The sequence below is a fragment of the Pseudomonas sp. PB3P13 genome (assembly GCF_054897735.1).
Window position 1 is genome coordinate 4,738,800 of record NZ_CM142702.1, and the last position, 230,686, is coordinate 4,969,485.

Below are 230,686 nucleotides of genomic sequence, written 5' to 3' on the forward strand. Positions count from 1 at the left end.
TCAGCGCCACCACCGCAATTGCCCCGAACACAACGCGGCCACGCACCAGACGGGCGTCTTTTTCGTGGTCCTTGATGCGGATCGGCTGGGGCATGAGGCAGAGCTACTTGTGGTAGGGGTGGCCGGACAGAACTGTCCAGGCACGATACAACTGTTCACCGATCAGAATCCGCACCAACGGGTGCGGCAACGTCAACGCAGAGAGCGACCAGCGCTGATCGGCACGGGCACAGACTTCCGGCGCCAGCCCTTCGGGGCCGCCGACCATGAAATTGACCGTGCGCGAGTCCAGCCGCCAGCGGTCGAGTTCGACCGCCAGTTGCTCGGTGCTCCAGGGCTTGCCGTGCACTTCGAGGGTAACAACCCGCTCGTTCGGCCCGACCTTGGCCAGCATGGCCTCGCCTTCCTGACGGATGAAGCGCGCCACGTCGGCGTTCTTGCCGCGGGTGTTGAGCGGTATTTCCACCAGTTCCAGCGCCAGCTCGGACGGAAGACGCTTGGCATATTCATGCCAGCCTTCTTCCACCCATTTGGGCATGCGTGAACCGACGGCGATCAGTCGCAGTCGCACAGCGGGCCCTTATTGCTGGTCTTTGTTGAGCTTGGTGAAGTGCTCATGGGTGTTTTCCGGGCTGTGGTGAGCAGCGCTGGCCGAACGGCTTTGCTCGGCGCCGGCCCACAGGCGTTCCAGGTCATAGAACTGGCGTGCAGAGGCGGTCATCATGTGCACGATGACATCGTCCATGTCCAGCAGAACCCAGTCGCTGTCGCCTTTGCCTTCTTCACCCAGTGGCTTGACGCCCTGGGCTTTGACGGCTTCGCGAACCTTGTCGAGCATCGCGCCGATCTGGCGGTTGGACGTACCCGTGGCGATGATCATGAAATCAGTGATGCTCTGCTTCTCACGAACGTCGATCACCTGGATGTCCTGGGCCTTGACGTCTTCCAGGGCTGCAACGGCAACCTTGACCAGCTCTTCGCCAACCAGTGCCACGCCAGTTGGCGCCTCTACCGGCAACGGGGCGCTCTTGAACGTGCCTTTGCGCTTTACTTTGGTTTGGTCTTTGTCAGTCATATAAAACTCGTTTTGCTCGTATGTTCGGGTGGTTCAATACACGTTGTTGCACGTGCCTTGAAGCACTCCCATTCAGTTCGACGCACGGTAAAGCCCGTGCGCATCGATATAGGCCAGGACCGCGTCGGGCACCAGGAAACGTACCGACTTACCGCTGGCCAGCAGTTGACGGATCTGGGTGGCGGATACCGCGAGCGGCGTCTGCCAGACGAATGCAATCTGTCCGCTCGGCCCTTTCAGGGCCAGCGGGTCGCTCACCGAGCGCGCTGCCAGCAGATTGCGCAAGGCATCCGGCGGTTCGCTGTCGGCATCCGGGCGTTGCAGCACCAGGATGTGGCAATGCTGGAGCAACTCTTCCCAGCGGTGCCAAGTGGGCAGGCCGCAAAACGCGTCCCAGCCCAAAAGCAGAAAAACCTGGTCTTGGGCGGCCAGCTCGGCACGCATCAATTCCAGGGTATCAATGGTGTAGGACGGTTTGTCCCGCTGCAATTCGCGGGCATCCACCACCAACGGCGCCACACCGGCCACCGCGCACTCGACCATCGCCAGTCGGTCGTTCGCCGACACCTGCGGCGTGTCGCGATGAGGCGGCCGCGCACTGGGTGTCAGACGCAATTCATCAAGCGCCAGCGATTCGGCGACTTCCAGCGCGCCGCGCAAATGGCCGATGTGCACCGGGTCGAACGTCCCGCCCAGCATGCCGATGCGTCGCGGCGCAGGGTCGCGGGGAAGGAGCGGCGCCGTAGGCTTGCGGTTGCTCAAGTCAGACCGACGCCTGGCCGCGCAACTGGCCATCACCGACCACGATGTACTTCTCGCAGGTCAGCCCCTCGAGACCCACCGGGCCGCGGGCGTGCAGCTTATCAGTAGAAATGCCTATCTCGGCACCCAATCCGTATTCAAAGCCATCGGCGAAGCAGGTCGGGGTGTTGATCATCACCGACGCCGAATCAACTTCGGCAACGAAGCGCCGGGTGTCAGCAAGATTTTCGCTAACGATCGAATCGGTGTGATGAGAGCCGTGGTGGTTAATATGTTCGATAGCCTGATCCAGCCCGTCGACCACACGAATCGAAAGGATCGGCGCGAGATACTCGATATTCCAGTCTTCTTCAGTCGCGGCGTTGGCATCGATGATGGCCAGCGTACGCTCGCAACCGCGCAGCTCGACGCCTTTTTCGCGGAACTGTGCGGCCATGGACGGCAGGAAATCCTGCGCAACGGTTTGATCCACCAGCAACGTCTCCATCGCACCGCAGATGCCATACCGGTAAGTCTTGGCATTGAAGGCGATGCGTTGCGCTTTTGCCAGGTCGGCGTGGGCACTGACGTACACGTGGCAGATGCCGTCCAGATGTTTGATCACCGGCACACGTGCGTCACGGCTGACGCGCTCGATCAGCCCACGGCCACCACGGGGCACGATGACATCGACGTATTCCGGCATGGTGATCAGCGCGCCGACGGCGGCACGGTCGGTGGTTTCGACCACTTGCACCACGGCAGCAGGCAGATCGGCCTCGGCCAGCCCGCGCTGAATGCAGGCGGCGATGGCGCGATTGGAATGAATGGCTTCAGAGCCGCCACGCAGGATGGTGGCGTTGCCGGACTTGAGGCACAGGCTGGCGGCGTCGATGGTCACGTTCGGACGGGATTCGTAAATGATCCCGATCACACCCAGCGGCACACGCATCTTGCCAACCTGAATGCCCGACGGCCGGAAGCTCATGTCGCGGATCGCGCCAACCGGGTCCGGCAAGGCGGCGACCTGACGCAAGCCTGCGATCATGCCGTCGATGCGCTCAGGCGTCAGCGCCAGACGTTCAAGCAAAGCAGGCTCAAGACCATTGGCGCGACCGGCCACCAAATCCCGCTCGTTGGCGGCACCTAGCTCGGCGCGTGCAGCGTCCAGCGCATCGGCAGCAGCCTGCAAGGCGCGGTTTTTCTGCGCGGTGCTGGCGCGGCCAATGACGCGAGATGCTTCGCGGGCAGCGCGACCCAGGCGGGTCATGTAGTCAAGAACGGACTCAGTCATGGTCTGGCGTGGTCTTGCAAAGAGGAAAGCGGCAGATTATAGCTGCCGCGTCCCGGGACTAACAGCGGTGACAGGCGGATGGTCGAAATGGACAGCAAATTGCCGGCATTCAGCCGGAATTAAGCTACGCGTTGGTATCATCGCGACTCAATCAGCCTTGATCAACGTGTTCAACATGTCCAACCTGACTGTTCCCACCGTTATCACGCGTCTGCCCACGGGCCTCCCCGACGCTTTTTTTGACCGCGACGCGCAACTTCTGGCCCGGGAATTACTGGGCAAGGTCATCCGCCACCGGGTCGGCGAGCTGTGGCTCAGCGCACGAATCATCGAGACCGAGGCGTATTACTTCGAAGAAAAAGGCAGCCACGCTTCGCTCGGCTATACAGAAAAGCGTAAGGCTTTGTTTCTGGATGGCGGACACATCTATATGTATTACGCCCGGGGTGGCGATTCGCTGAACTTCAGCGCCAAGGGACCGGGCAATGCGGTGCTGATCAAATCCGCCTATCCGTGGATCGACGAGTTGAGCGGGCCGGCGAGCCTGGCGCAGATGCTGGTGAACAACCCCGGCGCTCAGGGGCGGCCTCGCCCCACGCAAAAACTCTGTGCGGGACAGACGTTGTTGTGCAAGGCCTTGGGATTGAAGGTGCCTATGTGGGATGCCAAACGTTTCGATCACGAATTGATGTTGGTAGAGGATGTCGGTACAACACCGACGCAGATCATTCAGACCACACGCCTGGGCATTCCGACGGGGCGTGACGAGCATCTGATGTACCGCTTCGTCGATGCGGCCTACGCGCCGTATTGCACAAGGAACCCGCTGCGCCGAGGGCAGGTCGAAGGGCGGGATTATTTTTTGTTGTCGTGAAAATGACAACCTCTGTGGGAACACCTGAGGCGAGGGGCTTGCCTGTGGCAAGGCGCTTGCCTGTGGTGAGGGGGCTTGCCTGTGGCGAGGCGCTTGCCTGTGGTGAGGGGGCTTGCCTGTGGCGAGGGGGCTTGCCCCCGCTGGAGTGCCCAGCACTCACAAAATCTGTGGCACATCAGCAATTGTGGGGCCGCTCCGCAGCCCAGTGGGGCAAGCCCCCTCACCACAGGTCGCTCCCACAGGGATATTCGGCGTTATCACAGTCGCGTTTTCGCCAGGAATTTTTAATTATTCAATGGAGTTGTTTTTATGGGCCCATGGCTCGATAGCGTGACCGGTTGGCTGGCGGCAAACCCGCAATGGCTGGCCGCGGCGGTGTTCATTGTGGCCTTTGTGGAATGCTTGGCCATTGCCGGGCTGATCGTGCCCGGCACGGTCTTGCTGTTTGCCGTGGCAGTGCTGGCGGGCAGTGGCGCGCTGTCCCTGAGCGAAACGCTGTTGCTGGGGTTCGTGGCCGGTGTGCTCGGCGATATCGTTTCCTACTTCATCGGACGCCATTTCCATCAGAACATCCGGCGCTTGCCCGGGCTGCGCCATCACCCGGAATGGATCGGCAGCGCGGAAACCTATTTTCAGCGCTATGGCATCGCCAGCCTGCTGGTCGGGCGATTCATCGGCCCGTTGCGCCCGATGCTGCCGATGGTAGCCGGGATGTTCGACATGCCGTTCCCGCGTTTTGCCGCCGTCAGTCTGCTGGCTGCCGCCGGTTGGAGCGTGGCGTATCTGTTGCCCGGCTGGGCCACCGGTGCCGCAATTCGTCTGCCACTTCCGGAAGGTTTCTGGATGGAGGCCGGAATCGTCGCCGGCAGTATCGCGGTGATGGTCGGTTTGAGCGTGACCAGCAGTTTGCGCCGCCACCGCAACGCGACCGTGTTCATCTCGAGCATGGGCGTGCTGATTCTCGCGGGCTTGTTCATCGGCTATCCGCACCTGACCGCGCTTGATCAAGGTGTGATGACGCTGGTGCAAGAACATCGCAAACCTGCCCTTGATGAAGTAGCGATTACCTTCACGTTGATCGGCGAATTCCGCAACATGCTCCTGTTCAGCATCCTGCTGACCGCCTTGCTGCTGTTGACGCGGCAATGGCGGCACGCGGTTTTCGCCGGCAGCACGCTGCTCCTGACGGCCCTGGCAAACACCTTTACTAAACAGTTTTTCGCCCGGGTGCGCCCGGAAGTCCTCAGCGATCCGCTGACCACCTACAGCATGCCCAGCGGTCACGCCTCCGGTGCTTTCGCGCTGTTTCTCACTTTGGCTGTGCTGGCCGGTCGCGGGCAACCGCCCAGGCTGCGCCTGACGTGGTTAATGATTGCGTGTATCCCGGCGCTGGCGATTGCGCTTTCCCGGGTCTACCTGGGCGCGCACTGGCCGACTGATGTGGTGGCCGGCGCGATACTGGCGTCGTGCGTGTGTGCGGCGAGCCTGTGGCTCAACCAGCGCAAGGTGCAGCTCAATGCCATGCCATTCAAGGTCTGGTGGCTGATTCTGCCGGCACTGCTGGCGCTGTTCAGTTTCTTCGCGTTGCGGCACTTGCCCAATGCGATGTTGCGCTACGCCTACTGACCTGTAGCAGCTGTCGAGCCTGCGAGGCTGCGTTCGAGCACGCAGTCCTCGCCAAGTCATAGCTGGACGCTGCCTCGCGGTGCTCGGCAGCTGCTACAGACTCGAGGCGACTTTCAGGTGAACAATTCGCCCTGCAACTCGTCAAGCAACGCCTGAATTGCATCCAGACGTTGCTGCGGATCGTCGAGTTGCAGCAGATCAATCTTGTCCACTTCGGCGAAGGGCAGCAGGTAGGCCAACTGATTGGCCAATGACTGTTGCCCCGTCGCTTCGGTGCCCATATTGAGTGCTTCGACCATCGGGTGTTCGGCCAGCGCCTTGAGCAGCGCCACCAGGTCCGCATCCTCATCCTGCAATGGCTGTTCGGGTTCGTCCTCGAGCCACTCGACCTCGGCCACCGTCAACTGGTCGCGCTGCACCTCGGTGCGCAACACCTGAAAACGTCGCCCGCCCTGGACGCGGATGCCCAGCAGACCGTTGTCCTGCTGTTTGAAATCGGTGATGACGGCTTCGCAGCCAACCAGCGCATAACCGGCCGGCGCGATGCCGACTTCTTCGCCATCAAGTATGCACACCACACCGAAACCGCCGCCCTGCTTCATGCAGCGACCGATCATGTCCAGGTAGCGCGCCTCGAAGATCTGCAGATCGAGGATGCACCCTGGAAACAGCACCGTGTTCAACGGAAAAAGCGGCATGCTCATAGACATTTCCTTACACCACCATCGACACCGCCAGCGGCAACAACACTGCCGTGGCTACACCCATCAGACTCATCGCCAGCGCCGCAAAGGCGCCGCATTCTTCGTTTTCCTGCATCGCCACCGCCGTGCCGACCGCGTGGGCGGTCATGCCCAGCGCCATGCCGCGCGCCTCGGGGCTGTGTACGCCCAATCGGGTCAACAGACCCGGACCGAAAATCGCCCCGATCACCCCGGTGATCAACACGAACACCGCCGCCAGCGCCGCGACACCGCCAATCTGCTCGGCCACCAGTATCGCGATTGGCGATGTCACCGACTTTGGCGCCATGGTCATCAGGATCATGTGTTCGGCGCCAAACGACCAACCGAGCAACACGCCCATGCCCGTGGCGACCACCCCGCCTATCACCAGCGTAGTAAATATCGGCCAGAACAACTGTCGAATCCGTCGCAGGTTCAGGTAGAGCGGCACGGCCAGCGCCACCGTGGCAGGGCCGAGCAGGATGCTGAGGATTTCGGTGCTTTTGCGGTACTCGGCATAGCTCAGCCCACACCCCACCAGCACCGCGATCACCACCAACATGGAGACCAGCACCGGTTGCAAAAAGATCCAGCGGGTTTTCTCAAACGCTGCCAGCACCAGTTGATAAGCACCCAAAGTGATGCCAATGCCGAACAGAGGATGGTGAATGACTGACGTCCACGCGCCGTGCCAGTCGAGGATCATGGCGAGTCCTCGGCGTGAGCCGCATGACGCTTGATCATCCGTTGCATCAGCACGCCGGCGAAGGCCATGGACAGCAGCAGTGAAAGCACCAGCGCACCGACAATCGCCCAGAAATCGGCAGCGATGTCCCTGGCGTAAACCATCACGCCCACCGCCGGCGGCACCAGCAGCAACGGCAGATAACGCAGCAGGCTGCTGGCAGCGAGGTTCAACGGCTCACCAACCTGACCCCGGCTGATCAGGTACACCAGCAACAGCAGCAGGCCAATGATTGGCCCCGGCAACACAGGCAGAAACAAATGATTGAGGGCGGTGCCCAGCAATTGGAACAACACCAGCCAGGTCAGGCCACGTAACAACATCCGTCGTCTCTCCTCAAATTCGCGCCGGGCATTATAAGCATGTCCACGCTATGGACCGGCATTCGCCAAAAGCATGGTCGGTTGACCGGAGCAAATTGCCATGTTGATCTAAAGTGGTAATCCGGGAGCTCGAATCCCGTCCCCCAAAACTATAAAAAATCGATGCACCCAAGGAGAGTCTCAATGCCCTATGTTCCCGCTGCAGAGCTCAAAGATTATGTAGGCAAGGAACTTGGATGTTCCGAATGGTTCACCATCGATCAGGAGCGCATCAACCTGTTTGCGGAAGCCACAGGCGACTATCAGTTCATTCACGTCGATCCGGTCAAGGCTGCGCAAACGCCCTTTGGCAGCACCATTGCCCACGGTTTTTTGTCGCTGTCACTGATTCCCAAACTGATGGAAGACATCCTCGTCCTGCCCGAAGGGCTGAAGATGGTGGTCAATTACGGGCTCGACAGCGTGCGCTTCATTCAACCGGTCAAGGTCGATTCCAGGGTGCGCCTCAAGGTCGAGCTGACCAACGTCACCGAGAAAAAGCCCGGCCAATGGCTCCTCAAGGCCACCGCCGCGCTGGAGATCGAAGGTTCGGAAAAACCGGCCTACATCGCCGAGCCGCTGTCGCTCGCGTTCGTCTGAGCATCCCGGATGCGGAGCAGCGCATGCTGTTTCGCGCCCTCTGCGGTTTTCCCGGCTATATAAGGTCATGGCGCTGCGGCATACTCGGTCGCCTAATTGCCCGGATCCCGCTATGCGCTCACTTGCACTCATTGCCTTGACCCTGATGCTCACCGCTTGCGGCGACGGCGAATCGCTGTTGCCGCCTGACGCACGCCTGCCGGACGGCGGACGCTATCGCGGTGAAGTGGTCGACGGGCTGTTGCAAGGCCAGGGACGCGTCGATTATCCGAACGGCAGCTGGTACGCCGGTGAATTTGACAAAGGCCAATGGCATGGCCAGGGCGAATGGCATGGCAGCAACGGTGAAGTGTATCGCGGGGGCTTCAACCAAGGCCTGTTCGAGGGCAAAGGTACGCTGAGCACCACCGGCAGCAGCTATGTCGGCGGATTCAAGGCGGGACGGCGGGAAGGCGAAGGCACCCTCAAAGAAAACGGCATGACCTATCGCGGCGAATTCAGAGCCGATCAATACGCAGGTCTCGGTCGCCTCGAACTGGAGGACGGCAGCTCGTATCAGGGCCAGTTCGCCAACGGCAAACCGAACGGCGAAGGCCAGCGCGGCGATAACAGCGGCAACCAGTTCAGCGGGCATTTCAAGGACGGTCAGCTGGAGGGCAACGGCACTTTCAACAGCGCCGAAGGCGATCTGTATGTCGGCGGTTTCAAGAACAATCAGTTGCACGGCAAGGGCCGCTACGAGAACGCCGACGGCGATGTCTGGCTGGGTCAGTTCAAGGAAGGCTCGCTCAATGGCAAAGGCGAATTGATCGGCGCAGATGGCAGCCACTACATCGGTCAGTTCAATGACTGGCGCTTCAGCGGTCAGGGCCGTTTGAATCTGTCTGACGGCAGTTTTTATATCGGCCAGTTCGACGCCGACAGCTATTCCGGGCGAGGCACGCTGGTGTTAACCGACGGCAGCGTGCAAAGCGGCACGTGGGTCAATGGCCAACGTGTTCGCGACGCCGACGGCAAACTGCTGCCCGACAGCCTCGAACTCGGCTTGCTGGCTCAGGGCCGTCTGCTCGAAGAGACGCTGGCCAGTGTGCCCGCCTCAACCCCGGCGATCGAGTTGTACACCCTCACTCTCGGCGGCGATGGAAAGCAGAGCGTGTTCCTGCGCGAGTCCGACTTTGTCAGCAACATGCTCGCCAGCCGCTTCGGCGCCTTTGGGCAGATTCGCCTGGTCAACCATCGCGATCATCTCGTCGATCGCCCCATGGCCACCCGCGAAAACCTGCGTCGCGCCGCCCTGACACTGGCTGAGCGCAGTGGCCCGGAGGACCTCATTTTCATCTACCTGACCAGCCACGGCACCAGCGAACATGAACTGGTCCTTGAGCAGCCACGCATGCAGCTCTCCGACTTGCCTACTGACGAACTCGCCGCGGTCCTCGCGCCGTTGAAAAACCGCGACAAGATTATCGTGGTCTCGGCCTGCTACAGCGGAGGATTCATCCCGACACTCAAGGACGAACGCACGCTGATCATGACCGCCTCGCGCGCCGACCGGGTGTCGTTCGGCTGCTCCGAAGAAGCCAACTTCACCTACTTCGGCGACGCCCTGTTCGCCAAGGCACTGAACCAGACCGATGACCTGGAACATGCCTTCAAACTGGCCAAAGCCACGGTGGCCGAGCGTGAACTGGCCGACAACTTCGAGGCCTCCGAACCGCAGATATGGGCACCCAAAACCGTTCTCACCCACTGGCAGCTATTGCGCAAGCAGCAGGCACGAAAAGCACTACAGAGTGTCTCTATCGGCAACAAGGATGCAAAGAGCAACTAAGCTGAACAGTATCAGGGGAGACACACTATGTATTTGACGCCTCAGCACGTATTGCTTGCCGGAGCCACCGGCTTGACGGGTGAACACCTGCTTGACCGCCTGCTCAACGAGCCCACGATTACACGTGTTCTGGCGCCTTCGCGGCGGCCACTGGCCGAACATCCGCATCTGGAAAACCCGGTCGGCGACCCGGCGGTGTTCCTGCCGCAACTGAACGGCCGCGTCGATATCGCCTATTGCTGCCTGGGTACGACGATCAAGCAGGCAGGTTCGGAGGAAGCGTTTCGCGCCGTGGACCTGGACATGGTGGTAGCCTTCGCCAAACGTGCGCGGGAAATGGGTGCCCGGCACTTGATCGTGATCAGTGCCGTGGGGGCCGATCGCAGATCTTCGATATTCTACAACCGGGTCAAAGGCGAGATGGAATACGCATTGCGCGCGCAGGATTGGCCGCAACTGACCATCTGCCGACCTTCGCTGTTGCTGGGTGATCGCATCGAACCGCGGTTGGCCGAAAAAGTCGTCGGGCCGCTGTCACGGCTGATTCCAGGTAAATACCATGGCATCGAAGCCTGCCAGCTGGCCCGCGCGATGTGGCGACTGGCGCTGGAAGAACAGGACGGCGTGCGGGTGGTCGAGTCGGATGAGTTGCGCAAGTTGGGTAAGTAACCCGGCCCTGAAGCGAGCCTTGCTCTTAACCTGAGGCGAGGGGCTTGTTGTGGCGAGGGGGCTTGCTGTGGCGAGGGGGCTTGTTGTGGCGAGGGGGCTTGCTGTGGCGAGGGGGCTTGCCCCCGTTGGGTCGCGCAGCGGCCCTCTACGGGTTTAGAACCTGCAACTGTTCCGAGACCCGACGGGGCGGTTCGGCGGTCCGATAAGCCCCCTCGCACAGCCTTACAACCCTCCGGTGGCCTGAAACCCGACACCTAAAACCGTCAACACCGACAACGGCAACAACAGCGTATCCAGCAACGCACTCGCCGGCAGATCAACGCCTGGATAACTTGGCGCCTCTGCGCCAAAGCGGTCCATCGCACAGCAACCGCCGTTTAACGCATACAAATCCAGCCGTGTTCCGGCGTACACCACCGGCGCGCCGGGCTTTGCTGCATCCAGCGTTCGCGCCGTGGCGCATCCGGCCAGGTGCAACGCCAGCACCACCAGCAGCAGTTTATTCATCGCTGGTCAGATGGTGTTCGCCCCAGCGCGGCAGCATGTCCTGGGGGATGTTCAGCAGATTGAGAATCCGCGCGACGACAAAATCGATCAGGTCATCGATGGTTTGCGGCTGATGATAAAAGCCGGGCGAGGCCGGCAAAATGGTCACGCCCATGTTCGACAACTTGAGCATGTGCTCCAGATGAATGCTCGAATACGGTGCCTCGCGCGGCACCAGAATCAACTGGCGACGCTCCTTCAAGGTCACATCGGCGGCCCGCTCGATCAGATTGTTGCAGGCACCTGTGGCGATGGCCGATAACGTGCCGGTGGAACACGGTACCACCACCATCGCCGCCGGCGCGCCGGAGCCCGAAGCCACCGGCGACATCCAGTCTTCCTTGCCATATACGCGAATCTGCCCGGCGGCGGCGCCGGTGTATTCGGTGAGGAAGGCCTGCATCATCTGGGTTTTTGGTGGCAACGTGACGTCAGTCTCAGTGGCCATCACCAGTTGCGCCGCCTTGGAAATCAGGAAATGCACCTCACGATCTTCGCGCACCAGGCAGTCCAGCAGGCGCAAACCATACTGGGCGCCCGAGGCGCCGGTCATCGCCAGCGTGATGCGTTCCGGCCCGCTGTTCATTGCAACGCCTCGGCGAGTTTGCCGTGCAGGCCGCCGAAGCCGCCGTTGCTCATGATCACCACGTGCGTGCCGGGCTGCGCCTGGCTCTTGACTCGCGCAATGATGCCTTCCAGCGAATCGCTGACGATCGACGGCACGGTGCACAACGCGGCGGTCGCGGCCAGATCCCAGCCGAGATTCGCCGGCGCGTACCAGATCACCTGATCGGCATCGACCACGCTTTCCGGCAGACCATCCCGGTGCGCGCCGAGCTTCATCGAGTTGGAGCGCGGCTCGATGATGGCGATCAACGGCGCGTCGCCGATGCGTTTGCGCAGACCATCAAGCGTGGTGGCGATGGCCGTCGGGTGGTGAGCGAAATCGTCATAAATGGTGATGCCGCGTACTTGCGCGACTTTTTCCATGCGCCGTTTGACGCTTTTGAATGCGCTCAACGCGGCGATGCCCATGGATGGCACCACGCCGACGTGACGCGCTGCGGCCAAAGTGGCCAAGGCATTGGCGACGTTGTGCTGGCCGGTCATGTCCCACTCGACGACGCCTTGGGCGACGCCTTCGAACATGACTTCGAATTTCGAACCGTCTTCGCTCAGCAATTTGACCTGCCACTGACCACCGGCGCCGGTGGTTTGTACCGGCGTCCAGCAGCCCATCTCGATGACGCGCTGCAAGGCCGGCTCGGTGGTCGGATGAATGACCAGCCCTTCGCTCGGAATGATCCGCACCAAATGATGGAATTGCCGCTCGATGGCTGGCAGATCCGGGAAGATGTCGGCGTGATCGAACTCAAGATTGTTGAGGATCGCCGTGCGCGGACGGTAGTGAACGAATTTCGAACGTTTGTCGAAGAAGGCACTGTCGTATTCGTCCGCTTCGATCACGAAGAACGGCGTATCGCCCAGTCGTGCAGACACGGAAAAGTTCTGCGGCACACCGCCAATCAGGAAACCCGGGCTCATGCCTGCATGTTCCAGCACCCAGGCAAGCATGCTACTGGTGGTGGTCTTGCCGTGAGTGCCGGCGACGGCCAGTACCCAGCGGTTCTGCAGGACGTGGTCGGCCAGCCATTGCGGCCCGGAGACGTACGGCAGGCCTTTGTTCAGAACATATTCCACCGCCGGATTGCCGCGTGACATGGCATTGCCGATGACCACCAGGTCGGGCGCGGGATCAAGTTGCGCCGGGTCGTAACCCTGGGTCAGTTCGATGCCCTGCGCTTCAAGCTGAGTGCTCATTGGCGGATAGACGTTGGCATCGGAGCCCGTCACATGATGGCCGAGCTCTTTGGCCAGAACCGCCATCGAACCCATGAAAGTGCCGCAGATACCAAGAATATGAATGTGCATAGTCGACCTCGTAAAACATGGCCGCAGGTTAGCGTAGGGAGGGGAAATTCGCACCCTTTAGCTTTTGTCGCCAGGTGTCCCTGTGACGAGTTTTCACGCCGAGCGGGCGATGCCGTGTTTATGCAGCTTTCTATACAGCGTATTGCGGCTTATGCCCAACTGCTCAGCTGTATGCGTCATGTGCCACCGCGTACGCTCCAGCGCATTCAGCAGCGCCAATCGCTCGGCGTCATCCAGCGGATGACCCGACGCTTCTTTGATCGTAACGACAGCCGCCGGCCGTGCCTGACGAATCATCGCCGGCAAATCGTCCACCCCAATGCGCCCGCCATCACACAGCGCCGCCAACGTGCGCAGCACATTGCGCAACTGCCGCACGTTCCCTGGCCAGGCAAAACCGAGCAACGCCTGGCGCGCCGGGGCCTCGATCACCAGCGTCTGCCCTCCCGTTTCCTCGGCCAGCAAAAAATCCAGCAACTGCGATTTGTCGCTGCGATCACGCAAGGCCGGCAACGCTACTTCCAGGCCATTGAGCCGGTAGTACAGATCTTCCCGGAAGCTGCCGTCCTGCACTCGCCCGAGCAAATCACGGTGAGTTGCACTGATGATCCGCACATTGACCGATTCCGGTTCGCCACCGATCGGCACCACTTGCCGGTCTTCCAGTACCCTTAACAGCCGTGTCTGCATGGCCAGCGGCATGTCGCCGATTTCATCCAGAAACAACGTCCCGCCGTCGGCCTGCTGCAACTTGCCGCGCATACCTTCCTTGCGCGCACCAGTGAAGCTGCCACCGCGATAGCCGAACAGTTCGCTCTCGATCAGACTTTCGGGGATGGCTGCACAATTAAGTGCGACGAATGCTTTATCAGAGCGCTGACTGGCCTGGTGCACAGCTTTGGCGAAGGCCTCTTTGCCGGAACCGGTTTCGCCATGGATCAACAGCGGCACATCGCGCTCGAACACTCGCACAGACTTGCGAAAAGCTTCCTGCAACCCGGCATCTCCCAGGCAAATCCCCGACAGGCGTGAAGGTTGCGCGGCCACTGACGGTGGCGTCATCGGCAGCGCAATACGGCGCGGCTGCCCACGCAACACCGCAAACAAGGCCCTCCCGTCACGGGTGCGCAATGGCCAGCTGGCACTGGCGTCGACACTCGCGCGACCGAGCAGATCATCCAGCGAACAATCGAACAATGATTCCACTGGCTTGCCGAGCAGCCCGCCGCGAATCTGCCCCAGCAGGTTCAGCGCACTCTGATTGACCGCGCTGATCCGCCCGTCTCCGTCAAACGCCAACAGCCCTTCGCTGAACAGCCCGACGGATTCGGCCTGCAGATGAAAACGCAGCATCCATTGATTGTCGAAGTAGCGCAGGAAATAGCAGCTCTCGATCATCTTCGCCGACAGATTGACCAGCGCCATCGTATGGAACTGACTCTGGCGGGAAACTTCATGGCGCGCGGATGACACATCCAGCACCGCCAGCAATTCGCCGTGCGGGTCGAACACCGGGCTCGCCGAGCAGGTCAGGCCGGTGTGGCGACCGCGAAAATGTTCGTCCTGATGGATGGTCAGCGACTGGCGTTCCACCAGGCAGGTGCCGATGCCGTTGGTGCCTTCGCAGGCTTCACTCCAGTCGGCACCGAGCCAGAGGCCGGCGCGCTCGAAGATCTTGCGTTCGGCCGGCGCGGTGACGCAGTTGAGGATCACCCCGCGGGCATCGGTCAGCAAAACCGCGTGGCCGGCGCCAGAGAGCTGCTGATGAAGACTGCTCATTTCAGAGCCGGCGATCTGCAGCACCTGCTGCAAACGTTCGCGGCCCTCGAGCACGCGGCCATGTTCGAGCACCGTCGGCGCCATCGTCTGGGCGGGATCGAGGTGATAGTCCTGCAGACATCGCAGCCAGGAACGGGCAATGGAAGGATCGCTGCCAGGGCCGTGCAGGTGGGATTTCCCCTGGATGACGGTCAACACTTGCCGGGCATGGCGACTCAAATGGTTGTCGTGCATTTCTTGTTATTCCCCCGAAAGGTCCACGGCCCCCTGCAGGAGCTGTCGAGTGAAACGAGGCTGCGATCTTTTCAAAGTTATCTCAAAAGATCGCAGCCTCGTCTCACTCGACAGCTGCTACATGAGCGAAGCGGCAGCTATCAACCAACGTGCAAGCAGCGAGCATCCTCCAGCCAAGTCTGCATTGCAATGCTGGCAAGACTGCCCGGTCACCACCTGTGTCAGTCCCGGTACAAACTGTCACCTGCACTGTGCCGGCCTCGCAACAGCAAGCATCCGCCCGTCCGACAGAAATCACCTAAAGCGTTGATTCCTCTGACCTGCAAGGCAGTGGCCCAACCTTTGCTCTACGCTTATAGCAAGCGCACATGCGCCTCTCTTCCATAACTACAAGAGCCAGGAGAAAACATCATGCGTTACGCTCACCCCGGTACTGAAGGCGCTATCGTTTCGTTCAAGAGCAAATACGGTAACTACATCGGCGGCGAGTTCGTCGCGCCTGTCAAAGGTCAGTACTTCACCAATACATCGCCGGTCAACGGCCAGCCTATTGCCGAATTCCCGCGTTCCACCGCCGAAGACATCGACAAGGCGCTGGATGCTGCCCACGCGGCGGCCGACGCCTGGGGCGCCACGTCCGCCCAGGCACGCTCGCTGGCGCTGCTGAAAATCGCCGATCGCATCGAAGAAAACCTCGAGCTGCTGGCGATCACCGAATCCTGGGACAACGGCAAGGCCGTGCGCGAAACCCTCAACGCCGACATCCCGCTGGCCGCCGATCACTTCCGCTATTTCGCCGGCTGCATCCGTGCGCAGGAAGGCAGCGCCGCCGAAATCGACGGCAACACCGTGGCTTATCACATTCATGAACCGCTGGGCGTGGTCGGGCAGATCATCCCGTGGAACTTCCCGATCCTGATGGCGGCGTGGAAACTCGCCCCGGCTTTGGCGGCCGGCAACTGCGTGGTGCTCAAACCCGCCGAACAAACTCCACTGGGCATCACCGTGCTGGTAGAACTGATCGGCGATTTGCTGCCACCGGGCGTGCTGAACATCGTGCAGGGTTTCGGCAAAGAAGCCGGCGAGGCACTGGCCACCAGCAAACGCATCGCCAAGATCGCCTTCACCGGCTCGACCCCGGTCGGCTCGCACATCATGAAATGCGCGGCCGAAAACATCATTCCGTCCACCGTGGAGCTGGGTGGCAAGTCGCCGAACATCTTCTTCGAAGACATCATGCAAGCCGAGCCGACGTTCATTGAAAAGGCCGCCGAAGGCCTGGTGCTGGCGTTCTTCAACCAGGGCGAAGTGTGCACCTGCCCTTCCCGCGCACTGGTGCAGGAATCGATCTACGACGAGTTCATGAAAGTCGTCATGAATAAAGTCCTGCAGATCAAACGTGGCGACCCGCTGGACACCGACACCATGGTCGGCGCTCAGGCGTCCGAGCAACAATTCGACAAAATTCTTTCGTACCTGGAAATCGCCAAGGGCGAAGGTGCCGAACTGCTGACCGGCGGCAAGGTGGAAAAACTCGAGGGCAGTTTGTCGAGCGGCTACTACATCCAGCCGACGCTGCTCAAGGGCACCAACAAGATGCGTGTGTTCCAGGAAGAAATCTTCGGTCCGGTGGTGAGCATCACCACGTTCAAGGACGAAGCCGAAGCACTGGCCATCGCCAACGACACCGAGTTCGGCCTCGGCGCCGGTCTGTGGACCCGCGACATCAACCGCGCCTACCGCATGGGCCGCGCCATCAAGGCCGGTCGCGTCTGGACCAATTGCTATCACCTGTACCCGGCGCACGCCGCGTTCGGTGGTTACAAGAAGTCCGGCGTCGGGCGTGAAACCCACAAAATGATGCTCGATCATTACCAGCAGACCAAAAACCTGTTGGTGAGCTACGACATCAATCCGTTGGGCTTTTTCTAACGGACAGCACCACAAAATGTGGGAGTTAGCCCTGCTGGCGATGGCGTCTTACCAGTCAGAATTTTTTCTGGCTGACGGACCGCAATCGCCAGCAGGCTAGCTCCCACAGGTTTCGGGCGAGATTACAATTTCGTAATCAACCCAATCGCTCAAAAACAATAAAAAACGGTGAATCCCATGCCCAGCGAACTACCTGGCAACCCGGCGTCCGGCTCCTCGGTCGACTTCGAAAAAGTCGGCACAGAATATTTCCAGCAACGCGAATTGAAAAAAGGTGCGGCAGGCTGGGTCCTGCTGGTCGGCCTTGGCGTGGCTTACGTCATTTCAGGCGACTACGCGGGCTGGAACTTCGGCCTGGCGCAAGGCGGCTGGGGTGGCATGTTTATCGCCACGTTGCTGATGGCGACCATGTATTTATGCATGTGTTTTTCCCTGGCTGAATTGTCATCCATGATCCCTACCGCCGGCGGTGGCTACGGGTTCGCCCGCAGCGCGTTCGGGCCTTGGGGCGGATTTCTCACCGGTACCGCCATCCTCATCGAGTACGCCATCGCCCCGGCTGCCATCGCTGTATTCATCGGCGCCTATTGCGAATCGTTGTTCGGCATCGGCGGCTGGATGATTTACCTGGCGTTCTACATCATCTTCATCGGCATCCATATTTTCGGCGTCGGCGAAGCGCTCAAGCTGATGTTCGTCATCACCGCCGTGGCGGCGCTGGCTTTGGCTGTGTTTCTGGTGGCGATGGTGCCGCATTTCAGCGTCGCCAACCTGCTCGACATTCCGGTCACCGAAGCCAGGGGCGCCAGCAGTTTCCTGCCGTTCGGCTACGTCGGCGTGTGGGCCGCGATTCCCTTCGCGATCTGGTTTTTCCTCGCGGTCGAAGGCGTGCCGCTGGCCGCCGAAGAAACCAAAAATCCGAAGCGCGATCTTCCTCGCGGACTGATCGGCGCCATGCTGGTGCTGGTGAGTTTTGCCTTGCTGATCCTGGTGATCGGTCCCGGCGGTGCAGGCGCCAATGCGCTGCTGACGTCGGGCAACCCGCTGGTCGAAGCCTTGAGCAAGGCCTATGGCGGCTCAACCTGGATGGGGCACTTCGTCAATCTGGTCGGGTTGGCCGGGCTGATCGCCAGTTTCTTCTCGATCATCTACGCCTATTCCCGGCAGATTTTCGCGCTGTCCCGAGCGGGCTACCTGCCGCGCAAACTGTCCGAGACCAACAAAAGCAAAGCACCGGTGCTGGCGCTGATCATTCCCGGCATCATCGGTTTTGGCCTGTCGCTGACCGGACAGGGCGATTTGCTGATTCTGGTGGCGGTGTTCGGCGCCACCATTTCCTACGTCCTGATGATGGCCGCGCACATCTCCCTGCGCATTCGCCGCCCCAAAATGGATCGGCCGTATCGCACGCCGGGCGGCATTTTCACTTCCGGTGTCGCGTTGGTATTGGCCTGCGTTGCCGTAGTTGCGGGCTTTCTTGTGGATCCGCGGGTCGTCATCGGCGCCGCGATCATCTATGGAGTGCTAATTGCTTACTTCGCGCTCTACAGTCGGCATCACCTGGTAGCAGGCACCCCAGAAGAAGAATTCGCGGCGATTCAGAAAGCCGAAGAAGCCCTGCACTAACCGCCGCAGAACCACGGCGCAGCCCCACGCTGCGCCGTCATGGAGAATCCGTATGGCCAGTTTTGCGCACACGGTCGGCCACCAGACCCATCGCTTCGATAGCCTCAAGGACGTCATGGCCAAGGCCAGCCCGGCACGTTCGGGTGACTTTCTCGCGGGCATTGCCGCCCTCAACGATGGCGAGCGCGTCGCAGCGCAGATGGCCCTGGCTGACATACCGCTTACCCATTTCCTACAGGAAATGCTGATTCCTTATGAGACCGATGAAGTCACCCGACTGATCATCGACACCCATGACAAACAGGCTTTCGCTGTGGTCAACCACCTCACAGTCGGCGGTTTTCGCGACTGGTTGCTCAGCGATGCCGCCGACGAACAGAGCCTGCGCGCCCTCGCACCCGGGTTGACCCCGGAAATGGTCGCGGCTGTTTCCAAGATCATGCGCGTGCAGGATCTGGTGCTGGTAGCGCAGAAAATCCGCGTAGTCACGAAGTTTCGCGGCACGATGGGCCTGCGCGGCCGCTTGTCCACGCGCCTGCAGCCCAACCACCCGACGGACGAGCCGGCCGGCATTGCCGCGAGCATTCTCGACGGTTTGCTGTACGGCAACGGTGACGCCATGATCGGCGTCAACCCGGCCACTGACAGCACTTCCTCGATCTGCGCGATGCTGGAAATGCTCGACGCGATCATCCAGCGCTACGACATTCCCACCCAGGCCTGCGTGCTGACCCATGTCACCACGTCCATCGAAGCGATCAATCGCGGCGTCCCGCTGGACCTGGTGTTCCAGTCGATCGCCGGCACCGAAGCGGCCAATGCCAGTTTCGGCATCAACCTGAATGTGCTGCAGGAAGGCTATGACGCCGGGCTCAGCCAGAATCGCGGCACGCTGGGGCAGAACCTGATGTATTTCGAAACCGGTCAGGGCAGCGCTTTGTCCGCCAACGCCCACCATGGCGTCGATCAACAAACCTGTGAAACCCGCGCCTACGCTGTCGCGCGTCATTTCAAACCGTTTCTGGTGAATACCGTCGTAGGATTTATCGGCCCGGAATACCTCTATAACGGCAAACAGATCATTCGCGCCGGCCTCGAAGACCATTTCTGCGGCAAGCTCCTCGGCGTGCCAATGGGCTGCGACATCTGCTACACCAACCATGCCGAAGCCGATCAGGACGACATGGACACTCTGCTGACGCTGCTCGGCGTGGCCGGGATCAACTTCATCATGGGCATCCCCGGTTCAGACGACATCATGCTCAATTACCAGACCACCTCCTTCCATGACGCGCTGTACGCCCGTCAGACGTTGGGGCTCAAACCCGCGCCGGAATTCGAGCAATGGCTGGCGACCATGGGCATTTTCACGCAGGCCGACGGCCGGGTGAGGTTTGGCGAGGAGTTGCCGCCAGCGTTTCGCCACGCGTTGGCGCAATTGGGATGAGTGTCGAAATGGATAAACCACCTGTCGATCAGCAAAACCCGCTACTGGAATTGCGCCGTCTGACCTCGGCACGCATCGCTTTGGGCCGCACCGGCACCAGCATGCCGACCGGCGCGCAACTGGATTTTCAGTACGCCCACGCCCAGGCCCGCGACGCCGTGCATTTGCCGTTCGACCATGCGGGGCTCAGCGCCCAGCTTGCCCAGCGCGGACGCGAAACGCTATTGCTGCGAAGTGCCGCGACCAACCGCGACAGCTATCTGCAACGGCCTGATCTGGGCCGCAAGCTCAGTGAGGGCTCGGCACAAATCCTGCGCGATCATGCAGCGGCGCATCCCGGCGCAGTGGACCTGGCAGTCGTCGTGGCCGATGGCTTGTCCGCGCTTGCCGTTCACCGCCACACCCTGCCCTTTCTCGTGCGCCTGGAAGAGCAGATGGCGGCGGACGGCTGGTCGGTTTCCCCCGTTTTACTGGTCGAGCAAGGCCGGGTTGCGGTGGCTGACGAAATCGGTGAACTGCTGGGTGCGAAAATGGTGGTGATCCTGATCGGCGAGCGCCCGGGCCTGAGTTCGCCGGACAGTCTGGGGCTGTATTTCACTTATGGGCCAAAAGTCGGCCTGACCGATGCTCATCGCAATTGCATTTCCAATGTCCGGCTCGAAGGCCTGAGCTACGGCATGGCGGCGCACCGCTTGCTGTACCTGATGCGCGAGGCCTGTCGGCGGCAGTTGTCCGGCGTCAGTCTGAAGGACGAGGCACAGGTTCCGACGCTGGCGTCAGACGGCGGTGCGGACATGAAGGGTAATTTCCTGCTCAGCGCCCCGGAATCCTGAAGCGTTTCCGCATTGCGTTTCAGCGATTGATTCAGGCAGGATCGACGCACGGCTGCCCGAGTGAGAACCGTTCGCCGTCGGAGCACGTGATGACAGCCACTTGAAGACGAGACCTATCGATGCGGATTATTCAAGCGACCCTGGAACACCTGGATTTGCTGACCCCGTTGTTCGTCAAGTATCGCGAGTTTTATGGCGCCTTGCCGTATCCCGACTCGTCCCGCGCGTTTCTGGAAAAACGCCTGCGTCGCAAGGAATCGGTGATCTACCTGGCACTGGCCGATGACGACAACAAATTGATGGGCTTCTGTCAGCTCTACCCGAGCTTTTCTTCGCTATCGCTCAAACGTGTGTGGATCCTCAACGACATCTACGTCGCCGAAGACGCCCGCCGCCAGTTGGTGGCCGACAACCTGATCCGCACCGCGAAAAAAATGGCCAAGGACACCCAGGCCGTACGCATGCGCGTTTCCACCAGCAGCGATAATGAAGTCGCGCAAAAAACCTACGAATCGATTGGTTTCAAAGAAGACACCGAGTTCAAGAACTATGTGTTGCCGATCAGCGACGAGCTCTGAGCATCACTGTGCAGGAGCAAAGCCTGCTCGCGAAAGCGCTCTTACAGACGACACTGGTTGAATGACCAACCCTGTTCGCGAACAAGCTTTGCTCCTGCAATAAATTGCGTCGACCGCCGGTCCTGCGCGACATCCGCCGCTACAAACTCAACGCGCTTTTCATCACCCAGCCCGTATAATGCCGTCCTTTCCGCTTGTAAGAAAAACTACACCCGTCTGTAGGCCTTACGCGAAGTCAACCGCACAGGCCTGCCGAGTCGGGCCGCTTACCACAGGTGCCCGCCATGGATTTCAACCCGCTTGACCTCATCCTGCATCTCGATGTTTATCTCGATTTGCTGGTCAACAACTACGGGCCATGGATCTACGCCATTCTGTTTCTGGTGATTTTCTGCGAGACCGGTCTGGTGGTGATGCCTTTTCTGCCGGGCGATTCCCTGCTCTTTATTGCCGGTGCAGTCGCGGCGGGTGGCGGCATGGACCCGGTGCTCCTGGGTGGACTTTTGATGCTGGCGGCGATTCTTGGCGACAGCACCAATTACGTGATCGGCCGAACAGCGGGTGAAAAACTTTTCAGCAATCCAAACTCGAAGATCTTCCGCCGCGATTACCTGCAGAAAACCCACGACTTTTACGACAAGCACGGTGGCAAGACTGTGACGCTGGCGCGCTTTCTGCCAATCATCCGTACCTTTGCGCCGTTCGTCGCCGGTGTTGCCAAAATGCCGTATCCGCGCTTTTTCGGTTTCAGTGTGCTCGGCACGATTCTGTGGGTCGGCGGCCTGGTGACCCTCGGTTACTTCTTCGGCAATGTCCCGTTCATCAAGAAAAACCTGTCGTTGCTGGTGGTCGCGATCATCTTGCTGTCGTTGGTACCGATGATCATCGGCCTGTTTCGCAGCCGCTTTAGCCGTTCAAGTTCCAACGTCGAGTCGCGCTGAATCAGCATGTGGTCGTTTAGCGCCTGGCGTCGCCAGCGCCGGCTCGCCCGCCACCCTATTGCCGATGATATATGGCAGCGGGTGCGCCACCACCTGAGTTTTCTTGATGGCCTCAGCGCCGCCGAAGACCAATGGCTGCGCGAAGCCTGCGTGCTGTTTCTCGACGACAAACACCTCACCGCCCTGCCCGGCGTCGAACTCCATCAAGAGCAGCGCCTGTTGCTCGCGGCGCAGGCGCAACTGCCCTTGCTGCACCTCGGGGATCTGGACTGGTATCAGGGGTTTCACGAAATTGTGCTGTATCCCGACGATTTCGTCAGTCCGCAGCGCCATCGCGACGCCAGCGGCGTTGAACACGAATGGGACGGCGAGCACAGCGGCGAAGCCTGGCAGCAAGGTCCGATCATTCTCGCCTGGCCCGGCGTGATGGCCAGCGGCGGCTGGGAAGGCTACAACCTGGTCATCCATGAACTCGCGCACAAACTCGACATGCTCAACGGCGACGCCAACGGGTTGCCACCCCTGCACACGGACATGCGCGTGAGCGACTGGGCCACCGCGATGCAGGAGGCCTATGATGATCTTGATCGGCAACTGGAGCGCGACCCCGATGCCGAAACGGCCATCGACCCGTACGCTGCAGAGAGCCCGGCCGAATTCTTCGCGGTCACCAGTGAATACTTCTTCAGCGCGCCGGATCTGCTGCAGGAAGCTTATCCAAAGGTGTACGAGCAACTGAGGCTTTTCTACCGCCAGGACCCGCTGGCCCGATTGCGGCAACTTCTGGCCGAGGACCCGGTCTATGAGGCACGCGACTAACTTCTGGTACGTGGCGCCGACGGCGGAATATGCCTATAATCGCCGCCACTTTTTGGTCAATCCGGCCAAGTGTTTTTGGTCAACTTACGGGGGCACCGCCCAATGAGCTACAGCAAGATTCCGGCTGGCAAAGACCTGCCGAACGACATCTACGTCGCGATCGAGATTCCGGCCAATCACGCGCCGATCAAATACGAAATCGACAAAGACAGCGATTGCCTGTTCGTTGACCGTTTCATGGCCACCCCGATGTTCTATCCGGCCAACTACGGTTTCATCCCCAACACCCTGGCTGACGACGGCGATCCCCTCGACGTGCTGGTTGTGACCCCTTACCCGGTTGCTCCAGGTTCGGTGATCCGCGCCCGCCCGGTCGGCATCCTGCACATGACCGACGACGGCGGCGGCGATGCCAAAGTCATCGCAGTGCCACACGACAAGCTGTCCCAGCTGTACGTCGACGTGAAGGAATACACTGATCTGCCAGCGTTGCTGCTGGAACAGATCAAGCACTTCTTCGAGAATTACAAAGACCTCGAAAAAGGCAAATGGGTAAAAATCGAAGGTTGGGGCGACGCAGAAGCAGCTCGCACCGAGATCATGAAGTCGGTAGCGGCCTACAAAGGCTGATTTCGCACTTGTGACGCACAGAAACCCCGGTTGATCCGGGGTTTTTTGTGGGCGTCCATCCCGGCACAAACTGGCCGTTGAATGCTCAGCGACCCGCGTTAGCGCCGTTTAATTTCCATAAAAGGCATCTTACATCCGGTCGTAAATTTCGCGCTCAATTGAACGAGTCGTTTATTCAAAGCCCCGTGCGGCGCACGTAGACTTCTGTTCATGAAAAAGAACAAAACCTGCGGTTTGCGATTCAAAATGCTCCTTAAAGAGGCGAATATCACGACGACGCGATTTGCCGAATTCCTGCAGATCGAAAAACCTCAAAACGTCCATAACTGGTACACCCGTGGAGTACCGGACTATTTCATGGAAGAAGTCGCCAGACGATTATCCGTGAACAGTGACTGGCTCAAAACCGGCGAAGGCCCAAAGGCCGCCAGAGAACTGCGCGTGCTCGACCAGGCCGGCAACGCGTTCGATGCTCAGGCGATGCGCGGCATCTATCAAGTCATCGAACCCACCGACGTCGAATTGCCGTTTTTCACGGAAACCAGCCTCGGCCCGGGCTCCGACAAAACCCATGTCATCAGGGACCCCGAGCAATCCATCCGCCTGCCCCGAAGCGATCTCGACTCACTGGAAATCAAGCACACCGACGCCATCTGCGCCCGCATGATCGGTAACAGCATGGCCGAAAAAATCGAGGACGGCTCCCTCATTGCCATCGACCGCGGGCTCACGCAAATCGTCGACGGCGAAATTTACGCAATCGAGCACGATGGCATGCTGCGCATCAAGTACCTGCACCGTATCCCCGGTAATTCATTACGCATGCGCAGCCACAACAGCGCCGAATACCCCGACGAAATCTTCAGGCCCGCACACATTGAAGAGCAAAAAATCAGGGTAATGGGATGGGTGTTCTGGTGGTCCACCCTGAACAAGCGCAGGCCGCTGGTGCCGTTTCTGTAAACACCCTGCGCATTCGTGGCAACCCGATTCTCCAGGTCTATACAGAACCTGTGGGCGCCGGGCTTGCCCGCGATGACGAAGGCACATTCAGCACAACAATTGCGCCCGCCGCCGGACACTGCACCCTGCACTTCACACTGGGCACTACGCAAAAAAATCAGTATGCTGCGCCGCACATTTGCGCATCGCGCGCCCTCCGCGGCTCGATCGCACCGACATGGCAGATGATGTTCTCGCCAGGTCCCACAGCCGGACGCAAGATCCGGGTGTACGTTTTGAAGGCTGGCGCGGTTTACCAAAAATAAACCAAGCCAGTCCCCTAGAAGCCGGCCACAAGCCGGCTTTTTAATTGTCCGAAATAATCCTATCCAATCTGAGAAATCAACTGCTAGCCTCTCTACTCCGGGGCCGTAATGCATTTCTCTGTCCAATGGCGTTCAACGCCACCTAACCTCATCCGACGATGTGTTGGGGGGACAAATGGGGGAACAAGGGGACAAAAGGGGAAATCTGATGGGTAAGCTGAATCCGAAACAAGTCGAGAACCTGACCGAACCTGGCACCTATGAAGATGGGGACGGGCTTCGGTTGGTCGTTAAGCCTACCGGTCGAAAATCTTGGATACTTCGCTTCCAACTGGCAGGTCGTCGCAGAGAGATGGGCCTAGGTTCCTTTCCTGAGGTCACTCTCAAGAAAGCCAGACAAGACGCTAGCAATAAACGAAGCCAGTTGAGCGATGGCATAGATCCTCTAGCCACTCGTGACAATGAGCGCGCCGCTCAACGAGAAGCACAGCGAGCGAGCGAGGCAAAACAGCTGAGGTTCGAAACAATTGCGAAAGAGTACTGCGAGGCACATGGGGCAACTTGGTCAGACAAGTGGCGCAAAGGATGGCTGAGGAAGCTGGAACTGTACGCATTTGACCACATTGGTAAGCTGTCAGCCGAAGAGATCGGTACTCCTGAGGTGCTCAAGGTATTGCAACCAATCTGGGCCACCAAAACCAGAACCGCCGACGAGCTACGTGGGCAAATTGAGCAGGTTCTGGACGCTGCTAAGGCGCGCAACCTCCGAGAGGGGGAAAACCCTGCTCGATGGCGTGGGCATTTAGACAACTTGCTAAGTCGCGCAGAAAAGAAAAAGGCTCGAAAGCGCGAGCACTTTGGCGCCCTACGATGGCAGGACGTGCCTGTCTTGATGACAAGCCTGAACGCAAAAAGCACTCCGGCGTCATTGGCAGCTCAGTTGCTTATCATGACCAGCGCACGTGCCCATATGGTGCAGTTCGCTCGTTGGGATGAGTTTGATTTGGAAGCAAACACTTGGTCATTGCCGGCTGAACGCATGAAAATGCGGGTAGCTTTCGTAATACCGCTTTCCGACGAAGTCGTGAAGTTGGTGAAGCGCATTCCGAGAGATGAAAGAAGCCCCTTTCTCTTTCCAGGACAGGGCAAGTCGGGAGTGATGCACGCCAATGCGATTCGCACGCTCCTCCACGCCATGAACTACAAACACATCACTCGACACGGCTTTCGCTCCTCGTTTCGAGACTGGGCCGGGGAGTGTACCCATTACCCACGCGAGGTATGCGAGATGGCTCTGGCGCATGATGAACGTGACCAAACTGAAGGGGCATACTCTCGCTCGGACTTTCTCGACAAGCGGCGGCTCCTAATGAACGACTGGAGCGCATTTATTACCACTCCCACGATCGTCCCCAAATCCTAAGTTTGAGCCATCGTCTGAATGTTACCAGTCGACCACAAAGAGAGGCGAGCCTCGACAATCCTGACAAAACTGACGCATCATACGACACACAACGCCAACAACTATGATAAAGAACGACAAAATGAAAGATGCGACTTCCCCGCCGTTTTCACCGATCCAAATCACGGTGAACACTAATGACATGATCGGCAACACCAGCATTGCCTCAGCTATTGACAGAAACTATGGAATACTCGACGACCATTTCTTCAAGCCGATACTGGGTGATGAAGAACTAATTAAACTGCTGAAGGACATTCGCGCAGTAATAAACGACCCGGCACTACAAGCCGATCTTGAAACTCGCTGGAGTCTTGAAGACAGTCAGCAGGGTAACAAATTCAACACATTGCTGCGAGACGCAAGATATGCCTACCTATATCTCGAACTGGCAAAATCCGCTGAGATACATAATGACCGCGACCGAGCTTGGGCCTTTACCTGTTACGCAAGCGTGATGGTTGGTGAGATTTCAGAAAAATCAGCGGCGATTATCGACAAGATGAACAAAGATGCTCGCTCAATCCAAAACAGTAAGAATGCAAAAGCAAAGGATAAAAGTTATCTACTAGCCAAGGAAGAAGTAGCAAGATTACTTGAGCACTTGAAACCGGCGGGGGGCTGGATTAGCTTCAGGGGAGCAGCAATCGCGCTAGAGAAAGATATGATTAAATTCCTCCTCGAAACCCGCCCACCTAATTTGACTGCATCGAATATTTGTAATCTGTTAGAGAAGGAATGGCTCCCAAAAGATGAACTGGTTAATACTGCTTGGACGAAGACAGCAGCGGTAGAAATCCACGAATAACAGATTGAACCTGACAGATAGTCCAGAGTGCTGGGTGTCTGTCGGATCAAATCTGAGTCTTGTGCACGACACTCTCAAGCAGCAATTGGCGTCCTGGGCCGTCCGCGAGGATCTTTCTGACGCGGTCGCTCCATCTTCCCCATGCCCCGACCAGTAGTTTGAAGCTTCATATAGAGATCGGTTTTGGTCAGATAGGGTACCGCCAAGTTGGTCAGCGAATCCCGCATCAGGTTATCCGCGTTGTGGACCATGCCAATACCACAGCTCTTGTACCGCGATTTGTCCGCATTGCAGTTGTAGTACACGCCTCGACCTTTCGTAATCATATCAATCCAATACTGGCCTATCCGCTTGACCAGCGTTCCATCCTCTCGAACCTTCGCTCCATCAAAGAAAAACATCATATGGTAATGGAAACCCTTCTCCGGCCCATGCTCCAGCTTCCAGATGTAACCCACCATGCCATTAAATAATTTGTTCGATCTTGTGTTTCGGAATAGATGTTCTCGATCTTGCTTCGCTTTAGCCAGCGTTGTTTTGGAGTGCTCCTTTTGGTAGCCAAGGTCAACCCTCAGCACCAGCAACCTGGAATAGCGTTCAAACAACGCGTCAACGTACTCCGTCAGCTCCTTGTAGTTTTTATTGCTCGAACGTTCATAGTTTTTGAGGATGGACTGAAACTGTTTAGACTTCGCCTTTTGACGAATTTTATCCACACAATCATTCAGCACTTCGACATCGTCACACTGTACGCGTTTTTTATACTGCCAGTGAGCGTGATATAAGCCAGCAGCTTCCATCTGCTGAACTGCCAACTCAATATAGGGTTCAAGCCTATGAAGCTCAGAAAATTGCTTATCGCGAGCAATGTTCATTTTTATAAGTTTGCGTAGACTTCTACCCGCAACGTTATGCCGTACCTGCAAACCATCGCCGTCTTTTCCGTAATAGAGCTCAAAAGCATCATCCTTCGACTCCATGATCTCTTGAACTAAAAGCGACGCATCCTTTAACACATTGATCAAGTCAAAATTCAACATACCAAACTCATCACCGTCGATAACCATACGACATTTACTAAGGAGCGCAATCTCGCGCTCAACTTTTGACACGCTCACACAGCCCTTCATACTTTCAACCACTCAACCAACTTAATGATGATCACTGATTGACTTGCTTTAGACCAAGTCAACCCCCTCCACTTCAACATCTACTAGATACAAACTTTCTTACTAGACAAATAAGCATTGCCAATGCTAATAACATATAAACCAAAAATACTGAGGCATGCCGATCCCGATCAAAGCACTGCCGGTAGCGCACCTCGCAATAGAAATATTAATTAAACAGCTATACAGAGTTAGTGTTCGAATTCAGTTCAACAACAGCAAGGGGTACTTCAGCCTATTCACTGGTAGGTGGGCAGTTGAATGATTAGCGCGCGTTCTTGGCAGACATACGCTGCTCGATCCAAGTGGTGATTTCTGAGTCGATCCAGCCAACGGCCGCCGCCCCCAGTTTGATCGGTTTGGGGAACGTAGCGTCGTACCTCGGTGACTGGACGTCCATGCGGTCGTAGATCGTTGACCGCCCGAGACCGATACGCTCGGTCAATTGCTTGAGACGTACAATCTTCGGGTAGAAAACAGTATGGGTATTGGTCACTTTCCTGCTCGTTTGTGTGTTGGGATTGATGCGACTTTAAGCCGTGTTCGCTCCAACAAGAATACCGGCAGCGACAAGTATTTTTTTCCTGAGCATGGGTCACGCGCCTCGAATGTAGGAGCTCACTGCACGCCTGATGTTTGCGGGAACGGCCCTAGCCGCTTTCTGACATCGACGCTGCCTGATGCAACGACGCCCTATCGCGTCTGGCTTGCGGAAAGATCCGGTTGCGATATTCGGGGCTAAGCTCCGCAGCTTCGTTCCATTTTTTGAGGGTGTTGATCCTGCGAAATTGCACTCCACTTGGCCACCTGATTGCATCGGTACTGATCACTTGTTTGCATTGCACTTGAACAGGCGTTTGCATTGGTTCTGACGACCGCCCCATCGGACTTTACTAACACCCTCAGTCAACATTATCGGCGGAGAGCTGGCCATTGCTGCCGGTGGCGACAGGCAGTAATCGACTCGGGGCAGACGATCGATTTTCGTCTGCTAACGAACCAACGCAGTTATTTGAAAGTGTCTACTAGTCAGGGGTGTGTTGCCGCTGACCGAAAACTGATCCAGTAAAGGCTGTTCTGCCGACTGAAAACTGACCCAGGTGTTCAACTGCTTCTGCTCAATTTTTGAGCAGGAGAACACAGGGTGATCAGCATGGAAATGATGGGCAAAATTCGGCGGATGTATTTTCGCGACAAGCTGTCGCTGCATCAGATAGCCAAGCGTACCGGGCTGTCGAGAAACACCATCCGAAAATGGGTCAGAGCGCCCGAAGCAACTCAGCCGACGTACCAGCGGTGCGCAGCCTTCAACAAACTCAGTTCGTTTCACCAGACGCTGGAGCTGGCGCTCAAGGCCGATTCGTTTCGGGCAAAGCACAATCGCAGGAGCGCCAAAGCACTCTTCGAACAGATAAAGGCCGAGGGTTACGACGGCGGCTACAGCCAGCTCACCGCCTTCATACGTTCGTGGCGCGGTGAGCAAGGCAAATCCTTACGGGCCTTTGCACCGTTGACGTTCGCACTCGGCGAGGCCTTTCAGTTCGACTGGAGCGAAGAAGGTCTGCTGATCGGCGGTTTGTTTCGACGCATCCAGGTCTCCCATATGAAGCTGTGCGCCAGTCGCGCATTTTGGTTGGTTGCGTATCCCAGCCAAGGCCACGAGATGTTGTTCGATGCCCATACCCGCTCGTTTGGCGCGTTAGGTGGGGTGCCGCGTCGCGGCATCTGCGACAACATGAAGACCGCTGTCGACAAGGTCAGCAAGGGTAAGGGCCGCACGGTCAATGCTCGGTTTGCCGTGATGTGCGCGCATTATTTGTTTGATCCGGACTTCTGCAACGTGGCCTCGGGCTGGGAAAAAGGGATCGTCGAAAAGAACGTCCAAGACAGCCGGCGACGCATCTGGCTCGATGCTCAAGATTGCATGTTCCACACCTTCGAAGAACTGAATGTCTGGCTCGGACAACGCTGTCGTGCGCTCTAGAGCGAGCTGCTGCACCCGCAGTACAACGGGCTGACGGTGGCGGACGTCCTGGTACTGGAACGGGTGGAAATGATGCCAATGCCCACTGCCTTTGACGGCTATGTCGAACGCACCGTGCGAGTCTCCAGTACCTGTCTGATCAGCGTGACGCGAAATCGCTACTCGGTGCCTTGTGAGCGGGTCGGTCAGTGGGTCAGCAGCCGTCTGTATCCCTCTCGGGTGGTGGTCATCGCCGATGAAACGATGATTGCCAGTCACGAGCGCCTCTTTGATCGAGATCAGGTCAGCTACGACTGGCAACACTACATCCCGCTTATCGAGCGCAAGCCCGGAGCGCTGCGCAATGGCGCTCCGTTTGCCGATCTGCCGAAGCCGTTGCTGCTCCTCAAGCGCGGCCTGAGACGTCACACCAATGGTGATCGAGTCATGACGCAGGTACTGGCGGCTGTTCCCATCGCCGGGCTCGATGCCGTGTTGGTGGCTGTGGAGTTGGTACTTGAATCAGGCAGCTTGAGCGCTGACCACATCCTAAATGTCCTGGCTCGACTGACATCGACAGCAACCCCTCCGTCCGCCGAAACCAGCCTTCAACTCAAGATAGCGCCTGTCGCCAATACGGCACGCTACGACCGGCTCCGTACCACCGATGAGGAGACTCGCAATGCGTGACCTAATGGTGGAACTCAAAGAACTGCGTCTGCATGGCATGGCCAACGCTTGGGAGGAATTGGCTTCCCAAGGAGAAGCCTCGACTGCGTCGTCAAAATGGCTGCTCGAACACCTGCTCCAACAGGAACATGCAGATCGCGCCATACGGTCGATAAACCATCAGGTGAACGTGGCCAAACTCCCCATGCACCGTGATTTGGCAGGCTTCGACTTCAGCGCTTCGCGTTGCAAAATTGCACTCCACTTGACCACCCGCTTGCATTCGGCCTGACCAGTCATTTGCATTCGTTCTGACCAACGATTTGCATCGGATTTGACCAGCAGGCCTTGTCACCATGAGCGGCAGAGAACGGCCCAGAGTGTGTAAAAACGCTTTCACGAACCCTTGCTATGATTTCTGAGGATTTCATCGCAAGGATCGCCCATGAAGCGCTTTATCCTAGGTGAACATCGAGGCCAAGGCACCTTACTTGCCGAGAGCCTCGACAACTACGTCGCGATACCAATCCGGTGCGCGTAGCCGATGTCTTCGTCGACGAACTCGATCTGGTCAATCTGGGTTTTGACAGTGCTATTCCAGCTGACACAGGCCGGCCTGCTTACCACCCCGCGATCCCGCTGAAGATCTACATCTACGGCTATCTGAACCGCATTCAGTCGAGCCGACGCCTGGAACGAGAAGCCCAACGCAACGTCGAGCTGATGTGGCTGACCGGGCGTTTGAGGCCCGATTTCAAGACCATCGCCAACTTCCGAAAAGACAACAGCAAGGCCATCCGAGGCGTCTGCCGCCAGTTCGTGGTGCTGTGCCAGCAGCTGGGATTATTCGGAGAAAATCTGGTTGCCATCGACGGCAGTAAATTCAAGGCCGTCAACAACCGCGACCGCAATTTCACCAGCGCGAAGCTGAAGCGGCGCATGGAAGAAATTGAATCGAGTATCAATCGGTATCTGACTGCGCTCGACGAAGCCGATCAGCAAGAACCCTCAATCGCTCAGCCCAAAGCTACTCGTCTGCAAGAGAAAATCGATAAGCTCAAAGCTAAGATGAAAGAGTTACAGGTCATTGAAATTCAGCTCAACGAAGCGCCGGATAAACAGGTCTCACTGACCGATCCGGACGCCCGCTCTATGATGACTTGCGGCACTGGAATCGTCGGTTACAACGTGCAGACAGCGGTCGATACACAGCACCATTTGATCGTTGCACATGAGGTTACCAACGTCGGCTCCGACCGCGATCAACTCAGCTCGATGGCCAAGCAGGCCCGCGAAGCGATGGCGTCAGAAACGCTGGCCAAGCAGGCCCGCGAAGCGATGGCGTCAGAAACGCTGGCGGTGGTAGCTGACCGAGGTTACTTCAAGAGTGAAGAAATCCTTGCCTGTCACGACGCGGACATGACTGCCTACGTGCCAAAGACGATGACTTCAAGCGCCAAGGCGGATGGTCGATTCAACAAAGATGCGTTCGTTTTTGACACGACGAAAAACGAATACATCTGTCCGGCGGGAGAGGCGCTGCCCTGGCGCTTTTCCAGTACTGAGAAAGGCATGAATATGCACTGTTATTGGAGTTCGAAATGCCAGGGCTGCGCGCTGAAAACGCAGTGCACGCCGAGCAAAAATCGTCGAGTAAGGCGCTGGGAACATGAAGCCATATTGGAGGAAATGCAGAACAGACTGAGCAACGCGCCGGACATGATGCGAGTCCGCAAGCGTACGGTCGAGCATCCCTTCGGGACGCTCAAACAATGGATGGGCGCCACGCATTTCCTGACACGAAAGCTGAACGGAGTAAGTGCGGAGATGAGCTTGAACGGCCTCGCCTACAACCTGAAGCGGGTCATGAAAATTCTCGGTACCAGTGGTTTAATGAAGGCGTTGTCGGCCTGAAGATGTCTGTATTTTGGCCACCCAGCAAGTTAGACGCTGTGCTGGGGGCTCCCAGGCCCTAGTGATGATCCGCAGGACTTGTTGCGAGCAAATACTCAGCTAACAGCCGTCGGCGCTACGCGCCGACAGTGCATCAGCGCGTTTTTACACACTCTGGGCCAAAAGCAGTCATTCAAGCACCACGGTTCAGTGGGCTTATCAAGCGACATTTCGCAGTAGGCGTCCCTTTTGGACTGCGAATCATCCCTAGAGCAACCGGCTAATAGACCATTGCCGATGAAAACCATCGGCAGCGGCCTCTGCTCTACTTTACCTCCTCGACCTCATAGTTCACGTAGCCGAACTCACTGCTGCGAGCCGCCACGTATTTGCCGTTTTGCTCAAAGACAGTGGCCTCGAAAGGCGACCCGCCGAGGGTCGTCATCAGATGTCCGTCCTTGATTTCATAACTGGCCGGGACGCCGAACTGGCCACCGTGCAACATGTTCAGGTATTCACCGTCCGCGGCCGGTCTGCCGTCGACACTGGCGACCACGCGCTGGCCATCCGTACCGTAGACAATTTCAAAGGTCTGACCGGTGACCGTATTGCGCACCTTGATGGTTTTACCCACCACGTAGGCTTGCAACTGCTCGTTGGTGAGCGCCTTGGCGCCCTCGGTTTTCAGGTCGTCAATGGTCTTGCCACGCGCCATCGACTTGCCGTCTTCGGCGTTTGGCGAGTACCAAATGGGAGAGGTCCAGGCGCGTTCCTGCACGGTCGCCGATACATCGGCTGGCGGCGGCACTTGCAGTTTCGCCGCGTCATAAGTGCTCCAGCGCGGTGTCGGAATCTGCAATACGCGGGCGTAATAGAAGGCGTGCTGGGCTGGATCGAAGTCTGGGTCGACCCAGACTTTTTTCAGCTCGGTGGCGCCAATGGTGTTGGTGTACGTGGCCTTGGAAATATCCACGGTAGAGCCCACTGCCGGGACTTTACCGGTGGCTGGATCCGGTTTTCGATCACCGGCCCAGGCGACGTCGTAGATCCTCTCGAAGGTCTGCCCGTTTTTGGTCCAGCCCTTGATGATCTGGATCCGGTCGAGGTTGCCATCATCGGCATCTTTGCTGGCCCACACTACAAAGGAAGGCGCGTCTTTTCCCGATTTTGCCGGCAAGTCTGCGCCCATCGGAACGCCCTGAGCGTAGGCAGCATGCACCCAGTCATTCTCGTTCCACAGGTTGCTGTCGTAACTCCAGCCGCCAAACAGGCGCACGGGAATCCGCACGCCACTCGTGCCGTAGACTTCTCTGCGTTTCATTGCATCGAAGATCGACTCACGGGTGTTTTCTTCAGCCCAGACACCGGCCAGACCGGAGGTACTGGTTTGCAACGCCTCCATGCCAGAGTTTTTTTTGCCGGAAAGGCGTAACTCAGGTTTGTAGTCGGTAAAGCCGTGGGAGCCGAAGTTATTGTCCTGTGCGTACGGGATCACCCCGTTGTGAGAGTCGCTGGCACCTACAACGCCCATCTTGTAGGGGTTGAAGCCTTTCGTCTCCTGTAAGGCCATGCCATTTCGCCAGGCTTGCCTGATGTAACTGCCATTGAGTTTGGAAGTGCCGTTGTCCAGGCCGATGAGAAAATTCATGATTTCATAGTTGGCAAATTCGTCTGTCGGCGACAGCTCCGGATGGGTTTCCGAAGTGCCTTTGACTTGGTGGATTTCGGTCAAGGATTCGTTGCGCATCCTCGTTTCAGCCCACGCGGCATCGATTGGCCGGCCACGGTCATCGACGTCGACTGGAAACATTATCCCGTTGCTGAGGTTGGCATTGTGCGAGATGGCCAGCACTTCATTGCCCTTCTTGCGTTGATCGTCCATCCAGCCCCACAAGTCTTCCGCCTTATCCGAATCCAGTGCAGTGAAGGGTAGTTCCGGCACCTTCTTCGAATCGCGGAAGAACACATTGCGGTGCATGTTTTGGTTGTTTGGAGCCGAGGTCCATTCATACGCGACAAAGGTGGTGAACTTGCCTGGCTTGTAGTACTTGTCAGCGATGGCAATGTTTTGCTGCCAGATGTTGCCCGCGATCTTCGGATCAATCAGCTCCTTGATCGGGTGGTTCATGCTTTCTGCAATCCACTTGAAGATCCGGTTGAAATCCTCCGGGGTTTTTACAATCAGCTTTTGTGCGATGGGCAGTTTACTGAAGTCCGATTTGGGGTCGTTGGCCAGCGCAATAACCCCCACGTATTCCGAATGATCGGTCACCCCATGGAAATCCAGCGGGCGTCCCCTGAGCTTCACTTCGCCGCCCATCGGGTGCGCGACGGGCATGCCCATCGAATACTCGTAAGCATCCTCCGGCCCGATCAGGTGGTTACCGATCAGGTACGCATCAATCGACCACGACGTATGCGAGTGCGTCTGCCCAAAGTAGACCTCTCGATCCGGGTTGCCTTCCGCTATAGCCTGCGTGCTGACGGCGAGAGCGAGCAAGGCGTAACTAAACAGTGAGGGTGCGGCGAGGTGATGATTGATTTTCATATTCCACGTCTCCGAAGCACGGCAATGACAGGACGGTGCAGCTCAAGACCAAAAACTAGAGACTCGCTCGAAAAACCAGAAGGCGGCCAGCGTTCCCAACCCATAGGCAGCGATGGGCTGGGCGTACAGAAGCGCAGGTCTTGGCAGTCGAAAACGCAGCAATATCGCCCGCAGGCCAAGCACCACGGCGACAAACATCAGTTGGCCAATCTCTACGCCGACGTTGAAGGTAAACAATGCCAGGGGCAGGTCGCGTTGTGGCAGGCCAATTTCCGCCAGCGCACCGGCAAACCCAAAGCCATGCAACAAGCCAAAACAGAACGCCACGACCCACGGCCATTGCGCGGTGAAGCTGGGTTCACCGCGATTTCTGCGGACAATCTCAACGGCCAACAGCAGGATGCTCAAGGCAATTGTTGCCTCGACGGGGGGGCCGGGAAGCTGCACTGCGCCCAGTGCTGCAAGCGCTAGAGTGATGGAGTGGGCTAGGGTGAATGCGGTGATGGTTTTGACGAGCATCCAGCCGTTGAGCACCAGCAGTAACAATCCAAACACGAACAGCAGGTGATCGAAACCGCCGAGGATGTGCTCGATACCGTGAACCAGAAACGCACCGGCCACCGAAAACGCTCCCGGCGTGGCGGTAATTTCTATCCATGGCTGGGCGGGTTGCACGAGGGTGGTCGTCAGCGTTCCGTCGAGGCGAGAAATGCGCACCAACACGTCAGTGATGCTCGCTTGCAGGCCGACGAACTCGATACGTTGACCGACCAGACCTGCCGGACCTGCATCAATGGCTCGGCGTTCTATGAGTGAGTCGTTCAGCTCGCTTTCTACGGGCTCGACGATCGTTTGAACGCCTTTGGGAAACCTCAGCGCGATAGGCAGTCGCATCCCGGACAGCACTGGCGTGCGCCAAAGCACGTCATAGCGCCCGGCAGCGGTTTCGTTGATTTCCATATAAGCAGGGCGGGATTCATGAGCGAATGACAATTGCCCCCCGAACAGCAGAAAAAACAGCAGCCAGACAGTACGCCCCATCACGGCTGCTCCGTTTCAGTAGCTGCAGTCCCGCTGGAGGCAGTGGGCATCATCACGACCACTTGATAGCGTGCCTTCAGTGCTTCGAAGCTTAAGCGTTTCGACTCGGTACGCTGCTCGGAGAACCAATCGGATTTGACCTGCTGGGCTACTGTCTCAAAAGGAGGTGCCTGTGGCTTGGCCAGCGCATCAATCCACACCAGATGCCAGCCAAATCCAGACTCGACCGGGCCGACCCAATGTCCCGGTGTCTGTTGAAACAAGGCAATGGCGAACTTTGAACCGAAGTCTTTCGCCACCTGGTCTTGTGATTGTTCCGCATAGGCGTTTTTAAAAAGGAAGGCATCGCCTTCGCCGCTATTTTTATCGGTCAGCGTTCCCAGTGCTGCTTGAGCTTGTGCCTGGGCAGCGCTCCCGCGTTTGTCCGAAGCGAAGAACACATGCCGGAAAGTGGCTAAAGGCGGCGGGGCATACTGTTCCTGACGCTTGCTATACCAGGCCTCAAGTACACCGAGGGCAGGTTCGCGAAGTGACGCGACATCTTCTGCCAGAAAATCCATCTTTTGCGCCAGTCGGCGGCGAATGATGGTGTCGTCTTTGTCGAGGCCGAGTTTCAGTGCTTCGCGGTAAAGTATTTCTTCTTTCACATGCTCGCTGAGCATGCCTTGAAGCTGCTGTTCGTTAGGAGGGCGCTGCCATCGCGCCAGCCACGATATTTCGATCCGCTGAATATCATCCGGGGTAATTTCTATCCGTTGCGGATCCTGATTGACGGTTGAGCTGCGTAGACCTCCGTACAACACGAAAAGGGCAAAACCGGCCACCAGAAAGTGCAGTAGCGGCTCGCGCAAATAGCGTTTGAGCACGGACGACATAGAGGACATTGAGCTAGTTTCTATAGAACTCATCGCAATATCTCCCGGTGAACTCGACATAACTTTAGTGACTGAATGTCCTTACTCCTTAACTGCTCAAACCACTCAGCTTCTTATTTGGGAAACAGCAAGGTGTACGCCACTCTGAAACTTCAGCCGTGAGCACCATTTTCAGGACTGTCGGCCCAATACCTCGGCCCAATCTGAAGACTCATAGGCTGCTTACCCACTTTCAACAGCTGCGTCACGAACAGATTCACAGGCATCGCCCACTCTTAGGCCAGCCAGTCGTAGGTGGATTCAGTGTTAATGCCAAAACTGGTGTACGAAGCCGTGGTGTAAACCAGAAAGGGTTGCAGATACGTCTGATTGATATTTTCCTTGTCGTTGGCTGGACTGTTGCCCAGTGGCCACACGTGGTTAGCGAGTACGCCGGTTGTCCAGCCATTAGCCTGTTTCAACGCTACGGCCGTCGGCCCAATTCCCCACTGCTCGTTGCTCAACAACTTGTTGCTGCCGGTGGGTAGCAATAGTTCGGTACCGACGCCCCAGATCCAGCCGCCCTCGGTAGGCCGTTTTGGAGAGAAGAAAAAGCTTTGCGAGGTGTCTCCTACTCCGTTTTTGTCAGCGATACCATTGGGTGCCAGACCATGCTGATCGATGATCGGCAAGATCGTGCGGGAGATCAGGTTCCAATCCTCATTGAGGCTAAAGGGTAAAACCGGCTGGATATTGGTGACACTTTGAATACCGTTGCCGGTGGCCACCATCTTCTGGTTCAAGTTGTATTGCACCGGCAAGCTATACAGCGCGGCAACCGGGTTCAGCGCCTGTTTAGCCAACTCGGCTTGGCTGTCCGCATGACTGGAGAGAGGTAAACCGACAGCCAGTAGTGAGACTAAAGGCAAATCCATGCGATTGTTCATTTCGAATCCCCGCCTGGTACCAAATGAATCGAGCATTGCTCTTACGGGCCGGCGCCAAGCCCGAAGAAAAGATTAGTCCAGCTGTCAGCGCTCAAGATAAATGCGGTAGATGATCAGGGCTTACTGAGCACCATTTGCATGTCGTTGGTCATGGCCCTGATAGCCGCCTTGAATTCATTCGCGGTGATTTTCTGGCTGGAGTTCTGCAGGTTTTCACCAAACACTTTGCGCACCACTTTTGCAACCGGTGCGCCGGTACTAGCGTCGACCAGATCGGCCTCGATATACAACTCGGTGTTCTGATCACGGTGACCGCTAGCCGCCTGGGTGGCGCCTACGACCGCAGCGACTGGTACCACCTCGTACCATTTCATGCCTTCGTTGGAAGCTGAAACGCCCGTGATTGCCGCATGCAGGGTCAGTGCTTTTTCGCCTTTGCGCACCTCCCGGGAGTTCTTCACAACCCGATAGTTCTGCGATAGCGCCTGTTTGGCGCTTTCAGTGGTGTATGCCTGTAACTCCTGCAAGGTTTTCAGGTCAACCCGCTCATTCGGTTTCGGCGCCGGATACAGTTCCAGACGCTCGAACACCACCGTGGAATAGGCTGAGGGCTGAAAGCCGGGCGCGATCCATCGCATCACTGTCGCGCCACTTGGAGAGGTGGTTTCCTGCAAGCCGTCATAGTCCTTCAAGAAGCCGGAGTACTGATCTTTTTCGGTCACCTTCGAAACGCAGCCGGCCAATACCGAACTGCTAAGTGCGGCAGCCGCTATCCACTTGCGCGAAAGGTTCATGTGGCAGTGCTCCTGAGGGATGAGGGTTTGCGGGGCATGCAATCCGTTGTTCAATAACGCCAGGTCATGTTGGCTGACAAGGCCTGAATCCAGGCGTTGTCAAACTCGCCTGATGTGCGATTGCCGGACAGGGATTTGGTCTGGTCGACGGACATATCACCCATCCAGACCGTGACCCAACTGAAATTGAGATCGGTCTCTTGGTTCAGCGAATATGTCAGACCGGCAGCGAAGCGCCAGGCGTCGCCCATCGGCACCGTGAACGTGCGCTGGCTGTCGGAGACTGCCGAGGTGTCGTAGGCGATACCGAAGTCCCATAACAAATCAGGATTCATCTGGTATTGCGCGCCGAGGGCTAGTTGAAAAGTGTCTTTGAAATGCGCATCAACGGTGGTCGACCGGGCACCGCCGGCGTTGGTGTCAACGTCGATTTCGATGTCGCCAAATTTCGACCAGTCCTGCCAATTGACTGAGGCCAGCACCGCCCATTGCGAGTCCAGTTGCTGGTACAGGCTGAGGGTGGCTGTTTGCGGTACCTTCAAATCGAGACCGAGGTTGGTGCCGTCTAGTCGACTCACCAGCGGCGCACTGCTTTTCACAACCAGGCCGTCTTCAAAATCCAGGTCAACCTGACTGGTGTAAGCCAGGCCAATTCGGGTCCCTGGCTGCGGCACATAAATCACGCCGACGTTGGCCCCGTATCCCCAGTCGCTGTCCTTGTACTTGTATTGACCATCTGCACGGTCCGTGAGACCCAGCGGACTCTGATCGATCGCAGCCTCGGATTTCAGCATGCCGTACATGGCTTTGACGCCAACACCTACGGACCATTGTTCGTTGAAGCGATACGCCACGCTCGGCACCAGTGACAAACCGGCGATGCTCGCGTTCTGCACGAAATAGCGTCCGGACCAATCGTTGTCGTAGTTTTCCGCAAGTCCGAAATCGCCATAGGAGCCGAAGCCCACGGACCACTGGTCATCCAGTTGATGACTGATGAAAAAACTGGCGCCGGGTATTGGATCAAGCACATTGCCGCTGCCGGTACCTGGGGTATTGGTGTCACCGTCTCGCTCGAACGACAGATTGCCAAACAAGATCTGCGCACCAGCGGTGATTTGAGTGCCGCTCAAATAACTCAAGCCCGCAGGATTACTTGCGATGGTTGAAGGGCCTTGTGCTCTCGCCGCCGCGCCGGCATTGGCCAATCCGGCATTGTCAGTTGCGATTTCATACAACATAAGCCCGCCTGCAAAACCTCGTTCACTAACAACAAGTGTCAGCAATCCGAATGCCGCTATAGGCAGTGCACTTTTATTCGACCGCATGGCGCCTCTCTCTAATGATGGGTAATCACTATCGATCAGGTAACAGCACAACCGGGTTCTTATGGCGAAGTGGAGTATTGCTGATGATTCAACATTGTCCATTTACGATCGGCCATAACCGCAAACCAGCCGTCGATCAGAGCTCTTACCGGACGGACGGTCGTATTAAAAAGTGTTCAGTTGAGCAGGAGCAATTGTGGAACGTGCACCTCTCTTGACTTTGATTGCTGGAACGGTCGCGGCAACCCTACCCGCGAGCTGGCATGTAAGAGTCTTCATGCGTGCGAAGAAGCATTGCGGTGTTGGGAATGGTTGGTGAATTGCGCCATTTCCCCCAAACAAAAAAGAGATGTCTGAACGGCAGGTATGGGTCCAGGCTGTGTGAAAAAACATTTTTATAACGATTCGGCCATGGGGGCATTTGTCCAGGTTTTGAGGCACCATATGGTCTCTAGGAATCCAGCACCCTCATGTCAGGCTCGCATTTGTGCCCTCGCTTCGGGGCGAATCGATGCCTTTTTCCCGCCTATATACGCGACCCTTTCACCTGTCAAAGGCGAGTCGAGGGTCCGTCACATGAAGTCCTTAAAACCGATCATCATTTGTTCCGCGTTCTACATCCTGATCCAGCTTTTTTCAATCAGGCCGGGCATCGATGGCGTGACGTATATGGCAGCAGGTTTCCTTGAGTACCTGGTTGCCGCATTGGTAATCATGTGTGGCCTATACCTGGCTCACAGTCTCACCGGTACGAAAATCCTGACTGTCCTAAAACTCCTTTTGATGGTGGTTCTGGCCTCGGCGATTTCCATTGGCGCGTATGCGATGGGCGGCCATCTGAATTCGCTGATCAGCCTGCATCTTCTGGCAGTTACCTCGGCCATCGTTGTGCTTTTGGCTACTGGCATTTACCTGATAGTCATAGCGGCACTGCTGGCGAAGGAGAATGCACCTGCAAGGATCGAATAGCGCGTTGGCCATGGACGGACCTGCTCCCTTTCAAGAGCAATGGAGCTCAGGATTGCCCCGGCTCATGGGACAAATTGACGGATCAATGACCAACTGGGTGATCAGAACGGAACACATAGCCAAGCAGGATGCTGCCATGACAGACCTTAGTAATTTCAGACCCGCTCAAACGGATTCAGCAACGGGACCGACGTTTTGGTTGTCAATTCTCGAGAAGTGCTTGTCAGCTCATCCAGTAAGATCGGTGTTCGATCGTGCTCAACGCTAGACCTGCCAATTCCTCCGTGTTCGCCTTGATTCAGAAGACTCTTCTGGTGAGTTTCGAAGCCAGCAGTTGAACGACGCTGCCCAACTGGTGACGCACGACTCGTGCGATCCACGGGCGGCGCTAAAGTCGACGAGCGCACGGGTTCAACGATTTGACCGTATCTACAAGAATGCCGGTATGACCCATCGAGTTGAGGCAATAATTCATCTGGAATTCGGCGGCGCCGAAGCGGCGACATTTTGGATGAGAAAGCCGAGCGATGAGGCAATTCAAGCCACGCTCAGAAGGCGAGGGTCGCTTAGCGTACAAAATTACCAACTTATTGAATTGTAGAGTGTTCACCGTTCCCATCGTGGGAATGCATACCTGATTATGGGGTAATTTTCGGTGTCGGCGCCGACTACTTGCATACCATAACCGTCGGATAGCATGGAACTTCGATCACAGGAACTTGAGAACTTCGATGCCCTTCACTGAGCTCCGACTGTGCGCACAGATCAGTCTCGTAATGGTTGGAGCGGCCTTGAGCACGGGCTGTGTAAATTACACCGCTCGCCTCGAAGGCGCTGCTCATGCTGCCGGCCGCACGACCGAGATTTATACCGGTGGAATCTACCTTGTCCAGGCGGTACTACCCAAGTCAGTGAAAGGCGAGGTGTTGAGGGTGTACGTCGAGTGCGACGGCCACGCTTGGGCGACTGCAAGACAACCCAGCACAGATCCAACGCCTCATGAAAACCTTGTAGCAAATCTCGCTGCCGACGATCCTGGCGGAGCTGTGTACCTGGCCAGGCCCTGCCAGTTTGTCTCGAACGAGCATTGCAATACCAAGACGTGGACCGATCAGCGTTTCAGCCCCCTGGTCATTGCATCCATGTCGTCCGCTCTGGACGCCGTAAAATTGCGGTATGCGGTGACGCGCATCGAGCTGGTGGGTTACTCAGGTGGCGGCGCAGTAGCCCTGCTTCTGGCTGCGAAAAGGGATGACGTAGTCTCAGTGCAAACGCTAGCTGGCAACATAGCCGTTACGGCTTGGACGCAGCTGCAGGGGTTGACGCAGTTAAGTGGTTCGCTTGACCCCGTGAGCTATGCCGACAAGCTCAGAACGATTCCTCAGCGCCATCTGGTCGGGGACCAGGACAGTGTGGTTCCTCGGGCGGTGTCATCGGCGTACATGTCAAAGTTGGGCAGTACGCAGTGCGTTGAGATAGCCACTGTCCATGCGAACCATCACGATGGGTGGCCCGCTGCCTGGGCTGACTACAGCCGCCGGCCTACCAGCTGCGTGAAATAGCGTTTGTGACCGATGACGATCCGAGACTCAGTAAGCCGGCGCTAAGCGCCGGTTTTTATTAAGGGTGTCAATGCCCAACCGGTGGGGGCCTCAACAGGCTTGCATTCGAGGGGGCGTTCGGTTTGACGGGCTTGGAGGTGGTACCCATCCACCAACAGCAACTCCTTAATCGCCCTCGATTCGCGGCAGTCAAAGGGATTGGAGCGGGGGAGATCACGAGCGAGGCTGGAGATGCGCGCGGTTCCGCCCATGTGCGCTTTCATCCCGAAGAAATACATATCCCCTTCTTCGTCTGGTGCATTTCCGGGTCGCGCTTGCCGTCCTTGTTCTTGGTCGAACTCGGGGCATTAATGATCGTCGCATCGACCACTGTGCCGTGACGCAACAGCAGGCCACGGTCGCCCAGAGCCATTGACACGAATCGAACGGTTGAGCCCCGATGAAACAGATGTCCTTCGCCGATGCCGAGTACGCTGGCAAACGTAAGCAGACCCGCCGCGAGTGCTTCCTGATCGAGATGGATCAGGTCGTGCCCTGGAAGGGTTTGATTGCCTTGATCGAACCGCATTATCCGAAGGGCGAAGGAGGTCGTCCGGCGTATCCGCTGATGGCGATGTCGCGGGCTCATCTGATGCAGAACTGGTTCGGCTACAGCGAGGCAACTCCAAATCTGTTCGACCAGGAGCGAGCCGTAAAAGCATCTAGATGCGGAGCTACGGCTCATTAATCAGACTGCGCAATCCGGGAATCTATCAACTTCTTGAGGAGGCGTTTAAGCTCTTTGGCACCCGCAAGGTGTGCGCCGGGGTGCCTTCTAACCTTGCAGCAATGACAGCGAACGACGCCGCTACGATCAGGCATGGTGACTTCCACATCTTGGGCCGGGTCGTGCTCACCGTTGACCTAGCAGAAAAGGTGCTCGCGATCCTTATATCAAATCCGGATGCACAACTGACTGCCGACGCCAACTGGCTCCGCGCCAATACTGCGGACTCATTCGGAATAGTGAAAAAATTTTTTATCGTGAAATTTCATAATTGATCGCGGGCACCTTGAGCTAGCATTAAGTGGGGCCGGATATTTGATCACTTTTTGAAATACGTTGGGACATAGGCTTAACGATTTTATCTCAAAGTTTTGGTGTGTGGCTTGTACGTTTTTAGGAGTTGTGCAATTTAAGATGTAGGTTGATCAACTTAGAGTAAAGGGAGTTTACAATGCCACTTTCTGGATTCATTCAAGCGGCACCGTCCGGTTGCCGCGGTTTTGATGCCGATACAGTGATTTCACTAACGGTCGCGGAGCAATTTGCTTCCCAAGGCTACACATTCTGCGTTCGCTATTTGTCTCTTGGCGTGGGGCAAGATGAAGGGGATCTGACTCAAGACGAGGCCAATGACATCCTGCAGGCGGGCTTGGCTTTGATGGTTGTGCAACACGTCGAGGATCCCGGCTGGTCTCCCTCACAAGGTTCAGGACAAGCAAACGGGGTGAACGCAGTGGAAAATGCAATATCCATTGGTCTGCCCTTGGGTATTAATGTCTGGTGTGATCTTGAGGGGATTGCGGAAAATACTAACTCACAGGATGTTATTGATTATTGTGCAGCGTGGTACTCTGCGGTCTCAGCGGCTGGATATGTACCCGGATTATATGTCGGAGCTAATGCAATGCTGAGTGGTCAGCAACTCTATGACCTGCCCTTCCAGCACTACTGGCAATCCTGCAGCGAGGTACCTGAAGTGGTCGTGCGTGGATATCAGATGGTGCAATCCTTTGTTCCTGATCCTGTGAACGGTATTGGTATTGACGAAGACATTACACAATATGATGAGCAAGGCGGGCAGGTTCTATGGTTGAAGATGTCCTGAGTGTTTAGTTGCTTTCAGTTACCGAGTTATTTGGTGGAAATCAGATGTTATGGAGCTTGGGGAGCAATGGACCGAAAAACCAATGTACGCCAGAATTAGAGTTCGCCTTACTCATCAGCGACCATTGAGTAACAAACTTTAATTCGTAAAAAGGGTTTATGGCACTATTTTCGGGTGCTGATTTTTTTTGTAAAAAACGCGGAAATAACCAGACGCTGCAAGGGTTTACGGTAAGCACTGGGCTTAAATACACTTTCTGTTCTATCACTCCCCACCCCTACTCCTGGAGCGGCGCTCATCATCGCCTCAATGGGCAGGTTGCCCTCCGAAACAGCGGTAGAAAACGGCACTAACCGTCATTGCCAGAGGATAGGAATCTTCGGATAGCTCACCACCAAACTTCAGCAGTTCAAGAGGAGATAATCATGGAACTGACTACCGTCGCTGGGAATACTCTCAATTATTCATCGAATTCAGTCCTGCTTGATGAGAGGGCCACAGCACTCACTTTCAGCTTGGGGTCTTCTCAACAGTTGCTATGCCGGAGCGCCAATCTAGTGGTTACTTCCGAGGAGCGCTTGTCTGCAATGGCCGGACAGCTGGACAACAACGCTCCGGCAGCCGTCATGCTGGGCGAGCAAGTTTATGCATTCTATTTTGTAAGCGGTCAATGTCAGTACTCCGTATACGACCCCGCAAACGGCTGGTCCATAGGCGGAGCAATTCCAACTCCCTACGGAACAGACAGCGTTGCACCCGTGGTATTCACGCCAGCTGATTCAGGCATGCAACTGATATACCTGTTCTACTTCAATAGCACATGGCAAGAGAGTAGCGAAACTGAGCTGTATTCCATCGGATGCCTAACGACTTCGGACGGAGGCTCTTGGACGTCCGTCACAGACGAAATTACTTTTGCCACCATTAGTCAAACTATCAACGGGACGATCACGAATATCGGCATGCCTTCCGTCGTCGTCTATGATCCATCCAGCTCTACACCTCAACTGTACATATTCTATTCTGTACAAACGACCGATTCGTCCGGAGATCCGACGCTTTTCACCTGCTATAGCACGTACGACGGTTCATCGAGCAGCTTCGGTTCTACGCAAATTGCCGTACCCGAACAGAGTGCTAACTACTCTACATCAACTACCGCTGTCGTAGCGCCATCGCCCCAAGGCGATGCGCTGATCTATTTATTTTACACCGATTATGGTTCGACCTCTGTCGGAGGCTACGAAGATGTCACCGGACCAATGATCTTCTACGGGACATTCGACGGATCGATCTGGACTACCGGCGTGCAAGTGCAGGGTTTATACACCGAGGGCATGGGTGTATCAGCAGGGTTGTTCCCACCAGAAAGTTTTCTGGAGACGATGTCGACCTCCCAGGACATCTATCTCGGGTACCCGACCAGCCCTAACATTCCAAACCCGGACGTCTGCAACTCCACGGTATTGCTCGTGAACTCGCTGACCCAGTTCGCCGATAACACTGCCGTGACTGGAGGGAACATTACTTATGATCTGCCTCTAACCACGATCCAAGGCAACGGAACACTATTGCCCGTCCAATTCCCGGGGACAACCGTGCCGCAAGCATGGTTTTTCGAAGTTGGATCAGTAGAGCTGCCGTCGGGGCAAGTGCTGTCCGAACTCTACTATCGCGTCTACGGACCCAATGGCTGGTCACGCAAGCTGCTGTCACCAGCGGAGCCGACCTGCTCTCCCTCCGCCGTGCGATTCCAGCAACGCGCCTTTGTATTCAGCAATACTAATGCCTGCCAACTATGTTACACAGAGTACGACGGCAGGACCACGCACCCCATGACCATGATCGGCAATGCCGTCGCTACGGATTCGCCGTCGACAGTAGTGTTCGAGGATATGCTCTACGTCTTTTATCAAGGAGCGGGCGTCAATGCCAACCAACTTTCGTACGTGACCTCGTACGATGGCGAGACATGGTCCGATTCCCTGCAGGTACCAGGTGCGACTCTCTCAGAATCCCCGAGCGCCACGGTCTTCGACGGGATGCTCTATGTCTTCTATCAAGACCAGAACAGCGACGGGCAGCTGTGGTACAGCACACTGTCCGGGTCCACCTGGCAGGAGCAGAAACAAGTGATTCCGACCGGGCAAAGCGCTTCGAGCGCACTCATCATCGGGGCGCCATTCTCAATCCCCGTATTCAGCGCATCGGTCAATGCCGAGCAATTGATGGTGTTCTACACCGCACCAGGCGAGGCCAACAGTTGGCCTCTGGCATGCTGCACGCTCACCGACGACGAATGGACCCAGACGACATTGTCAGGAATGATGGCAGCGGCGCCTCCAACGGTTGCGATTGTCGACGGCGTCCTCTTGCTGCTTTTTGCCGCAGCGGGTGACGATACCGGGCAGCTGTTCTCTGCAAGGTTCGATGACCAGTCGCAAATTTGGACGGCGCCGTCCAAGTTGGGAACAACCTCCACTATGGCCGGTTCGGCCACTTGCTTGGCGTGCCATCTGCCGCAGACGGCTTTCCCGTCCTATTGCTTGCTGCATAACAACAGCGGTGCCCTGAGCGGCATCATCACGTACTGCCAGCTTACATACTCCACCCAATCGACAGTGCCGATAGGCGACACCGGCGCGGCTAATATCCAGACATTCCCTTCCGCCGTCGTTTTCAACAATGCAGTATGGGTGTTCTACGAAGGCTCAGGTACGACCGCAGGACAGTTGTGCTGCTTATCAGGCCCCGTCGACAGCCTGAACGCCGCCGGGCAGATCAGCTTCGGAAGCAGCACTACGATCCCCTCCCCTTCGGGTGTGGCGGCTGACACCGCCTACATGACCAACGCGCCGGCTGCGATTGTATTTCCACCTCCCGCGTCGGCCACGGCGGCCAATCCGTCGCAACTCTATGTGTTCTACCAAGCCGCAGGAGGTACTGGCGACATCCTGTACAGCGTGACAGCGGACGGTAACTCCTGGGTATCCAGCCAAATTACCTATAGCAAAGACACACAAGTCGTTCCGGCGCGAATTCCCACGTGGGGCTGGCCGGTTGCATTGATCCGCGACGAGACGCTTTTCGTCACGTTGCCGCGCAGGTGGTTGTGACGGTGCACTCTTTACCTCCGCGTTGATCTACGTGTAAATCCAACCTAGATGTCACATTGATTCTTCCTACAGCGCCAAAGAGGAGATTGACCATGGTCGCCCCCGTGAACCTGTTGCTGTTTGGCCCTCCCATGACCGGCAAGGACCTTGCAATCTGGGTTGTCGAAGAAGTGGTCGAGAATTTGCCCGTATGGCAAAGAACTTGGAATGCAATACAGCTCGCTAATGAGAACAACGCGGCGAATTATCCTCCCGCCGCTGTCATCTTTACACCGGCTGCCAGCGAAGCCAACTCATCACCTGAGGCTTGTATCTATAGCTTTATCGCTTCCTCTGGAAGTATCTACTATCAGACGTACAACGGCACCGCGTGGACATCGAACCAGGATGCCCTTGCTTCGTGTCCTAGCGCCGCAGGCGCGGCGGTGTTTGGTAATTGTCTCTGGGTGTTCTATCGAGACGACACCAACGCACTATGTTCGATCACAACCGTTGACGGATCAAACTGGAGCGCTCCACAGAACCTGTTCGGAACGGTCACAGACGTCATTCAGAACAATCCATGGGCAGCGACTTTCAACGGCGTCTTGTATGTCTTCTATCAAGGCGATGGTGCTGACAGCGGATATCTCTGCTACACCTCTACCGAGGATGGAAGCACTTGGAGCACCACAGTGCGAGTGCCTAATACCGGTACTACCAGCTCGTCCTCGAATTGTGTCGCCATGTCGACGTCTCCAGGTGCTGCCGCCTTCACTCCGTCCTCGACGCTTCCTTCATTCGGAGTGTGGCAGACTAACGACGGAAGCACCTGGTCGCTATCTCCCAACCTGTCATCTCCATCGGCCGATGGGAATCTCTACGTATTTCACCAGGGGGCAAATGCTAACGGCCAAATTCGATATAACGTCATGGATTCTACCGGAACTTGGCAAGGCGACACGCAGATTTCCGGTGTGTCCATGCAAGGACAGCCCACTCCGTACGTGTACAACAATGAACTTTTCGTGGCCTATGACCTGGGAGGAAAAGGCGGCGCACTGATGTACACGAGTTCGGTCGACGGTGTCGGCTGGTACGAGCCAATTCAGATCAGCCCCATTTCGTTGTCCAACACGCCAGCGCTTGCGCTCCTGGATGATCAACTCTTTTGCGTGATGATGGGACCTGGGCAGGATCAGAGGCTATGGTGCTCAAGCACTGGATCAGACGGCGAGTGGGGCACAATGTACTGGAACTATCAAGGCATATTACTTGCACAGAATACTTCACCCGGCATTGCGCAATTCAACGATCAAATCTACTGCTTCTATCAGGGCGTAGATAATAACTACAAAGCAAACGGCACCCTTTACTACACTATCTACACTCAAGCGAACACGTGGAATTCAGGAGCCCAGCTGCTGGCGGGAGAATCCACGGGCAACATCATGACCTGCTCCCCGGCGCCCGTAGAATTCGGTGGTAACCTGTACGTATTCTTCCAAGGATCAGGCAGCAACGTGGGCGGGATGCAATACATGCGAACGAGCGATGGCAATGATTGGTCGTCTCTGACGTTGGTGCCGAATACCGGCATGTCGTTCACCCCTTCGCCCGTCGTATACAAGGAAAGCCTCTACGTCTTCCATACCGGACATGGCAATGCGGGCGAAATCTGGTTCAACACAATGGGTAGCAACGGCTCGTGGTCCGGGGATACTCAAATCACCGCCGGACTCGGATTTTACAGCGCGCCCAGCCCGCCGGTCGCTGTGGCTTACGACGGCTCGTTATACGTCTTCTACGTCGGGCAACATTATCAGATTTACTACATCAAGAGCACGAGCGAATACCCTGACTCGACCAGTTGGAGCGAGCCGATGTGCATTCCTAACACGATGGTCAATTGCCGTGACGTCAATGGACAGACATGTCAGTTCTTCACAGTTATTGAAGAGACCAATGGCCAGCTTAGCGTTTACTTTCAGGGAGTCGCTGACAACTCCGAATTCGGCTCCGGCATCTACAACAATGGCTATCTCTACTGCGTGTCGACAACCAACCCTGGTAGTGGTGGGACACAGACCACTGGTGATGTTCTTTACTCCCAAGGCTATTGGTCTCCGACTACTCAGGTGGGCGTACTACCACAGAGTAATTCCCCACCTTCGGGACTTGCAGACGTTGCCAACATGGTTGTAGCGGTTGTCGCCCAAAGCCCACTGTGGGCGGGGTGAAGACGTAGCGGATCGATACATATAGCACGCCACGGTCGCGGTGATGGGTCAGACTATCCTGGGCGACGGTCGGCGGGCATACAACGTTTTTTCCAACGCATCGGGAACAAACTAAACTGGACATGCGCCGTGTCGCCGTTGGGCTGGGAGCACATCAACCTGATCGGCCATTACGTCTGGCGGCAGAGCCGCAAGCTGGAAGACGGTAAATTCAGGCCGTTACGACAGCTCGGAAAGCCTTAGTGTACGATTTTTTTTCGAATTCTCTAGGCACCCCTAAGAGAAGAGGCTCATTCACATGGGCTTATTCATGGCGTTTCTTTGCCGACGCACGGGGCTCGCGGAGAGTTGGGTGTGTTTAGTTTCTTTCTTGATGCTGAAACAACAGGGGTCGCCCGTTCTCATATTTCTCAAGAGATCTCGAATCTTGTCTTGCTAAAAGACATAGCGCTTCAAAGTGATTGCATCATTTGTCTTCGATTCAGCTTCACAAAGCACCGTTAGTTTGACCGAGCAAGAAAGGGTGATTCAACACCGTCTGGGGTGCTATAGGGCGTCAGGTTTATTTCTGGAAATCATGGCACCAGTTGAACCCCGCTAAGCACCATCACCACTTCGCCGGAAAGGCCGCCATGGATACCATGCCTCGCTGTGTTCACCTGGACCGGAATTCTGGGGACAGTCCAGAGCTGCGGGCGGGCCACCAGCTGATTTTTTCAGATCAGAAAAAACTGACCCCACCCTGTGCAACATTCCAAAAAAGGCCGGGGCCAGGTTCTGAAAATATAAACTTAGGGCTTCGCCTTGTCCGTGATGCACTGCTTCAGGCGATCAGTATCTGTGCCACTATCTTCGCTGCTATCGATGTCGCCGTTCGCGTCTAAGTAGATATGCGTCGACGGCCATTTTGGGGTGATATTGACACAGTGGTTACGAGTCTTTTTTCCCCACCAGTAGAACTCCATAAAAAAGCCTTCGTCTGGAAATATGTGGCCGAAGTCCATTGAAGTTTCGCCGGGGTATAGACCTCCACGACCACTTCTGTAGATCCTGTTCTCTGTGTTCCAAACGACTCCAAGATTCTCTGTGGCTTCCTTTGAATAGTGAACTGTTACAGTGGGCGTTGCGAGATACCAAAATGCAAACGGTGAAAGCATCAGGAAGAGGACAGCAAAGATTCGACGGTATCTAATTGGTTTCACATTTATGCTCACGTATGCCGTCTCCCCATTCCGTTGGTGCCACTGCCAAAACTTTTTCCATCACCATTTTGGCTGTGATGCCTCCATTCGGGTGCTCCTTGTAGAGCTGCACACCTATCTGAATCGATATTCGGTCGGGAGCATCATCAAAGGCGCGAAGCCCTTCAACATTCCCTGACCGGTGTGGGCCGGGAAGTGGTTTTTCAGGTGTCTGTTGCGTCAGTACTTCTACAAATTTCTCGTTCGCCTTCCGCAAGGAATCTGAAGCAATTTGCTCAAGGCCCGCACCGTCTGAAAGAGCGCTCTCAGACAGACCACCAGCCATGCCTACATACCCGTAATGGACGTTCGACCAGATGTCGTAAAAGTAGTCGTGGACTCCTTGTTTGTACCAAACACCACCAAAAAGTTTAAGCAGGATAGGTTTGTGATCCCAAGGGCGATTCTGTCCAACCCGCTCTGTCCATATGGCCATAGCAGCCGCACCATTTGCCGCTCCTATCGCTTGAGGACTTGTCGTTCCAATCTGCGCATACCAAGGCAAATCCATTTGCTTGCGAGTCTCTGCTGTAACGTCGTAGCTCAGCAGCTCTTTCATTTTGATAACAGCCGGATCGTGAATATTACGATTCATCTCGTCAGCAATGTAGCTCGCCGGTTCTTCCATCATATCTGGATCATTACAAACGGCGGACTGTGCCTCTGGCTCTGCCTTCTCCTCCGGTTTCGCTGAGACTGCTTTAGGGTCTACTAAGGCGTTCGCCGCTAAGGCTTTCTCTTTGAGCTTAGGGTCAGCCAATAAGGTCGCCATCTTCTCATCGTCCACAGTGCCATCTGGCCGGAAGGCTCCGAGCGCCATGAAGTTGACGATGGTTGCACCACCAGCGTCCCCCATGACAAAGCCGCCACCAACATCACCTGACCCGGTAATAATGGTTCCGCCATGACTCGTAGGACTTCCCAAGTGGGCCATAGGACGCCCGTTCACTTGAATCGATGGGAAACCTGTTGTGATTACGGCCCCACAGCCACAGGTGTCTCCCACGCGAGCAGATCCCATGAAGTTGATATTTACGTCGCCACTGGCGGAAGCGATTGGAGTAGTGCCATGACCGGGCATCGGGCAAACATGCTTGTCATCCAAGCGAGCGGAGGGAGTCATTCATCATCCTTGAAGAGTAATAAAAAAGCCCTGTGGGGAGGCTAAAAGCGTTTATAGGCGAAATGAGCTTACCCCAAACGTCGATGCGGGATCTGTAGGAATTGTCTGAAGTTTTCATAGATTGGATTAGCCGAATTGCGCCTCATCTGCTAGACGCATGATGCCTTTTTTGCCGTTCTCTGCCGGTCATGGTCAAGTCAATGCAATTGACCAGATCCGATAGTAGGGGCAAGTTGATCACGGAGATAAAACATATCATTAGCTATTTGGAGTAATTTTCCACTCGAGAGCCGATCAAGCAGAATCCCTCTACAAACACCTGAAATCCGCCAAAAAAAGAGCTTTTCGGGCCCGGAGGAACTAACTCTGTAGGCCAAGAACTAACTCCGTATGACCCTTAACTGAAAAATTTCCCAGTTAGCTTTCAAATCATCTGGGTGTCACGATCCGATTCACCATTGTCAGCAACGAAGCGGCGTTTTTTCCATCGCTGTTCATTCACTTCTCCAGCGACACTGTTTGCACAATCCTTTCGAACTCAATTAGCACGTCGGGTTGATTTTGGGTAAGGAAACGGATCACCGCCTCATTATCCAGTAGCTTCACTAGGTAGCCCTGGGCTAGAACAAGATTGAGCACGTCTTGACCGTAGGATTGCTCGACCAGCTTGAACTGTCCTTGTAGGTTTCCCATTTCACGCTCCATTTTGGCCATCTGCTCTGGCGTGGCACCACCGAGCTTGCGGGGCTTGGCATCGCCTACTAGCAGGTTACTTGGCGTGGCGGCCATGAGGGCCTGTGCGTAGGGCACAGTGATATTGTTAATGGCAACCATCAGTTCCACGCACTCTACCTGCCTGGTCGGTTTGAGTTTGCGCAACACCGCTCCGATTTCGGCGGAGAAGTGCTGATCCTTAAGCATCTCGGCCGCTTCAACGCATACGCCATCCAGCAGATTCATTTTCTTGATGATGTGACTGATGTCGACGTTCAAAGCCCTGGCTAGCCTGGCCGGTGTCACGCCGCGCTCAACCGCACGCCGGATCATGAAGTGCTCTTGAATGGTGGAAAGGCGATTGATCCGGTTGTTATAGGTGTAGGTCTCATCGTCTATGGCGACCAAGCACGGCGCATCGATAAAGCCCAATTGCTTGAGCACTAACAAACGAATGTGCCCATCCAGCAACGTATGCTGACGAGATTGATTGTCGGCCTTGCTGACCGTCAGCGGCTCGATTAATCCGACGGCATCAATCGACGACTGAATCTGCTTAAATTTTTTAGAGCCGATCAGCCCTTCAGGAACCTTGCGCGAGGGCAGGATCAGATCCAACGAAACTGATAGTGGCTGCGGAACAAAACCAAGGGGCAATTGGCTCATGTCGTATGGGCTCCTACCCAAACTCGCTCGGCGAGGTATTTCGGTAGCGTATCCAATCCTTCAGCACGCAGCAGGTTGGTGAAGTTGTCATCGGACAGCAACTGGCGCAGGGCCTCGATCACAAAGAGCAGCCGGTGCTGGGCGAACCCCGCCTTTTTGACCATGAGTTTTTGCCGCTCGACCTCTTTCTGGTAGCTCCGGATAAGGCTGGATGAGGTGACCTCACCCGCCTTACGCGGTGTACCTCGCGCAATGGATCGCCCCAGTGACCGGCGGCGCTCAATAACCCGACGAGCCTGGATCAGTTGTTTGCCACGCAACTTCCCTGATTCGTAAGCATCTTGCAGGGCGGCCTGTACCTCCGTATCACTGCCTGCCCCCGCGATAGCAAGAGCGGCATTCAGCGGAATACGCCCCCGTTCGACCGCCACCAACAGGCGCTCTTCACCACTTTTGAGCAACTGAAGAATGCCATAGACATAGTCGGCGCTAAGGCCAGTTTTCTGGGCAATGGTTTTTTTGTCATAGCCTTGGTCACGTAATCGTTCGATACCCGCTAGCAATTCCAGAGGTCGGCATTGGCGGCGTGCAATATTCTCCGCCAGACTCATAAGAAACGCGTCCTCGTCGCTAACACTTACGACCATTGCGGGGATACTGCTTTCGCCCAACGTTTTGTAGGCTTTGAGTCGTCCTTCACCGCAAATCAGTAGGTAACGCTCTGATCCGTCTGCGTCGGGTCGAGGAGTCACAGTGATCGGCTTCTTGAGCCCGATGTTTTTGATGTTGCCAACGATCTCTTCGAACACCCGTCCGTTTCGCTCTCGCGTATTCAGTACCTCAATGAATTCGAGCGGGATCATTTTCAGCTCGCTGGACAGATGCTCCTTGCTCATACCGCCCTCCTGATACGTGCGCGTGCGGCCATGCCGTAGAGATAATCCAGACTGTCAAAGCGATAACTCTCGAATTCAATGCCGTTGTGATCGGCAAGATTGAAACCCTTCTGGCCGAAATCCAACCGTGGCAGTAGGTAATAGTCGAGCGGCGCCTGATTGGTTTCGTCCAGTCGTACGGCGACCGTTATGTCGGGGGCCAGACTGGTATCGAAGCGAACCTTCCAGCGCCTGCGTCCGCTGTCCAGCGACTGGCAACGTGACAGGACAAGCGAGATGCTGAATTCATGATTAACCGTCAATAGGTCGGTGGCGGGATCGCGCTCGATCGATCCACCGATATCGGCAATCACATGTTCGGTCTGACTGACGATTTCCGGATGTAGCTTTCGCAAAAATTGATTGACCTCAAGGAAACGATAGTCTCGATCCGGCGTGAATCCTACGACCTGGTACGCACTGATCAAACTACCGAAGCGGTGGATATAGGCGGAGGCCGACGGCATCCCCTCCGTCTCGTCGATGATGAGCCCCGAAAGGAAGCCGCGATGCTGGTACAGATTGCGCAGTTTCTCGATCAGTTCTTGATTGCTGAACCGATGCGCTCGGGCGCGGAGGATACCTTGTGCGGTATAGAACGCCTCCGGTGACACGATGGCCTCGAAAGCACCTTCCTTTTTGATCCACATATCAGGCTGGTTGGTGACCCGGTGTTTTTTGAGCTTGAAGGAAATCCTGTTGTAGACATTGTTACCGATATATTTTTCGTTGCTCAGCACTTCCCGCACAGTCGCTCGTGTCCAGTCTCGATCCAGATCGGTGTGAATACCACGGTTGTTAAGGCGGCAGGCAATTTCAGATTCTGGCAAACCTTCATCGATGAACCAGCGATAGATCTGGTTCACCGTCTGCACTTCAACGTGAGGCCCCGGCATCAAGATCACACGGTCGGTTTGCAGGCTCTTGTGCTCGCCCCGCGCCAGTTCACTTTTTATTGAGCCAGCCTGATCGATCAGGACTCGCCGCAGGCCATAACCCGCAGGCCCTCCTTGCCGATAGCCCAACTCGATAAGCCGGCATTGGCCCGCGAATACTTTGGCCGACAGTTCCCGGCTGTACTCGCCTGCCATCGCGCGCTTGACGCCTTTGACGATAGTCGAAACTGGAGAGCCGTCGTTTTCGAACTGCTCTGCACAATAGGCAAACTGAATGCCCGCCCGGCGGCAGATGTACTCGTAATAGGCGCTTTCATCAGCATCCTGGAATCGCCCCCAGCGACTGACGTCATAGACCAGAATGATCTGGAAGTCTGCCGCTCCAGACTCGACGTCTTTGATCAGTTGCTGCAAGGCCTGTCGACCATCGATGCGCAGCCCGCTTTTGCCTTGGTCGGCATAGGTACGGACGATCTGCATGCCGCGACGCTCGGCGTACTCGCGAATCTTGTCAGACTGGTTTTCGGTCGAGTACTGCTGGTGCTCAGTCGACATTCTGACGTATTCGGCGGCACGTAATGCCACCGGCCGATCCGCCAACGCTAGTGAAGAATCATCTGATTGCATAGGACCCGACCGCTCGCCGTTATTGGCCTGCTTGCTCTCGGGTCTGCCTTTCACATCTTCGCGTGGGCTTCGGACAGAACAAAACAGGCCAAAGCGCACGTCGTTGAGATATCTGCCACGCAGGATGATCGAGAACTCATTTGAATTCGTAATTAGCGCCTGACCCGTAAAATGGCTATCAGGTCCTATCTTTGCACACGTCCTTTTTGCACGGGCAATCGATGTTCAATGGAGTGATCTCGACGATCCATGCCTCACTACTGGCTGCGTCACCGCTGGAAATTTGCTCAATTCTGTAGAAGCCGGGGCGCAGCGCCATGCCCTGTGACACGTCCATCTTTGCAAGATCGACTTTCTGCTGCTGATCGTGTTTGGATCGCTGATGGGATCTGTTTCGGTCGACGTACTCGGGATTGGCTTCCCGATAATTGCGCCAATATTCTGGATGGCGATCTAGCCACGCACGCTGATTACGGCTTTGGTTATCCCGATAATCAGGATCGGACTGCATCTTGTCGCGTTGCCAGCGTTGGCGTCGTGCTCGCTGACAGGCTGGTAGCGAACAGTAGGTTTGATTGGGTACTTGGGGACGTTTTTCGAACGGCAGGCCACAGCAAGCGCAGATTTTGTTGGACATCAAAGTTCTCCATATGAAAAATTCATACGAGGACTGCTGCCCCCTGCGTGCAACTGGCTTTGTGCGAAGTGTTTGGTTTTCAATTTTGGCGCTAATGAGGGGGCGAGCCCTTTTTCTAACTGACGAATTAACCTCCGAAAGAACAAGCCTTCCAGTTGATCCATTTAAACGAGTTTCGCACCTATATCACGACACTGAATATCCACCATGGAATCCAATCCCATGTCATTTCAGTGTCCTTGCTGTAACTCTCGAAAAATCGGTTCCCTCAGAACAGCCATGATGGTAGGCGCCCTTGTTGGCACTATAGGCGGTGCGGCGCGAGGGGCGAGCTCCGCACTTGCGAGCAGTAAAACCGGAGCCAATCTCACCGCCCTTATCCGTCCACCTGGTACCAGCATCGGTTCCGTCTCCAGCGCCATCCTCGGCGGGCTGGCGGGCGGCGTCGGTGGCTGTGCGCTGGGCGCTCAACTCGGCGAAAAATTGGATCGCCATGTCTTAGCTAACAATCTCTGTTTGGTCTGCGGAAATCGCTTCAACCTGCCCACTTAACCGACGCAGCTTTCAACTCCCTCACATTAATCCGGTCCGTGCTGCGTTCTGCGCAGCGCTTATGTCGACCTGTGCCCCAAGGAATCTCTCCCATGGCTCATCTCATTGAACAAATGGCTTACGTTGGCGCTACCCCATGGCATGGTTTGGGTAGTCGCCTTACTGAAAAACAACCGCTGGAGGTATGGCAGCGTGAAGCGGGGATGAATTGGCAGATCCAAGACAGCCCGGTGCATTTTAAGGCCGAGGCCTCTGGCCATCTGGGCAGCATTCACTCGTTTCCAGAACAAAAAGTGCTATATCGCTCCGACACCAAAGCCCCGTTATCAGTGGTCTCGCATCGCTATCAGATCGTGCAGCCGCGTGAGGTATTGGAGTTCTACCGAGACCTTACCGAGTTCTCAGGTTACGAGCTCGAAACCGCTGGCGTGCTCAAAGGTGGACGCAAGTTCTGGGCCCTCGCCAGAACCGGTCAGGCCACGGCGCTGAAGGGGAATGATCAGGTTAACGGCTATCTGCTGCTGGCCACTTCCTGCGACGGCACATTGGCGACCACGGCGACCCCCACCACCGTGCGCGTGGTCTGCAACAACACCTTGAGCATTTCCCTGAACGGCGCCACCAACGCCATCAAGGTTCCACACAGCACCCGCTTTGATCCACGCACGGTCAAAAAGCAACTGGGCACCGCTGTCTCGCAATGGGACGAGTTCATGTACCGGATGCGCACGCTCGCCGAACGCAAAGTGCAAACCAAAGAAGCTCTCGGCTTTTTCATGAACGTGCTGTGCGACATCAGCGCCCATGCGCCTATTCCTGAAGCTATACCCAACATGCGGGCAATGGAGAAGGTGCAAACACTATACGAAGGGAAAGGCCGAGGCGCGGAATTGGAATCCGCACGCGGCACCGCGTGGGGGTTGCTGAATGCGGTGACGGAATACGTGGATCACGAACGACGTGCCCGCAGCTCGGAGTACCGAATGGATTCCGCCTGGTTTGGCCAAGGGGCGGTGATCAAACAAAAAGCCCTGAAAGCTGCCCTGCAACTGGTAGCGTGAGCCAAAGGATCGCATGCAACTGCACAAGCTCAAGGCCGGTGATTTGCCGGCCATTTACGCTGTGGTGCCCGCTTTGACCCCACCAATCCGTGATCAGCTTTTCAGGCGATTCGCTAAACGCTCCACCATCTCGACCACCAACTGTCGATCCGGCTGATCCAATGGCGCTAACAGATGGCTGATCCGGCTTGCCTGATCGTCGATCAGTGGACTCACCTCGCTGAGCAATTCAGACGCTTCACAGCGGAAGATCTCGGCAAGCTCCACCAACCTGCTGATATTCGGCATGACAATTCCCCGCTCGATGCGGGAAACAGCTTCATTCCCAATGCCTAAACGCTCCGCCACAGCCTCTTGCGTCAGCCCACTGCGCACTCGCTGTTTCGATATGGCGCGCCCAACCGTAACCGCCAACAGTTTCTGATCAATTTCCGCCATGCCGCCCTCCAGTCTCAACCTGGATGGTTGGGCATCAACTCATTGACATGAAGAACATCGGAGGTCGAAAATCAACCCTAAAGGTTGTTTTACGCCTCAAAAATCCACATCAGTCCTCCCGATAAGGAACATCACATTAAGACCAACACTTTCCTGGTAGCCGCTCTGAGCTGCCTCGCGATAAATACGGCCACTGCTGGAACAAATACTTGGACCACTGATTGGGCCATGGGCACCAACGAATATGCCGTCGATGACGGTAACGGCAACGAATTGGTGATTGCCTGCCCAGCGGAAAATGGCCGCCATGTCTCAGCCAGCACTACGGTTAACGGTCAGGTCTATCGCTCGGAAGACGGCAAAGGCTTTGACCTAATCGTGGATGGCAGAACTTTCAGCAATCCCTTCTACACCGACTGCCGTGCTTGCAGCAGCATCTTCGCCCATACGTTCTGGAGCGCCCTGCGTCAGGCCAAACGTTTACAGGTCAGCGCTCAAGGCAAGGTCATCACGTTGACGACTCAGAATCTCAAGAACGTGTTGCCGGCCCTGAACGACAAAAACAACAGCTGCCAAGCCGCTTGGTAACGCCGCTCTTGGCGTTATACCAATAATCATCACTGGAGAACCCCATGTCACACCGCAAGCCCTTTCAGGACAGCCATATGGTCATGATCAACGACGGGAGAGCAGCAGCATTGAAGCCATCGTTGATCACGAGCGCCCTGGCCGCTATCACGCCCCAAAAAATCGCCATCGTCAGCGTATTTGCCAGCCTTTGGGTTACGGGGTGCTCGGCCAGCCAGCTCGATTACCGAAATGCCCAGATAAACAATGGCCTTATTTATTCTGGCTCAAACAACCAACCATTTAGCGGTCGAGTGACCAACGTTCCAGAGAGTTTTATCCGTCCCAACAGTGGTTACAACACGTTCATCAGCAACATGAACGAAATGCTGAAAATCACAAAGGCCGACAAAAATGCGTTCTGGGGCAGAACCCTTTCCTGTGACGTGGAAGTCGACGATGGCTATATCTCTGGCGACGTTTCTTGCCACCAGTCAAACACGAGAGCTCTTCGATACACGGCGCAATACGACGCTGGAATAATGGATGGAGACATGCAGGTCTTCGCCTTGGATGGAAGCAAAACCATCGCAAAAGCGTCATTTAAAAATGATTTACTCGATGGTTCAGCCACCATCTTTAGCCCGAACAACGGACAACCTCTTCAACTCAAAAACTACAAAAATGGCAAGCCCGACGGCAAACAAGAAAACTACGACGAAGCCACTGGAAATGTCGTGTACAGACAGCAATCCAAGGACGGCCTCACAGTAGGCAACGTTGAAACCTTCAATGCCCAAGGAAACATAACCAAGCAAATCCCTTACGATGATGGCGTTCCCCATGGGCTCGCATATGAATGGGACGCCAACAATAGTCGAATGATAGGGCTGACGACCTTTGACCATGGCGTCAAAACTGGAGAGAGCAAAACCTGGAGCCCTGACGGCTCCCTTATTTCCGACTACGTGTACGCACGCAACGCCATTGTCGAGGACAAGCTTCATCCAGCACAGGTATCTACCAATACTTGCCTGACCAGATTGAAGGATGACTTCCGTAAAGCTAATGGCGGCAAGAGTTCGATTGACGCAGACCAAATCGAAAAGTGGGAGTCATCCTGTGGAAAAAACAACGATGCGCCGTGGATAGAAGAATAAACTGATCGAAGCAAATACTGAGTGCAACACCTGACCTTCGTTATGGTGTTGCTCCTTTCACTTTGGCGGTGCCGCGAGGACGGGGCTTTGAAAATGGGGATCATGGAGCGCTTGAAAACCATTCAGCTGTGTTGCACAAAGACATGGCGTTTGAGGGCTTAATAACAAATACTTCCCTGATCAAGCCGTCATCCTAAACACAAGCATAAAAAATAACCCACTTTAATTAAGTGGGTTATATATTGTAGAAGCTTGCATTATCACGCTAACGGCGACAGTTCATATTTAATCTAACCAAGGCGTCAGACGTCATAGGCACCAATACTATCCCAGACTGGATGGAGTCACCAGTCTGCTTAGGAAGCGATAGTACTGTATAAATACACAGACATTGAAGAGGGCATCGTATTTTCTTACTCCGCCCTTTCGCCGCTCATGGCTTTCACAACGTCGAACAGGCGGAGCGATAGTCCCAAACTATTATGACCGCACACTTCTATAGCTGTAATCTATTAATAGATTAGAGTGGCGGTGAGAGCATTCACACCCGTCAAAAGCATCGGAAGTGAAACTCACTCGATACCTCAGTGGGGGGATAAATGGGGGGACAAAAAAAGTAGCATCACTTATATCCAGAAAACCTAGACAAAGCGCACTAACAACGCCGCCCACAAGCCGGCTTTTTTCATTGTCCGAAATAAACCCCGGAACGCCGTTGAGCTTCTTTATATCTCAACTCGCCTTTTCGACCTGATCGACGACCGACAATTTAAAAGTCAGCGTGTAATCTCGCTGCTGCCTTTTGCGCCCGTATCCATTTCACCTTCCTTTTAAGAAGCCAGAAGGTGAAACGAAATACGGCGCGGCGCCAGGTTTTACTGAACTAGCAGAACACATAGCGTTCCAGTGCTTATTAGCGCCCCAGGAAAAGCCTTCCCGTGTTAATGAAGTTTATCTCAGGGAATGCCGCCTCAGGACATACACTCAGGGGGGAGCCAAAGACGACGATAGCAGGCGCGTCTCAACACCGGTGCATTGAGGATGAAGTATGTTGAATGTTGACCATCTCCCCAGAGACACATGCGAACCCAGTGAGTACGAGAGTCTGGTTGCGATGGGGACCCACTCGCTCGATGTCATTCCGGGGGCTATTTACCTTTGTGACCGCGACGGGTGGCTTGTCAGGTTCAACAGCGAAGCGGTGATTCTGTGGGGAAGAACACCTGCTCTGGGTGCGAATGGGGACCGCTTTTGCGGCTCGTATCGGCTTTATACGACAAACGGCACGCCATTGGCGGTTGACGAATGTCCGATGGCCGCGACGCTCAACGCGGGCCAGTGTGCGCGTAACCAGGAAGTCTTGATTGAGCGTCCGGACGGAACGCGATTCGTAGCTCTTATGAATATCCGGACGCTCAGAGACCGGCGTGGAGAAATCCAGGGCGCGATCAATTGCTTTCAGGACGTCTCGGCGCACCATGCAATAGCCGAAGAATTGCGACGCAAAAGCTCCGATCTTGAAGACTTTTTCGAAAACAGCGCCGTTGGCCTTCATATTGTCAGCGGCGAGGGCATTATCCTGCGGGCCAATAAGGCTGAGTTGTCGCTGCTGGGCTATTCAGCGAACGAGTACATTGGCCGTCACATCACCGAATTTCATATGGATCAGCCGGTAATCGGCGACATCCTCAATAAACTCGGTAGCGGTGATTGCCTGACGAGTTATCCGGCGCGTCTGAGGGCTAAGGATGGCGCCATCAAACACGTCGCGATTACCTCTAATGGGCGATTTGAAGACGGTAGATTCTTCAACACACGCTGTTTCACCATTGACGTGACCCGCGCCCATAACGCCGAAACTGAGCGCCAGGAGAGCGATGACCGGCTTGCGGCCACCTACGAGGCGGCGACCATTGGCATTGCCGAGGCGGGAGAGGACGGCCGCCTGCTTCGGGTGAACGATGCCCTTTGCACCATGCTTGGTCGGTCTCGCGAGCAGCTGCTGACGATGACCTTCCTGGACTATACCCATCCAGATAGTGTTGAACAGGACGCGGCGTTATACACGCGGCAGGTCGCAGGTGAGCTGAACAACTATGTGTTGCGCAAGCGGGCCATGAAACTCGATGGCCAGCCGCTTTACCTCGACGTTCATAGCTCGTCGGTAAGGGCTCCTGATGGCAGGTTCCGCTATGGTGTGCGGGTCATCCAGGACGTGACGCTGACGCAAGAGATGGAAAACCGGTTGCGCGAAAGCGAGCGACACATGCGCAATCTGCTAGAGGCGCTGCCGGCGGCCGCCTACACCACCGACGCTGAGGGGCGCATCACATTCTATAACCGTGCGGCGGTCGAGTTATCGGGGCGAACGCCGCAACTGGGCGACCTGTGGTGCGTCACCTGGAAATTGTTCAACACCGATGGCACTTATCTTCCTCACGACCAATGCCCGATGGCCGTGGCCCTTAAGGAAAATCGGCCCATCCGGGGCGTCGAGGCCATCGCGGAGCGTCCGGACGGCACTCGCGTGCCATTCGAGCCTTATCCGACCCCTTTGCATGATGCGGATGGAAACCTGATCGGCGCCATCAACATGCTGGTGGATATCACCGAGCGAAAGCAGGCAGAAGACCGACAAAAAAACCTGATTGACGAACTGAATCATCGAGTCAAGAACACCCTGGCTACGGTTCAGTCCCTGGCGGCCCAGACAGCGCGCAATGCGCAGGATGCCAAGGATGGTTACACCCGGTTCGAAGCCCGGTTGCTCGCATTGTCTCGTGCCCACGACCTGCTGACGAAGCGGCACTGGGGCCCTACTCCGCTGGATCTGCTGGCCCATGAAGTGTTAATGCCGGTATTTGGCCATGAGCCCGGCCGCATCGTGATCACCGGTGATGCCATCAACGTTGACACCCGCGTCGCACTGAACCTCACCATGACGCTCAATGAGCTGGCAATCAACGCCCTTAAATACGGAGCGATGTCCACCCAGAGGGGAACACTTTCCGTCAGGTGGAGTGTTCAACCCCAACCGAGCGGCGCGCTACTCACCGTGGAGTGGCGCGAACAGCGCGGCCCCTCAGTGTCCACTCCAGAGCGCCAGGGATTGGGTTCGCGATTGATGAAGCGCTGCATCGAACGTGATTTAGACGGTTCTTTTGAACTCGACTTCGCCCGCGAGGGCGTTCACTGTCGCTTTTCGTTTATGGTCGTTGAGAACAACACATGACCTCTTTCACAGGAATCAGGGTGCTCCTGGTTGAAGACGAGGGCGCCATTGCAATGTTGATCGAGGAAATGCTCGAGGACTTGGGATGTACGGTAGTCGCCTCCGTGGCCCAACTCGCAAAGGCGATGCAAGTGGCGGATGTGGTGGATATAGACCTGGCGGTCCTGGACGTGAATCTGGCTGGAGAGCGCGTATTCCCGGTAGCCCGGATTCTGCGCGCGCGCAACATTCCGTTTTTATTCAGTACGGGATACGGCGGCAGCGGCCTGCCGGAAGAGTTTGCCGCCTGTCCGGTCCTGCATAAGCCGTTTTCGGAAATCGATCTTCGGTTGAGGATTGAAGTAACGCTGAGGCGCTAGATCGGTAAAGCACTTTTCGCTCGAGGTCTGATTATATTAGAAAGGGGTAGCCTGTCTGCCGACTGTGGCGAGGGGCTTGCCCCTGTTGGGTCGCGCAGCGGCCCCGAAACGGACGTCGCCGTTTACCTCAATTTACGACTGCTTCGCAGCCGAACGGGGGCGAGCCCCCTCGCCACAGGGTCGCACTCACTCCCGAAATGCAGGGGCAAAAAAACCGCTCATTTGCCCATAACCCCCATGTCTGCTAGTGTCGCGCCGGTTTAACGACAACCGGAAATAGCCGCCATGGCCCGCAAAAAAGCTGCACTGGATTTCGAACAATCCCTCGCCGACCTGCAGACGCTGGTAGAGCGTCTGGAGAATGGCGAACTGTCGCTGGAAGACTCGCTGACGGCTTTCGAGCAAGGCATTGGCTTGACCCGCGATTGCCAGGCAGCGCTGGCTCAGGCCGAGCAGAAGGTTCAGGTGCTGCTCGAGCGCGATGGCGAGCTGGCCGAGGAACCCTTCGACGCGGATGAACCGGAATGATCCAGGCGTATTCGGCGACCAGCCAGGCCCGCGTCAACGCTGCACTGGAAAGCCTGCTCACCGCACCCGGCCCCGAACTCGCGCGGCTCTATGAAGCGATGCGCTACAGCGTGATGAATGGCGGTAAACGTGTGCGTCCATTGCTGGCTTATGCTGCCTGCGAAGCACTGGGGGGCCAAGCAGAACAGGCCAATGGCGCCGCCTGCGCCGTCGAGCTGATCCACGCCTATTCACTGGTGCACGATGATTTGCCGGCGATGGACGATGACGATTTACGTCGCGGCCTGCCGACCACGCACAAGAAATTCGACGAAGCCTGCGCGATTCTTGCCGGGGATGGCCTGCAAACCCTGGCCTTCAGTGCTCTTCTGGATCCACGCCTGACCACCTCGGACGCCGACATCCGCCTGCAAATGGTCAGCGCGCTGGCCCTTGCGGCAGGCCCGGCCGGCATGGTCGGCGGGCAAGCGATCGACCTCGGTTCGGTCGGTCTGAAACTCGATCAGAAAGCCCTCGAATACATGCACCGGCACAAGACCGGCGCGCTCATCGAAGTCAGCGTCAAGCTCGGCGCCCTGGCCAGTGGCCGTGCCGACAAGGATCGACTGAAAGCCCTGAAAACTTACGCCCTGGCCATCGGCCTGGCGTTCCAGGTGCAGGACGACATTCTTGATGTCGAGAGCGATACCCAAACCCTGGGCAAGCGTCAGGGTGCCGACATCGCGCGGGACAAGCCGACCTACCCCGCCCTGCTTGGCCTCGACGCCGCCAAGGCCTATGCGCTGGAGCTGCACGATCAGGCGCTACATGCATTGCGACCGTTTGACGCGGCCGCCGAGCCGCTACGCGATGTGGCCCGCTATATCGTCGAACGGCGCAACTGACGGCGTATCTGCCAAAAAATACCAACGCGTGGGCAGGGGGCGATGCATCAGGTAAACTGCCGCATCTTTTATACCTATAACGATTCGCCTGATGCCCACGACGTTTCATGAGATTCCCCGCAAGCGCCCGACCACGCCCCTGCTCGACCGTGCCGATACGCCGGACGGGCTACGCCGGTTAGGCGAAGCCGAGCTGGAAACCCTGGCCGATGAATTGCGCCTGGAACTGCTCTATACGGTCGGTCAGACCGGTGGGCATTTCGGTGCCGGCCTGGGCGTCATCGAGCTGACCATCGCGTTGCATTACGTCTTCGACACCCCGGACGACCGGCTGGTGTGGGACGTGGGTCATCAGGCCTACCCGCACAAAATCCTGACGGGTCGCCGCGAGCGCATGGGCACTTTGCGCCAGAAGGGCGGCGTCGCCGCCTTCCCGCGTCGCTCCGAGAGCGAATACGACACCTTTGGCGTCGGCCACTCCAGTACCTCGATCAGCGCAGCGCTGGGCATGGCCATCGCCGCCCGTCTGCAGAACAGTGAACGCAAGGCGATCGCCGTGATCGGCGACGGAGCATTGACCGCCGGCATGGCTTTCGAGGCGCTGAACCATGCGCCGGAGGTCAACGCCAACATGCTGGTGATCCTCAACGACAACGACATGTCGATCTCGCGCAACGTTGGCGGGCTGTCGAACTATCTGGCGAAGATTCTCTCCAGCCGCACCTACGCGAGCATGCGCGAAGGCAGTAAAAAGGTTCTCTCGCGTCTGCCCGGCGCCTGGGAAATCGCCCGTCGCACCGAAGAGTACGCCAAAGGCATGCTGGTGCCCGGCACGTTGTTCGAAGAGCTGGGCTGGAACTACATCGGCCCGATTGATGGCCATGATCTGCCGACCCTGATCGCCACCCTGCGCAACATGCGCGATCTTAAAGGCCCGCAATTTCTGCACGTTGTAACCAAAAAAGGCAAAGGCTTCGCCCCGGCGGAAGTCGACCCGATCGTTTACCACGCCATCACCAAACTTGAACCCGTCGATGCACCGGCTGCGCCGAAAACGGCCAGTGGGCCGAAGTATTCCGGCGTGTTTGGTCAATGGCTGTGCGACATGGCCGAAGCCGACTCGCGTTTGGTCGGCATCACCCCGGCGATGAAAGAGGGCTCCGATCTGGTGGCCTTCAGCGAACGCTTCCCGCAGCGCTATTTTGACGTGGCGATTGCCGAGCAACACGCCGTGACACTGGCCGCCGGCATGGCCTGCGAAGGCGCAAAACCGGTGGTCGCGATCTACTCCACTTTTCTGCAACGCGGTTACGACCAGTTGGTTCATGACGTCGCGGTGCAACACCTGGACGTACTGTTTGCCATCGACCGCGCCGGTCTGGTGGGCGAAGACGGCCCGACGCACGCGGGCAGTTTCGATCTGTCGTACCTGCGCTGCATCCCCGGCATGCTGGTGATGACGCCGAGCGATGAAAACGAGTTGCGCAAAATGCTCACCACCGGCCACCTCTACGACGGCCCGGCGGCGGTGCGTTATCCGCGCGGTAATGGCCCGAACGCAACCATCGAAAAAGAGCTGCAACCGATAGAAATCGGCAAAGGCGTCGTCCGCCGTCAGGGTAAAAGTGTGGCTTTGCTGGTATTCGGCGTGCAGCTGACCGAAGCACTGAAAGTCGCCGAGACGCTGGACGCGACCGTGGTCGACATGCGCTTCGTCAAGCCGCTCGACGAGGCGCTGGTTCGTGGCATTGCCGGCAGCCATGAGCTGCTGGTGACCATCGAAGAGAACGCGATCATGGGCGGTGCCGGTGGCGCTGTCAGCGAGTTCCTTGCCCGCGAGAACATCCTCAAGTCGATGCTGCACCTGGGCCTGCCGGACAGCTATGTCGAGCACGCCAAGCCTGCGCAGATGCTGGCCGAGTGCGGGCTGGATGAGGCCGGGATCGAGGCCTCGGTGCGCGAGCGGATGCAACTGCTCAACATCTGAAGACACCTACCAAACCCTGTGGGAGTGAGCTTGCTCGCGATGGCAGTCTGACAGTCGACATATTCATTGACTGACACACCGTCATCGCGAGCAAGCTCGCTCCCACATTGGCTTTGTATAACCGTCGAACATGTATTCGCTTCACACTGCCGATGGACTGCCGATGAAACTCTGCCCCCTCGCCCTTTCGCTCGCGCTGCTGCCCACCGGCGCCGCGCTCGCCGACACCTTCGAACGCGACCAAGCACTCAAGCTGCCTGACGTGTTGATCAGCGCCAACCGCCAGGTCGAAGCCCGCAACGACAGCAGCGCCGCCAACACCGTGTTCACCCGCGAAGACATTGATCGCCTGCAACCGGCCAGCGTCACTGATCTGTTGCGCCGCGTACCCGGCGTGCAAATTGGTCAAACCGGTGGGCGCGGCAGTTTGCCGGGGATCTACATTCGCGGAACCAAATCGGCGCAAAGCCTGGTGCTGGTGGACGGTCAACGCATCGGCAACTCGACTTCCGGGGACAGCAATCTGCAGCACATCAACATCGAGCAGGTCGAGCGCGTGGAAGTGCTGCGCGGCTCTCGCTCGGTGATTTATGGCAGTGATGCGATTGGCGGAGTCATCCAGATTTTCACCCGTCGTGGCGACGAGCAGGGCCTGCAGCCACGCTTGCATGTCGGCTGGGGCAGCAACCAGACCTGGGAACGCAGCCTCGGCTTGTCCGGCGGCGACGACAAAACCCGTTTCAACCTTGGTGCCAGCCTTGATGAAACCGCCGGCATCGACCGTACTCATCAGTCATACCCCAGCGACAAGGATCACGATGAATACCGCAACAAATCGTTGAGCCTGAGCCTGAGCCACGCCCTCACCGATGACATCGAAATCGGCGCAAACCTGCTGGATAACCGTGGCAAAAACGCCTTCGACAATCCATTTGGCCGCTTCGACATGGACACCTTCGAATCGGTTCAGCAGCAGCCGTACAACGACTTCACGGTCAGCGGCCTGAGCAGTTACGTTGACGCCCGGATCAACGACCGCTGGAAAACCCGCCTCGAATTCGGTCACAGTGAAAACCGTGAAGAAACCTTCGACAAGCTCAGTGACGAGCGCAGTGTATTCAACACCTACCGCGACTCCGTGAACTGGCAGAACGACCTGACGCTCGACGCGCGCAACAGCCTGATGATGGGTGGCGACTGGTATGAGGACCGGGTCAATAGCAGCACCGCGTTTGACGAAGACAGTCGCTGGAACCGCGCGGCGTTCATTCAGCATCGTTATCAGGCGGACAGCTTCTCCACGGAGCTGGGTTTACGCCGCGACCAGAATCAACAGTTCGGCGGTCAGAACAGTTGGAGCGGCACCTTCACCCTGCCGTTGAATCCCGACAACGATGTTTTGTTGAGCTACAGCGAGGGCTTCCGCGCACCGACTTTCAATGATCTGTATTACCCGGATTTCAGCAACCCGGACCTTAAGCCTGAAACCTCGAAAAGCTATGAGTTGCAATGGCGCAGCCAACTGACTGAAGGCAGTCGTCTTGAAGCATCGCTGTACCGCACAGACTTGCAGGACGCGATCATTTTTGGCAGTAACTCGCGTCCGCAGAATGTTGCCTCAGCCCGGATCAACGGTTTCGAAGCGGCATTGAAGCAAGAGCTTTCCGGATGGCAAAGCAACCTCGGCGTGGCGATCATCGACCCGCGCGACCGTGACAGCGGGCATACCCTGGCGCGTCGTGCGCGGCGGACATTGAGTTGGGACCTGGATCGGCAGTTCGACCGCCTCGGGCTCGGCGCGAGCTGGCAAGCGGTCAGCAGCAGCTATGACGATGAACTCAACCAACAGCCGCTGGGCGGTTATGCACTGCTCGGGTTGCGCAGCAGCTGGGAACTGAATCGCGAGATCAAGCTTGATCTGAGGGTCGATAACGTTCTGGACAAAGGTTATAGCCGGGCGTTGTACAGCCATGATGGCAGTCAGTACGGGTATCGCGAGGAAGGACGGACGTGGATGTTCGGGGTCACGTGGACGCCGCAGATCTAAAAAGCGACTCAGCCCCCTCGCCACAGGTCAGCGATCAGGCTGGATGAGGTGACAGAGTCTGGCAGTCGCTTCAATCATCTGCCCGCTCGGCCGTTCGAGGCCTTTATCGGTGACCATGAGCAATTGCCCCTGCCGAACAGCCGCCACTTGCGGCCACACCTTCCACGCATCGAGTTGCACCTCATCGCTGGCAAGGATCACCTCGGGATTACGCTGCAGCACTGCCTCGACGCTGACCTGTGGCGCGGGCAGTGTCAGGTCGGCAAACACATTGCGCGCGCCGCACACGTGCAACGCATCACTGATGATCTGCCCCCCGCCGATGGTGTATAGGGGCCGATCCCAGACCTGATAAAACACCCGCAAAGGCTGATCGCGCCGATAGCGCTCACGCAATGAACCGAGACGCTGACGCAAATCTGCAGCCAAAGAAATGCCACGTTCGGCACGGCCAAGTTGCTCGGCAATCGCTTCGATGTGTGCGGCCAACTGTTCGAGGTTGTGCGGTTCGGCGACGTAGATGGGAATGTTCAAACGCTTGAGCTGCTCACGCTGGGCCGGACCGACACTGTCGGGCCACAACAGCAGCAAATCCGGCCGCAGACTGAGCAGTTGTTCCATGTCCAGCTGACCGTACCGGCCAACCGATGGCAGGCCTTTGAGTTTCTCGGGACGCTCGCCGGCATCCAGCACGCCCACCAGCAAATCAGCAGAATCCAGCTCGACAACAATTTCGGAGAGAGACGGCGCCAGGCTGACGACCCGCTCAACGGCATGCGCCGAAGCACTCAAGGCCAGCAGCAAAACCGCCAGCCATGCACGGTGCATCAAGCGAGTTGACGCGGGATACGGTAGAGGTAAAACAGCACGGCGGTGGACAACGCCAGCAGCATCAGCGGCACCGCTTCCAGGCCGACAAACACCGCGAGGGCGCCGATCCACGCCGGAAGGCCAGCAGCGATAAACGCCGCGCGGCGTTTGGCGGCCAAAGCGATCCAGGCGGCAGGTTCTTCAGGGGTGTCGAGGGCTTTTTGCGTGGCGATCAGGCCGTGTTTATAGCCGCCAAAAAACTTCAGGCTGACAAACATCGAAGCCACACCGGCAATGAACATCGGCATGGCCAACACCGGCAATATCGCCTCGCTCTGACCGAATACACCGTTGATCACGAACAACGGCAACAACGCCAGCGCGAGGTATTGCCACCAACTGACGGACAGTCGCCGCCGCACCTGACCGCGAGTCACGCGCGGTCTACCTCGCCCTGATGCTCGTTGCCCATCATGTGGTCGAGCTTGCTGGCCTTGGTCGCCAGGTACAGTTTGTTGTGCGGATTGTGGCCGGTGTGCAACGGCACGCGCTCGGCAACGACGATGCCCATGTCGGTCAGCGCTTTGACCTTGCGCGGGTTGTTGGTCATCAGACGCAGGGATTTGACCTCCAAATGCTGCAACATCGGCAGACACATGGCGTAATCACGCTGATCGGCGGCAAAGCCCAAACGCTCGTTGGCTTCGACGGTATCGGCGCCGCCATCCTGCAATTCATACGCACGGATCTTGTTCAGCAGGCCAATGCCACGGCCTTCCTGACGCAAATACAGCAACACGCCCCGGCCTTCGCGAGCTATCGCCTGAAGGGCGGCTTCAAGCTGTGAACCACAATCGCAACGCTGGCTGAACAAGGCATCGCCAGTCAGGCATTCGGAATGCAGGCGGCCGAGTACCGGAGCACCATCGCCGAATTCACCGAGGCTCAGAACCACGTGCTCGCGCCCGCTCTCCTCATCGAGGAAGCCGTGCATGGTGAATTGCGCAAAAGGCGTGGGCAGCTTGGAAGCGGCGACAAAAACGACAGGCACCGGTGTGCTCCTGGTCTATAGATTCACAGAGGCGGCATTGTAACAGCAGGTTCCTACAGACGCTTAGGCTGAATTGTGGGGCATAACGATCAAAAATCCGGATCACAACGACCGTGCAAGCCCCCGTAGCAACTCGCGCTGCCTGCGGACGCAGGCTGCGCCAGCTGCAAGGACGTGTTCACTCGGCATCAAACGGGTAAGGCTGTTTCCAGCGCTTGAAAATCGGCTTCAGCTCGCCGCTTTTCACCAGGTGCTCCATTCGTTCGTCGAACAGCGCCATTAACTTTCGCGCGTTAGGCGTGTTGGCAAAGCACAGGTAGAGGGGCAATTCGGTGATGTGCGTCCGACGGAACCGGGTCGGATCCATGGCACCGCGGACAATAAACTCAATTTCACTCAGCGCATCGATGTAGTAATCGGCGCGATCATGCGTCAGCATCGACAGAATCCCGGTGCGCCGCACGACTTCGTTGTATCGAGTAACGTTCGGCAAGTAGTCCTGATAGTCATAACCGCGGACCCAGGCCAATCGATAATTGCCCACTGTCTCCCGGGTTGGCACCGGACTGCTCGCCAGCCCCAACGCGTAGATGTGATCGGTATCGAAATTCCAGCGCGGGTATAACAGATCGCTGACCTCATCGTGATACGCGCCTACGCAGGCATCCACTTCGCCGCGTTGCGCCAGGCCGATGGAGCGCGTGTAAGGGACGGTACGAATATCGAGTTTCACACCGGCCGGCTCGAAAACCTGACGTAACACGTCCCAGCCCAGCCCACGCCCGTCCGCAGCGGTGTAATCCTCCCAGTCTTCACTGGCCAGATGGATCACTGACGGCATCGGCGTTTCTGCCGCGAGGGCGAGCGAGCCGAGCATCGCGAAAAGCATCCCTGCCAGCCAGCGTCGAGCCATCCTTAGTCCCCCGAATCAGTCCTCTGAATCGCCCGTCAGGCGAAAATCCACACCAGCCCTTGCATCGCCGCCCATGCAAATACCCCGGCCAACACATCGTCGAGCATGATCCCGACGCCACCGTGCACGTGTCGATCGATCCAGTGAATCGGCCACGGTTTGAGAATGTCGAAAAAGCGGAATACCACAAAACCCGCGAGCAACCAGTACCATCCTTCCGGCACCAGCCACAGGGTGATCCACATTCCGACCATTTCGTCCCAGACGATGCCTTCGTGGTCGTGTACCCGCAGATCGTCGGCCACTTTGCCGCACAGCCAGAAGCCGAACAGCATGGTGATGCCCAGCATCAGCCAATAACCCCAATCGGGCAACATCTGCCATAACGGGATAAAGGGTAGCGCAACTAACGAGCCCCAGGTGCCCGGTGCCTTGGGCAAGGTGCCCGAGCCAAAGCCGAAGGCGATGAAATGCCACGGGTTGCGCCACACGGACGGCGGTACGAATTCCGCAGGGACCTGATTGGGATGATCTGTCACGGTGTCTCCCGAAAATGTTGATAGCCCCGGATTTGCGGGGTGATGTGCTGTCCGCGAGCATCCAGCAGGACAACGCCCTGCCCCGCCACGACGCGCCCGACCACGTGGATTGGCCAGCCATCTGCCATCAGTGACGATAACTCGACGGACGGTAAGCTGAACGCCAGCACGTAATCGTCGCCGCCACTCAACGCCGCTGCTTCTGCGCCGGGCTGGCCGAGGAGAGCCACTAAAGCCTTCGACAGCGGTAATCGGTCACGTTCAACTTGAATGCCGACCTGCGATGCCAGCGCGATGTGGCCGCAGTCAGCGAGCAGGCCGTCAGAGATGTCCAGCGCCGCCGTCGCCCTGCCACGCAGCGCCTGGCCGAGGCCGAGTTGCGGCTGGGGCGACCAGTAATGCGCCAGCAGCGGCTCGGTGATCGCCGCTTCAGCCGAGCGCTGGCCCAGCACCAGCGGCAAAGCACCGGCGGCGTTACCCAACTCACCGCCGACACACAGCAGATCCCCGGGTTGCGCACCGCTGCGCGTCAGCGCCAGCCCACTGGGCACCCGACCGAACACCGTCATGGTCAGGCTCAATGGACCGCGTGTGGTATCACCGCCCACCAGCGCCACACCGCACCGTTGCGCCATCAGGTTCAAACCGCGGGCATACGCTTGCAGCCAATCGGCGGTCACCGTCGGCAAAGTCAGGGCAAGGGTAAAGGCGACAGGCGTTGCGCCCATGGCCGCCAGATCACTGACAGCCACAGCCAGCGAGCGCTGGCCGAGCAGAAACGGATCGCAAGGGTCTGCGAAATGCACACCGGCCACGAGTGTGTCGGTGGAAACCGCCAACTGCTCCCCGGTGGGAACAGCCAGCAAGGCGCAGTCATCGCCGATCCCCAACGCAACGCCCTCGCCGCCCTGCGCACAAGGCGCGGCGGCGAAGAAATCGCGGATCAGCTCAAACTCGCCCATGGCCGAGAAAAGGAATTCAAGCGCCGATCAGCGCTTGAACGCCTTCACTTCAGCTTCACGCAGACGCGGGGCCAGCTTGTCCAGAACACCGTTGACGAACTTGTGGCCGTCGGTGGAACCGAACACTTTGGCCAATTCGATACCTTCGTTGATCACAACGCGGTACGGCACATCGACACGTTCGAGCAGTTCCCAGGTCGACAAGCGCAGCACGGCCAGTTCAACCGGGTCCAGTTCCTCGATGGTCAGGTCCAGGCAAGGCTTGAGCGCGGCATCGATCTTGTCCTTCTGCGCAGGAACCCCGTGAAGGATCTCGCGGAAGTAGGCGCCATCGACATCGCTGAAATCGTTATCAACCCGGAACTGCGCTTCGATCTCGTTCAGCGACTGCTTGGCCATGTGCCATTGGTACAGCGCCTGAGTCGCGAGCTGACGGGCTTCGCGACGCTTGACGCTTTTCGATGGCTTGCCGGCGTCCGCAGGCTTTGGATCGCGCGGGTTGAAACGATCGCTGTCGTCGTTAATCACTTGGCCTCCAACTGCGCCAGCAGGCTGACCATTTCCAGTGCGGACAGGGCAGCTTCAGCACCTTTGTTGCCGGCCTTGGTGCCGGAACGTTCGATGGCTTGTTCAATGGAATCAACGGTCAGCACGCCGAATGCGACGGGCACGCCAAACTCCATGGAGACCTGCGCCAGGCCCTTGGTGCACTCGCCTGCCACGTATTCGAAGTGCGGAGTTCCGCCACGAATGACCGCGCCCAGCGCGATGATGGCTGCAAACTCGCCTTTCTGAGCGACTTTCTGCGCAACCAGCGGGATTTCGAAGGCGCCAGGCGCGCGGATGATGGTGATATCGCTTTCGCTCACGCCATGGCGAACCAGGGCATCAACTGCACCGCTGACCAGGCTTTCAACCACGAAACTGTTGAAACGGCCCACTACCAGAGCGTAGCGGCCTTGAGGGGCGATGAAGGTACCTTCGATGGTCTTCAGGGTCATTCGTTAGATCTCTTAAAGAGCCGGGACGCGTTTTCTACGCATCCCTCAGTGATATTTGAACCGCGAATAGAGCGCCGCAAACAGCCGGTATTTATTCGGAGGGCACGTATTCTACAACTTCCAGATCGAAACCGGATATCGCATTAAATTTCATCGGCGCACTCATCAGGCGCATTTTGCGCACACCCAGGTCGCGAAGAATCTGCGAACCGGCACCGACGATGCTGTAGGTGGTCGGCTTTTTCACCGGCGCGTGGTCCGCCGTTTCGCGGATATGTGCCAGCAACACGTCACCATCGAGCGGGTGACCGAGCAGCAACACCACGCCGCTACCGGCTTCGGCGACCGCGGCCATGGCCGCACGCAGGCTCCAGCGACCCGGTTGCCTGACCATCAGCAGATCGCGCAGCGGGTCCATGTTGTGCACGCGCACCAGCGTTGGTTCTTCCGCGCACACGTTGCCCAGGGTCAGGGCCATGTGCACGTCGCCCTCCACGGAATCACGATAGGTCACCAGGTTGAACTGGCCCAGTTCGCTGTCCAGCGGCTGTTCGGCAATCCGCTGAACGGTACGTTCGTGGATCATCCGGTAGTGAATCAGGTCGGCGATGGTGCCGATCTTGATGTTGTGCTCGGCCGCAAAAGCCTCAAGCTCGGCGCGCCGGGACATGGTGCCGTCGTCGTTCATCACTTCGCAGATCACCCCGCTCGACTCGAAACCGGCCATGCGCGCCAGGTCGCAGGCTGCTTCAGTGTGGCCAGCCCGTGCGAGGGTGCCGCCGGCCTGGGCCATCAGCGGGAAAATATGGCCGGGGCTGACGATGTCTTCAGCCCTGGCATCCTTCGCGGCGGCCGCTTGCACGGTGCGCGCACGGTCGGCCGCGGAGATGCCGGTGGTGACGCCGGTGGCGGCTTCAATCGACACGGTGAACTTGGTGCCGAACCCGGAACCGTTGCGCGGCGCCATCAGCGGCAGCTTCAACAATTCGCAGCGCTCGCGGCTCATCGGCATGCAGATCAGGCCACGGGCATGCTTGGCCATGAAGTTGATGTGCTCGGCCTGGCAGCACTCGGCGGCCATGATCAGGTCGCCTTCGTTCTCGCGGTCTTCGTCATCCATGAGGATGACCATCTTGCCTTGGCGGATGTCTTCAACCAGTTCTTCGATGCTATTGAGCGCCACAAGGCACCCCCCTTCTTTCGAAATTTGAGCTTCAGGATTTGAGGTAGCCGTTTTGGGCCAGAAAGCTTTCAGTAATGTTGCCAGACTTTGCCGGTTCTGCGGCCTTGTCGCCCAGCAGCAGGCGCTCCAGATAACGCGCCAGCAAGTCGACTTCCAGGTTGACCCGACGGCCCGGCTGGTAGGACGCCATGATGGTTTCGCTGAGGGTGTGCGGAATGATCGTCAGCAGGAACTCGGCGCCATCGACTGCGTTCACGGTCAGGCTGGTGCCGTCGACGGTGATCGAGCCTTTATGGGCGATGTACCTGGCCAGTTCCTTCGGCGCACGAATGCGGAACTCCACCGCACGCGCATTCTCGGTGCGAGTCACCACTTCGCCGACGCCATCAACGTGACCGCTCACCAGATGCCCGCCAAGGCGAGTGGTCGGGGTCAGGGCTTTTTCGAGGTTGACCGGGCTGCCGCTTTTCAAATCGTTCATCGCGGTGCAGTCGAGGGTTTCGCGACTGACGTCCGCCGCGAAACCATTGCCCGGCAGCTCGACCGCCGTCAGGCAAACGCCGTTGACCGCGATGCTGTCGCCCAGTTTGACGTCGCTCAAATCGAGCTTGCCGGTTTCTACGTGGACTCGCACATCTCCGCCTTTTGGGGTCAATGCACGAATACTGCCGATGGATTCGATGATGCCGGTAAACATGGAGTTCTCCTTGAGAACAGGGCCGTCGCGTGGCGCAGGCCGGGAATTATACGCAGGGCACCGACGAAGCAACGGCAGTGACTCGCCAGTCATCGCCAACCGCGCGGATTTCGGTGATTTTGAGTTCGGGCGCGTCCTTCATCTGCGCCAGCGGCCAGTCCAGCAGCGGCCGGGCCGAAGAGCCGAGAAACTTGCCGGCAATGAATATCTGGAATTCGTCCACAAGGCCTTGCTGAGCGAAAGCACCGGCGAGACGCGGACCGGCTTCGACCAGCACCTCGTTGACGCCGCGATGAGCGAGTTCGACCAACAGCTTGCGCAGGTCAACCTGGCCATCGTCGCCGGCCACGATCAGGCATTCCGGACCATTGGCGTATTGTTCTTCAATGGCCATGCAGGTGGCGACGAGCGCCGGACCCGCTTTGAAAAACGGTGCATCCAGCGGTACGCGCAGGCGGCCGTCGATCAACACGCGCAGCGGCGGTCGACTCATGGCCAGCGCGGTTTGTTCGGCATCCAGACCCAATTCATCCGCGCGCACGGTCAACCGGGCGTTGTCTGCCAGCACCGTGTCGGCGCCGGTGAGCACAACGCTGGCCTGGGCGCGCAGGCGCTGCACCGCCGAACGTGCCGCCGGGCCGGTGATCCATTGGCTTTCGCCGCTTTCCATTGCCGTACGGCCGTCGAGACTCATGGCCAACTTCACCCGCACGAACGGCAAGCCGTGTTCCATACGCTTGAGAAAACCTTGGTTGAGTTTGCGCGCCTCGCCTTCCAGCACGCCGCTCTCGGTGGCGATGCCGGCCTGGAACAAGCGCTGCAGGCCACGCCCGGCGACTTCAGGATTGGGGTCTTGCATGGCAGCGACCACACGGGCGACCCCGGCATTCACCAGCGCATCGGCACAGGGTGGCGTGCGACCGTGATGGCTGCACGGTTCGAGCGTCACGTAGGCCGTGGCACCTCGCGCCTTGTCGCCCGCGGCACGCAGCGCGTGGACTTCAGCGTGAGGTTCACCGGCGCGTTCGTGCCAACCTTCGCCGACAATCTGCCCGTCGCGCACGATCACGCAACCGACACGCGGGTTTGGGTGCGTCGTGTAATGCCCCATGCGCGCGAGTTCAAGGGCGCGGGCCATGTAATGGGCGTCGAGGATGGCTTGTTCGGCGGGGATGGTCATTCTTTCACCGGCTCACGGGCCAGGCGATCGATCTCTTCGCGGAACTCGTTAAGGTCCTGAAAGCGTCGATACACGGAGGCGAAACGAATGTAGGCAACTTCATCGAGCTTCTGCAGCTCGGCCATCACCAGTTCACCGACCACGAGGGATTTGACCTCGCGCTCGCCGGTGGCACGCAGTTTGTGTTTGATGTGCACCAGCGACGATTCGAGGCGTTCGACACTCACCGGGCGCTTTTCCAGCGCACGCTGCATGCCGGCGCGGAGTTTTTCTTCGTCGAACGGCTGGCGGCTGCCGTCGGTTTTGATCAGGCGCGGCAACACCAGTTCGGCAGTCTCGAACGTCGTGAAACGTTCGCCGCAGGCCAGGCATTCGCGCCGGCGGCGCACCTGTTCGCCCTCGGCGACCAGACGCGAGTCGATGACCTTGGTGTCGTTGGCACCGCAGAAGGGACAGTGCATGGTGGCAGGCAACAAAAAAAGGGAGGGCCATGGTAGCGCATCCCGGTGGCAAGACAAGCCATAGGGTTTGCGGTATACAGACGGCCTATAGATGGATTTACCCTGCTGGAGCTGCCCATGTCGTTACGCCCGCTTGTTTTGCTCAGTCTTTTCAGCCTGCTGGTGGCCTGTAGCAGTGATGCTCCCAAGACCGAACCGCAACCGCCCAAGCCCGGCCCAGCGCCTCAGCAGGCGCAGAAAAAAGCCAGGGAGGCCGCCGACCTCGGCCCGTTGCCCGCGCATCAGCGTGAGTTGAGCGGCACTTTGCAAGGTGTGCCGCCCGGCGCCGAAGTCGAGCTGGCGCTGCTGGTGATCGACAGTCAGGACCGCCCGCAGCAATTGCTCGCCAGTTCCAGCCTGATCGGCACCAATCAGATACTGCCGTTTCGCCTGCGCTTTAATCCGCAGTCGTTCCCGGCCGGTGCCCGCGTTGAACTGCGGGGCCGCGCCAGCCAGTCCGGCCAATTGATCCTGCACCTGCCGTCGCAAGTCATCACTCAGCCGACGACCCAGGCGGTGGGGCAACTGCAATTCGTCAAAGCACCATGAATGCACCGCTCGACCTGCAACAGGCGTTGAGTGAATTGCTGGGCGATGCCCAACTGGTGCCCTGCGAGTTGCCGGGCACCGAGCTGAAACTCTGGCTGATCGACGGCGACAACATGGACCGCGCCTTCAGTGCGGAAGAAACCCGGCGGATTCTGCATGAGCCGCCTTACTGGAGTTTTTGTTGGGCCAGCGGCCTGGCCGTCGCCCGTTATCTCGCGCATTTTCCGGAATGGGTCAAAGGCAAACGCGTGCTGGATTTTGGCGCAGGTTCCGGTGTCGCGGGCATTGCCGCCGTGAAGGCCGGCGCGCTGGAAGTGGTGGCGTGCGACCTGGACCCATTGGCGATTGCTTCCTGCCGGGCCAATGCCGAACTCAATGGTGTGGAACTCAGTTACTCGACGGACTTTTTTGCCGAGGCGGATCGATTTGACCTGATCCTCGTGGCGGACGTGTTATACGACCGGGCGAATCTGCCGCTGCTCGACGAGTTTTTGAGTCGGGGTCGCGAGGCGCTGGTGGCGGATTCGCGGGTGAGGGATTTTCGTCATCCGTTGTATCGACGCATTGAAATGCTGGAAGCGATGACACTGCCGGATCTGGCCGAGCCTGAAGAGTTTCGGCATGTGAGCCTGTATCACGCGCGGCGCTTTTGAAACCGCCAAAGATCGCAGCCTGCGGCAGCTCCTACGCCGGTAGCGTTTGAACCGAGCGGATGCGTTTCACGGGGTGCGCGCGCAAACCCGATCTTGTAGGAGCTGCCGAAGGCTGCGATCTTTTACGCCAGCCCTTATAGTGACCGCATCAACGCTTCCAAGAGATCCCCCATGAGTCAGGAAACGCCGTACATTTTCGACGCCACGACCGCCGACTTCGACCAATCGGTGATCGAGAACTCTTTCCACAAACCAGTGCTGGTGGATTTCTGGGCCGAATGGTGCGCGCCATGCAAGGTGCTGATGCCCATGCTGCAGACCATCGCCGAGAGCTATCAAGGGGAGTTGCTGCTGGCCAAGGTCAATTGCGATCTGGAACCCGACATCGTCGCCCGTTTCGGCATTCGCAGTCTGCCCACCGTAGTGCTGTTCAAGGACGGCCAGCCGGTGGACGGTTTTGCCGGTGCGCAGCCGGAGTCCGCTGTGCGCACGATGCTCGAACCGCACGTGCAGATGCCGCCACCGGCAGCGGCCGATCCGTTCGAGCAGGCTCAGGCTCTGTTCGATGACAGCCGTTTTGCCGATGCTGAAGCCGTGTTGACCGTGCTGCTGGGGGAGGACAACACCAACGCCAAGGCGCTGATTCTGTACGCCCGCTGCCTGACCGAACGCGGCGAACTGGGCGAAGCGCAAACCGTGCTCGACACGGTGAAAAGCGATGAGCACAAGGCTGCACTGGCCGGCGCCAAGGCGCAGATTCAGTTTTTGGGCCAGGCCAGGGATTTGCCCGATGCCGCCGACCTGAAAGCGCGCCTGGCGAAAAATCCGCAGGACGACGAAGCGGTGTATCAGTTGGCGATCCAGCAGCTGGCGCGTCAGCAATACGACGCTGCGCTGGATGCACTGCTCAAGCTCTTCGTGCGTAATCGCAGTTACAACGAAGGCTTGCCGCACAAGACGTTGCTGCAGGTGTTTGAGCTGCTGGGCAATGACCATCCGCTGGTGACCACGTACCGTCGCAAGTTGTTTGCTGCGTTGTATTGAGGATCAACAGATCGCAGCGTGCCGCAGCTCCTCCAGTGAACTCATTTCCATGTAGGAGCTGCGGCACGCTGCGATCCTTTGATTTTATTATGTGAAATCATTCGACCCAGCTGTACAGCGGCGTATCGCCGCCACTCGAGACCTTCACATCCGCACAATGGCGCAAGCGCACCAACAGACGTTTTCCGGAGGCTGCACTGCCCGTCAATCCCTCCAGCTGCTCCATCAAATCCGGCCCGCTCAACTGCCCGGCCTTGCGCAGCAAGTCCCTGGCGACCTGCCACAGCGCATCGTCCTGATTTTGCGGTCTGGCCGCCGGGGCGCTGACTTCTTCGGTTTCGCTGACCTGCCACTGCGCGCCAAGCCGCGCCCAGTCCTGATCATCCATCTCCAAAGTCAAATCCACCGGCCACTCGCCGATGCTTCCGCGTATACGCAACATGAGCCTGCTCCTGCACATTTCTGACCTGCATGCTCCCACGGGACTTGTGCAACGCCAAGCAGACGGTCACACTCTCCGCACTTTCGTTATAAGATTACATAACAGATTTTTCACCTGACTTCCCGGAGACTCGCCATGCGCCGTCTGTTGCTCGCTTTGCCGTTCGCCCTGCTGCCGCTGGCCGTTGCTCACGCGGCTGAAGAACATGACCACGATCATGAACACGGCAGCCTCGCCGCCCACGAGCATGGCGTCGGTCGTTTGAACGCGGCGCTGGATGGCCAGACCCTGGAACTGGAGCTGGAAAGCCCGGCGATGAACCTGGTGGGCTTCGAACACGCCGCTACCACCGACGCCGACAAGGCGAAAGTGGTTGCCGTCCGTGCGCAGCTGGAGAAGCCGCTGACCCTGTTCAATTTGCCAAAAGCCGCCGGTTGCGTGGTGGTCACTCAGGAACTGGAGAGCCCATTGTTCGGTGACAAAGCCGATGCCGATGATCATCACGACGATGACGCCAGGGAAGAGCATCACCACGATCACAGCGAAATTCATGCGCACTACCAGTTCAAATGTGCAGCGCCCGGCGCGCTGAAGACGCTGGAACTGGCGAATATTTTCAACACGTTCCCGGCAACCCGGAAGATTCAGGTACAACTGATCAGCCCGAGCGGCCAGCAAGGCGTTGAAGTGACGGCCAAGGCTGGCGCCCTGAAATTCTGATCACGCCGAAAAACCCCTGTGGGGACCGAGCTTGCTCGCGATAGCGGTGTGCCAGCCGACAGCGCTGTTGAATGTCAGGGCCTACTCGCGAGCAAGCTCGCTCCCACAGGGGGAAAGTGTTGAATTTGAAATTGCGACCCGCAACTAACCAATGAAATCGGCGCCATGACCCAAGCACTCATCGAACTGTCCGACCTGAGCTTCAGTTGGCCCGGTCACCCGCCACTGCTGGACATCCCGGCCTTTCGTCTGGAACCCGGCGAAACCCTGTTCCTCAAAGGCCCCAGCGGCAGCGGCAAGACCACCCTGCTCGGTTTGCTCGGCGGCGTGCAGAAGCCGGATCGCGGCAGCATTCGCCTGCTCGGCCAGGAACTGACTGAGCTAAAGGCCGGCGCGCGCGATCGATTTCGGGTCGATCACACCGGCTACATCTTCCAGCAATTCAACCTGCTGCCCTTTCTCTCGGTGCGCGAGAATGTCGAATTGCCGTGCCACTTTTCCGGATTGCGCGCAGAACGGGCGATCCAGCGCCACGGCAGTGTCGATCAGGCCGCCGCCACCCTGCTCGCCCACCTTGGCCTGAAGGATCAAAACCTGCTCGGTCGCCGCGCCGACTCGCTGTCCATCGGCCAGCAGCAAAGGGTCGCCGCGGCTCGCGCGTTGATCGGTCAACCGGAACTGGTGATCGCCGACGAACCGACGTCGGCGCTCGACTACGATGCCCGCGAAAACTTTATTCGCCTGCTGTTCGCCGAATGCCGCGAGGCGGGTTCGAGCCTGTTGTTCGTCAGCCATGACCAGAGCCTCGCGCCGCTGTTCGATCGCAACCTGTCGCTGGCTGAACTCAATCGCGCCGCCACCCCGTCCGAGGTCTGAGATGTATTTGTTTCGTCTAGCCATGGCCAGCCTGGCTAACCGCCGCTTTACCGCGATCCTTACTGCCCTCGCCATTGCCCTGTCGGTCTGCCTGCTGCTGGCGGTGGAGCGGGTGCGCACGGAAGCCAAGGCCAGTTTTGCCAGCACCATCAGCGGCACCGACCTGATCGTCGGCGCGCGCTCCGGTTCGGTCAACCTGCTGCTGTACTCGGTGTTCCGCATTGGCAACGCCACCAACAACATTCGCTGGGACAGCTTCGAGCACTTCGCCAACAATCCGAAAGTGAAGTGGGCGATCCCGATGTCCCTCGGCGATTCCCATCGCGGTTACAGGGTGATGGGCACCACGCAAGCCTATTTCGAGCATTACCAATACGGCCGGCAACAACACCTGGCTTTGGCCGACGGTCGCGCGTTCGCCAGCGACCCTTTCGAAGTGGTGCTCGGTGCTGAAGTGGCCGAAGCGCTGCATTACACACTCGGCGAGAAACTGGTACTGGCCCATGGTGTGGCGGTCATCAGCCTGGTCAAGCACGACGATAAACCGTTCACCGTGGTCGGCATTCTCAAGCGCACCGGCACCCCGGTGGATCGCACGTTGCACATCAGCCTCGGCGGCATGGAAGCGATTCACGTCGACTGGCATAACGGTGTGCCCGCACGCGGCACCGGACGAATCAGCGCCGATCAGGCCCGCAACATGGACCTGACGCCGCAAGCGATCACCGCGTTCATGCTCGGCCTCAACAGCAAGATTTCGACCTTCGCCCTGCAGCGCGAGATTAATGAATTCCGGGGTGAACCGATGCTGGCGATCCTTCCCGGCGTGGCGCTGCAGGAACTGTGGAGCCTGATGAGCACGGCGGAAAAAGCCTTGTTCGTGGTCTCGCTGTTTGTTGTGCTGACGGGGTTGATCGGCATGTTGACGGCGATTCTCACCAGCCTCAACGAACGGCGTCGCGAGATGGCGATTCTGCGTTCGGTGGGCGCGCGGCCGTGGCACATCGCAACCTTGCTGGTGCTCGAGGCATTTGCGTTGGCGCTGTCCGGCGTGATCGCGGGCATCGCCCTGCTTTACGTCGGCATCGCCCTCGCGCAGGGTTACGTGCAGGCCAACTACGGCCTGTATCTGCCGCTGGCCTGGCCAAGCGAATATGAATGGACGCTACTCGGTGGCATTCTTGTCGCCGCCCTGCTGATGGGCAGCGTGCCGGCGTGGCGCGCGTATCGCCAATCCCTGGCCGATGGCCTGTCGATCCGACTATGAGGACGTTAATGATGCCCCGCGCCGTACTTGCGCTGTTGATGCTGGTCGCCCTGCCACTGTGGGCGGCCGAGCCGAAAGAGCTGACCTGGTCGGAAATGATCCCGCCCGACGCCATGCCGGAAGTGCCGAACATGACGCCACTGCACGACATGTCCCAGATGAGCGACGCACTGGCCGCCGAAGCGGCGCCCGCGGCCAAACAGGACATGCCGAATGCGCCGGTGGTGAAAACCCTCGACGGACAGAACATTCGTCTGCCGGGCTATATCGTGCCGCTGGAAGTGAGTGAGGAAGGTCGTACCACGGAGTTCCTGCTGGTGCCGTATTTCGGCGCCTGCATTCACGTGCCGCCACCGCCGTCGAACCAGATCGTGCATGTGAAAAGCGAAGTCGGGGTGAAACTCGATGAGTTGTATCAGCCGTACTGGATCGAAGGCGCGATGCAGGTCAAACCGTCGACCAGTGAACTGGCGGATGCCGGGTATCAGATGGCGGCGGACAAGATTTATGCGTATGAATTGCCGGAGTGAAAACCGGTGGTTCTGTATCGATCATCACCGCAGAATCAAACCGATCACCGTTTCTTTGAGCTGCGTCAAAGGACCGAATACTTAGGCGCCTTACCATTGGACATCGAATTTTTTACGTCCTTTGGAGCCCCCATGCACACGTCCAAGCTCTGCACCTCGCTCATTGCGCTCGCGCTCGCAGCCCCGCTCGCCCATGCCCACGAGGCGGGTGACATCCTGGTTCGCGCCGGTGCGATCACCGTCAACCCGAAAGCCGACAGCTCCAGCGTCAAGGTCGATCAGGGTCCGCTCAAAGGGGCGGATCTGGGCGGTAAGGCGACCATGAGCAGCGACACGCAACTGGGCCTGAACTTCGCTTACATGTTCACCAGCAACTGGGGGATCGAGCTGCTCGCCGCCTCGCCGTTCGAGCACGACGTGAAGCTCAAAGGCACCGCACTGGGCGCGGCAAACGGCAAACTCGGCACGCTGAAACACCTGCCACCAACCTTGAGCGTTGTGTACTACCCGCGGGATGGCAAGTCTGCGTTCCAGCCTTACGTCGGTGCCGGCATCAACTACACCTGGATCTACGACGAACACGTTGGCAGCGCAGCGCAGGCCAACGGCTTCAGCAACTTCAAGGCAAAAAACTCATGGGGTATGGCGTTTCAGGTTGGCGCTGACTACATGATCACTGACAGGATCATGCTCAACGCCCAAGTGCGCTACATCGACATCGACACCCAAGCCACCGTGGAAAACAACGCGGTGGCCCCGGGCACCCGCGCCAAGGTCAATGTGGATGTTGATCCGTTCATCTACATGGTGGGTCTGGGCTACAAGTTCTGAGGCGCTTGCAATCTCCTGATCGTTTCCTGCAACAGCGCCCGGCCGACACTCCACAGTGCCGGCATCGGGCTCTCAGCCGTGGCGATAGAAACGGTCCAGCAAACCCGGTAACGCCGCCCGCCAGGCGCGCGGCTTGATCCCGAAAGTGTGGAGGATTTTCTTGCAGGCCAGCACCGCATGTTGCGGTTCCTCGGCAGCGTCCGGGCGCGCGGCGTGGGCCTGTGCGGTCGGCGCTTCGATGGCCAGCGCATGCAACGCGCGGGCTTCGGTGATGATCGCCTGACCGAGTGCCAGCGGCGTGGTCGCTTCGTGCCCGGCGTAGTGGTAAGTGCCCCACAACGGCGCCGCGCAATCGAGTTGCTTGAGCACCGAAATGATCACTCGCGCCGCGTCGTCAACCGGCGTCGGATTGCCGCGACGATCATCGGCCATCAGCAATTCTTCAGGATTTTCCGCGCGGGCGAGAAAGCGTCCAAGAGTGCCGTCGGGGCTGTCATCGAGCAGCCAGCCGAAGCGCAGCAGCACATGCTGCGGGCACGTCGCGCGCACGCTTTGTTCGATCCGCCACAAGGCCTGACCACGTTGCCCCAGCGGCACCGGTTCGTCTTTTTCGCTGTAGGCAGTCGCGCGGGAGCCGTCGAAAACGCGATAGCTCGACGGTTGCAACAGAACGATGTTGTGATGCTGGCACAATTCGGCCAGACGCTCGACCGCGCGTTCCTGCCCGGCCAGACGTTGTTCGCTGACCGCTTCGGCCTGGAACCAGTCGAAGTAGTAGGCGAGGTTGATCAACGCGTCCGGACGGGTGTCGTCGAGCAATTGCGTGAGGCTCGCGGCATCCCAGCCGTCTTGCGGCGGGCGGGGGGCGAGGAAGCCGATGTCTTCCTCCGCACCGAGGCGAATCAGCGCCTGCCCAAGGGCATTTCCGCCGCCCAGTAACATAAGGCGCATTCGCATAGAGTCAGCAGGCCCAGTCTGATTGGAACGATGGCTTTATCGACAGCGCCCGCAGGCGATGTCATCGATAGTTGCCGGAATCGTTGCATTTTGCGGGTTTAGAGCGCAACCGTCACTTACAAAGTACGCCAACCCCATGTAGCAGCTGCCGAAGGCTGCGTCTGGCTCGGCACGTTCGGACGCAGCCTTCGGCAGCTGCTACGGGGTCGCAGGGCTACTTGCAACTTGGGTTATCTGCCCGCATAAATTACCCCATGAATCTGCCCATTCCCTCGGACGCTGCCCTGAGCGGTTTTCATTCCGCCGTCAGCGCCTGGTTCAACAGCACCTTCCCGGCGGTCACTGCCGCTCAGGCCCGCGCGTGGCCGTTGATTCGTCAGCATCGCTCGACGCTGATCGCCGCGCCAACCGGCTCCGGCAAGACCCTCACCGCGTTCCTCGCCGTCATCGATGACCTGATTCATCGCGGCCTGGAAACCGATGCCGGGTTGCCCGACGAAACACTGGTGGTTTACGTCTCACCGCTCAAAGCGCTGTCCAATGACATCCAGATCAACCTGCAAAATCCCCTGGCCGGGATCACTGAACAATTGCGCGCGATGGGCCTGCCACCCTTGCAGATCAACACCGCCGTGCGCACTGGCGACACCCCGCAGAAAGAACGCACGGCGATGCGTCGCACCCCGCCGCACATTCTGGTCACCACCCCCGAATCGCTCTATGTGCTGCTCGGCTCCGATTCTGGCCGACAAATGCTCAAAACCACGCGCACAGTGATCGTCGACGAAATCCACGCCATCGCCGCGAGCAAGCGTGGCAGCCACCTGGCATTAAGCCTCGAGCGCTTGCAGGCGCTGTGCACACAGCCATTGATGCGCATCGGCCTGTCGGCCACGCAAAAGCCGATCGAAGCGGTTTCGCGCTTTCTGGTGGGCCGCGACCGCCCTTGTGAAATCATCGACATCGGCCATGCGCGTCCGCGCGATCTGGGGATTGAAGTGCCACCCGTGCCGCTGACCGCCGTGATGTCCAACGATGTCTGGCAATTGGTGTACGACCGCCTCGCCGCCCTCGCCCGCGAACACCGCACCACGCTGATTTTCGTCAACACCCGGCGTCTGGCCGAACGCCTCAGCCGCCACCTCAGTGATCGCCTCGGCAAGGAAGCCGTCGCCGCTCACCACGGCAGCCTCGCCAAGGAATTTCGCCTCGACGCCGAACAACGGCTCAAACGCGGCGAACTGCAAGTGCTGATCGCCACCGCCTCGCTGGAACTGGGCATCGATATCGGCGACGTTGATCTGGTCTGCCAGATGTCCTCACCACGCTCGATTGCCGCGTTTCTGCAGCGGGTCGGCCGCTCGGGCCACCATGTTGGCGGCACACCCAAAGGGCGGTTGTTTGCCACCACCCGCGACGACCTGATCGAATGCACTGCCCTGCTCGACTGCGTGCGCCGCGGTGAACTCGATACGTTGCAAATTCCCGCGGCACCGCTGGACGTGCTCGCGCAACAGATCATCGCCGAAGTCAGTTGTCAGGAATGGCACGAGCAGGCCTTGCTGCAGATGTTCCGCAAAGCCTCGCCTTACGCGGACCTGGACGAACAACATTATCAGGCGCTGCTGCACATGCTCGCCGAGGGCTACAACGGTCGCCAGGGCATCCGCAGCGCGTTTCTCCATCGCGACGCCGTCACCCGCACCTTGCGCGGTCGTCGCGGCAGCAAGCTGACGGCAGTGACCAGCGGCGGCACGATCCCGGACAACGCCGACTACAGCGTCCTGCTTGAACCGCAGGGACTGAGCATCGGCAGCGTCAACGAAGACTTTGCGGTGGAAAGCATCGCCGGGGATATTTTCCAGCTGGGCAATACTTCCTACCGAATCCTGCGCGTGGAATCGGGCAAGGTCCGGGTCGAAGACGCGCACGGACAGCCACCGACCATTCCGTTCTGGCTGGGTGAAGCGCCCGGGCGCAGTGCCGAACTCTCGTCCGCTGTGGCCCGCCTGCAAGCACAACTCGATGACTTGCTCAGTGCCACGCCCGGCGACCTGCAACCGGCGCTCGACTGGCTCACCGACACCCTCGGACTGAACCTCGCCAGCGCCGAACAACTGGTGGATTACCTTGCCCGTGCGCGGCTGACCCTCGGCGCGCTGCCGTCCCAGGACACGCTGCTGATGGAGCGGTTTTTCGACGAGTCCGGCGGCACCCAACTGGTTATTCACACGCCGTTCGGCAGCCGCATCAACCGAGCCAGGGGCCTGGCGCTGCGCAAGCGTTTCTGTCGCACCTTCAATTTCGAGTTGCAGGCTGCGGCCAGTGAAGACGCGATCATTCTGTCGCTGTCCACCAGCCACAGCTTTGATCTCGATGAAGTCTGGCGTTATCTGCCGAGCAACAGCGCCGAGCAGGTGCTGATTCAAGCGGTGCTCGATGCGCCGTTGTTCGGTGTGCGCTGGCGCTGGAATGCCGGGGTGGCGCTGGCGCTGCCGCGTTACACCGGAGGGCGAAAAGTGGCGCCGCAGATCCAGCGGATGAAAAGCGAAGACTTGATCGCCAGTGTGTTTCCCGACCAGATTGCCTGCCTGGAAAACCTCGCTGGCGAACGCGAGATTCCGCAGCATCCGCTGGTGGAACAGACGCTCGACGATTGCCTCCACGAAGCCATGGATTGCGAAGGCTGGCTGACGCTGTTGCGGCGCATGGAAAGCGGTGAGGTTCGCCTGATCAGCCGCGACCTGCCTGCGCCCTCGCCACTCGCGGCAGAAATCCTCAGCGCGCGGCCCTACACCTTTCTCGATGACGCGCCACTGGAAGAGCGCCGCACGCAAGCTGTACTCAATCGGCGCTGGACGGACCCGCAGTCGACCGACGACCTCGGCGCGCTGGATGCCGACGCGATTCAGGCCGTGCGCGAAGAAGCCTGGCCGACGCCGACCCGCGTGGATGAAATGCATGAGGCGCTGATGAGCCTGGCGTGCATCACCGACGCCGAAGCCACGGCAAATCCCGAATGGCCGCAATGGCTCAAAGCGTTGGCGGACAGGGGTCGCGCCAGCCGTTTGCAGATCAATGCCGAACAGTCTGTGTGGGGCGCGCTGGAGCGGCTGACGTGCTTGCGGGCGATTTATCCACAGGCCGATTCATTCCCGCCGCTGGAAGCGCTGGCGGGATTCGATGAAGCCTGGGAGGCGGATGAAGCCATGCTGGAAGTGATCCGCGCCCGGCTCAGTGCCTTCGGTCCGTTGCCGCTGGATGAGATCGCGCAGCCGCTGGGTTTGCCGACTGCCCGGGTCACTCAGGCGTTGGCGCATCTCGAAAGTGAAGGCTATGTGCTGCGCGGCCAGTTCAGCCCGAACGCCCGCGAAGAGCAATGGTGCGAACGGCATCTGCTCGCGCGCATTCACCGATACACCGTCAAACGTCTGCGGCGGGAAATCGAGCCCGTGGCGTTGCAGGATTTCATGCGCTTTCTGTTTGACTGGCAGCATGTGTCGGCGGCCAATCAGGGTCAGGGTGCAGCCGTGTTGCCCGCGATTGTCGGCCAGTTCGAAGGTTACCCGGCTGCCGCTTCCGCCTGGGACAGCGACATTCTGTCGGCGCGGATCAAAGGCTATTCGTCGACCTGGCTGGATGATTTGTGCCGCAGTGGCAAACTGGTCTGGATTCGCCTGACGGCGCGCAACAAGGGCGCGAGCACGGCGCTGCGCAGTACGCCGATTTTGTTGTTGCCGCGCAATCAGGTCGGATTGTGGAGCAGCCTGACCGAGCAGACGCCGGTTGGCGATTTATCGGCAAAAACGCAAAAAGTGTACGAAGCGCTCAGTCGACAGGGCGCGCTGTTTTTCGATGAGCTGATGCATGAAGCGCATTTGCTTCGCGCCGAACTCGAAATTGCCCTGCAGGAGCTGGTCGGCGCCGGGCTGGTGAACGCTGACAGCTTCGCCGGGCTTCGCGCACTGATTACTCCCGCCAGCAAACGTCAGGCCCGCGGCAGTCGACGCGGTCGCGGGGCCTTCATCGGCGGCATGGACGATGCCGGGCGCTGGGCCTTGCTGCGACGCGGGCCGGCGGCGCCCATCGTGGAAAACAAACGGCCGGTCGCGACACCTGCCGAGACGCTGGAGCACATCGCCATGACGTTGCTTCGGCGCTACGGTGTGGTGTTCTGGCGACTGCTGGATCGCGAGGCAGAATGGCTGCCGAGCTGGCGGGAATTGCTGCGCACGTTTCATCGCCTGGAAGCACGCGGCGAGATCCGTGGCGGGCGGTTTGTCAGTGGCTTGGCGGGTGAGCAATTTGCCCTGCCGGAGGCGATCCCGCTACTGCGCGAAGTGCGACGCCGACCGCATGACGGCAGTTTGATCATGGTTTGCGGGGTCGATCCGTTGAATATCGCCGGCACCTTGTTGCCAGGGGCGAAAGTGCCGGCACTGGCGAGTAACCGCCTGGTGTACCGCGACGGGTTGCCGGTGGCGGCGCTGATTGCGGGCAAGCAGGTGGTCTGGCTGGAGGCGGATCAGTCGGTGGCGAATGAACTGCACCGCAAACTGACCGGGCATTGATATCGCCCGCGCCGGCCGCGACACCAAAAATCATTGAGTACGAGGCTGATCCGGCAGCATCACCGGCGAATGCTCCTCGGTCACGGCCCCCTCTTCCGCCTCATCCACCTGCCGCTTCGGCGTCAAAACCTGCTGTGGATAAGTCTGCGCGAAATGCACCCATGGACTGTTATCCACAAGTTTTTTCAAACGCTGGTTGAAGGCCCGGCTTACCGCATATTGCCCACCCGACACCGTCCGGAACTGCGCCGTCAGCACCACACCGTTGAGGTCCATCTTGTCGACGCCGAATACATCCAGCGGGCCTTGCAGGTTGTACTTGAGGAACGCGTCTTCGCGAATTGAATCCCCCGCTTCGCGAATCAGCTCAATCGCTTTATCGACATCGGTGTCATAAGTGAACTGCACCGAGAAAAACGCAAATGCAAACTGCCGGGACTGGTTGGTGACGGCCTTGATCTGTCCGAACGGCACCGAGTGCACGAAACCCTTGCCGTCGCGCAGGCGCAAGGTGCGAATGGTCAGCCCTTCGACCGTGCCGGCATGGCCGGAATCAAGCACCACCCAATCGCCCACCGACAAGGTGTCCTCGATGATGATGAACAGCCCTGTAATCACATCCTGCACCAGCTGCTGCGAACCGAAACCGATGGCCAGACCAACCACCCCGGCACCCGCCAGCAAAGGCGCGACATTGATCCCCAGATTGGCCATGGTGGTGATCGCGCAGATCACCACCAAAATGATTTTGATCGCGTTGCGCAGCAGCGGCAGGATGGTTTTGATCCGCGTGCTTGGCTGTGTCGCGCGCTTGTTGACCGGCGGTTTGAGCGCTTCCTGAATGGCCGTGTCGAGCACCACCCACAACAGCCACGTCACCAGAAAAATCAGGCCAATGCTGCTTAATGACTCACTGATCGCCCGGCCCACCGAGTTGCGCTCGGCAAATTCGTACAGGGAAACACCCCAGATCCGCCCGAGGATTTCGATGAACGCCACGGCCATGACGATCCGCAGCAGCGCATGCAACAAACTCAGGAAGCGTTCCTTGTAGGCGCTGCTGCGCTGCACCGCCTCAGTCTTGCGAGACTTGAACAAATGCTGGAAAACCGTGCTGAGGAACACCGTGGCGATCAGCAGAATCGTGGTGAACAATGCGCTACGCAGGGCTTTCTGATTGTCTTCACCGACGCCGATCAGGTTGATTGCCGAGACCATCACCATCAGCAGAATCGGCCAGTACCACAGCCCGGAAAAGATCCGCAGTGATTCCTGCAACGACGGCTGCTTGAGCCGCGTCGCCAGCGGCCGGTTGCGGATCAGGTGCGCCACCGGGCGTCGCAGGCGAATCACCAGCAAACCAAAAATGATCGAAGCGAACAGCCCGGTAAACACCGCGACGCTGCTGGTGATGTTGCCGCCCAGTTGTCGGGCGATTTGCGGGCTGGTCAGCGCATCGCTGAGCGCGGCGAGAAAGCCGATCAGGAACAACGGGCGCGGGCAGTAGTCGCGGATGATCTGCACCGCCCGCCGTTTGTGCCCGGTTTTGAACATGACGATCACGCACAGCAGCATCGACGTGGAAAAAATGCCGCTGCTGGTGGCATAGGCAAAACACAGCGCCAGCGCGCGCCCCACCGAAGCTTGCAGAAAATGGCTGACGTAAAGCGTCAGTGGCAGACAGATCAGCGCCGGTAATGTGTAGGGCAGCACGTAGTGCAGCAGATCCTGGCTGCGTTGCCGGGTACGCAACCATTGCCTCTGGCTCAGGCGGTTGGCCAGAAGGCCGCCGAGCACGGTGAGCAAGGCAAACGTGCCGAGCCAGACGCCAGACAGCAGCAGGAAATCGCCGACCACACTCAGCGGTGATCGCGACGAGGGCCGGTTCACCAGTTTGTCGACTTCGTCGGCCGCTCGGTCCGCGCGCAGGCGCCAGGCGTCGACCAGGTTCTCATTGAGATCGAGCTGGTCCTGGACGTCGTCAATGCTGGAACTGATCGCCCCAAGCAGGCCGCCTTGCACCAGCGGCTCGGGTTTTTCCGCTTCCTCGGCGGCGGCGGGAGTGCCCGGCAGCGTGACAGCCCATAATGAATTGCTGCCCAACAGCAGCAGCGCCCCCAGTAATATCGCGGTCCTGAACTTGAGCAAAACGCGGAGCTCCTGCGCAAAGATGTGTAAGGAACTGATCGAAAAACGCCCGGCAAGTTCGGCATCTCCCCACAGATCGACCGGCGGCAGGCCTTTGCAATCCCTGTTGGAGCAAAGCTTGCTCGCGAAGACGGCAGCACATTCAGCGACCCTATCGCGCATCCCATGAACGCAAAACACCATTACCGCCCGTAGCGCCACCGAAACTTTCTCCCTCTGCGCGCAGTCAGCACAAGACGGGGGCAACCGAGGACCATTAGACAGGAGGCGACATGGCGGCGATTCACATTGGTATTTCAGGCTGGCGCTACACACCCTGGCGGGGTGATTTCTACCCAAAGGGGCTGACCCAGAAGCGCGAATTGCAATTCGCATCGCGGGCCGTCAACAGCATCGAAATCAATGGATCGTTTTACGCCTTGCAGCGGCCTGAACGCTACGCCCAATGGTACGACGAAACGCCAGAAGACTTTGTGTTCAGCGTCAAGGCTCCGCGTTTCATCACCCACGTCAAACGCTTGCGTGACATACACCTGCCCTTGGCGAATTTCTTCGCTTCCGGTGTGCTGGAACTCAAGGAAAAACTCGGCCCGATTCTTTGGCAGTTTCCACCTAACTTCAAATTCGACGCCGAATTGTTTGAAAGCTTCCTGGAACAATTGCCGCACACCACCGACCAGGCCGCCGCCCTTGCCCGTCAACACGATTCGCACCTGCACGGTCACGCCAGCACCAAGGCCTACAAGAAAAAGCCGCTGCGCCACGCAGTCGAAATCCGCCATGAAAGCTTCGTCGATCCAGCCTTCGTGCGCCTGCTCAAACGCTACAACACCGCGCTGGTCATCGCCGACACCGCCGGCAAATGGCCGTACCGCGAAGACGTCACCAGTGACTTTGTCTACTTGCGTTTGCACGGTGCCGAAGAGCTTTACGCCAGTGGCTACACCGCCGAGGCGTTGAAACGCTGGGGCGACAGAATCGATGCCTGGTCCCACGGCGAGCAACCGGGTGACGCGCAATTGATCGCGCCTCGCCTGAAACCCAAACCCCGCAAATCCCGCGAAGTGTTCTGCTATTTCGACAACGACATCAAAGTCCGCGCGCCTTACGACGCACGCAGTTTGCTGCAGCGTTTTCACCTTGACGAGAATCTCGCCACCGCACCGGGCCAACCTGCTGCCGAAGGAGTGCTTCAATGAGCATTACCGAGCAGTTCAGTGCTACCGATGACCAGCTGCAAACCGAAACTTCAATTCGCAGTTTTACGATCCTGACGGTCAATACCCACAAAGGATTCACTGCGCTGAACCGGCGCTTCATCCTGCCGGAATTACGCGAAGCTGTGCGCAGCGTGTCGGCGGATGTTGTGTTTTTGCAGGAGGTCCACGGCACTCACGAGCATCACCCGCAGCGCTACAGCAACTGGCCGGCGATGCCGCAATACGAATTCCTCGCTGACACTCTATGGCCGCAGTTCGCTTACGGGCGCAATGCGGTGTATCCCGATGGCGATCATGGCAATGCGCTGTTGTCTAAATTTCAGATCATCCGCCACGACAACCTCGACGTCTCGATCAGTGGCCACGAAAACCGCGGCATCCTGCATTGCGTATTACGCCTGCCCGGCGATGGTCGGGAAGTCCACGCCATTTGCGTGCACCTGGGCCTGCACGAAAGCCATCGCAATGATCAGCTGAAATTGCTCGCCCAGCGTCTCGCGGAACTGCCGGACGATGCGCCGGTGATTGTCGCTGGCGACTTCAATGACTGGCGCCAGCGTACTGATGCCGTCCTCAAACCCTGCGGCTTGCGCGAAGTGTTCGCCGAACATCACGGCAAACCCGCCCGCACCTTTCCGGCCCGCTTTCCCCTGTTACGTCTGGATCGCATTTATGTGCGCAACCTCAAGGCCTGTCGCCCGAAAGTCCTCGCGGCGCGACCCTGGTCACACCTTTCCGACCACGCACCGCTATCGGTGGAGATCGAGTTATGAGCAGCGCACCGATGGAAAAAGCCACGGTTGAACACATTTCCACAACGCCTTCAGTCCGTGAACCGGGCGTGGTTGATGTCGAATATGGCTGGCAAGGCAATAACCGCGTGGAGCTGCTGGAAAACGGCGAAGCTTATTTTCCGCGAGTCTTCGAGGCCATGCGCCAGGCCAAAAGTGAAATCCTGTTGGAAACCTTCATTGTCTTCGAAGACAAGGTCGGCAACGAGTTGCAGGAAGTCCTGATCGATGCCGCCAAGCGCGGCGTGCGCGTCACCGCCAGCCTTGACGGGTTTGGTTGCGGCGAGCTAACCACCCCTTATCTCACTGCCCTGAGCGAAGCCGGCGTGCACATTCAAATGTTCGACCCGGCGCCCAAACGCCTGGGCATCCGCACCAACTGGTTCCGCCGCTTGCATCGCAAGATTGTGGTGGTCGACGGCACCATCGCCTTCATCGGCGGGATCAATTTTTCCGCCGACCACCTTGAGGATTTTGGCCCGGAGGCGAAGCAGGATTATTCGGTCGAAATTCAGGGCCCGGCAGTGGCCGACCTCCATCACTTCGCACTGCTGCAAAGCGGTCGTCCGGCCGGGGCGAAATACTGGTGGCGACGGCGTCGGCAGCGCCGCCAGGAAATGGCCTTCACCGATCACGACGGTCAGGTGCGCCTGGTCTATCGCGACAACGGTGAACACACCACCGATATCGAAGAGGTTTATCTGCAGGTGTTGCGCAGCGCCCAACGCCGGGTGGTCATCGCCAACGCCTACTTCTTCCCCGGCTATCGTCTGCTGCGGGAAATCCGAAATGCAGCGCGGCGCGGCGTCGAGGTGAGGCTGATCCTGCAAGGCCAGCCCGACATGCTGGTGGCCAAACTCGCTGCGCGCATGACCTATGACTATTTGCTGAAATCCGGCGTGCAGATTCACGAATACTGCGAGCGCCCGCTGCACGGCAAAGTCGCTTTGGTGGATGAAGACTGGAGCACGGTCGGGTCGAGCAACCTCGATCCGCTGAGCTTGTCGATGAACCTGGAAGCCAATGTGCTGATTCGTGATCGGGCGTTCAATCGCGAGCTGTTTCAACGTCTGGAAGATCTCAGCGAGAATCACTGCAAAGCCATGTCCGCCGACAAATCGCCGCGCGGCCGCATCTGGCACATGACCGTGGGTTTTCTGGTATTTCACTTCCTGCGGCATTTCCCTGCATGGGCCGGTTGGCTACCGGCGCACAAGCCACGCCTGAAACCTTTTTCCCATTCCGCGCGGAGTGACACCTGATGAGCCACTCTGAAACGCAATCGGCTGCTCACGCCGAACAACCGAAATCGCGCTGGAGTCGCTGGAAAAAACCGCTGACCATGCTGTTTTTTCTCGCGCTGATTGCGCTGCTGACAATGTTCGCGCAGCGCATCGAGTGGAATGAGGTGCTCGATACGCTGGCGGACTTCAAGGTGCGCACGCTGATCATCGCCGCCAGCCTGACTCTGGTGAGCTTTCTGGTGTACGCCAGCTTCGACCTGATCGGCCGTACCTACATTCGCCAGGACCTGACCTGGAAACAGATCCTCCCGGTGGGGGTGATCAGTTATGCCTTCAACCTCAACCTGAGCGCGTGGGTCGGCGGGATCGCCATGCGCTATCGCCTGTACTCCAGGCTCGGCGTGAGCAAGGGCAATATCGCGAAAATTCTCGGGCTGAGCCTGGCCACCAACTGGTTTGGCTACATGCTGATCGCGGGGGCCGTGTTCAGCAGCGGCCTGGTGCGCATGCCGCCCGGCTGGAAGGTGAGCACCGTCGCGTTGCAAGGCATCGGCGTTCTTCTGCTGTTGGTCGTTGCGGGGTATTTGGCGGCCTGCCAGTTTTCCAAGCGACGGGAATGGTCGATTCGCGGGGTGGAAATCAACCTGCCTTCTCTACGTATGGCAATGCTGCAACTGGCGCTGGGCGCGCTGAACTGGTCGCTGATGGCCGCGGTGATCTTCACGCTGTTGCCAAGCAAACTGGATTACCCATTAGTGCTGGGCGTGCTACTGATCAGCGCCATCGCCGGTGTGATCACTCACATTCCGGCAGGCCTGGGCGTGCTGGAAGCGGTATTTGTGGCGCTGCTGCAACATGAGGCTTCGCGAGGCAGTCTGGTGGCCGGGTTGCTGGCCTATCGGGCGATTTATTTCCTGTTGCCGTTGCTGATCACGTTGGTGATGTATTTGCTGGTGGAGGCCAAAGCGAAGTCGCTGCGGATTGCCAGGAAACCCTCCTGAGACTTGTGCTGATGCTGCCGACGATCTCAAGACGACTGGATGATACTTAACCGCTCACCCACCACCATCTCCGTGATCCAGTCCACCAGAATCGACGTGTAAGCCTGCTGCGACACCGGCTCGCTCAGGGCATGATCAGCCCCGTCGATGATCCGGTGAGTCAGCGAATGCGTCTGTTGACACGCCGCGCGGTAACTCATGATCGTGGCATGGGGCACGTAAACATCAGTCTCGGATTCAACGAGCAACACATCCCCGGTGAATTGCGAACAGGCATGCAACGCGCGATTACTGTCGGCGCGCACCAGGGTGCTGCGGTAGTCACGTAAATCGAGCTTGTCCAGATCACGCTTGGGCGTATGCCATTGCTCATCGCGGTACAGCGCCGGCACGCGCAACGCCAGCCAGCGCACAGGGCGTAAAGACGTCAGAATCGAGGCCAGGTATCCGCCATAACTGGTGCCGACCACCGCAATGGCAGAGGTGTCCAGCGCTGGATGCGCTAGCAGGCGATCGTACGCCGCCAGCAGGTCGCGCAAGTTATCCTCGCGCGTCACCCGCGTCAGCGGAATGCCCGAGCCGGTATGCCCGCGCAAGTCAAACGTCAGGCAGACGCAGCCCAACCCCGCGATACCTTTGGCTCGCTCTAGGTCGCGCTCCTGGCTACCGCCCCATCCGTGCACAAAAAGTACCCCGGGTACCTTGGATCTGGGGCTGAGGAACGTCCCGCTCATCTGCTCATCGTCGATGTCGATCTGAATGGTTTCGCTTCTAGCCGTCATAGGATTTAACCGTCACGTACTTGAGAAGGAAGTCGCTGTTTTCCGCCGGCCCGCGATACACCTCGATGGCGTCCGCCGGCAGCGGCTGGTCGATGTAAGTTTCTACCGACGACACACGGATCGCGCGCACTTGCGGGTTATTGACGAAGTTCTGCAGGGCTGCGACCTCCGCACTGCTGGCACCGCCCATACGCCAGGATTGCTCAAGCACGCCGCTGCGTGGTTTGCCGGTGCTGTCCTTGCCCTGAGCGATGTCATAGTTGCGGCGTGAGGCATAGAAACCGGGGTAGGCCTCGTCGGCTGCGTTGTCAAATATTTGCGCTTGCTGAATAGCCAGACGCACGTCGTCCGCAAGTTCCAGTTTCAGCAGATCGTCGTAATGCCCTTGAACCACGAGCAAATCGGATCCGCCGTAGACCTGCTCACCATGGGCGTCCCCGGTGAGGTATTGATGGCCGCAATAACTCAGCACAGTGTCGCCGATGAAGCTCTGGCCAACGCTATGAGTGACGACGTCGGTCAGGTCTTGTTCGAGCACAACGCCTTGTTCGAACAAAGCCTGCGCTTCTGGCCTGGCAAGCACGGCATCGAACTCATCAAGACTTCTCAGCACTTCCTGGCCGCGTCCTGCACAGGCATGGACCGGTTTGAGGCGGATGGGCCCTGCGTGGAGCAAATGCTCCGCTGCCGGGCGCGCATCGGCGAAGGAAAAAACGCTGAGGCCGTCGAGCACCACACTGCTTACCCTTTGCGAAAACAGTGGCGACCAGCCTTGCGGTGCGTGCGCGTTTTTGTTGAGCAAACCGTGGCTGATAGCCTTGGTGCAGATGAATTCGAATTCGACGTACCCGCCCCATAAATCGTCCGGGCCTCTGACGCCTAATTGGCGCGCGGCTGCCGCGCCAACGAGGGTTTGAGTCGGCAACAGGTAGATCTCACGGCCGTAGTGCTGTTCGGGATCGTAACTGCCACCGAATTGGAGACCGAGGATTTGCGCGAGCCATCGGGCCAGTGCCCGATTGGTGTCTACTTCGTGCTGAGGAGCCTCGGGCCGCACTGAATGAGCGACCACTATTGTCTTGCGGTTTGTTGGGGTCATGCATTCCCCTCCAATCAACGCGTGATGAATGTAGTGTAGAAGGTGCAGAGATCAGGCCAGGATGCGCTGGGTGGGAACCCTCCCGAAAACCCGGCGCTTCAGCAAAAAGTAATGGCGTACAGCCTGTTTTATTCTGCACGAAGCGTTACGCGGCTCCGGTATTTTGCACGACCAGTGGCTAGGGTTTGCAGTGATTTGTCTGCCGGGTGACCGCTACCGGCGTCACCCCGAACCTCGCCCGATAATCTCTACGGATGAGTTTTTGACAGTCAATAATTAAGGGCATCGACGGGAGCTGACATTTGCTCAGCGAGGTTTTTCGCCCATGAAAAAGGCCCGATGCGCTGAGCATCGGGCCTTCTTGTTCAGATCGGATGAAGCTGTGGATCAGAACGGAATATCATCATCAAAGCTGTCGAAATCCGGAGCCGGCTGCGCAGCGGCCTGCTGAGGTGCCGGGCGCGACTGTTGAGGTGCCGACTGCTGCGGACGCGGAGCCTGCTGCTGGCGCGGAGCCGGGGCGGATTGCTGATAGTTGTTGCCCCCGCCTTGCTGATCGCCCTGTTGTGGACGGCCACCGAGCAACTGCATGGTGCCTTGCATGTCGACCACGATTTCGGTGGTGTAACGCTTGATACCGTCTTTTTCCCACTCGCGGGTCTGCAGCTTGCCTTCGATGTAGACCTGCGAACCTTTACGCAGGTATTCGCCGGCGATTTCCGCCACCTTGCCGAACATCGAGACACGGTGCCACTCGGTCTTCTCGACTTTCTGACCGGTTTGCTTGTCGGTCCACTGTTCGCTGGTCGCCAGACTCAGGTTGGTCACGGCGTTACCGTTAGGCAAGTAGCGAACTTCGGGATCCTGGCCGCAAGTGCCGACCAATATGACTTTGTTAACCCCACGGGCCATAACGTTCTCCTAGGCTTCGCACGCTGTCGCGGTCGGGTTGTTCACCAGACGCTCGAGGGTGGTGCGATCCAATAGTTCGGTGTCCAATTTGATGTAAATGGCCGCCTCATCGGCGACCACGACTGCATCTGTTACCCCTACAACGGCCATGAGGCGCTCAACCAGACCCGCTTCGCGGATGGCCTCCGGCGACAGCGGCACGCGCAGGCTCGTTACGTAGGGAGGTTCGCGCATGGTAACAGCAAAGGCCAGCCAAAGTGCAGCGAGGCCGGCGCATCCGAGGAACACAACCGACAGACCGCCATGCTGAAACAGCCACCCGCCCATGATGCCGCCCAACGCCGAACCGAGGAACTGACTGGTGGAATAAACCCCCATGGCCGTGCCCTTGCCGCCTGCCGGTGAAACCTTGCTGATCAGCGATGGCAACGAAGCTTCCAGCAGATTGAACGCGGTAAAGAACACCACCGTACCGATCACCAGAGCCCGCAAGCTATCGCCGAACTGCCAGAAGAATAGCTCAGTGAGCATCAGCGTCAGCACCGCGCCCAATAAAACTCGTTTCATTTTGCGTTTCTTCTCGCCGTAGATAATGAACGGAATCATGGCAAAGAAAGAAATCAGCAGCGCGGTGAGGTAGACCCACCAGTGCTGCTCCTTGGGCAACCCGGCTTTTTCGACCAGGGCCAGGGGCAAGGCGACGAAGCTCGACATCAACATCGCGTGCAACACAAAAATGCCCAGGTCGAGGCGCAGCAGATCGGGATGTTTGAGCGTCGGCAACAGCGCCTGGCGCGCCACGCCGGACTCGCGGTGCTGCAACGGCCCGGTCGAGCGCGGCACCATGAACATCACGATCACAATACCGAGCAGCGCCATCGCGCCCGTGGCGAGAAACAACCCGGACAGACCGAATGCGCGGGTCAGCAAGGGCCCTACCACCATGGCCACCGCGAACGACAGACCGATCGTCATGCCGATCATGGCCATGGCTTTTGTCCGATGCTGTTCCCGGGTCAAGTCCGACAGCAACGCCATCACCGCAGCGGAAATTGCCCCGGCCCCCTGCAGGATCCGTCCGGCGATAACGCCCCAGATCGAATCGGCATTGGCCGCCAATACGCTGCCCAGGGCGAAAACAATCAGCCCGAGGTAAATCACCGGACGCCGACCGATACGGTCGGAAATAAAACCGAAAGGAATCTGAAAAAGTGCCTGGGTCAGGCCATACGCGCCAATCGCCAGCCCGATGAGGGCCGGGGTCGCGCCTGCCAGATCCATCCCATAGGTCGCCAACACCGGCAACACCATGAACATGCCCAGCATTCGGAAGGCGAACACGAGCGCCAGACCGCTTGCTGCGCGGGTCTCACTGCCACTCATGCGTTCGCTGTGGGGATCGTGCATGGAAAAACCTCATGTGAACCGGCGGCGATTCTACCAGTCCCATCGATTGACAGGGTACATCGCGACGCTTTGACGCGCTCCGCCTACAGAGTCTGCATGCGCGCCTGCGACCCGGTCACTCGATAGTGTGCATCCATCCAGTATTTGGCCGTATACTGCTACGTTTTCGACGCCCGCCAAGCGAGGCCACTTTGGACAAGATCCTGATTCGTGGGGCCCGAACCCACAACCTGAAGAACATCGACCTGACCCTGCCACGGGACAAACTGATCGTTATCACCGGCCTTTCCGGATCCGGCAAATCGTCCCTGGCGTTCGACACGCTGTACGCCGAAGGCCAACGCCGTTACGTCGAATCGCTGTCGGCCTATGCCCGGCAATTTTTGTCGATGATGGAAAAGCCCGACGTCGACACCATCGAAGGTTTGTCGCCCGCTATTTCCATCGAACAGAAGTCGACTTCGCATAACCCGCGTTCGACGGTCGGCACCATTACCGAAATCTACGACTACCTGCGTTTGCTGTATGCGCGCGTGGGTATTCCGCGCTGCCCGGATCACGACATTCCGCTCGAAGCGCAAACGGTCAGCCAGATGGTCGACCTGGTCCTCGCGCAGCCGGAGGGCTCCAGGCTTATGCTGCTGGCCCCGGTCATCCGCGAGCGCAAAGGCGAGCACCTTTCGGTCTTTGAAGAACTGCGCGCCCAGGGCTTCGTCCGGGCCCGGGTCAACGGCCGGTTGTGCGAGCTGGACGAACTGCCGAAGCTGGATAAACAGAAGAAGCATTCGATCGATGTCGTGGTCGACCGCTTCAAGGTCCGCGCCGACCTGCAACAACGTCTGGCGGAGTCGTTCGAGACCGCGCTGAAACTCGCGGACGGCATCGCTCTGGTCGCTTCAATGGATGACGAGCCCGGTGAGGAAATGATCTTCTCAGCGCGTTTCGCCTGCCCCATTTGCGGTCACGCCATCAGCGAGCTCGAGCCAAAACTGTTTTCCTTCAACAACCCGGCCGGCGCCTGCCCGACTTGCGACGGTTTGGGCGTGAAGCAATTCTTCGACATCAAGCGTCTGGTGAACGGCGATCTGACGTTGGCCGAGGGAGCGATCCGCGGCTGGGACAGGCGAAACGTCTATTATTTCCAGATGTTGGGGTCCCTCGCGTCGCATTACAAATTCAGCCTCGAAGTACCCTTCAACGAACTGCCGAGCGACCAACAGAAATTCATTCTGCACGGCAGCGGTTCGCAGAAGGTCGACTTCAAATACCTGAACGATCGTGGCGACATCGTCAAACGTTCGCACCCGTTCGAAGGCATCGTGCCGAACCTGGATCGTCGCTATCGCGAAACCGAATCGGCTTCCGTTCGCGAGGAGCTGGCCAAGTTTCTCAGCACCCAGCCTTGCCCGGACTGCCGTGGCACGCGCCTGCGTCGTGAGGCTCGGCATGTCTGGGTCGGCGAGAAAACGCTACCGGCAGTGACCAACCTGCCGATCGGCGATGCGTGCGAATACTTCGGCTCGCTCAAGCTGACGGGCCGCCGCGGCGAGATCGCCGACAAGATTCTCAAGGAAATCCGCGAGCGTTTGCAGTTTCTGGTCAACGTCGGTCTGGATTATCTGTCGCTGGATCGCAGTGCAGATACCCTGTCGGGCGGCGAAGCCCAGCGAATCCGTCTGGCCAGCCAGATTGGCGCGGGTCTTGTTGGGGTTTTATACATTCTCGATGAACCATCGATCGGCTTGCACCAGCGCGACAACGACCGCCTGCTCGGCACGCTCAAGCATTTGCGCGACATCGGCAACACGGTGATCGTGGTCGAGCATGACGAAGATGCGATCCGTCTGGCCGACTATGTAGTGGATATCGGCCCCGGTGCAGGCATACACGGTGGGCATATTGTTGCCGAAGGCACGCCGGCCCAAGTCATGGCGCATCCGGACTCGCTGACGGGCAAATACCTGTCGGGCCGGGTGAAGATTGCAGTGCCGGCCAAGCGGACGCCCCGCAACAAGAAGCTGTCCTTGTCGCTCAAGGGTGCGCGCGGCAACAACTTGCGTAATGTCGATCTGGAGATTCCGATCGGTCTGCTGACGTGTGTCACCGGCGTGTCCGGGTCAGGCAAATCGACGCTGATCAACAACACGCTGTTCCCGTTGAGCGCTACGGCACTCAACGGCGCAACCACACTTGAAGCCGCCGCTCACGACAGCATCAAGGGGCTGGAGCACCTGGATAAAGTCGTCGACATCGACCAGAGCCCGATTGGCCGTACACCGCGCTCAAACCCGGCGACGTACACCGGCTTGTTCACGCCGATTCGCGAATTGTTCGCCGGTGTTCCGGAATCCCGCTCGCGCGGTTATGGACCTGGACGGTTCTCCTTCAACGTGAAAGGTGGACGTTGCGAAGCTTGCCAAGGCGATGGCCTGATCAAAGTGGAGATGCACTTTCTTCCGGACATCTACGTCCCTTGCGATGTCTGCAAGAGCAAACGCTACAACCGCGAAACGCTGGAGATCAAGTACAAGGGCAAGAGCATCCACGAAACCCTCGAGATGACTATCGAAGAAGCCCGGGTGTTCTTCGATGCGGTTCCAGCACTGGCGCGCAAACTGCAGACGCTGATGGACGTCGGCCTGTCCTACATCAAACTCGGGCAGTCGGCGACCACGCTGTCGGGTGGTGAAGCTCAGCGCGTGAAGCTGTCCCGCGAGCTGTCCAAGCGCGACACAGGCAAGACGCTGTACATCCTCGATGAGCCGACAACCGGTCTGCACTTCGCGGATATCCAGCAGCTGCTCGACGTGCTGCATCGACTGCGCGACCACGGCAACACCGTGGTGGTCATCGAGCACAACCTGGACGTGATCAAGACCGCTGACTGGCTGGTGGATCTTGGGCCGGAGGGCGGCTCCAAAGGTGGGCAGATCATCGCGGTCGGCACGCCTGAGGAAGTGTCGGAGATGAAACAGTCTCATACCGGTTTCTATCTCAAGCCGCTGCTGGCACGAGATCGGGACTAACCCGCAGGCGTAAAAAAGCCCCTGTCACATGTTCAGTGACAGGGGCTTTTTAGTATGGGAGCTGTAGGAGCCGAGCTTGCTCGCGACGGTGATCGATCCTGAGAGCGCTATCGCCGGCAAGCCATCCCCCTACAATGCATCCCCATCACGCATGGGATTGCAGGTAGTTCTCAAGACCGATCAGTTTGATCAGTCCCAACTGCTTCTCGAGCCAATAGGTGTGATCTTCTTCAGTGTCATTTAACTGAACACGCAAGATCTCACGACTAACGTAGTCCCGGTGCAGCTCGCAGAGTTCGATGCCCTTGCACAGTGCCGCGCGGACTTTGTATTCCAGCCGCAGGTCAGCCGCGAGCATGTCAGGTACGGTTGTGCCGACATCGAGATCGTCCGGGCGCATCCGCGGCGTGCCTTCCAGCATCAGGATTCGACGCATCAAAGCATCGGCGTGACCGGCCTCTTCTTCCATCTCGTGGTTGATTCGTTCATAGAGCTTGGTGAATCCCCAGTCCTCATACATCCGCGAGTGAACGAAATATTGGTCACGCGCGGCCAGTTCGCCGGTCAGCAACGTGTTGAGGTAATCGATAACGTCTGGGTGGCCTTGCATCGCCCTACATCTCTCTGCTTGAAAGTCTGTAGTGTGAACCAAGGCGACCGTTTGGTCACTCCGTTTACGCCACAAAAGCGAAGATAATCCGAGAAAAGTAGCTTAACTAACGCAAAAACCGCTCAAATGTGAGCGGTTCTGCTTCTCGTTTAGACTTCGTTAAGCTGTACGTTGAGTGCCATTGCAATTGCTTCTCCGTACGCCGGATCTGCCCGGAAAAAATGTTGCAGTTGGCGATCTACCACATCGCTGGAGACGCCAGCCATTGCGCCTGCAATGTTACTGGCCAGCAGCGCTTTCTGCTCGACGCGCATCAGGCGGAAGAGCGCCCCCGCGTGGCTGTAGTAATCGGTGTCTTCGCGATGATCGTAGCGATCGGCCGAACCGCTCAATGCCAGTGCCGGCTCGGCATAACGAGGTGCCTGCTTTGGCGATTCGACATAGCTGTTCGGTTCGTAGTTTGGCGCGGCACCACCGTTACTGCCGAAGGCCATGGACCCATCGCGCTGGTAAGTGTTAACGGCACTGCGAGGGGCATTCACCGGCAATTGCTGGTGATTGGTGCCAATACGGTAGCGATGAGCATCAGCGTAAGCGAACACGCGTCCCTGCAGCATGCGGTCAGGGGAGAGACCCACACCTGGCACCATGTTGCTCGGACCAAACGCGGCTTGCTCAACCTCAGCGAAGTAATTCTGCGGATTGCGATTGAGCTCCAGCTCCCCAACTTCGATGAGCGGAAATTCTTTTTGCGACCAGGTTTTGGTCACGTCAAAAGGATTCTCGTAGTGAGCCGCTGCTTGCGCCTCACTCATGATCTGAACGCACACGCTCCATTTGGGACAATCACCGCGCTCGATAGCCTCGAACAGGTCTCGCTGTGCGTAATCCGGGTCTGTACCTGCCAAACGAGCAGCATCGGCCGGAGCCAGGTTTTTGATGCCTTGCCGGGTTTTATAGTGCCATTTAACCCAGTGGCGCTCGCCGCTGGCACTGATCAAGCTATAGGTGTGGCTCCCGAAACCATGCATATGACGATAGCCATCCGGGATGCCGCGATCAGAGAACAGGATGGTGACCTGATGCAGCGCCTCAGGGGAGTGAGACCAGAAGTCCCACATCATCTGCGCGCTCTTGAGGTTGCTTTGCGGCAAGCGTTTCTGGGTATGGATAAAGTCCGGGAATTTCAGTGGATCACGAATAAAGAACACGGGGGTGTTGTTACCGACGATGTCCCAGTTACCTTCTTCTGTGTAAAACTTGAGCGCGAAGCCACGCGGATCACGTTCAGTATCAGCCGAACCCCGCTCGCCACCCACGGTGGAAAATCTGAGGAAGGTTGGGGTTTGCTTGCCTACGGTGTCGAATAATTTCGCGCTGGTGTATTGGGTGATGTCCCGCGTCACGGTGAACGTGCCGTAAGCGCCCGAACCTTTCGCGTGTACACGGCGTTCAGGGATATTTTCGCGATTGAAATGCGCGAGCTTTTCGAGCAGATGGAAATCGTCGAGCAACAACGGCCCACGTGGACCGGCGGATCGGGAGTTCTGGTTGTCTGCGACAGGGGCACCGCTTGCGGTGGTCAGTGTTTTGTTTTGGCTCATGTATTTCTTCCTCTGTCTGTCTTTAGCTACCGGCTATCGGCTTGGGAAGATTGTTAGCTTTTAATGCGCCGCGCACAAATTTATTAACTAGTACTCATCAATAGATAATTTCTAATTGAAAGCTGTCTCAGGCGGGACGCTATCAACGCGTGTCGGCCATCAATCAGATCGCGGTTTATTTCAGGCAACAAAAAACCGGGCGCAGGGCCCGGTTTTTTGTTTCAGACTGACGTCTTACTCAGCGGATACAGCTTCACCACCGACAGGACGATCAACCAACTCGACGTACGCCATAGGCGCGTTGTCGCCAGTGCGGAAGCCGCACTTGAGGATGCGCAGGTAGCCACCCTCACGGGTAGCGTAACGCTTGCCCAAGTCGTTGAAGAGCTTACCAACGATAGCTTTCGAACGGGTACGATCGAAGGCCAAACGGCGGTTAGCCAGGCTGTCTGTCTTGGCCAAAGTGATCAGCGGCTCAGCAACGCGACGCAGTTCTTTAGCTTTCGGCAGTGTAGTTTTGATCAGCTCGTGCTCGAACAGCGACACCGCCATGTTTTGAAACATGGCCTTGCGGTGCGAGCTGGTGCGGCTCAGGTGACGACCACTTTTACGATGACGCATGGTTCATTCCTTACCAAACACAACGTTCGGTGATTACGACGATCAGGCAGTCGCCTTGTCGTCCTTCTTAAGACTTGCAGGCGGCCAGTTGTCGAGGCGCATGCCGAGGGACAGACCGCGGGAGGCTAGAACGTCCTTGATTTCAGTCAAGGATTTCTTGCCAAGGTTCGGAGTCTTCAACAGCTCTACTTCGGTACGCTGAATCAGGTCACCGATGTAGTAGATGTTTTCCGCCTTAAGGCAGTTAGCCGAACGTACAGTCAGTTCCAGATCGTCAACCGGGCGAAGCAGGATCGGATCGATCTCGTCTTCCTGCTCGACAACCACTGGCTCACTGTCACCTTTGAGATCGACGAACGCAGCCAACTGCTGTTGCAGAATGGTTGCAGCGCGGCGAATAGCCTCTTCAGGATCCAGAGTACCGTTGGTTTCCAGATCAATAACCAGCTTGTCCAGGTTAGTACGCTGCTCGACACGGGCGTTTTCCACCACGTATGCGATACGGCGAACCGGGCTGAACGAAGAGTCAAGCTGCAAGCGACCAATGCTGCGGCTTTCGTCTTCATCGCTCTGACGCGAATCGGCCGGTTCATAACCACGACCACGAGCTACGGTGAGCTTCATGTTCAGGGCGCCGTTAGACGCCAGGTTAGCGATTACGTGATCGGGGTTAACGATCTCGACATCATGATCCAGCTGAATATCGGCAGCGGTAACCACCCCCGAACCCTTCTTCGACAAGGTCAGCGTAACTTCGTCACGACCGTGCAGCTTGATAGCCAGACCTTTAAGGTTCAACAGGATTTCAATTACATCTTCCTGTACACCTTCGATGGCGCTGTACTCATGGAGCACACCGTCAATCTCGGCCTCGACTACTGCACAGCCGGGCATTGAGGACAACAGGATGCGTCGCAGCGCGTTGCCCAGGGTGTGGCCAAAACCACGCTCGAGAGGCTCGAGAGTGATCTTGGCGCGGGTTGGACTGACAACCTGCACATCAATATGGCGGGGTGTCAGGAACTCATTTACCGAAATCTGCATGGATGCACCTATTTTCTAGCCCTTACTTGGAGTAGAGCTCGACAATCAGGCTTTCGTTGATGTCGGCGGACAGATCACTGCGAGCAGGAACGTTCTTGAAAACGCCCGACTTCTTCTCAGTGTCTACTTCTACCCATTCTACGCGGCCACGTTGGGCACACAGATCGAGAGCTTGGACAATGCGAAGTTGGTTCTTTGCTTTCTCGCGAATCGCGACCACGTCACCAGCACGAACCTGGTAAGACGGTACGTTTACGGTCTGACCGTTAACGCTGACGGACTTGTGCGATACCAGCTGACGGGATTCGGCACGAGTAGAACCAAAGCCCATACGGTATACAACGTTGTCCAGACGGCATTCGAGCAGTTGCAGCAGGTTCTCACCGGTTGCACCTTTCTTGCCAGCAGCTTCTTTGTAGTAGCCGCTGAACTGACGCTCGAGAACGCCGTAAATACGACGGACCTTCTGCTTTTCACGCAGTTGGGTGCCGTAATCGGACTGGCGACCGCGGCGTTGGCCGTGGATACCAGGTGCTGCTTCAATGTTGCACTTCGATTCGATCGCGCGCACGCCGCTCTTCAGAAAGAGATCGGTGCCTTCGCGACGAGCGAGTTTGCATTTTGGACCAATGTAACGAGCCATTCTTTACAATCTCCTGGATTACACGCGGCGCTTCTTCGGCGGACGGCACCCGTTGTGCGGGATTGGCGTCACGTCGGTGATGCTGGCGATCTTATAGCCACAGCCGTTCAATGCACGGACAGCAGACTCACGACCTGGACCTGGACCCTTGACGTTAACGTCGAGGTTTTTCAGGCCGTATTCCAGCGCAGCTTGACCAGCACGTTCAGCAGCTACTTGAGCAGCAAACGGGGTGGACTTGCGGGAACCGCGGAAACCCGAACCACCAGAGGTAGCCCAAGAAAGCGCGTTACCTTGACGGTCGGTGATGGTCACGATTGTGTTGTTAAAAGAAGCATGGATGTGGGCGATGCCATCAACCACTGTCTTTTTAACTTTTTTACGAGGACGAGCAGCAGGTTTTGCCATGATTAATTTCCTGTCGATTCGCTGGGGCGATTACTTGCGGATCGGCTTACGCGGACCTTTACGGGTACGCGCGTTAGTCTTGGTACGCTGACCGCGCACTGGAAGACCACGACGATGACGCAGACCGCGATAGCAACCGAGGTCCATCAAACGCTTGATTTTCATGTTGATTTCGCGACGCAGGTCACCTTCAGTGGTGAACTTTGCCACTTCGCCACGCAGCTGTTCAATCTGCTCGTCGCTCAGATCCTTGATCTTTGCGGCTGGGTTTACCCCAGTCACTGCGCAAATTTTCTGCGCAGTAGTGCGACCAACACCATAGATGTAGGTCAGCGAGATAACAGTATGCTTGTTATCTGGAATGTTAACGCCTGCAATACGGGCCATTCAGTGGGACTCCAATTGACAGCTACCTACGCCCCGGAAGCCAAGAAATAGGGCGCGAGATAATATCGCTGTAATAACAAATAATCAACCCGGTAGCGCACTAGCTACCGGGCTTGAAGCACAATCACACTCAGCCTTGGCGCTGTTTGTGACGCGGTTCCGCGCTGCAAATTACTCGAACAACACCTTCGCGGCGAATAATCTTGCAGTTACGGCACAGCTTTTTCACCGATGCACGAACTTTCATCACCAACTCCTCGAACCTTATGGGTACTCAGCGCAACATGCCGCTGCCGTAACCCTTCAGGTTGGCTTTCTTCATCAGGGATTCGTACTGGTGCGAAACGAGGTGCGATTGTACTTGGGACATGAAGTCCATCACAACCACGACGACGATCAGCAACGAGGTCCCGCCAAGGTAGAACGGAACGTTTGCTGCAACCACCAGGAACTGGGGCAACAGGCACACGGCCGTCATATATAGAGCACCGAACAGGGTCAAACGAGTCAGAACGCCATCAATGTAGCGCGCCGACTGCTCACCTGGACGGATACCCGGAATAAAGGCACCGGACTTCTTCAGGTTTTCCGCTACGTCTTTCGGATTGAACATCAACGCCGTATAGAAGAAGCAGAAGAAAATAATCCCTGCACTAAACAGCAGAATATTCAACGGCTGACCAGGAGCGATCGACTGCGAGATGTCCTGCAGCCAGCCCATACCTTCAGACTGACCAAACCAGGTACCCAACGAAGCCGGGAACAGCAAAATGCTGCTCGCGAAAATGGCCGGAATAACACCGGCCATGTTCACCTTCAGCGGCAAGTGGCTAGTCTGCGCAGCGAAGACCTTACGGCCCTGCTGACGCTTGGCGTAGTGAACAGCAATACGACGCTGACCACGCTCAATGAACACCACAAAACCGATAATCGCTACTGCCAGCAAACCGATCGCAACCAGGGCGAAAATGTTGATGTCACCCTGACGCGCAGACTCGAAAGACTGCCCGATCGCTCTCGGAAGACCGGCGACGATACCTGCGAAAATCAACATCGAGATACCGTTGCCAACACCACGCTCAGTAATCTGCTCACCCAGCCACATCATGAACATCGCACCAGCCACAAAAGTGGATACCGCGACGAAATGGAAGCCAAAGTCACCAGTGAACGCCACGCCCTGCCCCGCCAGACCAATGGACATGCCAATAGCCTGAACAAGAGCAAGAACGACAGTGCCGTAGCGGGTGTACTGGGCAATCTTGCGACGCCCAGCTTCACCTTCCTTCTTCAACTGTTCCAACTGCGGGCTAACGGCGGTCATCAGCTGCATGATGATCGATGCCGAAATGTACGGCATGATCCCCAGTGCAAAGATGCTCATCCGTTCCAGCGCGCCGCCGGAAAACATGTTGAACAAGCTAAGAATGGTCCCCTCATTCTGTCGAAACAGGTCCGCGAGTCGGTCCGGGTTAATACCTGGAACCGGGATGTGTGCGCCTATTCGGTAGACGATAATCGCCAGGAACAGAAAACGCAGACGAGCCCAGAGTTCAGACATACCGCCTTTGCCGAGCGCAGAGAGAGCACCTTGCTTAGCCATTTATTCCTCGAACTTGCCGCCAGCTGCTTCGATAGCCGAACGCGCACCTTTGGTGGCGCCGATTCCCTTTCCGATGGTAACAGCGCGAGTAACTTCGCCGGACAGCATGATTTTCACACGCTGAACGTTGACGTTGATCACGTTGGCATCTTTGAGGGACTGCACGGTTACGATGTCGCCTTCCACTTTAGCCAGTTCGGACAAACGCACTTCTGCGCGGTCCATGGCTTTCAGGGAAACGAAACCGAACTTCGGCAGACGACGATGCAGCGGCTGTTGGCCGCCTTCAAAGCCTGGAGCAATAGTGCCACCGGAGCGGGAGGACTGACCTTTGTGGCCACGGCCACCGGTCTTGCCCAAACCACTACCGATACCACGGCCCGGACGATGCTTTTCGCGACGGGAACCCGGCGCTGGACTCAGATCATTGAGTTTCATCGATTAACCCTCGACACGCAGCATGTAGTAAGCCTTGTTGATCATCCCGCGATTCTCGGGAGTATCAAGTACTTCTACAGTGTGACCGATGCGACGCAGACCCAGACCCTTAACGCACAGTTTGTGGTTAGGGATGCGGCCGGTCATGCTTTTGATCAGCGTAACTTTAACGGTAGCCATGATCAGAAGATCTCCTTGACACTTTTGCCACGCTTGGCGGCAATGGATTCAGGAGACTGCATAGCCTTCAAACCTTTGAAAGTGGCGTGAACCACGTTTACCGGGTTAGTCGAGCCGTAGCACTTGGCCAGAACGTTCTGAACGCCAGCTACCTCGAGGACAGCACGCATAGCGCCGCCAGCGATGATACCGGTACCTTCAGAAGCAGGCTGCATGTACACCTTCGAAGCGCCATGAGCGGACTTCATTGCGTACTGCAGAGTAGTGCCGTTCAGGTCAACTTGGATCATGTTGCGGCGAGCAGCTTCCATTGCCTTCTGGATCGCAGCAGGCACTTCACGCGACTTGCCACGGCCGAAGCCAACGCGCCCTTTACCATCACCAACCACGGTCAACGCGGTGAAAGTGAAGATACGGCCGCCTTTAACGGTTTTGGCTACGCGGTTAACTTGAACCAGCTTCTCGATGTAGCCTTCGTCGCGCTTTTGGTCGTTATTTGACATAACTTAGAACTCCAGCCCAGCTTCACGAGCAGCATCAGCCAGCGCTTTAACGCGGCCGTGGTACTTGAAGCCAGAGCGGTCGAAAGCCACTTGCGAGACGCCAGCGGCCTTAGCACGCGTAGCGACCAGCTGGCCAACCTTAGTGGCCGCGTCGATGTTGCCAGTGGCACCATCACGCAGTTCTTTATCCAAAGTCGAGGCAGAAGCCAGAACTTTGGCGCCGTCGGCCGAAATGACCTGGGCGTAGATGTGCTGCGACGAGCGGAACACGCAGAGACGCACGACTTCGAGTTCGTGCATTTTCAGGCGTGCTTTGCGAGCGCGACGCAGTCGAGTAACTTTTTTGTCGGTCATTTGCTATGCCCTACTTCTTCTTGGCTTCTTTACGACGGACGACTTCGTCCGCGTAGCGCACACCTTTGCCTTTGTATGGCTCTGGTGGACGGAAGTCGCGGATCTCGGCGGCCACTTGACCTACCAGCTGCTTGTCGATGCCCTTGATCAGGATATCGGTCTGGCTAGGAGTCTCAGCGGTGATGCCTTCCGGCAGTTCATAATCCACTGGATGCGAGAAGCCAAGAGCCAGGTTCAGCACTGTGCCTTTTGCTTGCGCTTTGTAACCAACACCGACCAGCTGGAGCTTGCGCTCGAAGCCTTGGCTTACGCCTTGGACCATGTTGTTTACCAACGCACGAGTGGTACCAGCCATTGCGCGAGTTTGTTGATCGCCATTGCGAGCAGCGAAACGCAACTCACCAGCTTCTTCAACAATCTCAACGGACGAATGGATGTTCAGTTCGAGAGTGCCCTTGGCACCCTTCACCGAAAGCTGTTGGCCTGCGAATTTGACTTCGACACCGGCTGGCAGCTTAACGGGGTTCTTAGCGACGCGTGACATGCTTATCCCCCCTTAGAACACAGTGCAAAGAACTTCGCCGCCGACACCGGCAGCGCGCGCAGCACGATCCGTCATCACACCTTTGTTGGTGGAGACGATAGACACACCGAGACCGCCACGAACTTTTGGCAGATCATCGACGGACTTGTACTGACGCAGGCCTGGACGGCTAACGCGCTTCACTTCCTCGATGACCGGACGGCCTTCGAAGTACTTCAGCTCGATGGACAGCAGTGGTTTGATTTCGCTGCTGATCTGATAACCCGCAATGTAACCTTCGTCCTTCAGGACTTTGGCAACAGCTACCTTCAAAGTAGAAGATGGCATGCTTACGACGGACTTTTCAGCCATCTGGGCATTACGGATACGAGTTAGCATGTCCGCTAACGGGTCCTGCATACTCATGGGCTAGACGCTCCTAATACAAAAAAATTAGCCTTACGGCTACTACGTGTCGCCGAGTACATCCATGCGAAAAAAGCACGGGCTCAGGCGAGCCGGGTATTCTAGACACACCCCACAAATGAATCAAGCCCCAAAAGGGGCTTGATTCAAGTTCAAGGTCACCGGCGGTCAGGATCTTGCGAACCCTTCCGCCGCGACTTTGAGATGCTGCTTACCAGCTGGCTTTAACCAGACCCGGTACGTCGCCACGCATTGCTGCTTGACGCAGCATGTTACGGCCGAGGCCGAACTTGCGATAAACGCCGTGCGGACGACCGGTCAAGCGGCAGCGGTTACGCATGCGCGAAGCGCTTGCGTCACGTGGCTGCTTTTGCAGAGCAACTGTTGCTTCCCAACGCGCTTCTGGACTTGCGTTCAGATCTACGATGATCGCTTTCAGTGCTGCACGCTTTTTGGCGTACTTGGCAACAGTGAGCTGACGCTTCAGCTCACGGTTTTTCATGCTCGTCTTGGCCATTTTCCTACTCCAATCAGTTGCGGAACGGGAATTTGAAAGCACGCAACAGGGCGCGACCTTCATCATCGTTCTTGGCAGTGGTGGTCAGGGTAATGTCCAGACCGCGGAGAGCATCGATCTTGTCGTAGTCGATTTCCGGGAAAATGATCTGCTCTTTAACGCCCATGCTGTAGTTACCACGACCATCGAAGGACTTGGCATTCAGGCCGCGGAAGTCGCGAACCCGAGGCAGGGAGATCGACAGCAGACGATCCAGGAATTCATACATACGCTCACGGCGCAGGGTCACTTTGACGCCGATCGGCCAACCTTCACGGACTTTAAAGCCAGCGATGGATTTCCGAGCGTAAGTCACGATGACTTTCTGACCGGTGATCTTTTCCAGGTCGGCAACTGCGTGCTCGATGACTTTTTTGTCACCGACCGCTTCGCCTAAACCCATGTTCAGGGTGATTTTGGTAACGCGTGGAACTTCCATCACGTTCGAAAGCTTAAGTTCTTCCTTAAGCTTCGGTGCGATTTCCTTCCAGTAAATCTCTTTTAGTCGTGCCATGGTCTTCTACCTAGCAGTGTTCAAGCATCAACCGCTTTTTGGGTCGACTTGAAGACACGAATTTTCTTGCCGTCTTCTACTTTGAAACCAACGCGATCAGCTTTGTTGGTTTCGCCGTTGAAAATGGCGACGTTAGAAGCGTCCAGTGGAGCTTCTTTTTCGACGATACCGCCTTGTACGCCCGACATCGGGTTAGGCTTGGTATGACGCTTAACCAGGTTCAGACCGCCAATAACCAGACGGTTGTTAGCGAGAACCTTAAGCACCTTACCGCGCTTACCTTTGTCTTTGCCGGCGATCACGATGATCTCGTCGTCACGACGAATCTTTTGCATGTCGGATCTCCTTACAGCACTTCTGGGGCGAGCGAGACGATCTTCATGAACTTCTCAGTACGAAGTTCACGGGTCACTGGCCCAAAGATACGGGTGCCGATCGGCTCTTGCTTGTTGTTCAGAAGAACAGCAGCGTTGCCATCAAAGCGGATAATGGAGCCATCTGCACGGCGTACGCCGTGACGAGTGCGGACTACAACAGCAGTCATCACTTGGCCTTTTTTCACCTTACCGCGAGGAATTGCTTCCTTGACGGTAACTTTGATGATGTCACCGATACCAGCGTAACGACGATGGGAGCCACCCAGCACCTTGATGCACATAACGCGGCGTGCGCCGCTGTTATCGGCCACATCGAGCATGGATTGAGTCTGAATCATATAATTTCTCCGACCCCTAGTCCTTAGACTTCCACAGCGCGTTCGAGAACATCAACCAGCGCCCAAGACTTGGTCTTGGCCAAAGGACGAGTTTCACGAATAGTGACTTTGTCGCCGATGTGGCACTGATTGGTTTCGTCGTGCGCGTGCAGCTTAGTCGAACGCTTAACGTATTTACCGTAGATCGGGTGCTTAACGCGACGCTCGATCAGAACGGTGATGGTCTTGTCCATTTTGTCGCTGACAACACGGCCAGTCAGCGTACGGACGGTTTTTTCGGCTTCAGCCATGATTACTTACCTGCCTGCTGTTTGAGCACAGTCTTCACGCGAGCGATGTCACGCTTAACTTGCCGGAGCAGGTGAGACTGCCCCAACTGGCCAGTTGCTTTCTGCATACGCAGATTGAACTGGTCGCGCAGCAGGCCGAGCAGTTGCTCGTTAAGCTGCGGCGCGTCTTTTTCACGAAGTTCATTCGCTTTCATCACATCACCGTCCGTTTAACAAAGGCGGTGGCGAGCGGCAGCTTTGCAGCAGCCAGGGCAAAAGCCTCACGCGCCAGCTCTTCAGTAACACCCTCGATTTCATACAGGACTTTGCCTGGCTGAATCTGGGCAACCCAGTATTCCACGCTACCTTTACCTTTACCCATCCGAACTTCGAGTGGCTTTTTGGTGACAGGCTTGTCCGGGAATACACGGATCCAGATCTTGCCGCCACGTTTTACGTGACGGGTCAGAGCACGACGCGCTGACTCGATCTGACGAGCGGTGAGACGACCACGAGCAACAGACTTCAGCGCGAACTCGCCGAAGCTGACTTTGCTACCGCGCAATGCCAGGCCACGGTTGTGACCAGTCATTTGCTTGCGGAACTTCGTACGCTTTGGTTGCAACATTTGGCGTACCCCTTACTTAGCAGCTTTTTTACGAGGCGCTGGTGCTTGCGGTTTCAGCTCTTCTTGGCGACCACCAATTACTTCGCCTTTGAAGATCCAAACCTTTACACCGATCACACCATAAGTGGTGTGAGCTTCGTAGTTGGCATAGTCGATGTCGGCACGCAGGGTGTGCAGAGGCACACGACCTTCGCGATACCATTCAGTACGTGCGATTTCAGCACCGCCGAGACGACCGCTCACTTGGATTTTGATGCCTTTGGCACCAATGCGCATAGCGTTCTGTACAGCGCGCTTCATAGCGCGACGGAACATTACGCGACGCTCCAGCTGCTGAGCTACGCTCTGCGCAACCAACATACCGTCGAGTTCCGGCTTGCGGATTTCTTCGATATTGATGTGCACAGGCACACCCATTTGTTTGGTCAGGTCCTGACGCAGTTTCTCAACATCTTCACCTTTCTTCCCGATAACGATACCCGGACGAGCGGTGTGGATGGTGATACGTGCTGTTTGAGCCGGACGATGGATATCGATACGGCTTACGGACGCGCTTTTTAGTTTGTCTTGGAGATACTCACGCACCTTCAGATCAGCGAACAAATAGTCCGCATAAGTCCGACCGTCTGCGTACCAGACGGAGGTGTGCTCCTTGACGATTCCCAGGCGAATGCCAATGGGATGTACTTTCTGACCCATCTCTTCGACTCCGTTACTTGTCAGCAACCTTGACAGTGATATGGCAAGACCGCTTGACGATGCGATCAGCACGGCCTTTGGCACGTGGCATGATTCGCTTCAGCGAACGCCCTTCGTTGACGAAAACGGTGCTGACTTTAAGGTCATCAACGTCTGCGCCTTCGTTATGCTCGGCGTTGGCTACGGCCGACTCCAGCACTTTCTTCATGATCTCGGCGGCTTTCTTACTGCTGAAAGCCAACAGGTTGAGCGCTTCGCCCACCTTCTTCCCGCGGATCTGGTCGGCGACCAAGCGGGCTTTCTGGGCGGAGATTCGAGCGCCCGACAACTTAGCGGCTACTTCCATCGTTCCTTACCCCTTAACGCTTGGCTTTCTTGTCTGCCACGTGCCCACGATATGTGCGGGTACCGGCAAACTCGCCTAGTTTGTGGCCGACCATGTCTTCGTTCACGAGAACCGGGACATGTTGACGACCGTTATGCACTGCAATGGTCAGACCGACCATCTGTGGCAGGATCATCGAACGACGCGACCAGGTTTTAACTGGTTTGCGATCGTTCTTTTCCGCCGCCACTTCGATCTTCTTCAGTAGGTGAAGATCAATAAAAGGACCTTTTTTCAGAGAACGTGGCACTGTCGTATCCCTCTATTTACTTGCGACGACGGACGATCATTTTGTCGGTACGCTTATTACCACGAGTCTTCGCGCCCTTAGTCGGGAAGCCCCATGGCGATACCGGATGACGACCACCAGAGGTACGACCTTCACCACCACCATGTGGGTGGTCAACCGGGTTCATGGCAACACCACGAACGGTTGGGCGAACGCCACGCCAGCGTTTGGCACCAGCTTTACCCAGCGAACGCAGGCTGTGCTCGGAGTTCGAGACTTCACCCAGGGTCGCGCGGCATTCAGCCAGCACTTTACGCATCTCACCAGAACGCAGACGCAGGGTCACGTAGACACCTTCACGAGCGATCAGCTGAGCCGAAGCACCAGCGGAACGAGCGATTTGCGCGCCTTTACCTGGCTTCAATTCGATGCCGTGTACGGTACTACCAACTGGAATGCTGCGCAGCTGCAACTGGTTGCCCGGCTTGATCGGAGCCAAAGCACCCGAAATCAGCTGATCGCCAGCGTTCACGCCTTTAGGGGCGATGATGTAACGGCGTTCGCCGTCTGCGTACAACATAAGAGCAATGTGAGCAGTACGGTTTGGATCGTATTCGATACGCTCAACAGTGGCTGGAATGCCATCTTTGTCGTTGCGACGGAAATCGACCAGACGATAATGCTGCTTATGGCCACCACCGATGTGACGAGTGGTAATACGACCATTGTTGTTACGACCACCAGACTTCGATTTCTTCTCGAGCAGCGGTGCGTGAGGAGCGCCTTTATGCAGCTCCTGGTTGACCACCTTGACCACATGACGGCGGCCAGGGGAAGTCGGTTTGCATTTAACGATTGCCATGATGCACCCCTTCCTTACTCAGCACTGCTGCTGAAATCGAGATCTTGGCCTGGCTGAAGGGAGATAACTGCCTTCTTCCAGTCATTACGCTTGCCCAGACCGCGAGCAGTGCGCTTGCTCTTACCCAGAACATTCAGGGTAGTAACACGCTCTACTTTCACGCTGAACAGGCTTTCGACGGCCTTCTTGATTTCCAGCTTGGTTGCGTCAGTTGCAACCTTGAAAACGAACTGACCTTTTTTGTCAGCCAGAACCGTAGCCTTTTCGGAAACGTGCGGGCCGAGCAGAACTTTAAATACGCGTTCCTGGTTCATCCCAGCAGCTCCTCGAATTTCTTCACGGCCGACACGGTGATCAACACCTTGTCGTATGCGATCAGACTAACTGGATCGGAACCTTGCACGTCACGTACATCAACGTGTGGCAGGTTGCGAGCAGCCAGGTACAGGTTCTGATCAACTACTTCAGACACGATCAAGACGTCAGTCAAGCCCATGCCAGTCAGTTTGTTCAGCAGATCTTTGGTCTTCGGTGCATCAACAGCGAAGTCCTGAACCACAACCAGACGATCGGTACGCACCAGCTCAGCAAGGATGGAACGCATTGCTGCGCGGTACATCTTCTTGTTCAGCTTCTGGGTGTGATCCTGAGGACGAGCTGCGAAAGTGGTACCGCCGCCACGCCAGATTGGGCTACGGATAGTACCGGCACGAGCACGGCCAGTACCTTTCTGACGCCATGGGCGCTTACCGCCACCACGAACGTCGGAACGGGTCTTTTGCTGCTTGCTACCTTGACGGCCGCCGGCCATGTAGGCCACGACTGCTTGGTGAACCAGCGTCTCGTTGAATTCGCCGCCAAATGTCAGTTCGGAAACTTCGATCGCTTGAGCGTCATTTACATTTAATTGCATGTCAGCTTCCCCTTAACCGCGAGCCTTGGCTGCTGGACGTACAACCAAGTTGCCGCCAGTAGCGCCAGGAACAGCGCCCTTGACCAACAACAGATTGCGTTCAGCGTCCACGCGCACTACTTCAAGAGATTGCACGGTCACGCGCTCAGCGCCCATATGACCGGACATTTTTTTGCCCTTGAATACACGACCAGGAGTCTGGCACTGGCCGATAGAGCCTGGAACGCGGTGGGACACGGAGTTACCGTGGGTATTATCTTGCCCGCGGAAGTTCCAACGCTTGATCGTACCCTGGAAGCCTTTACCCTTGGACTGACCGGTTACATCAACCAGTTGACCAGCGGCGAAGATTTCAGCGTTGATCAGATCGCCGGCCTGGTACTCGCCTTCTTCAAGACGGAATTCCATTACGGTACGACCAGCGGCAACGTTCGCTTTCGCGAAGTGGCCAGCCTGAGCAGCTGTAACACGCGAAGCACGACGCTCGCCTACAGTGACTTGCACTGCACGATAGCCATCGGTCTCTTCAGTTTTGAACTGGGTGACGCGATTCGGCTCGATCTCAATGACCGTGACCGGAATGGAGACACCTTCTTCGGTGAAAATACGGGTCATACCGCATTTACGACCGACTACACCAATAGTCATGTTGTAAACCTCATGAGTGTACGGGGCTTTCACCCGCTATGGCCGCCCATTTCAGAGCGTTACACGACTAAGACCGAGTCTTAGCCGAGGCTGATCTGTACTTCCACACCGGCCGCAAGATCAAGCTTCATAAGAGCATCAACGGTTTTATCCGTTGGCTGGACGATGTCCAGAACGCGCTTATGAGTACGGATCTCGTACTGGTCACGCGCGTCTTTGTTGACGTGCGGGGAGACCAGAACGGTGAACCGCTCTTTACGGGTAGGCAGTGGAATTGGACCACGCACTTGAGCACCAGTACGTTTCGCGGTTTCCACGATTTCCTGGGTGGATTGGTCGATCAGGCGATGGTCAAAAGCCTTCAACCTGATACGGATTTGCTGATTTTGCATTGGATTTCAGACTCCGGCTGCTATTCCCACCGAGCGCAATACGCCCGTTAAAAGGAGGCGCAATTCTATAGACGCCCCATATAGGTGTCAACTGTCTAGTCCTGAAATAGGTTTACACCTATTTCAGTCTCAAAACGCCCGGTGCACCGCATCGGGCGTTTTGTATTTCAGGGATAAGTGCGGCCGCTCCCCGTTGTAGATCAGCACCGACTCATCCACCATTTTTACTGCATCCGCCAAATCTTTGGGGCGGTGCAGCAAAAACTCAGTTTTCAGTATTCCGTTTATCCGCTCTGCCATCGCGTTCTGATAGCAATCGTAGCCGTCCGTCATTGAGCACTTGATCCCATGCTTCGCGTGCATTTGCTGGTACAGGTCGGAACAGTATTGGGCTCCGCGATCCGAGTGATGGATGAGCGGCTGCATGGATTTTCGCTGGCTAACAGCTCTCTGCAACGCTTTGACCACCGACTCTGTGTGCAGGCTGTCATGCACATGATGACCCACGATCTTGCGTGAGTACGCGTCTGTTATCAGGCTGACGTAAACAACACTTTCCCGCGTGGGCAGATAGGTAATATCGGCAACCCAAACCTGCTCGGGCCTGCTGGCGATAACTTGTTCCGGGCCTGCTTTGAGCAGGTTGGGATGGCGACGGAACCGATGATGGCTATGCGTAGTTTTATGATAAGCGCGCTTTCGAGGAACCAGCTCTCGCGCTTCGCGCAAGATGGAAAAAAGACGGTCTCGACCAACAAATACCTGCTCTCCCGCCTCAGTACTCATCAGATAATGCAGCTTGCGCGTGCCTAACCTCGGCTGGCGACGCCGCTTTTCCAGAACAAAGTCCACCACTTGCTGGTCTTGGTGAGCTTTCGCATCAAAGGCTCGGTTACGTTTGTAATAGGCTTGGCGCGAAATGCCCATAAACAGGCAAGCCCTGGTAATGCTCAGGTCTTGGATTTGCCCTTGCGAGAGGACTTGCCGGGTCGCTTTTTTACGATGGACACACCGTAATCATTTTTTAAGACGTTCACGACAGCTTCAAAAAATTGGGCCTTCTGATTGCTCAGCGCCAACTGTTCTTCAAGTTCTTTGATCCGCTGCTCGGGTGTCAGCGGGAGGTTGGGGTCGGTCATCGGCCTGCTCCGCAGCGCTCGGATTGAGGCGCCTTGGCTCCAGTCCTGCCGGCCATGCTTGCGCAACCAAACCAGTACCGTGGACCGGCCCTGAATGCCAAAGCGCCGTTGAGCCTCTTTATAACTCAACTCGCCTTTTTCGACTTGGTCTACGACCGACAATTTAAAAGCTAGCGTGTAGTCACGCTGGCTGCGCCTTTTTCCCGTATCCATTGAATCCTCCTGAAGAAAGGTCAGAAGGTGTAAACCTTATTCAGGACGGGACAAACCCAATAAAAAAGCCCCCGCTAAGCGGGGGCTTTTTCAAACCATCACTTATTAAGCGATGATTTTGGCTACGACGCCAGCGCCGACGGTACGACCGCCTTCACGAATAGCGAAACGCAGACCGTCTTCCATTGCGATGGTTTTGATCAGGGTGACAACCATTTTGATGTTGTCGCCTGGCATTACCATTTCAACGCCTTCCGGCAGTTCGCAGTTACCGGTCACGTCAGTGGTCCGGAAGTAGAACTGTGGACGGTAGCCTTTGAAGAACGGAGTGTGACGACCGCCTTCTTCTTTGCTCAACACGTACACTTCAGCTTCGAAGGTAGTGTGCGGCTTGACCGAACCTGGCTTGACCAGAACCTGGCCACGCTCAACGTCGTCACGCTTGGTGCCGCGCAGCAGCACGCCGCAGTTCTCGCCAGCACGACCTTCGTCGAGCAGCTTACGGAACATTTCAACACCGGTGCAGGTGGTGACGGTAGTGTCACGCAGACCAACGATTTCCAGTGGATCCTGAACCTTGACGATACCGCGCTCGATACGACCGGTTACAACAGTACCGCGACCGGAGATCGAGAATACGTCTTCGATTGGCATCAGGAACGGCTTGTCGATAACACGGACTGGATCTGGAATGTAGCTGTCCAGAGTCTCAACCAGTTTACGAACGGCAGTGGTGCCCATTTCGTTGTCGTCTTGGCCGTTCAGAGCCATCAGAGCCGAACCGATGATGATCGGAGTGTCGTCGCCCGGGAAGTCGTAAGTGCTCAGCAGATCGCGCACTTCCATCTCAACCAGTTCCAGCAGCTCAGCGTCGTCTACCATGTCAGCCTTGTTCAGGAAGACAACGATGTACGGAACGCCAACCTGACGGGACAGCAGGATGTGCTCACGGGTTTGTGGCATCGGACCATCAGCGGCCGAGCAAACCAGAATAGCGCCGTCCATTTGAGCAGCACCGGTGATCATGTTCTTCACATAGTCAGCGTGACCTGGGCAGTCAACGTGAGCGTAGTGACGGATCAGCGAGTTGTACTCGACGTGAGCGGTGTTGATGGTGATACCACGAGCCTTCTCTTCCGGAGCGCTGTCGATCTTGTCGAAAGCAACAACGGCCGAACCGAATACTTCGGAGCAGACGCGAGTCAGAGCAGCGGTCAGCGTGGTTTTACCGTGGTCGACGTGACCGATGGTGCCAACGTTGACGTGCGGAAGGGAACGATCAAATTTTTCTTTAGCCACGACAATTAACTCCTAGCCTAAAGGGCTGAATCAGCCTTGTTTTTTGGTAACGGTTTCGACGATGTGCGACGGAGCCGTATTGTATTTTTTGAATTCCATAGAGTAGCTTGCGCGACCTTGGGACATGGAGCGAACGTCGGTTGCGTAACCGAACATCTCACCCAACGGAACCTCGGCACGAATCACTTTGCCGGAAACCGTATCTTCCATACCCAGGATCATGCCGCGACGACGGTTAAGGTCGCCCATCACGTCACCCATATAGTCTTCAGGTGTAACAACCTCTACCGCCATGATCGGCTCAAGCAGCTCACCACCGCCCTTCTGGGCCAGTTGCTTGGTCGCCATGGATGCAGCCACCTTAAACGCCATCTCGTTGGAGTCGACGTCGTGGTAGGAACCATCAAACACAGTAGCCTTCAGGCCGATCAGCGGATAGCCGGCAACAACGCCGTTCTTCATCTGCTCTTCGATACCCTTCTGGATAGCCGGGATGTATTCCTTAGGAACCACACCACCCACTACTTCGTTCACGAATTGCAGACCTTCCTGACCTTCGTCAGCAGGGGCAAAACGGATCCAGCAGTGGCCAAACTGACCACGACCGCCGGACTGACGAACGAACTTGCCTTCGATTTCACAGTTCTTCGTGATGCGCTCACGATAGGAAACTTGAGGCTTACCGATGTTGGCTTCAACGTTGAACTCACGGCGCATCCGGTCAACCAGGATATCCAGGTGCAGCTCGCCCATGCCGGAGATGATCGTTTGACCAGTCTCTTCATCAGTCTTGACGCGGAAAGATGGATCTTCCTGAGCAAGTTTGCCCAGAGCGATACCCATTTTTTCCTGGTCATCCTTGGTCTTAGGCTCAACGGCAACCGAAATAACCGGCTCCGGGAAGTCCATGCGAACCAGGATGATTGGCTTGTCAGCGCTGCACAAGGTTTCGCCGGTGGTGACGTCCTTCATGCCGATCAAGGCCGCGATGTCACCAGCGCGTACTTCCTTGATTTCTTCACGGGCGTTTGCGTGCATCTGCACCATACGACCCACGCGCTCTTTCTTGCCTTTAACCGAGTTGATCACGCCGTCGCCGGAGGCCAACACGCCCGAGTAAACTCGAACGAAGGTCAAAGTACCCACGAATGGATCGGTAGCGATTTTGAAAGCCAGAGCCGAGAACGGCTCGCTGTCATCTGCATGACGCTCCATCTGCTTTTCCTCGTCATCCGGGTCAGTACCCTTGATGGCAGGAATGTCGGTTGGAGCAGGCAGGTAATCGATAACGGCGTCGAGAACCAGGGGAACGCCCTTGTTCTTGAACGAAGAACCGCAAACAGCCAAGACGATTTCGCCAGCGATAGTACGCTGACGCAGAGCGGCCTTGATTTCCGCGTTGGTGAGTTCTTCACCTTCGAGGTACTTGTTCATCAGCTCTTCGCTGGCTTCGGCCGCAGCCTCAACCATGTTGCCGCGCCATTCGTCAGCCAGTTCCTGCAGTTCAGCAGGAATAGGCTTGCGAACTGGAACCATGCCTTTGTCGGAGTCGTTCCAGTACACAGCTTCCATGGCCATCAGATCGATCTGACCCTGGAAGTTGTCTTCGGAACCGATAGCCAACTGGATTGGCACTGGAGTGTGACCCAGACGCTGCTTGATCTGACCGATCACGCGCAGGAAGTTCGCACCAGCACGGTCCATCTTGTTTACGTAAACAAGACGTGGAACGCCGTATTTGTTGGCTTGACGCCATACGGTTTCCGACTGAGGCTCGACACCCGAGGTGCCGCAGAACACAACGACCGCGCCGTCGAGAACACGCAGGGAACGCTCAACTTCAATAGTGAAGTCCACGTGACCCGGGGTGTCGATGACGTTAAAGCGGTATTGGTCCTTGTGCTGCTTCTCGGAACCCTGCCAGAAGGCGGTAATGGCAGCAGAAGTAATGGTAATACCACGCTCCTGCTCCTGAACCATCCAGTCTGTGGTCGCGGCGCCGTCATGCACCTCGCCCATTTTGTGACTTTTGCCAGTGTAAAAAAGGACGCGCTCGGTGGTGGTCGTTTTACCAGCATCCACGTGAGCAACGATACCAATGTTACGGTAGCGATTAATCGGTGTTGTACGAGCCATAAAGCCCTCGCAAAATTAGTGACGCTAAAATTAGAAGCGGTAGTGCGAGAAAGCTTTGTTAGCTTCAGCCATACGGTGCACGTCTTCACGCTTCTTAACTGCAGCACCTTTACCTTCGGCAGCGTCCAACAGTTCGCCAGCCAAACGCAGAGCCATAGACTTCTCGCCGCGCTTACGGGCGAAGTCTACCAACCAGCGCATTGCCAGAGCGTTACGACGGGACGGACGAACTTCAACCGGAACCTGGTAAGTAGCACCGCCTACACGGCGCGACTTTACTTCGACCAGCGGAGCGATGGCGTCGAGAGCTTTCTCGAAGATTTCCAGGGGGTCGCTGTTCTTGCGTTCTTTAACCTTTTCCAGCGCGCCATAAACGATACGCTCGGCAACGGCTTTCTTGCCGCTTTCCATCACGTGGTTCATGAACTTGGCCAGAATTTGGCTTCCGTATTTTGGATCGTCAAGCACTTCGCGCTTGGCTGCTACGCGTCTTCTTGGCATGGATAAGCCCTCAAACGGTCTTCAGGTTCGCTCGGAATCGGTGCCCTCTCGGGACGCCTCCGACCTTACTCTTATCGACTCAGAAAAATAGATGATTCAGTTTTTACAAAAAGCCGCTACTACTTAGGCTTCTTGGTACCGTACTTCGAACGACCCTGGTTACGCCCTTTAACGCCGGAAGTATCCAAAGAACCGCGAACGGTGTGATAACGAACGCCTGGCAAGTCTTTTACACGACCGCCGCGGATCAGTACCACGCTGTGCTCTTGCAGGTTGTGGCCTTCACCGCCGATGTACGAGGAAACCTCGAAACCGTTGGTCAGACGCACACGGCATACTTTACGCAGTGCCGAGTTAGGTTTTTTCGGCGTGGTGGTATACACACGGGTGCATACGCCACGACGTTGCGGGCAGTTCTGCAGCGCAGGCACGTCGGATTTCTCGACGATACGCTTACGCGGCTGACGTACCAGCTGGTTGATAGTTGCCATCTACTAGCTCCACTGTTGTCTTGCGACGCTATTGTCTTGCAAGAAAAGCAAAATGGCAGGAACGAATTCCCGCCAAATTTAGGGGTACAAGAGTCTAAAGAGGATCTTGCCCCCAGTCAAGGCAAGGCCCCGATCTCGCCTCTCATCCAATCTCGACAGTTTGTCTCGATTCGATGAACGGAGCGACCAGGGCCTCACACTCATTTATCGCAGAACTCAGTTACCGCTTGAGTTCAGCGCTTCGGTCAGTGCAGCTTCCACTTCACTGGCGCTTACGCGCAGCGGTTTGTCCGCTTCACGACGACGCTTACGCTCGCTGTGATAAGCCAAACCGGTACCGGCCGGGATCAGACGACCCACGACCACGTTTTCTTTCAGGCCGCGCAGGTAATCGCGTTTGCCGGTTACCGCCGCTTCGGTCAGTACACGAGTGGTTTCCTGAAAGGAAGCAGCCGAGATGAACGATTCGGTGGACAACGACGCTTTGGTGATACCCAACAGTACGCGAGTGAACTTGGAAACGAATTTCTCGTCGCCAGCCAGACGCTCGTTCTCTACCAGAACGTGAGTCAATTCCATCTGGTCGCCCTTGATGAAACTGGAATCGCCGGATTCAGCGATTTCAACTTTACGCAGCATCTGACGCAGGATGGTCTCGATGTGCTTGTCATTGATCTTCACGCCTTGCAGACGGTAAACGTCCTGGATCTCGTTCACGATGTACTTGGCCAGCGCACTCACACCCAGCAGACGCAGGATGTCGTGTGGATCGCTCGGGCCGTCGGAGATAACTTCGCCGCGGTTTACCTGCTCGCCTTCGAAGACGTTCAGGTGACGCCACTTCGGAATCAGCTCTTCGTACGGATCGCTACCGTCGTTCGGGGTAATGACCAGACGGCGCTTGCCTTTGGTCTCTTTACCGAACGCGATGGTGCCGCTGACTTCAGCCAGAATCGAAGCTTCCTTCGGACGACGGGCTTCAAACAAGTCGGCAACACGCGGCAGACCACCGGTGATGTCACGGGTCTTCGAAGTCTCTTGCGGAATACGAGCGATAACATCACCGATGGCGATTTTCGCACCATCCGCTACACCGACAAGGGCGTTGGCAGGCAGGAAGTACTGAGCAATTACGTCGGTTCCCGGCAGCAAGAGATCCTTGCCGTTGTCATCGACCATTTTCACAGCAGGACGGATATCTTTACCGGCAGCTGGACGGTCTTTGGCGTCGAGTACTTCAATGTTGGTCATACCGGTCAATTCGTCAGTCTGACGCTTGATCGTGATGCCTTCTTCCATGCCCACGTAGGTCACGGTACCTTTCATTTCGGTAACGATTGGGTGAGTGTGCGGATCCCACTTGGCCACGATAGCGCCAGCGTCGACCTTGTCACCTTCTTTAACCGAAATTACAGCACCGTACGGCAGCTTGTAACGCTCGCGCTCACGACCGAAGTCATCAGCGATTGCCAGCTCACCGGAACGGGATACAGCCACCAGGCAGCCATCCACTCGCTCCACGTGCTTCAAATTGTGCAGACGAACGGTACCGCCATTCTTCACCTGGACACTGTCCGCAGCGGAGGTCCGGCTTGCCGCACCACCGATGTGGAACGTACGCATGGTCAGCTGGGTACCCGGCTCACCGATGGACTGGGCAGCGATAACGCCGACCGCTTCACCGATGTTCACCTGGTGACCACGAGCCAGATCGCGGCCATAGCACTTGGCGCAGATGCCATAGCGGGTTTCGCAGCTGATCGGCGAACGCACGATCACTTCGTCGATGCTGTTCAGCTCGATGAACTCGACCCACTTCTCGTCTACCAGCGTACCGCCTGGAACGATAACTTCTTCGGTACCCGGCTTGAACACGTCGCGAGCAATAACGCGACCCAGTACGCGCTCACCCAATGGCTCAACAACATCACCGCCTTCAATGTGCGGAGTCATCACCAGGCCATGTTCGGTGCCGCAATCGATCTCGGTCACGACCAGATCCTGCGCCACGTCCACCAGACGACGAGTCAGGTAACCGGAGTTCGCAGTTTTCAATGCGGTATCCGCCAAACCTTTACGAGCACCGTGCGTAGAGATGAAGTACTGAAGTACGCTCAAACCTTCACGGAAATTCGCAGTAATCGGCGTTTCGATGATGGAACCGTCCGGCTTGGCCATAAGGCCACGCATACCGGCGAGCTGACGGATCTGCGCAGCAGAACCCCGTGCGCCCGAGTCGGCCATCATGTACATCGAGTTAAAGGACTCCTGGTCGACTTCGACGCCGTGACGGTCGATGACTTTCTCTTTCGAGAGGTTGGCCATCATCGCCTTGGAAACTTCGTCGTTCGCCTTGGACCAAAGGTCGATCACTTTGTTGTACTTCTCGCCCTGAGTTACCAGGCCGGAGGCGTACTGACTTTCGATCTCTTTCACTTCGTCGGTAGCCGCACCGATGATGCGGGCTTTTTCATCGGGGATAACGAAGTCGTTAACCCCGATGGAAACGCCGGAGATAGTCGAATAAGCAAAACCGGTGTACATCAACTGGTCAGCGAAGATCACGGTCTCTTTTAAACCAACCACGCGGTAGCACTGGTTGATCAGCTTGGAGATCGCCTTTTTCTTCATCGGCTGGTTGACGACGTCGTACGACAGGCCAGGCGGAACAACCTGGAACAACAGCGCACGACCGACGGTTGTGTCGACGATACGGGTGTTCTTGACGCTGCCACCGTCACGATCGTTTACGGTTTCGTGGATACGGACTTTGACCTTGGCGTGCAGTGCGGCTTCGCCGGCACGGAACACACGGTCAACTTCCTGCAGATCCGCAAATACACGACCTTCGCCCTTGGCGTTGATCGCTTCACGAGTCATGTAGTACAGACCCAATACAACGTCCTGCGAAGGAACGATGATTGGCTCACCGTTGGCTGGCGACAGAATGTTGTTGGTCGACATCATCAACGCACGCGCTTCCAACTGGGCTTCCAGTGTCAGCGGTACGTGCACGGCCATTTGGTCGCCGTCGAAGTCGGCGTTGTACGCAGCACAAACCAGAGGGTGCAGCTGGATAGCCTTGCCTTCGATCAGTACGGGTTCAAACGCCTGGATACCCAGACGGTGAAGGGTCGGTGCACGGTTGAGGAGAACCGGGTGTTCGCGAATGACTTCAGCGAGAACGTCCCAGACTTCCGGCAGCTCGCGCTCGACCATCTTCTTGGCTGCTTTGATGGTGGTCGCGAGACCACGCATTTCGAGCTTGCCGAAAATGAACGGTTTGAACAGCTCGAGCGCCATTTTCTTCGGCAGACCGCACTGGTGCAGACGCAGGGTCGGACCTACGGTGATAACCGAACGACCGGAGTAGTCAACACGCTTACCGAGCAAGTTCTGACGGAAGCGACCTTGCTTACCCTTGATCATGTCAGCCAGGGATTTCAGAGGACGCTTGTTGGAACCGGTGATAGCGCGGCCACGACGACCGTTGTCGAGCAGTGCATCGACAGCTTCCTGCAACATGCGCTTTTCGTTGCGCACGATGATGTCCGGAGCGGACAGATCAAGCAGACGCTTCAAGCGGTTGTTACGGTTGATCACTCGACGATACAGATCGTTGAGGTCGGAAGTCGCAAAGCGACCGCCATCCAGCGGGACCAGTGGACGCAGATCTGGCGGCAGAACCGGCAGAACGGTCAGCACCATCCATTCTGGAAGGTTGCCGGAACCCTGGAAGGCTTCCATCAACTTCAGACGCTTGGACAGCTTCTTGATTTTGGTTTCGGAGTTGGTTTGCGGAATTTCTTCACGCAGACGGCCAATCTCGTGTTCCAGATCGATAGCGTGCAGCAGTTCACGGACAGCTTCGGCACCCATGCGGGCATCGAAATCGTCGCCGAACTCTTCCAGCGCTTCGAAGTACTGCTCATCGTTCAGCAGCTGACCTTTTTCAAGGGTGGTCATGCCTGGATCGATAACGACATAGCTCTCGAAGTAGAGAACGCGTTCGATATCACGCAGGGTCATGTCCATCAGCAAACCGATACGCGACGGCAGCGATTTCAGGAACCAGATGTGGGCAACCGGCGAAGCCAGTTCGATGTGCGCCATGCGCTCACGACGAACCTTGGCCAGTGCAACTTCAACGCCGCACTTCTCGCAAATCACGCCGCGATGCTTCAAGCGCTTGTACTTACCGCACAGGCACTCGTAATCCTTTACCGGGCCAAAGATCTTGGCGCAGAACAGGCCGTCACGCTCAGGTTTGAACGTACGGTAGTTGATGGTTTCCGGCTTTTTAACTTCACCGAACGACCACGAACGGATCATCTCAGGCGATGCCAACCCGATACGGATGGCGTCGAACTCTTCGACTTGACCCTGGTTTTTCAGCAAATTCAGTAGGTCTTTCAAGGCCTTTCCTCCTGGCGGAGCAGAGAGCGGGCAATCCTGCCCCGCTCTCGATTCGCGTCACGTGTTATTCGGTTTCCAGATCGATATCGATGCCGAGGGAACGAATTTCCTTGATCAACACGTTGAAAGACTCGGGCATGCCCGGCTCCATACGGTGATCGCCATCCACGATGTTTTTGTACATCTTGGTACGGCCGTTCACATCGTCCGACTTCACTGTGAGCATTTCTTGCAGAGTGTAAGCAGCACCGTATGCTTCCAGTGCCCAGACCTCCATCTCCCCGAAACGCTGACCACCGAACTGTGCCTTACCACCCAGCGGCTGCTGGGTAACCAGGCTGTACGAACCGGTAGAACGAGCGTGCATCTTGTCGTCTACCAAGTGGTTCAGCTTCAGCATGTACATGTAGCCAACAGTAACCGGGCGCTCGAACTTGTTGCCAGTACGGCCGTCGGTCAGCTGCATCTGGCCACTTTCCGGCAGGTCTGCCAGTTTCAGCATGGCCTTGATTTCGCTTTCCTTGGCACCGTCGAACACTGGAGTGGCCATTGGAACGCCGCCACGCAGGTTCTTCGCCAGATCCAGGATTTCCTGATCGGAGAAGCTGTCGAGATCTTCGTTACGACCGCCGATCTGGTTGTATATCTCGTCGAGGAATTTACGAAGCTCGGCGACTTTGCGCTGCTCTTCGATCATCCGGTTGATCTTCTCGCCCAGACCTTTGGCCGCGAGGCCAAGGTGTGTTTCGAGGATCTGACCAACGTTCATACGCGAAGGTACGCCCAGCGGGTTGAGGACGACGTCGACCGGCGTGCCATTGGCATCGTGCGGCATGTCTTCAACCGGCATGATCACGGAGACCACACCTTTGTTACCGTGACGACCGGCCATCTTGTCGCCCGGCTGGATGCGACGACGGATTGCCAGGTAAACCTTGACGATTTTCAGCACGCCTGGAGCCAGGTCATCGCCCTGCTGCAGTTTGCGCTTCTTGTCTTCGAACTTGTCGTCCAGCAGACGGCGGCGATCAACGATATAGGCCTGCGCCTTCTCGAGCTGCTCGTTCAGAGCATCTTCAGCCATGCGCAGTTTGAACCACTGACCATGCTCAAGACCGTCGAGAACTTCGTCGGTGATTTCCTGACCTTTCTTCAGACCGGCGCCGCCTTCGGCTTTGTGGCCGACCAGAGCGGAACGCAGACGTTCGAAAGTGGCGCCTTCAACGATACGGAACTCTTCATTCAAATCCTTGCGGATTTCGTCGAGTTGAGTCTTCTCGATCGACAGCGCACGAGCATCACGCTCAACGCCGTCACGGGTGAAGACCTGTACGTCGATGACGGTTCCCTTGGTGCCAGTCGGCACGCGCAGGGAGGTATCTTTAACGTCGCTGGCTTTTTCACCGAAGATGGCACGCAACAGCTTCTCTTCCGGAGTCAGTTGGGTCTCGCCTTTCGGAGTGACCTTACCAACCAGGATGTCGCCTGCGCCTACTTCGGCACCTACATAAACGATACCGGCTTCGTCCAGTTTGTTCAGTGCAGCTTCACCCACGTTCGGGATGTCTGCAGTGATTTCCTCTGGCCCAAGCTTGGTGTCACGTGCCACACAGGTCAGTTCCTGAATGTGGATCGTGGTAAAGCGATCTTCTTGAACTACACGCTCGGACAGGCAGATGGAGTCTTCGAAGTTGAAGCCGTTCCATGCCATGAACGCGATGCGCATGTTCTGACCCAGAGCCAGCTCACCCATATCGGTGGACGGACCGTCGGCCATGATGTCGCTACGCTGAACCCGATCACCTTTACGCACCAGCGGACGCTGGTTGATGCAGGTGTTCTGGTTGGAGCGGGTGTATTTGGTCAGGTTGTAGATGTCGACACCAGCTTCGCCGGTTTCAACTTCGTCATCAGCAACACGAACCACGATACGGCTGGCGTCGACGGAATCGATAACGCCACCACGACGAGCCACGACGCAAACGCCGGAGTCACGGGCTACGTTACGCTCCATGCCGGTACCAACCAGCGGCTTGTCAGCGCGCAGGGTCGGTACAGCTTGACGCTGCATGTTCGAACCCATCAACGCACGGTTGGCGTCATCGTGCTCGAGGAACGGGATCAGCGACGCTGCAACCGAAACTACCTGCTTCGGCGATACGTCCATCAAGGTAACGTCTTCCGGTGCCTTGACGGTGAACTCGTTCAAGTGACGAACAGCGACCAACTCGTCGATCAGGACTTTCTTGTCGTTCATCGTGGCCGAAGCCTGAGCGATCACATGATCGGCCTCTTCGATGGCGGACAGGAACACGATCTCGTCGGTGACCAGAGCGTTTTTCACCACGCGGTACGGGCTCTCGAGGAAACCGTACTGGTTGGTGCGCGCATAGGCGGCCAGGGAGTTGATCAGACCGATGTTCGGACCTTCCGGCGTTTCAATCGGGCAGACACGACCGTAGTGAGTCGGGTGTACGTCACGAACTTCAAAGCCTGCGCGCTCACGAGTCAAACCGCCCGGGCCGAGTGCAGACACACGACGCTTGTGGGTGATCTCGGACAGCGGGTTGTTCTGGTCCATGAACTGGGACAGCTGGCTGGAACCGAAGAACTCTTTCACCGCCGCAGCCACTGGCTTGGCGTTGATCAGGTCTTGCGGCATCAGGCCTTCGCTTTCTGCCATCGACAGACGCTCTTTGACCGCACGCTCAACACGTACCAGGCCAACGCGGAACTGGTTCTCGGCCATTTCGCCTACACAGCGAACACGACGGTTACCCAGGTGGTCGATGTCATCGACGATGCCTTTACCGTTACGGATGTCGACCAGAGTCTTCAATACCGCGACGATGTCTTCTTTGCACAACACGCCCGAACCTTCGATCTCGGTACGACCGATACGACGGTTGAACTTCATCCGGCCGACCGCAGACAGGTCATAGCGCTCTGGGCTGAAGAACAGGTTGTTGAACAGAGTTTCGGCAGCGTCTTTGGTTGGCGGCTCGCCTGGACGCATCATGCGATAGATCTCGACCAGCGCTTCCAATTGGTTGCTGGTGGAGTCGATCTTCAGGGTGTCGGAGACGAACGGACCGCAGTCGATATCGTTGGTGTACAGAGTTTCGATACGAACAACCTGGGCCTTGGCGATTTTCGCCAGGATCTCGGTGTTCAGCTCGGTGTTGCACTCTGCCAGGATTTCGCCGGTTGCCGGATGCACGATGACCTTGGCTGTAGTGCGACCCAGGACGTAGTCCAGAGGCACTTGAAGCTCTTTGATCCCGGCTTTTTCCAGCTGGTTAATGTGGCGAGCGGTAATACGACGACCCTGCTCGACAATAACCTTGCCTTTGTCGTCCAGGATATCCAGGACAGCGATTTCACCACGCAGGCGCTGAGGCACCAGTTCCAGGCTGAGGTTTTCACCTTGCACGTGGAAGACGTTGGTGGTGTAGAACGCGTCCAGCACTTCTTCGGTGGTATAGCCCAGCGCTCGCAGCAGTACCGATGCAGGCAGCTTGCGACGACGGTCAATACGAACGAACACGCAGTCTTTCGGGTCGAACTCGAAGTCCAGCCACGAACCGCGGTAAGGAATGATGCGCGCGGAGTACAGCAGTTTACCGGAGCTGTGCGTCTTGCCACGGTCATGGTCAAAGAACACGCCCGGGGAACGGTGCAGCTGGGAAACGATTACACGCTCGGTACCGTTGATTACGAACGTACCGTTTTCAGTCATCAGGGGGATTTCACCCATGTAGACTTCTTGCTCTTTGATGTCCTTGATCGCTTTGTTCGACGATTCTTTGTCGAAAATGATCAGGCGCACTTTTACCCGCAAAGGTACGGCGTAAGTTACACCGCGCAACACGCATTCTTTGACATCAAATGCCGGTTCGCCCAGGCGATAACCGACGTACTCCAGCGCAGCATTGCCGGAGTAGCTGATGATCGGGAAAACGGATTTGAAGGCCGCATGCAGGCCCACGTCGCGGAACTGATCTTTAGTCGCTCCCGCCTGCAAGAATTCACGATACGAATCCAGCTGGATTGCCAAGAGATACGGCACATCCATGACGTCCGGCAACTTGCTAAAGTCCTTGCGGATACGTTTTTTCTCAGTATATGAGTAAGCCATCAGCGTTCCCCAGCTTGGTCACCTGCTTGTTTGGCCCCTCCCGACGGGAGCAGCCAGAAAATCTTGCAAACCCCATGGTTTGCACCACCGCATCGGGTGGTTACAGCTCGCTACCAGCACCGACCCAGTCGGCTGCCAATAACGGAAAAAGGCCGGTGGCAAGAGCCACCAGCCATCAGCCTTTCGCTTAACGCTTGGGCTGGAGGTGCAAAGTCGATGCTTACTTCAGCTCGACTTTAGCGCCTGCTTCTTCCAGAGTGGCTTTGGCTTTGTCAGCTGCGTCTTTCGATACAGCTTCCAGAACGATGCCAGGAGCGCCGTCAACTACAGCCTTGGCTTCTTTCAGACCCAGACCGGTCAGTTCACGTACTGCCTTGATCACGTTAACTTTCTTCTCGCCAGCTTCGGTCAGCATGACGTTGAATTCAGTTTGTTCTTCAACAACGGCAGCAACAGCAGCTGGACCAGCGGAAGCAGCGGCAGCGGAAACGCCGAACTTCTCTTCCATGGCCTTGATCAGCTCAACGATTTCCAGAACGGATTTTTCGCCGATTGCTTCGATGATTTGGTCGTTAGTCAGAGACATGACTATAAATTCCTGTATTGGGGTGACAGCCTACGCGGCCATCGAAATAAACAATAAACGCTGAAAGGAGTCGCTTGGCCTTAGGCTGCAGCTGCTTCTTTCTGGTCGCGAAGGGCCGCCAGAGTACGAGCCAACTTGCTGGTTGCGCCTTGAATCACGCTCATCAGCTGAGAAATTGCTTCGTCACGGGTCGGCAGACTTGCCAGTACGTCGATCTGATTAGCTGCGAGGAACTTGCCCTCGAACGCAGCTGCCTTGATCTCGAACTTATCCTGACCTTTTGCGAATTCTTTGAAGATACGAGCAGCAGCGCCCGGATGTTCTTTCGAAAATGCAATCAAGGTCGGGCCAGTGAACACGTCGTTGAGCACGTCATATTGAGTGCCAGCAACGGCGCGCTTCAGCAGTGTGTTACGTACAACACGTACGTAAACGCCAGCTTCACGAGCCTCTTTACGGAGTCCGGTCATAGCGCCAACTGTCACGCCGCGGGCATCAGCCACAACAGCAGACAGGGCAACATTGGCAGCCTCGTTGACTTCAGCGACGATGGCCTTCTTGTCTTCGAGTTTAATTGCCACGGGTTTAACTCCTGCTTGTTACCGTTTCATCCAACCGGAGCCGGATGTCGTTTTGGTGTCTGATTCGGTAAGGAACCGGGAGCACCATCTGCGTAGGCTTGAGGTTTAAGACTTACGTCGCCTACGGTCTTGGATAGCCCCCGCCAGGCAGGGACCCCAATCTTTCAACTGGCGCGATCACTCGCGCCAGCCTGTGTCTTACGCGTCGAGCGAGCCTTGGTCGATGACCAGACCTGGGCCCATGGTGGTGCTCAGGGTAACGCGCTTGACGTAAATGCCTTTCGAGGAAGCTGGCTTGATACGCTTCAGATCAGCGATCAGGGCTTCAACGTTTTCCTTTAGCTTGACGGCGTCGAAGCCGATCTTGCCAACGGAGGTGTGGATGATGCCGTTTTTGTCGGTGCGATAACGAACCTGACCAGCTTTGGCGTTTTTAACCGCGGTAGCTACGTCCGGAGTTACGGTGCCGACCTTAGGGTTAGGCATCAGACCACGTGGGCCGAGGATCTGACCCAATTGACCCACAACGCGCATTGCATCCGGGGATGCGATAACTACGTCATAGTTCAGGTCGCCGCCTTTCATTTCGGCAGCCAGATCGTCCATACCTACACGATCAGCGCCGGCAGCCAGAGCGGCCTCAGCAGCTGGACCCTGGGTGAACACGGCAACGCGAACAGTCTTGCCAGTGCCGTGTGGCAGCACAGTAGCGCTACGAACAACCTGGTCGGATTTACGCGGGTCAACACCCAGGTTCACAGCGATGTCAAAAGACTCGCTGAACTTGACGGTCGACAGCTCGGCCAGCAGAGCAGCAGCGTCTACAAAGTTGTAGGACTTGCCTGCTTCGATTTTGCCGGCGATAGCCTTTTGACGTTTGGTCAACTTAGCCATTACACACCCTCCACGTTAAGGCCCATGCTACGAGCAGAACCGGCGATAGTGCGCACGGCTGCATCCATATCAGCTGCAGTCAGATCCGCGTTTTTGGTTTTCGCGATTTCTTCCAGCTGAGCACGGGTCACAGTGCCGACCTTAACGGTGTTCGGACGAGCGGAACCGCTAGTCAGACCGGCCGCCTTCTTCAGCAGCACCGAAGCAGGGGTGGATTTTGTTTCGAAAGTGAAACTACGGTCGCTGTAGACAGTGATGATCACTGGAGTCGGCAGACCTGGCTCAATACCCTGAGTACGGGCATTAAAGGCCTTGCAGAATTCCATGATGTTCACGCCGTGCTGACCCAGTGCAGGACCAACAGGTGGGCTTGGGTTAGCCTGAGCGGCCTTCACTTGCAGCTTGATGTAAGCGGTAATCTTCTTGGCCATGAGGCACTCCAATTACGGGTTCTAACGCCTCGAAAGGCTCCCCGGTTACTTGCGCGTTTATCCCAGTGACGACAAAACCCCACAGCCTAGGGCTGTGGGGTTGGGATGCTTGCTCAGCTAGACCTTTTCGACCTGACTGAACTCAAGCTCTACCGGAGTAGAGCGACCGAAAATGAGCACTGCCACCTGGATGCGGCTCTTTTCGTAGTTAACCTCTTCGACCGTGCCGGTAAAATCAGCAAACGGCCCGTCGTTGACGCGCACGGACTCGCCTGGCTCGAACAACGTCTTCGGCTTCGGCTTGTCGCTGCCATCAGCAACACGACGCAGAATCGCTTCTGCCTCTTTATCTGTAATTGGTGCAGGCTTATCAGCAGTACCGCCGATGAAACCCATCACCCGAGGAGTATCCTTGACCAAGTGCCAAGTACCCTCATTCATGTCCATCTGAACCAGCACATACCCTGGGAAGAACTTGCGCTCGCTTTTGCGCTTCTGGCCATTACGCATTTCAACCACTTCTTCAGTGGGAACCAGAATTTCGCCGAAGCCATCTTCCATGCCAGCCAGCTTTACGCGCTCTACCAACGAGCGCATGACATGCTTCTCGTAACCGGAGTAAGCATGCACAACGTACCAACGCTTAGCCACGGGACACCCTTAGCCGACAATCAAGGAAACAAGCCAGCCGAGCAGGGAATCAAGCCCCCACAACAGCAACGCCATTACCAGAACAACAGCCACAACGATCAATGTGGTCTGCGTGGTTTCTTGGCGAGTTGGCCAAACGACTTTACGAATCTCGGTGCGAGCTTCCTTAACCAGTACAAAGAAAGACTTGCCCTTGGCTGTCTGCAAGCCTACAAAGGCAGCTACAGCAGCAATGGCAAGCAAAGCTAGTACGCGGTACAGGATCGGCGAAGCAGAGTAATACTGATTGCCAACAACGCCAACAACCACCAAAGCAACTACTACTAGCCACTTGAGCAGATCGAAGCGAGAGCCTTGAGCTTCAGCTTGAGGAGTCATCTATGAAGATCCTGTGAAAAGAAAGCCAAACCCACCAAGTGAATCTGGCAGGTCAGGAGGGAATCGAACCCCCAACCTACGGTTTTGGAGACCGTCGCTCTGCCAATTGAGCTACTGACCTAAAACAAAATCAGGCCGACCATTATGCCGGCCCGAAAAAGACATTACAACAACTTACTCGATGACTTTTGCCACAACCCCTGCGCCGACGGTACGACCGCCTTCACGGATTGCAAAACGCAAACCATCTTCCATTGCGATGGTTTTGATCAGGGTAACGGTCATCTGAACGTTATCCCCCGGCATTACCATCTCAACACCTTCGGGCAACTCACAGTTACCAGTCACGTCAGTCGTACGGAAGTAGAACTGCGGACGGTAGCCTTTGAAGAACGGCGTATGACGACCACCCTCCTCCTTGCTCAAAACGTAAACTTCTGCAGTGAACTTGGTATGCGGCTTGACAGTGCCCGGCTTGACCAGCACCTGCCCGCGCTCAACATCATCACGCTTCGTACCGCGAAGCAATACACCGCAGTTTTCGCCAGCACGACCTTCGTCGAGCAATTTGCGAAACATTTCAACACCAGTACAAGTCGTTTTGACCGTGTCACGAAGACCAACAATCTCAACTTCTTCCTGGATGCGCACAATGCCACGCTCAACACGACCCGTCACAACAGTACCGCGACCGGAGATCGAGAACACATCCTCGATCGGCATCAAGAACGGCTTGTCGATCGCGCGCTCAGGCTGCGGAATATAGCTATCCAGCGTCTCGACCAACTTCTTGACGGCAGTGGTACCCATCTCGTTGTCGTCTTGACCATTCAACGCCATCAGCGCCGAACCGATGATGATCGGAGTGTCATCACCTGGGAAATCATAAGTGCTCAACAGGTCGCGCACCTCCATCTCAACCAACTCGAGCAGCTCCGCATCATCAACCATGTCAGCCTTGTTCAGGAAGACAACGATGTACGGAACGCCAACCTGACGCGACAGAAGGATGTGCTCACGGGTTTGCGGCATCGGACCATCAGCGGCCGAGCAAACCAGAATCGCACCATCCATCTGCGCAGCACCGGTAATCATGTTTTTTACATAATCGGCGTGACCAGGGCAGTCAACATGCGCGTAGTGACGCACAGCCGAATCGTATTCAACGTGAGCGGTGTTGATGGTGATACCACGAGCTTTTTCTTCTGGGGCGCTATCGATCTTGTCGAAGTCAACCTTTGCCGAACCGAAGACTTCGGAGCAGACACGGGTCAGGGCTGCAGTCAGAGTAGTTTTGCCATGATCGACGTGACCAATGGTGCCTACGTTGACGTGCGGCTTATTACGTTCGAACTTTTCCTTAGCCATCGAAATCACCCTCAGGAGAAGAATTGTGCAAGTCAAACAAGCCATTAAAACAAAGGCAGATATTTTCATATCTGCCTTGTTATATGGAGCTCTTGAGCGGATTTGAACCGCTGACCTCACCCTTACCAAGGGTGTGCTCTACCAACTGAGCTACAAGAGCGAAACACTTCGCAGGATCTGCAAACTTGGAGCGGGTAGCGGGAATCGAACCCGCATCATCAGCTTGGAAGGCTGAGGTTCTACCACTAAACTATACCCGCGAGGCTTGCAGCTCTCGCTAAAAATGGTGGAGGGGGAAGGATTCGAACCTTCGAAGTCGTAGACGTCAGATTTACAGTCTGATCCCTTTGGCCGCTCGGGAACCCCTCCTAAGCGAGCCGGCATTCTATATCATGCCGACCTTCTGTCAAGCATTTTCTCATTAAAAACCTGAGCTTAGCTGCGCTGACATCACTTCCTGGTGTTGGCCTGTAAAGGTCTTCACTGCGAAGCGGGCGCCATTCTATGCAAACTATTCGGCAGGTGCAACCCCCTCACACGGCATTATTTTATGTTTTAACTCATTGAATTCTCTGGAAAGGTTTTGCAACTGCGCATCACCCAACCAGCGACGGCTCTCGGGCGCCACCCGCACCCAGTAACCGGACAACTCAGGCAGATCTTTCGTCAGGGACTGGAATTTGATCTCCATACCGCTCAACCGACGCTCAACTGCCTGAGCAACCTCTGGCCGGCCATAGCCACCTAGGTACAGACAACTGTTATTAACCACAACCGTTCTTGCTGTATCCGCTTTTGTCTCGGCCGTCTCGCTTAGCAGCCTTATATCTTGCTGCCCACCCCGATATAAGCTCAAGGGCGTGACATCCTTTGCGCGAAGAGGAGCCTCTTGCTGATGCCAGATGTAATAGAACACGTTGAGAACAAGCAGCAGCAGGAACAACCAACGCATAAAAACCTCAGGACAAAGGACACGCCATAGCCAATCCGACAAACACGAGATCCGGGACCACTCTTGCCTCCGGCACTGTGCCGGAAACCAGGCCAGCGTCCCCCCCAGTGAGGAACACCGAATAGTCAGCCCCCCAATAGCTCCGCGCCAGGTCAAGCTGCGTCAGGACAAAGCCCTGCAACATCAATGAGCACCCTCGCTCAACCGCCTCAACGGTAGTGCGACCAGGCGTGAGACTTTCCAAAGCACGTTCGGCGGCCAGGTCGCCGTAACGGATCCTGCGTGTATGTGTACGCAATTGATTACGCATCAAGGGCATCCCGGGACAAATAAATCCTCCCAGATGCTCACCATCACTACTGACAAAATCTGCAGTCACGGCAGTACCGAAATCAAGCACAAGGCATGCCCCAGCAGCCAAATGGAACCCGCCGAGCATTGCAAGCCAACGATCGAGCCCCAAGCGCTCAAAGTCCTCATAGCCATTGCGAACGCCACCCATCTCGCGAGCGGGCACCGCGCTCGCCACGGAGACATCAAACGTCTCCGTCAAAAGGGATATCAGCACGCTCGTTTCTTCTTCCGTTCGGACGCTGACCAACCGACAGAATTTAAGTGAAAGCGCTTGAAGCGCATGAAGACTCTCCAGCAAGGCAACATTCGACTCAACAACACCCTCCCCAATCGTCTGCCGGGCGTTGGCGGCGAGCACCCGCCACTTGATAAAACTATTTCCGCAGTCGAGCTCAAGAATCATCGCGCAACCTCAAACTAAGCTCACCACCACTAAAAACTTTTTCCACACCATCCACCTTCAGGCGAAGGGCACCCTGACTATCAATACCGAGCACTTCACCATCTATTTGGTTCGCTCCAGCAGTCAACGACACCGAACGCCCCTGCCATAAATGATTTTGCTCCCACTCGGACTGGATCGCAGTAAATCCACCAATCTGATGGCGCTCCAGATACTTCTGCAGGGTTTTTCCCAAGAGGGCGACTAGCCTGTTGCGGTCAAATGGCCGACCTGACTCAAGCCTCATTGACGTCCACTGCTGATCAACTTCCTCCGACGACTGCATGTTCACATTGATACCGACACCCAGGACAACGTGACAGACATCAGCAGGATCGCCTACCAACTCGAGCAGAATACCTGCGATCTTTTTTTGCCCAACGAGCAGATCGTTAGGCCACTTCAAGCCCGCACTCTGAACCCCCGATTCTCGTAGCGCTTGCAGCACAGCGAGCCCTACTACGAGGCTCAAGCCCTCGAGCTGTCGCATGCCACCTTCAATCCGCAGTACGAGACTGTAATAGATATTTTCAGCAAAAGGACTCACCCACTTGCGACCGCGCCGGCCACGCCCCGCAGTTTGCCGCTCGGCGAGCACAAAAAAAGGCGCAGCCTCCCCGCGGTGTATTGCGCGTAGAGCCTCGGCATTGGTTGAGTCAATCGAATCGAAAACCAGGATGGGCCAATCGCAGGAGGCCTCCTGCTTTATCGCAGCAGCATCGAGTAGCGTTAGGGGCGCAGCCAATTGATAACCACGGCCTCGCACCTTGTGGATGGATAAACCAAGATCAGCTTCGAGATGCTGAAGCTGCTTCCACACAGCGCTGCGACTGACGCCCAATGCAGCGCCCAGAGCCTGACCTGAATGGAATCGGCCATCTTTAAGTAGCTTCAACAACGTCAGCATGCAAGTCCCGCCTCACAATGAGGCCCGCATGATAGCCATGCTCCGTCCAGTTGCATATGTTGGGGGATGTTTTTCGGCAGACAACTTTCCTGCGGACAAAACAAAACCCCTACCTGCATACGCAGATAGGGGTTTTGGAATTTAATCTTGACGATGACCTACTCTCACATGGGGAAACCCCACACTACCATCGGCGATGCATCGTTTCACTGCTGAGTTCGGGATGGGATCAGGTGGTTCCAATGCTCTATGGTCGTCAAGAAATTCGGTAGCCAGGTCGTGGGCCTTTTCAGGTTCACGCTCCAGCGAATGGGTATGCGATAGTTTGTGTGCTGCTGGTGAGTACAACCTGCGAACTTTCGGTTCATGTCGTCTTCACACACCGCAATCTGGTGCTCTTTCGCTTGTTAGCTCAAAGCCTGCAAATTGCTTGGGTGTTATATGGTCAAGCCTCACGGGCAATTAGTATTGGTTAGCTCAACGCCTCACAGCGCTTACACACCCAACCTATCAACGTCGTAGTCTTCGACGGCCCTTCAGGGGACTCAAGGTCCCAGTGAGATCTCATCTTGAGGCTAGTTTCCCGCTTAGATGCTTTCAGCGGTTATCTATTCCGAACATAGCTACCCGGCAATGCCACTGGCGTGACAACCGGAACACCAGAGGTTCGTCCACTCCGGTCCTCTCGTACTAGGAGCAGCCCCTCTCAAATCTCAAACGTCCACGGCAGATAGGGACCGAACTGTCTCACGACGTTCTAAACCCAGCTCGCGTACCACTTTAAATGGCGAACAGCCATACCCTTGGGACCGGCTTCAGCCCCAGGATGTGATGAGCCGACATCGAGGTGCCAAACACCGCCGTCGATATGAACTCTTGGGCGGTATCAGCCTGTTATCCCCGGAGTACCTTTTATCCGTTGAGCGATGGCCCTTCCATACAGAACCACCGGATCACTAAGACCTACTTTCGTACCTGCTCGACGTGTCTGTCTCGCAGTCAAGCGCGCTTTTGCCTTTATACTCTACGACCGATTTCCGACCGGTCTGAGCGCACCTTCGTACTCCTCCGTTACTCTTTAGGAGGAGACCGCCCCAGTCAAACTACCCACCATACACTGTCCTCGATCCGGATAACGGACCTGAGTTAGAACCTCAAAGTTGCCAGGGTGGTATTTCAAGGTTGGCTCCACGCGAACTGGCGTCCACGCTTCAAAGCCTCCCACCTATCCTACACAAGCAAATTCAAAGTCCAGTGCAAAGCTATAGTAAAGGTTCACGGGGTCTTTCCGTCTAGCCGCGGATACACTGCATCTTCACAGCGATTTCAATTTCACTGAGTCTCGGGTGGAGACAGCGCCGCCATCGTTACGCCATTCGTGCAGGTCGGAACTTACCCGACAAGGAATTTCGCTACCTTAGGACCGTTATAGTTACGGCCGCCGTTTACCGGGGCTTCGATCAAGAGCTTCGCGTTAGCTAACCCCATCAATTAACCTTCCGGCACCGGGCAGGCGTCACACCCTATACGTCCACTTTCGTGTTTGCAGAGTGCTGTGTTTTTAATAAACAGTCGCAGCGGCCTGGTATCTTCGACCGGCATGAGCTTACGGAGCAAGTCCTTCACCCTCACCGGCGCACCTTCTCCCGAAGTTACGGTGCCATTTTGCCTAGTTCCTTCACCCGAGTTCTCTCAAGCGCCTTGGTATTCTCTACCCAACCACCTGTGTCGGTTTGGGGTACGGTTCCTGGTTACCTGAAGCTTAGAAGCTTTTCTTGGAAGCATGGCATCAACCACTTCGTGTTCTAAAAGAACACTCGTCATCAGCTCTCGGCCTTAAGATCCCGGATTTACCTAAGATCTCAGCCTACCACCTTAAACTTGGACAACCAACGCCAAGCTGGCCTAGCCTTCTCCGTCCCTCCATCGCAATAACCAGAAGTACAGGAATATTAACCTGTTTTCCATCGACTACGCTTTTCAGCCTCGCCTTAGGGACCGACTAACCCTGCGTCGATTAACGTTGCGCAGGAAACCTTGGTCTTTCGGCGTGGGTGTTTTTCACACCCATTGTCGTTACTCATGTCAGCATTCGCACTTCTGATACCTCCAGCAAGCTTCTCAACTCACCTTCACAGGCTTACAGAACGCTCCTCTACCGCATCACCTAAGTGATACCCGTAGCTTCGGTGTATGGTTTGAGCCCCGTTACATCTTCCGCGCAGGCCGACTCGACTAGTGAGCTATTACGCTTTCTTTAAAGGGTGGCTGCTTCTAAGCCAACCTCCTAGCTGTCTAAGCCTTCCCACATCGTTTCCCACTTAACCATAACTTTGGGACCTTAGCTGACGGTCTGGGTTGTTTCCCTTTTCACGACGGACGTTAGCACCCGCCGTGTGTCTCCCATGCTCGGCACTTGTAGGTATTCGGAGTTTGCATCGGTTTGGTAAGTCGGGATGACCCCCTAGCCGAAACAGTGCTCTACCCCCTACAGTGATACATGAGGCGCTACCTAAATAGCTTTCGAGGAGAACCAGCTATCTCCGAGCTTGATTAGCCTTTCACTCCGATCCACAGGTCATCCGCTAACTTTTCAACGGTAGTCGGTTCGGTCCTCCAGTTAGTGTTACCCAACCTTCAACCTGCCCATGGATAGATCGCCCGGTTTCGGGTCTATTCCCAGCGACTAGACGCCCTATTAAGACTCGCTTTCGCTACGCCTCCCCTATTCGGTTAAGCTCGCCACTGAAAATAAGTCGCTGACCCATTATACAAAAGGTACGCAGTCACCCAACAAAGTGGGCTCCCACTGCTTGTACGCATACGGTTTCAGGATCTATTTCACTCCCCTCTCCGGGGTTCTTTTCGCCTTTCCCTCACGGTACTAGTTCACTATCGGTCAGTCAGTAGTATTTAGCCTTGGAGGATGGTCCCCCCATATTCAGACAAAGTTTCTCGTGCTCCGTCCTACTCGATTTCATGACAATAAGATTTTCGCGTACAGGGCTATCACCCACTATGGCCGCACTTTCCAGAGCGTTCCGCTAATCTTAAAGCCACTTAAGGGCTAGTCCCCGTTCGCTCGCCACTACTAAGGGAATCTCGGTTGATTTCTTTTCCTCAGGGTACTTAGATGTTTCAGTTCCCCTGGTTCGCTTCTTAAGCCTATGTATTCAGCTTAAGATACCTAACTTGTGTTAGGTGGGTTCCCCCATTCAGACATCTCCGGATCAAAGTCTGTTTGCCGACTCCCCGAAGCTTTTCGCAGGCTACCACGTCTTTCATCGCCTCTGACTGCCAAGGCATCCACCGTATGCGCTTCTTCACTTGACCATATAACCCCAAGCAATCTGGTTATACTGTGAAGACGACATTCGCCGAAAATTCGCAATACTCTTAAGAGCAACTCACAAATTTTACCTTAGCCTGAGCCCCACCAGTGAAAGTGGGGGCCAGTCTATCTTTCTATCACATACCCAAATTTTTAAAGAACGATCTAATCAAAGACTAGAAATCAATATTCTCGGTGGAATACTCATTTCTAAACTCTAACGGCACAAAGCAGTTTATGGTGGAGCCAAGCGGGATCGAACCGCTGACCTCCTGCGTGCAAGGCAGGCGCTCTCCCAGCTGAGCTATGGCCCCATAACAAAATTGGTGGGTCTGGGCAGATTCGAACTGCCGACCTCACCCTTATCAGGGGTGCGCTCTAACCAACTGAGCTACAGACCCAATTTCGAGCTTGTAACTGTTAGCCATGAGCTATCAGCTTGGAGCTTAAAGCTGCTTCTATCGTCTTCTTCAATGAATCAAGCAATTCGTGTGGGAGCTCATGGAGCAGCTGATGTCGTCGATTAAGGAGGTGATCCAGCCGCAGGTTCCCCTACGGCTACCTTGTTACGACTTCACCCCAGTCATGAATCACACCGTGGTAACCGTCCTCCCGAAGGTTAGACTAGCTACTTCTGGTGCAACCCACTCCCATGGTGTGACGGGCGGTGTGTACAAGGCCCGGGAACGTATTCACCGCGACATTCTGATTCGCGATTACTAGCGATTCCGACTTCACGCAGTCGAGTTGCAGACTGCGATCCGGACTACGATCGGTTTTCTGGGATTAGCTCCACCTCGCGGCTTGGCAACCCTCTGTACCGACCATTGTAGCACGTGTGTAGCCCAGGCCGTAAGGGCCATGATGACTTGACGTCATCCCCACCTTCCTCCGGTTTGTCACCGGCAGTCTCCTTAGAGTGCCCACCATAACGTGCTGGTAACTAAGGACAAGGGTTGCGCTCGTTACGGGACTTAACCCAACATCTCACGACACGAGCTGACGACAGCCATGCAGCACCTGTCTCAATGTTCCCGAAGGCACCAATCCATCTCTGGAAAGTTCATTGGATGTCAAGGCCTGGTAAGGTTCTTCGCGTTGCTTCGAATTAAACCACATGCTCCACCGCTTGTGCGGGCCCCCGTCAATTCATTTGAGTTTTAACCTTGCGGCCGTACTCCCCAGGCGGTCAACTTAATGCGTTAGCTGCGCCACTAAGAGCTCAAGGCTCCCAACGGCTAGTTGACATCGTTTACGGCGTGGACTACCAGGGTATCTAATCCTGTTTGCTCCCCACGCTTTCGCACCTCAGTGTCAGTATCAGTCCAGGTGGTCGCCTTCGCCACTGGTGTTCCTTCCTATATCTACGCATTTCACCGCTACACAGGAAATTCCACCACCCTCTACCATACTCTAGCTTGTCAGTTTTGAATGCAGTTCCCAGGTTGAGCCCGGGGATTTCACATCCAACTTAACAAACCACCTACGCGCGCTTTACGCCCAGTAATTCCGATTAACGCTTGCACCCTCTGTATTACCGCGGCTGCTGGCACAGAGTTAGCCGGTGCTTATTCTGTCGGTAACGTCAAAACAGCAAAGTATTAATTTACTGCCCTTCCTCCCAACTTAAAGTGCTTTACAATCCGAAGACCTTCTTCACACACGCGGCATGGCTGGATCAGGCTTTCGCCCATTGTCCAATATTCCCCACTGCTGCCTCCCGTAGGAGTCTGGACCGTGTCTCAGTTCCAGTGTGACTGATCATCCTCTCAGACCAGTTACGGATCGTCGCCTTGGTGAGCCATTACCTCACCAACTAGCTAATCCGACCTAGGCTCATCTGATAGCGCAAGGCCCGAAGGTCCCCTGCTTTCTCCCGTAGGACGTATGCGGTATTAGCGTCCGTTTCCGAGCGTTATCCCCCACTACCAGGCAGATTCCTAGGCATTACTCACCCGTCCGCCGCTCTCAAGAGAAGCAAGCTTCTCTCTACCGCTCGACTTGCATGTGTTAGGCCTGCCGCCAGCGTTCAATCTGAGCCATGATCAAACTCTTCAGTTCAAACATCTTTGGGTTTTTAAGAAACCCTAAACTTGGCTCAGCAATCGTTGGTTACATCTTTGATTTCTCGCGGAGTAACTTGTGATGCTGATAATCTTGTTGACTATCAGTCTGACTCCACAAGCACCCACACGAATTGCTTGATTCAGTTGTTAAAGAGCGGTTGGTTAAGATCTTTCGTCTCAACCGAGGCGCGCATTTTACAGCGCTCCGTGTATCTGTCAAGCGGTTATTTCAAGAAGTTTTCAAAGTTTCGCTTGGAAATCCTTAACAACTTCAACCACTTGCGCTTCCGATCTCTCGTTAGCGGGAGGCGAATTCTACAGCGTTACTCGCTGCTGTCAACACCTCTTTTTCTCCGCTTTCGACCGAGAAGATCGAATCGTCAAAAGAGCCCAACAACACCGCCATTTCAACTCCTTCCAGGCTTCGATGATCTGAAGCAAGCTGCTGCCGAAAACTGCGTAACTCATTGTTTGCCAAGGAGTTTTCCGTTTCGACTGCGCCGGAAGTGGGGCGAATTATAGACGTCCAGAATTTGCCGTCAACCCCTAATTCAAGCTTTACTCGGATTTAAGTGTAATCCGCGCAAATGCCTTCTTTCCTGCCTGGCAAACGTGGGTCGCGCCCACTGTGTATATAAAGGTGCGATCAACAACGTCACCATCTATACGCACGCCCCCAGAATTCAGCAGGTCACGTGCCACAGCCGAGTTCTTCACCAGCCCTGCCTTATTAAGCACGGCAGCGATCGGCATATCTTCGGCAGCAGTCAGTTCGATCTCCGGCAGATCATCCGGCAGCTCGCCTTCTTTCATACGGTTTCCCGCAGCACGGTGAGCATTGGCCGCGGCCTCTTCACCATGGAAACGTGCAACGATCTCCTCAGCCAGCTTGATTTTAATATCACGCGGATTGGCACCCGCCTCTACATCAGCGCGGAATGCATTGATCTCATCCATGGAACGGAAGCTGAGCAATTCGAAATAGCGCCACATCAGCACGTCCGGAATGGAAACCAGCTTGCTGTACATCACACCCGGCGCTTCTTGAATGCCAACGTAGTTGCCCAACGACTTGGACATCTTCTTCACGCCATCCAGACCTTCAAGCAATGGCATGGTCAGAATGCACTGTGGTTCTTGACCATACCCGCGCTGGAGCTCACGCCCCATGAGCAGGTTGAATTTCTGGTCAGTGCCACCCAGCTCGACATCCGCACGCAATGCAACCGAGTCATAGCCCTGTACCAGCGGATAAAGGAACTCGTGAATGGCGATCGGCTGATTGGTCGTGTAGCGCTTGTCGAAATCATCGCGCTCCAACATACGAGCTACAGTGTATTGCGACGTCAGGCGAATGAAGTCGGCCGGCCCCATCTGATCCATCCAGGTGGAGTTGAATGCGACTTCGGTTTTGGCCGGATCCAGAATCTTGAAAACCTGGGTTTTGTAGGTTTCTGCGTTTTCAAGAACCTGCTCTCGGGTCAGCGGAGGTCGGGTCGCACTCTTGCCGCTTGGATCTCCAATCATCCCGGTGAAGTCACCAATAAGGAAGATCACCTGATGCCCCAGCTCCTGGAACTGGCGCAGCTTATTAATAAGCACGGTATGACCAAGGTGCAGGTCCGGTGCGGTTGGGTCGAAGCCTGCTTTGATACGTAGCGGCTGGCCACGCTTGAGCTTTTCAATCAGCTCGGACTCGACCAACAATTCTTCCGCACCACGTTTGATCAGCGCTAGCTGCTCTTCAACCGACTTCATAACAGACCCGTAAGGCTTGAATTCAAAGGGAACCAACCATACAAGATCGCGCGCCAAATACAAAATTTGGCCGGCGCAATGACGCCAATCCGCTGGCAGAGTGTCCGCGGACTTGCTTCAGAGATGATTTGGTTATATTTTATACAGTTATTTCATCTTCATCATGTCATTCATCTTTTCCAATCCATCTTTTTCAAAGTCAAAAATTACCTATGACCAAAGAATCGTCTAAAGCGCCACCGCTTTACCCGAAGACCCACCTGCTCGCCGCAAGCGGCATTGCCGCCCTTCTGAGCCTGGCGCTTCTGGTATTTCCATCCAGCGACGTTGAAGCCAAAAAGACAACCCTGAGCCTTGAACTGGAAAGTCCTGCTGAACAACTGACACAAGATCAAGACGCCGCTGAATCCGTTCAGGCCACAAATGAGCCGGCAGAATCGCCGTTCGCGCAGATCGAAGACAGCGCCGAGGACACCTCGCAAATAGCCGAAGCAGCCCCAGTAACCGCGCCGGAGCCGGTCGTTGAAGAAAAGAAGGCGCCGAGTCACAGGGAAGTCATCGTCACCCGGGGCGACACACTCTCTACCCTGTTTGAGAAAGTAGGCCTTCCTGCCACTTCGGTGCACGAAGTATTGGCCGGCGACAAGCAGGCAAAACAATTCAGCCAGCTCAAACGCGGTCAGAAACTCGAATTCGAACTGAACCCGGAAGGCCAACTGACCAACTTGCACAGCAAGGTCAGCGATCTGGAAACCATCAGCCTGACCAAGAATGACAAGGGCTACGCGTTTAATCGCATTACCACCAAGCCGACCGTGCGGTCCGCCTACGTTCACGGCGTAATCAACAGCTCATTGTCGCAATCGGCGGCGCGCGCAGGACTGTCGCATAGCCTGACCATGGACATGGCCAGCGTGTTTGGCTACGACGTCGATTTCGCCCAGGACATTCGTCAAGGCGACGAGTTTGACGTGATCTACGAACAGAAAGTCGTCAACGGCAAGGCTGTCGGCACCGGTCCGATTCTCTCGGCGCGCTTCACCAACCGCGGGAAGACGTACACCGCGGTACGCTACACCAACAAGCAAGGCAACAGCAGCTACTACACAGCTGATGGCAACAGCATGCGCAAGGCGTTCATCCGTACGCCGGTTGATTTCGCCCGGATCAGCTCGAAATTTTCCATGGGCCGCAAACACCCGATCCTGAACAAGATCCGCGCTCACAAAGGTGTCGATTACGCAGCTCCACGTGGCACGCCGATCAAGGCAGCCGGTGACGGTAAAGTGTTGCTGGCAGGACGCCGCGGTGGTTACGGCAACACTGTGATCATCCAGCACGGCAATACCTACCGCACGCTTTACGGCCACATGCAGGGTTTCGCCAAAGGCGTCAAAACCGGCGGCAGCGTGAAGCAAGGTCAGGTGATTGGTTACATCGGCACCACCGGTCTCTCCACGGGACCGCACTTGCACTATGAGTTCCAGGTCAATGGCGTCCACGTCGACCCACTGGGTCAGAAAGTGGCCATGGCTGATCCGATCCCGAAAGGTGAGCGTGCACGCTTCCTGGCGCAGAGCCAACCGCTGATGGCGCGCATGGACCAGGAGAAATCCACCATGCTGGCATCGAAGCGTTAAGTCATGGCGCTCTATATAGGCGTGATGTCCGGCACCAGCCTTGATGGACTGGACATTGCGCTGATCGAGCTGACACCGGCGATCAAGCTGATCGCCACGCACTATATCCCCATGCCCGAAACCCTGCGTACCGAGCTGCTCGGCTTGTGCGCCAGCGGGCCTGACGAGATAGCCCGCTCCGCCATCGCCCAGCAGAACTGGGTAAGCCTGGCCGCGCGAGGTATTCACACCCTCCTCGCTGAACACCATTTGAAAGCCGAAGACATTCGCGCGATTGGCAGCCACGGCCAGACCATTCGTCACGAACCTGCACGCGGATTTACCGTGCAGATCGGCAATCCGGCGCTGCTGACCGAGCTGACCGGTATCACCGTCGTCGGCGATTTCCGCAGTCGCGACGTTGCAGCGGGCGGGCAAGGCGCTCCTTTGGTACCAGCCTTTCATGAAGCGCTGTTCGAGGAACGTGCCGGCAACCGTGCGGTACTGAATGTCGGCGGTTTCAGCAATCTTAGCCTGATCGAGCCCGGCAAACCTGTAGCAGGGTTCGACTGCGGACCGGGCAATGTGCTGCTGGATGCATGGATTCACCAGCAACGCGGCGACAATTTTGATCGCGACGGCCAATGGGCGGGCACCGGCAGGGTTCAGCCAGGGTTGTTGAAAACCCTGCTCAGCGATCCGTTTTTCATCACCCAAGGCCCGAAAAGCACCGGCCGCGAAGTGTTCAACTTGCCTTGGCTGACCCGGCACCTGGCGCAATTGCCGCCGTTTGCAACCGAGGACGTGCAGGCAACCCTGCTTGAGCTGACCGCACAGACCATCGTCGAATCGCTGCGAAGCGCCCAGGCGGATACCCGCGAATTACTGGTCTGCGGTGGCGGCGCGCATAACGCCACATTGATGAACAGGCTGGCGACGCTGTTGCCGGATGCAAAGGTCAGCAGCACCGAGGTATATGGTGTCGATCCGGACTGGGTCGAAGCCATGGCATTCGCGTGGTTGGCTCATTGCTGCCTGGAGGGCATCGCGGCCAATCGCCCAAGCGTCACCGGCGCCCGGGGCTTGCGCGTGCTGGGTGCGATCTACCCCGCCTGAACACCTCTAAAAATCACACACAGCAAAACGCCGCAGTACCGTAAGGCCCCGCGGCGTTTTGTAATGCAGAGTTTGATCAGATCGAGAACGAAGACCCGCAACCACACGTCGTGCTGGCATTCGGGTTTTTGATAACGAACCGCGAACCTTCCAGCCCTTCCTGATAATCCACCTCGGCGCCCGCCAGGTACTGGAAGCTCATCGGATCGACCACCAGACTTACGCCTTCGCGCTCGACGATGGTGTCGTCATCGGCCACTTCTTCATCGAAAGTAAAACCGTACTGAAAACCTGAACAACCGCCGCCCGTAACAAATACGCGCAGCTTCAAGCGATCATTCCCCTCTTCATCGACCAGGCTCTTCACCTTGTGCGCAGCACCGTGAGTGAATTGCAAAGCCGTGGGGGTGAAGGATTCGACGCTCATGCTGATTATCTCCCGGCGTTACGCCGCCATAATGCGTGATGACGCGCATTATCCGCTTCTCCTAGAAAATCGGTCAACTATTAGAGGAGCAGCGGCGAGCTTTAAGCTGCAAGCCTCAAGCTTGAGGCTGACAACTTGAAGCTTGTAGCTGCTTTTAAGGCAACATGCCGGCATGGGACAAGCCGAAGCGCTCATCCAGACCAAACAGGATGTTCATGTTCTGCACCGCCTGCCCCGACGCGCCCTTGACCAGATTGTCGATGACCGACAACACCACCACCAGATCACCGTCCTGAGGACGATGCACGGCGATGCGGCAAACGTTCGCGCCGCGAACACTGCGGGTTTCCGGATGGCTGCCCGCCGGCATCACGTCGACGAACGGCTCGTCGGCATAGCGCTTTTCAAACAGCGCCTGCAGATCAACCGAGCGATCGACAACTGTCGCGTACAGCGTCGAGTGAATGCCGCGGATCATCGGTGTCAGATGCGGAACAAACGTCAGGCCAACATCTTTACCAGCTGCGCGGCGCAGACCCTGGCGAATTTCCGGCAAGTGACGATGACCTTTGACCGCATAGGCTTTCATGCTTTCCGATGTTTCGGCGTACAGCGAACCTACAGAAGCGCCACGACCGGCACCGCTGACACCGGATTTGCAGTCGGCGATCAGGCGCGTGGTGTCAGCCAGGCCCGATTCGAGCAATGGCAGGAACCCCAATTGAGTGGCCGTCGGGTAGCAACCCGGAACGGCAATCAGACGCGCTTGCCTGATTTTCTCGCGATTCACTTCCGGCAGACCGTAGACCGCCTCTTCCAGCAATTGCGGCGCTCCGTGCGGCTGGCCGTACCACTTGGCCCATTCTTCGGCGTCCTGCAGGCGGAAGTCGGCGGAGAGGTCGATGACCTTGGTGCCTGCCGCCAGCAACTCGCCGGCCAGAGCGTGGGCAACACCGTGCGGCGTTGCGAAGAACACCACGTCGCAAGCGCCCAGGGTTTTCACGTCCGGCATGCTGAATTCCAGGCCGTCGTAATGGCCGCGCAGGTTCGGGTACAGATCAGCCACGGCCAGCCCGGCCTCGGATCGGGAAGTGATTACGACCACTTCAGCTTGCGGATGCTGCGCCAACAGACGCAACAGTTCGACACCGGTGTAACCCGTGCCGCCGACGATACCGACCTTGACCATAAACCTGCCCTCAACGAACCCACTGGAAAGCCGTCGATAATAGGGGCCGCGCGCCCCTGCGACAACCGCCAAGGTGACGTGCGGCCACTCGACCCTCTACTATCGTGTCTACCGTGAACCTGGGAATAACTAAAATGCTCTATCTGTGGCTCAAAGCGTTTCACATCATCAGCATGGTCTGCTGGTTTGCCGGTCTGTTCTATCTGCCACGGCTGTTCGTCTATCACGCTCAAAGTGAAGACACGGTCAGCAAAGAACGCTTCAGCCTTATGGAGCGCAAGCTGTACCGCGGCATCATGGGACCGGCAATGATCGCCACGCTGATTTTCGGTATCGCCCTGATCTACCTTAACCCGAGCATATTCAGCCAGGGTGCGTGGATTCACGCCAAGCTGACACTGGTCGTCCTTTTGATCGGCTACCACCACATGTGCGGGGCGCAGGTAAAACGTTTTGCCCGTGGCGAAAACACCCGCAGCCATGTCTTTTATCGCTGGTTCAATGAAGTGCCTGTTCTGATGTTGCTGGCTATCGTAATTCTAGTCATCGTTCGACCGTTCTGACTTCAATCCGTATGACGAACCGGGGTACTTCCAATGTCGCTGCCCACTTTGCTCGAACAACGTTTGCGTCTGCCTGTAGTGGTTGCGCCAATGTTCCTGATTTCCAATCCGCAACTGGTCCTCGCCTGCTGCCGCAACGGCGTGGTGGGCAGCTTTCCCGCACTCAATCAGCGTGAGAGCAGCGGCTTTAAAGCCTGGCTGGAAGAGATCGAAGCGGGCCTGGCGGCACTGGAAAACCCGGCGCCGTATGCCGTGAATCTGATCGTGCACAACAGTAATCCGCGCCTGCAAGCAGACCTCGACATCTGCATCGAACACAAAGTACCGATCGTGATCACCAGTCTCGGCGCGGTGAAGGAGCTGGTTGATGCCGTGCACGGTTACGGCGGTCTGGTATTCCATGACGTCACCACTCGCCGACATGCCGAGAAAGCCGCCGAAGCTGGCGTCGATGGCTTGATCGCCGTGGCTGCGGGTGCCGGAGGTCACGCCGGTACCTGGAGTCCGTTTTCGCTGATTGCAGAAATCCGCCAGTTCTTCGACAAGACCCTGCTGCTCGCTGGTTGCCTCAACCATGGCCATGAAATTTTGGCTGCGCAATTGCTGGGGGCGGATTTGGCCTACTTCGGCACGCGATTTATCGGCACCACGGAAAGTCATGCGCCAGAGGCCTACAAGGAGATGCTGCTGACGTCCAGAGCCGCCGACATCGTGCATACCCCAGCGGTGTCCGGCGTTCCGGCAAGTTTCATGCGTCAGAGCCTCGAGGCCGCCGGTTTCGACATGGCGGCGCTTCAGGGCAAGGGAGAAGTCAATTTCGGTTCCAGGCTCAAGCCACTGAGTGATGAAGCCAAGGCATGGAAAACCGTGTGGTCGGCCGGTCAGGGTGTCGGCGACATCAACGATCTGCCCAGTGTCGATGAACTGGTGGCACGCCTTGATGCCGAATATCGCAAGGCGCTGCAACGGGCGAGCGACCTGCCCAAACGCTGGCCGCGCTGACCCCCGGTTTGGCCAGCCCTTCACGGCTGGCCTTACGACGCCCGTATCTTCATCTGACTACGCGACAAGGGTGCCTCGCAATGAGCGAAAACCGTTACAAGGTCGTCTTCGACGGCGCTCTGCTGCCAGGCGTGGATATCACGACTGCCAAACTCAATCTGGCCGATCTGTTCAAAAGCGACGTCGCCGCCATCGAGCGTTTGTTCAGTGGCCGACCGGTCGCACTCAAGCGCGACTTGTCGCAGGCGGATGCGCAGACCTGTCTTCAGGCCCTGACAAAAACCGGCATCGATGCGCGAATCGAAAGCGAGACTGCTATCGAGCTGAATCTGTCCGATGTGCACGAACACACTGCGCCGGACAATAATCTGTCCGCAGAGCCGGCCTCCCCTTACGCGCCACCGCGCGCCGCCGTCAGCGATACGTTACCGGCGTTTGCTTCGCTCAAGCCGCTCAGCTTTGAAGGTCGAGTCGGTCGCTTGCGCTATCTGGCCTGGACCATGGTGCTGACGCTGGTGACGCTCGGCATTGGCAGTGTATTTGCGATCTTCGGCTTTGCCCTCATCAGCTCGGAATCAACCGCAGGTTTGATTCTGGTGGGCTTACTGGCCTTTATTCTGGTCGTGGTACTCGCGATCGCCAGCGTGCTGTTCATGATCCAGCGGCTGCATGATATAGGGTGGTCCGGCTGGCTGTGGCTGCTGATCGTGGTGCCTTTTGTCGGCAGTATTTTTCCGTTTGTGATCATGGTGGTGCCCGGCAATGCTACCGCCAACCGCTATGGTCCACCTGCTCCGCCCAATACCACGGCGGTGAAAGTACTGGCCGCGCTATGGCTGGTGTTTATCGCTCTCGGACTGATCGGTGGACTGGCTGGTGGCCTCACCGCCATCCAGAGCGAGTATGAAAGTGCCGCCCAAGGCACCTACGAACGTGACTCGGTCACCACCGATGAGATCGAAGATCCAGCTGCCGTGGAAGCAGAACCGGTGCCGGATGCAGTCGAGGATTCAGCCGAAGAAGCCCGGCCACCTGTAGACTCTGCGAAAGAATGAACAGCGCTCCCCGCCCCTGACACTGCGTCGCCGGCGCGGAGCTGTTGCGATGGAGAATTGCATGACCCGTTACGCTCTGATCACCGGTGCCTCCAGCGGCATCGGCCTGGCGATGGCCGAAGCCCTAGCCCGCCGCGGCCGCAGCCTGATTCTGGTGGCCCGACAGCGTGATCAGCTGGAAGGCATTGCCATTGAACTGACCCAACGTTTTGGCGTGGAAGTACTGTTTCGCGCCTGCGATCTCGGCGAACCATTACGCCTGTCCGGGTTTTTGCTGGAGCTGGAAGAAGGCGATCGACAGATCGATTTATTGGTCAACTGCGCCGGCATCGGCACCTGCGGGCCATTCCTGGCGCAGGACTGGATGACCGAGCAAGATCTGATCGAAGTAAACATTCTGGCCCTCACGCGTCTGTGTCACGCCATTGGCAATACGATGGCGCTGCAAGGGGGCGGGCAAATACTGAACGTCGCTTCCATCGCAGCCTTCCAGCCGGGCCCCTGGATGAGCACTTATTACGCAAGCAAAGCCTATGTGCTGCATTTTTCCGAAGCGTTGCGCGTCGAGTTGAAGAAGTGCGCGGTAAAAGTCTCAGTGCTGTGCCCCGGCCCTACCCGGACCGGGTTCCACCGCACGGCACAGCTGAATACTGACAAGCTTGAGAATACCAACCTGATGATGAGCCCCGAGGAAGTTGCGCTCTACACTGTACGCGCGCTGGAAAAAAATCGCGCGATCATCATTCCTGGTCGAGCCAACCGCTGGCGGGCATTCCTGCCGCGAGTCGGCTCACGATGGCTGAACCGGACAATCGCGGGCATGCTGAACAAGGCTCATTGCTCGCGCTGAAGTCTTTAGAGTCACTTAATCCGTGGGCCAGGGCGCGACCGGCAGGTAAACTCAGGCCAGATCAACCAATGGAGAAAACAGCTGTGGATGACGTATTCTGCAAGATCATCAGCGGGGAACTCCCCGCCAAAATCATTTACGAGGACGACCGAATCCTGGCCTTCCACGACAACGCGCCACAGGCGCCGGTGCACTTCCTGGTGATTCCGAAGAAGCATATAGGCACCCTGAACGACCTCACCGAAGACGACAAGGCATTGGCTGGGCATATTCTGTTCACCGCCCAGCGCCTGGCACTTGAACAAGGTTGCGAGAAAGGCTTTCGGCTTGTGATGAACTGCAATGAAGAAGGTGGGCAAACCGTTTATCACATTCACATGCACGTGCTGGGTCAGCGCCAGATGAACTGGCCGCCGGGCTGATCTGCCTCGCTCCTGCTGCGGCATGACCCAGCGCAAACCATCGGCGGCCTGTTGAGTTAAACTGGCCGCCGAGATTTTTCCCGGAGGTCAGCATGACTACCCAGCGTCACTATTCGCCCATTGACCGTCTTCTGCTGCAAGCCGATGCTGCAATGCGCACCCTGCTGCCTTCCAGTGGTCAACCGTATCGCCCGTCGCCGGCCATCGTGCTGCCGGAAGTGCAAATGAGCGACGAAGACACGCGCCATGTCGCCGGTCTGATGCGCATCAACCATACCGGCGAAGTCTGTGCCCAGGCTCTTTATCAGGGTCAGGCGCTGACGGCCAGGTTGCCGCAAGTGCGCGCCGCCATGGAACATGCCGCCGAAGAAGAAATCGACCATCTGGTCTGGTGCGAGCAACGCATCCATCAGCTGGGCAGCCATACCAGCATCCTCAATCCGCTGTTCTATGGCATGTCTTTCGGGATTGGCGCCGTGGCCGGGCTGATCAGCGACAAGGTCAGTCTGGGTTTTGTCGCGGCGACCGAACATCAAGTCTGCAAACACCTGAACGAGCACCTCGAACAGTTGCCAGCCGAAGACGAGAAGTCCAGGGCGATTCTCGAGCAGATGCGAATTGATGAAGAACATCACGCTGAAAGTGCACTGGATGCGGGCGGATTTCGTTTTCCGGCGCCGGTACGCTTCGGCATGAGTCTGTTGGCCAAGGTCATGACCAAGAGTACTTATCGGATCTGACCTTTGGGAGCGGGCTTGCTCGCGAAAGCGGTGGGTCAGTCAGCAATGACAGCGACTGACACAAAGCCTTCGCGGGCAAGCCTTGCTCCCACTGATTTTGACGACAGACATGAAAAAGGCGACTGCCGTGAGGGAGTCGCCTTTTCTGTGCCCGGAGAATCTTAGGTCGGCATGTTGCGCGCGTAGAAGATTTCGAGCATTTCGTGTTTAACGCGATCAGTCACTTGGGCACGTTGCTCAGTGGACAGGTTATTGGTCGCGTCACCGAACAGGTAGTTATCCAGTTCGAAGTTTTTCAGCAGCATTTTGGTGTGGAACAGGTTTTCCTGGTACACGTTCACGTCGGTCATCTGGTACGCGTCGCGGGTGTCTTCGGAGAGGTAGTTCTGGATCGAGTTGATCTCGTGGTCGATGAAGTGCTTTTTGCCTTCAACGTCACGGGTGAAACCGCGCACACGGTAATCCACGGTCACGATGTCCGAATCGAACTGATGAATCAGGAAGTTGAGCGCTTTAAGCGGTGAAATGACGCCACAGGTCGAGACATCAATGTCCACACGGAATGTTGCAATACCGTCCACCGGATGGATTTCCGGGTAGGTGTGCACCGTGATGTGGCTCTTGTCGAGGTGGGCCAGGATAATTTCTGGCAGCGGGCCCGGCGATTCTTCGATCTGGCTGTCGGTCGGGGTCACCGGCTCTTCAGAGATCAGAATCGTGACGCTGGCACCTTGCGGATCGTAGTCCTGACTGGCGATGTTCAGGATGTTGGCACCAATGATATCGACAACTTCCGTGAGGATCTGCGTCAGGCGTTTCGCGTTGTACTCTTCATTGATGTACTCGACGTAGGCCTGCTGGTCTTGCGGGGTTTCCGCATAGCAGATGTCATAGATGTTGAAGCTCAAGGTCTTTGTCAGGTTATTGAACCCGTGGAGCTTGAGTTTGCTTTTCACCGTTAAAAACTCTCTATGTATTGCGGCCCGGCCGCGTGATCAAGCATGCCCGTCAGATGCGAACGACGCACCTGCGTAGGACGGTTAACACCTCTTCGCGATGGCGATTTTGGTTGTCTGTCCGGGTGCGAGGCCTGTCGGTAGACCGACCACTACCCTGAAAAAAGTGGCGCATTATGCAGACGTCAGCGTGGGATCGCCAGAGTCTGCACTGCTTTTATGATAGTTGAATGTCGATTCAACCGAGTTCGACGATTTCATAGCCGTGGGTAATCTCGACACCGGCCGCGCCGAGCATGATCGACGCCGAGCAGTACTTCTCGGCGGACAGCTCGATGGCACGCTTGACCTGGGCTTCTTTCAGGCCCCGACCTTTGACCACGAAGTGCATATGGATCCTGGTGAAGACCTTTGGATCCTCGGTCGCGCGCTCGGCTTCCAGGAAGGCTTCGCAGCTCTCCACCGCCTGACGGGACTTTTTGAGGATGCTGACCACATCGAAATTGCTGCAACCGCCCACGCCCAGCAGGAGCATTTCCATCGGCCGGACACCCAGGTTGCGACCACCGGACTCGGGCGGACCATCCATGACCACGACATGACCGCTGCCGGATTCGCCCAGAAACATGGCTTCGCCAGCCCATTGGATGCGTGCCTTCATCGCCAAGACTCCACTGTATAAAAAAGGGTCGCCAGCTTAGCACAGGGCCTTCTCTGGACAGGTCTCGGCTTGCCGGGACATATCCGTCTGCAGTGTAAGGTAAATGCTCGAATGTTGCAGGACGTGTCTGGTAAGCTGACGCCAATTCGCTGGCGCATAGCCAAACTTGGCGAACTGTCCCACAGCATTCGCCAGCAACCACAAAAAATATCAAATACACCGTGCAGTCTTTTCGGGATACAACATGGTTGCTATTGCCCCAACACCCAAAATCAAAAATCTCGACAAGCTGTTGATGCATTGCCAGCGCCGCCGTTACGCGGCCAAGAGCAACATCATCAGCGCCGGCGATCGCTCGGAAACGCTGTTCTTCATCATCAAGGGCTCCGTCACTGTCCTCATTGAAGACGATGATGGCCGTGAAATGGTCGTGGCTTACCTGAACTCCGGGGATTTTTTTGGCGAACTGGGGCTGTTTGAGCAGGCAGGTCACGAACAGCAGCGCAGCGCCGGGGTGCGAACGAAAATTGAGTCCGAAGTTGCCGAAATCAGCTACGCGAAATTTCGCGAACTGTCCCTGCAAGACCCAGACATTCTTTACGTCCTCAGCGGACAAATCGCACAACGCCTGCGCAACACCACGCGCAAGGTCGGTGATCTGGCGTTCTTCGACGTCACCGGGCGTGTCGCCCGCTGTCTGTTGGAGTTGTGCAAACAGCCGGACGCCATGACGCACCCCGACGGGATGCAGATCAAGGTAACGCGTCAGGAAATCGGGCGGATTGTCGGGTGCTCGCGGGAAATGGTCGGCCGGGTGCTCAAGGATCTGGAAGAGCGCAACCTGGTGAACGTCAAAGGCAAGACCATGGTGGTCTTCGGTACCCGTTAAACCCCGAACATCTGCGCCAGCAGTTGCCGGTACAACGCGTCGAGCCGCTCAAGTGCATCCGCGGCGCTGAATTTTTCATGCAGGGCGATATGGCTCTCGGCGCGAACCCGCTGTTCAAGACCGCAGGCCTCATTGAAGCGGTTGACGGCCGCGACCATCGACTCGCGCTCGTTCTCGAGCAGCATGGCACCGTGGACCAAGCCTACTGGCCGCGTACCACCCTTGCTTTGGCGCCAGCGCTGGGCGGTGCCAACCATCTTGCGGCCGTCGAGGTTGACGTTGAAACGGCCATCGCAGAATGCGCCTTCAACTTCGCCCAGTGACGACACGCCGCCCAGCTCATCGAGCAACTGGCAGATCGGATCGCAGAGTCGGCGGTAGGCGTTTTCGATGCGGTTCTGATCGCCCTCCCAGCGTGGGGGGGCGTAGACCAGAGCGATGTTGAGGGTTGATGCTGATTGCGGAACGGGCTCTCCGCCGGTTTCGCGCAGCAGTACCGGCCAGCCGGCGGCCGCGGATACTTCGCATGCGGCGTCGAAATCAGGCAGACGATTCAGCCGGCGCGGCATGACCAAGGCGCGGTCGCTGGGTTGCCAGAACAGCAGACCGAAATCCGCGTCACCGGTGCAGACGTGAGCCAGCAGATCCTGTTCGGCTTGCAGGCCGGCTTCGATGGTGAGGCTGGTCGGCTGGGGCATGGATTGTTCCGCACGGTATGAACATTGGGTGAATATGAAGGCCTCTTCGCGAGCAAGCCCGCTCTCACATTAGTCCGCGGGTTAATGTGAGAGCGGGCTTGCTCGCGAAGGCCGCACTGCGGTTTATATTCAATCGAGTGTAGAGCCACTCACCAAAACACCACGCTCCGGGAAGAACAAACGCTGCAATTCGGTGCCCGGGTTTTCAGCGCGCATGAATGCCTCCCCCACCAGAAACGCATACACGTCGCTGATCTCCATCAACTCAACGTCAGCCCGATTAAGAATGCCGCTTTCAGTGATAACCAGACGATCACGCGGAATACGCGGCAACAGATCCAGCGTGGTTTCCAGGTTGACGTCAAACGTGTGCAAATTACGGTTGTTGATACCCACCAGCGGCGTATCGAGGGTTTTCAGCGCCCGTTCCAGTTCGTCACCGTCGTGCACCTCCACCAGCACATCAAGGCCAACGCTTTTCGCCACGGCGGCCAGCTCGGCCATTTTCGCATCGTCCAGCGCAGAGACGATCAGCAACACACAGTCCGCGCCCAGCGCTCGGGCTTCGACGATCTGGTACGGATCGATCATGAAATCCTTGCGGATCACCGGCAGCATGCAGGCGGCCCGTGCTTGCTGCAGGTACGCGTCGGCTCCCTGAAAGTAATCGATATCGGTCAGCACCGACAAGCAGGTCGCGCCGCCCTTCTCATAGCTTTTGGCGATCTCGGCAGGAACGAAGTTCTCGCGGATCACACCTTTGCTCGGCGATGCTTTTTTGATTTCCGCAATGACCGCCGGCTCTTTCAGCTTCGCCTGTTCGATCAATGCCTTGGCAAAGCCACGGGGTGCATCGGCCGCCTTCGCCAGACTTTCCAGTTCGGCAAGGCTCACACGAGCGCTGCGCTCGGCGACTTCTTCAACTTTGCGCGCCAGAATTTTTTCCAGAACCGTCGGTACACTCATCCCTCATTCTCCACTCTGAATACCGCGGTAAATGCACCCAGCTCCTCGAGCTTTTCCCGAGCGAGGCCGGTGTGCAGCGCGTCGTGCGCCAGGGCAACGCCCTCTTTCAAACTGGTCGCCAGGTCGGCGGCGTACAGGGCCGCACCGGCATTGAGCATGATCATTTCGGCAGCCTTCTGACCGTTTTCGGTCTTGCGTTTGCCGAGGGCATCGCGAATCAGCGCAAGCGAGGCTGCCGGGCTTTCCACCGACAGACCGTGCAGGCTCTGGCTCTTCATGCCGAGGTCTTCGGGCTCGACCCAATACTCGGTGACCTGGTCATTCTTCAATTCCGCGACAAAGGTCGGCGCTGCCAGACTGAATTCGTCGAGGCCGTCCTTGGAGTGCACCACCAACACATGTTTGCTGCCCAAACGCTGCAAGACTTCGGCCAATGGCCGGCACAACGCCTGACTGAAAACGCCCACCACCTGATGCTTCACGCCGGCCGGATTCGTAAGCGGGCCGAGCATGTTGAACAAGGTGCGCAGACCCAGCTCGCGGCGTGGGCCGGCGGCGTGTTTCATTGCGCTGTGATGAGTCTGGGCGAACATGAAACCGATGCCGACGTTGTCGATGCAACGCGCGACCTGGACCGGCGTCAGGTTCAGATAAATACCGGCTGCTTCAAGCAGGTCGGCACTGCCACTTTTACCCGAGACCGCACGGTTGCCGTGTTTGGCCACGGTGCAACCGGCAGCCGCCACTACAAACGAAGAAGCGGTCGAGACGTTGAAGATGTTCGCACCGTCGCCGCCGGTGCCGACCACGTCGACTACGCCATCAAGCGTTTTCAGTTCGACCTTGTCCGCCAGCTCACGCATGACCGACACAGCGCCGACAATTTCGTCGATGCTTTCGCTCTTCATGCGCATGGCCATCATGAACGCGCCAATCTGCGCGTCGGAGCATTGCCCGGTCATGATTTCGCGCATCACATCGCGCATTTCATCGGTGCTGAGGTCGAGGTGATCGACGATACGGCTCAGGGCTGTCTTGATATTCATTGAGAGTCCTTAGCGCGTGCCGCCGGTTTGTTTGAGGAAGTTGGCGAACAGCTCGTGGCCCTGTTCGGTGAGGATAGACTCGGGGTGGAATTGCACACCTTCGATGTTCAGCGTCTTGTGGCGCAGCCCCATGATCTCATCGACAGTGCCGTCTTCGTACTGAGTCCAGGCCGTCAGCTCCAGACAGTCCGGCAGAGTCTCGCGCTTTACGACCAACGAGTGATAGCGCGTAACCGTGAGCGGATGATTCAGCCCTTCGAACACGCCTTTGTCTTCGTGGAAAACCGGGCTGGTCTTGCCGTGCATGACCTGGCGGGCACGGACCACATCGCCGCCAAAGGCCTGGCCAATCGATTGATGACCCAGGCAGACGCCGAGAATCGGCAGCTTGCCGCCGAAGTGCTTGATCACGTCGATCGAGACGCCGGCTTCGTTCGGTGTGCACGGGCCGGGGGAAACGACAATCCGCTCGGGGTTGAGGGCTTCGATTTCGGCGACGGTGAGTTCATCGTTGCGCACGACTTTGACCTGGGAGCCAAGCTCACCGAGGTACTGCACAACGTTATAAGTAAAAGAGTCGTAGTTATCGATCATCAGCAACATGGCGTTAAGAACCTCTTGAATTCACTGATTTCAGTTCAGCCTTCGGATGCGCTACCCGCAGCGTCCTGCACTTCGTCGGTCGCTGGAATCGCGCCTCAAAGCGGTTTGTCTTGCGGGTAAAGAAGGCCAAGCGATGAAAATCCGGCGGGGCCGGCAGAAGGATTCAGGCGCGCCAACGCCAGCGGGCGTGTGCCTTGATGACTTGATCCAGAAGTTTGCTGACGATCAACACGGGGAAGGTCTCATTTATGCGTCCGGGCACAGTAACTTAGCTGGGCGGAGCGTGCAATATGGGCGATTGAAGCGCGTCTGACATTCCAACAGGTTCGCGCTAAACGGGAACACGCTCTATAGTTTTTGGCACTGTCGTTTCACTCACTAAAAACAATAACAACGGATTTGCCCATGCTCAGACAGACACTGGCTGTACCGCTTGCCGGCTGCTTGCTCGCCATGGCCTGCTCTCAGGCAATTGCAGCACCCGCCCCCTACTCGAACTTCATCGTATTTGGCGACAGCCTGAACGATGCCGGGCAGTTTACGGACATCGGCGGACCACCGGGCTCGACCCTGCGTTTCACCAACCGTACCGGGCCGCTGTATCAGGATGGCAGCGGTGAAGTGTTTTCCGCCAACTCCACGCAATTGTTGGGCGGCAGGCTTGGCTTTTCGGCAGACCAGACTGCCGCATCAACGTCGGCGGCACGTGCCGCCCAAGGCTTGCCGGACGGTAATAACTGGGCCGTTGGCGGTTACCGCACCGACCAGATACTGACGTCGATCACTGCCGCTTCCGCCACCGGCGAACGTGCGCGCCCGGGCTATCTGCCGAGCAACGGTTTTCGCGCCGATCCAAATGCTCTTTATTACCTGTCTGGAGGGGGCAACGATTTTCTTCAGGGTCGGGTGCAAAGCGGCGCACAGGCCAACGCCGCGGCGGACCGACTGGCCGACAGTGTGCAAGTCCTGCAAACCGCCGGTGCCCGCTATGTCATGGTCTGGCTGCTGCCGGACCTGGGCCTGACCCCGGCCATCAATGGCACGCCCCTGCAGGCAGGCACCTCACAGCTGAGTGCGGCCTTCAACCGGCAACTGGTCACCCGGCTGGCAGGAATCGATGCCGAAATCATACCGCTGAACGTGCCGCTTTTATTGCAGGAAACCTTTGCTGACCCGGCGCGATTCGGCCTGGCTGCCGGCCAGAACCTGATTGGCACCTGTTTCAACGGAGACGGTTGCGTCGAAAATCCGCTGTATGGCATCAACAGCGCCACGCCGGATCCGAGCAAACTGGTTTACAACGACGGCGTGCACCCGACCGAATCCGGGCAGAGGCTGGTTGCCGATTACGCCTATTCCTTACTGGCAGCGCCGTGGGAACTGACGTTGTTACCGGAAATGGCCCACGCCACATTGCGTGCGCACCAGGATGAGTTGCGCAGCCAATGGCAATCGGACTGGGAGGACTGGCAGGCCATCGGCCAATGGCGGGCGATTGTCGCCGGTGGCGGGCAGCATTTGGATATCGACAGCCAAGGCAGCGGCGCCAGCGCTGATGGCAATGGCGCCAACGTGAACATCGGTGGCAGCTACCGTCTCAATGAAGCCTGGCGCGTGGGTATCGCGGCGGGCTTTTACCGGCAGAACCTGGAAGCCGGCAGTAACGATTCAGATTACAAACTCAACAGCTATCTGGCGACCGCGTTTGCCCAGTTTCAACAGAATCGCTGGTGGGCCGATGCCGCGTTGACCGGCGGAAAGCTGGACTACGACAACCTCAAGCGCAAGTTTGACCTTGGCCCCGGCGAGGGTGCAGAGAAAGGCGACACCGATGGTCATCTGTGGGCGTTCAGCACTCGGCTGGGTTATGACATTGCACAACCGGGCAGCGACTGGCATCTGTCGCCGTTCATCAGTGCCGACTACGCAAAGGTGGAAGTCGACGGTTATTCGGAAAACAGCAACCGCTCCACGGCGCTGAGCTTTGACGATCAGCAGCGAGATTCAAAACGGTTGGGCGCAGGACTGCAGGGCAAATACCAGATTACCCCGCAGACTCAGGTGTTTGGCGAGTACGCCCACGAGCGGGAATATGAGGATGACAGGCAGAAAGTGAACATCGCGCTCAATAGCCTGCCTTCCCTCGATTTCACACTGGACGGTTATACCCCGCAAAGTCATTTGAATCGGGTGAGCCTGGGGATCAGCCACAAGTTGACGGCCGACCTGGCACTGCGTGGCGGTTATACGCTGCGCAAGGATGATGATTTTACTCAGCAGGGCATAAACGTAGGCGTTGCGCTGGATTTCTGAATTGCGGGTATAAAAAAACGCGGCGCCCTCGCAGGTGCCGCGTTTTTATGTGCTGATGAAGTCCCTGTGGGAGCGAGCTTGCTCGCGATGAGAGCATCACCGTCAACATTGATGTTGCCTGACCACGGGGGCAAGCCCCCTCGCCACAGGGGCTCGCTGCGAGCTCAAGCGTCCGGGGTTTGCTCGGCCAGCGCCACGGCGCGGAACATCGCGCGGCGTTTGTTCAGGGTTTCTTCCCATTCCAGGGCCGGCACCGAGTCGGCAACGATGCCGCCACCCGCCTGCACGTGCAGTTCGCCGTTCTTGATCACTGCCGTGCGGATTGCAATCGCGGTGTCCATGTTGCCGTTCCACGCGAAGTAGCCGACCGCTCCACCGTAGACGCCGCGCTTGACCGGTTCCAGTTCGTCGATGATTTCCATCGCGCGGATTTTCGGCGCACCGGACAAGGTGCCTGCCGGCAGAATCGCGCGCAGCGCGTCCATCGCGGTCAGCCCGGCTTTCAGTTGCCCGGTGACGTTGGAAACGATGTGCATCACATTGGAATAGCGCTCGATGACCATTTTCTCGGTGAGCTTCACCGAACCGATTTCGGAAACACGACCGGTGTCGTTGCGGCCCAGATCGATGAGCATCAGGTGCTCGGCGATTTCCTTGTCGTCGGACAGCAGGTCTTTTTCCAGCGCTACATCAGCTTCTTCGTTGGCCCCACGTGGACGGGTGCCGGCAATCGGGCGCACGGTGATCAGGTTGTCCTCGACGCGCACCAGCACTTCCGGCGAGCTGCCGACAACGTGGAAGTCGCCGAAGTTGAAGAAGTACATGTAAGGCGTCGGATTGAAACAACGCAGCGCCCGGTACAGATCGATCGGAGCAGCCTTGAAGTCGATCGACATGCGCTGGGACGGTACGACCTGCATGCAGTCGCCGGCGAGGATGTATTGCTTGATGGTGTCGACGGCTTTTTCGTAATCGCTCTGCGTGAAGCTCGAACGGAACACCGGGTCAGCGGCTTGCTGCTTGCTGAAATCCAGACCCCGGCGCGGCGTGATCGGCTGGCGCAGCTGCTCCAGCAGTGCTTCCAGTCGCGCCTGACCTTGCTCGAACGCATCGTCCTGCGACGGGTCGGCGAGCACGATCGCATGCATCTTGCCGGCGAGGTTGTCGAACACCACCACGGCGTCGGACACCATCAGCAGAATGTCTGGCACGCCCAGCGGATCCGGGTTCGGGCATTTGCCCAGACGCTTTTCCACATAGCGCACACAGTCGTAACCGAAATAACCCACCAGACCGCCATTGAAGCGCGGCAGGCCCGGGATGGTCGGCACGTTGTAGCGAGCCTTGAAGGCTTCGACAAACGCCAGCGGATCTTCGACGTCGTGGCTTTCGATCTCGATGCCGTCGTGGGTCACGCTGACGTGATGATCATGAACCCGCAACACGGTGCGGCACGGCAGACCGATGATCGAATATCGGCCCCACTTCTCCCCGCCCTGTACCGATTCGAGCAGGTAGGAGTTCGGCTTGTCCGCCAGTTTCAGATAGATCGACAGCGGCGTGTCGAAGTCGGCCAGGGTTTCGCAGGCAAGCGGGACACGGTTGTAGCCGGCAGCGGCCAATCGCAGGAATTCTTCGCGGATCATGGGTAGCCTCGTGGCTTGAGGTTGTAACAGTCAGGTATGCAAACGCGCCGGGATGCCGGCCAGGATCAAGTCAGGCGCGCCAACGCCAGCGGGCCAGGGCCTTGATGACTTTCATCCAGAGTTTGCGAGTGACCACCACGATGGCGTTTCCAGAATAGGGTTGAGTAGCGTCGGGCAACGTTATCCCAGAGGCCAGATCCAGGCAACCGGGAATTAGTTTGCGCAAATCGTCGATCACCAGCGCCGGCGATTCTTCGGCGATGGGCCGGCCATGGTTGTAGCCATAACTGAGGGCCACGCATTTAACCCCCGCCGCTTTCGCTGCCAGCACATCGCTGCGCGAGTCGCCGACGAACAAGGATTGCGAGGCGGGAATGTTGGCCATTTTCATCACGAAGAACAGCGCGGCCGGATCAGGTTTTTTCTGCGGCAGGGTGTCGCCACCGATGATCCATTTGAAGTAACGGCCGATTTTCATCTGATCCAGCAGCGGTGCAACGAAGCGTTCCGGCTTGTTGGTGATCAGCGCCATCGCAACCCCTTGCTTGCTCAACCATTTCAAGGTGTCGCGCACGCCAGGGTAAACGACCGTCAGGTTATGGTTTTCGCTGTAAGCCTCCATGAAGATGTCCAGTGCGGCTTGTGCTTCAACGTCATCGACCGTGGAATGCTCGATGCCGCCCGCCAGCGCCCGGCGAACCAGGACCGGCGCGCCGTTGCCGACCCACTCGCGCACTGAAGCGAGACCGGCGGGCGCACGGCCGAGTTTGAGCAGCATGTTATCCACAGCCGCCGCAAGGTCCGGGACCGAGTCGATCAGCGTGCCATCCAGATCGAACATCACCAGACGCGGCAAGCGCCCCGGGAACAGTTGCTCAAAGCCGCTCATGAGCGCGCCAGCGCCAGCTCGGAACGCATCTTCTCGATCACTTCCTGGTAGTTCGGTGCGTTGAAGATGGCGGAACCGGCGACAAAGGTGTCGGCGCCAGCCGCGGCGATTTCACGAATATTGTTCACGTTCACGCCGCCGTCGATTTCCAGGCGAATGTCACGCCCGGACGCATCGATCAAAGCCCGCGCCTCACGCAACTTGTCGAGGGTACCGGGGATGAATTTCTGCCCGCCGAAGCCAGGGTTGACACTCATCAGCAGAATCATGTCGACCTTGTCCATCACGTACTTGAGCACGTCCAGCGGGGTCGCCGGGTTGAACACCAGGCCGGATTTGCAGCCGCCTTCACGGATCAGTTGCAGGGAACGGTCGACGTGCAGCGTGGCTTCCGGGTGGAAGGTGATGTAGGTCGCGCCGGCTTCGATGAAGTCGCCGACGATGCGGTCCACCGGGCTGACCATCAGATGGGCGTCGATGGGCGCGGTGACGCCATATTTGCGCAGCGCCGCACACACCATCGGGCCGATGGTCAGGTTTGGTACGTAATGGTTGTCCATGACATCGAAGTGCACGAAGTCGGCGCCGGCGGCCAGGACGTTGTCCACTTCTTCACCCAAGCGGGCGAAGTCGGCAGAGAGTATCGACGGAGCAATGACGAAGGGCTGCATGACGCACCTTTTTTGAACAGAATTACGATGGCGCGCATTGTATACCTCATGCTTTGGCGCGCGCACCGTGACTGCGATGATTAGTCTGACTAGTAGGCCGCCCGGTAGATCTTCTCGATATCGGCGGCGCTCAGTTTGCGCGGGTTGTTGCGCATCAGGCGCTCGATTCCCGCCGCCTCTGCCGCCATGGCCGGGATCGCTTCTTCGGGCACGTTGAAGCTGCGCAGGCCGCGCGGGATTTCCACGGCGGCGCAGAGTGCGGTCATCGCTTCGACGGCTTTGTCGGCTGCTTCACTGACACTCAGATGCGCGGTCTTCACGCCCATCGCTTCGGCAATGTCCTGCATGCGCTCGACGCAGGCCATCTTGTTCCAGGTCATGACGTAGGGCAGCAACAACGCGTTGCTGACACCGTGGGCAATATTGAAGCGCCCGCCCAATGGATACGCCAACGCGTGTACCGCGCCAACCCCGGCATTGCCGAACGCCATACCGGCCATGAGGCTGGCGGTGGCCATGTCTTCGCGCGCTTGCAGGTGGGACGGATTGGCATAGGCCTTGGGCAACGCCTTGGCGATGAGTTTGATGGCGTCGATGGCCAGCGCATCGGTGATCGGCGAGGCGTTGACCGACAGGTAGGATTCGATGGCGTGCACCAGGGCATCGACACCACTCGCCGCCGTGACACTGCGCGGACAGGTCAGGGTCATTTGCGGGCTGACCAGCGCGACGTCCGGCAGCAGGTAGTCGCTGACGATGCCTTTCTTCAACTGCGCGGCCTTGTCGGAGAGGATCGCGACGTTGGTGACTTCAGAGCCGGTGCCGGCGGTGGTCGGGATAGCGATCAGCGGCGGGCCTTTGCGCGGCACTTGATCGACGCCGAACAGATCTTCCAGCGCGCCGTGGTACCCAGCATACGCGGCAACACTTTTGGCAATGTCGATTGCACTGCCGCCGCCCAGACCGATCAAACCGTCATGCCCGCCGTCGCGGTAGACGCGCATGCAATCTTCGACAATGGCGATTTCCGGGTCGGGCAGGACGCGGTCGAATATCTCGTAGCTGCGCCCACCCAACTGCGCCAACGCCAGTTCGACCGTGCCGGATTTCACCAGTGCGGCATCGGTGACGATCAGCGGGTGATCGATGTCGAGGCGGGTGAGTTCAGCGGCGAGTTGCTCGATGGCAGCGGCGCCGGTGATCAGTTTGTGAGCGATTTTGAAAGAGGAAAGACCCATGGTGCGCAGCCTCTTATAGATAGGGGAGCTGGGCACAATAGTAGCTGGGGATTTTGGGTTGTCTTGTATTCAGGGGGTGAATGACTGCTCGCAGCCAACACCTGTCCCTGTGGGCGAGCCTGCTCGCGATGACTGACCTACATCCAACACAGATGTCGACTGATAGTCCGCAATCGCGAGCAGGCTCGCTCCCACAATGGATCGGGTGAAGACTTCAGACCTGCGCGGTGCGCAGCTTTTCACTGCGCCCGCGCAACCATTCCAGTGTCAGCAGCAGAATCACTGAAAAAGCGATCAGCAGCGTCGCCGCCGCCGCAATGGTCGGGCTGAGGTTCTCGCGAATGCCGCTGAACATCTGCCGCGGCAGCGTCGCTTGCTCGGGACCGGCGAGGAACAGCGTCACCACCACCTCATCGAACGAAGTCGCGAAGGCAAACAACGCCCCCGAGATGACGCCCGGCGCAATCAGCGGCAAGGTCACCCGGCGAAACGCTGTCAACGGCGAAGCGCCGAGACTGGCCGCCGCCCGCACCAGGTTATGGTTGACCCCCTGCAACGTCGCCGACACCGTGATGATCACAAACGGCACGCCCAGCACCGCATGCACCACGATCAGCGAAAAGAAGCTGTTGCCCAGTCCCAACGGCGCAAAAAACAGATAACTCGCCACGCCGATGATCACCACCGGCACCACCATCGGCGAAATCACCAGCGCCATCACCAGAGCCTTGCCCGGGAAGTCACCGCGCGTCAGACCGATTGCCGCCAGCGTGCCGAAGATCATTGCCAGCACGGTAGCCGCCGGGGCGACAATAATGCTGTTCTTCAGCGCGCGCATCCATTCCGCCGAGGCGAAGAAATCGTGATACCACTGCAGCGAGAAACCTTGCAGCGGGTACACCAGGAAACTGCCGGAGTTGAACGACAGCGGGATGATCACCAGTACCGGCAGAATCAGGAACAGCAAGATCAAGCCGCAGAGAATCCGCAAACTGTAGAACCACACCCGTTCGATGGGCGACATGTAAGGACTCAGCATTTCGATTCTCCCTTAGCTCAGGCGCAGGCGGCTGGCGCCCACCAGCCAGCTGTAAATCAGATAAAGCACCACGGTCGCCAGCAACAGCAGCCCACCGAGCGCGGTCGCCATCCCCCAGTTAATGCTGGTGTTGGTGTAGAAGGCGACGAAGTAGCTGACCATCTGATCGTTCGGGCTGCCCAGCAACGCCGGGGTGATGTAGTAGCCGATGGCGAGGATGAAGACCAACAGGCAACCGGCACCGACACCGGCGTAGGTCTGCGGGAAGTACACCCGCCAGAAACTGGCGAACGGGTGACAACCGAGGGAAATCGCAGCCCGCATGTAAGTCGGCGAAATGCCTTTCATCACGCTGTAAATCGGCAGAATCATGAACGGCAACAGGATGTGCACCATCGAGATGTAGACCCCGGTGCGGTTGAACACCAGTTCCAACGGCTTATCGATGATGCCCATCGCCATCAGGCCACTGTTGATCAAACCACCCGATTGCAGCAACACGATCCAGGCGGCGACACGCACCAGAATCGAGGTCCAGAACGGCAGCAGGACCAGAATCATCAGCAGGTTGCTTTGCCGCGACGGCAGGTTGGCCAGCAGGTACGCCAACGGGTACGCCAGCACCAGGCAGATCACGGTGATGACCAGGCCCATCCAGAACGTGCGGGCAAAAATGTCGAGGTAGATTGCCTGGTCGGGCGTGGCCGGGGCGATCTCGCCGAGGTCGTCGATGCGGTGATCGACCGACGCCAGCAAATAATACGGGGTGATACTGCTGGTGTTGCGGCGCACTGCTTGCCAGTAGGCAGGGTCGCCCCAACGCTCGTCGAGGCTTTCCAGCGCTTCTTTATAGGAGGACGGTTCGGTGGCGAACGGCAAGGCTCTGGCGGTTTTGGTCAGCAGGCTGCGGTAGCCGGCCAGTTCCATGTTCAAGCGTTTGGACAGATCGCCCAACGTCTGATTTTTGCGCGCCTCGGCGAGGTCTTCGCTGGCGGCTTTATAGACCGGCTCTGCAGGCAGACCACGACCGTCCCAACTGTCGATGGCCGCCACGGTGCGCGGCATCCCGCCGACCACTTCCGGGTTGCCGACGCTTTTGTAGAGCAGCGCCACGATCGGCACCAGGAACACCAGCAGCAGGAATATCACCAGCGGCGCAATCAAGGCCTGAGCCTTCCAGCGATTGATCCGCTCGGCGTGCTTGAGCCGCTGCTTCAAGGTGGGGTCAGTGCCCGCGTTCACGGGAATGGCGGTGGCCATGGCGTACTCCGGAAATCTTCGTTACAGAGGCATACAAACAACCTGTGGGAGCGAGCTTGCTCGCGATGGGGGCATCACATCCAACATCGATGTTGATAGACCCACTGCTATCGCGAGCAAGCTCGCTCCCACAAGGGATTGCGGTGTTCAAACCACAGGTCGTACTTACTTCGCAGCCCAGGAATTGAAGCGCTGCTCCAGTTGCTCGCCGTTGTCAGCCCAGAAGCTGACGTCGATCTGCACCTGGTTGGCGATGTTTTCCGGGGTGGTCGGCATGTCTTTCAGGACATCCTTGTTCAGCAACGGCACAGCCTGGGTATTGGCCGGGCCGTAAGCGATGTTTTCCGAGTAGGTCTTCTGCTGCTGCGGCTGCACCGAGAAAGCGATGAATTTCTTCGCCGCTTCCGCGCGTTTGGGGTCCAGGCCACGAGGGATCGCCCACGCGTCAAAGTCGTAAATGCCGCCGTTCCACACCACCTTCAGGTTGCTTTCTTTCTGCACGGCCGCGATTCGGCCGTTGTAGGCCGAGCTCATCACCACGTCACCGGACGCAAGGTACTGCGGCGGTTGCGCGCCGGCTTCCCACCACTGAATGCTTGGCTTGAGTTCGTCGAGTTTCTTGAACGCGCGATCCTGACCGTCTTTGCCGGCCAGCACCTTGTAGACGTCTTTCGGCGCGACGCCATCGGCCATCAGGGCGAATTCCAGGGTGTACTTGGCGCCTTTACGCAGGCCGCGCTTACCCGGGAATTGCTTGGTGTCCCAGAAGTCCGCCCAACTGGTCGGAGCGGTTTTCAGCTTGTCGGCGTTGTAGGCCAGCACGGTCGACCACACGAAGAAGCCCACGCCGCAAGGCTGAATCGCGCCTTTGACGTAGTCTTCGGCCTTGCCGAACAGCGCCGGGTCGAGTGGCTCGAACATGTCTTCATCGCAACCGCGGGACAGTTCTGGCGATTCAACTTCCACCAAGTCCCAGGACACGCTCTTGGTGTCGACCATGGCTTTGACCTTGGCCATCTCTCCGTTGTATTCGCCAGCGACGATCTTGCCGTTGCCCGCCGCTTCCCACGGTGCATAGAAGGCTTTGACCTGCGCGGCCTTGTTCGCCCCGCCAAAAGACACCACGGTCAAATCCGGGCCCGCCGCCATCGCGTGTGCCGCGCCGATCATGCCGACAACCAGAGCGGTTAATTTCAGGGATCTCAACATTTATTGTTCTCTCCACGTGCAGGGTTGGTAGAAGCAGGGGGCGCTTAATGCGCCTCTAAAAGCGGGTCGAGCGCGCGAACGTGTTCGACCTGCCAGCCAAGCGGTACCACGTCGCCGACGGCCAGCCCGGGATCGAGTTCGGCAATCGGCTGTTTCACAAAGAAGTCGGTCTTGCCGCAGACTTCCAGGCGAACCCGGACGTGATCGCCCAGATAGATGAATTCCGCCACCCGCCCTGAGAAGCGGTTGATGCAGGATTCGCTCGAACCATTGAGGCTCACGCGTTCCGGACGAATCGACAGCGTGACCGGTTCGCCGGTCTTGCCGACGTTGACCGCCAGCGCTTCGACTTTTTCACCGCGAGCAAGCTCGACCACGCAGCGGTCGCCGGTGTGGCTGTGCAAGCGGCCGTTGAGGCGGTTGTTCTCGCCGATGAAGTTGGCGACGAACGTGTTTTTCGGTTCTTCGTAGAGGCCGCGCGGCGGTGCGATCTGCTGGATTTCGCCTTGATGGAACACAGCCACGCGGTCAGACATGGTCAGCGCTTCACCCTGATCGTGGGTCACGTAAACCACGGTCACGCCGAGGCGCTGGTGCAGGTGTTTGATTTCCATCTGCATGTGTTCACGCAGTTGTTTGTCGAGCGCACCGAGCGGTTCATCCATCAGCACCAGTTGCGGTTCGAACACCAGTGCACGGGCCAGGGCTACGCGCTGTTGCTGACCGCCGGACAATTGCGCCGGATAACGCTGGGCGAAGGTGTCGAGCTGAACCATGCTCAAGACTTTTTTCACCTTGTCGCTGACATCGCTTTTGTTCAGACCGCGCACGGTCAGCGGGAACCCGAGGTTTTCGGCGACCGTCATGTGCGGGAACAGCGCGTAGTTCTGAAAAACCATGCCGATGTCGCGCTTGTGCGGCGGCACATTGTTGATGGAACGCCCGGCCAGGAGGATTTCACCCGCGGTCGGGGTTTCGAAACCGGCGAGCATCATCAGGCTGGTGGTCTTGCCGGAGCCGGACGGCCCGAGCAGGGTCAGAAACTCACCTTTGCGGATGTCCAGGTTGAGGTCTTTGACGATCAGGTTCTCGCCGTCGTAGCTCTTCTGCACTCCACGAAAGCTGACCAGAATGTCACTGGCCCCTGCGCTTGAATCGACCTGGCTCATACCCACACCTTTGTTATTGATGACTGCTGTGGATTAAGCCTAGTGGACGCTGGGAAGCACGCAAATCGGGGCGCAGGAGAGAATCGCCTCAGCGGGATGGAAGGTTGGGGGTAGGGATTGCCCTACAAGCATGGCGCGATTGGACAGGGCAGCGGCAAGTTTCAAGCGGCAAGCCGCAAGACTGGGTAAAAGCGGATTTGCAGGTTGTCGTAAATGGGCATGCGCGCACCAGGCTTCTGTGGGAGCGAGCTTGCTCGCGATTACGGCCTGAGATTCAACATGTATGTCGACTGATAGTCCGCTATCGCGAGCAAGCTCGCTCCCACGGGGGCAACGGTGTTCTCAGAGCAGTTTGTGCTCCATCGCATATTTCACCAGCTCGGCCAGTGAAGTGATGTTGAGCTTTTGCATCAGCCGGGCCTTGTGGGTGCTGATGGTTTTGCTGCTCAGCGCCAGTTGCTGGGCGATGTCATTGACGTTGGCGCCTTGAGCAAGACGTTCGAATACCGAGAACTCCCGTTCCGACAACAACGAATGCAACGGCCGCGAATCGGTCAGACCGACTTCGAAGACCATACGGTCGGCCAGGTCCGGGTCGATGTAGCGCCCGCCTGCTGCAACCTTGCGGATTGCCGTCAGCAACAAGGCCGGATCGCTGTCCTTGGTCGCATAGCCTGCCGCGCCGACTTTCAACGCCCGGGCGGCCATCTGCGCCTCGTCGTGCATCGACAACACCAGGATCGCCGGCGGATTGTTCAAGGCGCGAATCCGCGGAATTGCTTCCAGACCATTCACACCCGGCATGGAAATGTCGAGCAACACCACTTCGCAGGGAACATGCCGCAAGGTTTCGAGCAGTTGTTCACCATTGCTCGCCTCCCCCACCACCAGCAAATCCTTGGCGAGGCCGATCAATTGCTTGATGCCTTCGCGAACGATGGTGTGGTCTTCTGCTACCAGTACACGGATCACGTTTTTCTCCAGATTCAGGCGCTATCGCGAGCAGGCTCGTTCCAACAGGTACAGAGCACCTGTGGGAGCGAGCCTGCTCGCGAAAGCGTCAGTACAGACAACACAAATGCATCAGGCTTCATCCACCGGCACCCGCACGCTCAACGTCGTGCCCTCCCCGGGCTCACTCTCAAGCCACAACCGCCCGCCCATGATCAACACCCGCTCACGCATGCCCACAACACCAAAGGATGTCGGCCTGCCGACCGCAGGGACGAATCCTACGCCATCGTCACTCACCGTCAGACACAACTCCTCGCCTTCCAGCGTCAACGTCAGTTCGACAGTATGCGCCTGGGCATGCCGCATGACATTGGTCAGCGCTTCCTGAAGGATGCGAAACAAGCCAACTGCCTTGGCATCGCTGAGCACTGGCAAATTGTCCGGCACCTGCACCAGGCACGGGATCTGCGTGCGCGCCTCGAACCGCCGGGCCTGCCATTCAATGGCTGAAGCGATACCCGCGTCGAGGATCGGTGGTCGCAGCGCCGTGGCCACATCGCGTACCAGCTGAAACAGCTGAGCGATCAGGCGCTTCATGCTGTTCAAGCGTTCGTTCAAACCTGGGTCAAGCTGCGCGTAGGCCAGTTCGCACATGGACGTTTCCAGCTTCAACACCGTCAACATCTGCCCCAACTCGTCATGCACCTCGCGGGCAATGCGCGCCTTTTCTTCTTCGCGCACGCTCTCCAGGTGCGCGGACAATTCGCGCAATTGTTCGCGGGAGCTGGCCAGTTCCAGTTCGATGCGCTTGCTTTCGCTGATGTCCCAGACAATGCCATCCCAGACATAGGCGCCATCTTCGAGCCGGCGGGTAATTGCCTTGATCTCGGCCCAGCGTTGCTCGCCCTGCCGCGTCAGGATGCGCCCTTGCCACGACCAGTCACTGTCGGTATCCAGCGCGTGATCCTGAGTCTGGTGATAACTGGCCTTGTCGTCCGGATGCACCAGGCTGCGCAGGCCATTGTCGCGATGGGCCAGGGTGGCCGGCGAGTAACCGACCAGGCTCTCGCTGCCCTCACTGATGTAGGCAAAATCGATCTGCCCTGTCACCGGCGCGCGCTCCAGGCGAAAGACCAGGCCCGGAACATTGGCCGCGATACCCTGCAGCCGCGCCTCGCTTTCCTGCAAAGCAGCCAGTGCCCGACGGCGCTCGGTGACGTCGTTCAGGTAAACCACCAGGTATTCGCCATCGCGGAAGCGCAGAAAACTCAGCGAAACATCTGCTGGCAAAACGCTGCCGTCGGCACGCACGCAATTGGTTTCAAAACCTGGAGGGCCTTCTTCGCTGGCCCGCGCGCGCTTCCACAGGTTGAGCCAACGGTCCATGTGCAGGCCGGGCTCGAAATCGATCAGCGGCCGGTCAAGAATGCCGCCGGGCGGATAACCGAGCATGGTTTCGGCGGCGCGGTTGGCGTAACGCACATGGCTGTCCCAATTGACCCAAAGAATGCCAACGGTGCTCTGGTCGATGGAAAACTGCGTAAGCCGCAGGGCTTCCTCGCTGGCCACGCGCAGGGCAATGTCTTCGCGCGCCGCCCGTAGCCGTTGCTCCAGGCTCAATTGCTGGCGGCGCTGCCAGAACACGATCGCCATGCTGCTCAACATCAACACCGCCAGCAGCAGACACAGGTTTTGCCAGAAACCCGGCGAGTCGGTCAGCCGCGGGTACTTGGGTTGCAGCCATTGATTGTGCAGTTGCTCCAGATCCTTGGCCGGAATCGCCCGCAGCGCGCTTTCGACAATAGCGGCCAGTTCCGGCCAGTCCCGGCGCGTCGCCACGCGCAGCAATTGCGGCAAACCGATGTCACCGACCACCACCAGCCCGGCGAACTCCGGCTCGACCGACAGGCGCCCCAGCTGTGCTTCGTCGACCACGGCATAGCTGGCCTGCTGACTCAACAACAACTGCAAGGCCTGACGCTCGATCGGCACGCCTTGCAGATTGAGGTGCGGATAATTGCTGCGCAAGTAATCGGCGGTGGCGCTGGGCATGCGCACGGCCACGCGGGTCTGGCTGTCGAGTTGTTCCAGCTCGACCGCACCGCTGCGTTTTTGATCGCTGACCACCAGCTGCGGCACGCGCATGTACGGATCGGAAAACTGCCACAGACGCAAGCCTGCGGGAGTCTGGGTCAAGCCGGGCGCGAGGTCGATCTCACCATCGCGGGCGGCCGCCTCCAGCTGTGCAAGGTCGGGAAAGTTGCGCCAGCTCAGCTCGACCTTGAGTGCCTTGGCCAGCCATTTCATCAGTTCGATGTTGACCCCTGACAGTCGCTGCAGACGGCGGTCGTATTGCGCGTAAGGCACTTGCAAGACAACGCCGACGCGCAATTGATCGTGCTGCGCCAGCCATTGCTGCTGGCTCGCCGACAGTTGTGCGAGGTGAGCCGGCGGCGCGGACGCCGGCCAGCCCGTCAAGGGAAACAACAAACAGCCGATAACCCACAGGCAGCAAAAACGCATCATCGAAGTCTCATACACTGACAAACACTGACCAACCTATTAGGCTGGCGGAATAACTTCTGGCCTGGAATATCCGATGCCCCCTGTCTACCGCCTGGCACTGCCAGCATTGTGCCTGTCGCTGCTCCTGCCCTGCGCGTTTTCCGTCGCCGCCGCTGAAACCGCGCCGGCTGCTGCGGAAGAACCCGTCAGCGAAAAACCGCTTGAGCGTCAGCCGTTGCTGGAGCGTAGTCAGGAAGAAGCGACAGCACTTGAACGAAAAATCCCCGCACAGGAACAACAACAGCTGCAGGCCGGCAACGACACTTTTCTGGCCTTGTGGAAACCCGCCAACACCGCCGAACCCAAAGGCGCAGTGATCATCGTCCCGGGCGCTGGCGAAACGGCTGACTGGCCACAGGCTATTGGTCCGTTGCGGCGCAAGCTGCCGGATGCCAAATGGAGCAGCTTGAGTATCACCCTGCCCGATATGCAAAGCGATGTCATTGCTCCGCGCGTGGTCGAGGTGCCGCCAACGATCAAGGCGCCTGATGTCGGCAGCAAGGATTCGACGACCGCAACGCCGATCGAACAGGCAGCCGGCGGGGAGGCAGAAATCGTCGACAAAGCTGTCGCCGAAACCGGTGAGGATCAATCGAAAGCCGATGCCGAGCGAATCTTCGCACGCATCGATGCAGCGATTGCCTACGCAGAACAACAAAGTGTTCGCAGCATTGTGCTGCTGGGCCACGGCACCGGCGCCTACTGGGCCGCGCGTTTTCTGAACGAAAGGCAGCCGCCGCAGATCGAGAAGTTTGCCATGATCGCAGCGCAGACACCGACAGCGGCGAAACCGCCGCTGGTGGAACTGACGCCGACCCTGAAGCTGCCGACAGTGGATATCTTTTACAAGGACAAACCGCTGGATCGCAGCCTGGCGGTGGAGCGTCTGCAAGCGAGCAAACGCCTGAAAGCCGTTGCTTACAGCCAGGTATCGCTCAAGGCGTTGCCGGGTGATGCCAAGGCTGAGCAGGAGCAACTGGTTCGTCGGGTGCGCGGGTGGTTGAACCCAAAGCCGCCGGCGAATTGATAGACCCGCGCGGTGTCATTCGCCAGCACTGACGACACAAGGATACCGACTAGCGAAAATCCCGTCGTTCCCGAATCAGCGTATACGCCGTATGCAACTCGCGCGTTTTGTCTGTCGCCTCGCGCACCTGCTTCGCCGTCGCGCCGCTGCCGGCGATCTTGTCCGGGTGATGACGACTCAGCAAGCGTCGATAGGCACGCTTGATCTGCGCCGGCTCAGTGGTGGCCGTGACGCCGAGCAAACGCATGGCATCCTGATAGGTCACGGCACTGGTCACCACGGGACGCTTCTGCGGTTCATAGTCTTCCGCGAGCGCTTGCACCTGATGGCGCGTCCAGCCGAGCCACTTGCCCCATTGACGCACCAGTTCAACCTCACCGACACCGGCGCGGCCATCGGCCCAGACCATCCGCCAGCAGGCGCGCAAGACGCCCTCGGCGGCATGGGGCTGGCCCCTCATGCGGCGCAGATACCCACTTAAACGGTCGTGCCCGGTCTTGCCACGATTGAACGCCGTGATCGCACGGCGTTGTGCCGATTCGGTCATTTCCAGCGAGCGCATCTCCTGACGCGCCTGCTGAATATGCCCGTCCGCTACCCGCCCATCGCACTTGGCCAGACGCCCCAGCAGCACGAACAGCAGTTCATCGTTGCGCAGCATCGGGCGACCGCCGAGCCTCTCACGCAAATGCCCCCAACTTTGCAGTTGCAGGCGCCGGTCCAGCGCCTGTCCCAATAACGCGCCAAGCATGGCCCCCGGAATACTGGCGATGACATAACCCAGTCCGGCTCCAATCAGAGTCCCTGGCCACAACATCTCAGCGACTCGCTTCTATCAAGGTTTCAACTTCTGCGAGACGTTCGTGAGTGCCGACATCGACCCATTGCCCGTGCAGCCGCTCACCGGTGACCTGTCCTTGAGCCATCGCGGTGCGCAGCAATGGCGCCAATTTGAACGCGCCGGCGGAGCAACCGTCGAACAGTTGCGGGTGCAGCACGGCAATGCCGCTGTACGTCAAGGTTGGTGTCGACGGCTGACCGTCGCGCACCTGCCCGTCGATCAGGCTGAAATCGCCCGCCGGATGATGTGTCGGATTAGCCGCCAGCACCAGATGGGCCAGCCCGGCGATTGGCTGATGCAACACGCTGAAGTCGTAGTCGGTCCAGATGTCACCGTTGACCACCAGGAACGCGTCATCACCCAGCAAGGGCAGCGCGCGGAAAATTCCGCCGCCGGTTTCCAGCGGCTCCCCCTCCGGCGAATACTGAATGCGCACGCCGTACTGCGAACCGTCCCCCAGATAACTTTCGATCTGCTGACCGAGCCAGGCGTGATTGATCACGATTTCGGTGAACCCGGCCCCGGCGAGGGCTTTGAGGTGGTAGTCAATCAGCGGCACCCCGCCTGCGCGCACCAGAGGTTTGGGCGTGGTCAGTGTCAACGGACGCATGCGTTCACCTTTGCCCGCCGCCAGAATCATCGCCTTCATGCTTGAGCTCCGGCGCGCAGACTTTCCAGCAATTCACCCAATTCGGCGAGTTCGGGACGTCGGGCCACCACAGCTTCTATATAGGCAAAGAATCGCGGCACATCGGCCAGATAACGTGCTTTGCCGTCGCGGTGACAGATGCGCGCGAAAATGCCGATGACTTTCAGGTGACGCTGCACACCCATCAGGTCGCTGGCGCGCAGGAAATCCTGCCAATCCGGCTGAACCGGGATGCCGAGCGCCCCGGCTTTGCGCCAATAATTTTCCAGCCAGCCAAGCACCCGCTCTTCGGGCCAGCTGAGAAACGCGTCTTTGAACAGGCAGGTCACGTCGTAGGTCACGGGGCCATAAACCGCATCCTGAAAATCCAGCACCCCGGGGCTGGGCTCGCTAAGCATCAGGTTGCGCGGCATGTAGTCGCGATGAACCAGTACCTTGGGCTGAGCCAGGGCACTGTCGATCAACTGGTCACTGACTCGTTGCCAGAGAGTTTGCTGCGTGGCGTCCAGCTCGACGCCCAGCTCGCGCTTCACATACCACTCGGGGAACAACTCCAGCTCGCGGCGCAGCAGTGCAACGTCGTAGCTGGGGAGCGGCGCGACCATCGGCAGTTGCTGAAAAGCCAGCAGCGCCTGCAACGCATCCTGGAACAAATCATCGGCATTTTCGCTGTCGATGACGTCCAGATAAGTCTGGTTGCCCAGGTCGTTGAGCAAAAGAAAACCGCGATCGAGGTCCTCGGCGTAAATTTTCGGCACATTTATTCCGGATTTCGCCAGTAAAAAAGCAATATCCACGAACGGTTTGCAGTTTTCCTGGGGCGGTGGAGCATCCATCACGACGAAGCTGCGCCCCTCGCCCTCCCAGCGAAAATAGCGTCGGAAGCTCGCGTCACTGCTGGCCGCAGTCAACGTGGCCGGGGGTACTGCTCCCCAACCCTGTTCTGCAAAGAGGGTCGCCAGCTGTTCTTCGAGCCAAACTTTCAGGTGTTGCAAACGTACATCTTGGTCAGGCATTGCAAGGGTCTCCGACGGCGCTAGCCGTCAAGCGGGTCATGCTTTATTATCCAGCATCTTTTTCAGACCATCGAGAGGCGTGCGGCCCACACCGCGGGCAGATGGCACGCAGGAAGCCCGGACTAATAAGATGGCATTGAAATCCCCCGCGTTTCGTAAAAAATTTCCGTTGTTGGTCACCGGCAGTCTGCTGGCCCTGCAACCTCTAGCCACTTCGTTCGTGGTCGCCGCGGAACAGTATGACTGCTCAGTCTCTGCTTCGGGTGCCTGGGACTGTGCGCCGAAATCTCCAGCCGCTGCGCTGCCACCGCGTCCCGTCCATGACGGCAGCGCAGTGAGCACGAGCGGCGAGACTCCGGCCGACGGCAGTTCCAGTCAAGACACCGGCGAAAAACCTGTGCTGGTTACCGAGTCCAACGGCCGCGGCCTGAAGTCCCGTAGCGCAGACTACAGTCACCTGGACTGGGTTCCCCGCGAGAAGCTCACTGCAGCGCAATTGGCCGAAACCGGTCCTTATTGCTCTGGTTCCTATATCGAACCGATTCGTCCTGGCATGAATGACAAGACGGATAAAAGTGATGCGCCTACCTTTGTCGGTGCCAAAGCATCCCGCTACAAGCAGGATGAACAGGTCGCCACACTGGCCGGTGACGTCGTCTTGCGTCAGGGCAGCATGCAGGCCGAAGCCGATGAGGCAAACCTCTATCAGGCCGAAAGCCGTGGCGAACTGAGCGGCAACGTGCGCATTCGCGACAACGGTGCACTGATCGTCGGTGACCACGCCGATGTGCAGCTCGACACCGGTGAAGCCAAAATCGACAACGCCGAATACGTGATGCACAAATCGCGCATTCGCGGTAATGCGCTGTACGCCAAACGGGCCGAGAACGCGATCATCCGCCTCAAGGATGGTACGTACACCACGTGCGAACCGGACAGCAACGCCTGGCAGCTCAAGGGCAACAACATCACCTTGAACCCGGCCACCGGTTTCGGTACCGCGACCAACGTGACGCTGCGGGTCAAGGACATTCCGGTTCTGTACACCCCGTACATCTATTTCCCGATCGACGACCGTCGTCAGTCCGGTTTCCTGCCGCCGACCGTCGGCACCGGCAGCGACACAGGCTTCCTGCTCGTGACCCCGTACTACTTCAACCTGGCGCCGAACTACGACGCCACGTTGTACCCGCGTTACATGAGCAAGCGCGGCATGTTGCTGGAAGGCGAATTCCGTTACCTGACCCAGTCCAGCGAAGGACAGTTCGGCGCCGCTTACCTCAACGACGACAACACCGATCGAAAGCTGCAGACCGATTACGAAAAAACCCGCTACATGTACAACTGGCAGCACAAGGGCGGTCTCGACTCCCGAGTGTTTACAGAAGTTGACTACACCAAGATCAGCGATCCGTATTACTTCCAGGATCTGCAGAGCGATCAGATCGGCATCAAAAGCGACGACTACGTGAATCAGCAGGGTTCTGTCAGCTATCGTGGCGACAGTTACACTGCGCGTATCAATGCGCAGGCCTACCAGCTGGCAACGGTTTCCAACATCACACCGTACAACCGCTTGCCGCAGATCACCTTCAATGGTCAGCTGCCGTATCATCCGGAAGGGATGAACTTCGATTATGAAACAGAAATCGTGCGGTTTGATCGGGACCTTGAAGATGGCAATTTTATCAATGAAGACGGCGGTCCATTTAACGCTGATGGCACCGTCGGTTCACCTCGGCTAGATACAAACGTCTTCGGTCTGGCCCGTGCCAACGGTACTCGCCTCAATCTCAAGCCGGGTGTCAGCCTGCCGATGAACGCCAGTTATGGCTTCATTACGCCATCGCTGAAGTATCAATACACCCAGTACGACCTGGATCTTGATGGCAAGGGCAAGTCCGACATCGCGTCTCAGGGCTCTGAAGGTGACCGTCTCAACGGCACTTACAGCAGCAGTCAGAGTCGCGGTGTGCCGATCGCCAGTATCGACAGTGGTCTGTACTTCGATCGCAAGACCTCATGGTTTGGCAAGAACTACAACCAGACTCTCGAACCGCGCCTGTTCTATCTCTATGTGCCGGAAACCGACCAGGAAGACATCCCGGTATTCGACACCAGTGAAACGCTGTTCAACTACAGCTCGTTGTTCCGCGACAACCGTTTCTCCGGTTCCGACCGCGTCGGCGACGAGAACAAGCTGTCGCTGGGCGTGACCAGTCGCTGGATCGAAGACAACGGTTTCGAACGCCAACGCATCAGTATCGGCCAGGCTGTGTACTTCAAGGACCGCGAAGTTCAGTTGCCAGGTATTGATGCAAGAACTCGTGACGACGCTCAATCCGACGTCTCTCCGTATGCACTCGAGTATGAATACCGCTGGAACCGTGATTGGCGCACCACCGCCGAGTACAACTGGGATCCGGACAGCCGCAGCCCTCGCTCGGGTAGCGCGATGTTCCACTACCAGCCTGAAGACAACCCGAACAAGGTCATCAACGCCGGCTATCGCTATCGCAATGACCAGGTCCGTTATGACCAGACAACCGGTCGGTGGTCGGTGGGTGGCGGTGACTACGGCACGCCGGGCACTGCGGGTTACGTGAAGGACTACTACAAGATCCAGCAGCACGATTTCTCGGTCATCTGGCCGGTTGTGCCGCAATGGAACGTCATCAGCCGCTGGCAGTACGACTACAACCGCAACCGTACGCTGGAAGCCTTCGGTGGTTTCGAGTACGACAACTGCTGCTGGAAGCTGCGCGTGATCAACCGTTACTGGGTCGACTATGACGAAACCAGTCAAGACGCTCCGGAAAATGAGAAAGGCGACCATGGCGTCTTCCTTCAAATCGTCCTGAAAGGTCTCGGCGGCCTCACCGGCTCCAAGGTAGAGAGCTTCCTCGACAAAGGCATCCAAGGTTATCGTGAACGTGAAGACCAAGCTTTCTGATTGTCTGCGCCCGCTGATGCTGGGCGCGCTGTTCCTGGGTACTGCGGCAAACGCCGCGGTACAGTCCATCGATAAAGTGGTGGCCATCGTCGACAACGACGTGGTCATGCAGAGCCAGCTGGACCAGCGTGTTCATGAAGTTCAGCAAACCATCGCCAAGCGTGGTGCTGCTGCACCACCGCCTGGCGTGCTGGATCAGCAGGTGCTGGAGCGTCTGATCGTCGAAAACCTGCAACTGCAGATCGGCGAACGCTCCGGTATCCGCATTACCGATGAAGAACTGAACCAGGCCGTCGGCACCATTGCCCAGCGCAATAACATGTCGATTGACCAGTTCCGCTCCGCTCTGGCTCGCGATGGTTTGTCTTACGACGACGCCCGTGACCAGATCCGCCGCGAAATGATCATCAGCCGTGTGCGCCAGCGCCGTGTGGCCGAACGCATCCAGGTGTCCGAGCAGGAAGTGAAGAACTTCCTCGCTTCCGACCTTGGCAAAATGCAGCTGTCCGAAGAATTCCGTCTGGCCAACATCCTGATTCCTACGCCGGAAAGCGCCAACTCCGACGCGATTCAGAATGCCGCCAAACAGGCCGACGCGGTGTATCAGCAGCTCAAGCAAGGCGCCGACTTCGGTCAGTTGGCCATCGCCAAATCTGCCAGCGAAACCGCTCTGGAAGGCGGCGATATGGGCTGGCGTAAAGCCGGTCAATTGCCACCACCGTTCGATCGCCTGCTCGGCACGATGGCAGTCGGCGACGTGACTCAGCCAACGCGCACGCCGGGGGGCTTCATCATTCTGAAGATTCTCGACAAGCGTGGCGGTGACACCCAGGTGCGCGATGAAGTGCACGTGCGTCACATCCTGATCAAGCCAAGCGAAATCCGCAGCGAAGCCGAAACCAAGCGTCTGGCCGAGAAGCTCTACGACCGCATCGAGTCGGGTGAAGACTTCGCCGAACTGGCGAAAAGTTTCTCGGAAGATCCGGGATCGGCCCTCAACGGTGGCGACCTTAACTGGATCGACCCGAACGCGCTGGTGCCGGAATTCCGCGAAGTGATGGCCAACACCCCGCAAGGTCAGCTGTCCAAGCCATTTCAGACCCAATATGGCTGGCATGTTCTGGAAGTCCTCGGCCGCCGTGCCACCGACAGCACCAGCCAGGCCCGCGAGCAGCAAGCGATGACCGTATTGCGTAACCGCAAATACGACGAAGAGCTGCAGAGCTGGTTGCGTCAGATCCGTGACGAAGCGTACGTGGAAATCAAACTTCCTGGTGCAGACCAGGCAGCGCAGTGAAACCGAAATGTTTCGCGCTGACACCCGGTGAACCGGCCGGCATAGGTCCTGACCTGTGCCTGCTGCTCGCCTCGCACACCCAGCCCCACCCCTTGATTGCCATTACCAGCCGCGACCTGCTTCTCGAGCGGGCCGCGCAGTTGGGTGTGGCGGTCGATTTATTGCCGGTCACGCCTGATGCCTGGCCCGATACCCCCGCGCCGGCCAACAGTCTGTACGTCTGGGATACGCCGCTAAGCGCCCCGGTACATGCCGGCCAGCTGGATAAGGCCAATGCCGCTTTCGTTCTGCAAACCTTGACCCGTGCGGGTCAAGGCTGCCTGGATGGAGATTTCGCCGGCATGATCACCGCCCCGGTACATAAGGGTGTCATCAACGAATCGGGTATCGCTTTTTCCGGGCACACGGAATTTCTCGCCGACCTGACCCACACCGCGCAAGTGGTGATGATGCTCGCGACGCGCGGATTACGTGTGGCGCTGGTCACCACCCACCTGCCCCTGCGCGAGATTGCCGATGCAATCACGCCTGAGCGGCTGGAGCGAGTCACGCGAATTCTGCACCGCGACCTGCAAGAAAAATTCGGCATCGCCCGACCACGCATCCTGGTTTGCGGGCTTAACCCGCACGCCGGTGAAGGCGGTCACCTGGGCCATGAAGAAATCGACATTATCGAACCCACTCTGGAGCGCCTGCGCGGCGAGGGCATGGACCTTCGCGGCCCCCTGCCCGCCGACACTCTGTTTACCCCCAAATATCTGGAGCACTGCGACGCGGTGCTGGCGATGTACCACGACCAGGGTTTGCCCGTGCTGAAGTACAAAGGCTTCGGCGCGGCAGTAAACGTGACCCTCGGCTTGCCGATCATCCGCACCTCGGTCGACCACGGCACCGCCCTGGACCTGGCCGGCAGCGGAAAGATCGACACCGGCAGCCTGCAAGTCGCTTTGGAAACCGCCTACCAGATGGCCGAGACCCGTTTATGACCGAGCATTACCAACACAAGGCGCGCAAGCGTTTTGGCCAGAACTTCCTCCATGATGCCGGCGTTATCGACCGCATCCTGCGCGCCATCCGCGCCAAACCTGAAGACCGCCTGCTGGAAATCGGCCCGGGCCAGGGCGCATTGACGCAAGGCCTGCTCAACAGCGGTGCGCAGCTGGATGTCGTCGAGCTGGACAAGGACCTGATCCCGATCCTCAACCAGCAATTTGCCGACAAGAGCAATTTCAACCTGCACCAAGGCGATGCGTTGAAGTTCGACTTTAACAGTCTCAATGCTGCACCGAACAGCCTGCGCGTGGTTGGCAACCTGCCATACAACATTTCCACGCCGCTGATTTTTCACCTGTTGAACAACGCGGGCATCATTCGCGACATGCACTTCATGCTGCAGAAGGAAGTGGTCGAGCGCCTGGCGGCTGGCCCGGGCGGCGGTGATTGGGGTCGTTTGTCGATCATGGTGCAGTATCACTGCCGGGTTGAGCACCTGTTCAACGTCGGCCCGGGCGCGTTCAATCCGCCGCCCAAAGTCGATTCGGCCATCGTGCGTCTGGTCCCCCACGACGTACTGCCGCACCCGGCCAAGGATCACAAACTGCTGGAGCGCGTTGTGCGCGAGGCTTTCAACCAGCGTCGCAAGACCCTGCGTAACACCCTGAAATTATTGCTGAGCAACGATGAAATCGAAGCTGCCGGTGTCGATGGTAGTCTGCGCCCCGAGCAACTCGACCTGGCCGCGTTCGTGCGATTGGCCGACAAGCTCAGCGAACAGGTCAAACCCGTCGCCGATTGACTGGCGATGAACGCTATCGGGTAGGTCGTCAGTCTGGTTTACTACCCGATACTTGGCCTAGACTGAACACATCAGCTACGCCCGCGTTCCGCTTCGTTTTTAAGGCCTTTTGCATGTCCGATCTTCGTTACCAGGTCGACGTCAGCGTCGTCACCCGCTATCTGGCAGAACAATCGCAACCCGATCAAGACCGCTTTGCGTTCGCTTATACCATCACCGTGGTCAATAACGGCCTCGTGCCAGCCAAGCTGCTGTCGCGGCACTGGGTGATCACAGACGGTGACGGGCATGTCGAGGAGGTTCGCGGTGCGGGCGTGGTCGGTCAGCAGCCGTTGATCGCCCCAGGCAAAAGCCACACCTACAGCAGTGGCACAGTCATGACGACCAAGGTCGGCACTATGCAGGGCAACTACGAAATGCTGGCTGACGACGGCAAACATTTCGATGCCATCATTGCACCCTTCCGACTGGCGGTCCCCGGGGCCCTTCACTGATGGCAACCTATGCCGTCGGCGACCTGCAGGGGTGTCTCGAACCCCTGAAATGCCTGCTGGAGCAAGTCGCCTTCGACCCGGAGCGGGACAAACTGTGGCTGGTCGGCGACTTGGTCAATCGTGGCCCCCAGTCGCTGGAAACCCTGCGCTTCCTCTATAGCATCCGCGAATCGCTGGTGTGTGTGCTCGGCAACCACGACCTGCACTTGCTGGCCGCCGGCCACAATATCGCGCGCCTGAAAAAAGCCGACACCCTGTGCGAAATTCTCGAAGCCCCGGACCGCGCGCAGCTGCTGGAATGGGTACGCCAGCAAAAACTGATGCATTACGACGAGGCGCGCAATATTGCCCTGGTCCATGCCGGCATACCGCCGCAATGGTCGCTGCGCAAAGCCTTGAAATGCGCAGCTGAAGTTGAGGATGCCTTGCGTGACGATAACCGTTTCGCGCCCTACCTGGATGGCATGTATGGCAACGAACCGTTGAAATGGGACAGTGACCTCAAAGGTGTGACACGCCTGCGGGTTATCACCAACTATTTCACCCGCATGCGTTTCTGCACGGCCGAGGGCAAGCTTGACCTCAAGAGCAAGGAAGGTCTCGACTCGGCTCCGCACGGCTATAAGCCGTGGTTCCAGCACAAGGAACGCAAGACCAGGGACACGAAAATCATCTTCGGCCACTGGGCTGCGCTGGAAGGCCAGTGTAATGAACCGGGCATCTTTGCCCTCGACACCGGGTGTGTCTGGGGCGGTTCGTTAACCCTGATGAACGTCGACACCGGTGTACGCCTGCCTTGTAAATGCGACGAACACGGCAACGCCCGATCGCCCATCTCCCCCACCCTCTCCGAACACACGCCAACCAGCGCCCGGCGCTAGACTGCGCTGACAGCCGAGCCAAAGGAGCCCGCCATGAGCGAATTCAAACGTATCCCCCCAGAGCAGGCACACGCCCTGCGCGAAAACGGTGCAGTGGTCGTTGACGTCCGCGATCCCGCCACGTTCGCCGCGCTGCACATCAGTGGTTCAAAGCATGTGGATAACCATTCCATTTCGGATTTCATCCGTGCCGCCGACCTCGACGCGCCGACCGTGGTCGTCTGCTATCACGGCAATTCCAGCCAGGGCGCCGCAGCGTACCTGATCAGCCAAGGCTTCTCCGACGTCTACAGCATGGACGGTGGATTTGAGCTGTGGCGCTCGATTTATCCGGCGGAAACCGCCCAAGGCACCTCGGAATAATTTTTTTCCAGCGCTCAGGCCCCGGCCCCTGCGGGTCAGGGCGTGGCAGACAAACGGTCTGCCACAACTAATTACGTATCTCGCCTGTACCTCCTGAATTCCCAACTATCCTTAAGCGCAGGCCATCCAAAACAGGGGAGAGCCGGTACACCGGCGCGCGGGTCATCGGGAGTAGCTTTCGGCGTTGTGCGTCGAAAGAGTTCTGGGGGGTAAACAGCGACTGCCTGTTCGGTCGCTGCCAGCATCGACTGAGTGATCCGGCGTCGGCTCCACGTATCGAGCGAGGTGACGTCATGAGTATCTTTAGCCACTTCCAACAACGCTTCGAGTCCACACGCCAGGAAGAACTCTCGTTGCAAGAGTATCTTGAACTGTGCAAACAGGACCGCAGCGCCTACGTTTCCGCCGCCGAGCGTCTGCTGCTGGCCATCGGAGAACCGGAGCTGCTGGATACCTCGACCAATTCGAGGCTGTCGCGAATTTTTTCCAACAAGGTGATCCGTCGCTATCCGGCCTTTGAAGACTTCCACGGGATGGAAGAATGCATCGACCAGATCGTCTCGTATTTCCGCCACGCTGCGCAGGGACTCGAAGAGAAGAAACAAATCCTCTATCTGCTCGGTCCCGTCGGCGGTGGTAAATCGTCGTTGGCTGAGAAGCTCAAGCAGCTCATCGAAAAAGTGCCCTTCTACGCCATCAAGGGGTCGCCGGTTTTCGAATCGCCCTTGGGGCTGTTCAACGCCACTGAAGATGGCGCAATCCTCGAGGAAGACTTCGGTATTCCAAGGCGTTACCTCAATACCATCATGTCGCCATGGGCTACCAAGCGCCTGGCCGAATTCGGCGGTGACATCAGTCAGTTCCGCGTAGTGAAGCTGTATCCGTCGATCCTCAACCAGATCGCCGTGGCAAAAACCGAGCCGGGAGATGAAAACAACCAGGACATCTCGGCACTGGTGGGCAAGGTAGACATTCGCAAACTTGAGGAATATCCGCAAAACGACGCCGACGCCTACAGCTACTCCGGCGCTCTCTGCCGGGCTAACCAGGGCCTGATGGAATTTGTCGAAATGTTCAAGGCGCCGATCAAGGTGCTGCACCCGCTACTGACCGCCACTCAGGAAGGCAACTACAACAGTACCGAAGGCCTGGGCGCGATTCCGTTCACCGGGATCCTGCTTGCCCACTCCAACGAATCGGAATGGCACACCTTCAGGAACAACAAGAACAACGAAGCGTTCATCGACCGGATCTATATCGTTAAAGTCCCGTATTGCCTGCGCGTCAGCGACGAAGTGAAGATCTATGACAAACTCTTGTTCAACAGCTCGCTGGCCAAAGCTCATTGCGCGCCTGACACACTGAAAATGCTGGCGCAGTTCACTGTGCTGTCACGCCTCAAGGAGCCGGAGAACTCGAATATCTATTCCAAGATGCGGGTGTATGACGGCGAAAACCTCAAAGACACGGATCCGAAAGCCAAATCGATTCAGGAGTATCGCGATAACGCCGGCGTCGACGAAGGCATGAACGGCCTCTCCACCCGGTTTGCGTTCAAGATCCTGTCGAAAGTGTTCAACTTCGATCCGCACGAAATTGCCGCCAACCCGGTGCACCTGCTGTACGTGCTGGAGCAGCAAATCGAGCAGGAACAGTTCCAGGCCGAGACTCGCGAACGCTATCTGCGTTTCCTCAAGGAATATCTCGCGCCGCGGTACATCGAGTTCATTGGCAAGGAAATTCAGACCGCCTATCTCGAGTCTTACAGCGAATACGGGCAAAACATCTTCGATCGCTACGTGCTGTACGCCGACTTCTGGATTCAGGACCAGGAATACCGCGACCCCGAAACCGGCGAAATCCTTAATCGCGTGGCGTTGAACGAAGAACTGGAGAAAATCGAGAAACCGGCCGGCATCAGCAATCCGAAAGATTTCCGCAACGAGATCGTCAACTTCGTACTGCGCGCCCGGGCCAACAACAATGGCAAAAATCCAACCTGGCTGAGCTACGAAAAACTGCGGGTGGTCATTGAGAAGAAAATGTTCTCCAACACTGAAGATCTCCTGCCCGTCATCAGCTTCAACGCCAAGGCCAGCAAAGAGGATCAACAGAAGCACAACGACTTCGTTACACGGATGGTGGAACGCGGTTACACCGACAAACAGGTTCGGCTTCTTTCCGAATGGTACCTACGGGTCCGGAAATCGCAGTGAGGCAGCTGCAAGCTACAAGCCACAAGCTGCAAGGGAAAAGCGCGTAAGCCCGCAATCCGGGTGACTGCTTTAACTTGCAGCTTGCAGCTCACAACTTGAAGCTGCCCGGAGGGGCCTATGAGCTATGTGATCGACCGACGTCTCAACGGCAAGAACAAGAGCACGGTGAACCGTCAGCGGTTTCTGCGACGCTATCGTGACCACATCAAGAAGGCTGTCGAAGAAGCCGTCAGCCGACGCTCCATTACTGACATGGAGCATGGCGAACAAATCAGCATCCCCGGCCGCGACATTGACGAGCCGGTGCTTCACCACGGTCGCGGCGGCAAGCAAACCGTCGTGCACCCCGGCAACAAGGAATTCACCAGCGGCGAGCACATTGCCCGTCCGCCGGGCGGCGGCGGCGGCAGAGGTCCGGGCAAGGCCGGCAACTCGGGTGAAGGGATGGACGAGTTCGTCTTTCAGATCACCCAGGAAGAGTTTCTCGAGTTCATGTTCGAGGACCTGGAATTGCCCAATCTGGTCAAACGTAACCTGACAGGCACCGACACGTTCAAAACGGTACGCGCGGGCATCAGTAACGAAGGCAACCCGTCGCGAATCAACATTATCCGCACCCTGCGTTCGGCGCATGCACGGCGTATTGCCCTGTCCGGGAGCAGTCGCGCGAAATTGCGTGAAGCCAAGGAAGAACTGCTGCGGCTCAAGCGTGACGAGCCGGATAATTTCGGTGATATTCAGGAAATCGAAGCAGAAATCGAAAAACTCAGTGCGCGTATTCACCGCGTACCGTTTCTCGATACCTTCGACCTCAAGTACAACCTGCTGATCAAACAGCCCAATCCCAGCTCGAAAGCCGTCATGTTCTGCCTGATGGACGTGTCAGGCTCCATGACACAGGCGACCAAAGACATCGCCAAACGCTTTTTCATCCTGTTGTACCTGTTTCTCAAGCGTAACTACGACAAGATCGATGTGGTGTTCATTCGCCACCACACCAGTGCCCGCGAAGTCGATGAGGAAGAGTTTTTCTATTCCCGTGAAACCGGTGGCACCATCGTTTCCAGCGCCCTGAAGCTCATGCAGGAGATCATGGCTGAGCGCTACCCGAGCAACGAGTGGAACATCTACGCCGCGCAAGCCTCCGACGGCGATAACTGGAACGATGACTCACCGATCTGCCGAGACATTCTGATCAATCAGATCATGCCGTTTGTGCAGTACTACACTTACGTCGAGATCACCCCGCGCGAACATCAGGCACTCTGGTTCGAGTACGAACGCATCGCCGATGCTTTTTCTGACACTTTTGCCCAGCAACAACTGGTCTCGGCCGGGGATATCTATCCGGTCTTCCGTGAACTCTTCCAGCGCAGGTTAGTGACATGACCGCCAAAGAGCAGAAGCGCCAACCCATTTCCACCGGCTCCGAGTGGACGTTCGAGCTGATCCAGGCCTACGACCGGGAAATCAGCCGTATCGCCGCTCGCTATGCGCTCGATACCTATCCCAACCAGATCGAGGTGATCACTGCCGAGCAAATGATGGACGCCTACGCCTCCGTCGGCATGCCGCTGGGCTATCACCATTGGTCCTACGGCAAACACTTCCTCAGTACCGAGAAATCCTACAGCCGGGGTCAGATGGGCCTGGCGTACGAGATCGTGATCAACTCGGACCCATGCATCGCGTATCTGATGGAAGAAAACACCATCTGCATGCAGGCACTGGTGGTGGCTCACGCCTGCTACGGTCACAACAGCTTCTTCAAGGGCAACTACCTGTTCCGCACCTGGACCGATGCCAGCTCGATCATCGATTACCTGGTGTTCGCCAAGCAGTACATCATGCAGTGCGAAGAACGCCACGGCATCGACGCGGTCGAGGACCTGCTCGACTCGTGCCACGCGCTGATGAACTACGGCGTTGACCGTTATAAACGTCCTTACCCGATTTCGGCGGAAGAAGAGCGACGTCGGCAGAAAGACCGCGAGGAGCACCTGCAGAAACAGATCAATGATCTGTGGCGCACCATTCCCAAAGGCGCCGACAAATACAGCGACAAGGACAACGCCCGCTTCCCCGCCGAGCCTCAGGAAAACATTCTGTACTTCATCGAAAAACACGCGCCATTGCTGGAGCCCTGGCAGCGTGAAATCGTGCGGATCGTGCGCAAAATCGCCCAGTATTTCTACCCTCAACGCCAGACCCAGGTGATGAACGAAGGCTGGGCGACGTTCTGGCATTACACGCTCATGAATGACCTGTATGACGAAGGCCTTGTCACTGACGGTTTCATGATGGAATTTCTCACCTCCCACACCAGCGTGGTCTACCAGCCTGGTTTTGACAGTCCGTACTACAGCGGCATTAATCCGTACACCCTGGGCTTTGCCATGTACCGCGACATTCGGCGCATGTGTGAAAACCCAACCGAGGAGGATCGCCGATGGTTTCCGGAACTGGCCGGCAGCGACTGGCTATCGAGCATCAAGTTCGCCATGAGCAGCTTCAAGGATGAGAGTTTTATCCTGCAATATTTGTCGCCGCAGGTGATTCGCGACCTGAAATTGTTCAGCATTCTTGATGATGATCAGAAGGATGACCTGCTCGTACCCGCCATCCACGATGAGGAGGGCTATCGCACCATTCGTGAAACCCTTGCTGCTCAGTACAATCTGGGTAACCGCGAACCCAATGTGCAGATTTACAGCATCGACCGACGAGGCGATCGCTCGTTGACCCTGCGTCACCAGCAACATGACCGCAAACCGCTGGGCGACTCCACCGACGAGGTGCTCAAGCACCTGCACCGCCTATGGGGCTTCGATATTCATCTGGAAACCTTGCAAGGCGATCAGGTAATGAAAACCCAGCATGTCCCGCCGCGTAGCGAACATGAGGGCGATTACGGCCGGCTGGATCTGGCCGTCATCCATCTTTGATTCTGTTTCGGCCTCCGGAAGTTCGACGCAACGGTTATTCTGTCGAGCTAACGGAGGTTTTTATGCATATTTATAAAGTCGGTGGCGCGGTTCGCGATCGCCTGTTGGGCAAAGCTGTCACCGACATCGATTGGGTCGTGGTAGGCGCAACTGCCGAAGAAATGCTCGCGAAGGGTTTTCGGCCGGTGGGCACCGACTTTCCCGTGTTCCTCCATCCCAAAAGCGGGGAAGAATATGCTCTGGCCCGCACCGAACGCAAAAGCGGGCGCGGTTACGGTGGCTTTACCTTCCACGCCAGCCCTGAAGTGACGCTGGAAGAAGACCTGATTCGTCGCGATTTGACCATCAATGCCATGGCTGAAGACGATCAGCAGAATTTAACCGACCCCTACCATGGCCAGCGTGACTTGGAAGCGCGTCTGTTGCGTCATGTATCGCCCGCGTTCGCCGAAGATCCGCTCCGAGTGCTGCGCGTTGCCCGCTTTGCAGCGCGTTACGCCGCGCTGGGGTTCACTGTCGCACCTGAAACCATGGGCTTGATGCGTCAACTCAGCGAATCGGGCGAACTGCAAGCGCTGACCGCAGAACGCAGCTGGAAGGAAATATCCCGCGCTCTGCTGGAAGACCAGCCACAGGTGTTTATCGAGGTGTTGCACGATTGCGGCGCGCTGAAAATATTGATGCCGGAAGTCGAGGCGTTATTTGGCGTCCCGCAACCTGAAGCTCATCACCCGGAGATAGACACCGGCGTGCACACCCTAAGCGTGCTCGAGCAATCGGCGCGGCATAAGCAACCGTTAACCGTGCGCTGGGCGTGTCTGCTGCATGATTTGGGGAAAGGACTGACACCGCACGAGGAATGGCCGCGGCACATTGCTCACGAGCACCGCGGGCTGAAAGCGATCAAAGCGGTCAACGAACGCTTCAAGGCGCCCAAGGACTGCCAGGAGTTGGCGTTGTTGGTCGGCCAATATCACACGCACGGCCATCGTGCGCTGGAGCTCAAGGCTTCTACGTTGCTGGAGTTGCTGCAAAGTTTTGATGTGTACCGCCGACCGCAGCGGTTTGAGGAGTTTATTGCGGCGTGCGAAATGGACGCACGCGGACGCAAAGGGTTGGAACAGCGCAGTTATCCACAGGCAGATTATCTACGCGGTGCAGCGACTGCAGCACGCAGCGTAGCGGTGCAACCGCTGCTGGAGAAGGGTTTCAAGGGGCCGGAGCTGGGTGAGGCGATCAAGCGTGAGCGGCTCAGGGTGCTGAAGGTTTACAAAGAGGCGACGTCTGATTGAAAAGCCCGACGAAGGCGTCATCCGCCTCACAGCAAATTCGAGGGTGTCAGCTGCTCGCCACGCCATTGGAACGCCACCGGCGCCAGCACCTGATCGATCTGCGCTTCGCGCCACAAGGTCTCGAAGTTTTTGCCTACACCGGGGTGTACCCGATCCGGTGCGATAAGCGACAACGGCCACAACACAAAAGCATTTTTCAGAATTTCGGCGCGCGGCAGCACCAAGCCATCAAAATTGCCGACCAGGTCGCCGAATAGCAAGACATCGATATCGAGCGGCAAACCCTTGCGCTCAGGCGCATAGCGACCGTTATCCGCCTCGATATACTTCAATCGGCGATCCAGCTCCAGCAGTGGAAGATCAGTGTAAGCCGACACCACAAAATTGAAGAAAGGGCCGCTCTTGATGCCCACTGGCTGGCTCTCGAACACCGCCGAGCAGCGGATATCCACAAGGAAACCTGCCAGCGCCTCAAGGCCTGCCTGCAAATGAGTTTCGCGCTCGACATTGCTACCGAGCCCTAGGTACACATGGGTCAGCGACATCCGCGCTCGATCTCCACGCCGACACCACCGGTAGCCGCCGGCACCGCTCCGGGCTTGGTCAGTTTCAAGCGCACCCAGGTGATCCCGAATTCGCTCATGAGCACTTCCACCAGACGCTCGGCAAATGTCTCAACCAGCTGAAATTGTGCCTGCTCGGCAAACGCCTGAATGCGTGAGGAAACGCTTGCATAATCAAGTGCCAGGGACAGGTCATCACCGGCAGCGGCCGGGCGATTATCCCAGGCGAAGCTCAGATCAAGACGCAAGCACTGTCGGATGCCTCGCTCCCAGTCGTAGGCGCCAATGACGGTATCGACTTCCAGGCCCTCGATAAACACTCTGTCCAAGCACTTTTCTCCGCTGCACGACAAGGGCGCAATGCGCCGTTAGAATCAGGGCGTCCTTGCCCGGAATAGTTAGCATGTTTTGGTTACTGGCGACTCTCGCCTACCTGCTCGGCTCGCTGTCCTTTGCCATTTTGCTCAGCCGCCTGACCGGAAATCCCGATCCGCGAATGGGTGGCTCGGGGAACGCCGGCGCCACCAACATGTTGCGTCTGGCCGGCAGAAAACTGGCCGTTCTGACCTTGCTCGGCGATCTCTGCAAAGGCCTGCTGCCGGTATTGATCGCAGGACTTGCCGGACTTTCTTTGCAAGAACAGGCCTGGATCGGCGTTTTTGCCGTCATCGGTCACCTGTTCCCGTTGTATTTTCGCTTTCGCGGCGGCAAGGGCGTCGCCACTGCTGCCGGGATGTTGCTGGGCCTGTATCCGCCGGCTGCATTGTTGGCCGTCTGCGCCTGGCTACTGACGTTTTACCTGACCCGCACCAGCTCGCTCGCTGCCCTGATCGCCACACCGCTGACCCTGCCGCTGCTGGCATGGCAGGAGCCGGCGGCGTTAGTTCCCATGAGCGCGCTCACGGGGCTGATCGTCTGGCGCCATCGCGGCAATTTACGCGACCTGTTTGCCGGGCGCGAACGGCATTTTTAATCCGCACGCGAACGCCGCTCATTTACAGCGCCGACAATTGCTCCATCGGCCAGCGCGCCTGCACGCTGATCGCCAGGCTTTCGTGCTGCCCGGCCTGTAAACGCTGGCAACCGGCAAACGCGATCATCGCACCGTTGTCGGTACAGAATTCCGGACGGGCGTAAAACACATCGCCGCGCAAGTCGCCGAGCATTTTCTCCAGTGAAGTGCGCAGTGCCTTGTTGGCGCTGACGCCCCCGGCGATCACCAGACGCTTCATGCCCGCCTGCTTCAGGGCTCGCTTGCACTTGATGGTCAAAGTCTCCACCACGGCCTGCTGGAACGCCAGCGAGATGTCGCAACGGGTTTGCTCACTGTCGTCCCCGGCGCTCACGCATTGCTGCCAGGTGTTCAGAGCAAAGGTTTTCAAGCCGCTGAAGCTGAAAGCCAGGCCAGGGCGATCACACATCGGACGCGGAAAGACGAAACGTCCTTCAACCCCCTGAGCCGCCAGACGGGCAATCTCCGGCCCGCCGGGATAATTGAGCCCCATCATCTTCGCTGTCTTGTCGAATGCTTCGCCGGCCGCATCGTCCAGGGTCTCGCCCAAGAGCGCGTATTGGCCAATCCCATCGACTTGAACCAACTGCGTATGCCCACCAGAAACCAACAAAGCGACGAACGGAAATTCGGGCGGCTGCGACTCCAGCATTGGCGCCAGTAGATGGCCTTCCATATGGTGCACCCCGAGCGCCGGAATGCCCCAGGCGAAGGCCAGTGCCTGCGCGCAAGACGCGCCCACCAGCAACGCGCCTACCAGGCCCGGACCGGCGGTGTAGGCAATGGCATCAATTTCGGCAGAAACGCAGCCAGCCTCGGCCAACACCTGGCGAATCAGGGGCAACATGCGTTTGACGTGATCGCGCGAGGCCAGCTCCGGGACGACACCGCCATAAGCGCGATGCAGGTCGATCTGGCTGAACAGTGCGTCGGCCAGCAGGCCGCGTTCACTGTCGTACAATGCGACACCGGTTTCGTCGCAGGAAGTTTCTAAGCCCAGTACTAGCATGGGTTTGCGCCCTGTTTAGGCTGAATTCGAAGGCGCGCATAATAGTCGCCACGGGATGCGCCGACTAGCGGTTTTCGATCAGAGGCTTTGCATTCCGGTCAATGAGGGGTTAACATCCGCAACCCTTAAAAACCGACGTCTTCAAGTGCTCTTTTGCCGCGAGGATGTTGACCCCGGTAATGAATGAAGGTAGCTCTGGATGCCAGCCGTCAAAGTAAAAGAGAACGAACCCTTCGACGTAGCTCTGCGTCGTTTCAAGCGCTCCTGCGAAAAAGCCGGTGTACTGGCTGAAGTTCGTAGCCGCGAATTTTATGAGAAGCCAACTTCTGAGCGTAAGCGCAAAGCAGCAGCCGCTGTCAAGCGTCACGCCAAGAAAGTTCAGCGCGAACAGCGCCGCGCCGTTCGTCTGTACTAATCCACAGCCGATCGTAGCAAGCTTCTGCCAAGCCCGGCCCTCAGCCGGGCTAATGGCATTTGCGGACAACGCTTGATGCTTCACCGTCAACGCCGCACATGCGACCGCGACAAACTGTTTCACACGTCAGACCTGGCTCTTTTGCCAGCGGTGCACGTCTTTTCTGACGAGCCTTCCAAGGCTACTGACGAGCACACCCACTGATTCCTCTTGCGACGATCAGCCCAAGGCACCTGCTTGCGTGCCCGCTTATGAGCTATCCGAGGCCAGCGACTGGCCGCAGCGGATTCGGCGACACACTTTCAAATAGTCGAAGACTGATAGGTATTAACGTCAGTGGATTTTCGGCAGATACACTTCCCGACAGCGATAACGCAGACGACACTGGTCGAGCCGCATTTTTTGCGCGCCTATAAAACCGACCCGCGCTCGGCCGCCGTTCGTTACGGGTCCTATCAGCGCAGATGACGAGAACGCCATGGCCGGGCTAATTCCCCAGAGCTTCATTGACGACCTTCTGAACCGCACCGACATCGTCGATGTGGTCAGCTCGCGCCTGCAAATGAAAAAGGCCGGCAAGAACTACACCGCCTGCTGCCCGTTTCATAAAGAGAAAACCCCCTCCTTCAGCGTCAGCCCCGACAAGCAGTTCTATTATTGCTTTGGCTGCGGCGCTGGCGGTAACGCCCTGGGCTTCATGATGGACCACGACAACCTGGACTTCATCCAGGCGGTCGAAGAACTGGCTAAAGCCGCCGGCATGGAAATTCCGCGCGAAGAAAGCGGCCGTCCACATAAACCGCGCCAGCCGACTGATTCCCCGCTTTACCCATTGCTCACTGCCGCTGCCGAATTTTACCGGCAAGCGCTGAAATCCCATCCGTCGCGAAAAGCTGCCGTGGATTACCTGAAAGGCCGCGGGCTGACCGGCGAGATCGCCCGCGACTTTGGCCTCGGCTTCGCTCCGCCCGGGTGGGACAACCTGTTCAAGCATTTGAGCAGCGACACTTTGCAGCAAAAAGCCATGGTCGATGCCGGCTTGCTGATCGAGAACGCCGAAACCGGCAAACGCTACGACCGCTTTCGCGATCGCGTGATGTTCCCGATCCGCGACAGCCGGGGGCGCATCATCGCGTTTGGCGGCCGGGTACTGGGCGACGATAAACCCAAATACCTGAACTCGCCGGAAACCCCGGTATTTCATAAAGGCCAGGAACTCTACGGCCTTTATGAAGCGCGCAAAAACAACCGAAACCTCGACGAGATCATCGTCGTCGAAGGCTATATGGACGTGATCGCACTGGCCCAGCAAGGCTTGCGTAACGCCGTTGCCACCTTGGGCACAGCGACCAGCGAAGAGCATTTGAAGCGACTGTTTCGCGTCGTGCCCAACGTGCTGTTCTGCTTCGATGGCGATCAGGCCGGCCGGAACGCTGCATGGCGGGCGCTGGAAGCGACATTGCCCTGCCTGCAGGACGGACGACGGGCCCGGTTCCTGTTTCTGCCCGAGGGCGAAGACCCGGATACCCTGGTCCGCTCCGAAGGCACCGATGCCTTCCGCGCCCGAATCAACCAGCACGCACAACCGCTGGCAGATTATTTCTTCCAGCAACTGACCGAAGAATCGGACCCGCGCTCGCTGGAAGGCAAGGCCCACATGGCCACCCTTGCAGCGCCGTTGATCGACAAGGTCCCGGGGGCGAACCTGCGTATTCTGATGCGCCAGCGCCTGACGGAAATTACCGGGCTCAGTGGTGACGCCGTCAGCCAACTGGTGCAAAGCGCCCCGCAGGACGCACCACCCGCCTACGACCCGGGCATCGATTACGACGCCATGCCGGATTACAGCGACTACCATCAGCCGCAGGCTCAAGACATGTATGCGCCGCAGCAGGAGTGGACGCCGAAGAAACCCGGCGCCGGCGGTAAAAAATGGGACAAGAAACCCTGGGATAAAAACGGCAAACGCGGTGATCGTGATCAGCCCCGCGCGCCTCGTACGCCGATTGCCGTGGAAGCCCCGACACTGATTGCCCTGCGCACCCTGATTCATCATCCCGATCTGGCCGGGCGGGTAGAAACCGCCAACCACTTCGCCAACGAGAGCAACACTTATGCTCAGTTGCTGGTCGCCCTGATCGAGGCCGTGCAAAAAAATCCTAAGCTAAACTCAATTCAGCTGATGGCCCGTTGGCACGGGACGGAACAGGGGCGTTTGCTCCGAGCATTGGCGGAAAAGGAATGGCTGATTGATGGCGACAACCTTGAACAACAGTTTTTAGACACCATTACTAGGTTATCCGCGGCTCAACACACGGACAGTCTGGAAGCACTAATCAGAAAAGCCAGGCAGCCTGGATTGACTGCAGAGGAAGCAAATCAGATCGCAAATCAGATGCGCGACCTATTAAAACGCAATATGGCTGTATCAAACCCGACCTCAACTGGCGCGTGAGGTCATAGCTCAGGTATAATCCTCGGCTTGTTTTTTGCCCGCCAAGACCTTCAGTGGATAGGGTGTTATGTCCGGAAAAGCGCAACAGCAGTCTCGCATCAAAGAGTTGATCACACTTGGTCGTGAGCAGGGTTACCTGACTTACGCGGAGGTCAACGACCACCTGCCGGAGGATATTTCAGATCCGGAACAGGTGGAAGACATCATCCGCATGATCAACGACATGGGGATCAACGTATTCGAGGTTGCGCCAGATAAGGATTCCCTTATGCTGGCCGACGCCGATACCGACGAAGCCGCGGCCGAAGAGGCAGCAGCAGCGTTGGCAGCGGTCGAGACCGACATTGGTCGCACCACCGACCCGGTGCGCATGTACATGCGCGAAATGGGTACGGTAGAGCTCCTCACACGTGAAGGCGAAATTGAAATCGCCAAGCGCATTGAAGAGGGCATCCGCGAAGTGATGGGCGCAATTGCGCACTTCCCTGGCACGGTTGACCATATTCTCTCCGAATACACTCGCGTCACCACCGAAGGTGGCCGCCTGTCCGACGTCCTGAGCGGTTATATCGACCCGGACGACGGCATTGCGCCGCCTGCTGCAGAAGTGCCACCGCCTGTCGACCCGAAAGCCGTGAAAGCGGAAGACGACACCGACGACGAGGAAGCCGACGCTACCGATGACGAAGAAGAAGCCGAAAGCGGTCCCGATCCGGTTATCGCAGCACAGCGTTTTGGCGCTGTCTCCGACCAGATGGAAATCACCCGCAAGGCGCTGAAAAAGCACGGCCGCGGCAACAAGCTGGCAATCGCCGAGCTGTTGGCCCTGGCTGAGCTGTTCATGCCGATCAAACTGGTGCCGAAGCAATTCGAAGGCCTGGTCGAGCGTGTCCGCAGTGCTCTGGATCGTCTGCGTCAGCAAGAGCGCGCAATCATGCAACTTTGCGTTCGTGATGCCCGCATGCCGCGTGCCGACTTCCTGCGCCAGTTCCCGGGCAACGAAGTCGACGCAACGTGGACCGATGCGCTGGCCAAAGGCAAAAGCAAATACGCTGAAGCCATTGGTCGTCTGCAGCCGGACATCATTCGTTGCCAGCAGAAGCTGACTGCGCTTGAGACTGAAACCGGTTTGACGATCGCCGAGATCAAGGACATCAACCGTCGCATGTCGATCGGTGAGGCCAAGGCCCGCCGCGCGAAGAAAGAGATGGTTGAAGCGAACTTGCGTCTGGTGATCTCCATCGCCAAGAAGTACACCAACCGTGGCCTGCAATTCCTCGATCTGATTCAGGAAGGCAACATCGGTCTGATGAAGGCGGTAGACAAGTTCGAATACCGCCGCGGCTACAAATTCTCGACTTATGCCACCTGGTGGATCCGTCAGGCGATCACTCGCTCGATCGCCGACCAGGCCCGCACCATCCGTATTCCGGTGCACATGATCGAGACGATCAACAAGCTGAACCGTATTTCCCGGCAGATGTTGCAGGAAATGGGTCGCGAACCGACCCCGGAAGAGCTGGGCGAACGCATGGAAATGCCTGAGGACAAAATCCGCAAGGTATTGAAGATCGCTAAAGAGCCGATCTCCATGGAAACCCCGATCGGTGATGACGAAGACTCCCATCTGGGTGACTTCATCGAAGACTCGACCATGCAGTCGCCAATCGATGTCGCCACTGTTGAGAGCCTTAAGGAAGCGACTCGCGAAGTGCTGTCCGGCCTCACTGCCCGTGAAGCCAAGGTACTGCGCATGCGTTTCGGTATCGACATGAATACCGACCACACCCTCGAGGAGGTTGGTAAGCAGTTCGACGTGACCCGTGAACGGATTCGTCAGATCGAAGCCAAGGCGCTGCGCAAGCTGCGCCACCCGACGAGAAGCGAGCATCTGCGCTCCTTCCTCGACGAGTGATCACAGAACCCCCGGCCCAGCCGGGGGTTTTGTTTTTGCAGATTAAATACCCCCCGCTCCGCCCCCCACCTGATTGCCCGTCTACACTCGAACCATTCCCCCCGTGCCGTAACGAGACCGTTATGCCCAGAGTGCCGACCGTGCTTTTCTTGCTGTCGCTGATGACCTGGACCGCAACGGCCGACGCACTGACCCTGACGGACGAAGAACGTCGCTGGCTGGCCGCTCATCCGGATTTGCGAATGGGGATTGACGCATCCTGGCCCCCCTTCGAGTTTCGCGATGAACAGGGTCGTTACCAGGGCCTCGCGGCGGATTACATCAATCAGATTCGTCAACGCCTGGCCGTGAGGCTCACACCGATCGAGCCGGTTAGCTGGACTGTCGTGCTGCAACAAGTCAAAGAAGGCAAAATCGACCTGTTGCCTGGCATCATGTCGACCCCCGAACGCCAGCGTTTCTTGTCGTTCACCCGGCCCTATCTGGATTTCCCGATCGTCATCCTCGCCCACGTCGGCGGCCCACAGCCGCGCAAACTGGAAGAGCTGTACGGGCTGAAAATTGCTGTGGTGAACAATTACGCGCCCCACGAATTATTGCGCTCGCATCACCCCGACCTGAATCTGGTGGCCATGCCCAACGTCGGCTCGGCTTTGCAAGCGTTGGCCACGGACGAAGTGGACGCGGTGGTGGGCGATCTCGCCTCCAGCGTCTGGAGTCTGCGCCAGCTCAAGCTCGATGGCTTGTACGTCAGCGGCGAAACACCTTATCGCTATCAATTGGCAATGGGCGTGCCTCAGGAGAGCAAGATACTGGTCGGCATTCTGGACAAAGTGCTGGCAGACATGACACCCGCTGAAATCAGCGCCATCCAGGAACACTGGGTCGGTAACGTGCTTGATCACCGCACGTTCTGGTCGGATTTGCTGGTCTACGGAGTGCCGGGGCTGCTGATAGTGATCACGGTGCTGGCTGTGGTCATTCGCATCAACCGCCGGTTGAGTTCGGAAATCGCTCGGCGCGTGGATCTGGAACAGGAACTTCGCAGCAGCGAATATCACTATCGCGGATTGGTGGAGAGTCTTTCTGCGATTGCCTGGGAAGCGCGCATCACCGACTTCACCTACAGCTATGTGTCGCCCCACGCGGAGGAACTGCTCGGTTACCCCCTGTCTCACTGGCTGATTCCCGGCTTCTGGCGCAACATTATCCACCCTGCAGACCTGACCCGCGCCCAGAGTTTCTGTGATCAGGAGGTCCTGGCCGGTCGCGACCATTCTCTCGATTACCGGGTCATCACGGCGGACGGCCGTTGCTTGTGGGTGCGCGACATCGTCAGCCTGATCGAGCACGGGCATGAACCGGTGATGCGCGGGCTGATGATCGACATCAGCGAAGCCAAACGCACAGAGGAGGCATTGCGCCTGTCCGAGCAGAAATTTGCCTCGGTCTTCCAGCAATGCCCGGACATTCTGGTGATTGCGCGGCTCTGCGACGGATGTCTGCTGGAGGTAAACAAAGCGTTCGAAGATCAGATCGGTCTCAGGGCCGAGGATGTCATCGGCCAGAACGCCATTGATCTCAACATCTGGGGCGTACCCGGTGTCGGCCCGGGCCTGCTTCAGCGCTTGCAGGCCGGCAGCATTCGCAACCTGGAGATGCCCTTTCGCCGCAACAATGGCCAGGTGTTCACCGGCCTGATTTCAGCCGAACCGTTCGACCTCGACACCACGCCTGCGCTGGTCGTGGTGGTGCGAGACATCAGTCAGCTCAAGGAAACCCAGCAGCAACTGCAGACGTCCGAAGAAAAATTCGCCAAGGCTTTCCACGCCTCGCCCGACGGTTTGTTGCTGTCGCGGCAGAGCGATGGTTTGCTGCTGGAGGTGAATGAAGGATTCAGCCGCCTCACCGGACTCAATAGCGCCATGTCGGTGGAACGCTCAGCGCTGGAGCTGGGGATCTGGGTGAATCTCAACGAACGCAAGCAGATGCTCGACCTGTTGCACCGGGACGGCTTCGTCCGCGACTTCAGCTGCCACATTCGCCGCAGCGACGGGCAGATTCGCCTCTGCGAGGTCTCCAGCCGGCCGCTGCCGATTGGGGACGAGGACTGCATGCTGACTATCGCCCGGGACATCACCGAGCGACACCTGATGCAGGAAAAACTGCAACAAGCCGCGACCGTATTTGAAAGCACCGCTGAGGGCGTTCTGATCACCGACACTCAGCAGCACATCAGTGCTGTGAACCGCGCCTTTACCGAGATCACCGGCTACAGCGAAAGCGAAGCGCTTGGGCATACGCCCCGCCTGCTCGCGTCAGGTTTGCATGACAGCGCTTTCTACGCAGCCATGTGGCATCAATTGACCGCCGAAGGCCATTGGCAAGGCGAGATTTCCAATCGGCGCAAGAATGGCGAACTCTATCCAAGCTGGCTGACCATCAGCGCGGTGCGTAATCGCGACAAATTCATTACCCACTTTGTCGCAGTGTTTGCGGATATTTCCAGCCTCAAGCATGCACAGGCAAAACTCGATTACCAGGCGCATCACGACCCGCTGACGGGGTTGCCAAACCGCACCCTGTTCGAGAGCCGACTGCTGAGCGCACTGAACCATCAGCAGGAAAACGGCGGTCAGGGCGCAGTGCTTTTCCTCGACCTGGATCGGTTTAAACACATCAATGACAGCCTGGGTCATCCGGTCGGTGACCTGCTGCTGAAAGACATCGCCGTACGCCTCAAAGACCAGTTACGGGACATCGACACGGTTGCCAGACTGGGCGGCGATGAATTCATCATTCTCCTGCCCGGCCTGCAACAACCCAGCGATGCAGACCACATCGCGACCAAGTTACTCAATTGCTTCTGCGCGCCCTTCCAGGCCGGGGAGCATGAGTTCTTCATCAGCGCAAGCATTGGCAGCAGCCTTTACCCCAAGGATGGCTGCGATGTCGCCACGCTGGTCAAAAACGCCGACGCGGCGATGTATCGCTCAAAAGCCAAGGGCCGCAACCGTGTCGAGCGTTATACCCGCGATCTCACGGCCCAGGCCAGCGAGAGAGTTGCGCTGGAACATGAACTGCGACGGGCCCTCGAGCGCAATGAATTGCTGTTGCACTATCAACCGAAGATAAGCCTGGCAGATCATCGGCTGGTCGGTGCAGAGGCCTTGCTCCGTTGGCGGCATCCTGCTTTGGGCGACGTACCGCCGGAGCACTTCATCCAGTTGGCCGAAGAAAACGGCATGATTCTGCAGATTGGCGACTGGGTTCTTGAGACAGCATGCCGGCAGATGTTCGAATGGAATTTGCGCTATGAAAGTCTCGGGCCGCTGTCGGTCAATCTCGCGGGGGCGCAATTGCGCCAGCCAAACCTGCTGGGACGAATCGAACAACTGCTCAATGACAACGGTCTTCAGCCTGATTTGTTGCAACTCGAAATTACTGAAAACTTCATCATGAGCCAGGCTGAGGAAGCGCTGGCGGTGTTGCACCAACTCAAGCATCTGGGCGTGCAACTGGCAATCGACGACTTCGGCACAGGTTATTCCTCCCTGAGCTATCTCAAGCGCTTGCCGCTGGATATTCTCAAGATAGATCAGTCATTTGTTCGTGGCTTACCGGACGACCCCCACGATGCAGCGATCGTCCGCGCGATCATTGCCTTGGGCCGAAGCATGCAATTTACGGTGATCGCCGAGGGTGTCGAGACCCAGGCGCAGCAGCAATTCCTCGCCGCACAGGGCTGTGAACAGATTCAAGGTTACATCGTCAGCGCGCCATTACCCGCCAACGAATTCGCTGCGACGTTTCTTCGTACAAGGGTAATGGATTTTTCGGATAGCACAGCCGAGAAACCGTCGCTATAATCCGCGGCCTACTGAGGGCCTATAGCTCAGTTGGTTAGAGCAGAGGACTCATAATCCTTTGGTCCACGGTTCGAGTCCGTGTGGGCCCACCAAACAAGAAAGCCGCGCTTGATGCGCGGCTTTCTCGTGTCTGAAGACGGCTTCAGCCGAGCGTTCAGTTGGCGAAATTCTCGATCCTGACCTGCCCTTCGGGAAAGGTGGCAATGATCTCCAGTTCACCGCCCATGGCGCGAATGTAGTTCCGCAACGTACTGATATACATGTCCGTGCGCCGCTCCATTCTGGAGATGGCTGCCTGATTGACATGCAACGTCTTCGCCAGCGTTTCCTGGCTCAACTCCTGTGCCTTACGCAGCTCATGCAGGGGCATTTCTGTTACATACTCCCTCAATAACTGCCCTGCCTCGGCGCGAGACTCTGGAGTCATACGAGCTTGAAGCTCTGCAAATTTTTTAGCCATCTTACGGCCCTCTTTAAGCAATAAAGCCAAATGCTCGTCATACAACTTTTCCGCGATCGGGACATGCTCACCATACCAGCGGCTCCGGCCGGTCTTGTCACCCCCAATCAAGAGTAAAGCGCACCGACGCGGATCGAATGCGTAGAGGACCCTGAATGGCCGCCCTGCATGCTGAACTCGTAACTCACGAAGATTGCCTAGCCGAGAGCCCTTGATGTCACTGGTGTGCGGATACCCCAGTCCTGGACCGAACATTCCCAGCAGATCGACACTGGCCGATACGGATGCCTGTTCGCTCGCACATAACCGGGCCCACCAATGACCAAATTCATCCGTGTATTCAATCTCCTAACCCATGCAATATGCCACCCAAGGAATATGATCTCAAGGGAATACTCTAGATCACCAGAACCGAGCGCACTCCTTGGTCATTGAATGAAGTGTTAACGTCGGTTTCTGACTGAGGTGTCTGACCTATCTATATCTCCCACCACCTCCAACCGCTCAAGCACTTCCCGCGTCAATTCCCCTTCATACGTATCCGCCGCCCTGCCCCATTGCTCCACCAGTGCCATTTCTTCCACCAGCCTGCTTCCCAACTCGATAATCGTCTCGGCCAATGCCTCGACGATATTTTGCGTCCGAAGCCACAGGCCATCATTGATTGCTTTGAGTTCGGCCGCCAGCAGCCGGGACGACGCGGGATTCGTGTCCGGATGTTCGATATTGCGCAGCAGGTGCAGTAGCTCTCTGATTTTTGCGTAGTCCTTTTCGGCTCCGAACTCCCCTCGCAGGATGGCCAGAGCTTGCGCTTTATCGACGCGCTTGCCCCCTGCGTTTCCGGTGTTAAGCGTTTGCCCCATAACGCCGGCAAACAGGACCATCAGTCGCGCTTGCAGATGTGCTTTCATGCCTTCCATCGACGCGATGGGTCGAGCGAGGGTGATGGCAGCGCCGCCTCGATGCCTCAGGTCGATGGTGACCGTCAGGCTGACCCCACCGGTTTCAAAACCCAAAGCTCGAGCCACCACGTAGTGCGCCATTTCATGGTTGGCTATCTGTACTGCACGATCCCTCACAGCAGATGGCATCTTGTTGGTCATATCCATCGCCTCGCATAACAGCTCTTGTCCACATCGACTATGAGCGATTATTGGCTGTCCATGCTCATCACAAATGAAAAAGCCGCGTAACTCGCGGCTTTTTCGTACATCGGATCGAGTTATTCAGGTAGCGCGTAGGCAATCACGTAGTCGCCACGATCCGGCGACTGGCGTGCGCCACCCACCGTCAGCAAGATGTACTGCTTACCGGTTTTGGGCGAAACGTAGGTCATCGGGCCGGACTGACTGCCGACGGGCAACCGCGACTTCCAGATTTCATTGCCGTTACCGGTATCGAAAGCACGCAGGTAGAAATCCTGAGTACCGGCGAAGAACAGCAGACCCGACTGCGTCGCCAGCGAGGCGCCCAGGGTTGGCATGCCGATCGGAATTGGCAAGTGCATGCGGATGCCCAGCGGGCCGGTGTCCTGAACGGTGCCGACGGGGACCTGCCACATCAGCTTGCGGGTTTTGAGGTCGATGGCGGACATGGTGCCGAAAGGCGGCTTCTGGCACGGAATGCCCGCCGCCGAAAGGAACCGTTCGCGCATGGCGCCGAACGGTGTGCCTTCCTGCGGGACCACACCCATTTCGATCCCACTCGCGCCCGCCGCGATCTTGTCGCGCGGAATCATGTAGTTGGCCAGCCCCAGACGCATGTCGTTGACGAACATATAGTTGGAGTTCGGATCGACCGAGACGCTACCCCAGTTCATACCGCCCAAAGAGCCCGGAAACTGCAGCGCCCGGTCCATGCCAGGAGGCGTATAAACGCCTTCGTGACGCATGCCTTTGAACTGAATGCGGCACATCAATTGATCGAACGGCGTCGCGCCCCACATATCGGATTCGGTGAGGGTCTGATTGCCGATCGACGGCATATCCACCGAGAACGGTTGAGTCGGCGAGTAGCGTTCTCCGGGCACCTTGCCTTGGGGCACCGGACGCTCTTCGACACGAGCGATGGGCACACCGGTTTCGCGGTTGAGCAGGAAAATCTCGCCCTGCTTGGTGACTTGCGCCAAGGCTGGTTGGGTGCCGCCCTTGTCGTCCGGCACATCGTAGAGCAGCGGTTGCGCCGGCAGATCGAAGTCCCAAAGGTCGTGGTGAGTGGTCTGGAAGTGCCAGCGCACCTGACCGGATTTCACGTCGATGGCGACGATGGACGAGCTCCACTTGTCATCCAGTTCGCTGCGTTGGCCAGCGAAGAAATCCGGAGTAGCGTTGCCGGTGGGCAGGTAAACCAGGCCGAGTTTTGGGTCAAACGACATGGCCGACCAGACGTTCGGCGTGCCACGGGTATAGGTCTCGCCGGCAGGTGGACGTTTAGTGGTGCCCGGATTCCCCGGATCCCACGCCCACACCAATTCACCGCTGCGTACATCGTAGGCACGAACCACGCCCGGTGGTTCACCGGTGGAATAGTTATCGGCCACACGACCACCGACGATGACCACATCCCCTGCGACCAGTGGGGTCGACGTCTGCTGGTAGTAACCAGCCTTCACTTCACCCATATCGGTGGTCAGGTCGACCGTGCCTCGGTTCCCGAACTCTTCGCAAGGCTTGCCGGTTTCAGCATTGAGTGCGATCAGACGGGCATCACCCGTCGGCAGATACAGACGTTTCGTACAAGCGCCAGGCTGACTGTCCGACGTCGCCGGGGCATCGGAATAGCCCAGACCCCGGCAGCGTTGCCAGTTGGGCGCCGTACCTTGCGGGTCAAACTTCCAGCGTTGCGTGCCGGTGTCGGCATCGAGGGCGAAGACTTTGCCGTAAGCGGTGCAGGTGTAAACCGTGTCGCCGATTTGCAGCGGCGTGTTCTGGTCTTCGGCGCCAGCCCCCGTGCTTTGCGGAATGTCGCCGGTGCGGAAGGTCCACGCCACTTGCAGCTTGTCGATATTACCTTTGTTGATCTGGTCCAGCGCGGCGAAACGGTTGCCGGCCGTGGTATTGCCCCAATGAGCCCAGTCCTTCTGTTCTGTGCCCGGCGCTACCGGTGTGACTGCAGGTTCACTGTCGGCCTTGACCAAGTGCGTTGGCACGAACATGTAAGCGAGCGTGGCGACGACGGCCACACCCAGGATTGCGGCCACTCCATAGGCGCCACGCCCGGCGGTCGCGCCCGAAGCGCGCACCAAAGCCGGATAGATCAGCGCCACGACCAGCCCGATTACCGCAAAAGTGAGCACGCGCGATACCAGCGGCCAGTATTCAAAACCTGCATCCCACACCGCCCAGATCGCGGTCAGCACCAGCGCAACGCCATATAGCCAGGCGCCTTGCGGTTTACGACGGGCGATCAGCAGCCCCGACACCAGCATGGCCAGGCCCATGAGCAGGAAATACGCACTGCCTCCGAGCGAGATCAGGTAGCCACCGCCACCGGCCAGCCCTAGTCCAATCAGCACGATCAGGACACCCAGCCCTGAGAGCAACCATTTGCCGCCGCCGGCAGTAGCAGAATTTTTCATGTCGCTGATTTCCCCATTTCTGACAAGCGCAGAATAATGTACCACCTGGTTACTTATGGCAAATTGTCGCAGGTGGAGATGGCATGAATGGTCATAAGACTAGACCAACGACCGCGATCCGGAATGTCCCTGTAACATGCTGCCCCATTGATATGTGCCGCTGGAGATACCTTTGCCTGACATGCGTCCGCCCGTCCTCGACGAAATCGATCGCCAACTGATCGCTGCCCTGCAGATCAATGCCCGTGAAAGTGTGGCCATGCTCGCGCGGCAATTGGGCATCGCCCGTACCACCGTCACGTCGCGACTGGCTCGACTGGAAAAGGCCGGGGTCATTACCGGTTACGGCGTGCGACTGGGGCAGCGAGTAGTGGATGGCGGACTGCAGGCGTATGTCGGCATTACGGTTCAGCCGCGCTCCGGCAAAGAAGTGCTGCGACGGCTCAGCGCCATGGCGCAGGTACAGCAGTTGTGTGCGGTAAGTGGCGAATTTGATTATGTGGCGTGGTTGCGCACCGAGTCGCCGGAGCAGCTGGATCAGTTACTGGATCAGATCGGCAGCGTGGATGGGGTGGAGAAGACCACGACGTCGATCATCTTGAGCAGCAAGATTGATCGGGGGCAGCCCGTTTAAGGGCAAGATTTCAGCGACAGCGTGCTCGGACATTCACCGATATGCTCTGTGGCGTCGTCATTTTGTATTATTAATTAGCAAAACGACGACACATTGCGTCTTATTAACGTGTGCTGTGATCTCTAGAATGGCTGCCATCTTTTCCAATACTCAGACGCGCACTCTGCGTCTGGTCGCCAGCAAGGTCAGCCATGAACAAGAACAATCGCCATCCTGCAGACGGTAAAAAACCTGTCACTGTTTTCGGCCCGGATTTCCCGTTCGCTTTTGACAACTGGATCGAGCACCCCGCCGGCATCGGCAGCATTCCCGCCCACCACCACGGCGCTGAAGTGGCTATCGTCGGCGCCGGCATCGCCGGATTGGTGGCGGCCTATGAGCTGATGAAGATCGGCCTCAAACCCGTTGTCTACGAAGCCTCGAAGATGGGCGGTCGCTTGCGTTCACAGGCGTTCAATGGCGCCGAAGGCATCGTTGCGGAACTCGGCGGCATGCGTTTTCCGGTCTCATCCACCGCGTTTTATCACTACGTCGATAAACTCGGTCTCGAGACCAGGCCTTTCCCGAACCCGCTGACTCCGGCGTCCGGTAGCACCGTCATCGACATTGAAGGCAAAACCCACTACGCACAGAAACTGGCGGATCTTCCTGCCCTGTTTCAGGAAGTGGCCGACGCCTGGGCGGACGCACTCGAGGCAGGCTCGCAGTTCTCCGATATTCAGCAAGCGATCCGTGAGCGCGACGTTCCACGCCTCAAGGAATTGTGGAACACCCTGGTGCCGCTGTGGGATGACCGCACGTTCTACGATTTTGTCGCCACCTCCAAAGCGTTCGCCAAGCTCTCGTTCCATCACCGGGAAGTGTTTGGTCAGGTTGGCTTCGGCACCGGTGGCTGGGACTCTGACTTCCCTAACTCGATGCTTGAAATTTTCCGCGTGGTCATGACCAACTGCGACGATCACCAGCATCTGGTGGTCGGTGGCGTTGAACAAGTGCCGCTGGGGATCTGGCGTCACGTGCCGGAACGTTGCGTGCACTGGCCGCAAGGCACCAGCCTGAGCTCGCTGCATCGCGGCGCGCCGCGTTCCGGGGTGAAAAAAATCGCCCATGCACCGGACGGCCGTTTCACGATCACCGACAATTATGGCGACACCCGAGAATACGCAGCGGTGCTGACCACCTGCCAGAGCTGGCTGCTGACCACTCAGATCGAATGCGACGAAAGTCTGTTTTCGCAAAAGATGTGGATGGCGCTCGACCGCACCCGTTATATGCAGTCATCGAAAACGTTCGTGATGGTCGACCGGCCCTTCTGGAAGGACAAGGATCCGCAAACCGGACGCGATCTGATGAGCATGACCCTCACTGATCGCCTGACCCGCGGCACGTACCTGTTCGACAACGGCGACAACAAGCCTGGAGTGATTTGCCTGTCGTATTCGTGGATGAGCGACGCGCTGAAAATGCTCCCGCACCCTGTGGAAAAGCGCGTGAAACTGGCGCTGGATGCATTGAAAAAAATCTACCCGAAAGTCGACATCGCCGCGCGGATCATTGGCGACCCGATCACCGTATCCTGGGAAGCCGATCCGCATTTCCTCGGCGCGTTCAAAGGCGCGCTGCCCGGTCATTACCGTTACAACCAGCGCATGTACGCGCACTTCATGCAGGACGACATGCCGGCCGAGCAGCGCGGTATTTTCATCGCCGGTGACGACGTTTCGTGGACGCCGGCATGGGTGGAAGGTGCGGTGCAGACCTCCCTGAATGCGGTGTGGGGCATCATGAAACACTTCGGCGGTGAAACTCACGCCGAGAACCCGGGTCCAGGAGATGTGTTCAACGAGATCGGTCCGATCGCCCTGCCCGAGTAAGAGGAATCTGAAATGCGCGTAGCCCTTTACCAATGCCCGCCGCTGCCCCTTGATCCGCCCGGCAACCTGCAACGCTTGCATCAGGTGGCGCTGGAAGCCAAAGGCGCCGATCTGTTGGTGCTGCCCGAAATGTTTCTGACGGGCTACAACATCGGCTCCGATGCGGTAAATGTATTGGCTGAGGTCTACAACGGCGAATGGGCACAGCAGATCGGCCGCATTGCCCGGGCGGCCGGGCTGGCCATCGCCTACGGCTACCCCGAGCGCACTGAAGACGGACAGATCTACAATTCGGTGCAGTTGATCGATGCCCACGGCGAGCGTCTTTGCAATTATCGAAAAAGCCACCTGTTCGGTGACCTGGATCGGTCGATGTTCAGCGCCGGCAGCGCTGACCTGCCGCTGGTAGAACTGAACGGCTGGAAGATTGGCTTTCTGATCTGCTACGACCTGGAATTTCCTGAAAACGCGCGGCGTCTGGCGCTGGCCGGCGCCGAGCTGATTCTGGTGCCCACGGCGAACATGGTGCCTTACGATTTTGTGGCTGACGTCACCGTTCGTTCCCGGGCTTTCGAAAACCAGTGTTATGTGGCTTATGCCAACTATTGCGGGCATGAAGGCGATATTCACTATTGCGGCCAAAGCAGCATCGCCGCGCCGGATGGCAGTCAAATCGCCCTGGCCGGGCTGGATGAGGCGCTGATCGTCGGGGAACTGAATCGTCAGTTGATGGACGATTCCCGCGCCGCCAATCGGTACTTGCAGGATCGACGTCCCGACCTTTATGGCGAGCTGAACAAGCGCTGATCCATCGTTATCCGCTAGCATTAGCGCTTCTCTGCCCTGGAAGTGCTCATGCCTGCGTTGAATGCCCCCCGCCTCTTCACTGAAACCCTGGCCAATGGCCTGCGTTTGACGCTGCGTCACGCGCCGCAATTGAAACGCTGTGCGGCCGCGTTGCGTGTTGCGGCGGGCAGTCATGATGCGCCGCTGGCCTGGTCGGGATTAGCGCATTTCCTCGAGCATCTGCTGTTTTTGGGTACTGAGCGTTTTCCTGCGGACCAAGCGCTGATGGCTTACGTGCAAGGGCATGGCGGACAGGTCAATGCCCGCACCAATGAACGCACCACAGACTTCTTTTTCGAGTTGTCGCCTCAGGCGTTCAGCGGCGGGCTGGAACGTCTGTCAGACATGCTCGCTCACCCGCGTTTGGCTATCCAGGATCAGCAACGGGAACGAGAGGTGCTGCAAGCCGAATTCGTCGCGTGGTCCGGTGATGCTGCGCAGCAGCGGCAACAGTCGCTGCTCAATGGACTGTCGCGCAGCCATCCACTGCGCGGATTCCACGCAGGCAACCGGGACAGTCTGCCCGTCGAGAAACCCGAGTTTCAGCAGGCGCTCAACGAATTTCATCAGCGGTTTTATCGGACCGGGCAAATGACCCTCAGCCTTGCAGGCCCACAAAGCATTGAAGAGCTGAAACAGCTGGCGATGGTCTTCAGCAATACGATCGCGGTTGGGGAAAATATCCCACAAAGTGCACCCGCGCCGTTGATGGACTCCACAGGGGGGAGTTATCAACAGGTGGCGGCGAAACGCTTGGATCTGTTGTTCACGCTGGAAGCACTACCGCCGTCTTCGGCTCAAGCGCTGGCCTTTTTGTGCCACTGGCTGAACGCGGACAAGATCGGCGGGCTGCTCGCTCAATTGCGTGCCCGGGGCTTGGCCGAGCAGTTGCACGCCAAACCGCTGTATCACTTTGCCGGGCAAGCGCTGTTAAATATCGAATTTACGTTGCCCGGTGACGCAGCCTCCCCCGCCATCGCTGAATTACTTTTCGACTGGCTGGGTTTCTTTGCCTCGCAGCAGGAATGGAGCGAAATCCGCGACGAGTTCGCCAGGGTGCAGCAGCGCCAACGACAGGTCAGCAGCGCCTTGAAACTCGCGCAATGGGACTGCGCGCAGCTTGAAGACGGCTTATCCGCGCACGGCATCGTGGCGCTGAAATCCGTACTCAAGCAGATGGGCGCTGTGGATAACGTCAGGGGAGCATGGCAACTGCCACCGCCGAATCCTTTCTTGCGTGCAGAACCTGAGGCTCCGGGCGCAGGACTCATCCGTGGGCAAACCAGCAAACATCGCGGGCTGCGAACCTTTGCTCAGGATCGCTTGCGCAATCGTCGCGAACGTTCGTCCATGCAATTCAGTCAGGTATTGCCCCATAACGCTGACGAAGGTGCCGTTTATCTGCGTTGGCGACTGGATTGGGCCCCGTCTGTCAGCCTGCAAGCACACATGGAACAACGCCTGCGGCCGCTGGCAGAAGATGCGCGGCAGGCCGGTGTGGATCTTTCCTTCAGCGCATCGGGCAATCAATGGTTGCTGAAAATGACGGGGTTGCAGGCACCCATGCCCTTCATCCTCGAACATGCGTTGAAAGAACTGACGGCAGCGGACGCCGGCGTCGTACAGCAAGAATCGAACAGTCCGGCATTGATACCGATCCGGCAATTGCTCAAGGCACTGCCGGAGCACTGTCTCGAGCGCCGCGCCGTGTCGGACGATCTGCATCAGTTGTGGTCCACCGCACACTGGGAGGGCCTGGCGACCGGGATGTCCTCGCAAACTCAAGCGGCCATGGGCCTGGCCCTGAGTCGAGTGCCAGGGACCGCCGACGAATCGCCGACACAAGCGCCGGCGATTCGTGGTCGTAAAATCTGGAGCACAGAGGCTACCGATTCCACCGAACACGCATTGCTGCTGTTTTGTCCTGCACCCACAGCGGAACTTGCTGACGAGGCGCATTGGCGTTTGCTCGCCCATGTCTGTCAGACGCCGTTCTACCAACGGCTGCGGGTCGAATTGCAACTGGGCTACGCAGTATTCAGCGGCCTGCGGCAAATTGATGGACAGAGCGGATTGTTGTTCGGCGTGCAGTCACCGAACGTCGCGCCCCCTGACCTGCTGCAACACGTTGAGGGCTTCCTCAACGCCATACCTGCACTGATCGACGCCGCCGACGACTTGGCATTCGTCGATCAACGCCGGGTATTGGCAGATCAATTTGATGCCCGCTTGCTACCCGAGGCGCAGGCCGCCGAGCTTCTCTGGCAGGGAAAACTGGCCGGCCGCTCGTCGGATTATCTGGCCACACTGTCATTGGCAATTTTGACAGCCAATCGCGACGACCTGCTGCGTGCGGCGCGACGCTTGATTGCAGTTGAAGGCGGCTGGCGGGGCCTCGGCACCAGCGCAGCGCCAAGCGTCGAGTGGGAGGCGCGAAAATGATCATTACCGCAATTGCAACGAGCTTTCTCAAAGTTTCGCGGCCAGCAGCCTGTAATTTTGAGTAACATAGCCACCTAACTATCTGAACATCTCCGCACGGAGGTGGACTATATGTATAGGTCTAGAAATCAGCTGTCCCATCCCCTGAAAGGAGCACTCTCATGTCCTGGTCCAAACCTGCTTACACCGACCTGCGTATCGGCTTTGAAGTCACCATGTACTTCGCAAGCCGCTAAGTTTGTCCTGTGTGTCCAACGCCTCGGTTTGCCGAGGCGTTTTTATTTTCAGCGTTGAAATGATGGAGCACCCATGTTTGTCCAGATTCTAGGTTCTGCCGCCGGCGGTGGTTTCCCGCAGTGGAACTGCAACTGCGTGAACTGCGCAGGATTTCGCGACGGCAGCCTGAATGCCAAGGCCCGCACCCAGTCGTCCATCGCCATTTCCGATGACGGCGTCAATTGGGTGTTGTGCAATGCCTCTCCGGACATTCGTGCACAGCTTCAGAGTTTCACCCCGATGCAACCAGGCCGCGCACTGCGTGATACGGGCATCAGCGCGATCATTCTGATGGACAGCCAGATTGACCACACCACCGGCCTGCTCAGCCTGCGTGAAGGCTGCCCACATCAGGTCTGGTGCACGGACATGGTCCACGAAGACCTGAGCACCGGTTTTCCGCTGTTTACCATGCTCACCCACTGGAACGGCGGGTTGAGCTGGAACCGCATCGAACTCGACCGCAGCTTCACCATTGCGGCCTGCCCGAATCTGCGGTTCACCCCGCTGCCGCTGCGCAGCGCTGCGCCGCCCTATTCGCCGCACCGGTTCGATCCGCACCCAGGCGACAACATCGGTTTGATCGTCGAAGACCTCAACACGGGCGGCAAACTGTTTTACGCACCGGGCCTGGGCAAAGTCGATGCACCGTTACTGGAAATCATGGCCAGCAGTGATTGCCTGCTGGTGGACGGCACGATGTGGGACGACGACGAAATGCAGCGCCGTGGCGTCGGCACCCGCACGGGTCGTGAGATGGGGCACTTGGCGCAGAACGGCCCCGGCGGCATGCTTGAAGTACTTGAGCAGTTGCCCAATCAGCGCAAAGTCTTAACCCACATCAACAACACCAACCCGATTCTGGACGAAAATTCACCGGAACGGGCCGAGTTGGCTCGGCGTGAAGTTGAAGTGGCGTATGACGGCATGAGTATTGTGTTGTAGGCCATCGAGACCGCTTCGCGGTCTATCGAGGCCCGATCCGATGCCAGAGAACCCACCGGTCCTACCCGGAGAACCGAAATGACTGACACACCGCTGTCCCCCGCCGATTTCGAAGCCGCCCTGCGCGCCAAAGGCGCCTATTACCACATCCATCACCCTTATCACGTGGCGATGTATGAAGGCCGGGCTACCCGCGAGCAGATTCAGGGCTGGGTCGCCAACCGCTTCTATTATCAGGTCAATATCCCGCTCAAGGACGCCGCGATTCTGGCCAACTGCCCGGACCGCGAAATCCGCCGCGAGTGGATTCAACGTTTGCTCGACCACGATGGCGCGCCCGGCGAAGACGGCGGTATCGAAGCATGGCTGCGTCTGGGCGAAGCGGTTGGCCTCGACCCGGACCAACTGCGCTCCCAGGAACTGGTGCTGCCCGGTGTACGCTTCGCCGTGGACGCCTACGTCAACTTCGCTCGTCGGGCCAATTGGCAGGAAGCGGCCAGCAGCTCGCTGACCGAACTGTTCGCGCCGCAGATTCACCAGTCCCGCCTGGACAGCTGGCCGCAGCATTACCCGTGGATCGACCCGACCGGTTACGAATATTTCCGCACGCGTCTGGGCCAGGCCCGCCGCGACGTCGAACACGGTCTGGCGATCACCTTGCAGCATTACACGACGCGCGCCGGCCAGGAGCGCATGCTGGAAATTCTCCAGTTCAAACTGGACATACTTTGGAGCATGCTCGATGCCATGAGCATGGCCTACGAATTGAACCGCCCGCCGTATCACAGCGTGACCGGGCAACGGGTCTGGCACAAAGGAATCACGATATGAGTTTCGACCGCAGCAAGACCCCGACCTGGCGCCCCGGCTACCGCTTCCAATACGAACCGGCGCAAAGAGGCCACGTGCTGCTTTACCCCGAAGGCATGATCAAGCTCAATGAAAGCGCGGCGCTGATCGGTGGCTTGATCGACGGTGGGCGCGACGTCGCCGCGATCATCGCCGAGCTGCGCGCGCAGTTCCCGGACGTGCCCGAGCTTGGTGATGACATTGAGCAATTCATGGAGGTCGCCCGTGCTCAGCACTGGATCGAACTTGCCTGAGACCATGTCGGACACGTTACCGCCCAAACCGGAAATCGGCCTGCCCTTGTGGCTGCTGGCCGAACTGACCTACCGCTGCCCGTTGCAATGCCCCTACTGCTCCAACCCGCTGGATTTTGCCGAGCAAGGTAAAGAACTCAGCACCGAACAGTGGATCAAGGTGTTTCGCGAGGCGCGGGAGATGGGCGCGGCCCAGCTGGGCTTTTCCGGCGGCGAACCGCTGGTGCGTCAGGACCTGGCCGAATTGATTGCCGAGGCACGCAAGCTGGGTTTCTACACCAACTTGATCACCTCGGGCATCGGCCTCACCGAGCAGAAAATCAGCGATTTCAAAAAGGCGGGTCTGGACCATATCCAGATCAGTTTTCAGGGGAGCGACGAGCAGGTGAACAACTTGCTGGCCGGTTCGAAAAAAGCCTTTGCGCAGAAACTTGAGATGGCTCGGGCGGTGAAAGCCCATGGCTATCCGATGGTGTTGAACTTCGTCACTCATCGGCACAACATCGACAAGATCGACCGCATCATTGAGCTGTGCATCGCCCTGGAAGCGGATTTCGTAGAATTGGCCACCTGCCAGTTCTACGGCTGGGCGCAGCTCAACCGGGTTGGTCTGTTGCCGACCAAAGAGCAACTGGTGCGCGCTGAACGCATCACCAATGAATACCGCGCGAAGCTGGAAGCCGAAGGGCATCCGTGCAAGCTGATTTTCGTCACGCCGGATTATTACGAGGAACGCCCGAAGGCCTGCATGAACGGCTGGGGCAGTATTTTTCTGACAGTCACGCCGGACGGCACCGCGCTGCCGTGCCATGGCGCCCGACAGATGCCGGTGCAATTTCCCAACGTGCGTGACCACAGCATGCAGCACATCTGGTACGACTCGTTTGGCTTCAACCGCTTTCGCGGTTACGACTGGATGCCCGAGCCGTGCCGCTCATGCGACGAAAAAGAAAAGGATTTCGGCGGGTGCCGCTGCCAGGCTTTCATGCTCACGGGTGACGCGAGCAATGCCGACCCGGTGTGCAGCAAGTCGCAACATCACGGCGTGATTCTCGAGGCGCGCGAAGAAGCCGAACACGCGACCCAAACCATCGAACAACTGGCCTTTCGCAATGAACGAAATTCACGCCTCATCGCCAAAAGCTGAGCCCTTCAGCGCTGCTGACGCCGTCGCTGCCGGCGTCGACTTTGCCGAATTGCAAGTCGGCCCCCACGGCCTGTTCTGGAACGAATACCGACCCGAGGATGGCGCTTGCCGCATTTGGTATTGGCGTGATGGGCAGGCTCATTGTCTGACGCCGCCGGGCTTCAGCGTGCGCAGTCGGGTGTACGAATATGGTGGTGGCGCGTTTTGTCTGACCGATGACGGAATTGTTTTCGTCAATGAGGCGGACCAGCAGTTGTATCGACAGTCGCTCACCGGCCAGCCCGAAGTGCTGACCTCGAGTGAATGCCGTTACGGTGATGTGCGTTTCGCCGATGGACAAGTGCTGGCGGTTGAAGAGAACCGTGATCAGCATCGACTGGTGGCGTTTGATGTGTCTGACGGAACGCGGCACCTGCTGGCCGAAGGCGCCGATTTTTACGCCGCACCGACGCTGAGTCCGGATGCCCGGCGGCTGGCCTGGATTGAATGGAGCCGACCCGATCAGCCGTGGACAGCGACACGTTTGATGGTGGCTGATCGACAGAGTGATGGCTGTTTCACCCTGCCGCGCTGCGTGGCCGGGGACGCTATCGAGGAGTCGCTGCAACAACCGCGATTCGATGACAACGGTCGTCTGTTTTGTCTGACTGACCGTGACGGTTTTTGGCAGCCATGGGTGGAATCGGCGCAAGGCTTGCGTCCTCTGCCGAGCGCCGCCGCCGATCATGGCCCGGCGCCTTGGCAGTTAGGCGGTTGCACCTGGCTACCGCTGGCCGATGACACTTATCTGGCGAGTTGGACCGAAGACGGTTTCGGCCATTTAGGCCTTGGCGATCGGGATTTCACCGCAGACTACAGCCGCTTTCGTAGCCTGGCGCTGGATTCGCAGTTCATCTACTGCATCGCCGCCTCGCCTGTCAGCCCGGCAGCGGTCATTACCATCGAGCGCAGCACCGGACAGGTCAATGTGCTGGCCGGTGGTGTCGCGCCACTGCCAGCCGGGCAAATCAGTATCCCGCAGACCCTGCGTTATCCGAGCGGTGAGGGCGAGGCGCATGGCTTCTTCTATCCAGAGATGACCGGGCTGGCAAAACCGCCACTGGTGGTGTTCATCCATGGTGGCCCGACGTCAGCGTGCTACCCGATGCTCGACCCGCGCATCCAGTACTGGACACACCGTGGTTTCGCCGTGGCAGACCTTAACTACCGAGGTAGCAGCGGTTACGGTCGGGAGTATCGCCAGGCGCTGCATTTGAGTTGGGGTGACGTGGATGTGGAGGACGCCTGCGCGGTGGTCAGCCATCTCGCTGAGCAAGGGCTGATCAATGGTGATCAGGCCTTTATTCGTGGCGGTAGTGCAGGCGGGTACACGACGCTGTGTGCGTTGGCGTTTCACAAAGTCTTCCGCGCTGGTGCCAGTCTGTATGGCGTCAGCGATCCAGTCGCACTGGCCCGTGCAACGCATAAATTCGAGGGGGATTATCTGGATTGGCTGATCGGCGATCCCGTGGCCGATGCCGAGCGCTATGCGGCGCGAACGCCGTTGCTGCACGCAGGCAATATCAGCGTGCCGGTGATCTTCTTTCAGGGAGAACTGGATGCGGTGGTCGTGCCACAGCAGACCCGTGACATGGTCGAGGCGCTGCAGGAGAACGACGTTCTGGTTGAGGCTCATTACTACGCGGATGAACGACACGGCTTTCGCAAAGCCTTGAATCAGGCGCATGCACTGGAGCAGGAGTGGTTGTTTTATCGACGGGTGATGGGGTTTGAGGGCTGAAACCGAGTCTCGTCATTCTCGGGCAAGCCATGCTCCCACAGGTTTAGGTCGTGCTGGCGATGAGCGTACGACACAACCAGTGGGAGTGAGCCTGCTCGCGAAAGCGATTTAGCTTGCGCCGCGAAACTTAGCGCTTGGCGATGATGTAAACCGCATGCACGATCCCCGGAATGTAACCGCACAAGGTCAGCAGAATATTCAGCCAGAACGCGCCGCCAAAACCGACTTGCAGGAACACACCCAGTGGTGGTAACAGAATGGCGATGATGATTCGAATAATGTCCATGGGATCAGCTCCTGATTAAGTTGACTCGTCTGAGCCATACACCTAATCGACCCCTACCACTCGTCAGGGTTCAGTGGCGAGTGTGCGCATATGGATTTACGGAAGAGGTAGCACTTACTCTGGGCTGGATTGGCCAGTTCACTTTTCTTCAGGCGAAAGAAAACCCCGCCGAAGCGGGGCTTTGCAGACTGTTTCCCTGACATCCATTTCACTCCGCCACCCTGGCAGAATCCTACGTGTCCGTGTTGTTGCTTTGCGCTTCCTGCGCGACGTCCATGAACAGTAGATTAGCCCTGGATCCAATCTTCGCCAATGGGAGAACAGCAGCACGACATGTAAGCCAACGCTTACAGGTTGTCAGTCGTCAGAATTGAGCTGCATCCAGCAAAAACAGCGACTCGCTGCCCGCCTTCACCGACGCACTCAACGAGTGGATACGCGGCAACAAACGGGCGAAATAGAAACGTGCCGTGCCCAACTTGCTCGCGTAGAAATCGTCCTGGGATTCTTTGCCAAAAGCCGCCTTGGCCATCAGGGCCCACATATAGGCGTAGGACACATAACCAAACGCCTGCAGATACTCGACCGAGGCGGCACCGATTTCGTTCGGGTTGGATTTGGCCCGGTCGAGCAACCACGCGGTCAGATCGTCGAGAACGGTCACCGCGTCATTAAGTGGCTGGGTGAATTCCGCCAGATCTGCACTGGCCGTTGTGGTGAAGTGACGAATTTCGTCGGCAAAGAGGTTGTAGAACGCCCCGCCACTGCCGACGATCTTGCGTCCTACAAGGTCGAGCGCCTGAATGCCGTTGGTGCCTTCATAGATCTGGGTGATGCGCACGTCCCGCACCAGTTGCTCCTGGCCCCATTCACGAATGTAGCCGTGACCGCCGAAAATCTGCTGGCCGTGAACGGTGGTTTCCAGACCCAGATCGGTCAGGAATGCCTTCGCCACTGGCGTCAGCAGCGCTACGAGGTCTTCCGCACGTTTGCGCGTGGTCGCGTCCTCGCTGAACTTGGCGGTGTCCAATTGCATGGCCACGTAAGTGGAGAAGGCACGACCGCCCTCGTTCGCGGCTTTCATGGTCAACAACATGCGCCGCACGTCCGGATGGACGATGATCGGGTCGGCCACTTTGTCCTTGTTCTGCGCGCCAGTCGGGGAGCGGCTTTGCAGGCGATCGCGGGCGTATTCAACGGCGTTCTGATATGAACGCTCGCCGGTAGCGAGACCCTGAATGCCGACGCCCAGACGCTCGTAGTTCATCATGGTGAACATCGCCGCCAGGCCTTTGTTTGGCTCGCCGACCAGGTAACCAACGGCTTCATCGAAATTCATCACGCAGGTCGCAGAGGCCTGGATGCCCATCTTGTGTTCGATCGATCCGCAGTTGGCCGGGTTGCGCGCACCCAGGCTGCCATCGGCATTGACCATGAACTTTGGCACCAGGAACAGCGAAATGCCTTTTGGCCCGGCCGGCGCGTCCGGCAGTTTGGCCAGCACCAGGTGGATAATGTTCTCGGTCAGATCGTGTTCACCGCCGGTGATGAAGATCTTGGTGCCGCTGACCTTGTAGGAACCATCGGCCTGTGGCTCGGCCTTCGTGCGAATAATCCCCAGATCGGTGCCGGCATGCGCTTCGGTCAGGCACATGGAGCCCGCCCAGACACCGGCGTACATGTTCGGCAGGTACGCCGCTTTCAGCTCTTCGCTGGCGTGGGCGTTGATGGAGAGGCAAGCGCCGGCAGTCAACATCGGGTACAGGCCGAACGACAGACTGGCGGAGTTGACCATCTCTTCGACCTGCGCCGACACCGCCTTGGGCATGCCCATGCCGCCGTAGGCCGGATCGCCACCGACGCCGACCCAACCGCCCTCGGCGTAAGTCTGATAAGCCTGTGGGAAACCTGCCGGCGTGGTGACGGCACCGTCCGCCCAATGGCAACCTTCCTCATCCGCCGCGCGGCTCAGCGGTGCGACGCTTCTGCTGGTGACTTTACCCGCTTCTTCAAGAATGGCTTCGACCGTTTGCGCATCGACTGTCTCGGCCAGCGCAGGCAACTCGGCCCACAGTTTAGCGACCTCGAACACTTCATTAAGGACGAAGCGCATATCGCGCAGGGGCGCTTTGTAGTCAGCCATGGCAAACCTCGCAGGATCTAAACAGATGAGTCGTAGGAATGGTGCTCTCGATGGAACCGAGTGTAACCCAACAACTTTTGCGACACATAGGGTCAAGCCATGACCGATTTGTAATTTTTGGTCATCGGCGTTTTACTCGTGAAAATGTGATCGCGGGCAAGCCTTCCTCCTACAGGTCCCGTTGTCAGTGCTACCCGAGTACAACAGGAGACCAAGGAGAGGCTTACCCGCGATGCTTTTCAAACGGACGCGTCAGAGCGCGAACGACTGCGCCGGCAAACTCATCAAACAATCACTGCCGGCCTCGATCGCCGCGCGATGAGCAGCCGTACGCGGCAGCAGTCGCTTGAAATAAAACGCGCTGGTCGCCAGTTTGGCCCGGCAGTAATCGGCATCACTGCTACCCTCCTCAATTTGCGCCTGCGCTACCAGCGCCATCCGCAGCCATAGATAACCGAGAATGATGTAACCGCTGTACATCAGGTAATCCACCGATGCCGCGCCGACTTCGTCGGCATTTTTCATGGCGGCCATGCCGACCTTGGTCGTCAGTTCGCCCCATTGCTGATTCAGCTCATTGAGCTGCGCGACATAATCTCCAAGCTGCGGGTGCCCGGCATTGGCCGCGCAGAACTTGTGGACGATTTTGGTAAAGCCGCGCAGCAGTTTGCCCTGACTGCCGAGGACCTTGCGTCCAAGCAAATCCAGCGCCTGAATGCCATTTGTACCCTCATAGATCGGTGCAATCCGGCAGTCGCGGACCAACTGTTCCATGCCCCACTCGCGAATGAACCCGTGGCCGCCAAACACCTGCATGCCAAGGTTCGTCACTTCCAGCCCGGTGTCGGTCATGAAGGCTTTGCAGATCGGCGTGAGGAACGCCAGCAAGTCCTCGGCATCCTGACGCGCGGCCTGGTCCGCGCTCAGATGCGCGACGTCGAGCAGCTGCGCGGTGAAATAGGTCAGCGCGCGGTTGCCCTCGTTGAAGGCTTTCATGGTCAGCAGCATCCGGCGCACGTCCGGGTGGACGATGATCGGGTCGGCAGCTTTTTCCGGGGCTTTCGGACCGGTCAGCGAGCGCATTTGCAACCGGTCGTTGGCGTACTTGATCGCACCCTGGAAGCTCGCTTCGCCCAGACACAAACCCTGCATGCCGGTGCCGAGGCGAGCGTGGTTCATCATGGTGAACATGCAGTTGAGGCCCTTGTTCGGCTCGCCGATCAGAAAACCCTTCGCCTCATCGAAATTCAATACGCAAGTGGCCGAGGCCTTGATGCCCATTTTGTGTTCGATCGATCCACAGCTCACGCCATTGCGCTCGCCGGCTTCGCCCGCGTTGTCCGGCAGGAACTTGGGCACGATGAACAGCGAGATACCTTTGGTCCCTGCCGGAGCCTCTGGCAGTTTCGCCAGCACCAGATGAATGATGTTGCCACTCATGTCGTGCTCGCCGGCGGAGATGAAAATCTTGCTGCCGGAGATGGCGTAACTGCCGTCCGCCGCAGGCACAGCGCGGGTTTTGATGATGCCCAGATCGGTCCCGCAGTGAGCCTCGGTCAGGCACATGGTGCCGGTCCATTCGCCAGCGGTGAGTTTGCTGAGATACGTCTGTTTCTGCTCGTCCGTGCCATGGGCGTGGATGGCCGACATGGCGCCGTGGGTCAGGCCGGGGTACATGCCCCAGGATGTGTTGCTGGAGCCGACCATTTCACTGATGACCAGGCCAAGAGAGCTGGGCAAACCCTGGCCGCCAAACGCCGGATCAGCCGCCAGACCATGCCAGCCACCCTCGACGTATTGTGCGAAAGCCTGCTTGAAGCCTGCAGGCGTTGTCACCACGCCATTGTCGAAATGGCAGCCCTCTTCGTCGCCGCTGCGGTTGAGCGGCGCCAGAACGTTCTCGCAGAACTTCGCGCCTTCTTCAAGAATCGCATTGACCATGTCCGGGCTGGCGTCCGTGGCGCCCAGCGCAGCGTAATTGCTGTGAAAATCGAAGACGTGGTCGATCAGGAAGCGCATGTCGCGCAAGGGGGCTTTGTATTCGGGCATGGTCATTTCTCCGGCAGCAGATCCATCAAACCTACTGCCGGCCACGACGACTCACAATCACAGTCCAGACGCTGAATGCGCCATCATCACTCAACCCGCAGCGGCGTCCATGCGCACCGCGCCACGGCGGTTCTGGCCGTATGCGACCACACAGTTGCGGCCGGCACCCTTGGCCGCGTAAAGCGCTTCGTCCGCTGACTTCAGCACTTTTTCAGGATTGCGTTGCTCCACGCGCTCGGCGACGCCGATGCTCACGGTGACCGACACACTCGAGGCCGCCGAACTGGCGCGGCGCTGCCGGCCTTGATGATCGTCCTGGGGACGGTTGTCCTGATTGCGCAGATGAATGTTGTAAGTGGCGATGGTTTCGCGCATGACTTCCAGATGCGGCATGCATTCTTCCAGCGTCTTGCCTGCAAACACCAAGGCAAATTCCTCTCCGCCATAGCGATATGCCCTACCGCCACCGCCGATTTTCGACAGTTTGCTGGCGACCAGACGCAGCACTTGATCACCCACATCATGGCCGTGGGTGTCGTTGAATTTCTTGAAGTGGTCAACGTCGCTCATCGCCAAAACGTAATTGCGCCCCAGACGCTGCATGCGCTCGTTCAGAGCGCGGCGACCCGGCAGGCCGGTGAGCTCATCGCGAAAGGCCATTTGGTAGGCTTCGTGGGCAACCGCTGCGGCAATCATCAACATGACCTGGCTGCACATGATATTGAGCGTGAACGGCAGAATGAAGGTTTTCGGCAGTGCCCAGAACAACCCGAGCAGGCCGACCAATTGCGCGGCGTGCAAAGGTCGGGGGTTGCGCCAGTATTGCCAGCCCAGCAGCACAAATGCGCCGATGAATACCGGGTAGGCGAGCTGGATCAGGCTCATCCACGCACCATGCAGCGCGGGCCAGCGGATTTCCGACAGCCACAACAGCAGCGCTTGTGGATAACTCTGTTCCAGCCCCAGCGCGACACTGCCAACCGCCAACAACACGGCAAAACGCGCCACCATGTCCTGAAACAAATGGGTGCGCTCCTGCCACGCCGCAAACACACCGAATAACAGTGGCAGCAGCAGGCAGCACAGGTGGAACACCACGGCGGCGTCCGCGCGTACTTTGCCGTGGTCACGGTAGTAATCGGTCTGGGCATCGAGCAGAAAGTAGGCGATGTAAACCGTGACCATCAGAAACAGTTCGCGCTGACGCCGGTAAACCGCGCAGTAAGCACCGCCGAGTAACAGCACCAAGGTCGGCAACACGTTAAAGAGTGAAGTGAAGAAGACGTTCAGGTCCTTGACGTAGGCAGCGGCGAGCCCTGCGATCAAGAGCAGAAGAGAAGGCAGGAAATGACTGAAACGTACGGCAGAAGGACGCGGCAAAGGGTAGAACTCCAACCCGGCAAAAAAGAGAGGGCACTGTTCTGGCGCTTACGCCAGTAAATCACACGTGTTGTGACACATGTCACATCGCCATCTTCTTTAACGGCAGCGATCGCTATCTTCTTAGCGCTTTTTGCCGGGGAATGTTTAGCCATTTGTATCATGTCTAGTCCTGAAATAGGTTTACACCTATTTCAGTCTCAAAACGCCCGGTGCACCGCATCGGGCGTTTTGTATTTCAGGGATAAGTGCGGCCGCTCCCCGTTGTAGATCAGCACCGACTCATCCACCATTTTTACTGCATCCGCCAAATCTTTGGGGCGGTGCAGCAAAAACTCAGTTTTCAGTATTCCGTTTATCCGCTCTGCCATCGCGTTCTGATAGCAATCGTAGCCGTCCGTCATTGAGCACTTGATCCCATGCTTCGCGTGCATTTGCTGGTACAGGTCGGAACAGTATTGGGCTCCGCGATCCGAGTGATGGATGAGCGGCTGCATGGATTTTCGCTGGCTAACAGCTCTCTGCAACGCTTTGACCACCGACTCTGTGTGCAGGCTGTCATGCACATGATGACCCACGATCTTGCGTGAGTACGCGTCTGTTATCAGGCTGACGTAAACAACACTTTCCCGCGTGGGCAGATAGGTAATATCGGCAACCCAAACCTGCTCGGGCCTGCTGGCGATAACTTGTTCCGGGCCTGCTTTGAGCAGGTTGGGATGGCGACGGAACCGATGATGGCTATGCGTAGTTTTATGATAAGCGCGCTTTCGAGGAACCAGCTCTCGCGCTTCGCGCAAGATGGAAAAAAGACGGTCTCGACCAACAAATACCTGCTCTCCCGCCTCAGTACTCATCAGATAATGCAGCTTGCGCGTGCCTAACCTCGGCTGGCGACGCCGCTTTTCCAGAACAA

Annotated in this window: 207 protein-coding genes, 7 tRNA genes, 3 rRNA genes and 8 pseudogenes (2 of these 225 only partly in view); 88 read left to right on the forward strand and 137 right to left on the reverse strand. The window is 57.6% G+C overall.

Features of this window, described 5'->3' with window-relative positions; genetic code table 11:
• The 5 genes from mrdA to ACYZT1_RS21870 form a co-directional block, all read right to left on the reverse strand.
• Positions 1 to 94: the start of a penicillin-binding protein 2 gene (gene mrdA / locus ACYZT1_RS21850; protein WP_462016674.1), read on the reverse strand. 1,802 nt of this gene lie to the left of the window's left edge; 94 of the gene's 1,896 nt are visible here — the first part of the coding sequence; the start codon lies at positions 92 to 94; its stop codon lies beyond the left edge, outside the window.
• 9 nt (positions 95 to 103) lie between these two features.
• Positions 104 to 571, reverse strand: coding sequence for a 23S rRNA (pseudouridine(1915)-N(3))-methyltransferase RlmH (gene rlmH / locus ACYZT1_RS21855; RefSeq protein ID WP_415759000.1), 468 nt, complete (start codon positions 569 to 571; stop codon positions 104 to 106).
• A 9-nt stretch (positions 572 to 580) separates the two neighbouring features.
• Positions 581 to 1,075, reverse strand: a complete 495-nt coding sequence (rsfS, locus tag ACYZT1_RS21860) for a ribosome silencing factor (protein ID WP_462016675.1) — start codon at positions 1,073 to 1,075, stop codon at positions 581 to 583.
• Between the two features lie 72 nt (positions 1,076 to 1,147).
• Positions 1,148 to 1,774, reverse strand: a complete 627-nt coding sequence (gene nadD / locus ACYZT1_RS21865; protein WP_462019303.1) for a nicotinate-nucleotide adenylyltransferase — start codon at positions 1,772 to 1,774, stop codon at positions 1,148 to 1,150.
• 64 nt (positions 1,775 to 1,838) lie between these two features.
• Positions 1,839 to 3,110, reverse strand: coding sequence for a glutamate-5-semialdehyde dehydrogenase (locus tag ACYZT1_RS21870; protein WP_462016676.1), 1,272 nt, complete (start codon positions 3,108 to 3,110; stop codon positions 1,839 to 1,841).
• A 175-nt stretch (positions 3,111 to 3,285) separates the two neighbouring features.
• On the opposite strand from ACYZT1_RS21870, the gene ACYZT1_RS21875 reads away from it, so the two are divergent.
• Both ACYZT1_RS21875 and ACYZT1_RS21880 read left to right on the forward strand, forming a co-directional pair.
• Positions 3,286 to 3,984, forward strand: a complete 699-nt coding sequence (locus ACYZT1_RS21875) for a DNA-3-methyladenine glycosylase (RefSeq protein ID WP_462016677.1) — start codon at positions 3,286 to 3,288, stop codon at positions 3,982 to 3,984.
• A gap of 309 nt (positions 3,985 to 4,293) precedes the next feature.
• Positions 4,294 to 5,610 carry a bifunctional DedA family/phosphatase PAP2 family protein gene (locus ACYZT1_RS21880; protein WP_462016678.1) on the forward strand — a complete coding sequence of 439 codons (1,317 nt, stop codon included), beginning with the start codon at positions 4,294 to 4,296 and terminating at the stop codon, positions 5,608 to 5,610.
• Between the two features lie 113 nt (positions 5,611 to 5,723).
• Here the strand turns inward: ACYZT1_RS21880 and ACYZT1_RS21885 are convergent, their stop codons facing one another.
• The 3 genes from ACYZT1_RS21885 to ACYZT1_RS21895 are packed head-to-tail and all read right to left on the reverse strand — an operon-like array spanning position 5,724 to position 7,403.
• Complete coding sequence (locus ACYZT1_RS21885) at positions 5,724 to 6,314, reverse strand: LON peptidase substrate-binding domain-containing protein (RefSeq protein WP_462016679.1); 591 nt, start codon at positions 6,312 to 6,314, stop codon at positions 5,724 to 5,726.
• Positions 6,315 to 6,324: 10 nt separating this feature from the next.
• Complete coding sequence (locus ACYZT1_RS21890) at positions 6,325 to 7,041, reverse strand: LrgB family protein (protein WP_462016680.1); 717 nt, start codon at positions 7,039 to 7,041, stop codon at positions 6,325 to 6,327.
• A complete protein-coding gene (locus ACYZT1_RS21895) occupies positions 7,038 to 7,403 on the reverse strand; it encodes a CidA/LrgA family protein (RefSeq protein ID WP_462016681.1) in 366 nt (121 codons plus the stop codon). Before ACYZT1_RS21895 ends, ACYZT1_RS21890 begins: the two co-directional genes overlap by 4 nt.
• A gap of 183 nt (positions 7,404 to 7,586) precedes the next feature.
• Between ACYZT1_RS21895 and ACYZT1_RS21900 the strand changes: the two genes are divergently transcribed.
• The 3 genes from ACYZT1_RS21900 (at position 7,587) to ACYZT1_RS21910 (ending at position 10,542) form a co-directional block, all read left to right on the forward strand.
• The gene (locus ACYZT1_RS21900) at positions 7,587 to 8,042 is read left to right on the forward strand and encodes a MaoC family dehydratase (RefSeq protein ID WP_462016682.1); all 456 of its coding nucleotides are present in this window, start codon (positions 7,587 to 7,589) and stop codon (positions 8,040 to 8,042) included.
• A 112-nt stretch (positions 8,043 to 8,154) separates the two neighbouring features.
• Positions 8,155 to 9,873 (forward strand): C13 family peptidase, encoded by a 1,719-nt coding sequence (locus ACYZT1_RS21905; protein WP_462016683.1) that lies wholly within the window; start codon positions 8,155 to 8,157, stop codon positions 9,871 to 9,873.
• Between the two features lie 27 nt (positions 9,874 to 9,900).
• Entirely contained in the window at positions 9,901 to 10,542 is a 642-nt protein-coding gene (locus ACYZT1_RS21910) for an oxidoreductase (protein WP_462016684.1), read from the forward strand.
• Between the two features lie 222 nt (positions 10,543 to 10,764).
• Here ACYZT1_RS21910 and ACYZT1_RS21915 read toward each other — a convergent pair whose 3' ends face one another.
• The 4 genes from ACYZT1_RS21915 to ACYZT1_RS21930 all read right to left on the reverse strand — a co-directional run bounded on the left by ACYZT1_RS21915 (position 10,765) and on the right by ACYZT1_RS21930 (position 15,033).
• Complete coding sequence (locus tag ACYZT1_RS21915) at positions 10,765 to 11,049, reverse strand: YceK/YidQ family lipoprotein (protein WP_462016685.1); 285 nt, start codon at positions 11,047 to 11,049, stop codon at positions 10,765 to 10,767.
• On the reverse strand, positions 11,042 to 11,674 hold the full coding sequence (gene ubiX / locus ACYZT1_RS21920; RefSeq protein ID WP_462016686.1) for a flavin prenyltransferase UbiX: 633 nt from the start codon (positions 11,672 to 11,674) through the stop codon (positions 11,042 to 11,044). Before ubiX ends, ACYZT1_RS21915 begins: the two co-directional genes overlap by 8 nt.
• Positions 11,671 to 13,020 carry a UDP-N-acetylmuramate:L-alanyl-gamma-D-glutamyl-meso-diaminopimelate ligase gene (mpl, locus tag ACYZT1_RS21925; protein ID WP_462016687.1) on the reverse strand — a complete coding sequence of 450 codons (1,350 nt, stop codon included), beginning with the start codon at positions 13,018 to 13,020 and terminating at the stop codon, positions 11,671 to 11,673. The genes ubiX and mpl overlap by 4 nt, the downstream gene beginning before the upstream one ends.
• Before the next feature lie 93 nt (positions 13,021 to 13,113).
• Positions 13,114 to 15,033 carry a sigma-54-dependent Fis family transcriptional regulator gene (locus ACYZT1_RS21930; protein WP_462016688.1) on the reverse strand — a complete coding sequence of 640 codons (1,920 nt, stop codon included), beginning with the start codon at positions 15,031 to 15,033 and terminating at the stop codon, positions 13,114 to 13,116.
• A gap of 411 nt (positions 15,034 to 15,444) precedes the next feature.
• On the opposite strand from ACYZT1_RS21930, the gene exaC reads away from it, so the two are divergent.
• The 12 genes from exaC to ACYZT1_RS21990 all read left to right on the forward strand — a co-directional run bounded on the left by exaC (position 15,445) and on the right by ACYZT1_RS21990 (position 27,377).
• Positions 15,445 to 16,965, forward strand: coding sequence for an acetaldehyde dehydrogenase ExaC (gene exaC / locus ACYZT1_RS21935; RefSeq protein ID WP_462016689.1), 1,521 nt, complete (start codon positions 15,445 to 15,447; stop codon positions 16,963 to 16,965).
• A 177-nt stretch (positions 16,966 to 17,142) separates the two neighbouring features.
• Positions 17,143 to 18,591, forward strand: coding sequence for an ethanolamine permease (gene eat, locus ACYZT1_RS21940; RefSeq protein WP_462016690.1), 1,449 nt, complete (start codon positions 17,143 to 17,145; stop codon positions 18,589 to 18,591).
• A gap of 52 nt (positions 18,592 to 18,643) precedes the next feature.
• Positions 18,644 to 20,038 (forward strand): ethanolamine ammonia-lyase subunit EutB, encoded by a 1,395-nt coding sequence (locus ACYZT1_RS21945; protein ID WP_462016691.1) that lies wholly within the window; start codon positions 18,644 to 18,646, stop codon positions 20,036 to 20,038.
• Positions 20,039 to 20,046: 8 nt separating this feature from the next.
• Positions 20,047 to 20,871 (forward strand): ethanolamine ammonia-lyase subunit EutC, encoded by an 825-nt coding sequence (eutC, locus tag ACYZT1_RS21950; RefSeq protein ID WP_462016692.1) that lies wholly within the window; start codon positions 20,047 to 20,049, stop codon positions 20,869 to 20,871.
• A 119-nt stretch (positions 20,872 to 20,990) separates the two neighbouring features.
• Positions 20,991 to 21,449: a GNAT family N-acetyltransferase gene (locus ACYZT1_RS21955; RefSeq protein WP_462016693.1), complete on the forward strand. Its 459-nt coding sequence runs from the start codon at positions 20,991 to 20,993 to the stop codon at positions 21,447 to 21,449.
• A gap of 284 nt (positions 21,450 to 21,733) precedes the next feature.
• The gene (locus tag ACYZT1_RS21960; protein WP_462016694.1) at positions 21,734 to 22,390 is read left to right on the forward strand and encodes a DedA family protein; all 657 of its coding nucleotides are present in this window, start codon (positions 21,734 to 21,736) and stop codon (positions 22,388 to 22,390) included.
• Positions 22,391 to 22,396: 6 nt separating this feature from the next.
• On the forward strand, positions 22,397 to 23,209 hold the full coding sequence (locus ACYZT1_RS21965) for a M90 family metallopeptidase (protein WP_462016695.1): 813 nt from the start codon (positions 22,397 to 22,399) through the stop codon (positions 23,207 to 23,209).
• A 102-nt stretch (positions 23,210 to 23,311) separates the two neighbouring features.
• Positions 23,312 to 23,839 (forward strand): inorganic diphosphatase, encoded by a 528-nt coding sequence (gene ppa / locus ACYZT1_RS21970; RefSeq protein WP_045061525.1) that lies wholly within the window; start codon positions 23,312 to 23,314, stop codon positions 23,837 to 23,839.
• A gap of 210 nt (positions 23,840 to 24,049) precedes the next feature.
• Entirely contained in the window at positions 24,050 to 24,802 is a 753-nt protein-coding gene (locus ACYZT1_RS21975; protein ID WP_462016696.1) for a S24 family peptidase, read from the forward strand.
• On the forward strand, positions 24,745 to 25,107 hold the full coding sequence (locus ACYZT1_RS21980; RefSeq protein ID WP_462016697.1) for a hypothetical protein: 363 nt from the start codon (positions 24,745 to 24,747) through the stop codon (positions 25,105 to 25,107). Before ACYZT1_RS21975 ends, ACYZT1_RS21980 begins: the two co-directional genes overlap by 58 nt.
• A 208-nt stretch (positions 25,108 to 25,315) precedes the next feature.
• Positions 25,316 to 26,530, forward strand: coding sequence for a tyrosine-type recombinase/integrase (locus ACYZT1_RS21985; protein ID WP_462016698.1), 1,215 nt, complete (start codon positions 25,316 to 25,318; stop codon positions 26,528 to 26,530).
• A 121-nt stretch (positions 26,531 to 26,651) separates the two neighbouring features.
• On the forward strand, positions 26,652 to 27,377 hold the full coding sequence (locus tag ACYZT1_RS21990) for a hypothetical protein (protein WP_462016699.1): 726 nt from the start codon (positions 26,652 to 26,654) through the stop codon (positions 27,375 to 27,377).
• A 74-nt stretch (positions 27,378 to 27,451) separates the two neighbouring features.
• Here ACYZT1_RS21990 and ACYZT1_RS21995 read toward each other — a convergent pair whose 3' ends face one another.
• Both ACYZT1_RS21995 and ACYZT1_RS22000 read right to left on the reverse strand, forming a co-directional pair.
• Positions 27,452 to 28,495 (reverse strand): YagK/YfjJ domain-containing protein, encoded by a 1,044-nt coding sequence (locus ACYZT1_RS21995; protein ID WP_462016700.1) that lies wholly within the window; start codon positions 28,493 to 28,495, stop codon positions 27,452 to 27,454.
• 316 nt (positions 28,496 to 28,811) lie between these two features.
• Positions 28,812 to 29,042 carry a helix-turn-helix transcriptional regulator gene (locus ACYZT1_RS22000; protein ID WP_462016701.1) on the reverse strand — a complete coding sequence of 77 codons (231 nt, stop codon included), beginning with the start codon at positions 29,040 to 29,042 and terminating at the stop codon, positions 28,812 to 28,814.
• Positions 29,043 to 29,699: 657 nt separating this feature from the next.
• Here ACYZT1_RS22000 and istA point away from each other — a divergent pair.
• The 3 pseudogenes from istA to ACYZT1_RS22015 all read left to right on the forward strand — a co-directional run bounded on the left by istA (position 29,700) and on the right by ACYZT1_RS22015 (position 33,092).
• Positions 29,700 to 31,199, forward strand: a pseudogene (gene istA / locus ACYZT1_RS22005) (IS21 family transposase).
• Positions 31,192 to 31,422: pseudogene (locus ACYZT1_RS22010) on the forward strand (ATP-binding protein); the annotation flags it as partial. The pseudogenes istA and ACYZT1_RS22010, both read left to right, overlap by 8 nt.
• 201 nt (positions 31,423 to 31,623) lie before the next feature.
• Positions 31,624 to 33,092 (forward strand): annotated as a pseudogene (locus ACYZT1_RS22015) (IS1182 family transposase).
• Between the two features lie 304 nt (positions 33,093 to 33,396).
• Here ACYZT1_RS22015 and ACYZT1_RS22020 read toward each other — a convergent pair.
• The 6 genes and pseudogenes from ACYZT1_RS22020 to ACYZT1_RS22045 form a co-directional block, all read right to left on the reverse strand.
• Positions 33,397 to 35,619: a DUF3604 domain-containing protein gene (locus ACYZT1_RS22020; protein ID WP_462016702.1), complete on the reverse strand. Its 2,223-nt coding sequence runs from the start codon at positions 35,617 to 35,619 to the stop codon at positions 33,397 to 33,399.
• A 42-nt stretch (positions 35,620 to 35,661) separates the two neighbouring features.
• Positions 35,662 to 36,660, reverse strand: a complete 999-nt coding sequence (locus tag ACYZT1_RS22025) for a HupE/UreJ family protein (RefSeq protein WP_462016703.1) — start codon at positions 36,658 to 36,660, stop codon at positions 35,662 to 35,664.
• The gene (locus ACYZT1_RS22030; RefSeq protein WP_462016704.1) at positions 36,660 to 37,568 is read right to left on the reverse strand and encodes a peptidyl-prolyl cis-trans isomerase; all 909 of its coding nucleotides are present in this window, start codon (positions 37,566 to 37,568) and stop codon (positions 36,660 to 36,662) included. The genes ACYZT1_RS22025 and ACYZT1_RS22030 overlap by 1 nt, the downstream gene beginning before the upstream one ends.
• Positions 37,569 to 37,687: 119 nt before the next feature.
• A pseudogene (locus ACYZT1_RS22035) lies at positions 37,688 to 38,449 on the reverse strand (transporter).
• 125 nt (positions 38,450 to 38,574) lie between these two features.
• Positions 38,575 to 39,255 (reverse strand): DUF3313 domain-containing protein, encoded by a 681-nt coding sequence (locus tag ACYZT1_RS22040; protein ID WP_462016705.1) that lies wholly within the window; start codon positions 39,253 to 39,255, stop codon positions 38,575 to 38,577.
• Between the two features lie 50 nt (positions 39,256 to 39,305).
• Positions 39,306 to 40,583 carry an OmpP1/FadL family transporter gene (locus ACYZT1_RS22045; protein WP_462019304.1) on the reverse strand — a complete coding sequence of 426 codons (1,278 nt, stop codon included), beginning with the start codon at positions 40,581 to 40,583 and terminating at the stop codon, positions 39,306 to 39,308.
• 576 nt (positions 40,584 to 41,159) lie between these two features.
• Here ACYZT1_RS22045 and ACYZT1_RS22050 point away from each other — a divergent pair.
• On the forward strand, positions 41,160 to 41,552 hold the full coding sequence (locus ACYZT1_RS22050) for a hypothetical protein (protein WP_462016706.1): 393 nt from the start codon (positions 41,160 to 41,162) through the stop codon (positions 41,550 to 41,552).
• A 1,807-nt stretch (positions 41,553 to 43,359) separates the two neighbouring features.
• Here the strand turns inward: ACYZT1_RS22050 and ACYZT1_RS22055 are convergent.
• Positions 43,360 to 43,520 (reverse strand): annotated as a pseudogene (locus tag ACYZT1_RS22055) (IS5/IS1182 family transposase); the annotation flags it as partial.
• Between the two features lie 33 nt (positions 43,521 to 43,553).
• Here ACYZT1_RS22055 and ACYZT1_RS22060 point away from each other — a divergent pair.
• From ACYZT1_RS22060 to ACYZT1_RS22085, 6 genes and pseudogenes are all read left to right on the forward strand, one after another.
• Positions 43,554 to 43,772, forward strand: a pseudogene (locus ACYZT1_RS22060) (IS5/IS1182 family transposase); the annotation flags it as partial.
• A 47-nt stretch (positions 43,773 to 43,819) separates the two neighbouring features.
• Positions 43,820 to 44,155 (forward strand): hypothetical protein, encoded by a 336-nt coding sequence (locus ACYZT1_RS22065; protein WP_462016707.1) that lies wholly within the window; start codon positions 43,820 to 43,822, stop codon positions 44,153 to 44,155.
• 176 nt (positions 44,156 to 44,331) lie between these two features.
• Positions 44,332 to 44,985 (forward strand): DUF1906 domain-containing protein, encoded by a 654-nt coding sequence (locus ACYZT1_RS22070; protein ID WP_462016708.1) that lies wholly within the window; start codon positions 44,332 to 44,334, stop codon positions 44,983 to 44,985.
• Positions 44,986 to 45,410: 425 nt separating this feature from the next.
• Positions 45,411 to 48,101, forward strand: a complete 2,691-nt coding sequence (locus tag ACYZT1_RS22075) for a hypothetical protein (RefSeq protein WP_462016709.1) — start codon at positions 45,411 to 45,413, stop codon at positions 48,099 to 48,101.
• A gap of 104 nt (positions 48,102 to 48,205) precedes the next feature.
• On the forward strand, positions 48,206 to 50,320 hold the full coding sequence (locus ACYZT1_RS22080; protein ID WP_462016710.1) for a PLL family lectin: 2,115 nt from the start codon (positions 48,206 to 48,208) through the stop codon (positions 50,318 to 50,320).
• Positions 50,321 to 50,608: 288 nt separating this feature from the next.
• A pseudogene (locus ACYZT1_RS22085) lies at positions 50,609 to 50,824 on the forward strand (autoinducer binding domain-containing protein); the annotation flags it as partial.
• A 684-nt stretch (positions 50,825 to 51,508) separates the two neighbouring features.
• On the opposite strand, the gene ACYZT1_RS22090 reads toward ACYZT1_RS22085, so the two are convergent.
• From ACYZT1_RS22090 to ACYZT1_RS22110, 5 genes are all read right to left on the reverse strand, one after another.
• A complete protein-coding gene (locus tag ACYZT1_RS22090; protein ID WP_462016711.1) occupies positions 51,509 to 52,684 on the reverse strand; it encodes a polymorphic toxin type 44 domain-containing protein in 1,176 nt (391 codons plus the stop codon).
• A 498-nt stretch (positions 52,685 to 53,182) separates the two neighbouring features.
• Positions 53,183 to 54,064: a plasmid partitioning protein RepB C-terminal domain-containing protein gene (locus ACYZT1_RS22095; protein WP_462016712.1), complete on the reverse strand. Its 882-nt coding sequence runs from the start codon at positions 54,062 to 54,064 to the stop codon at positions 53,183 to 53,185.
• Positions 54,061 to 54,960 (reverse strand): plasmid partitioning protein RepB C-terminal domain-containing protein, encoded by a 900-nt coding sequence (locus tag ACYZT1_RS22100; protein ID WP_462016713.1) that lies wholly within the window; start codon positions 54,958 to 54,960, stop codon positions 54,061 to 54,063. The genes ACYZT1_RS22095 and ACYZT1_RS22100 overlap by 4 nt, the downstream gene beginning before the upstream one ends.
• Positions 54,957 to 56,522, reverse strand: a complete 1,566-nt coding sequence (locus ACYZT1_RS22105; RefSeq protein WP_462019305.1) for a recombinase family protein — start codon at positions 56,520 to 56,522, stop codon at positions 54,957 to 54,959. The genes ACYZT1_RS22100 and ACYZT1_RS22105 overlap by 4 nt, the downstream gene beginning before the upstream one ends.
• Positions 56,523 to 56,700: 178 nt before the next feature.
• The gene (locus ACYZT1_RS22110) at positions 56,701 to 57,159 is read right to left on the reverse strand and encodes a hypothetical protein (protein ID WP_462016714.1); all 459 of its coding nucleotides are present in this window, start codon (positions 57,157 to 57,159) and stop codon (positions 56,701 to 56,703) included.
• Positions 57,160 to 57,803: 644 nt separating this feature from the next.
• Between ACYZT1_RS22110 and ACYZT1_RS22115 the strand changes: the two genes are divergently transcribed.
• Positions 57,804 to 58,772 (forward strand): DUF932 domain-containing protein, encoded by a 969-nt coding sequence (locus ACYZT1_RS22115; RefSeq protein WP_462016715.1) that lies wholly within the window; start codon positions 57,804 to 57,806, stop codon positions 58,770 to 58,772.
• 93 nt (positions 58,773 to 58,865) lie between these two features.
• Here the strand turns inward: ACYZT1_RS22115 and ACYZT1_RS22120 are convergent, their stop codons facing one another.
• Positions 58,866 to 59,210, reverse strand: coding sequence for a helix-turn-helix domain-containing protein (locus ACYZT1_RS22120; RefSeq protein WP_462016716.1), 345 nt, complete (start codon positions 59,208 to 59,210; stop codon positions 58,866 to 58,868).
• Between the two features lie 228 nt (positions 59,211 to 59,438).
• Here ACYZT1_RS22120 and ACYZT1_RS22125 point away from each other — a divergent pair, with 228 nt between their 5' ends.
• From ACYZT1_RS22125 to ACYZT1_RS22160, 8 genes are all read left to right on the forward strand, one after another.
• Complete coding sequence (locus ACYZT1_RS22125) at positions 59,439 to 59,798, forward strand: hypothetical protein (RefSeq protein WP_462016717.1); 360 nt, start codon at positions 59,439 to 59,441, stop codon at positions 59,796 to 59,798.
• A 44-nt stretch (positions 59,799 to 59,842) separates the two neighbouring features.
• Positions 59,843 to 60,937 carry a toxin-antitoxin system YwqK family antitoxin gene (locus tag ACYZT1_RS22130; protein WP_462016718.1) on the forward strand — a complete coding sequence of 365 codons (1,095 nt, stop codon included), beginning with the start codon at positions 59,843 to 59,845 and terminating at the stop codon, positions 60,935 to 60,937.
• Positions 60,938 to 61,985: 1,048 nt separating this feature from the next.
• Positions 61,986 to 64,169: a PAS domain-containing sensor histidine kinase gene (locus ACYZT1_RS22135; RefSeq protein ID WP_462016719.1), complete on the forward strand. Its 2,184-nt coding sequence runs from the start codon at positions 61,986 to 61,988 to the stop codon at positions 64,167 to 64,169.
• Positions 64,166 to 64,528 (forward strand): response regulator, encoded by a 363-nt coding sequence (locus ACYZT1_RS22140; protein ID WP_462016720.1) that lies wholly within the window; start codon positions 64,166 to 64,168, stop codon positions 64,526 to 64,528. Before ACYZT1_RS22135 ends, ACYZT1_RS22140 begins: the two co-directional genes overlap by 4 nt.
• A 285-nt stretch (positions 64,529 to 64,813) precedes the next feature.
• The gene (locus tag ACYZT1_RS22145) at positions 64,814 to 65,056 is read left to right on the forward strand and encodes an exodeoxyribonuclease VII small subunit (protein ID WP_016772991.1); all 243 of its coding nucleotides are present in this window, start codon (positions 64,814 to 64,816) and stop codon (positions 65,054 to 65,056) included.
• Entirely contained in the window at positions 65,053 to 65,940 is an 888-nt protein-coding gene (locus ACYZT1_RS22150) for a polyprenyl synthetase family protein (RefSeq protein ID WP_462016721.1), read from the forward strand. Before ACYZT1_RS22145 ends, ACYZT1_RS22150 begins: the two co-directional genes overlap by 4 nt.
• 91 nt (positions 65,941 to 66,031) lie before the next feature.
• The gene (gene dxs / locus ACYZT1_RS22155) at positions 66,032 to 67,927 is read left to right on the forward strand and encodes a 1-deoxy-D-xylulose-5-phosphate synthase (RefSeq protein WP_462016722.1); all 1,896 of its coding nucleotides are present in this window, start codon (positions 66,032 to 66,034) and stop codon (positions 67,925 to 67,927) included.
• Between the two features lie 163 nt (positions 67,928 to 68,090).
• A complete protein-coding gene (locus ACYZT1_RS22160; RefSeq protein WP_462016723.1) occupies positions 68,091 to 69,974 on the forward strand; it encodes a TonB-dependent receptor domain-containing protein in 1,884 nt (627 codons plus the stop codon).
• Between the two features lie 27 nt (positions 69,975 to 70,001).
• Here ACYZT1_RS22160 and ACYZT1_RS22165 read toward each other — a convergent pair whose 3' ends face one another.
• The 12 genes from ACYZT1_RS22165 to nrdR form a co-directional block, all read right to left on the reverse strand.
• Complete coding sequence (locus tag ACYZT1_RS22165) at positions 70,002 to 70,802, reverse strand: cobalamin-binding protein (RefSeq protein WP_462016724.1); 801 nt, start codon at positions 70,800 to 70,802, stop codon at positions 70,002 to 70,004.
• Positions 70,802 to 71,221, reverse strand: coding sequence for an MFS transporter (locus ACYZT1_RS22170; protein ID WP_462016725.1), 420 nt, complete (start codon positions 71,219 to 71,221; stop codon positions 70,802 to 70,804). The genes ACYZT1_RS22165 and ACYZT1_RS22170 overlap by 1 nt, the downstream gene beginning before the upstream one ends.
• Positions 71,218 to 71,835 carry a GTP cyclohydrolase II gene (gene ribA / locus ACYZT1_RS22175; protein WP_462016726.1) on the reverse strand — a complete coding sequence of 206 codons (618 nt, stop codon included), beginning with the start codon at positions 71,833 to 71,835 and terminating at the stop codon, positions 71,218 to 71,220. The genes ACYZT1_RS22170 and ribA overlap by 4 nt, the downstream gene beginning before the upstream one ends.
• A gap of 178 nt (positions 71,836 to 72,013) precedes the next feature.
• Positions 72,014 to 72,748, reverse strand: coding sequence for a substrate-binding periplasmic protein (locus tag ACYZT1_RS22180; RefSeq protein WP_462016727.1), 735 nt, complete (start codon positions 72,746 to 72,748; stop codon positions 72,014 to 72,016).
• 35 nt (positions 72,749 to 72,783) lie between these two features.
• Positions 72,784 to 73,287, reverse strand: coding sequence for a phosphatidylglycerophosphatase A family protein (locus ACYZT1_RS22185; RefSeq protein WP_150583072.1), 504 nt, complete (start codon positions 73,285 to 73,287; stop codon positions 72,784 to 72,786).
• On the reverse strand, positions 73,284 to 74,249 hold the full coding sequence (gene thiL, locus ACYZT1_RS22190) for a thiamine-phosphate kinase (protein ID WP_462016728.1): 966 nt from the start codon (positions 74,247 to 74,249) through the stop codon (positions 73,284 to 73,286). The genes ACYZT1_RS22185 and thiL overlap by 4 nt, the downstream gene beginning before the upstream one ends.
• 27 nt (positions 74,250 to 74,276) lie before the next feature.
• Positions 74,277 to 74,777: a transcription antitermination factor NusB gene (gene nusB, locus ACYZT1_RS22195; protein WP_462016729.1), complete on the reverse strand. Its 501-nt coding sequence runs from the start codon at positions 74,775 to 74,777 to the stop codon at positions 74,277 to 74,279.
• Entirely contained in the window at positions 74,774 to 75,250 is a 477-nt protein-coding gene (gene ribH, locus ACYZT1_RS22200) for a 6,7-dimethyl-8-ribityllumazine synthase (protein WP_028624323.1), read from the reverse strand. Before ribH ends, nusB begins: the two co-directional genes overlap by 4 nt.
• A 91-nt stretch (positions 75,251 to 75,341) precedes the next feature.
• On the reverse strand, positions 75,342 to 76,433 hold the full coding sequence (gene ribBA / locus ACYZT1_RS22205; RefSeq protein ID WP_462016730.1) for a bifunctional 3,4-dihydroxy-2-butanone-4-phosphate synthase/GTP cyclohydrolase II: 1,092 nt from the start codon (positions 76,431 to 76,433) through the stop codon (positions 75,342 to 75,344).
• Between the two features lie 31 nt (positions 76,434 to 76,464).
• On the reverse strand, positions 76,465 to 77,130 hold the full coding sequence (locus ACYZT1_RS22210) for a riboflavin synthase (RefSeq protein ID WP_462016731.1): 666 nt from the start codon (positions 77,128 to 77,130) through the stop codon (positions 76,465 to 76,467).
• Between the two features lie 46 nt (positions 77,131 to 77,176).
• A complete protein-coding gene (ribD, locus tag ACYZT1_RS22215; protein ID WP_462016732.1) occupies positions 77,177 to 78,310 on the reverse strand; it encodes a bifunctional diaminohydroxyphosphoribosylaminopyrimidine deaminase/5-amino-6-(5-phosphoribosylamino)uracil reductase RibD in 1,134 nt (377 codons plus the stop codon).
• The gene (gene nrdR, locus ACYZT1_RS22220; protein ID WP_003228656.1) at positions 78,307 to 78,771 is read right to left on the reverse strand and encodes a transcriptional regulator NrdR; all 465 of its coding nucleotides are present in this window, start codon (positions 78,769 to 78,771) and stop codon (positions 78,307 to 78,309) included. Before nrdR ends, ribD begins: the two co-directional genes overlap by 4 nt.
• 117 nt (positions 78,772 to 78,888) lie before the next feature.
• On the opposite strand from nrdR, the gene ACYZT1_RS22225 reads away from it, so the two are divergent.
• From ACYZT1_RS22225 to trxA, 3 genes are all read left to right on the forward strand, one after another.
• Positions 78,889 to 79,359 (forward strand): YbaY family lipoprotein, encoded by a 471-nt coding sequence (locus ACYZT1_RS22225; protein WP_462016733.1) that lies wholly within the window; start codon positions 78,889 to 78,891, stop codon positions 79,357 to 79,359.
• Positions 79,356 to 80,012 (forward strand): class I SAM-dependent methyltransferase, encoded by a 657-nt coding sequence (locus tag ACYZT1_RS22230; RefSeq protein WP_462016734.1) that lies wholly within the window; start codon positions 79,356 to 79,358, stop codon positions 80,010 to 80,012. The genes ACYZT1_RS22225 and ACYZT1_RS22230 overlap by 4 nt, the downstream gene beginning before the upstream one ends.
• 171 nt (positions 80,013 to 80,183) lie before the next feature.
• Positions 80,184 to 81,056, forward strand: a complete 873-nt coding sequence (trxA, locus tag ACYZT1_RS22235; protein WP_462016735.1) for a thioredoxin — start codon at positions 80,184 to 80,186, stop codon at positions 81,054 to 81,056.
• Positions 81,057 to 81,153: 97 nt separating this feature from the next.
• Here the strand turns inward: trxA and ACYZT1_RS22240 are convergent, their stop codons facing one another.
• Positions 81,154 to 81,498 carry a hypothetical protein gene (locus tag ACYZT1_RS22240; RefSeq protein ID WP_462016736.1) on the reverse strand — a complete coding sequence of 115 codons (345 nt, stop codon included), beginning with the start codon at positions 81,496 to 81,498 and terminating at the stop codon, positions 81,154 to 81,156.
• A 135-nt stretch (positions 81,499 to 81,633) separates the two neighbouring features.
• Here ACYZT1_RS22240 and ACYZT1_RS22245 point away from each other — a divergent pair, with 135 nt between their 5' ends.
• The 5 genes from ACYZT1_RS22245 to ACYZT1_RS22265 all read left to right on the forward strand — a co-directional run bounded on the left by ACYZT1_RS22245 (position 81,634) and on the right by ACYZT1_RS22265 (position 85,722).
• Complete coding sequence (locus ACYZT1_RS22245; RefSeq protein WP_462016737.1) at positions 81,634 to 82,218, forward strand: DUF2796 domain-containing protein; 585 nt, start codon at positions 81,634 to 81,636, stop codon at positions 82,216 to 82,218.
• Positions 82,219 to 82,383: 165 nt separating this feature from the next.
• The gene (locus ACYZT1_RS22250) at positions 82,384 to 83,094 is read left to right on the forward strand and encodes an ABC transporter ATP-binding protein (protein ID WP_462016738.1); all 711 of its coding nucleotides are present in this window, start codon (positions 82,384 to 82,386) and stop codon (positions 83,092 to 83,094) included.
• A 1-nt stretch (position 83,095) separates the two neighbouring features.
• Positions 83,096 to 84,361, forward strand: a complete 1,266-nt coding sequence (locus ACYZT1_RS22255; protein WP_462016739.1) for an ABC transporter permease — start codon at positions 83,096 to 83,098, stop codon at positions 84,359 to 84,361.
• A gap of 11 nt (positions 84,362 to 84,372) precedes the next feature.
• Positions 84,373 to 84,891: a DUF3299 domain-containing protein gene (locus ACYZT1_RS22260; RefSeq protein WP_462016740.1), complete on the forward strand. Its 519-nt coding sequence runs from the start codon at positions 84,373 to 84,375 to the stop codon at positions 84,889 to 84,891.
• 132 nt (positions 84,892 to 85,023) lie between these two features.
• Positions 85,024 to 85,722, forward strand: a complete 699-nt coding sequence (locus ACYZT1_RS22265) for an OmpW/AlkL family protein (protein ID WP_462016741.1) — start codon at positions 85,024 to 85,026, stop codon at positions 85,720 to 85,722.
• A 72-nt stretch (positions 85,723 to 85,794) separates the two neighbouring features.
• Here ACYZT1_RS22265 and ACYZT1_RS22270 read toward each other — a convergent pair whose 3' ends face one another.
• Complete coding sequence (locus ACYZT1_RS22270) at positions 85,795 to 86,679, reverse strand: sugar nucleotide-binding protein (protein WP_462016742.1); 885 nt, start codon at positions 86,677 to 86,679, stop codon at positions 85,795 to 85,797.
• 254 nt (positions 86,680 to 86,933) lie between these two features.
• Between ACYZT1_RS22270 and ACYZT1_RS22275 the strand changes: the two genes are divergently transcribed.
• Positions 86,934 to 91,250 carry a DEAD/DEAH box helicase gene (locus tag ACYZT1_RS22275; RefSeq protein ID WP_462016743.1) on the forward strand — a complete coding sequence of 1,439 codons (4,317 nt, stop codon included), beginning with the start codon at positions 86,934 to 86,936 and terminating at the stop codon, positions 91,248 to 91,250.
• A gap of 30 nt (positions 91,251 to 91,280) precedes the next feature.
• Here the strand turns inward: ACYZT1_RS22275 and ACYZT1_RS22280 are convergent, their stop codons facing one another.
• A complete protein-coding gene (locus tag ACYZT1_RS22280) occupies positions 91,281 to 93,398 on the reverse strand; it encodes a mechanosensitive ion channel family protein (protein ID WP_462016744.1) in 2,118 nt (705 codons plus the stop codon).
• A gap of 272 nt (positions 93,399 to 93,670) precedes the next feature.
• Between ACYZT1_RS22280 and ACYZT1_RS22285 the strand changes: the two genes are divergently transcribed.
• Genes ACYZT1_RS22285 through ACYZT1_RS22300 form a run of 4 tightly spaced genes read left to right on the forward strand, consistent with a single transcriptional unit; the run spans position 93,671 to position 97,654 of the window.
• A complete protein-coding gene (locus tag ACYZT1_RS22285; protein WP_462016745.1) occupies positions 93,671 to 94,597 on the forward strand; it encodes a DUF72 domain-containing protein in 927 nt (308 codons plus the stop codon).
• A complete protein-coding gene (locus tag ACYZT1_RS22290; protein ID WP_462016746.1) occupies positions 94,594 to 95,391 on the forward strand; it encodes an endonuclease/exonuclease/phosphatase family protein in 798 nt (265 codons plus the stop codon). Before ACYZT1_RS22285 ends, ACYZT1_RS22290 begins: the two co-directional genes overlap by 4 nt.
• Complete coding sequence (gene clsB / locus ACYZT1_RS22295) at positions 95,388 to 96,671, forward strand: cardiolipin synthase ClsB (RefSeq protein ID WP_462016747.1); 1,284 nt, start codon at positions 95,388 to 95,390, stop codon at positions 96,669 to 96,671. The genes ACYZT1_RS22290 and clsB overlap by 4 nt, the downstream gene beginning before the upstream one ends.
• Positions 96,671 to 97,654 carry a lysylphosphatidylglycerol synthase domain-containing protein gene (locus ACYZT1_RS22300; protein ID WP_462016748.1) on the forward strand — a complete coding sequence of 328 codons (984 nt, stop codon included), beginning with the start codon at positions 96,671 to 96,673 and terminating at the stop codon, positions 97,652 to 97,654. Before clsB ends, ACYZT1_RS22300 begins: the two co-directional genes overlap by 1 nt.
• Positions 97,655 to 97,680: 26 nt before the next feature.
• On the opposite strand, the gene ACYZT1_RS22305 is transcribed toward ACYZT1_RS22300, so the two are convergent.
• The 4 genes from ACYZT1_RS22305 to ACYZT1_RS22320 form a co-directional block, all read right to left on the reverse strand.
• The gene (locus ACYZT1_RS22305) at positions 97,681 to 98,436 is read right to left on the reverse strand and encodes an alpha/beta hydrolase family protein (RefSeq protein ID WP_462016749.1); all 756 of its coding nucleotides are present in this window, start codon (positions 98,434 to 98,436) and stop codon (positions 97,681 to 97,683) included.
• On the reverse strand, positions 98,426 to 99,535 hold the full coding sequence (locus ACYZT1_RS22310) for a DUF3182 family protein (protein WP_462016750.1): 1,110 nt from the start codon (positions 99,533 to 99,535) through the stop codon (positions 98,426 to 98,428). Before ACYZT1_RS22310 ends, ACYZT1_RS22305 begins: the two co-directional genes overlap by 11 nt.
• Before the next feature lie 387 nt (positions 99,536 to 99,922).
• Complete coding sequence (locus ACYZT1_RS22315; RefSeq protein WP_462016751.1) at positions 99,923 to 100,447, reverse strand: single-stranded DNA-binding protein; 525 nt, start codon at positions 100,445 to 100,447, stop codon at positions 99,923 to 99,925.
• 9 nt (positions 100,448 to 100,456) lie between these two features.
• Positions 100,457 to 101,854: an MFS transporter gene (locus ACYZT1_RS22320; protein WP_462016752.1), complete on the reverse strand. Its 1,398-nt coding sequence runs from the start codon at positions 101,852 to 101,854 to the stop codon at positions 100,457 to 100,459.
• A gap of 191 nt (positions 101,855 to 102,045) precedes the next feature.
• Between ACYZT1_RS22320 and uvrA the strand changes: the two genes are divergently transcribed.
• Positions 102,046 to 104,880: an excinuclease ABC subunit UvrA gene (uvrA, locus tag ACYZT1_RS22325; protein ID WP_462016753.1), complete on the forward strand. Its 2,835-nt coding sequence runs from the start codon at positions 102,046 to 102,048 to the stop codon at positions 104,878 to 104,880.
• Between the two features lie 145 nt (positions 104,881 to 105,025).
• On the opposite strand, the gene bfr is transcribed toward uvrA, so the two are convergent.
• From bfr to tyrS, 58 genes are all read right to left on the reverse strand, one after another.
• Positions 105,026 to 105,490: a bacterioferritin gene (gene bfr / locus ACYZT1_RS22330; protein ID WP_462016754.1), complete on the reverse strand. Its 465-nt coding sequence runs from the start codon at positions 105,488 to 105,490 to the stop codon at positions 105,026 to 105,028.
• A gap of 149 nt (positions 105,491 to 105,639) precedes the next feature.
• Positions 105,640 to 107,094, reverse strand: a complete 1,455-nt coding sequence (locus ACYZT1_RS22335; protein WP_462016755.1) for a catalase — start codon at positions 107,092 to 107,094, stop codon at positions 105,640 to 105,642.
• 234 nt (positions 107,095 to 107,328) lie between these two features.
• Positions 107,329 to 107,715: a 50S ribosomal protein L17 gene (gene rplQ, locus ACYZT1_RS22340; RefSeq protein ID WP_007896790.1), complete on the reverse strand. Its 387-nt coding sequence runs from the start codon at positions 107,713 to 107,715 to the stop codon at positions 107,329 to 107,331.
• 42 nt (positions 107,716 to 107,757) lie between these two features.
• On the reverse strand, positions 107,758 to 108,759 hold the full coding sequence (locus tag ACYZT1_RS22345) for a DNA-directed RNA polymerase subunit alpha (protein WP_003186012.1): 1,002 nt from the start codon (positions 108,757 to 108,759) through the stop codon (positions 107,758 to 107,760).
• A 22-nt stretch (positions 108,760 to 108,781) separates the two neighbouring features.
• Positions 108,782 to 109,402 (reverse strand): 30S ribosomal protein S4, encoded by a 621-nt coding sequence (rpsD, locus tag ACYZT1_RS22350; RefSeq protein WP_003210056.1) that lies wholly within the window; start codon positions 109,400 to 109,402, stop codon positions 108,782 to 108,784.
• Between the two features lie 18 nt (positions 109,403 to 109,420).
• Complete coding sequence (gene rpsK, locus ACYZT1_RS22355) at positions 109,421 to 109,810, reverse strand: 30S ribosomal protein S11 (RefSeq protein ID WP_002555466.1); 390 nt, start codon at positions 109,808 to 109,810, stop codon at positions 109,421 to 109,423.
• 30 nt (positions 109,811 to 109,840) lie between these two features.
• The gene (rpsM, locus tag ACYZT1_RS22360; protein ID WP_003186020.1) at positions 109,841 to 110,197 is read right to left on the reverse strand and encodes a 30S ribosomal protein S13; all 357 of its coding nucleotides are present in this window, start codon (positions 110,195 to 110,197) and stop codon (positions 109,841 to 109,843) included.
• A gap of 130 nt (positions 110,198 to 110,327) precedes the next feature.
• Positions 110,328 to 110,444, reverse strand: coding sequence for a 50S ribosomal protein L36 (gene rpmJ / locus ACYZT1_RS22365; RefSeq protein WP_002555468.1), 117 nt, complete (start codon positions 110,442 to 110,444; stop codon positions 110,328 to 110,330).
• Positions 110,445 to 110,471: 27 nt separating this feature from the next.
• Positions 110,472 to 111,800, reverse strand: coding sequence for a preprotein translocase subunit SecY (gene secY, locus ACYZT1_RS22370; RefSeq protein WP_007896784.1), 1,329 nt, complete (start codon positions 111,798 to 111,800; stop codon positions 110,472 to 110,474).
• A complete protein-coding gene (gene rplO / locus ACYZT1_RS22375; protein WP_010467269.1) occupies positions 111,801 to 112,238 on the reverse strand; it encodes a 50S ribosomal protein L15 in 438 nt (145 codons plus the stop codon).
• A gap of 3 nt (positions 112,239 to 112,241) precedes the next feature.
• Positions 112,242 to 112,418 carry a 50S ribosomal protein L30 gene (gene rpmD, locus ACYZT1_RS22380; protein ID WP_003186033.1) on the reverse strand — a complete coding sequence of 59 codons (177 nt, stop codon included), beginning with the start codon at positions 112,416 to 112,418 and terminating at the stop codon, positions 112,242 to 112,244.
• A gap of 2 nt (positions 112,419 to 112,420) precedes the next feature.
• Positions 112,421 to 112,921, reverse strand: coding sequence for a 30S ribosomal protein S5 (gene rpsE, locus ACYZT1_RS22385; RefSeq protein ID WP_003186035.1), 501 nt, complete (start codon positions 112,919 to 112,921; stop codon positions 112,421 to 112,423).
• A 3-nt stretch (positions 112,922 to 112,924) separates the two neighbouring features.
• Positions 112,925 to 113,275 (reverse strand): 50S ribosomal protein L18, encoded by a 351-nt coding sequence (gene rplR, locus ACYZT1_RS22390; protein ID WP_017341069.1) that lies wholly within the window; start codon positions 113,273 to 113,275, stop codon positions 112,925 to 112,927.
• 10 nt (positions 113,276 to 113,285) lie between these two features.
• Positions 113,286 to 113,819: a 50S ribosomal protein L6 gene (rplF, locus tag ACYZT1_RS22395; RefSeq protein ID WP_003176412.1), complete on the reverse strand. Its 534-nt coding sequence runs from the start codon at positions 113,817 to 113,819 to the stop codon at positions 113,286 to 113,288.
• A gap of 12 nt (positions 113,820 to 113,831) precedes the next feature.
• Complete coding sequence (rpsH, locus tag ACYZT1_RS22400; RefSeq protein WP_003186040.1) at positions 113,832 to 114,224, reverse strand: 30S ribosomal protein S8; 393 nt, start codon at positions 114,222 to 114,224, stop codon at positions 113,832 to 113,834.
• Positions 114,225 to 114,435: 211 nt separating this feature from the next.
• Positions 114,436 to 114,741, reverse strand: coding sequence for a 30S ribosomal protein S14 (rpsN, locus tag ACYZT1_RS22405; RefSeq protein WP_028621546.1), 306 nt, complete (start codon positions 114,739 to 114,741; stop codon positions 114,436 to 114,438).
• Positions 114,742 to 114,754: 13 nt separating this feature from the next.
• Entirely contained in the window at positions 114,755 to 115,294 is a 540-nt protein-coding gene (gene rplE, locus ACYZT1_RS22410) for a 50S ribosomal protein L5 (protein WP_028621545.1), read from the reverse strand.
• 20 nt (positions 115,295 to 115,314) lie between these two features.
• A complete protein-coding gene (gene rplX / locus ACYZT1_RS22415) occupies positions 115,315 to 115,629 on the reverse strand; it encodes a 50S ribosomal protein L24 (protein ID WP_003176416.1) in 315 nt (104 codons plus the stop codon).
• 11 nt (positions 115,630 to 115,640) lie between these two features.
• Positions 115,641 to 116,009 carry a 50S ribosomal protein L14 gene (gene rplN / locus ACYZT1_RS22420; protein ID WP_002555479.1) on the reverse strand — a complete coding sequence of 123 codons (369 nt, stop codon included), beginning with the start codon at positions 116,007 to 116,009 and terminating at the stop codon, positions 115,641 to 115,643.
• Between the two features lie 23 nt (positions 116,010 to 116,032).
• Positions 116,033 to 116,299, reverse strand: coding sequence for a 30S ribosomal protein S17 (gene rpsQ / locus ACYZT1_RS22425; RefSeq protein ID WP_003176419.1), 267 nt, complete (start codon positions 116,297 to 116,299; stop codon positions 116,033 to 116,035).
• Between the two features lie 2 nt (positions 116,300 to 116,301).
• The gene (rpmC, locus tag ACYZT1_RS22430) at positions 116,302 to 116,493 is read right to left on the reverse strand and encodes a 50S ribosomal protein L29 (RefSeq protein WP_008030901.1); all 192 of its coding nucleotides are present in this window, start codon (positions 116,491 to 116,493) and stop codon (positions 116,302 to 116,304) included.
• Positions 116,493 to 116,906 (reverse strand): 50S ribosomal protein L16, encoded by a 414-nt coding sequence (gene rplP / locus ACYZT1_RS22435; protein WP_028621544.1) that lies wholly within the window; start codon positions 116,904 to 116,906, stop codon positions 116,493 to 116,495. Before rplP ends, rpmC begins: the two co-directional genes overlap by 1 nt.
• Before the next feature lie 12 nt (positions 116,907 to 116,918).
• Positions 116,919 to 117,605 carry a 30S ribosomal protein S3 gene (rpsC, locus tag ACYZT1_RS22440; RefSeq protein WP_003176422.1) on the reverse strand — a complete coding sequence of 229 codons (687 nt, stop codon included), beginning with the start codon at positions 117,603 to 117,605 and terminating at the stop codon, positions 116,919 to 116,921.
• Between the two features lie 13 nt (positions 117,606 to 117,618).
• A complete protein-coding gene (rplV, locus tag ACYZT1_RS22445; RefSeq protein ID WP_003103908.1) occupies positions 117,619 to 117,951 on the reverse strand; it encodes a 50S ribosomal protein L22 in 333 nt (110 codons plus the stop codon).
• 13 nt (positions 117,952 to 117,964) lie between these two features.
• Positions 117,965 to 118,240 (reverse strand): 30S ribosomal protein S19, encoded by a 276-nt coding sequence (gene rpsS / locus ACYZT1_RS22450; protein WP_002555486.1) that lies wholly within the window; start codon positions 118,238 to 118,240, stop codon positions 117,965 to 117,967.
• A gap of 16 nt (positions 118,241 to 118,256) precedes the next feature.
• Positions 118,257 to 119,081, reverse strand: a complete 825-nt coding sequence (gene rplB, locus ACYZT1_RS22455; RefSeq protein ID WP_008030897.1) for a 50S ribosomal protein L2 — start codon at positions 119,079 to 119,081, stop codon at positions 118,257 to 118,259.
• A gap of 14 nt (positions 119,082 to 119,095) precedes the next feature.
• Positions 119,096 to 119,395: a 50S ribosomal protein L23 gene (rplW, locus tag ACYZT1_RS22460; protein ID WP_002555488.1), complete on the reverse strand. Its 300-nt coding sequence runs from the start codon at positions 119,393 to 119,395 to the stop codon at positions 119,096 to 119,098.
• Entirely contained in the window at positions 119,392 to 119,994 is a 603-nt protein-coding gene (gene rplD / locus ACYZT1_RS22465; protein WP_007896707.1) for a 50S ribosomal protein L4, read from the reverse strand. Before rplD ends, rplW begins: the two co-directional genes overlap by 4 nt.
• A 12-nt stretch (positions 119,995 to 120,006) precedes the next feature.
• Positions 120,007 to 120,642, reverse strand: a complete 636-nt coding sequence (gene rplC / locus ACYZT1_RS22470) for a 50S ribosomal protein L3 (protein WP_003186059.1) — start codon at positions 120,640 to 120,642, stop codon at positions 120,007 to 120,009.
• Positions 120,643 to 120,722: 80 nt separating this feature from the next.
• Positions 120,723 to 121,034: a 30S ribosomal protein S10 gene (gene rpsJ / locus ACYZT1_RS22475; protein WP_003186070.1), complete on the reverse strand. Its 312-nt coding sequence runs from the start codon at positions 121,032 to 121,034 to the stop codon at positions 120,723 to 120,725.
• 129 nt (positions 121,035 to 121,163) lie between these two features.
• Positions 121,164 to 122,386 (reverse strand): IS3 family transposase gene (locus ACYZT1_RS22480; RefSeq protein ID WP_462016259.1). Its coding sequence is split into 2 segments (ribosomal slippage): positions 121,164 to 122,035 and positions 122,035 to 122,386, totalling 1,224 coding nucleotides; the frame shifts between segments, so codons are not numbered across the junction.
• A gap of 105 nt (positions 122,387 to 122,491) precedes the next feature.
• Entirely contained in the window at positions 122,492 to 123,685 is a 1,194-nt protein-coding gene (tuf, locus tag ACYZT1_RS22485) for an elongation factor Tu (protein WP_150582439.1), read from the reverse strand.
• A 30-nt stretch (positions 123,686 to 123,715) separates the two neighbouring features.
• A complete protein-coding gene (gene fusA / locus ACYZT1_RS22490; protein WP_150582440.1) occupies positions 123,716 to 125,821 on the reverse strand; it encodes an elongation factor G in 2,106 nt (701 codons plus the stop codon).
• A 30-nt stretch (positions 125,822 to 125,851) separates the two neighbouring features.
• Positions 125,852 to 126,322: a 30S ribosomal protein S7 gene (gene rpsG / locus ACYZT1_RS22495; RefSeq protein WP_002555493.1), complete on the reverse strand. Its 471-nt coding sequence runs from the start codon at positions 126,320 to 126,322 to the stop codon at positions 125,852 to 125,854.
• Between the two features lie 119 nt (positions 126,323 to 126,441).
• A complete protein-coding gene (gene rpsL / locus ACYZT1_RS22500) occupies positions 126,442 to 126,813 on the reverse strand; it encodes a 30S ribosomal protein S12 (protein WP_002555494.1) in 372 nt (123 codons plus the stop codon).
• Between the two features lie 216 nt (positions 126,814 to 127,029).
• A complete protein-coding gene (gene rpoC / locus ACYZT1_RS22505; protein ID WP_462016756.1) occupies positions 127,030 to 131,229 on the reverse strand; it encodes a DNA-directed RNA polymerase subunit beta' in 4,200 nt (1,399 codons plus the stop codon).
• 64 nt (positions 131,230 to 131,293) lie between these two features.
• Positions 131,294 to 135,367: a DNA-directed RNA polymerase subunit beta gene (gene rpoB, locus ACYZT1_RS22510; RefSeq protein ID WP_462016757.1), complete on the reverse strand. Its 4,074-nt coding sequence runs from the start codon at positions 135,365 to 135,367 to the stop codon at positions 131,294 to 131,296.
• Between the two features lie 220 nt (positions 135,368 to 135,587).
• Entirely contained in the window at positions 135,588 to 135,953 is a 366-nt protein-coding gene (gene rplL / locus ACYZT1_RS22515) for a 50S ribosomal protein L7/L12 (RefSeq protein WP_007896630.1), read from the reverse strand.
• A gap of 80 nt (positions 135,954 to 136,033) precedes the next feature.
• Complete coding sequence (rplJ, locus tag ACYZT1_RS22520; RefSeq protein ID WP_007896629.1) at positions 136,034 to 136,534, reverse strand: 50S ribosomal protein L10; 501 nt, start codon at positions 136,532 to 136,534, stop codon at positions 136,034 to 136,036.
• A gap of 198 nt (positions 136,535 to 136,732) precedes the next feature.
• On the reverse strand, positions 136,733 to 137,428 hold the full coding sequence (rplA, locus tag ACYZT1_RS22525) for a 50S ribosomal protein L1 (protein WP_003444394.1): 696 nt from the start codon (positions 137,426 to 137,428) through the stop codon (positions 136,733 to 136,735).
• Entirely contained in the window at positions 137,428 to 137,859 is a 432-nt protein-coding gene (rplK, locus tag ACYZT1_RS22530; RefSeq protein ID WP_003210097.1) for a 50S ribosomal protein L11, read from the reverse strand. Before rplK ends, rplA begins: the two co-directional genes overlap by 1 nt.
• Positions 137,860 to 137,976: 117 nt before the next feature.
• The gene (gene nusG, locus ACYZT1_RS22535) at positions 137,977 to 138,510 is read right to left on the reverse strand and encodes a transcription termination/antitermination protein NusG (RefSeq protein WP_007896622.1); all 534 of its coding nucleotides are present in this window, start codon (positions 138,508 to 138,510) and stop codon (positions 137,977 to 137,979) included.
• Positions 138,511 to 138,519: 9 nt separating this feature from the next.
• Positions 138,520 to 138,888 (reverse strand): preprotein translocase subunit SecE, encoded by a 369-nt coding sequence (gene secE, locus ACYZT1_RS22540; RefSeq protein ID WP_462016758.1) that lies wholly within the window; start codon positions 138,886 to 138,888, stop codon positions 138,520 to 138,522.
• 45 nt (positions 138,889 to 138,933) lie between these two features.
• Positions 138,934 to 139,009 (reverse strand) — tRNA-Trp (locus ACYZT1_RS22545).
• A gap of 53 nt (positions 139,010 to 139,062) precedes the next feature.
• Entirely contained in the window at positions 139,063 to 140,256 is a 1,194-nt protein-coding gene (gene tuf / locus ACYZT1_RS22550; RefSeq protein ID WP_007896619.1) for an elongation factor Tu, read from the reverse strand.
• Between the two features lie 84 nt (positions 140,257 to 140,340).
• Positions 140,341 to 140,416: transfer RNA gene (locus tag ACYZT1_RS22555), tRNA-Thr, on the reverse strand.
• A 26-nt stretch (positions 140,417 to 140,442) separates the two neighbouring features.
• Positions 140,443 to 140,516, reverse strand: a tRNA-Gly gene (locus tag ACYZT1_RS22560).
• A gap of 24 nt (positions 140,517 to 140,540) precedes the next feature.
• Positions 140,541 to 140,625, reverse strand: a tRNA-Tyr gene (locus tag ACYZT1_RS22565).
• Positions 140,626 to 140,767: 142 nt separating this feature from the next.
• Positions 140,768 to 141,208, reverse strand: a complete 441-nt coding sequence (locus ACYZT1_RS22570) for a hypothetical protein (RefSeq protein ID WP_462016759.1) — start codon at positions 141,206 to 141,208, stop codon at positions 140,768 to 140,770.
• A gap of 7 nt (positions 141,209 to 141,215) precedes the next feature.
• Positions 141,216 to 141,965: a pantothenate kinase gene (locus ACYZT1_RS22575; RefSeq protein WP_462016760.1), complete on the reverse strand. Its 750-nt coding sequence runs from the start codon at positions 141,963 to 141,965 to the stop codon at positions 141,216 to 141,218.
• Positions 141,955 to 142,911, reverse strand: coding sequence for a bifunctional biotin--[acetyl-CoA-carboxylase] ligase/biotin operon repressor BirA (birA, locus tag ACYZT1_RS22580; protein ID WP_462016761.1), 957 nt, complete (start codon positions 142,909 to 142,911; stop codon positions 141,955 to 141,957). The genes ACYZT1_RS22575 and birA overlap by 11 nt, the downstream gene beginning before the upstream one ends.
• Positions 142,912 to 143,056: 145 nt before the next feature.
• Positions 143,057 to 143,172 (reverse strand): 5S ribosomal RNA (rrf, locus tag ACYZT1_RS22585).
• Positions 143,173 to 143,352: 180 nt separating this feature from the next.
• Positions 143,353 to 146,244 (reverse strand): 23S ribosomal RNA (locus ACYZT1_RS22590).
• 236 nt (positions 146,245 to 146,480) lie between these two features.
• Positions 146,481 to 146,556 (reverse strand) — tRNA-Ala (locus ACYZT1_RS22595).
• A 10-nt stretch (positions 146,557 to 146,566) separates the two neighbouring features.
• A tRNA-Ile gene (locus ACYZT1_RS22600) sits at positions 146,567 to 146,643 on the reverse strand.
• A gap of 123 nt (positions 146,644 to 146,766) precedes the next feature.
• A 16S ribosomal RNA gene (locus tag ACYZT1_RS22605) occupies positions 146,767 to 148,303 on the reverse strand.
• Together the 16S, 23S and 5S rRNA genes with 2 tRNA genes alongside form the textbook arrangement of a ribosomal RNA operon.
• Before the next feature lie 303 nt (positions 148,304 to 148,606).
• Positions 148,607 to 148,786, reverse strand: coding sequence for a hypothetical protein (locus ACYZT1_RS22610; RefSeq protein WP_462016762.1), 180 nt, complete (start codon positions 148,784 to 148,786; stop codon positions 148,607 to 148,609).
• A gap of 80 nt (positions 148,787 to 148,866) precedes the next feature.
• Positions 148,867 to 150,066 (reverse strand): tyrosine--tRNA ligase, encoded by a 1,200-nt coding sequence (tyrS, locus tag ACYZT1_RS22615; protein WP_462016763.1) that lies wholly within the window; start codon positions 150,064 to 150,066, stop codon positions 148,867 to 148,869.
• Between the two features lie 212 nt (positions 150,067 to 150,278).
• Between tyrS and ACYZT1_RS22620 the strand changes: the two genes are divergently transcribed.
• Together ACYZT1_RS22620 and ACYZT1_RS22625 are read left to right on the forward strand one after the other, a co-directional pair.
• Positions 150,279 to 151,706 carry a peptidoglycan DD-metalloendopeptidase family protein gene (locus ACYZT1_RS22620; protein ID WP_462016764.1) on the forward strand — a complete coding sequence of 476 codons (1,428 nt, stop codon included), beginning with the start codon at positions 150,279 to 150,281 and terminating at the stop codon, positions 151,704 to 151,706.
• 3 nt (positions 151,707 to 151,709) lie between these two features.
• Complete coding sequence (locus ACYZT1_RS22625) at positions 151,710 to 152,801, forward strand: anhydro-N-acetylmuramic acid kinase (RefSeq protein ID WP_462016765.1); 1,092 nt, start codon at positions 151,710 to 151,712, stop codon at positions 152,799 to 152,801.
• 76 nt (positions 152,802 to 152,877) lie between these two features.
• Here ACYZT1_RS22625 and erpA read toward each other — a convergent pair whose 3' ends face one another.
• Complete coding sequence (erpA, locus tag ACYZT1_RS22630) at positions 152,878 to 153,228, reverse strand: iron-sulfur cluster insertion protein ErpA (RefSeq protein WP_007947969.1); 351 nt, start codon at positions 153,226 to 153,228, stop codon at positions 152,878 to 152,880.
• A gap of 154 nt (positions 153,229 to 153,382) precedes the next feature.
• Positions 153,383 to 154,417: an N-acetyl-gamma-glutamyl-phosphate reductase gene (gene argC / locus ACYZT1_RS22635; RefSeq protein WP_462016766.1), complete on the reverse strand. Its 1,035-nt coding sequence runs from the start codon at positions 154,415 to 154,417 to the stop codon at positions 153,383 to 153,385.
• Between the two features lie 134 nt (positions 154,418 to 154,551).
• On the opposite strand from argC, the gene hemJ reads away from it, so the two are divergent.
• The 6 genes from hemJ to coq7 all read left to right on the forward strand — a co-directional run bounded on the left by hemJ (position 154,552) and on the right by coq7 (position 159,049).
• Entirely contained in the window at positions 154,552 to 154,980 is a 429-nt protein-coding gene (gene hemJ, locus ACYZT1_RS22640) for a protoporphyrinogen oxidase HemJ (protein ID WP_462016767.1), read from the forward strand.
• 33 nt (positions 154,981 to 155,013) lie between these two features.
• Complete coding sequence (locus tag ACYZT1_RS22645) at positions 155,014 to 155,982, forward strand: NAD(P)H-dependent flavin oxidoreductase (RefSeq protein WP_462016768.1); 969 nt, start codon at positions 155,014 to 155,016, stop codon at positions 155,980 to 155,982.
• Between the two features lie 80 nt (positions 155,983 to 156,062).
• Complete coding sequence (locus ACYZT1_RS22650; RefSeq protein ID WP_462016769.1) at positions 156,063 to 157,037, forward strand: DUF805 domain-containing protein; 975 nt, start codon at positions 156,063 to 156,065, stop codon at positions 157,035 to 157,037.
• A 61-nt stretch (positions 157,038 to 157,098) separates the two neighbouring features.
• Positions 157,099 to 157,887, forward strand: a complete 789-nt coding sequence (locus tag ACYZT1_RS22655) for an SDR family NAD(P)-dependent oxidoreductase (RefSeq protein WP_462016770.1) — start codon at positions 157,099 to 157,101, stop codon at positions 157,885 to 157,887.
• Between the two features lie 83 nt (positions 157,888 to 157,970).
• Complete coding sequence (locus ACYZT1_RS22660; RefSeq protein WP_462016771.1) at positions 157,971 to 158,309, forward strand: histidine triad nucleotide-binding protein; 339 nt, start codon at positions 157,971 to 157,973, stop codon at positions 158,307 to 158,309.
• A gap of 92 nt (positions 158,310 to 158,401) precedes the next feature.
• Positions 158,402 to 159,049, forward strand: coding sequence for a 2-polyprenyl-3-methyl-6-methoxy-1,4-benzoquinone monooxygenase (gene coq7 / locus ACYZT1_RS22665; RefSeq protein WP_462016772.1), 648 nt, complete (start codon positions 158,402 to 158,404; stop codon positions 159,047 to 159,049).
• A 161-nt stretch (positions 159,050 to 159,210) separates the two neighbouring features.
• Here coq7 and speD read toward each other — a convergent pair whose 3' ends face one another.
• Positions 159,211 to 160,005 (reverse strand): adenosylmethionine decarboxylase, encoded by a 795-nt coding sequence (gene speD / locus ACYZT1_RS22670; RefSeq protein WP_150579369.1) that lies wholly within the window; start codon positions 160,003 to 160,005, stop codon positions 159,211 to 159,213.
• Between the two features lie 238 nt (positions 160,006 to 160,243).
• On the reverse strand, positions 160,244 to 160,666 hold the full coding sequence (locus ACYZT1_RS22675; RefSeq protein WP_462016773.1) for an OsmC family protein: 423 nt from the start codon (positions 160,664 to 160,666) through the stop codon (positions 160,244 to 160,246).
• 244 nt (positions 160,667 to 160,910) lie between these two features.
• On the opposite strand from ACYZT1_RS22675, the gene crp reads away from it, so the two are divergent.
• Entirely contained in the window at positions 160,911 to 161,555 is a 645-nt protein-coding gene (gene crp, locus ACYZT1_RS22680; protein WP_462016774.1) for a cAMP-activated global transcriptional regulator CRP, read from the forward strand.
• On the opposite strand, the gene ACYZT1_RS22685 is transcribed toward crp, so the two are convergent.
• The 4 genes from ACYZT1_RS22685 to ACYZT1_RS22700 all read right to left on the reverse strand — a co-directional run bounded on the left by ACYZT1_RS22685 (position 161,552) and on the right by ACYZT1_RS22700 (position 164,868).
• A complete protein-coding gene (locus ACYZT1_RS22685; RefSeq protein ID WP_462016775.1) occupies positions 161,552 to 162,253 on the reverse strand; it encodes a lipoate--protein ligase family protein in 702 nt (233 codons plus the stop codon). The genes crp and ACYZT1_RS22685 overlap by 4 nt on opposite strands.
• A gap of 129 nt (positions 162,254 to 162,382) precedes the next feature.
• A complete protein-coding gene (gene trpC, locus ACYZT1_RS22690) occupies positions 162,383 to 163,219 on the reverse strand; it encodes an indole-3-glycerol phosphate synthase TrpC (protein WP_462016776.1) in 837 nt (278 codons plus the stop codon).
• Positions 163,216 to 164,265, reverse strand: coding sequence for an anthranilate phosphoribosyltransferase (trpD, locus tag ACYZT1_RS22695; RefSeq protein ID WP_462016777.1), 1,050 nt, complete (start codon positions 164,263 to 164,265; stop codon positions 163,216 to 163,218). Before trpD ends, trpC begins: the two co-directional genes overlap by 4 nt.
• Positions 164,266 to 164,274: 9 nt before the next feature.
• The gene (locus ACYZT1_RS22700; protein ID WP_462016778.1) at positions 164,275 to 164,868 is read right to left on the reverse strand and encodes an aminodeoxychorismate/anthranilate synthase component II; all 594 of its coding nucleotides are present in this window, start codon (positions 164,866 to 164,868) and stop codon (positions 164,275 to 164,277) included.
• A gap of 405 nt (positions 164,869 to 165,273) precedes the next feature.
• Here ACYZT1_RS22700 and estP point away from each other — a divergent pair, with 405 nt between their 5' ends.
• Positions 165,274 to 167,181, forward strand: a complete 1,908-nt coding sequence (estP, locus tag ACYZT1_RS22705; protein ID WP_462016779.1) for an esterase EstP — start codon at positions 165,274 to 165,276, stop codon at positions 167,179 to 167,181.
• A gap of 164 nt (positions 167,182 to 167,345) precedes the next feature.
• On the opposite strand, the gene trpE is transcribed toward estP, so the two are convergent.
• The 10 genes from trpE to ACYZT1_RS22755 all read right to left on the reverse strand — a co-directional run bounded on the left by trpE (position 167,346) and on the right by ACYZT1_RS22755 (position 179,782).
• Positions 167,346 to 168,827 carry an anthranilate synthase component I gene (gene trpE, locus ACYZT1_RS22710; RefSeq protein ID WP_462016780.1) on the reverse strand — a complete coding sequence of 494 codons (1,482 nt, stop codon included), beginning with the start codon at positions 168,825 to 168,827 and terminating at the stop codon, positions 167,346 to 167,348.
• A gap of 70 nt (positions 168,828 to 168,897) precedes the next feature.
• Positions 168,898 to 169,716, reverse strand: coding sequence for a phosphoglycolate phosphatase (locus ACYZT1_RS22715; RefSeq protein WP_462016781.1), 819 nt, complete (start codon positions 169,714 to 169,716; stop codon positions 168,898 to 168,900).
• Positions 169,713 to 170,387, reverse strand: a complete 675-nt coding sequence (gene rpe, locus ACYZT1_RS22720; protein ID WP_462016782.1) for a ribulose-phosphate 3-epimerase — start codon at positions 170,385 to 170,387, stop codon at positions 169,713 to 169,715. Before rpe ends, ACYZT1_RS22715 begins: the two co-directional genes overlap by 4 nt.
• Positions 170,388 to 170,476: 89 nt before the next feature.
• Entirely contained in the window at positions 170,477 to 171,625 is a 1,149-nt protein-coding gene (locus ACYZT1_RS22725) for an iron-containing alcohol dehydrogenase (protein ID WP_462016783.1), read from the reverse strand.
• Between the two features lie 214 nt (positions 171,626 to 171,839).
• Positions 171,840 to 172,664, reverse strand: a complete 825-nt coding sequence (locus ACYZT1_RS22730; protein WP_462016784.1) for an ABC transporter permease — start codon at positions 172,662 to 172,664, stop codon at positions 171,840 to 171,842.
• 12 nt (positions 172,665 to 172,676) lie between these two features.
• Positions 172,677 to 173,924 carry an ABC transporter permease gene (locus tag ACYZT1_RS22735; RefSeq protein WP_462016785.1) on the reverse strand — a complete coding sequence of 416 codons (1,248 nt, stop codon included), beginning with the start codon at positions 173,922 to 173,924 and terminating at the stop codon, positions 172,677 to 172,679.
• Positions 173,925 to 174,089: 165 nt separating this feature from the next.
• The gene (locus ACYZT1_RS22740; RefSeq protein ID WP_462016786.1) at positions 174,090 to 175,133 is read right to left on the reverse strand and encodes an ABC transporter substrate-binding protein; all 1,044 of its coding nucleotides are present in this window, start codon (positions 175,131 to 175,133) and stop codon (positions 174,090 to 174,092) included.
• 44 nt (positions 175,134 to 175,177) lie between these two features.
• The gene (locus ACYZT1_RS22745) at positions 175,178 to 176,302 is read right to left on the reverse strand and encodes an ABC transporter ATP-binding protein (RefSeq protein ID WP_462016787.1); all 1,125 of its coding nucleotides are present in this window, start codon (positions 176,300 to 176,302) and stop codon (positions 175,178 to 175,180) included.
• A gap of 342 nt (positions 176,303 to 176,644) precedes the next feature.
• Positions 176,645 to 177,274, reverse strand: coding sequence for a response regulator (locus ACYZT1_RS22750; protein WP_003210977.1), 630 nt, complete (start codon positions 177,272 to 177,274; stop codon positions 176,645 to 176,647).
• A 111-nt stretch (positions 177,275 to 177,385) separates the two neighbouring features.
• On the reverse strand, positions 177,386 to 179,782 hold the full coding sequence (locus tag ACYZT1_RS22755; RefSeq protein WP_462016788.1) for a PAS domain-containing sensor histidine kinase: 2,397 nt from the start codon (positions 179,780 to 179,782) through the stop codon (positions 177,386 to 177,388).
• 73 nt (positions 179,783 to 179,855) lie between these two features.
• Here ACYZT1_RS22755 and ACYZT1_RS22760 point away from each other — a divergent pair, with 73 nt between their 5' ends.
• Complete coding sequence (locus ACYZT1_RS22760) at positions 179,856 to 180,848, forward strand: alpha/beta hydrolase family protein (RefSeq protein WP_462016789.1); 993 nt, start codon at positions 179,856 to 179,858, stop codon at positions 180,846 to 180,848.
• 49 nt (positions 180,849 to 180,897) lie between these two features.
• On the opposite strand, the gene ACYZT1_RS22765 is transcribed toward ACYZT1_RS22760, so the two are convergent.
• Genes ACYZT1_RS22765 through ACYZT1_RS22775 form a run of 3 tightly spaced genes read right to left on the reverse strand, consistent with a single transcriptional unit; the run spans position 180,898 to position 183,354 of the window.
• Positions 180,898 to 181,665 carry a TerB family tellurite resistance protein gene (locus ACYZT1_RS22765; RefSeq protein ID WP_462016790.1) on the reverse strand — a complete coding sequence of 256 codons (768 nt, stop codon included), beginning with the start codon at positions 181,663 to 181,665 and terminating at the stop codon, positions 180,898 to 180,900.
• A 1-nt stretch (position 181,666) separates the two neighbouring features.
• Entirely contained in the window at positions 181,667 to 182,338 is a 672-nt protein-coding gene (gene murU, locus ACYZT1_RS22770; RefSeq protein ID WP_462016791.1) for an N-acetylmuramate alpha-1-phosphate uridylyltransferase MurU, read from the reverse strand.
• Positions 182,335 to 183,354 carry an aminoglycoside phosphotransferase family protein gene (locus ACYZT1_RS22775; RefSeq protein ID WP_462016792.1) on the reverse strand — a complete coding sequence of 340 codons (1,020 nt, stop codon included), beginning with the start codon at positions 183,352 to 183,354 and terminating at the stop codon, positions 182,335 to 182,337. The genes murU and ACYZT1_RS22775 overlap by 4 nt, the downstream gene beginning before the upstream one ends.
• Before the next feature lie 130 nt (positions 183,355 to 183,484).
• Between ACYZT1_RS22775 and ACYZT1_RS22780 the strand changes: the two genes are divergently transcribed.
• From ACYZT1_RS22780 to ACYZT1_RS22830, 11 genes are all read left to right on the forward strand, one after another.
• On the forward strand, positions 183,485 to 186,307 hold the full coding sequence (locus tag ACYZT1_RS22780; RefSeq protein ID WP_462016793.1) for an LPS-assembly protein LptD: 2,823 nt from the start codon (positions 183,485 to 183,487) through the stop codon (positions 186,305 to 186,307).
• The gene (surA, locus tag ACYZT1_RS22785; RefSeq protein ID WP_462016794.1) at positions 186,288 to 187,604 is read left to right on the forward strand and encodes a peptidylprolyl isomerase SurA; all 1,317 of its coding nucleotides are present in this window, start codon (positions 186,288 to 186,290) and stop codon (positions 187,602 to 187,604) included. The genes ACYZT1_RS22780 and surA overlap by 20 nt, the downstream gene beginning before the upstream one ends.
• On the forward strand, positions 187,601 to 188,590 hold the full coding sequence (gene pdxA, locus ACYZT1_RS22790) for a 4-hydroxythreonine-4-phosphate dehydrogenase PdxA (RefSeq protein WP_462016795.1): 990 nt from the start codon (positions 187,601 to 187,603) through the stop codon (positions 188,588 to 188,590). The genes surA and pdxA overlap by 4 nt, the downstream gene beginning before the upstream one ends.
• Positions 188,587 to 189,399, forward strand: a complete 813-nt coding sequence (gene rsmA / locus ACYZT1_RS22795; RefSeq protein WP_462016796.1) for a 16S rRNA (adenine(1518)-N(6)/adenine(1519)-N(6))-dimethyltransferase RsmA — start codon at positions 188,587 to 188,589, stop codon at positions 189,397 to 189,399. Before pdxA ends, rsmA begins: the two co-directional genes overlap by 4 nt.
• A 113-nt stretch (positions 189,400 to 189,512) precedes the next feature.
• Entirely contained in the window at positions 189,513 to 189,893 is a 381-nt protein-coding gene (gene apaG, locus ACYZT1_RS22800; protein WP_462016797.1) for a Co2+/Mg2+ efflux protein ApaG, read from the forward strand.
• The gene (locus ACYZT1_RS22805) at positions 189,893 to 190,774 is read left to right on the forward strand and encodes a symmetrical bis(5'-nucleosyl)-tetraphosphatase (RefSeq protein WP_462016798.1); all 882 of its coding nucleotides are present in this window, start codon (positions 189,893 to 189,895) and stop codon (positions 190,772 to 190,774) included. The genes apaG and ACYZT1_RS22805 overlap by 1 nt, the downstream gene beginning before the upstream one ends.
• A gap of 33 nt (positions 190,775 to 190,807) precedes the next feature.
• Complete coding sequence (glpE, locus tag ACYZT1_RS22810; RefSeq protein WP_462016799.1) at positions 190,808 to 191,137, forward strand: thiosulfate sulfurtransferase GlpE; 330 nt, start codon at positions 190,808 to 190,810, stop codon at positions 191,135 to 191,137.
• A gap of 293 nt (positions 191,138 to 191,430) precedes the next feature.
• Positions 191,431 to 193,353: a PrkA family serine protein kinase gene (locus ACYZT1_RS22815; protein WP_028621509.1), complete on the forward strand. Its 1,923-nt coding sequence runs from the start codon at positions 191,431 to 191,433 to the stop codon at positions 193,351 to 193,353.
• A 117-nt stretch (positions 193,354 to 193,470) separates the two neighbouring features.
• Positions 193,471 to 194,742, forward strand: coding sequence for a YeaH/YhbH family protein (locus ACYZT1_RS22820; RefSeq protein ID WP_461983218.1), 1,272 nt, complete (start codon positions 193,471 to 193,473; stop codon positions 194,740 to 194,742).
• On the forward strand, positions 194,739 to 196,298 hold the full coding sequence (locus ACYZT1_RS22825) for a SpoVR family protein (RefSeq protein WP_462016800.1): 1,560 nt from the start codon (positions 194,739 to 194,741) through the stop codon (positions 196,296 to 196,298). The genes ACYZT1_RS22820 and ACYZT1_RS22825 overlap by 4 nt, the downstream gene beginning before the upstream one ends.
• Positions 196,299 to 196,360: 62 nt before the next feature.
• Positions 196,361 to 197,590, forward strand: coding sequence for a multifunctional CCA addition/repair protein (locus ACYZT1_RS22830; protein WP_462016801.1), 1,230 nt, complete (start codon positions 196,361 to 196,363; stop codon positions 197,588 to 197,590).
• A 26-nt stretch (positions 197,591 to 197,616) separates the two neighbouring features.
• Here ACYZT1_RS22830 and folK read toward each other — a convergent pair whose 3' ends face one another.
• Both folK and folB read right to left on the reverse strand, forming a co-directional pair.
• On the reverse strand, positions 197,617 to 198,135 hold the full coding sequence (gene folK, locus ACYZT1_RS22835) for a 2-amino-4-hydroxy-6-hydroxymethyldihydropteridine diphosphokinase (RefSeq protein ID WP_462016802.1): 519 nt from the start codon (positions 198,133 to 198,135) through the stop codon (positions 197,617 to 197,619).
• On the reverse strand, positions 198,126 to 198,482 hold the full coding sequence (gene folB / locus ACYZT1_RS22840; protein WP_462016803.1) for a dihydroneopterin aldolase: 357 nt from the start codon (positions 198,480 to 198,482) through the stop codon (positions 198,126 to 198,128). Before folB ends, folK begins: the two co-directional genes overlap by 10 nt.
• 74 nt (positions 198,483 to 198,556) lie before the next feature.
• Between folB and plsY the strand changes: the two genes are divergently transcribed.
• A complete protein-coding gene (gene plsY / locus ACYZT1_RS22845; protein WP_462016804.1) occupies positions 198,557 to 199,126 on the forward strand; it encodes a glycerol-3-phosphate 1-O-acyltransferase PlsY in 570 nt (189 codons plus the stop codon).
• A 22-nt stretch (positions 199,127 to 199,148) separates the two neighbouring features.
• Here plsY and tsaD read toward each other — a convergent pair whose 3' ends face one another.
• A complete protein-coding gene (tsaD, locus tag ACYZT1_RS22850; protein WP_462016805.1) occupies positions 199,149 to 200,174 on the reverse strand; it encodes a tRNA (adenosine(37)-N6)-threonylcarbamoyltransferase complex transferase subunit TsaD in 1,026 nt (341 codons plus the stop codon).
• 199 nt (positions 200,175 to 200,373) lie between these two features.
• Here tsaD and rpsU point away from each other — a divergent pair, with 199 nt between their 5' ends.
• The 5 genes from rpsU (at position 200,374) to ACYZT1_RS22875 (ending at position 208,920) form a co-directional block, all read left to right on the forward strand.
• A complete protein-coding gene (gene rpsU, locus ACYZT1_RS22855) occupies positions 200,374 to 200,589 on the forward strand; it encodes a 30S ribosomal protein S21 (protein ID WP_002551877.1) in 216 nt (71 codons plus the stop codon).
• A gap of 478 nt (positions 200,590 to 201,067) precedes the next feature.
• Positions 201,068 to 203,044 carry a DNA primase gene (gene dnaG, locus ACYZT1_RS22860; RefSeq protein ID WP_462016806.1) on the forward strand — a complete coding sequence of 659 codons (1,977 nt, stop codon included), beginning with the start codon at positions 201,068 to 201,070 and terminating at the stop codon, positions 203,042 to 203,044.
• A 67-nt stretch (positions 203,045 to 203,111) separates the two neighbouring features.
• On the forward strand, positions 203,112 to 204,959 hold the full coding sequence (gene rpoD / locus ACYZT1_RS22865; protein ID WP_462016807.1) for an RNA polymerase sigma factor RpoD: 1,848 nt from the start codon (positions 203,112 to 203,114) through the stop codon (positions 204,957 to 204,959).
• 122 nt (positions 204,960 to 205,081) lie between these two features.
• A complete protein-coding gene (locus tag ACYZT1_RS22870) occupies positions 205,082 to 208,828 on the forward strand; it encodes a bifunctional diguanylate cyclase/phosphodiesterase (RefSeq protein ID WP_462016808.1) in 3,747 nt (1,248 codons plus the stop codon).
• A gap of 15 nt (positions 208,829 to 208,843) precedes the next feature.
• A tRNA-Ile gene (locus ACYZT1_RS22875) sits at positions 208,844 to 208,920 on the forward strand.
• 62 nt (positions 208,921 to 208,982) lie between these two features.
• On the opposite strand, the gene ACYZT1_RS22880 is transcribed toward ACYZT1_RS22875, so the two are convergent.
• The 4 genes and pseudogenes from ACYZT1_RS22880 to ACYZT1_RS22895 all read right to left on the reverse strand — a co-directional run bounded on the left by ACYZT1_RS22880 (position 208,983) and on the right by ACYZT1_RS22895 (position 212,865).
• Positions 208,983 to 209,288, reverse strand: a complete 306-nt coding sequence (locus ACYZT1_RS22880; RefSeq protein ID WP_462016809.1) for a helix-turn-helix domain-containing protein — start codon at positions 209,286 to 209,288, stop codon at positions 208,983 to 208,985.
• 3 nt (positions 209,289 to 209,291) lie between these two features.
• Positions 209,292 to 209,633: pseudogene (locus tag ACYZT1_RS22885) on the reverse strand (type II toxin-antitoxin system RelE/ParE family toxin); the annotation flags it as partial.
• 98 nt (positions 209,634 to 209,731) lie between these two features.
• Positions 209,732 to 210,391, reverse strand: a complete 660-nt coding sequence (locus tag ACYZT1_RS22890; RefSeq protein ID WP_462016810.1) for a peptidase M41 — start codon at positions 210,389 to 210,391, stop codon at positions 209,732 to 209,734.
• 119 nt (positions 210,392 to 210,510) lie between these two features.
• Positions 210,511 to 212,865, reverse strand: a complete 2,355-nt coding sequence (locus tag ACYZT1_RS22895) for a glucose/quinate/shikimate family membrane-bound PQQ-dependent dehydrogenase (RefSeq protein WP_462016811.1) — start codon at positions 212,863 to 212,865, stop codon at positions 210,511 to 210,513.
• Positions 212,866 to 213,037: 172 nt separating this feature from the next.
• Here ACYZT1_RS22895 and ACYZT1_RS22900 point away from each other — a divergent pair, with 172 nt between their 5' ends.
• From ACYZT1_RS22900 to ACYZT1_RS22945, 10 genes are all read left to right on the forward strand, one after another.
• Positions 213,038 to 213,499: an Lrp/AsnC family transcriptional regulator gene (locus ACYZT1_RS22900; RefSeq protein ID WP_462016812.1), complete on the forward strand. Its 462-nt coding sequence runs from the start codon at positions 213,038 to 213,040 to the stop codon at positions 213,497 to 213,499.
• Positions 213,500 to 213,690: 191 nt separating this feature from the next.
• Positions 213,691 to 215,373 (forward strand): flavin monoamine oxidase family protein, encoded by a 1,683-nt coding sequence (locus tag ACYZT1_RS22905; protein ID WP_462016813.1) that lies wholly within the window; start codon positions 213,691 to 213,693, stop codon positions 215,371 to 215,373.
• Between the two features lie 12 nt (positions 215,374 to 215,385).
• On the forward strand, positions 215,386 to 216,180 hold the full coding sequence (locus ACYZT1_RS22910; protein ID WP_462016814.1) for a carbon-nitrogen hydrolase family protein: 795 nt from the start codon (positions 215,386 to 215,388) through the stop codon (positions 216,178 to 216,180).
• A gap of 48 nt (positions 216,181 to 216,228) precedes the next feature.
• Positions 216,229 to 218,661 carry a pyrroloquinoline quinone biosynthesis protein PqqF gene (pqqF, locus tag ACYZT1_RS22915; protein ID WP_462016815.1) on the forward strand — a complete coding sequence of 811 codons (2,433 nt, stop codon included), beginning with the start codon at positions 216,229 to 216,231 and terminating at the stop codon, positions 218,659 to 218,661.
• 161 nt (positions 218,662 to 218,822) lie between these two features.
• Entirely contained in the window at positions 218,823 to 218,897 is a 75-nt protein-coding gene (gene pqqA, locus ACYZT1_RS22920) for a pyrroloquinoline quinone precursor peptide PqqA (protein WP_009045898.1), read from the forward strand.
• A 73-nt stretch (positions 218,898 to 218,970) separates the two neighbouring features.
• Complete coding sequence (gene pqqB / locus ACYZT1_RS22925; protein ID WP_462016816.1) at positions 218,971 to 219,882, forward strand: pyrroloquinoline quinone biosynthesis protein PqqB; 912 nt, start codon at positions 218,971 to 218,973, stop codon at positions 219,880 to 219,882.
• 78 nt (positions 219,883 to 219,960) lie between these two features.
• On the forward strand, positions 219,961 to 220,713 hold the full coding sequence (gene pqqC / locus ACYZT1_RS22930; protein WP_462016817.1) for a pyrroloquinoline-quinone synthase PqqC: 753 nt from the start codon (positions 219,961 to 219,963) through the stop codon (positions 220,711 to 220,713).
• Complete coding sequence (pqqD, locus tag ACYZT1_RS22935) at positions 220,710 to 220,985, forward strand: pyrroloquinoline quinone biosynthesis peptide chaperone PqqD (RefSeq protein WP_462016818.1); 276 nt, start codon at positions 220,710 to 220,712, stop codon at positions 220,983 to 220,985. The genes pqqC and pqqD overlap by 4 nt, the downstream gene beginning before the upstream one ends.
• 4 nt (positions 220,986 to 220,989) lie before the next feature.
• On the forward strand, positions 220,990 to 222,132 hold the full coding sequence (pqqE, locus tag ACYZT1_RS22940; protein WP_462019306.1) for a pyrroloquinoline quinone biosynthesis protein PqqE: 1,143 nt from the start codon (positions 220,990 to 220,992) through the stop codon (positions 222,130 to 222,132).
• Positions 222,098 to 223,912 (forward strand): S9 family peptidase, encoded by a 1,815-nt coding sequence (locus ACYZT1_RS22945; RefSeq protein WP_462016819.1) that lies wholly within the window; start codon positions 222,098 to 222,100, stop codon positions 223,910 to 223,912. The genes pqqE and ACYZT1_RS22945 overlap by 35 nt, the downstream gene beginning before the upstream one ends.
• Positions 223,913 to 224,039: 127 nt before the next feature.
• Here the strand turns inward: ACYZT1_RS22945 and ACYZT1_RS22950 are convergent, their stop codons facing one another.
• The 5 genes from ACYZT1_RS22950 to ACYZT1_RS22970 all read right to left on the reverse strand — a co-directional run.
• Positions 224,040 to 224,198, reverse strand: a complete 159-nt coding sequence (locus tag ACYZT1_RS22950; RefSeq protein ID WP_033050408.1) for a YqaE/Pmp3 family membrane protein — start codon at positions 224,196 to 224,198, stop codon at positions 224,040 to 224,042.
• 364 nt (positions 224,199 to 224,562) lie between these two features.
• Entirely contained in the window at positions 224,563 to 226,341 is a 1,779-nt protein-coding gene (locus ACYZT1_RS22955) for an acyl-CoA dehydrogenase C-terminal domain-containing protein (protein WP_462016820.1), read from the reverse strand.
• A 252-nt stretch (positions 226,342 to 226,593) separates the two neighbouring features.
• A complete protein-coding gene (locus ACYZT1_RS22960; protein WP_462016821.1) occupies positions 226,594 to 228,390 on the reverse strand; it encodes an acyl-CoA dehydrogenase C-terminal domain-containing protein in 1,797 nt (598 codons plus the stop codon).
• Positions 228,391 to 228,480: 90 nt separating this feature from the next.
• On the reverse strand, positions 228,481 to 229,770 hold the full coding sequence (locus tag ACYZT1_RS22965; RefSeq protein ID WP_462016822.1) for a GGDEF domain-containing protein: 1,290 nt from the start codon (positions 229,768 to 229,770) through the stop codon (positions 228,481 to 228,483).
• Positions 229,771 to 229,970: 200 nt separating this feature from the next.
• The gene (locus ACYZT1_RS22970; protein ID WP_462016259.1) for an IS3 family transposase occupies positions 229,971 to 230,686 on the reverse strand; it runs 507 nt beyond the window's last position. Within the gene, positions 229,971 to 230,686 belong to an annotated coding region that runs on past the window's edge; the region does not span the whole gene.

Excerpts from the sequence above, each read along its gene's own strand:
- rsfS (WP_462016675.1), bottom strand. The coding sequence starts at position 1,075 with ATGACTGACAAAGACCAAACCAAAGTAAAGCGCAAAGGCACGTTCAAG.
- nadD (WP_462019303.1), bottom strand. The coding sequence starts at position 1,774 with ATGCTGGGCGGGACGTTCGACCCGGTGCACATCGGCCATTTGCGCGGC.
- ACYZT1_RS21870 (WP_462016676.1), bottom strand. The coding sequence starts at position 3,110 with ATGACTGAGTCCGTTCTTGACTACATGACCCGCCTGGGTCGCGCTGCC.
- ACYZT1_RS21875 (WP_462016677.1), top strand. The coding sequence starts at position 3,286 with ATGTCCAACCTGACTGTTCCCACCGTTATCACGCGTCTGCCCACGGGC.
- ACYZT1_RS21880 (WP_462016678.1), top strand. The coding sequence starts at position 4,294 with ATGGGCCCATGGCTCGATAGCGTGACCGGTTGGCTGGCGGCAAACCCG.
- ACYZT1_RS21885 (WP_462016679.1), bottom strand. The coding sequence starts at position 6,314 with ATGAGCATGCCGCTTTTTCCGTTGAACACGGTGCTGTTTCCAGGGTGC.
- ACYZT1_RS21890 (WP_462016680.1), bottom strand. The coding sequence starts at position 7,041 with ATGATCCTCGACTGGCACGGCGCGTGGACGTCAGTCATTCACCATCCT.
- ACYZT1_RS21895 (WP_462016681.1), bottom strand. The coding sequence starts at position 7,403 with ATGTTGTTACGTGGCCTGACCTGGCTGGTGTTGTTCCAATTGCTGGGC.
- ACYZT1_RS21900 (WP_462016682.1), top strand. The coding sequence starts at position 7,587 with ATGCCCTATGTTCCCGCTGCAGAGCTCAAAGATTATGTAGGCAAGGAA.
- ACYZT1_RS21905 (WP_462016683.1), top strand. The coding sequence starts at position 8,155 with ATGCGCTCACTTGCACTCATTGCCTTGACCCTGATGCTCACCGCTTGC.
- ACYZT1_RS21910 (WP_462016684.1), top strand. The coding sequence starts at position 9,901 with ATGTATTTGACGCCTCAGCACGTATTGCTTGCCGGAGCCACCGGCTTG.
- ACYZT1_RS21915 (WP_462016685.1), bottom strand. The coding sequence starts at position 11,049 with ATGAATAAACTGCTGCTGGTGGTGCTGGCGTTGCACCTGGCCGGATGC.
- ubiX (WP_462016686.1), bottom strand. The coding sequence starts at position 11,674 with ATGAACAGCGGGCCGGAACGCATCACGCTGGCGATGACCGGCGCCTCG.
- mpl (WP_462016687.1), bottom strand. The coding sequence starts at position 13,020 with ATGCACATTCATATTCTTGGTATCTGCGGCACTTTCATGGGTTCGATG.
- ACYZT1_RS21930 (WP_462016688.1), bottom strand. The coding sequence starts at position 15,033 with ATGCACGACAACCATTTGAGTCGCCATGCCCGGCAAGTGTTGACCGTC.
- exaC (WP_462016689.1), top strand. The coding sequence starts at position 15,445 with ATGCGTTACGCTCACCCCGGTACTGAAGGCGCTATCGTTTCGTTCAAG.
- eat (WP_462016690.1), top strand. The coding sequence starts at position 17,143 with ATGCCCAGCGAACTACCTGGCAACCCGGCGTCCGGCTCCTCGGTCGAC.
- ACYZT1_RS21945 (WP_462016691.1), top strand. The coding sequence starts at position 18,644 with ATGGCCAGTTTTGCGCACACGGTCGGCCACCAGACCCATCGCTTCGAT.
- eutC (WP_462016692.1), top strand. The coding sequence starts at position 20,047 with ATGGATAAACCACCTGTCGATCAGCAAAACCCGCTACTGGAATTGCGC.
- ACYZT1_RS21955 (WP_462016693.1), top strand. The coding sequence starts at position 20,991 with ATGCGGATTATTCAAGCGACCCTGGAACACCTGGATTTGCTGACCCCG.
- ACYZT1_RS21960 (WP_462016694.1), top strand. The coding sequence starts at position 21,734 with ATGGATTTCAACCCGCTTGACCTCATCCTGCATCTCGATGTTTATCTC.
- ACYZT1_RS21965 (WP_462016695.1), top strand. The coding sequence starts at position 22,397 with ATGTGGTCGTTTAGCGCCTGGCGTCGCCAGCGCCGGCTCGCCCGCCAC.
- ppa (WP_045061525.1), top strand. The coding sequence starts at position 23,312 with ATGAGCTACAGCAAGATTCCGGCTGGCAAAGACCTGCCGAACGACATC.
- ACYZT1_RS21975 (WP_462016696.1), top strand. The coding sequence starts at position 24,050 with ATGAAAAAGAACAAAACCTGCGGTTTGCGATTCAAAATGCTCCTTAAA.
- ACYZT1_RS21980 (WP_462016697.1), top strand. The coding sequence starts at position 24,745 with ATGGGTGTTCTGGTGGTCCACCCTGAACAAGCGCAGGCCGCTGGTGCC.
- ACYZT1_RS21985 (WP_462016698.1), top strand. The coding sequence starts at position 25,316 with ATGGGTAAGCTGAATCCGAAACAAGTCGAGAACCTGACCGAACCTGGC.
- ACYZT1_RS21990 (WP_462016699.1), top strand. The coding sequence starts at position 26,652 with ATGAAAGATGCGACTTCCCCGCCGTTTTCACCGATCCAAATCACGGTG.
- ACYZT1_RS22020 (WP_462016702.1), bottom strand. The coding sequence starts at position 35,619 with ATGAAAATCAATCATCACCTCGCCGCACCCTCACTGTTTAGTTACGCC.
- ACYZT1_RS22025 (WP_462016703.1), bottom strand. The coding sequence starts at position 36,660 with ATGGGGCGTACTGTCTGGCTGCTGTTTTTTCTGCTGTTCGGGGGGCAA.
- ACYZT1_RS22030 (WP_462016704.1), bottom strand. The coding sequence starts at position 37,568 with ATGAGTTCTATAGAAACTAGCTCAATGTCCTCTATGTCGTCCGTGCTC.
- ACYZT1_RS22040 (WP_462016705.1), bottom strand. The coding sequence starts at position 39,255 with ATGAACCTTTCGCGCAAGTGGATAGCGGCTGCCGCACTTAGCAGTTCG.
- ACYZT1_RS22045 (WP_462019304.1), bottom strand. The coding sequence starts at position 40,583 with ATGCGGTCGAATAAAAGTGCACTGCCTATAGCGGCATTCGGATTGCTG.
- ACYZT1_RS22050 (WP_462016706.1), top strand. The coding sequence starts at position 41,160 with ATGAAGTCCTTAAAACCGATCATCATTTGTTCCGCGTTCTACATCCTG.
- ACYZT1_RS22065 (WP_462016707.1), top strand. The coding sequence starts at position 43,820 with ATGCGGAGCTACGGCTCATTAATCAGACTGCGCAATCCGGGAATCTAT.
- ACYZT1_RS22070 (WP_462016708.1), top strand. The coding sequence starts at position 44,332 with ATGCCACTTTCTGGATTCATTCAAGCGGCACCGTCCGGTTGCCGCGGT.
- ACYZT1_RS22075 (WP_462016709.1), top strand. The coding sequence starts at position 45,411 with ATGGAACTGACTACCGTCGCTGGGAATACTCTCAATTATTCATCGAAT.
- ACYZT1_RS22090 (WP_462016711.1), bottom strand. The coding sequence starts at position 52,684 with ATGACTCCCTCCGCTCGCTTGGATGACAAGCATGTTTGCCCGATGCCC.
- ACYZT1_RS22095 (WP_462016712.1), bottom strand. The coding sequence starts at position 54,064 with ATGAGCCAATTGCCCCTTGGTTTTGTTCCGCAGCCACTATCAGTTTCG.
- ACYZT1_RS22100 (WP_462016713.1), bottom strand. The coding sequence starts at position 54,960 with ATGAGCAAGGAGCATCTGTCCAGCGAGCTGAAAATGATCCCGCTCGAA.
- ACYZT1_RS22105 (WP_462019305.1), bottom strand. The coding sequence starts at position 56,522 with ATGCAATCAGATGATTCTTCACTAGCGTTGGCGGATCGGCCGGTGGCA.
- ACYZT1_RS22110 (WP_462016714.1), bottom strand. The coding sequence starts at position 57,159 with ATGTCCAACAAAATCTGCGCTTGCTGTGGCCTGCCGTTCGAAAAACGT.
- ACYZT1_RS22115 (WP_462016715.1), top strand. The coding sequence starts at position 57,804 with ATGGCTCATCTCATTGAACAAATGGCTTACGTTGGCGCTACCCCATGG.
- ACYZT1_RS22120 (WP_462016716.1), bottom strand. The coding sequence starts at position 59,210 with ATGGCGGAAATTGATCAGAAACTGTTGGCGGTTACGGTTGGGCGCGCC.
- ACYZT1_RS22125 (WP_462016717.1), top strand. The coding sequence starts at position 59,439 with ATGGGCACCAACGAATATGCCGTCGATGACGGTAACGGCAACGAATTG.
- ACYZT1_RS22130 (WP_462016718.1), top strand. The coding sequence starts at position 59,843 with ATGTCACACCGCAAGCCCTTTCAGGACAGCCATATGGTCATGATCAAC.
- ACYZT1_RS22135 (WP_462016719.1), top strand. The coding sequence starts at position 61,986 with ATGTTGAATGTTGACCATCTCCCCAGAGACACATGCGAACCCAGTGAG.
- ACYZT1_RS22140 (WP_462016720.1), top strand. The coding sequence starts at position 64,166 with ATGACCTCTTTCACAGGAATCAGGGTGCTCCTGGTTGAAGACGAGGGC.
- ACYZT1_RS22145 (WP_016772991.1), top strand. The coding sequence starts at position 64,814 with ATGGCCCGCAAAAAAGCTGCACTGGATTTCGAACAATCCCTCGCCGAC.
- ACYZT1_RS22150 (WP_462016721.1), top strand. The coding sequence starts at position 65,053 with ATGATCCAGGCGTATTCGGCGACCAGCCAGGCCCGCGTCAACGCTGCA.
- dxs (WP_462016722.1), top strand. The coding sequence starts at position 66,032 with ATGCCCACGACGTTTCATGAGATTCCCCGCAAGCGCCCGACCACGCCC.
- ACYZT1_RS22160 (WP_462016723.1), top strand. The coding sequence starts at position 68,091 with ATGAAACTCTGCCCCCTCGCCCTTTCGCTCGCGCTGCTGCCCACCGGC.
- ACYZT1_RS22165 (WP_462016724.1), bottom strand. The coding sequence starts at position 70,802 with ATGCACCGTGCATGGCTGGCGGTTTTGCTGCTGGCCTTGAGTGCTTCG.
- ACYZT1_RS22180 (WP_462016727.1), bottom strand. The coding sequence starts at position 72,748 with ATGGCTCGACGCTGGCTGGCAGGGATGCTTTTCGCGATGCTCGGCTCG.
- thiL (WP_462016728.1), bottom strand. The coding sequence starts at position 74,249 with ATGGGCGAGTTTGAGCTGATCCGCGATTTCTTCGCCGCCGCGCCTTGT.
- ribH (WP_028624323.1), bottom strand. The coding sequence starts at position 75,250 with ATGACCCTGAAGACCATCGAAGGTACCTTCATCGCCCCTCAAGGCCGC.
- ACYZT1_RS22210 (WP_462016731.1), bottom strand. The coding sequence starts at position 77,130 with ATGTTTACCGGCATCATCGAATCCATCGGCAGTATTCGTGCATTGACC.
- ribD (WP_462016732.1), bottom strand. The coding sequence starts at position 78,310 with ATGACCATCCCCGCCGAACAAGCCATCCTCGACGCCCATTACATGGCC.
- nrdR (WP_003228656.1), bottom strand. The coding sequence starts at position 78,771 with ATGCACTGTCCCTTCTGCGGTGCCAACGACACCAAGGTCATCGACTCG.
- ACYZT1_RS22225 (WP_462016733.1), top strand. The coding sequence starts at position 78,889 with ATGTCGTTACGCCCGCTTGTTTTGCTCAGTCTTTTCAGCCTGCTGGTG.
- ACYZT1_RS22230 (WP_462016734.1), top strand. The coding sequence starts at position 79,356 with ATGAATGCACCGCTCGACCTGCAACAGGCGTTGAGTGAATTGCTGGGC.
- trxA (WP_462016735.1), top strand. The coding sequence starts at position 80,184 with ATGAGTCAGGAAACGCCGTACATTTTCGACGCCACGACCGCCGACTTC.
- ACYZT1_RS22240 (WP_462016736.1), bottom strand. The coding sequence starts at position 81,498 with ATGTTGCGTATACGCGGAAGCATCGGCGAGTGGCCGGTGGATTTGACT.
- ACYZT1_RS22245 (WP_462016737.1), top strand. The coding sequence starts at position 81,634 with ATGCGCCGTCTGTTGCTCGCTTTGCCGTTCGCCCTGCTGCCGCTGGCC.
- ACYZT1_RS22250 (WP_462016738.1), top strand. The coding sequence starts at position 82,384 with ATGACCCAAGCACTCATCGAACTGTCCGACCTGAGCTTCAGTTGGCCC.
- ACYZT1_RS22255 (WP_462016739.1), top strand. The coding sequence starts at position 83,096 with ATGTATTTGTTTCGTCTAGCCATGGCCAGCCTGGCTAACCGCCGCTTT.
- ACYZT1_RS22260 (WP_462016740.1), top strand. The coding sequence starts at position 84,373 with ATGCCCCGCGCCGTACTTGCGCTGTTGATGCTGGTCGCCCTGCCACTG.
- ACYZT1_RS22265 (WP_462016741.1), top strand. The coding sequence starts at position 85,024 with ATGCACACGTCCAAGCTCTGCACCTCGCTCATTGCGCTCGCGCTCGCA.
- ACYZT1_RS22270 (WP_462016742.1), bottom strand. The coding sequence starts at position 86,679 with ATGCGAATGCGCCTTATGTTACTGGGCGGCGGAAATGCCCTTGGGCAG.
- ACYZT1_RS22275 (WP_462016743.1), top strand. The coding sequence starts at position 86,934 with ATGAATCTGCCCATTCCCTCGGACGCTGCCCTGAGCGGTTTTCATTCC.
- ACYZT1_RS22285 (WP_462016745.1), top strand. The coding sequence starts at position 93,671 with ATGGCGGCGATTCACATTGGTATTTCAGGCTGGCGCTACACACCCTGG.
- ACYZT1_RS22290 (WP_462016746.1), top strand. The coding sequence starts at position 94,594 with ATGAGCATTACCGAGCAGTTCAGTGCTACCGATGACCAGCTGCAAACC.
- clsB (WP_462016747.1), top strand. The coding sequence starts at position 95,388 with ATGAGCAGCGCACCGATGGAAAAAGCCACGGTTGAACACATTTCCACA.
- ACYZT1_RS22300 (WP_462016748.1), top strand. The coding sequence starts at position 96,671 with ATGAGCCACTCTGAAACGCAATCGGCTGCTCACGCCGAACAACCGAAA.
- ACYZT1_RS22305 (WP_462016749.1), bottom strand. The coding sequence starts at position 98,436 with ATGACGGCTAGAAGCGAAACCATTCAGATCGACATCGACGATGAGCAG.
- ACYZT1_RS22310 (WP_462016750.1), bottom strand. The coding sequence starts at position 99,535 with ATGACCCCAACAAACCGCAAGACAATAGTGGTCGCTCATTCAGTGCGG.
- ACYZT1_RS22315 (WP_462016751.1), bottom strand. The coding sequence starts at position 100,447 with ATGGCCCGTGGGGTTAACAAAGTCATATTGGTCGGCACTTGCGGCCAG.
- ACYZT1_RS22320 (WP_462016752.1), bottom strand. The coding sequence starts at position 101,854 with ATGCACGATCCCCACAGCGAACGCATGAGTGGCAGTGAGACCCGCGCA.
- bfr (WP_462016754.1), bottom strand. The coding sequence starts at position 105,490 with ATGCAAGGCCACCCAGACGTTATCGATTACCTCAACACGTTGCTGACC.
- ACYZT1_RS22335 (WP_462016755.1), bottom strand. The coding sequence starts at position 107,094 with ATGAGCCAAAACAAAACACTGACCACCGCAAGCGGTGCCCCTGTCGCA.
- rplQ (WP_007896790.1), bottom strand. The coding sequence starts at position 107,715 with ATGCGTCATCGTAAAAGTGGTCGTCACCTGAGCCGCACCAGCTCGCAC.
- ACYZT1_RS22345 (WP_003186012.1), bottom strand. The coding sequence starts at position 108,759 with ATGCAGATTTCGGTAAATGAGTTCCTGACACCCCGCCATATTGATGTG.
- rpsD (WP_003210056.1), bottom strand. The coding sequence starts at position 109,402 with ATGGCTCGTTACATTGGTCCAAAATGCAAACTCGCTCGTCGCGAAGGC.
- rpsK (WP_002555466.1), bottom strand. The coding sequence starts at position 109,810 with ATGGCAAAACCTGCTGCTCGTCCTCGTAAAAAAGTTAAAAAGACAGTG.
- rpsM (WP_003186020.1), bottom strand. The coding sequence starts at position 110,197 with ATGGCCCGTATTGCAGGCGTTAACATTCCAGATAACAAGCATACTGTT.
- rpmJ (WP_002555468.1), bottom strand. The coding sequence starts at position 110,444 with ATGAAAGTTCGTGCATCGGTGAAAAAGCTGTGCCGTAACTGCAAGATT.
- secY (WP_007896784.1), bottom strand. The coding sequence starts at position 111,800 with ATGGCTAAGCAAGGTGCTCTCTCTGCGCTCGGCAAAGGCGGTATGTCT.
- rplO (WP_010467269.1), bottom strand. The coding sequence starts at position 112,238 with ATGAAACTCAATGATCTGAGTCCAGCGCCGGGTTCCCGTCGCGAAAAG.
- rpmD (WP_003186033.1), bottom strand. The coding sequence starts at position 112,418 with ATGGCTACCGTTAAAGTTACGCTGATCAAAAGCATGACCGGCCGCATC.
- rpsE (WP_003186035.1), bottom strand. The coding sequence starts at position 112,921 with ATGTCAAATAACGACCAAAAGCGCGACGAAGGCTACATCGAGAAGCTG.
- rplR (WP_017341069.1), bottom strand. The coding sequence starts at position 113,275 with ATGACCGACAAAAAAGTTACTCGACTGCGTCGCGCTCGCAAAGCACGC.
- rplF (WP_003176412.1), bottom strand. The coding sequence starts at position 113,819 with ATGTCACGCGTCGCTAAGAACCCCGTTAAGCTGCCAGCCGGTGTCGAA.
- rpsH (WP_003186040.1), bottom strand. The coding sequence starts at position 114,224 with ATGAGTATGCAGGACCCGTTAGCGGACATGCTAACTCGTATCCGTAAT.
- rpsN (WP_028621546.1), bottom strand. The coding sequence starts at position 114,741 with ATGGCCAAGACGAGCATGAAAAACCGTGAGCTGAAGCGTCAGCTCACT.
- rplE (WP_028621545.1), bottom strand. The coding sequence starts at position 115,294 with ATGGCACGACTAAAAGAGATTTACTGGAAGGAAATCGCACCGAAGCTT.
- rplX (WP_003176416.1), bottom strand. The coding sequence starts at position 115,629 with ATGCAAAAGATTCGTCGTGACGACGAGATCATCGTGATCGCCGGCAAA.
- rplN (WP_002555479.1), bottom strand. The coding sequence starts at position 116,009 with ATGATTCAGACTCAATCCATGCTCGATGTGGCCGATAACAGCGGCGCA.
- rpsQ (WP_003176419.1), bottom strand. The coding sequence starts at position 116,299 with ATGGCTGAAGCCGAAAAAACCGTCCGTACGCTGACTGGCCGTGTTGTC.
- rpmC (WP_008030901.1), bottom strand. The coding sequence starts at position 116,493 with ATGAAAGCGAATGAACTTCGTGAAAAAGACGCGCCGCAGCTTAACGAG.
- rplP (WP_028621544.1), bottom strand. The coding sequence starts at position 116,906 with ATGTTGCAACCAAAGCGTACGAAGTTCCGCAAGCAAATGACTGGTCAC.
- rpsC (WP_003176422.1), bottom strand. The coding sequence starts at position 117,605 with ATGGGTCAGAAAGTACATCCCATTGGCATTCGCCTGGGAATCGTCAAG.
- rplV (WP_003103908.1), bottom strand. The coding sequence starts at position 117,951 with ATGGAAGTAGCCGCTAAGTTGTCGGGCGCTCGAATCTCCGCCCAGAAA.
- rplB (WP_008030897.1), bottom strand. The coding sequence starts at position 119,081 with ATGGCAATCGTTAAATGCAAACCGACTTCCCCTGGCCGCCGTCATGTG.
- rplW (WP_002555488.1), bottom strand. The coding sequence starts at position 119,395 with ATGAACCAGGAACGCGTATTTAAAGTTCTGCTCGGCCCGCACGTTTCC.
- rplD (WP_007896707.1), bottom strand. The coding sequence starts at position 119,994 with ATGCAATTAAATGTAAATGACGCTCAAGCGATCGAAGTTTCCGAACTG.
- rplC (WP_003186059.1), bottom strand. The coding sequence starts at position 120,642 with ATGACTATTGGTGTAGTCGGTCGTAAATGCGGTATGACCCGTATTTTC.
- rpsJ (WP_003186070.1), bottom strand. The coding sequence starts at position 121,034 with ATGCAAAATCAGCAAATCCGTATCAGGTTGAAGGCTTTTGACCATCGC.
- fusA (WP_150582440.1), bottom strand. The coding sequence starts at position 125,821 with ATGGCTCGTACAACACCGATTAATCGCTACCGTAACATTGGTATCGTT.
- rpsG (WP_002555493.1), bottom strand. The coding sequence starts at position 126,322 with ATGCCAAGAAGACGCGTAGCAGCCAAGCGCGAAGTGCTTGACGATCCA.
- rpsL (WP_002555494.1), bottom strand. The coding sequence starts at position 126,813 with ATGGCAACTATCAACCAGCTGGTACGTCAGCCGCGTAAGCGTATCGTC.
- rpoB (WP_462016757.1), bottom strand. The coding sequence starts at position 135,367 with ATGGCTTACTCATATACTGAGAAAAAACGTATCCGCAAGGACTTTAGC.
- rplL (WP_007896630.1), bottom strand. The coding sequence starts at position 135,953 with ATGTCTCTGACTAACGACCAAATCATCGAAGCAATCGGCGAAAAATCC.
- rplA (WP_003444394.1), bottom strand. The coding sequence starts at position 137,428 with ATGGCTAAGTTGACCAAACGTCAAAAGGCTATCGCCGGCAAAATCGAA.
- rplK (WP_003210097.1), bottom strand. The coding sequence starts at position 137,859 with ATGGCCAAGAAGATTACCGCTTACATCAAGCTGCAAGTGAAGGCCGCT.
- secE (WP_462016758.1), bottom strand. The coding sequence starts at position 138,888 with ATGACTCCTCAAGCTGAAGCTCAAGGCTCTCGCTTCGATCTGCTCAAG.
- tuf (WP_007896619.1), bottom strand. The coding sequence starts at position 140,256 with ATGGCTAAGGAAAAGTTCGAACGTAATAAGCCGCACGTCAACGTAGGC.
- ACYZT1_RS22570 (WP_462016759.1), bottom strand. The coding sequence starts at position 141,208 with ATGCGTTGGTTGTTCCTGCTGCTGCTTGTTCTCAACGTGTTCTATTAC.
- ACYZT1_RS22575 (WP_462016760.1), bottom strand. The coding sequence starts at position 141,965 with ATGATTCTTGAGCTCGACTGCGGAAATAGTTTTATCAAGTGGCGGGTG.
- birA (WP_462016761.1), bottom strand. The coding sequence starts at position 142,911 with ATGCTGACGTTGTTGAAGCTACTTAAAGATGGCCGATTCCATTCAGGT.
- tyrS (WP_462016763.1), bottom strand. The coding sequence starts at position 150,066 with ATGAAGTCGGTTGAAGAGCAGCTAGCGCTGATCAAACGTGGTGCGGAA.
- ACYZT1_RS22620 (WP_462016764.1), top strand. The coding sequence starts at position 150,279 with ATGACCAAAGAATCGTCTAAAGCGCCACCGCTTTACCCGAAGACCCAC.
- ACYZT1_RS22625 (WP_462016765.1), top strand. The coding sequence starts at position 151,710 with ATGGCGCTCTATATAGGCGTGATGTCCGGCACCAGCCTTGATGGACTG.
- erpA (WP_007947969.1), bottom strand. The coding sequence starts at position 153,228 with ATGAGCGTCGAATCCTTCACCCCCACGGCTTTGCAATTCACTCACGGT.
- argC (WP_462016766.1), bottom strand. The coding sequence starts at position 154,417 with ATGGTCAAGGTCGGTATCGTCGGCGGCACGGGTTACACCGGTGTCGAA.
- hemJ (WP_462016767.1), top strand. The coding sequence starts at position 154,552 with ATGCTCTATCTGTGGCTCAAAGCGTTTCACATCATCAGCATGGTCTGC.
- ACYZT1_RS22645 (WP_462016768.1), top strand. The coding sequence starts at position 155,014 with ATGTCGCTGCCCACTTTGCTCGAACAACGTTTGCGTCTGCCTGTAGTG.
- ACYZT1_RS22650 (WP_462016769.1), top strand. The coding sequence starts at position 156,063 with ATGAGCGAAAACCGTTACAAGGTCGTCTTCGACGGCGCTCTGCTGCCA.
- ACYZT1_RS22655 (WP_462016770.1), top strand. The coding sequence starts at position 157,099 with ATGACCCGTTACGCTCTGATCACCGGTGCCTCCAGCGGCATCGGCCTG.
- coq7 (WP_462016772.1), top strand. The coding sequence starts at position 158,402 with ATGACTACCCAGCGTCACTATTCGCCCATTGACCGTCTTCTGCTGCAA.
- ACYZT1_RS22675 (WP_462016773.1), bottom strand. The coding sequence starts at position 160,666 with ATGAAGGCACGCATCCAATGGGCTGGCGAAGCCATGTTTCTGGGCGAA.
- crp (WP_462016774.1), top strand. The coding sequence starts at position 160,911 with ATGGTTGCTATTGCCCCAACACCCAAAATCAAAAATCTCGACAAGCTG.
- ACYZT1_RS22685 (WP_462016775.1), bottom strand. The coding sequence starts at position 162,253 with ATGCCCCAGCCGACCAGCCTCACCATCGAAGCCGGCCTGCAAGCCGAA.
- trpC (WP_462016776.1), bottom strand. The coding sequence starts at position 163,219 with ATGAGTGTACCGACGGTTCTGGAAAAAATTCTGGCGCGCAAAGTTGAA.
- trpD (WP_462016777.1), bottom strand. The coding sequence starts at position 164,265 with ATGAATATCAAGACAGCCCTGAGCCGTATCGTCGATCACCTCGACCTC.
- ACYZT1_RS22700 (WP_462016778.1), bottom strand. The coding sequence starts at position 164,868 with ATGTTGCTGATGATCGATAACTACGACTCTTTTACTTATAACGTTGTG.
- estP (WP_462016779.1), top strand. The coding sequence starts at position 165,274 with ATGCTCAGACAGACACTGGCTGTACCGCTTGCCGGCTGCTTGCTCGCC.
- trpE (WP_462016780.1), bottom strand. The coding sequence starts at position 168,827 with ATGATCCGCGAAGAATTCCTGCGATTGGCCGCTGCCGGCTACAACCGT.
- ACYZT1_RS22715 (WP_462016781.1), bottom strand. The coding sequence starts at position 169,716 with ATGAGCGGCTTTGAGCAACTGTTCCCGGGGCGCTTGCCGCGTCTGGTG.
- rpe (WP_462016782.1), bottom strand. The coding sequence starts at position 170,387 with ATGCAGCCCTTCGTCATTGCTCCGTCGATACTCTCTGCCGACTTCGCC.
- ACYZT1_RS22725 (WP_462016783.1), bottom strand. The coding sequence starts at position 171,625 with ATGGGTCTTTCCTCTTTCAAAATCGCTCACAAACTGATCACCGGCGCC.
- ACYZT1_RS22730 (WP_462016784.1), bottom strand. The coding sequence starts at position 172,664 with ATGCTGAGTCCTTACATGTCGCCCATCGAACGGGTGTGGTTCTACAGT.
- ACYZT1_RS22735 (WP_462016785.1), bottom strand. The coding sequence starts at position 173,924 with ATGGCCACCGCCATTCCCGTGAACGCGGGCACTGACCCCACCTTGAAG.
- ACYZT1_RS22740 (WP_462016786.1), bottom strand. The coding sequence starts at position 175,133 with ATGTTGAGATCCCTGAAATTAACCGCTCTGGTTGTCGGCATGATCGGC.
- ACYZT1_RS22745 (WP_462016787.1), bottom strand. The coding sequence starts at position 176,302 with ATGAGCCAGGTCGATTCAAGCGCAGGGGCCAGTGACATTCTGGTCAGC.
- ACYZT1_RS22755 (WP_462016788.1), bottom strand. The coding sequence starts at position 179,782 with ATGATGCGTTTTTGCTGCCTGTGGGTTATCGGCTGTTTGTTGTTTCCC.
- ACYZT1_RS22760 (WP_462016789.1), top strand. The coding sequence starts at position 179,856 with ATGCCCCCTGTCTACCGCCTGGCACTGCCAGCATTGTGCCTGTCGCTG.
- ACYZT1_RS22765 (WP_462016790.1), bottom strand. The coding sequence starts at position 181,665 with ATGTTGTGGCCAGGGACTCTGATTGGAGCCGGACTGGGTTATGTCATC.
- murU (WP_462016791.1), bottom strand. The coding sequence starts at position 182,338 with ATGAAGGCGATGATTCTGGCGGCGGGCAAAGGTGAACGCATGCGTCCG.
- ACYZT1_RS22775 (WP_462016792.1), bottom strand. The coding sequence starts at position 183,354 with ATGCCTGACCAAGATGTACGTTTGCAACACCTGAAAGTTTGGCTCGAA.
- ACYZT1_RS22780 (WP_462016793.1), top strand. The coding sequence starts at position 183,485 with ATGGCATTGAAATCCCCCGCGTTTCGTAAAAAATTTCCGTTGTTGGTC.
- rsmA (WP_462016796.1), top strand. The coding sequence starts at position 188,587 with ATGACCGAGCATTACCAACACAAGGCGCGCAAGCGTTTTGGCCAGAAC.
- apaG (WP_462016797.1), top strand. The coding sequence starts at position 189,513 with ATGTCCGATCTTCGTTACCAGGTCGACGTCAGCGTCGTCACCCGCTAT.
- ACYZT1_RS22805 (WP_462016798.1), top strand. The coding sequence starts at position 189,893 with ATGGCAACCTATGCCGTCGGCGACCTGCAGGGGTGTCTCGAACCCCTG.
- glpE (WP_462016799.1), top strand. The coding sequence starts at position 190,808 with ATGAGCGAATTCAAACGTATCCCCCCAGAGCAGGCACACGCCCTGCGC.
- ACYZT1_RS22815 (WP_028621509.1), top strand. The coding sequence starts at position 191,431 with ATGAGTATCTTTAGCCACTTCCAACAACGCTTCGAGTCCACACGCCAG.
- ACYZT1_RS22820 (WP_461983218.1), top strand. The coding sequence starts at position 193,471 with ATGAGCTATGTGATCGACCGACGTCTCAACGGCAAGAACAAGAGCACG.
- ACYZT1_RS22825 (WP_462016800.1), top strand. The coding sequence starts at position 194,739 with ATGACCGCCAAAGAGCAGAAGCGCCAACCCATTTCCACCGGCTCCGAG.
- ACYZT1_RS22830 (WP_462016801.1), top strand. The coding sequence starts at position 196,361 with ATGCATATTTATAAAGTCGGTGGCGCGGTTCGCGATCGCCTGTTGGGC.
- folK (WP_462016802.1), bottom strand. The coding sequence starts at position 198,135 with ATGTCGCTGACCCATGTGTACCTAGGGCTCGGTAGCAATGTCGAGCGC.
- plsY (WP_462016804.1), top strand. The coding sequence starts at position 198,557 with ATGTTTTGGTTACTGGCGACTCTCGCCTACCTGCTCGGCTCGCTGTCC.
- tsaD (WP_462016805.1), bottom strand. The coding sequence starts at position 200,174 with ATGCTAGTACTGGGCTTAGAAACTTCCTGCGACGAAACCGGTGTCGCA.
- rpsU (WP_002551877.1), top strand. The coding sequence starts at position 200,374 with ATGCCAGCCGTCAAAGTAAAAGAGAACGAACCCTTCGACGTAGCTCTG.
- dnaG (WP_462016806.1), top strand. The coding sequence starts at position 201,068 with ATGGCCGGGCTAATTCCCCAGAGCTTCATTGACGACCTTCTGAACCGC.
- rpoD (WP_462016807.1), top strand. The coding sequence starts at position 203,112 with ATGTCCGGAAAAGCGCAACAGCAGTCTCGCATCAAAGAGTTGATCACA.
- ACYZT1_RS22870 (WP_462016808.1), top strand. The coding sequence starts at position 205,082 with ATGCCCAGAGTGCCGACCGTGCTTTTCTTGCTGTCGCTGATGACCTGG.
- ACYZT1_RS22880 (WP_462016809.1), bottom strand. The coding sequence starts at position 209,288 with ATGGCTAAAAAATTTGCAGAGCTTCAAGCTCGTATGACTCCAGAGTCT.
- ACYZT1_RS22890 (WP_462016810.1), bottom strand. The coding sequence starts at position 210,391 with ATGACCAACAAGATGCCATCTGCTGTGAGGGATCGTGCAGTACAGATA.
- ACYZT1_RS22895 (WP_462016811.1), bottom strand. The coding sequence starts at position 212,865 with ATGAAAAATTCTGCTACTGCCGGCGGCGGCAAATGGTTGCTCTCAGGG.
- ACYZT1_RS22905 (WP_462016813.1), top strand. The coding sequence starts at position 213,691 with ATGAACAAGAACAATCGCCATCCTGCAGACGGTAAAAAACCTGTCACT.
- ACYZT1_RS22910 (WP_462016814.1), top strand. The coding sequence starts at position 215,386 with ATGCGCGTAGCCCTTTACCAATGCCCGCCGCTGCCCCTTGATCCGCCC.
- pqqF (WP_462016815.1), top strand. The coding sequence starts at position 216,229 with ATGCCTGCGTTGAATGCCCCCCGCCTCTTCACTGAAACCCTGGCCAAT.
- pqqB (WP_462016816.1), top strand. The coding sequence starts at position 218,971 with ATGTTTGTCCAGATTCTAGGTTCTGCCGCCGGCGGTGGTTTCCCGCAG.
- pqqC (WP_462016817.1), top strand. The coding sequence starts at position 219,961 with ATGACTGACACACCGCTGTCCCCCGCCGATTTCGAAGCCGCCCTGCGC.
- pqqD (WP_462016818.1), top strand. The coding sequence starts at position 220,710 with ATGAGTTTCGACCGCAGCAAGACCCCGACCTGGCGCCCCGGCTACCGC.
- pqqE (WP_462019306.1), top strand. The coding sequence starts at position 220,990 with ATGTCGGACACGTTACCGCCCAAACCGGAAATCGGCCTGCCCTTGTGG.
- ACYZT1_RS22945 (WP_462016819.1), top strand. The coding sequence starts at position 222,098 with ATGAACGAAATTCACGCCTCATCGCCAAAAGCTGAGCCCTTCAGCGCT.
- ACYZT1_RS22950 (WP_033050408.1), bottom strand. The coding sequence starts at position 224,198 with ATGGACATTATTCGAATCATCATCGCCATTCTGTTACCACCACTGGGT.
- ACYZT1_RS22955 (WP_462016820.1), bottom strand. The coding sequence starts at position 226,341 with ATGGCTGACTACAAAGCGCCCCTGCGCGATATGCGCTTCGTCCTTAAT.
- ACYZT1_RS22960 (WP_462016821.1), bottom strand. The coding sequence starts at position 228,390 with ATGCCCGAATACAAAGCCCCCTTGCGCGACATGCGCTTCCTGATCGAC.